This window comes from Pseudomonas sp. NFACC04-2, assembly GCF_900119265.1.
Classification (GTDB): domain Bacteria; phylum Pseudomonadota; class Gammaproteobacteria; order Pseudomonadales; family Pseudomonadaceae; genus Aquipseudomonas; species Aquipseudomonas fluorescens_AA.
The window spans coordinates 1-228,842 of sequence record NZ_FPJC01000001.1 but is presented as its reverse complement, the minus strand read 5'-3'; the positions used below and the strand labels follow the sequence as shown (position 1 = coordinate 228,842).

At 62.8% G+C, this 228,842-nt stretch carries 199 protein-coding genes and 5 pseudogenes (1 of these 204 running past the window's edge); 95 read left to right on the top strand and 109 right to left on the bottom strand.

Annotated features, from left to right (window positions below):
* The 3 genes in view from BT125_RS01015 to BT125_RS01005 are tightly spaced (at most 9 nt apart) and all read right to left on the bottom strand, a layout consistent with a single transcriptional unit that may run on beyond the window.
* On the bottom strand, nt 1-242 hold the 5' end (the start) of the coding sequence (locus BT125_RS01015) for a DUF4381 domain-containing protein (RefSeq protein WP_072404505.1). Its footprint begins 253 nt before the window's first position; 242 of the gene's 495 nt are visible here — the first part of the coding sequence; it begins with the start codon at nt 240-242; the stop codon falls past the left edge of the window.
* Nucleotides 239-1,183, bottom strand: a complete 945-nt coding sequence (locus BT125_RS01010) for a DUF58 domain-containing protein (protein ID WP_072404503.1) — start codon at nt 1,181-1,183, stop codon at nt 239-241. The genes BT125_RS01015 and BT125_RS01010 overlap by 4 nt, the downstream gene beginning before the upstream one ends.
* A gap of 9 nt (nt 1,184-1,192) precedes the next feature.
* Nucleotides 1,193-2,152, bottom strand: coding sequence for an AAA family ATPase (locus BT125_RS01005; protein WP_039589986.1), 960 nt, complete (start codon nt 2,150-2,152; stop codon nt 1,193-1,195).
* Between the two features lie 603 nt (nt 2,153-2,755).
* On the opposite strand from BT125_RS01005, the pseudogene BT125_RS01000 reads away from it, so the two are divergent.
* Nucleotides 2,756-3,125 (top strand): annotated as a pseudogene (locus tag BT125_RS01000) (DUF6124 family protein).
* 422 nt (nt 3,126-3,547) lie between these two features.
* Here BT125_RS01000 and BT125_RS00995 read toward each other — a convergent pair.
* From BT125_RS00995 to BT125_RS00975, 5 genes are all read right to left on the bottom strand, one after another.
* The gene (locus BT125_RS00995) at nt 3,548-4,525 is read right to left on the bottom strand and encodes a 2-hydroxyacid dehydrogenase (protein ID WP_072404501.1); all 978 of its coding nucleotides are present in this window, start codon (nt 4,523-4,525) and stop codon (nt 3,548-3,550) included.
* A 14-nt stretch (nt 4,526-4,539) separates the two neighbouring features.
* Entirely contained in the window at nt 4,540-5,838 is a 1,299-nt protein-coding gene (locus BT125_RS00990; RefSeq protein ID WP_072404499.1) for an MFS transporter, read from the bottom strand.
* An 87-nt stretch (nt 5,839-5,925) separates the two neighbouring features.
* Nucleotides 5,926-6,906: a sugar kinase gene (locus BT125_RS00985; protein WP_072404497.1), complete on the bottom strand. Its 981-nt coding sequence runs from the start codon at nt 6,904-6,906 to the stop codon at nt 5,926-5,928.
* Nucleotides 6,899-7,681 carry a sugar phosphate isomerase/epimerase family protein gene (locus BT125_RS00980; protein ID WP_072404495.1) on the bottom strand — a complete coding sequence of 261 codons (783 nt, stop codon included), beginning with the start codon at nt 7,679-7,681 and terminating at the stop codon, nt 6,899-6,901. Before BT125_RS00980 ends, BT125_RS00985 begins: the two co-directional genes overlap by 8 nt.
* A 167-nt stretch (nt 7,682-7,848) precedes the next feature.
* Nucleotides 7,849-8,874 carry a LacI family DNA-binding transcriptional regulator gene (locus BT125_RS00975; RefSeq protein WP_139271652.1) on the bottom strand — a complete coding sequence of 342 codons (1,026 nt, stop codon included), beginning with the start codon at nt 8,872-8,874 and terminating at the stop codon, nt 7,849-7,851.
* Nucleotides 8,875-9,118: 244 nt separating this feature from the next.
* Between BT125_RS00975 and BT125_RS00970 the strand changes: the two genes are divergently transcribed.
* Complete coding sequence (locus tag BT125_RS00970; RefSeq protein WP_072404493.1) at nt 9,119-11,272, top strand: WG repeat-containing protein; 2,154 nt, start codon at nt 9,119-9,121, stop codon at nt 11,270-11,272.
* A gap of 49 nt (nt 11,273-11,321) precedes the next feature.
* Here the strand turns inward: BT125_RS00970 and BT125_RS00965 are convergent, their stop codons facing one another.
* Nucleotides 11,322-11,675: a hypothetical protein gene (locus BT125_RS00965; RefSeq protein ID WP_072404491.1), complete on the bottom strand. Its 354-nt coding sequence runs from the start codon at nt 11,673-11,675 to the stop codon at nt 11,322-11,324.
* A 428-nt stretch (nt 11,676-12,103) separates the two neighbouring features.
* On the opposite strand from BT125_RS00965, the gene BT125_RS00960 reads away from it, so the two are divergent.
* Complete coding sequence (locus BT125_RS00960; protein WP_072404489.1) at nt 12,104-16,972, top strand: NAD-glutamate dehydrogenase; 4,869 nt, start codon at nt 12,104-12,106, stop codon at nt 16,970-16,972.
* A gap of 185 nt (nt 16,973-17,157) precedes the next feature.
* Here BT125_RS00960 and BT125_RS00955 read toward each other — a convergent pair whose 3' ends face one another.
* The 3 genes from BT125_RS00955 to BT125_RS00945 all read right to left on the bottom strand — a co-directional run bounded on the left by BT125_RS00955 (nt 17,158) and on the right by BT125_RS00945 (nt 19,708).
* A complete protein-coding gene (locus BT125_RS00955) occupies nt 17,158-17,562 on the bottom strand; it encodes a cupin domain-containing protein (RefSeq protein ID WP_072404487.1) in 405 nt (134 codons plus the stop codon).
* A gap of 297 nt (nt 17,563-17,859) precedes the next feature.
* Nucleotides 17,860-18,153: a putative quinol monooxygenase gene (locus BT125_RS00950; RefSeq protein WP_072404485.1), complete on the bottom strand. Its 294-nt coding sequence runs from the start codon at nt 18,151-18,153 to the stop codon at nt 17,860-17,862.
* Between the two features lie 121 nt (nt 18,154-18,274).
* Entirely contained in the window at nt 18,275-19,708 is a 1,434-nt protein-coding gene (locus BT125_RS00945; protein WP_072404483.1) for a MocR-like pyridoxine biosynthesis transcription factor PdxR, read from the bottom strand.
* Between the two features lie 195 nt (nt 19,709-19,903).
* Here BT125_RS00945 and BT125_RS00940 point away from each other — a divergent pair, with 195 nt between their 5' ends.
* Nucleotides 19,904-20,344 carry a carboxymuconolactone decarboxylase family protein gene (locus BT125_RS00940; protein WP_072404481.1) on the top strand — a complete coding sequence of 147 codons (441 nt, stop codon included), beginning with the start codon at nt 19,904-19,906 and terminating at the stop codon, nt 20,342-20,344.
* Nucleotides 20,345-20,400: 56 nt separating this feature from the next.
* On the opposite strand, the gene BT125_RS00935 is transcribed toward BT125_RS00940, so the two are convergent.
* Nucleotides 20,401-20,727, bottom strand: coding sequence for a hypothetical protein (locus BT125_RS00935; RefSeq protein ID WP_072404478.1), 327 nt, complete (start codon nt 20,725-20,727; stop codon nt 20,401-20,403).
* A gap of 205 nt (nt 20,728-20,932) precedes the next feature.
* Here BT125_RS00935 and BT125_RS00930 point away from each other — a divergent pair, with 205 nt between their 5' ends.
* Genes BT125_RS00930 through BT125_RS00920 form a run of 3 tightly spaced genes read left to right on the top strand, consistent with a single transcriptional unit; the run spans nt 20,933 to nt 23,086 of the window.
* Nucleotides 20,933-21,565, top strand: a complete 633-nt coding sequence (locus BT125_RS00930) for a TonB C-terminal domain-containing protein (RefSeq protein ID WP_072404476.1) — start codon at nt 20,933-20,935, stop codon at nt 21,563-21,565.
* Complete coding sequence (locus BT125_RS00925) at nt 21,562-22,107, top strand: sigma-70 family RNA polymerase sigma factor (RefSeq protein WP_072404474.1); 546 nt, start codon at nt 21,562-21,564, stop codon at nt 22,105-22,107. The genes BT125_RS00930 and BT125_RS00925 overlap by 4 nt, the downstream gene beginning before the upstream one ends.
* Nucleotides 22,108-22,144: 37 nt before the next feature.
* On the top strand, nt 22,145-23,086 hold the full coding sequence (locus tag BT125_RS00920) for a FecR family protein (protein ID WP_072404942.1): 942 nt from the start codon (nt 22,145-22,147) through the stop codon (nt 23,084-23,086).
* A 154-nt stretch (nt 23,087-23,240) separates the two neighbouring features.
* On the opposite strand, the gene BT125_RS00915 is transcribed toward BT125_RS00920, so the two are convergent.
* On the bottom strand, nt 23,241-23,852 hold the full coding sequence (locus BT125_RS00915; RefSeq protein ID WP_072404472.1) for a PulJ/GspJ family protein: 612 nt from the start codon (nt 23,850-23,852) through the stop codon (nt 23,241-23,243).
* Complete coding sequence (gene gspH, locus BT125_RS00910; protein ID WP_072404470.1) at nt 23,849-24,301, bottom strand: type II secretion system minor pseudopilin GspH; 453 nt, start codon at nt 24,299-24,301, stop codon at nt 23,849-23,851. The genes BT125_RS00915 and gspH overlap by 4 nt, the downstream gene beginning before the upstream one ends.
* A gap of 117 nt (nt 24,302-24,418) precedes the next feature.
* Between gspH and BT125_RS00905 the strand changes: the two genes are divergently transcribed.
* Complete coding sequence (locus BT125_RS00905) at nt 24,419-24,862, top strand: type II secretion system protein N (protein WP_072404468.1); 444 nt, start codon at nt 24,419-24,421, stop codon at nt 24,860-24,862.
* A 111-nt stretch (nt 24,863-24,973) separates the two neighbouring features.
* Here the strand turns inward: BT125_RS00905 and gspI are convergent, their stop codons facing one another.
* Complete coding sequence (gspI, locus tag BT125_RS00900) at nt 24,974-25,348, bottom strand: type II secretion system minor pseudopilin GspI (protein WP_072404466.1); 375 nt, start codon at nt 25,346-25,348, stop codon at nt 24,974-24,976.
* 148 nt (nt 25,349-25,496) lie between these two features.
* Here gspI and gspG point away from each other — a divergent pair, with 148 nt between their 5' ends.
* The 9 genes from gspG (at nt 25,497) to BT125_RS00855 (ending at nt 48,379) form a co-directional block, all read left to right on the top strand.
* A complete protein-coding gene (gene gspG / locus BT125_RS00895; protein WP_060742020.1) occupies nt 25,497-25,946 on the top strand; it encodes a type II secretion system major pseudopilin GspG in 450 nt (149 codons plus the stop codon).
* A gap of 8 nt (nt 25,947-25,954) precedes the next feature.
* On the top strand, nt 25,955-26,941 hold the full coding sequence (gspK, locus tag BT125_RS00890; RefSeq protein ID WP_072404464.1) for a type II secretion system minor pseudopilin GspK: 987 nt from the start codon (nt 25,955-25,957) through the stop codon (nt 26,939-26,941).
* Entirely contained in the window at nt 26,938-28,098 is a 1,161-nt protein-coding gene (gspL, locus tag BT125_RS00885; RefSeq protein WP_072404462.1) for a type II secretion system protein GspL, read from the top strand. Before gspK ends, gspL begins: the two co-directional genes overlap by 4 nt.
* The gene (gene gspM / locus BT125_RS00880; protein ID WP_072404460.1) at nt 28,091-28,666 is read left to right on the top strand and encodes a type II secretion system protein GspM; all 576 of its coding nucleotides are present in this window, start codon (nt 28,091-28,093) and stop codon (nt 28,664-28,666) included. Before gspL ends, gspM begins: the two co-directional genes overlap by 8 nt.
* Nucleotides 28,663-31,026 (top strand): type II secretion system secretin GspD, encoded by a 2,364-nt coding sequence (gene gspD / locus BT125_RS00875; protein WP_072404458.1) that lies wholly within the window; start codon nt 28,663-28,665, stop codon nt 31,024-31,026. Before gspM ends, gspD begins: the two co-directional genes overlap by 4 nt.
* Before the next feature lie 169 nt (nt 31,027-31,195).
* Nucleotides 31,196-32,614, top strand: coding sequence for a type II secretion system ATPase GspE (gene gspE / locus BT125_RS00870; RefSeq protein ID WP_072404456.1), 1,419 nt, complete (start codon nt 31,196-31,198; stop codon nt 32,612-32,614).
* The gene (gene gspF, locus BT125_RS00865) at nt 32,614-33,825 is read left to right on the top strand and encodes a type II secretion system inner membrane protein GspF (RefSeq protein ID WP_072404455.1); all 1,212 of its coding nucleotides are present in this window, start codon (nt 32,614-32,616) and stop codon (nt 33,823-33,825) included. Before gspE ends, gspF begins: the two co-directional genes overlap by 1 nt.
* Nucleotides 33,826-34,370: 545 nt before the next feature.
* Nucleotides 34,371-35,537 carry a substrate-binding domain-containing protein gene (locus tag BT125_RS00860; RefSeq protein ID WP_072404453.1) on the top strand — a complete coding sequence of 389 codons (1,167 nt, stop codon included), beginning with the start codon at nt 34,371-34,373 and terminating at the stop codon, nt 35,535-35,537.
* A 212-nt stretch (nt 35,538-35,749) separates the two neighbouring features.
* Nucleotides 35,750-48,379, top strand: coding sequence for a filamentous hemagglutinin family protein (locus BT125_RS00855; RefSeq protein WP_072404452.1), 12,630 nt, complete (start codon nt 35,750-35,752; stop codon nt 48,377-48,379).
* Between the two features lie 76 nt (nt 48,380-48,455).
* On the opposite strand, the gene BT125_RS00850 is transcribed toward BT125_RS00855, so the two are convergent.
* From BT125_RS00850 to BT125_RS00840, 3 genes are all read right to left on the bottom strand, one after another.
* Nucleotides 48,456-51,029: a bifunctional diguanylate cyclase/phosphodiesterase gene (locus BT125_RS00850; RefSeq protein WP_072404451.1), complete on the bottom strand. Its 2,574-nt coding sequence runs from the start codon at nt 51,027-51,029 to the stop codon at nt 48,456-48,458.
* A gap of 113 nt (nt 51,030-51,142) precedes the next feature.
* Nucleotides 51,143-51,823, bottom strand: coding sequence for a DUF2238 domain-containing protein (locus BT125_RS00845; protein WP_072404450.1), 681 nt, complete (start codon nt 51,821-51,823; stop codon nt 51,143-51,145).
* A gap of 10 nt (nt 51,824-51,833) precedes the next feature.
* Complete coding sequence (locus BT125_RS00840; protein WP_072404449.1) at nt 51,834-53,633, bottom strand: thiamine pyrophosphate-requiring protein; 1,800 nt, start codon at nt 53,631-53,633, stop codon at nt 51,834-51,836.
* A gap of 298 nt (nt 53,634-53,931) precedes the next feature.
* On the opposite strand from BT125_RS00840, the gene BT125_RS00835 reads away from it, so the two are divergent.
* The 3 genes from BT125_RS00835 to BT125_RS00825 all read left to right on the top strand — a co-directional run bounded on the left by BT125_RS00835 (nt 53,932) and on the right by BT125_RS00825 (nt 56,150).
* Nucleotides 53,932-54,318 carry an HvfA family oxazolone/thioamide-modified RiPP metallophore gene (locus BT125_RS00835; protein ID WP_072404447.1) on the top strand — a complete coding sequence of 129 codons (387 nt, stop codon included), beginning with the start codon at nt 53,932-53,934 and terminating at the stop codon, nt 54,316-54,318.
* Nucleotides 54,319-54,562: 244 nt separating this feature from the next.
* Nucleotides 54,563-55,408 (top strand): HvfB family MNIO-type RiPP peptide maturase, encoded by an 846-nt coding sequence (locus tag BT125_RS00830; protein ID WP_072404445.1) that lies wholly within the window; start codon nt 54,563-54,565, stop codon nt 55,406-55,408.
* Nucleotides 55,401-56,150 (top strand): HvfC family RiPP maturation protein, encoded by a 750-nt coding sequence (locus tag BT125_RS00825; protein ID WP_072404443.1) that lies wholly within the window; start codon nt 55,401-55,403, stop codon nt 56,148-56,150. The genes BT125_RS00830 and BT125_RS00825 overlap by 8 nt, the downstream gene beginning before the upstream one ends.
* 133 nt (nt 56,151-56,283) lie before the next feature.
* Here the strand turns inward: BT125_RS00825 and BT125_RS00820 are convergent, their stop codons facing one another.
* From BT125_RS00820 to BT125_RS00805, 4 genes are all read right to left on the bottom strand, one after another.
* On the bottom strand, nt 56,284-56,781 hold the full coding sequence (locus BT125_RS00820) for an HvfX family Cu-binding RiPP maturation protein (protein ID WP_072404441.1): 498 nt from the start codon (nt 56,779-56,781) through the stop codon (nt 56,284-56,286).
* Nucleotides 56,782-56,798: 17 nt separating this feature from the next.
* A complete protein-coding gene (locus tag BT125_RS00815; RefSeq protein WP_072404439.1) occupies nt 56,799-57,431 on the bottom strand; it encodes a ferric reductase-like transmembrane domain-containing protein in 633 nt (210 codons plus the stop codon).
* Between the two features lie 321 nt (nt 57,432-57,752).
* Nucleotides 57,753-59,063 carry an ATP-binding protein gene (locus tag BT125_RS00810; RefSeq protein ID WP_072404437.1) on the bottom strand — a complete coding sequence of 437 codons (1,311 nt, stop codon included), beginning with the start codon at nt 59,061-59,063 and terminating at the stop codon, nt 57,753-57,755.
* Nucleotides 59,060-59,800 carry a response regulator gene (locus BT125_RS00805; protein WP_003202589.1) on the bottom strand — a complete coding sequence of 247 codons (741 nt, stop codon included), beginning with the start codon at nt 59,798-59,800 and terminating at the stop codon, nt 59,060-59,062. The genes BT125_RS00810 and BT125_RS00805 overlap by 4 nt, the downstream gene beginning before the upstream one ends.
* Nucleotides 59,801-60,024: 224 nt before the next feature.
* Here BT125_RS00805 and BT125_RS00800 point away from each other — a divergent pair, with 224 nt between their 5' ends.
* The 3 genes from BT125_RS00800 to BT125_RS00790 all read left to right on the top strand — a co-directional run bounded on the left by BT125_RS00800 (nt 60,025) and on the right by BT125_RS00790 (nt 62,156).
* A complete protein-coding gene (locus tag BT125_RS00800; RefSeq protein WP_072404435.1) occupies nt 60,025-60,288 on the top strand; it encodes a DUF2790 domain-containing protein in 264 nt (87 codons plus the stop codon).
* A 168-nt stretch (nt 60,289-60,456) separates the two neighbouring features.
* Nucleotides 60,457-61,677, top strand: coding sequence for a cytochrome c biogenesis protein DipZ (locus BT125_RS00795; RefSeq protein WP_072404433.1), 1,221 nt, complete (start codon nt 60,457-60,459; stop codon nt 61,675-61,677).
* A gap of 149 nt (nt 61,678-61,826) precedes the next feature.
* Nucleotides 61,827-62,156 carry a hypothetical protein gene (locus BT125_RS00790; RefSeq protein ID WP_072404431.1) on the top strand — a complete coding sequence of 110 codons (330 nt, stop codon included), beginning with the start codon at nt 61,827-61,829 and terminating at the stop codon, nt 62,154-62,156.
* A gap of 3 nt (nt 62,157-62,159) precedes the next feature.
* On the opposite strand, the gene BT125_RS00785 is transcribed toward BT125_RS00790, so the two are convergent.
* Nucleotides 62,160-64,025, bottom strand: coding sequence for a sigma-54-dependent Fis family transcriptional regulator (locus BT125_RS00785; protein ID WP_072404429.1), 1,866 nt, complete (start codon nt 64,023-64,025; stop codon nt 62,160-62,162).
* Between the two features lie 342 nt (nt 64,026-64,367).
* Here BT125_RS00785 and BT125_RS00780 point away from each other — a divergent pair, with 342 nt between their 5' ends.
* The 5 genes from BT125_RS00780 (at nt 64,368) to BT125_RS00760 (ending at nt 69,732) form a co-directional block, all read left to right on the top strand.
* Nucleotides 64,368-65,441, top strand: coding sequence for an ATP-NAD kinase family protein (locus BT125_RS00780; protein WP_072404427.1), 1,074 nt, complete (start codon nt 64,368-64,370; stop codon nt 65,439-65,441).
* 2 nt (nt 65,442-65,443) lie between these two features.
* Complete coding sequence (locus tag BT125_RS00775; RefSeq protein WP_072404425.1) at nt 65,444-66,421, top strand: thiamine pyrophosphate-dependent dehydrogenase E1 component subunit alpha; 978 nt, start codon at nt 65,444-65,446, stop codon at nt 66,419-66,421.
* Nucleotides 66,422-66,457: 36 nt separating this feature from the next.
* Nucleotides 66,458-67,474, top strand: a complete 1,017-nt coding sequence (locus tag BT125_RS00770; protein WP_047228964.1) for an alpha-ketoacid dehydrogenase subunit beta — start codon at nt 66,458-66,460, stop codon at nt 67,472-67,474.
* Entirely contained in the window at nt 67,474-68,586 is a 1,113-nt protein-coding gene (locus tag BT125_RS00765; RefSeq protein WP_072404423.1) for an acetoin dehydrogenase dihydrolipoyllysine-residue acetyltransferase subunit, read from the top strand. The genes BT125_RS00770 and BT125_RS00765 overlap by 1 nt, the downstream gene beginning before the upstream one ends.
* A gap of 81 nt (nt 68,587-68,667) precedes the next feature.
* The gene (locus tag BT125_RS00760; protein ID WP_256573690.1) at nt 68,668-69,732 is read left to right on the top strand and encodes a 2,3-butanediol dehydrogenase; all 1,065 of its coding nucleotides are present in this window, start codon (nt 68,668-68,670) and stop codon (nt 69,730-69,732) included.
* Between the two features lie 52 nt (nt 69,733-69,784).
* Here the strand turns inward: BT125_RS00760 and BT125_RS00755 are convergent, their stop codons facing one another.
* The 17 genes from BT125_RS00755 to BT125_RS00675 form a co-directional block, all read right to left on the bottom strand.
* Nucleotides 69,785-70,288, bottom strand: coding sequence for a DUF6644 family protein (locus tag BT125_RS00755; RefSeq protein ID WP_072404419.1), 504 nt, complete (start codon nt 70,286-70,288; stop codon nt 69,785-69,787).
* The gene (locus BT125_RS00750) at nt 70,288-70,638 is read right to left on the bottom strand and encodes a DUF6152 family protein (RefSeq protein WP_072404417.1); all 351 of its coding nucleotides are present in this window, start codon (nt 70,636-70,638) and stop codon (nt 70,288-70,290) included. The genes BT125_RS00755 and BT125_RS00750 overlap by 1 nt, the downstream gene beginning before the upstream one ends.
* 25 nt (nt 70,639-70,663) lie before the next feature.
* Nucleotides 70,664-71,218 (bottom strand): DinB family protein, encoded by a 555-nt coding sequence (locus BT125_RS00745; protein ID WP_072404415.1) that lies wholly within the window; start codon nt 71,216-71,218, stop codon nt 70,664-70,666.
* 151 nt (nt 71,219-71,369) lie between these two features.
* Entirely contained in the window at nt 71,370-72,287 is a 918-nt protein-coding gene (locus BT125_RS00740; RefSeq protein ID WP_025213515.1) for a dihydrodipicolinate synthase family protein, read from the bottom strand.
* 212 nt (nt 72,288-72,499) lie between these two features.
* Nucleotides 72,500-73,528 (bottom strand): trans-3-hydroxy-L-proline dehydratase, encoded by a 1,029-nt coding sequence (locus BT125_RS00735; protein ID WP_072404413.1) that lies wholly within the window; start codon nt 73,526-73,528, stop codon nt 72,500-72,502.
* A 108-nt stretch (nt 73,529-73,636) separates the two neighbouring features.
* Nucleotides 73,637-74,359 (bottom strand): amino acid ABC transporter ATP-binding protein, encoded by a 723-nt coding sequence (locus tag BT125_RS00730; protein ID WP_072404411.1) that lies wholly within the window; start codon nt 74,357-74,359, stop codon nt 73,637-73,639.
* Nucleotides 74,352-75,002: an amino acid ABC transporter permease gene (locus tag BT125_RS00725; protein WP_072404409.1), complete on the bottom strand. Its 651-nt coding sequence runs from the start codon at nt 75,000-75,002 to the stop codon at nt 74,352-74,354. The genes BT125_RS00730 and BT125_RS00725 overlap by 8 nt, the downstream gene beginning before the upstream one ends.
* Before the next feature lie 12 nt (nt 75,003-75,014).
* The gene (locus BT125_RS00720; RefSeq protein ID WP_060742046.1) at nt 75,015-75,680 is read right to left on the bottom strand and encodes an amino acid ABC transporter permease; all 666 of its coding nucleotides are present in this window, start codon (nt 75,678-75,680) and stop codon (nt 75,015-75,017) included.
* Nucleotides 75,673-77,448 (bottom strand): cis-3-hydroxy-L-proline dehydratase, encoded by a 1,776-nt coding sequence (locus tag BT125_RS00715; RefSeq protein WP_072404407.1) that lies wholly within the window; start codon nt 77,446-77,448, stop codon nt 75,673-75,675. The genes BT125_RS00720 and BT125_RS00715 overlap by 8 nt, the downstream gene beginning before the upstream one ends.
* Before the next feature lie 10 nt (nt 77,449-77,458).
* Nucleotides 77,459-78,277: an ABC transporter substrate-binding protein gene (locus BT125_RS00710; protein ID WP_072404405.1), complete on the bottom strand. Its 819-nt coding sequence runs from the start codon at nt 78,275-78,277 to the stop codon at nt 77,459-77,461.
* A gap of 233 nt (nt 78,278-78,510) precedes the next feature.
* A complete protein-coding gene (locus tag BT125_RS00705) occupies nt 78,511-79,260 on the bottom strand; it encodes an AraC family transcriptional regulator (protein ID WP_072404401.1) in 750 nt (249 codons plus the stop codon).
* A gap of 187 nt (nt 79,261-79,447) precedes the next feature.
* The gene (locus BT125_RS00700) at nt 79,448-80,704 is read right to left on the bottom strand and encodes an NAD(P)/FAD-dependent oxidoreductase (protein ID WP_072404399.1); all 1,257 of its coding nucleotides are present in this window, start codon (nt 80,702-80,704) and stop codon (nt 79,448-79,450) included.
* Nucleotides 80,701-80,937 (bottom strand): 2Fe-2S iron-sulfur cluster-binding protein, encoded by a 237-nt coding sequence (locus BT125_RS00695; RefSeq protein ID WP_072404397.1) that lies wholly within the window; start codon nt 80,935-80,937, stop codon nt 80,701-80,703. Before BT125_RS00695 ends, BT125_RS00700 begins: the two co-directional genes overlap by 4 nt.
* A gap of 191 nt (nt 80,938-81,128) precedes the next feature.
* Nucleotides 81,129-82,244, bottom strand: coding sequence for an NAD(P)/FAD-dependent oxidoreductase (locus BT125_RS00690; protein ID WP_072404396.1), 1,116 nt, complete (start codon nt 82,242-82,244; stop codon nt 81,129-81,131).
* Nucleotides 82,241-83,173, bottom strand: coding sequence for a 4-hydroxyproline epimerase (locus BT125_RS00685; RefSeq protein WP_072404393.1), 933 nt, complete (start codon nt 83,171-83,173; stop codon nt 82,241-82,243). Before BT125_RS00685 ends, BT125_RS00690 begins: the two co-directional genes overlap by 4 nt.
* A gap of 112 nt (nt 83,174-83,285) precedes the next feature.
* Nucleotides 83,286-83,957, bottom strand: a complete 672-nt coding sequence (locus BT125_RS00680; protein ID WP_060742054.1) for a GntR family transcriptional regulator — start codon at nt 83,955-83,957, stop codon at nt 83,286-83,288.
* A 119-nt stretch (nt 83,958-84,076) separates the two neighbouring features.
* A complete protein-coding gene (locus BT125_RS00675; protein ID WP_072404391.1) occupies nt 84,077-85,243 on the bottom strand; it encodes an MFS transporter in 1,167 nt (388 codons plus the stop codon).
* A 137-nt stretch (nt 85,244-85,380) separates the two neighbouring features.
* Between BT125_RS00675 and BT125_RS00670 the strand changes: the two genes are divergently transcribed.
* Entirely contained in the window at nt 85,381-86,772 is a 1,392-nt protein-coding gene (locus BT125_RS00670) for an aminotransferase-like domain-containing protein (RefSeq protein WP_072404389.1), read from the top strand.
* Between the two features lie 226 nt (nt 86,773-86,998).
* Nucleotides 86,999-89,140 (top strand): TonB-dependent siderophore receptor, encoded by a 2,142-nt coding sequence (locus BT125_RS00665; RefSeq protein ID WP_072404386.1) that lies wholly within the window; start codon nt 86,999-87,001, stop codon nt 89,138-89,140.
* A gap of 118 nt (nt 89,141-89,258) precedes the next feature.
* Here BT125_RS00665 and BT125_RS00660 read toward each other — a convergent pair whose 3' ends face one another.
* Complete coding sequence (locus tag BT125_RS00660) at nt 89,259-89,993, bottom strand: SDR family NAD(P)-dependent oxidoreductase (RefSeq protein ID WP_072404384.1); 735 nt, start codon at nt 89,991-89,993, stop codon at nt 89,259-89,261.
* A 353-nt stretch (nt 89,994-90,346) separates the two neighbouring features.
* Nucleotides 90,347-90,553 carry a tautomerase family protein gene (locus tag BT125_RS00655; protein WP_072404382.1) on the bottom strand — a complete coding sequence of 69 codons (207 nt, stop codon included), beginning with the start codon at nt 90,551-90,553 and terminating at the stop codon, nt 90,347-90,349.
* Nucleotides 90,554-90,681: 128 nt separating this feature from the next.
* Here BT125_RS00655 and BT125_RS00650 point away from each other — a divergent pair, with 128 nt between their 5' ends.
* Nucleotides 90,682-91,605, top strand: a complete 924-nt coding sequence (locus BT125_RS00650; RefSeq protein ID WP_072404379.1) for a LysR family transcriptional regulator — start codon at nt 90,682-90,684, stop codon at nt 91,603-91,605.
* A 94-nt stretch (nt 91,606-91,699) separates the two neighbouring features.
* Here BT125_RS00650 and BT125_RS00645 read toward each other — a convergent pair whose 3' ends face one another.
* On the bottom strand, nt 91,700-92,134 hold the full coding sequence (locus BT125_RS00645; RefSeq protein WP_072404377.1) for a nuclear transport factor 2 family protein: 435 nt from the start codon (nt 92,132-92,134) through the stop codon (nt 91,700-91,702).
* 291 nt (nt 92,135-92,425) lie between these two features.
* Nucleotides 92,426-93,322, bottom strand: a complete 897-nt coding sequence (locus tag BT125_RS00640) for a LysR family transcriptional regulator (protein WP_060742062.1) — start codon at nt 93,320-93,322, stop codon at nt 92,426-92,428.
* 108 nt (nt 93,323-93,430) lie between these two features.
* Here BT125_RS00640 and BT125_RS00635 point away from each other — a divergent pair, with 108 nt between their 5' ends.
* The 3 genes from BT125_RS00635 (at nt 93,431) to BT125_RS00625 (ending at nt 97,674) form a co-directional block, all read left to right on the top strand.
* Entirely contained in the window at nt 93,431-94,828 is a 1,398-nt protein-coding gene (locus BT125_RS00635) for an MFS transporter (protein WP_256573608.1), read from the top strand.
* Nucleotides 94,825-96,099, top strand: coding sequence for a glucarate dehydratase family protein (locus BT125_RS00630; RefSeq protein ID WP_072404372.1), 1,275 nt, complete (start codon nt 94,825-94,827; stop codon nt 96,097-96,099). The genes BT125_RS00635 and BT125_RS00630 overlap by 4 nt, the downstream gene beginning before the upstream one ends.
* A gap of 390 nt (nt 96,100-96,489) precedes the next feature.
* Nucleotides 96,490-97,674 (top strand): porin, encoded by a 1,185-nt coding sequence (locus tag BT125_RS00625; protein WP_060742065.1) that lies wholly within the window; start codon nt 96,490-96,492, stop codon nt 97,672-97,674.
* A 260-nt stretch (nt 97,675-97,934) separates the two neighbouring features.
* Here the strand turns inward: BT125_RS00625 and BT125_RS00620 are convergent, their stop codons facing one another.
* The 11 genes from BT125_RS00620 to nirS all read right to left on the bottom strand — a co-directional run bounded on the left by BT125_RS00620 (nt 97,935) and on the right by nirS (nt 107,256).
* The gene (locus BT125_RS00620) at nt 97,935-99,431 is read right to left on the bottom strand and encodes a nitrite reductase (RefSeq protein WP_072404370.1); all 1,497 of its coding nucleotides are present in this window, start codon (nt 99,429-99,431) and stop codon (nt 97,935-97,937) included.
* Nucleotides 99,428-100,270, bottom strand: coding sequence for a uroporphyrinogen-III C-methyltransferase (gene cobA, locus BT125_RS00615; RefSeq protein WP_072404368.1), 843 nt, complete (start codon nt 100,268-100,270; stop codon nt 99,428-99,430). Before cobA ends, BT125_RS00620 begins: the two co-directional genes overlap by 4 nt.
* A gap of 40 nt (nt 100,271-100,310) precedes the next feature.
* Nucleotides 100,311-101,489, bottom strand: coding sequence for a heme d1 biosynthesis radical SAM protein NirJ (gene nirJ / locus BT125_RS00610; RefSeq protein WP_072404366.1), 1,179 nt, complete (start codon nt 101,487-101,489; stop codon nt 100,311-100,313).
* Nucleotides 101,490-101,603: 114 nt separating this feature from the next.
* Nucleotides 101,604-102,173 carry a siroheme decarboxylase subunit beta gene (locus tag BT125_RS00605; RefSeq protein WP_072404364.1) on the bottom strand — a complete coding sequence of 190 codons (570 nt, stop codon included), beginning with the start codon at nt 102,171-102,173 and terminating at the stop codon, nt 101,604-101,606.
* A complete protein-coding gene (locus tag BT125_RS00600) occupies nt 102,148-102,591 on the bottom strand; it encodes an Lrp/AsnC family transcriptional regulator (protein ID WP_072404362.1) in 444 nt (147 codons plus the stop codon). Before BT125_RS00600 ends, BT125_RS00605 begins: the two co-directional genes overlap by 26 nt.
* Nucleotides 102,584-103,096, bottom strand: coding sequence for a siroheme decarboxylase subunit beta (locus tag BT125_RS00595; protein WP_072404360.1), 513 nt, complete (start codon nt 103,094-103,096; stop codon nt 102,584-102,586). The genes BT125_RS00600 and BT125_RS00595 overlap by 8 nt, the downstream gene beginning before the upstream one ends.
* Nucleotides 103,093-103,551, bottom strand: coding sequence for an Lrp/AsnC family transcriptional regulator (locus tag BT125_RS00590; RefSeq protein ID WP_072404358.1), 459 nt, complete (start codon nt 103,549-103,551; stop codon nt 103,093-103,095). Before BT125_RS00590 ends, BT125_RS00595 begins: the two co-directional genes overlap by 4 nt.
* Nucleotides 103,552-103,553: 2 nt before the next feature.
* Complete coding sequence (locus BT125_RS00585; protein ID WP_072404356.1) at nt 103,554-104,732, bottom strand: cytochrome D1 domain-containing protein; 1,179 nt, start codon at nt 104,730-104,732, stop codon at nt 103,554-103,556.
* Nucleotides 104,729-105,058: a c-type cytochrome gene (locus BT125_RS00580; protein ID WP_072404355.1), complete on the bottom strand. Its 330-nt coding sequence runs from the start codon at nt 105,056-105,058 to the stop codon at nt 104,729-104,731. The genes BT125_RS00585 and BT125_RS00580 overlap by 4 nt, the downstream gene beginning before the upstream one ends.
* Before the next feature lie 185 nt (nt 105,059-105,243).
* Nucleotides 105,244-105,552: a c-type cytochrome gene (locus tag BT125_RS00575; RefSeq protein ID WP_053119574.1), complete on the bottom strand. Its 309-nt coding sequence runs from the start codon at nt 105,550-105,552 to the stop codon at nt 105,244-105,246.
* 24 nt (nt 105,553-105,576) lie between these two features.
* Nucleotides 105,577-107,256 (bottom strand): nitrite reductase, encoded by a 1,680-nt coding sequence (nirS, locus tag BT125_RS00570; RefSeq protein WP_072404353.1) that lies wholly within the window; start codon nt 107,254-107,256, stop codon nt 105,577-105,579.
* Between the two features lie 268 nt (nt 107,257-107,524).
* Here nirS and BT125_RS00565 point away from each other — a divergent pair, with 268 nt between their 5' ends.
* From BT125_RS00565 to BT125_RS00540, 6 genes are all read left to right on the top strand, one after another.
* The gene (locus BT125_RS00565; RefSeq protein WP_371857778.1) at nt 107,525-108,259 is read left to right on the top strand and encodes a CbbQ/NirQ/NorQ/GpvN family protein; all 735 of its coding nucleotides are present in this window, start codon (nt 107,525-107,527) and stop codon (nt 108,257-108,259) included.
* Nucleotides 108,243-108,827 (top strand): cytochrome c oxidase subunit 3 family protein, encoded by a 585-nt coding sequence (locus BT125_RS00560; protein ID WP_072404351.1) that lies wholly within the window; start codon nt 108,243-108,245, stop codon nt 108,825-108,827. Before BT125_RS00565 ends, BT125_RS00560 begins: the two co-directional genes overlap by 17 nt.
* A gap of 12 nt (nt 108,828-108,839) precedes the next feature.
* On the top strand, nt 108,840-109,097 hold the full coding sequence (locus tag BT125_RS00555) for a cytochrome C oxidase subunit IV family protein (RefSeq protein WP_072404349.1): 258 nt from the start codon (nt 108,840-108,842) through the stop codon (nt 109,095-109,097).
* Between the two features lie 263 nt (nt 109,098-109,360).
* Nucleotides 109,361-109,801, top strand: coding sequence for a c-type cytochrome (locus tag BT125_RS00550; protein ID WP_003202495.1), 441 nt, complete (start codon nt 109,361-109,363; stop codon nt 109,799-109,801).
* A gap of 3 nt (nt 109,802-109,804) precedes the next feature.
* Complete coding sequence (locus BT125_RS00545; RefSeq protein ID WP_072404347.1) at nt 109,805-111,232, top strand: cbb3-type cytochrome c oxidase subunit I; 1,428 nt, start codon at nt 109,805-109,807, stop codon at nt 111,230-111,232.
* Between the two features lie 179 nt (nt 111,233-111,411).
* Nucleotides 111,412-113,250 carry a nitric oxide reductase activation protein NorD gene (locus BT125_RS00540; protein WP_072404345.1) on the top strand — a complete coding sequence of 613 codons (1,839 nt, stop codon included), beginning with the start codon at nt 111,412-111,414 and terminating at the stop codon, nt 113,248-113,250.
* Between the two features lie 4 nt (nt 113,251-113,254).
* Here BT125_RS00540 and BT125_RS00535 read toward each other — a convergent pair whose 3' ends face one another.
* Together BT125_RS00535 and BT125_RS00530 are read right to left on the bottom strand one after the other, a co-directional pair.
* Nucleotides 113,255-113,455, bottom strand: coding sequence for a protein DnrP (locus BT125_RS00535; protein ID WP_072404343.1), 201 nt, complete (start codon nt 113,453-113,455; stop codon nt 113,255-113,257).
* Nucleotides 113,452-114,135, bottom strand: a complete 684-nt coding sequence (locus BT125_RS00530) for a Crp/Fnr family transcriptional regulator (RefSeq protein WP_072404341.1) — start codon at nt 114,133-114,135, stop codon at nt 113,452-113,454. Before BT125_RS00530 ends, BT125_RS00535 begins: the two co-directional genes overlap by 4 nt.
* Before the next feature lie 552 nt (nt 114,136-114,687).
* On the opposite strand from BT125_RS00530, the gene BT125_RS00525 reads away from it, so the two are divergent.
* Nucleotides 114,688-115,878: an NnrS family protein gene (locus BT125_RS00525; protein ID WP_072404339.1), complete on the top strand. Its 1,191-nt coding sequence runs from the start codon at nt 114,688-114,690 to the stop codon at nt 115,876-115,878.
* Between the two features lie 25 nt (nt 115,879-115,903).
* The gene (locus BT125_RS00520) at nt 115,904-116,341 is read left to right on the top strand and encodes a hypothetical protein (protein ID WP_170866790.1); all 438 of its coding nucleotides are present in this window, start codon (nt 115,904-115,906) and stop codon (nt 116,339-116,341) included.
* Between the two features lie 179 nt (nt 116,342-116,520).
* Here the strand turns inward: BT125_RS00520 and ytfE are convergent, their stop codons facing one another.
* A complete protein-coding gene (gene ytfE / locus BT125_RS00515; protein WP_072404337.1) occupies nt 116,521-117,195 on the bottom strand; it encodes an iron-sulfur cluster repair protein YtfE in 675 nt (224 codons plus the stop codon).
* Nucleotides 117,196-117,354: 159 nt separating this feature from the next.
* Here ytfE and norR point away from each other — a divergent pair, with 159 nt between their 5' ends.
* The 8 genes from norR (at nt 117,355) to BT125_RS00475 (ending at nt 124,431) form a co-directional block, all read left to right on the top strand.
* Nucleotides 117,355-118,887 (top strand): nitric oxide reductase transcriptional regulator NorR, encoded by a 1,533-nt coding sequence (gene norR / locus BT125_RS00510; protein ID WP_072404335.1) that lies wholly within the window; start codon nt 117,355-117,357, stop codon nt 118,885-118,887.
* A 206-nt stretch (nt 118,888-119,093) separates the two neighbouring features.
* Nucleotides 119,094-119,741: a pyridoxamine 5'-phosphate oxidase gene (gene pdxH, locus BT125_RS00505; RefSeq protein ID WP_072404333.1), complete on the top strand. Its 648-nt coding sequence runs from the start codon at nt 119,094-119,096 to the stop codon at nt 119,739-119,741.
* 87 nt (nt 119,742-119,828) lie between these two features.
* Entirely contained in the window at nt 119,829-120,383 is a 555-nt protein-coding gene (gene moaB / locus BT125_RS00500) for a molybdenum cofactor biosynthesis protein B (protein WP_072404331.1), read from the top strand.
* Nucleotides 120,380-121,615, top strand: coding sequence for a molybdopterin molybdotransferase MoeA (gene glp / locus BT125_RS00495; RefSeq protein WP_072404329.1), 1,236 nt, complete (start codon nt 120,380-120,382; stop codon nt 121,613-121,615). The genes moaB and glp overlap by 4 nt, the downstream gene beginning before the upstream one ends.
* 81 nt (nt 121,616-121,696) lie before the next feature.
* On the top strand, nt 121,697-122,692 hold the full coding sequence (locus BT125_RS00490; protein ID WP_072404327.1) for a ubiquinone anaerobic biosynthesis protein UbiU: 996 nt from the start codon (nt 121,697-121,699) through the stop codon (nt 122,690-122,692).
* Nucleotides 122,693-122,702: 10 nt separating this feature from the next.
* Nucleotides 122,703-123,593 carry a U32 family peptidase gene (locus BT125_RS00485; RefSeq protein WP_072404325.1) on the top strand — a complete coding sequence of 297 codons (891 nt, stop codon included), beginning with the start codon at nt 122,703-122,705 and terminating at the stop codon, nt 123,591-123,593.
* Entirely contained in the window at nt 123,587-124,057 is a 471-nt protein-coding gene (locus BT125_RS00480; protein WP_072404323.1) for a ubiquinone anaerobic biosynthesis accessory factor UbiT, read from the top strand. The genes BT125_RS00485 and BT125_RS00480 overlap by 7 nt, the downstream gene beginning before the upstream one ends.
* Nucleotides 124,057-124,431, top strand: coding sequence for a putative zinc-binding protein (locus BT125_RS00475; RefSeq protein WP_072404321.1), 375 nt, complete (start codon nt 124,057-124,059; stop codon nt 124,429-124,431). The genes BT125_RS00480 and BT125_RS00475 overlap by 1 nt, the downstream gene beginning before the upstream one ends.
* 165 nt (nt 124,432-124,596) lie before the next feature.
* Here the strand turns inward: BT125_RS00475 and BT125_RS00470 are convergent, their stop codons facing one another.
* From BT125_RS00470 to BT125_RS00460, 3 genes are all read right to left on the bottom strand, one after another.
* Entirely contained in the window at nt 124,597-125,274 is a 678-nt protein-coding gene (locus tag BT125_RS00470) for a Crp/Fnr family transcriptional regulator (RefSeq protein ID WP_072404320.1), read from the bottom strand.
* 158 nt (nt 125,275-125,432) lie between these two features.
* Nucleotides 125,433-126,080, bottom strand: coding sequence for a two-component system response regulator NarL (gene narL, locus BT125_RS00465; RefSeq protein ID WP_072404319.1), 648 nt, complete (start codon nt 126,078-126,080; stop codon nt 125,433-125,435).
* Nucleotides 126,077-127,876, bottom strand: a complete 1,800-nt coding sequence (locus BT125_RS00460) for a HAMP domain-containing protein (protein ID WP_072404318.1) — start codon at nt 127,874-127,876, stop codon at nt 126,077-126,079. The genes narL and BT125_RS00460 overlap by 4 nt, the downstream gene beginning before the upstream one ends.
* A gap of 310 nt (nt 127,877-128,186) precedes the next feature.
* Here BT125_RS00460 and BT125_RS00455 point away from each other — a divergent pair, with 310 nt between their 5' ends.
* From BT125_RS00455 to BT125_RS00395, 12 genes are all read left to right on the top strand, one after another.
* Nucleotides 128,187-129,488, top strand: coding sequence for an MFS transporter (locus tag BT125_RS00455; RefSeq protein ID WP_219734580.1), 1,302 nt, complete (start codon nt 128,187-128,189; stop codon nt 129,486-129,488).
* Nucleotides 129,466-130,863 (top strand): NarK family nitrate/nitrite MFS transporter, encoded by a 1,398-nt coding sequence (locus tag BT125_RS00450; protein WP_072404316.1) that lies wholly within the window; start codon nt 129,466-129,468, stop codon nt 130,861-130,863. Before BT125_RS00455 ends, BT125_RS00450 begins: the two co-directional genes overlap by 23 nt.
* Nucleotides 130,864-130,928: 65 nt before the next feature.
* The gene (locus BT125_RS00445) at nt 130,929-134,702 is read left to right on the top strand and encodes a nitrate reductase subunit alpha (protein ID WP_072404314.1); all 3,774 of its coding nucleotides are present in this window, start codon (nt 130,929-130,931) and stop codon (nt 134,700-134,702) included.
* Nucleotide 134,703: 1 nt separating this feature from the next.
* Nucleotides 134,704-136,242 carry a nitrate reductase subunit beta gene (gene narH, locus BT125_RS00440; protein ID WP_060742099.1) on the top strand — a complete coding sequence of 513 codons (1,539 nt, stop codon included), beginning with the start codon at nt 134,704-134,706 and terminating at the stop codon, nt 136,240-136,242.
* A 2-nt stretch (nt 136,243-136,244) separates the two neighbouring features.
* The gene (gene narJ / locus BT125_RS00435; protein WP_072404312.1) at nt 136,245-137,000 is read left to right on the top strand and encodes a nitrate reductase molybdenum cofactor assembly chaperone; all 756 of its coding nucleotides are present in this window, start codon (nt 136,245-136,247) and stop codon (nt 136,998-137,000) included.
* Entirely contained in the window at nt 136,993-137,673 is a 681-nt protein-coding gene (gene narI / locus BT125_RS00430) for a respiratory nitrate reductase subunit gamma (protein WP_060742101.1), read from the top strand. The genes narJ and narI overlap by 8 nt, the downstream gene beginning before the upstream one ends.
* Before the next feature lie 10 nt (nt 137,674-137,683).
* A complete protein-coding gene (locus tag BT125_RS00425; protein WP_072404310.1) occupies nt 137,684-138,637 on the top strand; it encodes a peptidylprolyl isomerase in 954 nt (317 codons plus the stop codon).
* A 25-nt stretch (nt 138,638-138,662) separates the two neighbouring features.
* On the top strand, nt 138,663-139,655 hold the full coding sequence (gene moaA, locus BT125_RS00420) for a GTP 3',8-cyclase MoaA (protein WP_072404308.1): 993 nt from the start codon (nt 138,663-138,665) through the stop codon (nt 139,653-139,655).
* Between the two features lie 895 nt (nt 139,656-140,550).
* Nucleotides 140,551-142,566, top strand: a complete 2,016-nt coding sequence (locus tag BT125_RS00410) for a ribonucleoside triphosphate reductase (RefSeq protein ID WP_072404304.1) — start codon at nt 140,551-140,553, stop codon at nt 142,564-142,566.
* A gap of 31 nt (nt 142,567-142,597) precedes the next feature.
* Nucleotides 142,598-142,759: an anaerobic ribonucleoside-triphosphate reductase gene (gene nrdD / locus BT125_RS00405; RefSeq protein ID WP_072404302.1), complete on the top strand. Its 162-nt coding sequence runs from the start codon at nt 142,598-142,600 to the stop codon at nt 142,757-142,759.
* Nucleotides 142,756-143,451, top strand: a complete 696-nt coding sequence (locus BT125_RS00400; protein WP_072404301.1) for an anaerobic ribonucleoside-triphosphate reductase activating protein — start codon at nt 142,756-142,758, stop codon at nt 143,449-143,451. The genes nrdD and BT125_RS00400 overlap by 4 nt, the downstream gene beginning before the upstream one ends.
* A 112-nt stretch (nt 143,452-143,563) precedes the next feature.
* Nucleotides 143,564-145,183: a methyl-accepting chemotaxis protein gene (locus BT125_RS00395; RefSeq protein WP_072404299.1), complete on the top strand. Its 1,620-nt coding sequence runs from the start codon at nt 143,564-143,566 to the stop codon at nt 145,181-145,183.
* Between the two features lie 150 nt (nt 145,184-145,333).
* On the opposite strand, the gene BT125_RS00390 is transcribed toward BT125_RS00395, so the two are convergent.
* Genes BT125_RS00390 through BT125_RS00375 form a run of 4 tightly spaced genes read right to left on the bottom strand, consistent with a single transcriptional unit; the run spans nt 145,334 to nt 148,443 of the window.
* Complete coding sequence (locus tag BT125_RS00390; protein WP_072404297.1) at nt 145,334-146,701, bottom strand: 4Fe-4S binding protein; 1,368 nt, start codon at nt 146,699-146,701, stop codon at nt 145,334-145,336.
* Nucleotides 146,689-147,543: an FTR1 family iron permease gene (locus tag BT125_RS00385; RefSeq protein ID WP_072404295.1), complete on the bottom strand. Its 855-nt coding sequence runs from the start codon at nt 147,541-147,543 to the stop codon at nt 146,689-146,691. Before BT125_RS00385 ends, BT125_RS00390 begins: the two co-directional genes overlap by 13 nt.
* Before the next feature lie 22 nt (nt 147,544-147,565).
* Nucleotides 147,566-147,910, bottom strand: a complete 345-nt coding sequence (locus BT125_RS00380; protein ID WP_072404293.1) for a cupredoxin domain-containing protein — start codon at nt 147,908-147,910, stop codon at nt 147,566-147,568.
* A 2-nt stretch (nt 147,911-147,912) separates the two neighbouring features.
* Nucleotides 147,913-148,443, bottom strand: a complete 531-nt coding sequence (locus BT125_RS00375; protein WP_072404291.1) for an iron transporter — start codon at nt 148,441-148,443, stop codon at nt 147,913-147,915.
* 203 nt (nt 148,444-148,646) lie between these two features.
* Between BT125_RS00375 and BT125_RS00370 the strand changes: the two genes are divergently transcribed.
* Nucleotides 148,647-148,874, top strand: coding sequence for a DUF3079 domain-containing protein (locus tag BT125_RS00370; protein ID WP_072404289.1), 228 nt, complete (start codon nt 148,647-148,649; stop codon nt 148,872-148,874).
* Nucleotides 148,875-149,034: 160 nt separating this feature from the next.
* Here BT125_RS00370 and BT125_RS00365 read toward each other — a convergent pair whose 3' ends face one another.
* The 3 genes from BT125_RS00365 to BT125_RS00355 form a co-directional block, all read right to left on the bottom strand.
* Nucleotides 149,035-150,774 (bottom strand): dipeptidase, encoded by a 1,740-nt coding sequence (locus tag BT125_RS00365; RefSeq protein ID WP_072404287.1) that lies wholly within the window; start codon nt 150,772-150,774, stop codon nt 149,035-149,037.
* A 303-nt stretch (nt 150,775-151,077) separates the two neighbouring features.
* Nucleotides 151,078-153,078 (bottom strand): peptidase U32 family protein, encoded by a 2,001-nt coding sequence (locus BT125_RS00360; RefSeq protein WP_072404285.1) that lies wholly within the window; start codon nt 153,076-153,078, stop codon nt 151,078-151,080.
* Nucleotides 153,079-153,196: 118 nt separating this feature from the next.
* The gene (locus tag BT125_RS00355; RefSeq protein WP_072404283.1) at nt 153,197-154,765 is read right to left on the bottom strand and encodes a sensor domain-containing diguanylate cyclase; all 1,569 of its coding nucleotides are present in this window, start codon (nt 154,763-154,765) and stop codon (nt 153,197-153,199) included.
* Nucleotides 154,766-154,890: 125 nt separating this feature from the next.
* On the opposite strand from BT125_RS00355, the gene BT125_RS00350 reads away from it, so the two are divergent.
* A complete protein-coding gene (locus BT125_RS00350; RefSeq protein WP_072404281.1) occupies nt 154,891-155,349 on the top strand; it encodes a metallophosphoesterase family protein in 459 nt (152 codons plus the stop codon).
* A 122-nt stretch (nt 155,350-155,471) separates the two neighbouring features.
* On the opposite strand, the gene BT125_RS00345 is transcribed toward BT125_RS00350, so the two are convergent.
* Complete coding sequence (locus tag BT125_RS00345; RefSeq protein ID WP_072404279.1) at nt 155,472-156,560, bottom strand: alkene reductase; 1,089 nt, start codon at nt 156,558-156,560, stop codon at nt 155,472-155,474.
* Nucleotides 156,561-156,609: 49 nt separating this feature from the next.
* Nucleotides 156,610-157,449 carry a pirin family protein gene (locus BT125_RS00340; RefSeq protein WP_072404277.1) on the bottom strand — a complete coding sequence of 280 codons (840 nt, stop codon included), beginning with the start codon at nt 157,447-157,449 and terminating at the stop codon, nt 156,610-156,612.
* A 123-nt stretch (nt 157,450-157,572) separates the two neighbouring features.
* On the opposite strand from BT125_RS00340, the gene BT125_RS00335 reads away from it, so the two are divergent.
* Nucleotides 157,573-158,487, top strand: a complete 915-nt coding sequence (locus tag BT125_RS00335; RefSeq protein ID WP_072404275.1) for a LysR family transcriptional regulator — start codon at nt 157,573-157,575, stop codon at nt 158,485-158,487.
* 45 nt (nt 158,488-158,532) lie between these two features.
* Here BT125_RS00335 and BT125_RS00330 read toward each other — a convergent pair whose 3' ends face one another.
* From BT125_RS00330 to BT125_RS00315, 4 genes are read right to left on the bottom strand one after another with little or no spacing between them, the layout of a single operon-like run.
* A complete protein-coding gene (locus BT125_RS00330) occupies nt 158,533-159,747 on the bottom strand; it encodes a pyridoxal phosphate-dependent aminotransferase (protein WP_072404273.1) in 1,215 nt (404 codons plus the stop codon).
* The gene (locus BT125_RS00325) at nt 159,744-160,382 is read right to left on the bottom strand and encodes an RraA family protein (RefSeq protein WP_072404271.1); all 639 of its coding nucleotides are present in this window, start codon (nt 160,380-160,382) and stop codon (nt 159,744-159,746) included. Before BT125_RS00325 ends, BT125_RS00330 begins: the two co-directional genes overlap by 4 nt.
* Nucleotides 160,382-161,044 carry an RraA family protein gene (locus tag BT125_RS00320; protein WP_072404269.1) on the bottom strand — a complete coding sequence of 221 codons (663 nt, stop codon included), beginning with the start codon at nt 161,042-161,044 and terminating at the stop codon, nt 160,382-160,384. The genes BT125_RS00325 and BT125_RS00320 overlap by 1 nt, the downstream gene beginning before the upstream one ends.
* Entirely contained in the window at nt 161,044-161,709 is a 666-nt protein-coding gene (locus tag BT125_RS00315) for an RraA family protein (protein ID WP_072404267.1), read from the bottom strand. Before BT125_RS00315 ends, BT125_RS00320 begins: the two co-directional genes overlap by 1 nt.
* Nucleotides 161,710-161,814: 105 nt before the next feature.
* On the opposite strand from BT125_RS00315, the gene BT125_RS00310 reads away from it, so the two are divergent.
* From BT125_RS00310 to BT125_RS00280, 7 genes are all read left to right on the top strand, one after another.
* Nucleotides 161,815-162,720 carry a LysR family transcriptional regulator gene (locus BT125_RS00310; protein WP_072404265.1) on the top strand — a complete coding sequence of 302 codons (906 nt, stop codon included), beginning with the start codon at nt 161,815-161,817 and terminating at the stop codon, nt 162,718-162,720.
* 144 nt (nt 162,721-162,864) lie between these two features.
* Complete coding sequence (locus BT125_RS00305) at nt 162,865-163,668, top strand: alpha/beta fold hydrolase (RefSeq protein WP_072404263.1); 804 nt, start codon at nt 162,865-162,867, stop codon at nt 163,666-163,668.
* Between the two features lie 386 nt (nt 163,669-164,054).
* Nucleotides 164,055-165,380 (top strand): flavin-containing monooxygenase, encoded by a 1,326-nt coding sequence (locus BT125_RS00300; RefSeq protein WP_072404261.1) that lies wholly within the window; start codon nt 164,055-164,057, stop codon nt 165,378-165,380.
* A complete protein-coding gene (locus BT125_RS00295) occupies nt 165,380-165,790 on the top strand; it encodes a RidA family protein (protein ID WP_003201555.1) in 411 nt (136 codons plus the stop codon). Before BT125_RS00300 ends, BT125_RS00295 begins: the two co-directional genes overlap by 1 nt.
* Before the next feature lie 10 nt (nt 165,791-165,800).
* Nucleotides 165,801-166,475 carry a DUF1028 domain-containing protein gene (locus tag BT125_RS00290; protein WP_072404259.1) on the top strand — a complete coding sequence of 225 codons (675 nt, stop codon included), beginning with the start codon at nt 165,801-165,803 and terminating at the stop codon, nt 166,473-166,475.
* The gene (argE, locus tag BT125_RS00285) at nt 166,468-167,637 is read left to right on the top strand and encodes an acetylornithine deacetylase (protein ID WP_072404257.1); all 1,170 of its coding nucleotides are present in this window, start codon (nt 166,468-166,470) and stop codon (nt 167,635-167,637) included. Before BT125_RS00290 ends, argE begins: the two co-directional genes overlap by 8 nt.
* A 241-nt stretch (nt 167,638-167,878) precedes the next feature.
* Nucleotides 167,879-168,859: an ABC transporter substrate-binding protein gene (locus BT125_RS00280; RefSeq protein ID WP_371857777.1), complete on the top strand. Its 981-nt coding sequence runs from the start codon at nt 167,879-167,881 to the stop codon at nt 168,857-168,859.
* 172 nt (nt 168,860-169,031) lie between these two features.
* On the opposite strand, the gene BT125_RS00275 is transcribed toward BT125_RS00280, so the two are convergent.
* Entirely contained in the window at nt 169,032-169,943 is a 912-nt protein-coding gene (locus tag BT125_RS00275) for a LysR substrate-binding domain-containing protein (RefSeq protein WP_072404253.1), read from the bottom strand.
* 232 nt (nt 169,944-170,175) lie between these two features.
* Between BT125_RS00275 and BT125_RS29875 the strand changes: the two are divergent.
* Nucleotides 170,176-170,301 (top strand): annotated as a pseudogene (locus BT125_RS29875) (hypothetical protein); the annotation flags it as partial.
* A 132-nt stretch (nt 170,302-170,433) separates the two neighbouring features.
* Here BT125_RS29875 and BT125_RS00270 read toward each other — a convergent pair.
* From BT125_RS00270 to BT125_RS00245, 6 genes and pseudogenes are all read right to left on the bottom strand, one after another.
* Nucleotides 170,434-171,357 (bottom strand): annotated as a pseudogene (locus tag BT125_RS00270) (NAD(P)/FAD-dependent oxidoreductase); the annotation flags it as partial.
* 236 nt (nt 171,358-171,593) lie between these two features.
* Nucleotides 171,594-171,968: a response regulator transcription factor gene (locus tag BT125_RS00265; RefSeq protein ID WP_072404250.1), complete on the bottom strand. Its 375-nt coding sequence runs from the start codon at nt 171,966-171,968 to the stop codon at nt 171,594-171,596.
* A gap of 149 nt (nt 171,969-172,117) precedes the next feature.
* Nucleotides 172,118-172,936 carry a helix-turn-helix transcriptional regulator gene (locus tag BT125_RS00260; protein WP_072404248.1) on the bottom strand — a complete coding sequence of 273 codons (819 nt, stop codon included), beginning with the start codon at nt 172,934-172,936 and terminating at the stop codon, nt 172,118-172,120.
* A 5-nt stretch (nt 172,937-172,941) separates the two neighbouring features.
* Nucleotides 172,942-173,481 carry a kinase inhibitor gene (locus tag BT125_RS00255; protein WP_072404246.1) on the bottom strand — a complete coding sequence of 180 codons (540 nt, stop codon included), beginning with the start codon at nt 173,479-173,481 and terminating at the stop codon, nt 172,942-172,944.
* Nucleotides 173,482-173,583: 102 nt separating this feature from the next.
* Nucleotides 173,584-174,243 (bottom strand): response regulator transcription factor, encoded by a 660-nt coding sequence (locus tag BT125_RS00250; protein ID WP_072404244.1) that lies wholly within the window; start codon nt 174,241-174,243, stop codon nt 173,584-173,586.
* A complete protein-coding gene (locus BT125_RS00245; protein ID WP_072404242.1) occupies nt 174,240-175,691 on the bottom strand; it encodes a sensor histidine kinase in 1,452 nt (483 codons plus the stop codon). The genes BT125_RS00250 and BT125_RS00245 overlap by 4 nt, the downstream gene beginning before the upstream one ends.
* Before the next feature lie 414 nt (nt 175,692-176,105).
* Between BT125_RS00245 and BT125_RS00240 the strand changes: the two genes are divergently transcribed.
* Nucleotides 176,106-177,047, top strand: coding sequence for a LysR family transcriptional regulator (locus BT125_RS00240; protein ID WP_072404240.1), 942 nt, complete (start codon nt 176,106-176,108; stop codon nt 177,045-177,047).
* Between the two features lie 26 nt (nt 177,048-177,073).
* On the opposite strand, the gene BT125_RS00235 is transcribed toward BT125_RS00240, so the two are convergent.
* Complete coding sequence (locus BT125_RS00235; protein ID WP_139271662.1) at nt 177,074-178,084, bottom strand: GlxA family transcriptional regulator; 1,011 nt, start codon at nt 178,082-178,084, stop codon at nt 177,074-177,076.
* A 206-nt stretch (nt 178,085-178,290) separates the two neighbouring features.
* Here BT125_RS00235 and BT125_RS00230 point away from each other — a divergent pair, with 206 nt between their 5' ends.
* The 5 genes from BT125_RS00230 to BT125_RS00210 all read left to right on the top strand — a co-directional run bounded on the left by BT125_RS00230 (nt 178,291) and on the right by BT125_RS00210 (nt 184,146).
* Complete coding sequence (locus BT125_RS00230) at nt 178,291-179,298, top strand: ABC transporter substrate-binding protein (RefSeq protein WP_072404235.1); 1,008 nt, start codon at nt 178,291-178,293, stop codon at nt 179,296-179,298.
* Nucleotides 179,299-179,409: 111 nt separating this feature from the next.
* Nucleotides 179,410-180,402, top strand: coding sequence for a helix-turn-helix domain-containing protein (locus tag BT125_RS00225; protein ID WP_072404233.1), 993 nt, complete (start codon nt 179,410-179,412; stop codon nt 180,400-180,402).
* A gap of 69 nt (nt 180,403-180,471) precedes the next feature.
* Nucleotides 180,472-181,404 (top strand): SphA family protein, encoded by a 933-nt coding sequence (locus BT125_RS00220; RefSeq protein ID WP_072404231.1) that lies wholly within the window; start codon nt 180,472-180,474, stop codon nt 181,402-181,404.
* Between the two features lie 10 nt (nt 181,405-181,414).
* On the top strand, nt 181,415-182,671 hold the full coding sequence (locus BT125_RS00215; RefSeq protein WP_072404229.1) for an MFS transporter: 1,257 nt from the start codon (nt 181,415-181,417) through the stop codon (nt 182,669-182,671).
* Nucleotides 182,672-182,688: 17 nt separating this feature from the next.
* Nucleotides 182,689-184,146 carry an amidase gene (locus tag BT125_RS00210; RefSeq protein WP_072404227.1) on the top strand — a complete coding sequence of 486 codons (1,458 nt, stop codon included), beginning with the start codon at nt 182,689-182,691 and terminating at the stop codon, nt 184,144-184,146.
* Nucleotides 184,147-184,327: 181 nt separating this feature from the next.
* On the opposite strand, the gene BT125_RS00205 is transcribed toward BT125_RS00210, so the two are convergent.
* Nucleotides 184,328-185,815 (bottom strand): aldehyde dehydrogenase family protein, encoded by a 1,488-nt coding sequence (locus BT125_RS00205; protein WP_072404225.1) that lies wholly within the window; start codon nt 185,813-185,815, stop codon nt 184,328-184,330.
* 207 nt (nt 185,816-186,022) lie between these two features.
* Here BT125_RS00205 and BT125_RS29850 point away from each other — a divergent pair.
* Both BT125_RS29850 and BT125_RS29870 read left to right on the top strand, forming a co-directional pair.
* Nucleotides 186,023-186,685: pseudogene (locus BT125_RS29850) on the top strand (PAS domain-containing protein); the annotation flags it as partial.
* 105 nt (nt 186,686-186,790) lie between these two features.
* Nucleotides 186,791-186,982 (top strand): annotated as a pseudogene (locus BT125_RS29870) (methyl-accepting chemotaxis protein); the annotation flags it as partial.
* Between the two features lie 148 nt (nt 186,983-187,130).
* Here the strand turns inward: BT125_RS29870 and BT125_RS00195 are convergent.
* On the bottom strand, nt 187,131-188,459 hold the full coding sequence (locus BT125_RS00195) for an alginate export family protein (RefSeq protein WP_072404221.1): 1,329 nt from the start codon (nt 188,457-188,459) through the stop codon (nt 187,131-187,133).
* A gap of 292 nt (nt 188,460-188,751) precedes the next feature.
* Here BT125_RS00195 and BT125_RS00190 point away from each other — a divergent pair, with 292 nt between their 5' ends.
* The 3 genes from BT125_RS00190 (at nt 188,752) to feaR (ending at nt 191,911) form a co-directional block, all read left to right on the top strand.
* Nucleotides 188,752-190,251, top strand: coding sequence for an APC family permease (locus BT125_RS00190; protein ID WP_072404219.1), 1,500 nt, complete (start codon nt 188,752-188,754; stop codon nt 190,249-190,251).
* Nucleotides 190,196-190,816 (top strand): DUF3156 family protein, encoded by a 621-nt coding sequence (locus BT125_RS00185; protein WP_072404217.1) that lies wholly within the window; start codon nt 190,196-190,198, stop codon nt 190,814-190,816. Before BT125_RS00190 ends, BT125_RS00185 begins: the two co-directional genes overlap by 56 nt.
* 123 nt (nt 190,817-190,939) lie before the next feature.
* Nucleotides 190,940-191,911, top strand: a complete 972-nt coding sequence (gene feaR / locus BT125_RS00180) for a transcriptional regulator FeaR (RefSeq protein WP_072404215.1) — start codon at nt 190,940-190,942, stop codon at nt 191,909-191,911.
* Nucleotides 191,912-192,080: 169 nt separating this feature from the next.
* On the opposite strand, the gene BT125_RS00175 is transcribed toward feaR, so the two are convergent.
* The 6 genes from BT125_RS00175 to BT125_RS00150 form a co-directional block, all read right to left on the bottom strand.
* Nucleotides 192,081-192,848 carry an SDR family oxidoreductase gene (locus BT125_RS00175; RefSeq protein WP_072404213.1) on the bottom strand — a complete coding sequence of 256 codons (768 nt, stop codon included), beginning with the start codon at nt 192,846-192,848 and terminating at the stop codon, nt 192,081-192,083.
* Complete coding sequence (locus BT125_RS00170; RefSeq protein ID WP_072404211.1) at nt 192,841-193,641, bottom strand: SDR family NAD(P)-dependent oxidoreductase; 801 nt, start codon at nt 193,639-193,641, stop codon at nt 192,841-192,843. The genes BT125_RS00175 and BT125_RS00170 overlap by 8 nt, the downstream gene beginning before the upstream one ends.
* Complete coding sequence (locus BT125_RS00165; RefSeq protein ID WP_072404210.1) at nt 193,634-194,455, bottom strand: molybdenum cofactor biosynthesis F family protein; 822 nt, start codon at nt 194,453-194,455, stop codon at nt 193,634-193,636. Before BT125_RS00165 ends, BT125_RS00170 begins: the two co-directional genes overlap by 8 nt.
* A gap of 79 nt (nt 194,456-194,534) precedes the next feature.
* Nucleotides 194,535-195,194 carry a helix-turn-helix transcriptional regulator gene (locus BT125_RS00160; RefSeq protein WP_072404208.1) on the bottom strand — a complete coding sequence of 220 codons (660 nt, stop codon included), beginning with the start codon at nt 195,192-195,194 and terminating at the stop codon, nt 194,535-194,537.
* A gap of 53 nt (nt 195,195-195,247) precedes the next feature.
* Entirely contained in the window at nt 195,248-195,613 is a 366-nt protein-coding gene (locus BT125_RS00155; protein ID WP_053122428.1) for a cupin domain-containing protein, read from the bottom strand.
* 44 nt (nt 195,614-195,657) lie between these two features.
* Nucleotides 195,658-196,956, bottom strand: a complete 1,299-nt coding sequence (locus BT125_RS00150; protein ID WP_072404206.1) for an NAD(P)/FAD-dependent oxidoreductase — start codon at nt 196,954-196,956, stop codon at nt 195,658-195,660.
* Nucleotides 196,957-197,267: 311 nt separating this feature from the next.
* Here BT125_RS00150 and BT125_RS00145 point away from each other — a divergent pair, with 311 nt between their 5' ends.
* The 3 genes from BT125_RS00145 to hpaR (BT125_RS00135) all read left to right on the top strand — a co-directional run bounded on the left by BT125_RS00145 (nt 197,268) and on the right by hpaR (BT125_RS00135) (nt 200,139).
* A complete protein-coding gene (locus BT125_RS00145; RefSeq protein WP_072404204.1) occupies nt 197,268-198,437 on the top strand; it encodes a p-hydroxyphenylacetate 3-hydroxylase oxygenase component in 1,170 nt (389 codons plus the stop codon).
* Nucleotides 198,438-198,494: 57 nt separating this feature from the next.
* Entirely contained in the window at nt 198,495-199,436 is a 942-nt protein-coding gene (locus BT125_RS00140; RefSeq protein ID WP_072404203.1) for a p-hydroxyphenylacetate 3-hydroxylase reductase component, read from the top strand.
* Between the two features lie 280 nt (nt 199,437-199,716).
* Nucleotides 199,717-200,139: a homoprotocatechuate degradation operon regulator HpaR gene (hpaR, locus tag BT125_RS00135; RefSeq protein ID WP_072404201.1), complete on the top strand. Its 423-nt coding sequence runs from the start codon at nt 199,717-199,719 to the stop codon at nt 200,137-200,139.
* 71 nt (nt 200,140-200,210) lie between these two features.
* On the opposite strand, the gene hpaI is transcribed toward hpaR (BT125_RS00135), so the two are convergent.
* From hpaI to BT125_RS00095, 8 genes are all read right to left on the bottom strand, one after another.
* Complete coding sequence (hpaI, locus tag BT125_RS00130; protein ID WP_072404199.1) at nt 200,211-201,008, bottom strand: 4-hydroxy-2-oxoheptanedioate aldolase; 798 nt, start codon at nt 201,006-201,008, stop codon at nt 200,211-200,213.
* Between the two features lie 14 nt (nt 201,009-201,022).
* Nucleotides 201,023-201,826 (bottom strand): 2-oxo-hept-4-ene-1,7-dioate hydratase, encoded by an 804-nt coding sequence (gene hpaH, locus BT125_RS00125; protein WP_060742166.1) that lies wholly within the window; start codon nt 201,824-201,826, stop codon nt 201,023-201,025.
* 12 nt (nt 201,827-201,838) lie between these two features.
* Nucleotides 201,839-203,143 carry an MFS transporter gene (locus BT125_RS00120; protein WP_072404197.1) on the bottom strand — a complete coding sequence of 435 codons (1,305 nt, stop codon included), beginning with the start codon at nt 203,141-203,143 and terminating at the stop codon, nt 201,839-201,841.
* 51 nt (nt 203,144-203,194) lie between these two features.
* Entirely contained in the window at nt 203,195-203,587 is a 393-nt protein-coding gene (locus tag BT125_RS00115; RefSeq protein WP_072404195.1) for a tautomerase family protein, read from the bottom strand.
* 84 nt (nt 203,588-203,671) lie between these two features.
* Entirely contained in the window at nt 203,672-204,529 is an 858-nt protein-coding gene (hpaD, locus tag BT125_RS00110; RefSeq protein ID WP_072404193.1) for a 3,4-dihydroxyphenylacetate 2,3-dioxygenase, read from the bottom strand.
* 214 nt (nt 204,530-204,743) lie between these two features.
* Nucleotides 204,744-206,204 carry a 5-carboxymethyl-2-hydroxymuconate semialdehyde dehydrogenase gene (gene hpaE / locus BT125_RS00105; RefSeq protein ID WP_072404191.1) on the bottom strand — a complete coding sequence of 487 codons (1,461 nt, stop codon included), beginning with the start codon at nt 206,202-206,204 and terminating at the stop codon, nt 204,744-204,746.
* Between the two features lie 5 nt (nt 206,205-206,209).
* Nucleotides 206,210-206,980: a fumarylacetoacetate hydrolase family protein gene (locus BT125_RS00100; protein WP_072404189.1), complete on the bottom strand. Its 771-nt coding sequence runs from the start codon at nt 206,978-206,980 to the stop codon at nt 206,210-206,212.
* On the bottom strand, nt 206,977-207,654 hold the full coding sequence (locus BT125_RS00095) for a fumarylacetoacetate hydrolase family protein (RefSeq protein ID WP_072404187.1): 678 nt from the start codon (nt 207,652-207,654) through the stop codon (nt 206,977-206,979). Before BT125_RS00095 ends, BT125_RS00100 begins: the two co-directional genes overlap by 4 nt.
* Nucleotides 207,655-207,839: 185 nt before the next feature.
* On the opposite strand from BT125_RS00095, the gene hpaA reads away from it, so the two are divergent.
* Entirely contained in the window at nt 207,840-208,745 is a 906-nt protein-coding gene (hpaA, locus tag BT125_RS00090; protein WP_072404185.1) for a 4-hydroxyphenylacetate catabolism regulatory protein HpaA, read from the top strand.
* Nucleotides 208,746-208,807: 62 nt separating this feature from the next.
* Nucleotides 208,808-209,230: a homoprotocatechuate degradation operon regulator HpaR gene (gene hpaR / locus BT125_RS00085; protein ID WP_060742174.1), complete on the top strand. Its 423-nt coding sequence runs from the start codon at nt 208,808-208,810 to the stop codon at nt 209,228-209,230.
* Nucleotides 209,231-209,304: 74 nt separating this feature from the next.
* On the opposite strand, the gene BT125_RS00080 is transcribed toward hpaR (BT125_RS00085), so the two are convergent.
* The 6 genes from BT125_RS00080 to wecB all read right to left on the bottom strand — a co-directional run bounded on the left by BT125_RS00080 (nt 209,305) and on the right by wecB (nt 218,129).
* On the bottom strand, nt 209,305-209,553 hold the full coding sequence (locus tag BT125_RS00080) for a phage infection protein (RefSeq protein ID WP_072404183.1): 249 nt from the start codon (nt 209,551-209,553) through the stop codon (nt 209,305-209,307).
* A gap of 201 nt (nt 209,554-209,754) precedes the next feature.
* Nucleotides 209,755-210,537 carry an alpha-amylase family protein gene (locus BT125_RS00075; protein WP_139271661.1) on the bottom strand — a complete coding sequence of 261 codons (783 nt, stop codon included), beginning with the start codon at nt 210,535-210,537 and terminating at the stop codon, nt 209,755-209,757.
* A gap of 177 nt (nt 210,538-210,714) precedes the next feature.
* Complete coding sequence (locus tag BT125_RS00070) at nt 210,715-212,523, bottom strand: bacteriophage N4 adsorption protein A (RefSeq protein ID WP_072404179.1); 1,809 nt, start codon at nt 212,521-212,523, stop codon at nt 210,715-210,717.
* Nucleotides 212,520-214,634, bottom strand: coding sequence for a glycosyl transferase family protein (locus BT125_RS00065; RefSeq protein ID WP_072404177.1), 2,115 nt, complete (start codon nt 214,632-214,634; stop codon nt 212,520-212,522). The genes BT125_RS00070 and BT125_RS00065 overlap by 4 nt, the downstream gene beginning before the upstream one ends.
* Nucleotides 214,635-214,646: 12 nt before the next feature.
* Entirely contained in the window at nt 214,647-216,860 is a 2,214-nt protein-coding gene (locus BT125_RS00060; protein WP_072404175.1) for a hypothetical protein, read from the bottom strand.
* A 36-nt stretch (nt 216,861-216,896) separates the two neighbouring features.
* Nucleotides 216,897-218,129 (bottom strand): non-hydrolyzing UDP-N-acetylglucosamine 2-epimerase, encoded by a 1,233-nt coding sequence (gene wecB, locus BT125_RS00055; RefSeq protein WP_072404940.1) that lies wholly within the window; start codon nt 218,127-218,129, stop codon nt 216,897-216,899.
* 896 nt (nt 218,130-219,025) lie between these two features.
* Between wecB and BT125_RS00050 the strand changes: the two genes are divergently transcribed.
* Genes BT125_RS00050 through BT125_RS00040 form a run of 3 tightly spaced genes read left to right on the top strand, consistent with a single transcriptional unit; the run spans nt 219,026 to nt 221,927 of the window.
* Complete coding sequence (locus BT125_RS00050; RefSeq protein WP_072404173.1) at nt 219,026-219,580, top strand: TRAP transporter small permease; 555 nt, start codon at nt 219,026-219,028, stop codon at nt 219,578-219,580.
* Complete coding sequence (locus BT125_RS00045; RefSeq protein ID WP_072404171.1) at nt 219,577-220,857, top strand: TRAP transporter large permease subunit; 1,281 nt, start codon at nt 219,577-219,579, stop codon at nt 220,855-220,857. The genes BT125_RS00050 and BT125_RS00045 overlap by 4 nt, the downstream gene beginning before the upstream one ends.
* A 50-nt stretch (nt 220,858-220,907) precedes the next feature.
* On the top strand, nt 220,908-221,927 hold the full coding sequence (locus BT125_RS00040) for a TRAP transporter substrate-binding protein (protein WP_072404169.1): 1,020 nt from the start codon (nt 220,908-220,910) through the stop codon (nt 221,925-221,927).
* Between the two features lie 192 nt (nt 221,928-222,119).
* Here the strand turns inward: BT125_RS00040 and BT125_RS00035 are convergent, their stop codons facing one another.
* Both BT125_RS00035 and BT125_RS00030 read right to left on the bottom strand, forming a co-directional pair.
* Nucleotides 222,120-222,911, bottom strand: coding sequence for a transporter substrate-binding domain-containing protein (locus BT125_RS00035; protein WP_072404167.1), 792 nt, complete (start codon nt 222,909-222,911; stop codon nt 222,120-222,122).
* 92 nt (nt 222,912-223,003) lie between these two features.
* A complete protein-coding gene (locus BT125_RS00030) occupies nt 223,004-223,657 on the bottom strand; it encodes a TetR/AcrR family transcriptional regulator (RefSeq protein ID WP_072404939.1) in 654 nt (217 codons plus the stop codon).
* A 141-nt stretch (nt 223,658-223,798) separates the two neighbouring features.
* Here BT125_RS00030 and BT125_RS00025 point away from each other — a divergent pair, with 141 nt between their 5' ends.
* Together BT125_RS00025 and BT125_RS00020 are read left to right on the top strand one after the other, a co-directional pair.
* Entirely contained in the window at nt 223,799-225,028 is a 1,230-nt protein-coding gene (locus tag BT125_RS00025; RefSeq protein WP_139271649.1) for an arabinose transporter, read from the top strand.
* A gap of 57 nt (nt 225,029-225,085) precedes the next feature.
* Nucleotides 225,086-225,955, top strand: coding sequence for an SDR family oxidoreductase (locus BT125_RS00020; protein ID WP_072404165.1), 870 nt, complete (start codon nt 225,086-225,088; stop codon nt 225,953-225,955).
* A gap of 35 nt (nt 225,956-225,990) precedes the next feature.
* On the opposite strand, the gene BT125_RS00015 is transcribed toward BT125_RS00020, so the two are convergent.
* Together BT125_RS00015 and BT125_RS00010 are read right to left on the bottom strand one after the other, a co-directional pair.
* Complete coding sequence (locus BT125_RS00015) at nt 225,991-226,623, bottom strand: response regulator (protein ID WP_024619432.1); 633 nt, start codon at nt 226,621-226,623, stop codon at nt 225,991-225,993.
* A gap of 31 nt (nt 226,624-226,654) precedes the next feature.
* Nucleotides 226,655-228,016 carry a cache domain-containing protein gene (locus BT125_RS00010; protein WP_072404163.1) on the bottom strand — a complete coding sequence of 454 codons (1,362 nt, stop codon included), beginning with the start codon at nt 228,014-228,016 and terminating at the stop codon, nt 226,655-226,657.
* A gap of 319 nt (nt 228,017-228,335) precedes the next feature.
* On the opposite strand from BT125_RS00010, the gene BT125_RS00005 reads away from it, so the two are divergent.
* Nucleotides 228,336-228,842 (top strand): carbon starvation CstA family protein (locus BT125_RS00005; protein WP_305882486.1); only part of this gene is annotated, 507 nt, incomplete at its 3' end.

Here is a 228,842-nt window from a genome sequence, read left to right as displayed (position 1 = left end):
GGCGCGCCGTCGTAGGGCTTGGGCAGCCGGGCGAGTTCGGCCAGGGCGGCCAGGCGCACCGGGTCCAGGGGCTGCTCGCTGCGTTCGGCGGTGCGCTTGGCGGGAATGAATCGGCGCAATTGCCACAGCCCCAGGCCCAGCAACGGTAGCATCAGCAGTAGCAACCACCAGCCCGGCGCGGGCGGCCAGAAGCCAATGGGCGGTGGCGCCATCAGCGGCTGCAATTGATCGAGGCTGCTCATCGGTTTTTCCCAGCCCGCTTGGGGTTCAGGTATTCGCGCAACTGTTCGACCATGTCGCCCTGGGTACTCAGAGGCATCATCAGGATTCGCAGCTTTTGCGCCAGCAATTCCCAACGCGTCTGGCGTGCCTCGGCCTGGGCGCGATAGGCCTGGCGCAGTTCGAAATTCAGGGTGTCGAGCTCCAACTGCGCGCCACGCTGGGCGAAGCGCAGCAAGCCGGCGGCGGGCAAGGCGTGATCCAGTGGGTCCGACAACGGCAGTAGCAACAGGTCGCAATGACGCGACAGCAGGCTCAGTTGCTGTTCGGCGCTGTCGGACAACGCACGTTCGTCGCAAATCACGATCACCAGGCTGCCGGGCCGCAGCACTTCCCGGGCCCGACGCAGGGCAATGCCGAACGAGTCGCGGTCCGGCTCGCCCTCGGTGTGCAGTGACTGATTGACCCGCACCAGCCGGTTGAGCAATTGCAACAGGCTCTGTTTGCTGCGCCGCGGCTTGACCTCGTAATGGGTGTTGTTACCGAACACCAGGCCACCCACCCGGTCGTTGTGCCCCAGCGCGGCCCAGCCGATCAGACTGGCGGCCTGGGCAGCGAGCACCGACTTGAACATCAGCCCCGAGCCGAAGAACAGCCGGTGGCTCTGCTCGATCATGATGAAGATCGGCCGCTCCCGCTCTTCGTGGAACAGCTTGGTGTGAGGCTCCTGGGTCCGGGCGGTGACGCGCCAGTCAATGGTGCGTACGTCGTCGCCGGCCTGGTAGACCCGCACCTGGTCGAAATCCACCCCACGCCCGCGCAGCTTGGAGTGGTGCAGGCCGATCAGCGGGCTGCGCTGGCCCGGTGTCGAGAACAGTTGCACCTCGCGCACGCGATGGCGCATCTCGATCAGCTCCGAAAGGCTGACGCGGATGCCCGGTGCGGGCGCCAGGGGGTTATTCATGACTCATGCTCAAGCGACAGCGACGACGTCGAGAATCCGCTGCACGACCCGATCCTGGTCGATGCCGGCGGCCTCGGCTTCGAACGACAGGATGATGCGATGGCGCAGCACGTCGAAGAGCACGGCCTGGATATCTTCCGGGCTGACAAAGTCGCGCCCGGCCAGCCAGGCATGGGCACGGGCGCAGCGGTCAAGGGCGATGGAACCCCGCGGACTGGCGCCGTAGGCGATCCACTCGGCCATTTCCGGATCGAACTTGGCCGGGTTGCGGGTGGCCATGATCAGTTGCACCAGGTATTCCTCCACGGCGTCGGCCATGTACAGTCCGAGGATTTCCTTGCGTGCGGAGAAGATCGCCTGCTGGCTCACGCGGCGCTCGGGCTTGGTCTCGCCGTTCAGCGCTTCACCCCGGGCCTGCTGCAGGATGCGGCGTTCCACGGCAGCATCTGGAAAACCGATCTTGACGTGCATCAGGAATCGGTCGAGTTGGGCTTCGGGCAGCGGGTAGGTGCCTTCCTGCTCGATCGGATTCTGCGTGGCCATCACCAGGAACAGCGGCGACAGTTCATACGTGCTGCGTCCGACACTGACCTGGCGTTCGGCCATGGCTTCGAGCAGGGCCGACTGGACTTTGGCCGGGGCACGGTTGATTTCGTCCGCCAGCACCAGGTTATGGAAGATCGGCCCTTGCTGGAACACGAAACTGCCGGTTTCCGGCCGGTAGATTTCCGTGCCGGTAATGTCGGCGGGCAGCAGGTCAGGGGTGAACTGGATACGATGGAACTGCGCTTCGATACCCTCGGCCAGCTCTTTGATGGCCTTGGTCTTCGCCAGCCCAGGCGCGCCTTCCACCAGCATATGACCGTCGGCGAGCAAGGCGATGAGCAGGCGCTCGATGAGTTTTTCCTGGCCGAGAATCTGCGTTGAAAGAAAGGTTCGCAGCGCAAGCAGCGCTTCACGATGTTCCATCGGTGACTGTTCCTGGAAAGGGTGGCCCCAGGCGTTCGGATAACGCCGGGGCTGGGGGCGTTACTTTAATGCATGGCAGGGGGTGGCGACTAACGGGATTTTGATTGGCCGTGTGAATTGTGATCGGCTTGGAAAGATTGTGGGGTGGGTTTGCTTGCCATGAATCCCACCCGGACAGGCGCACAGCCCCCGGTGGCGAGGGAGCTTGCTCCCCCTTGACCGGGCTGGCGCTCCAGTGCGAAGCACTCACAAAGTGAAGGGGTGTTTATCGGGATGTAGGAGTGCTCTGGAACAGGCTACGTTGTCTTGCGCCATTGCCTACAATTGCGCCAGAATCCGCCGGCTTGTGCGCTTGGGAGGCAGGTTCTATCGTTTCCGGGTCGCCGATGAATCAGCGATCGGGTTTGGTAGCCCGGCTCTCTACATGACGCAAGCGTCACTTTTACAAGTGCATCTCGGCATTTGTATTTGATGGTGGCCATGCGTAGGGCGCTCTCGAGCGCGCCGGAGTTCATGTGGGCCGGTCTACCAACCTTCGTATGGCCGCCACCCTCGTTTGGTAGCGAGGTGGTGGTTCCTCCTATCCCACATGAGACTCTATTTATGTTCAAAGCTACCCCCAATCCCCCGGACACCGAACCGACCTCACCGCGTCCAAAAAACAAGTCCCAAAAACACGACGAAGTCACCGACCGAGTCCTCGACCATTACCTGAACCCCAAGCCGGACAAACCCGAAGCAGAACCTGCCCCCCGGCCAACTCTTCACCGTCAACAAAGACATCGACACCGAAAGCCTGCTTGCCAACCTCAGCGAAACCCTGGCTTCGGCCAATGCCATGGTCAATGACCTGGCTTTCGACCTGGACGGTTCACGCCGGCATTTCCTCCTGGGCATTCAGCAACTGATCGAACTGGGCAGCCTGCTGGCGAACCGTGCACTGGACAACATCGAAACCCGCCAGCCGACATAGCCCTTGTGGCATTCCTTAAATCCTGGGCAAACCGCAAAAACCTGTGGGAGCCGAGCTTGCTCGCGATGGCGGCGGTATATCCAACATAGATGGAGCCTGACCCACCGCTATCGCGAGCAAGCTCGGCTCCCACAGGTTTGATCGTTCCCACGCTCTGCGTGGGAATGCATCCTGTGACGCTCTGCGTCACCTTGCAGAAGCGGAACGCGGAGCGTCCCTGGCGGCGTTCCCATGCGGGAGCGTGGGAACGATCAAAACCCATTGTGGCGAGGGAGCTTGCTCCCGCTGGGCTGCGCAGCAGACCCGAAGCCCGCCACCTCGGTGTATCAGGCAGGCCGCATCCAGCCCTTTAAGGGGCGCTTCGCAACCCAGCGGGAGCAAGCTCCCTCGCCACAGAAGCGCTGCTGTGCTCGGATGATTGCTCAGCCTTTCCACACCCCCAAATTCACCAGGTTCTCCGGTCGCTCCCCCGCCAATGCCGCCAGCAGGTTGTCCACGGCACAGCGCGCCATCGCTTCCCGGGTCTCGTGGGTGGCCGAGCCCATGTGCGGTGTCGCTACCACGTTGTCCATCTGCAACAGCGGCGAATCGGCATTCAAGGGTTCGTGCTCGAACACATCCAGCCCCGCACCACGGATCTGGCCGTTGCGCAGGGCGTCGATCAGTGCCGCTTCGTCCACCACTTTGCCTCGGGAGATATTGATGAAGAGGGTCTCGGGACGCATTCGGGCAAACGCCTGCGCATCGATCAGCCCTTGGGTTTCAGCCGTCAAAGGCAAGGTCAGGCAAACGAAGTCCGCCTCTTGCAACAATGTTTCGAGACTGCAGTAACGCGCACCGAAACGCTGCTCGACCGCGGGCTTGGGCGAGTGGCTGTGGTAGAGCACCGGCATGCCGAAGCCGAAGTGCCCGCGCTGGGCCAAGGCTTCGCCGATGCGCCCCATGCCGATGATGCCCAGGGTCTTGCCATGGACATCGCTGCCGAAATGCTTGGGGCCGATGCTCTGTTGCCAGCCGCCTTCGCGGACCAGGGTGGCCAGTTCTACTACGCGGCGAGCGGTTGCCAGGATCAGGGCGAAACCGGTATCCGCGGTGGTCTCGGTCAGCACATCCGGGGTGTTGCTGAGCAGGATCCGACGTTCGGTCAGGTAGTCGATGTCGTAGTTATCGACCCCCACCGAGACGCTGGCGATGGCTTGCAGGTTCGGCGCCAGGTCCAGCAGCGCCGCATCCAGCTTGAGGCTGGCGCCCAACAGGCCGTGGGCCGTGGGCAGGGCGTCGCGCAGTTGTGCCAGGCCCTGGGCATCGAGGCGTTCGATGAACGTGACTTGGGCCTGGGCTTGCAGGCGAGCCATCAATTGAGGTGACAGCGTTTTGTACAACACCACGTGCTTTTTCATGGATGAGTCTCGATTCAGGAACGGGCGGGCGCCGGGTCTGGCGTCGCGGGGTGGGAGACGGTCCGGTCGCTGGCGCCGGGCTTGAGGGCGAGGGTCAGTACGACCGACAGCAGCAAGGCGCCGCTCATCAGCAGGAAGGACATGCCAGGAGAGCCTGTGGTGCCGTTGAGGTAGCCCACCAGGTACGAGCCGCCGAACGAACCCAGCGCGCCCATGCTGTTGATTAAGGCCATGGCGCCGCCGGCGACATTGGCCGGGAGGATTTCCGGAACGATGGCGAAGAACGGACCGTAGGGCGCGTACATGCAAGCGCCGGCGACCACCAGCAAGCCATAGGACCACCAGAAGTGCTCGGCCCCCAGCAGGTAGGAGGCGTAGAACGCGATGGAGGCGATCAGCAGCGGCGGCCAGACGAAACGCTTGCGCTTCTGCGCCTTGTCCGACGCCCAGGACACCACCAGCATGCCGATCACCGCGGCCAGGTACGGCAAGGACGACAGCCACCCGGCCTCGACCATGTTCATCTGCAGGCCAGCCTTGAGGATCGACGGCAACCACAACACAAATCCGTAGACGCCGATGCTCCAGCAGAAAAACTGCAACGCCAGGATGATCACCTTGGGAGAGCGGAAGGCTTCGGCGTAGTTCTTCACCGCCTTGATGCCGACCTGTTCGGCCGCCAAGGCACTTTCCAGATCATGTTTTTCCTGGTCGCTGAGCCACTTGGCCTGGGCCGGGCGATCATCGGCCAGGCGCCACCAGACAAAGGCCCAGAGCACCGCCGGCAGGCCCTCGATGATGAACATCCAACGCCAGTCGAATTGCTGCACCAGGTAACCCGAGACCACGGACATCCACAGCATGGTCACCGGGTTGCCGAGGATCAGGAAGGTATTGGCGCGCGAGCGTTCGGCCCGGGTGAACCAGTGGCACAGGTACACCAGCATCGCCGGCATCACCGCGGCCTCGACCACCCCGAGCATGAAGCGGATCACGATCAGCCAGTAGGCGTTGGCGACCACGCCCGTCAGGGTGGCCAGCGAACCCCAGAGGATCAGGCTGACGAAGATCAGCTTCTTCACGCTGTGTTTTTGCGCGTAGATCGCCCCCGGGACCTGGAAGAAAAAGTAGCCGAGGAAAAACAGGGCGCCCAGCAGCGACGAAAGCCCTGGGGTGATCATCAGGTCCTCGGCCATGCCCGAGGCGGCGGCAAATCCATAATTGGCCCGGTCGAGGTAGGCCAGGCTGTAGGTGATGAAGACGATGGGCATGATGTACCACCAGCGGCGGGTGGCGAGGTTGAGCGTTTGCATGTCGTTGACTCCTGAGCTTGTTGTTTTTGTTGCAGCAGGTGCGTTTTGGGGTGGCTCTATCGCGAGCAAGCTCGCTCCCACAGGGGGTTAACTCGACCCCATGTGGGAGCTAGCTTGCTCGCGATCGGCGGTTTCAAATTCAGCCAATAATTCAAGGCGCGTCGGCAACCCTTCCATATCCCCACGGCTCTGCACCGCACGGCTGCCAATCCAATTGGCGCGCTGCACGGCCTCGGTGATGGCCTGGCCTTCGAGCAATGCGCTGATCAGGCCCACGGCGAAGCCATCACCGGCGCCCACGGTGTCCACCACTTGGGCCACCGGCACGCCGGGGATGACGCCCTGGTCCAGCGCCGTGCGGTAATAGGCGCCGTCCGCGCCGAGCTTGATCACGACGATTTCGGCGCCTTGGTCCAGGTAGAACGCGGCGATGTCGGCCGGGTCGTCGAAGCCAGTCAGCAGCCGGCCTTCGCCGAGCCCCGGCAAGACCCAGTGGGCGAGGGCGGCGAGGCGATTGATTTCAGTGATCATCGTCGACTCGCTGCCCCATAGGCTTGGCCTCAGGTTAGGGTCGAACGACAGGCTGCGGCCGGCCGCGCGCATACGGCTCATCAAGTCAAAGGACATCTCGCGGGCCGTGCCCGACAGCGCCGGGACGATACCGGTAGCGTGCAAATGACGGGCGTCAAGCAGCGCCGGCGCGATGGAACCGATCGACAGATGACTGGCCGCCGAGCTGCGGCGGAAATACTCGACTTGCGGGTCGCTGCCATCGACGGTGAGGGACTTGAACTGGAAGCCGGTGGGGTGCTGCGGGTCGACCGCCACGTGGCGACAATCCAGGCCCTCGTTTTCCAGGGTCTGCGTCACGAAGCGCCCCAGGGAATCGGCGCCGACCCGACTTAGCCATGCCACCTTGAAGCCCAGCCGCGACAGACCGATGGCCACGTTGCTGTCGGCCCCCGCAATGCGCTTGTGAAACTGGTCGACGCTGGCCAGGTCACCGCGCTGATCCGCCACCAGCATTGCCATGGTTTCGCCGAACGACAACACATCGAACTCAGACATGGGCAGGCTCCTGGCGCGATTGCCCGAGGCGGGACAGGGTGGCGACATGGCTGGCGGTCAATTGCAGCAGGTCATCGTCCTGCAGCGGGTATTCGGCGGCGCGCATCACCCCGGCGGGCATGTGCTTGAGCAGTTGTTCCCACACGTGCAGGTCGGTCATGGCCGGAGGCACGGCGACAAGTTTGCCGTCGGCGCGCCGGGCCACGGCCTTGCAGTGCACATACGCCACATACCGTCCGAGCTGTCGGGCGGCCACGGCGGCCGATTGGTCCTGCCATTGCCAGTTGCCAATGTCGAAGGTCATGGCGACGGGCAGCGCTTGGTGTTCCACCGCGGTGAAGAACCGTTGCAACGGTTCGATCCGTCCGCCCTGCAAGGTCTGGTCGTTTTCCACCAGCAACTGCACCGGGCTGGCGGCGAGCACCTGGGCCAGCGCCGAGAGGTCATTGGAGTCGGTGAAATGACCGAGGGAGACTTTCAGCCAGGTCGAACCGAACGCCTCGCCGCGTTGCAGGGCCAGCGCCAGGGCGGGATTGGGCCTGGACTGGCCGGCGAGCCACAGTTCCAGCGGTGACGAAAAAATACTCTGCAGTCCCTGGTCCCGGGCAGCGGCGGCCAGTTCAGCGGGCTGTTCGGTGGTGAGCAATTCCTCGCGCCACTCGATGCGCGAGGCACCGGCGGCGGCCAACAGATCGATGAAACGGCCTTGGCCATGCTGCCGCACCAGGTCGGCGCCGTAGCTGGAAAGACTGATGGAGACGGGTGGCTTGTGCATTTGTTGTTATACCTCTGAAACCGGTTTCAGTTCTGTTCAAAAAAAGGGTTCAAAAAAAGGGGGTGTGCTTCAGGGCCTCATCGCGAGCAAGCTCGCTCTCACACTGGATCTGTGGCGCACTGAAGATCCCTGTGGGAGCGAGCTTGCTCGCGATGGGGCCCTCACCATCACCGACCATTCCCAAGCGTCGACCCACGCTCAATCAACCGCGCCGCAAAATCCAGGGTCCGCACCGGCCCGTTGTCACCGCGCAAGCGCTTGAGCAGGCATTCGAACGCGCTGGCGCCGATCTGTGCTGTCGGTTGGGCCAGGGCCGTGATGCCGCTGCCCACCAAGGGGTACCAATCCAAGTCATCGAGGGCGATCAGGCCCACGTCGTCGAACAAGTGACAACCCAGCTCGCGCAACACCGTTGTGGCGGCCAGGGCGGCAATGCCATTGGCGCAGAACAACGCCTTGGGGCCATGGCCAGGCTGGGCAAGAAAGGTCTTGATACGGGTGGTCAACTGATCGCAGGTTTCCACCACGGTGCCGGCCAGGGCAGGCCGTTGTTGGATGCCGGCCTTGAAACTCTCGACCCGCTCGATTCGCGAACTGGTGCCGTCGAACGGTTCGGTTACCAGCAACAGATCGCGGTAGCCCCGTTGTTCGAGGTGATCGAGGGCCATTTCGATGGCCGCCGGGTTGTTCAACCCAACCAGGTCGCTGTCGAGCCGATCGACCTTGCGATCCACCAGCACCAGGGGCATTTCGCTGCGCAGTTCGAACAGTTCGTCACGGTGGTGACCCAAGGTGTTCACGATCAGCCCTTCGATGTTGTAGGCGCGCAACAAGGCCAGGTGCTGGCGTTCCTGCTCGTCGTCGCGGTCGGTGTTGCATACCACCAGGCTGTAGCCATGGCGACGGCAGGCGGTTTCCACGCCATGCATCACGGCAATCGAATAAGGGTTGCGGATATCGGCCACCAGCATGCCGATCAAGCGCGTGCGCCCGCGCTTGAGGCCGCGGGCCATCTGGTTCGGCCGGTAGCCCAACTCGCTGATGGCCTGCTCGATGCGCCGGGCGATGGCCTCGGAGAGCAGGGCACGGTCTTCGCCAATGAAACGCGAGACGCTGGCCTTGGAGACCCCGGCGCGTTCGGCGACATCGAGCATGGTCACGCGGTTGCGCTGGGCGGCGGAGAAAGAAGTCACGGATTGAAACCTGCTTATTGGATTTATTAGTGGCTCTGAAACCGGTTTCAGGAAACACCAGAACCCAATCGGTCGTCAAGGGCGACGTGTCGCAGGCACGACCGGCGGTGGTTCGTTTGCGTCGCACAGGGGCGACGATCCAGGCAGGTCTTCATCAGAACCGGGCCACCCAGGCGATTTGCAGCGCGCAAGGCCGTGTGGTTAGCTGCCTGTCTCCCCAGCCCTTTGACTGCCGAAAACCACCATGAATTTTACCCAGCCTCGTTTGAGATTGCTGTCGATACTGAGTGTGACCTTGTTGGTGGTGTGCTGTGCGTCCTATTACCTGTTTCGCCACAGCGGCGCGCCGGTAGATGAAGGTTTCGCCGCCGAGCAACTGAACGAAGGGGGCATGGAAGACATCGGTACGCTGGCAGCGCCCGAGGTGGAAAAACGCCTCAATTACTTGATTCAGGACACCGGTGAAACCCTCAGGTCCCTGGAGCTGATCAGCGACGCGCAATTGAGCCTGACCCTTTCGACGAGCGAGTCCGACGACGAGCAGCCATTGCAATACGAGCCGCTGTTTGTCCCGTTCACCAGCGCGCAACTGAAAGCTGAGTTGGCGTCGATTCAAGGCTTGCGTTTTACCCAGCGGCTGTTTGCCGAGGGTTCCGAGGTGCGGCTCGATACCAGCCGCCTCGATCCGCTCTGGAAGCGCGCCGCCACGCCGGAGGAGCCGGCGGCCGAGCAGTACCTGCCGCAGCGCCTGCGTTTTCGCGATGGCAGCGAAACAACCTTCGCCGAGCTCAAGGTGTCGCCCCAGGTCGAGTCCGACGACACTATCTCGTCCCATGACGCCTTCGCCCTGTCGGTGAACAAATCCCTGGCGAGTCTCGGCCTGACGGTCGCTTACCGCAGCTACCCGGCGTTCAAGCAAGTGGTACTGGACAAGGATCACCCGAAAGTGACCCTGGACGGCGGTCAGTCCTTCCAGCTCACTGCCCTGGGTGATGACAGCGCGTCCGTGCGGTTGAGTACACCGAAATTGTCGACCTTCGTGGTGCAGGGGCTGGATGACGCGGGCAGGGCGCTCTACAGCAACGGTAACAACTCCCGGGCGTTCCCCTCCGATGGCGATATCGCGGCGTTGCATGAGTACTACAACGCGTTGTTGCAGACCAAGGACGATCTCAAGCAGCTCAAGACCGGCCAGGCGGTGCAACAGCAATTGCAGCGCTTGACCGAGGCGCTGGCCGCTCAGGTGGGGCCGTTGAAAAACACCGAGGTCGACTATCGATTCGAGGCCACCCCGCAACGTATCGTCATCCATGTGCTCGATCCGATGGAAGACAACACCGTTGAGTTCGCCCAGGTCGACAACGTCCTTGCAGCACAAGCGCGTTACATCGCCCTGGACCGGAACGCCGAGCGCTACGGCTTTATCGATCAGACTGGCCAGTGGTTGATCAAGCCCCGTTGGGTGCAGGTGCAAGATAGCCAGATGGCCGATACCTACACGTTGTTTTCCCCGGAGAAGTCCAGCGACCCGGAGTCGGAGTGGCAGGCGTTGCGCAGCCAGCTCGCCTACTTCCCCGCCGGTAGCAACAAACTCGTAGACCTGCCGTTCGAATACATCACCGAGGCGTTGAGCAATGGCCTGCTGTTGGTCGAGCGCGAAACCAACGGCCCTTACGGGCTCTATGATGCCAAGCGTCATCGTTTCGTGTTGCCGATGAAATTCGTCAACCCTACTGTGACCGATAACGTGTTCATCGCCCGTCTCGGCAAGCGAACCGATGTCATGGAAGGCCTGTACGGCGCCTATACCCTGGACGGCAAAGAGATCCTGCCGACGCAGTTCTCGGGCATCGAGTACCGCGAGGGGTTGCTCTACGCCAGCTCCGCCGATCGGAGTCGTCAAGACGTGTTCGACCTGCAAGGTAAACGGATCAACCTTCAGGGTGACAACGTGATAGGCCGGTTTTTCGGGCAACAACCGCTGCTGGTGAAGGACACTAAAAGCCGGAAATTCGCGTTTATCGATCGCCAGGGCGCGCGGCTACCCATCAAGTTGCCATATGACGAAGTGACGCCGTTTTCCAACGGCATGGCGGTGGTCGGACGCGATGGCAGCTACGGTGCCATCGACCTGGCGGGCAGGTTGCAGGTCCCGCTGGATTACAACCAGATCAGCGCGTTCCAGACCCACTACGCCGCGGCCATCCGGGCCGATGGTGGTTCCGGCCTGGTCTTGATCAGTCGGGACAACAAGGTGATCAAGGAACTGGGGTCCTACACCAGCCTGGACGTGCCGGATAACGGCAATGAGGCTCGTTATTACGTGAGAGATCCGAATAACAGTGACGAGTACCTGGTTTATGACGCCGATGGCAATCTCGTGAAGAAAGACGGATAAAGGCGGATGCACTGATTCCTCGCCACAGGAGCGTGTTCGTGTCCGGATCTCAGAGCTGGCTTATATAGGTCCCCGTCCCCTTGAGGATGTTCTGCAGCGTCAGTTCCACTTCCGCCAGGTCCGCCGCATCGGTGTCGTGGGTGATCTCCAGCACATCATCGCCGTTGAGCGCATCGGCATCCGCCGGGGCAATTTCAATCAGCAAGCGGGTCGGGCTGAGGGTGACCTTGACGCCGTCCAGTGTCGAAGGCTCTCCATCTAGGGCGATTTCCAGTTCGTCTTCGTCGGGGTAGCGCGTCATCAGGAACATTTCGCCCTGGGCACTGTGGCAGCAGAGCATGGCCATGTTGTCTTCTTCTTCATCACACGGGTTGGCGATCAGAAGGGCGGTGGTCATTTGCATGGTGATGGCTCCAGGATCGAGTGCACCTGCGGGTGCAAAAAGTGGATTCTGCCAGCCCAAAGGATTTTCTGCTGGTTTACCGCCTCGGGGTGCCGTTTGGTCCCCAGCCTGCTAGGGTTGTTCGGTGCGTAAGGGGCGTTTAGCTAGCCGATGACCGAATATGTCGCAGCGCTGCAAGCAGGCAGGTTGTCGCACTCGTTAAGCTGCGCAACGGATGTGCACCTGCCAAGGCCACCCCAGGGCGGTTTTTGCAGGTGTCCATGGCATGAAATTACATGGAAAAGGATGTGACCTGCGGGTCCCGTCCAGCTTCACCCACCTGTCATCCTGTTTCCTCTGCCCGAGAATCAGGAACGGGATGGCCGACAGCCCCGCAGGGGTTGCACGCGACGCTTCAATCAATAACAAGCCCAAGCGGAGTACCACAGATGGCGTTCTTCACCGCAGCCAGCAAAGCCGACTTCCAGCACCAACTGCAAGCGGCTCTGGCGCAGCACATCAGTGAACAGGCACTGCCACAAGTGGCGCTGTTCGCTGAACAATTCTTCGGCATCATTTCCCTCGATGAACTTACCCAGCGCCGGTTGTCCGACCTCGCCGGCTGCACCCTGTCTGCCTGGCGCCTGCTTGAGCGCTTCGATCACACGCAACCGCAGGTGCGCGTCTACAACCCCGATTACGAACGCCACGGCTGGCAGTCGACCCACACGGCCGTGGAAGTGTTGCACCACGACCTGCCGTTCCTGGTGGACTCGGTCCGCACCGAGCTGAACCGTCGCGGCTACAGCATCCACACCCTGCAAACCACTGTGCTGAGCGTGCGTCGCGGCAGCAAGGGCGAGTTGCTGGAAATCCTGCCAAAAGGCACCCAGGGCGACGATATTCTGCAAGAGTCGTTGATGTACCTGGAAATCGACCGCTGCGCCAACGCCGCCGAACTCAACGTCCTGAGCAAGGAACTTGAGCAAGTGCTGGGCGAAGTGCGCGTGGCCGTGGCTGATTTCGAACCGATGAAAGCCAAGGTCCAGGAAATCCTCGACAGCCTGGACAGCAGCGCCTACGCCATCGACGCTGATGAAAAGAGCGAGATCAAGAGCTTCCTGGAATGGCTGGTGGGTAACCACTTCACCTTCCTGGGCTACGAAGAGTTCGTGGTGCGCGATGAGGCCGACGGCGGTCACATCGAGTACGACCCCGAGTCGTTCCTCGGCCTGACCAAATTGCTGCGCGCCGGCCTGACCGCCGAAGACCTGCGCATCGAAGACTACGCCGTCGCCTACCTGCGCGAGCCGACGCTGTTGTCGTTCGCCAAGGCCGCGCACCCGAGCCGCGTACACCGTCCGGCCTACCCGGACTACGTCTCGATCCGCGAAATCGACGCCAGTGGCAAGGTCATCAAGGAATGCCGTTTCATGGGCCTGTACACCTCTTCGGTGTATGGCGAGAGCGTGCGGGTCATCCCGTACATCCGTCGCAAGGTCGCGGAAATCGAACGCCGCTCGGGCTTCCAGGCCAAGGCGCACTTGGGCAAGGAACTGGCCCAGGTGGTCGAAGTGCTGCCCCGTGACGACCTGTTCCAGACCCCGGTGGACGAGCTGTTCAGCACTGTGATGTCCATCGTGCAGATCCAGGAACGCAACAAGATCCGTGTGTTCCTGCGCAAAGACCCGTATGGCCGTTTCTGCTACTGCCTGGCCTACGTGCCACGTGACATCTATTCCACGGAAGTGCGCCAGAAGATCCAGCAAGTGCTGATGGATCGCCTGAAGGCCTCGGACTGCGAGTTCTGGACCTTCTTCTCCGAATCCGTACTGGCCCGTGTGCAGTTGATCCTGCGGGTGGACCCGAAGAATCGCCTGGACATCGACCCGCTGCTGCTGGAAAAAGAAGTCGTGCAGGCTTGCCGCAGTTGGAAGGACGACTACGCCAGCCTGGTCATCGAAAGCTTCGGCGAAGCCCAGGGCACCAATGTGCTGTCGGATTTCCCGAAAGGCTTTCCGGCCGGCTACCGCGAGCGCTTTGCCGCGCACTCGGCCGTGGTCGACATGCAGCACCTGCTGAACCTGAACGAAAAGAACCCGCTGGTCATGAGCTTCTACCAGCCGCTGGGCCAGGTTTCCGGCCAGCGCGAACTGCATTGCAAGTTGTATCACGCCGACACGCCGCTGGCGCTGTCCGACGTGCTGCCGATCCTGGAAAACCTCGGCCTGCGCGTGCTGGGTGAATTCCCGTACCGCCTGCGCCACACCAACGGTCGCGAGTTCTGGATTCATGATTTCGCGTTCACCGCCGCCGAAGGGCTGGACCTGGACATCCAGCAACTCAACGACACCTTGCAGGACGCCTTCGTCCACATCGTGCGTGGCGATGCCGAGAACGATGCGTTCAACCGCCTGGTGTTGACCGCCGGCCTGCCATGGCGCGACGTGGCGCTGCTGCGTGCCTACGCCCGTTACCTGAAGCAGATCCGCCTGGGCTTCGACCTGGGTTACATCGCCAGCACCCTGAACAACCACACCGACATCGCTCGCGAACTGACCCGGTTGTTCAAGACCCGCTTCTACCTGGCGCGCAAGCTCAGCGGCGATGACCTGGAAGACAAGCAACTGCGCTTGGAGCAGGCGATCCTCTCGGCCCTGGACGACGTCCAGGTGCTCAACGAAGACCGCATCCTGCGCCGCTACCTGGACCTGATCAAGGCCACCCTGCGGACCAACTTCTACCAGACCGACGCCAACGGCCAGAACAAGTCCTACTTCAGCTTCAAGTTCAACCCGCACCTGATCCCGGAACTGCCCAAGCCCGTACCGAAGTTCGAGATCTTCGTCTACTCGCCACGGGTCGAAGGCGTACACCTGCGCTTCGGCAACGTTGCCCGCGGTGGCCTGCGCTGGTCCGACCGTGAAGAAGACTACCGCACCGAAGTGCTTGGCCTGGTAAAAGCCCAGCAAGTGAAGAACTCGGTGATCGTGCCCGTGGGCGCCAAGGGCGGTTTCCTGCCACGTCGCCTGCCGTTGGGCGGCAGCCGGGACGAGATCGCGGCCGAAGGCATCGCCTGCTACCGCATCTTCATCTCGGGCCTGTTGGACATCACCGACAACCTGAAGGACGGCGCGCTGGTACCGCCGGCCAACGTCGTGCGCCATGACGACGATGACCCGTATCTGGTGGTCGCGGCGGACAAAGGCACGGCGACCTTCTCCGACATCGCCAACGGCATTGCCATCGACTACGGCTTCTGGCTGGGCGATGCGTTCGCCTCCGGCGGTTCGGCCGGCTACGACCACAAGAAAATGGGCATCACCGCCAAGGGTGCGTGGGTCGGCGTGCAGCGCCACTTCCGCGAGCGCGGCATCAATGTCCAAGAAGACAGCATCACCGTGGTGGGCGTCGGCGACATGGCTGGCGACGTGTTCGGCAACGGCTTGTTGATGTCGGACAAGCTGCAACTGGTCGCGGCCTTCAACCACCTGCACATCTTCATCGACCCGAACCCGGAGCCAGCCAGCAGCTTTGCCGAGCGCAAGCGCCTGTTCGATCTGCCGCGTTCGGCCTGGACCGACTACGACACCAGCATCATGTCCGAAGGCGGCGGTATCTTCTCGCGCAGCGCGAAGAGCATCGCCATCTCGCCGCAAATGAAAGAACGCTTCGACATCAAGGCCGACAAACTGACCCCGACCGAGTTGCTCAACGCCTTGCTCAAGGCGCCGGTGGACCTGTTGTGGAACGGCGGTATCGGCACCTACGTCAAGGCCAGCACCGAAAGCCACGCCGATGTCGGCGACAAGGCCAACGATGCGCTGCGTGTGAACGGCAACGAACTGCGCTGCAAGGTCGTGGGCGAGGGCGGTAACCTGGGCATGACCCAATTGGGTCGCGTCGAGTTCGGCCTCAATGGTGGCGGTTCCAACACCGACTTTATTGACAACGCGGGCGGCGTGGACTGCTCCGACCACGAAGTGAACATCAAGATCCTGCTCAACGAAGTGGTGCAGGCCGGCGACATGACCGACAAGCAACGCAACCAGTTACTGGCGAGCATGACCGACGAAGTCGGTGGCCTGGTGTTGGGCAACAACTACAAGCAGACCCAGGCCCTGTCCCTGGCGGCACGCCGCGCCTTCGTGCGGATCGCCGAATACAAGCGCCTGATGAACGATCTGGAAGCCCGGGGCAAGCTGGACCGCGCTATCGAGTTCCTGCCGACTGAAGAGCAACTGGCCGAACGTGTCGCGGCGGGCCACGGCCTGACCCGTGCCGAACTGTCGGTACTGATCTCCTACAGCAAGATCGACCTCAAGGAAGCGCTGCTCAACTCCCTGGTACCGGACGACGATTACCTGACCCGTGACATGGAAACCGCGTTCCCGCCGACGCTGGTGAGCAAGTTCTCCGAGGCCATGCGTCGCCATCGCCTGAAGCGCGAGATCGTCAGCACCCAGATCGCCAACGACCTGGTCAACCACATGGGTATCACCTTCGTTCAACGGCTCAAGGAGTCGACGGGCATGAGCCCGGCGAACGTGGCCGGTGCCTATGTGATCGTGCGCGATATCTTCCACCTCCCGCACTGGTTCCGGCAGATCGAAGCCCTGGATCACCAGGTCTCGGCCGACGTGCAACTGGAGCTGATGGACGAGCTGATGCGCCTGGGGCGTCGCGCCACGCGCTGGTTCCTGCGCAGCCGTCGCAACGAGCAGAACGCGGCTCGTGACGTCGCTCACTTCGGTCCGCACCTGGCCGCGTTGGGCCTCAAGCTCGACGAACTGCTGGAAGGTCCGACCCGCGAAGGCTGGCAGACCCGTTACCAGGCCTACGTGGCCGCTGGCGTGCCGGAGTTGCTGGCGCGCATGGTTGCCGGCACTACGCACCTGTACACCTTGCTGCCGATCATCGAGGCGTCCGACGTCACCGGTCAGAACGCCGCCGATGTGGCCAAGGCTTACTTCGCCGTGGGCAGCGCCCTGGACATCACCTGGTACCTGCAACAGATCAGCGCGCTGCCGGTGGAAAACAACTGGCAGGCACTGGCCCGTGAAGCGTTCCGCGACGACATCGACTGGCAGCAACGGGCGATCACCATCTCGGTCCTGCAGCAGGGTGACGGTACCCAGGACGTGGAAACCCGCCTGGCGCTGTGGCTTGAGCAGCATCACGAAATGGTCGAGCGCTGGCGCGCCATGCTGGTGGACATCCGTGCCGCCAGCGGTACCGACTACGCCATGTATGCGGTTGCCAACCGCGAACTGCTGGACCTGGCGTTGAGCGGTCAGGCGGTCGTGACGGCCAACTGATCCGGCGTTGAATGAAAAAGCCCCGCATTGAGAGATGCGGGGCTTTTTTTTGGCTTTAAAGATTCACTGTGGACCTTTGTGGGAGCGGGCTTGCTCGCGAATGCGTAGGGTCAGCTTGCACAAGTGTTGGATGTGCCGCCGTCTTCGCGAGCAAGCCCGCTCCCACAGGGGATTGCGTTGATCCGTTAGTTCTTCAGCGGTATCAACACCGCTTCATCCTCTCCCATCACCATGAACACCAGCAATTTCGCCGGTTGGCTCGTGCTGGCGTTTTTCGACACCAGGTGCTCGGAACCCGCCGCTTCATACCAGAACTCCCCGGCCTTGTAGGTCTTGGCCAGCTCGCCCTTGACCTGGGAGGTGATAGCGCCTTCCAGCACATAGGCCATGGCTGTGCCTTCATGCTTATGGGCGATGGACGACTGGCCCGGGGCATAGTTGACGGTCAGCATCATGGCTTTTTTGCCTGGAACGTTTTTCAGCAGTTGTTCCTGCAACACCGTGACCTTCTCCGAAGGCGTGGCTTCGTGGGCGTAGGTTTGGGTAACGGGCAGCAGGCTGAGGGCGGCGATCAGATAGAGGTTTTTCATGGGGCATGGACCTTGGTGGTTTCGAGTGATTTCGCGCTGTCGCGGCGATGGGCTCACCCTAAGCCCCCAGGTGGAGCAAACAAACGTCCAATCTTTCGGAAGGTGGGTAGACCAATGGGCGGGCGGAGCATTTCCATCAGGCTGGCTCGTACCCGTGGCGAGGGAGCTTGCTCCCGCTGGGTGGCGAAGCCGCCCCAACCGGAACGCCGCCACTGTCCAGGCAGACCGCATCAGCCGGTTTACGACTGCTGCGCAGCCGAGCGGGAGCAAGCTCCCTCGCCACAGGGGTACGAGCGCTCAGACAACCGGAAAGCTATTGAAATCCACGCTTCGGGCCAGGCGGTTATCGATCAGGCTGATGAAACCTTGCACTTCCGGACAGTTGAAGTGGGCTTGCATGGCCGCTTCCGATTGCCAGCGGGCGCTGACATTCCAGCGGTCGCCATCGTCCGGGCAACGGTCGACCAAGTAGGCATCACAGCCTGGCAGGGCGCGCAGGGTTTCGACGATCTGCTGCAATTGCCGGCCCAGTTCTTCCGAGCGACCGGCGGCGGCTTGCACCTGTACGGTATTGATCACTTGGCGAGACATTGTTTCAGGCTCCTGAATCAAGTCGGACGGGGGTGTTCACTCGCAATGACACCCTTGCAGGATAGGCCTGGCGACGCGAGGCTCAAACAGCCAATGGGCGGATAAATGCCCAGTCCAATCCTCAGGCCACCTGCTGCAGAATGTCGCGCAAACGGTCGAGGGCGATGTCGATGTCCAGGGTTTCGATAGCACCGAAACCGAAAAACAGGCCCGGCCGCACGGGCACATCATTGAAAAAACCGTCGAGGCTGTAGAGCCCGACCTCGGCTTTTTTCGCCAGCTCGATCACCAGCGCCAGGTCCACCGGGACCTTGCACAACACCGCCATATGAAAGCCCGCGGTGGTGGGCACGGCCTCGAACCAGGGCGACAGGTCCCCGGCCATGCGCGCCAGGATCCGTTCGCGACGCCCGGCGTACAGGGTGTGGCAGCGGCGGATGTGCTTGAGCAGGCAGCCCTCGGCGATGAACTTGGCCAGTGCCCATTGGGGCAGGGTGGAGGTGTGCTGGTCGGTGAGACGCTTGGCCAGGATCACCGCTTCAAGGATCGCCGGCGGCAGGATCGCGTAGCCAAGCCGCAGCTCCGGCAGCAGGGTTTTGGAGAAGGTACCGACGTACGCGACGATCCCGCGCTCATCCAGGCTCTGCAATGAATCGGCGGGCCGGCCTTCGTAGCGGAATTCGCTGTCGTAGTCGTCTTCGATGATGATCGCCCCCAACTCATAGGCCCGGGCCAGCAAGGCCGCGCGGCGGGCCTGGCTCATGGGCATGCCCAGGGGAAACTGGTGGGAGGGCGTCACATAAATCAACCGCGTGCCGTCGGGGATCAGGTCTACCCGCATGCCTTGCTCGTCCACTGGCACCCCGGCCACCGTGGCGCCCTGGGAGCCGAACAACAAGCGCGCCGGCGGATACCCCGGATCTTCCATGGCCACCAGGCTGCCGGGACGGGTCAACACCCGTGAGATCAGGTCCAGGGCCTGTTGCGCACCGTTGCACACCACGACGTCTTCGTCCTGGCAATTGACCCCGCGGGAAAACGCGATGTGCCGGGCAATGGCATTGCGCAGCGACGGCAGGCCTTCGGGCTGGCTGTAGAAACCCTTGGCACTGGCGATCTGGCGTAGCGCGTAGGCAGTGCAGCGCCGCCAGTCGTCCAGCGGAAACTGGCCCTTGCCGGTGGCGCCGCCGATGAAGTCGTAGCGCAACGCACCTTCGAGGGTGGGGTGGCGCATGAGGTCCGGCATGGTGCGCCAGGCCTCGACGACATCGGCCCCGGCCAGTTCGCGGTGGCTTTGCTTGCGCACGACTTTGGCCGGACGTGCATTGACGTAGGTGCCTTTGCCGATGATGCCGGTGAGGAAGTTCTCGTAGGTCAGTTGGGCGTAGGTGTCGGAGACGGTCTTGCGCGAGACACCCAGTTGCTCGGCCAGCAGGCGACTGGGCGGCAGTTGGGTGCCGGCGGCCAGGCGGCCGCTCTCGATGGCGCTGCGCAATTGTTGATACAGCTGGCCCGACAGGTCCTTGCGGCCGTTGATGACAACATGAAGTTCCATACCCGTAAGCTCCTGGGCGATTGTTCGGCGGCCAGCGTCAAAGGCGCAAGATTACCCGCATTGTGCGACTGCATAGAAGTTGCGTGGGGAAAATCCCGTCCATTGGACTTGTCCCCGGTTTTTTCGCCGAATTGGACCTGTCATTGCCCGTCACCAGGGCCTACCGTGAAGGTCTCGAATGCCACGGAGCCCGCCATGAGCCCGCGTCTGGATTACTACACCGCATCCCCCGGGGCCATGCGAGCCATGATCGGCCTGGAAGCCCTGACCAGTCGCCTGAGTATCGAACCAGCGCTGCTGCACCTGATCAAGATCCGCGCTTCGCAACTCAATGGCTGTGCCTTCTGCACCGACATGCATTCGGTGGAGGCGCGACGCCAGGGCGAGACCGAGCGGCGGCTCTACGCGGTGGCGGTATGGCGCGACAGCGGTTTCTTCACGGCTCGCGAACGCGCCGCCCTGGCCTGGACCGAGGCGGTGACGCTGTTGGCTGAAAGCCAGGTGCCCGATGACGTCTATGCCCAGGCCCGGGCCTGCTTCAGCGAGGAAGAACTGGTGGACCTGACCCTGGCGATCAGCACCATCAATAGCTGGAACCGGCTGGCGGTGAGTTTTCGCCAGAGTCCGGGTGGCTGAGTTTTTAGTCGTTTAGCGCCTGGCAGGCCGCTATCGCGCTTTGATGTTGGGCAAGGCTAATTGTTGCCGGGCGTCGGCGGCCGTTGGGGCTTGACCGAAGTGCCGAATGTATTGCCCATGCGCACCCCCGTGGCCGCCGGGGTGGCCAGGCCGATGCTGTTCGGTGCGCGTTCGTTGACCGGCACATTCATGGCGTCCTGGGCCTGTTGCGCCGTTTTCGCGGCCTGGGGGTCGTTGCCCATCTGCCGACTCAGGCAGTTGTAGTCGGGAGTCTTGTAACCGCCCACGGTCACCTCGATACAGGCCGGGGCTTCCTCACCCTGGGCCCAGGGCAGGGCCATGAACAGCCCAAGGCCAGCCATCATGTTCATCCACTGTTTCATCTCCGACCTCCTGGCCCGCCGCAACGGACGGTGCGTTGTCAGGGCATCAGTCTAGTGCGGCCTGGAGGATTTGTATCAGTTGTCATACGACATTCATAAACACCCCTCAGGATGACGATTTTCAACGGATACGTCAGTCGTGCAGCAGGGCAGAGCCGGGGGCGGACGCGGACATGGATTGACCTGGGCGCCCTTGGGGTGGCTGATGGTGTTGCTGTGTCTGCTGGCCGGGCCGATCCAGGCGGTTGGCCTGGTGGACCTGGACATCGCGCCCCAGGAACTGACCACGGCGCTGGAGCAGTTCAGTCGTGCGACGGGCATGGCGGTGCTGGTGGACCACCAGCTATCGAGCCGACGCCAGACGCTGGGCGTTCAGGGGCGGTTCACCCCCTCCGAAGGGTTGCGGGTGTTGCTCGGCGGCACCGGGCTGGCGGCGCATTATGCCCGGGCGGATGCGTTCACGTTGCAGCCGGTGCGGGTCCGCGAGGTGCCGCTGCCTGCCGGTGTCACCCCGGGCTTGAGTGACAGCAACTACGCGGCAGCCATCCAGACGGTCATCCAGCGCAATTTATGTCGTTCACCGTTGACCCGCCCGGGCAGTTTTCGGGCGGTGCTGCAAGTGTGGATCGGCCGGGACGGCGTGGTCCAGCACAGCCGCCTGGTCAGTTCCACGGGCGACCTGATGCGGGACAAGGCCCTGGTCAACAGTTTGCAGAACCTCAGGATCGACCGTCCGGCGCCCAGTTCGTTGCGCCAGCCGGTGACCCTGCTTTTGTTACCCGACTCATCAGGAAAAAGCATGGAATGCATGACAGGGGAAGGGGTGTCCGGGCGATGAAAGACATCGGTCGCAGTCCGTTGGTGAAGTTGTTCCTCACCTCCTATGAGGATTTCAGGGTGCGCTTGCTCAGGCGTCTGGGCTCCGAGGAACTGGCCAACGACGTGCTGCATGAAACCTACCTGCGGGTCGATCGCATGGTCGGCACACCGGACATCGCCCAGCCCAATGCCTATCTGTATCGCATGGCCCTGAACATCGCCGCCGACCGTCGGCAGGCCGATGCGCGCTTGCTCACAGGGGATGAAATCGAGGAATTGCTGCAGGTCTCGGATGAGGCGCTGGACCCGGCGCGGGTGGTCGGTGGGCAGATGGAGTTGCAGACCTTGCTCAAGGCCTTGTACGAACTGCCGGCGCGCCGTCGCAGGATTTTCATCGCCGCCCGCCTGGAAGAAGCGCCGCACCTGGAAATTTCCCAGCGCTTCGGTATTTCCACGCGCATGGTGGAGAAGGAAATCAAGGCGGCGCTGGGGCATTGTGCACTGCGCCTGGAAAGAAAAGTCATTCAGCGGTTCGGTCCCGGCGCGGGAAAACCGTCTTGAGAGTAGAGACCCGACCCTTTCATGAGTGTGTGTGCGCTTGAACATCTTCAGCATCGCTTCCCCTGATGCCACGCCCCAGGCCCGATTGGCCAGCGAGGCCCGAGATTGGCTGATCCTGCTGACCTCGGGGCGCGCCACCGTGGCCGATGCCCGGGCCTTGCGCCTGTGGTGCGGGCAAAGTCCCGAACATGCGCAAGCCTTTGAACAGGCCAAGGCGCTGTGGCATGGGCTGCAACCCGCCGCCGCAGCGTTGCAGGCGCCTCGGCATTTTGGCCGTCGGGCGTTGTTGGGGGGCGCCATCGCGGCATCGGCGGCCTTCCTGCTGATCCGCGCCACGGTGCCCGGCGGTGTTTCCGGGCTGGGGGCCGACTACATCACCGACGTCGGCGAACAGCGCCGAGTGGAATGGGTCGAGGGCGTCAGCCTGGAGCTCAACACTCAGACCCGTCTCAGCCGCCGCGCGCTGGCCGATGGCGGACAAGGGTTGGAATTGCTCAGTGGCGAAATTGAAGTGCAGGGGCGCAGTGCCCAGGTGGTCAGCGTCCAGGCCGGCGCTGGCTGGATCAGCGCCGCCCGGGCACGCTTCAACATTCGCTACACCGACCAGAGCGTCTGTGCGACCTGTCTGGAGGGCGTGGTGCAGGTCGAGGTGCAAGGCCAGCGGTTTCGCCTGGAGTCGGGCATGCAACTGACTTACGAGCCTCACCAGGTGGGCGCGCCCAAGCGTGCCGATGTGTCGGCCGCCATTGCCTGGCGTGAACAGGTCCTGGTGTTCAACGACGCGACCCTGGCCAGCGTCATCGATGAAATCAACCGCTACCGTCCCGGTATGTTGCTGCTGTTCAACCAAGAACTGGGCCAGCGCAAGGTCCAGGCACGGTTTCGCCTCGACCAGTTGGCGGGCGTCGCGCTGTTGATCCGCGATGCCTATGGCGCCAAATGCACCGAATTGCCGGGTGGGGTGGTGGTGCTGAGCTGAGGCCGGCGGTGCCTGGCGGGCCTCATCGCGAGCAAGCTCGCTCCCGCAAGGGCCCAAAACTTGAGGTCACCCGGTAACCCTGTGGGAGCGAGCTTGCTCGCGATGGGGCCGGTACATTCGACATCATCCTTGAAAGACCCACCGCTATCGCGAGCTAATCCAGGGGCCCCAGCACCTGTCGATAGGTTTCGGCTCCCTGAGGTGTCTGGCGAGTCAGGCTGACTTCGATACCCGTCGGGTTTTCCTGGCGGTTGCCGCTGAGTTTGCGCCAGCCTTTTTCCGTGTCCCAGTACCGCAGGCCGGCGTCGCTGACGTCACTGAGCACGGCCACGCCCGCGCCGGGTGCGGACAGAGGGTAGCGATTGCGGGCCTGGCCCTGGGCGCGGTAAAGCGTGTCGCCCTTGAGCCACCAGCGCACCCGTTGCAGCTCGCCTTCCTGGGCCGCCGCCACGCGGATCACATCCAGGCGAAAGCCCCGACCTTCGGTGCTGCGCACGGTGAGGGCGGGAGGGGCGGTCGAGGGCTGGTCGTCGATGCCGGGTTTGACCGGTTCACTCAGCTCGATGCTGGCGCGCAGGGCCACGTCGCGCTCCAGTTGGTTCAACGCCCGCAGCAGCGCTTCGGTCTGTTCGGTACTGGCCTGCAAATGGCTGTCGGCACGGGTCACGCTGTCCAGCCCGCGCCAGGCGATCAGGCTGACCACCGCCATCAGCAGGATCGCCACCATCACCTCCAGCAAGGTGAAGCCTTTCTCCCGGGCGCTCATTGGAGTTGCACCCGCCCGGCGGCGCTGCGTTGCACAGTGAGACTGTTCTGGCCGTCCGACAAACGGATCTGCAAGGGTTCGCCGATCCATTCGGCATTCAACACGACCCGCTGCCTGGGCTCCACGCGAACCTCCATCGACGGACTCTGCCAGCGACGTCGGCGCAGTTGCGGGTCGTCCTCGAAGCGATCGATCCCGGTGCCCCGGTCCGCGCGGCGACTGAAGCCAAAGCCCTTGGCATCCCAGCGCCAGGTAATCGGCCGTCCGTCGGTGCGTGCTTCGGTCTGGGCCAGTTGCAACAGCTGCACCAGCCGTTCGCCATCCTGGCGCAGCAACTTCAACGGGTCCGGCTTGATGCTCAGGCTCACGGCGGCACTGGCGATGCCGATGATCACCAGCACCACCATCAATTCGATCAGGGTAAAACCGCGTTGCTTGCCGAGGTTCATGTGCGCTCCTTTGCGTGAGCGTCATCCTGCACGGTGAAGATGATAGGGATGTGAAATAAAACGGAGAGAATTGACGCGTACGCTGCAAGTTGGAATCAAAAAAAGGAGATTCAGGCCATGGCGTTCATCGAGCGTGTGTCCCCGGCACAAATCGTCCAAGTCGTGGGCTTGTTGGCGGCCTTGGCCGGGGTGGCGACCTGGTCTTCGCTGCTGCTCACGTCGGCCGAGTCGCGCACGCCGGACGTCGCCCCGCAGCGCATGGCCGAGCGCTCCGATAACCCGGCGTTGCAATGGTTCTCCAACCAGCCGGCACCGGTGGACATCAAGGTCAGCGGCGTGATGGCCGGCACCCACGCCGCCGTGGCGATCCTCAGCCTCAACGACGGGCCGCCGCGCAGTTTCCTGGTGGGGGAACGCGTGGCCCAGGGAGTACGGCTGGTGGCGATCGAGGCGCAGGCGGTGGTCATCGAACGTGGCAGCGAACAGACCCGACTGGTCCTGGCCCGGTTGCCGGATTCGGTGAGTTTGCCGTCCCTGACACGCCCCGCAAATCAGCGCTGAACCTCTGTGGCGAGGGAGCTTGCTCCCGCTCGGTTGCGCAGCAACCGCAAGATTTTGGGGCCGCTTCGCGACCCAGCGGGAGCAGCTCCCTCGCCACAGGGGGATCTGCCTTTATTTTTCCCGGCTGACCAACGTCTCCAGCCGCGCCAACGGCGGTGCTTCGCGACTGCGGTCCGACACGCTCAGTTCAACCCGCAGCAGCCGGCCGTTTTCCGCCGGGCGCAGGGTCTGTTCGCAGCGCAGCAGCAAGCGCCCCTGGTCGCACTCGAACACTTTGGAACCCTGGGCAAAACGGCCTTCCAGGCGCAACTGCGCCAGTTGGCTGCGAGCGGCCAGCAGGGCGATGGACTTGTCCCGCAGCAGGCCGTTGCTCTGGGTCATCACCGCCGCCACGCGCACGGCGGCCGACATGGCCACGGCGATGATCGCCAGGGCCACCAGCACTTCGATCAGGGTGAAGCCGGCTTGCGGAGCAGGGCGTGACATGGCGCGGGCTCGGGTGCGAGGGCAGCCTTGAAGGGTAGCCGGCGTTCGTGACCGATTGACGACGCAAGCTCCTGAGCAATTTCAATATCACTGACATATTTTCTTGCAACACTGCGCCTCGAATCGAATCCAGCGAAGGACCGTCGAGATGCAGATTGCCCGTTACAACGCCCGTTCCCAAGGACCTCGCGGGCAGCGGGGTTTCACCCTGATCGAAATCATGGTCGTGGTGGTGATCCTCGGCATCCTGGCTGCGATGGTGGTGCCCAAGGTCCTCGACCGTCCCGACCAGGCACGGGCAACGGCGGCGAAACAGGACATTGGCGGCCTGATGCAAGCCTTGAAGCTGTATCGCCTGGACCACGGCAGTTACCCGAGCATGAACCAGGGCCTCAAGGTGCTGGTGGAGAAACCGGCCGATGCGAAAAACGGCACCTGGCGTTCCTACCTCGAACGCCTGCCCAACGACCCGTGGGGCCGCCCCTACAACTACCTCAACCCTGGTGCCAACGGCGAAGTCGATATCTTTTCCCTGGGGGCCGACGGCCAGCCCGATGGCGACGGTGTGAATGCCGACATTGGCTCTTGGCAGTTGTAAGGGCCGTGATGCGAACGGATTCGCCCCTCGCGGCGAAGCAGCGCGGCATGGCGGTGATCAGTGCCTTGCTGATCGCCGCCGTGGTGGCGGTCATCGCCGGCGGCATGCTGACTCGCCAGACCCTGTTCACTCGCAGCCTGGAGGCCGAGCAGTTGCGTGTCCAGGGCTCGGCGCGGTTGCAGGGTGGCCTGCAACTGAGTCGCCAGTTGCTCTGGGATGCCCGGCAGCGCGATCCACTGACGCGCTTCGGCCAACCTTGGGCCAAACCCATCGTGATACCGGGTTCAGGCCAGATCGACACACCGTTCGAAGGTCAGTTGGAAGATGAGCAAGGCAAGTTCAACCTGCGCAACCTCGTCGCCAATGAACGCATGGATGAGGAACAAGTGCGCGCCTTCGAACGCCTGTGCCAGCAATTGGGCGTGGCCGCGACGGTTCGCACGCGTATCGTCGACAGGGTGGTCGAGGCTTATCCGCGCCTGCTGAATCCGCAGCGGGTGGACCAGGCGCCAAAGGCCACTACCTTCAATAGTGGCCGCGAAACGTCGCCCCAGGCCGACAACACGCCGGTGGCGCCGACGCGCCCGATGCTGCGCACCTTGCAAGACTTGCGCAGCGTCAAAGGCGTCACCACGGGGTTACTGGACACACTGGCGCCTTACGTCACGATCCTGCCCACCAACACCTGGCTCAATGGCAACACCGCCAGTGCCCCGGTGCTGGCCGCCTACGTGCCGGGGCTGTCGCTGCAACGGGCCGAGGCACTGGTCAGGGAGCGTGACGGCGGCCATTGGTTTATCAACCGCGGGGATTTCGTCAATCGCCTGCGCATGCCAGAGCTGGAGACCGCCAGCGTCAAGGTCGGCATCACCAGCGACTGGTTCCGCCTGCGGGGGCAGGCGCGCAGTGGTCAACGGCGGGTCGAACTGGAGGCTTTGCTGCAACGCACCGAGGACCGCTTGCCCCAGGTGATCTGGTCAAGGGTGGGCGTATGACGCGCTTGCGCATCGCCCTGGCGCCGCTGGGCAGCCTGGACCTCGACAGCCCGGTGGCGTTTGCCTGGCTGGATCGCCAGGGCCAGGTCCTCGAGCAAGGCCGCAGCAGCCTTCGGGCGTTGGGCCAGGGCGCTAAAAACCTTTCGGTGGAGTGTTTCCTTCATCCCCGTGACAGCGTGTTGACCCGCCTGGAGTTGCCGCTGTTGCCGACGGCCAAGATCACTGCTGCGGTGACCTGCGCGGCCCAGGCCCTGATGCTCGGAACCAGCGAACACATGCAGGTGGCCCATAGCCCACGAGGCATGGACGGGCAGGTGCAGATCGCCTGGATGGACCGTGAATCCCTCGCCAATCTGGGGTGGCTTGTGCACCAGGCCGGCATGAAACTGCGCGGCCTCTACCCGGCGGCCTACGCCTTGCCGGTGCTGTCGGGGCCGGTGGCCTGTATCGACGACGACCATCTGCTGGTGCGCCATGACCTGCAGCACGCCGTGGTGCAACCGTTGCAGAAGGAGGCGCTGGACGAGTGGCTGCTGGAAACGGGGGCCGGGCTGCACTGGATCGGCGACGCGCCGCCCCAATCTTCCCTCGACACCTTGGCTGAAAGCCAACGCTGGACTGGCCCTGCACCGGGCTGGGGCTTGCATGCCGGTCTTGCACGCAACGCCGTCAAGCGCGGTGGTTGGGGCCGGGCGGCGGCGATCTGCGCGACTGCGCTGGTGGTGTGGGTGGTCGGGTTGAACCTCTACGCCGCCCGCGAAGCGGCCCAGGGCCAACGGCTCAAGGCGCAGATGAGCCAGCGGGTGAAACAGGCGTTTCCCGAGTTGCCGGTGATCCTCAACCCATTGCAACAGGCACGCCAGCAAATCGCTGCGCGCCAGAGCGGTGCGGCGACCGATCCGGCCCAACGCTTTGCCAGCCTGGTGCAGCAAGCGGGCAGCGCCATTCCGTTCATGAGCGGCAATGTCCAGGCGTTGGTGTTCGAGAACGGTGAATTGCGCCTGACTGTCGTGGCCGAGGCGCAGAAAACCGCCGCCGAAGAGGATTGGAAAATCCCCCTGGCCCAGGCCGGCATCGACGTCGCCGCCATCGACCAGGGCTGGCGTCTGCGGGTGGCCCCCACCGACCAGGGTACGCAGGACGCCGACGATGAATAAGCACACCCTGGCACTGGCGCGGGTCCGTTGGCAAACCTTTAGCACGCGTTTGCGCACGTTCTGGCAGGGGCTTGCCGTGCGCGAACAAGCCGCCGTGGCCCTGGCCGCGCTGGTGTTGGGCGGTTGTCTGGTCTGGCTCGCGCTGATCCAGCCACCGCTCAAGACCATCGCCTACTGGCAAGCCGAAACCCCGAAGCTGCGATCGCAGACCGAGGCTCTCGAAGTGCTGTTGCGTGACGTCGCGGGGCCGGTACAAGACCAGCCCCTCGAAGCCGCGTTGCGCCAGAGCCTGGACGCCAGCGGCTTGAGCCAGCACTACCAATTGCAAGTGCCCGGCACCGAGCACCCTAGCGCCTGGCAGCTCACGTTCGACCAGGCCCCGGCGGAGGCGGTCATCAGCTGGCTGCTGGGCAACCCGCGGCAATTCTCCCTGGAAGTGATCGAGGCCCGTTTGCAGCGCACCGCCCTTGCCAATCCCGATAACCACGACAACCTCGACAACAGCGCCGGCACATTGTCCGGAACCGTTCGCATGGATCAGGCGCAAAGCGCTAAGGAAGCTTCATGAAAGGGGCCCGATACCCACGTCATTGGCGCAAGGCCGCGCCGCTGTTGTTGCTGGTGTTGAGTGCGTGCAACAACACGCCACCCGCGTCGCAGCCACCGTTGCTGGTGGACAGCGAGCTGGGTATTCCATTGGGGAGTACCCAGCGCAGCGGCGATGCATTGCTCGATCGCCAGCGGGCCCAGGACCTGGGTGAACGCAAGCCCGCAGTGCGGCATCAGGTCGATCTCACCGCCCGTGCCCGAGAGCCGCGCAGCAATGCGCCGACGCGCACGCCCCTGGGGGATCAACCGGTGACGCTGAATTTCGTCGAGGCGGATATCCAGGCGGTGGTGCGGGCCTTGTCCCGTTCCACCGGCCAACAGTTCCTGGTGGACCCGCGGGTCAAGGGCAACCTGACGCTGGTTTCCGAAGGCCAGGTCCCGGCCCATCAGGCCTACGACATGCTGCTGGCCGCGCTGCGCATGCAAGGCTTCAGCGTGGTAGACGTGGGCGGCGTGGCCCAGGTGGTGCCGGAGGCCGATGCGAAGCTGTTGGGTGGGCCGATCTACAGCGCCGACAAACCGGCCGGCAACGGCATGCTGACGCGCACCTTCCGCCTGCAATACGAAAACGCGGTGAACCTGATCCCGGTGCTGCGCCCGATCGTGTCGCCGAACAATCCGATCAATGCCTACCCGGGCAACAACACCATTGTCGTCACCGATTACGCCGAAAACCTGTCGCGGGTGGCGCAGCTCATCGAAGGCATCGACACCCCGAGTGCCATCGACACCGATGTGGTGCCGATCCACAACGGCATCGCCGTCGACATCGCGCAAATGGTCTCTGACCTGCTGGAAACCCAGGGCGGCGACCAGACCCAGAAGATCAACGTGATCGGCGATCCGCGCTCCAATTCCATCATCATCCGCGCCGGCAGCCCCGAGCGCACGGAGCTGGCGCGCAACCTGATCTACAAGCTCGACAACGCTCAGAACAACCCGAGCAACCTGCATGTGGTGTACCTGCGCAACGCCCAGGCCGGCAAACTGGCCCAGGCCCTGCGCGGCTTGCTCACCGGGGAAAGCGAAGGCGAGAGCAACGACAACTCGCGCTCGGTGCTCAGTGGCATGGGCGCCAATACCAACGGACAGAGTGGGCAGGGCAGCAGTGGCGATGGCGCCAGTGGCACCACCAGCGGCAGTGCGTCGACCAGCGCCAACGGCTACGCCCAGGGCAGCAACGGGGCAACCTCCGCTTCGACGAAAAACGAACAGAGCACCGCTTTCAGCGCCGGCGGCGTCACCATCCAGGCCGACGCCACCACCAATACCTTGCTGATCTCCGCGCCGGACCCGCTGTACCGCAACCTGCGGGAAGTCATCGACCTGCTGGACCAGCGTCGTGCCCAAGTGGTGATCGAGAGCCTGATCGTCGAAGTCGGCGAGGACGACGCCAGCGAATTCGGCGTGCAATGGCAGACCGGCAACCTCGGTGGCAGCGGGGTGATCGGCGGGGTCAATCTCGGCGGTACGGGGCTCAACCTCAATGGCAAGACCAGCATCGATGTCTTGCCCCAGGGCCTGAACCTCGGCGTGGTCAACGGCACCGTGGACATTCCCGGCATCGGCAAGATCCTCGACCTCAAGGTCCTGGCCCGGGCCTTGAAGAGCAAAGGCGGCACCAATGTGCTGTCGACGCCGAACCTGCTGACCCTGGACAACGAAGCGGCGAGCATTTTCGTCGGCCAGACCATTCCCTTCGTCAGCGGCAGTTACGTCACGGGCGGAGGCGGCACCAGCAACAACCCGTTCCAGACCGTGACCCGCGAGGAGGTGGGTTTGAAGCTCAATGTCCGACCGCAGATTTCCGAAGGCGGGACGGTCAAGCTCGACATCTATCAGGAGGTCAGCAGCGTCGACAATCGCGCCTCGAGCACCACGGGTATCGTCACCAACAAGCGCGCCATCGACACCAGCATCCTGCTCGACGACGGACAGATCATGGTGCTCGGCGGCTTGTTGCAGGATGGCTACAGCCAGAGCAACGACGCGGTACCGTGGCTGTCGACCCTTCCCGGGATCGGCGCGCTGTTTCGCAACGAACGGCGGCAGATCACCAAGACCAACCTGATGGTGTTCCTGCGACCCTATATCATCCGCGACACGGCGGCGGGACGCGGCATCACCCTCAACCGCTACGACTTCATGCGCCGCGCCCAGGGCTTGCTGCAACCGGATCGCAGTTGGGCAATGCCGGACATGCAGGCGCCGCAACTGCCGGCCTCGGCGAGGGCGATCCCGGGGTCGCCGCCTGCCGGGCCGCAGATGCCCAGGGCGGTGATCAAGGCGGTGCCTGTAATGGAGCCGATTGGACAATGAATTCCGTGGCGAGGGAGCTTGCTCCCGCTGGGTTGCGAAGCGACCCCAAAAAGATTGCATGCCATCTGCCTGGCACACCGAGGTGCCTGGCTTTGGGGCTGCTGCGCAGCCCAGCGGGAGCAAGCTCCCTCGCCACAGTGGGTGGGTCAGTCGTAGAGGAAGTGTGCCCATGAACACCCTCCCATACGCCTGGGCCAAGGCCCAGCGCCTGGTGTTGCGCCAGTCCGAAGAGGGGGCGGTGCTGATGGTGTGCCCGTCCACGCCGGGCTGGTCCATCAGTGAAGTACGTCGTCAGTTTGGCGAAGTGCGGCTGGAGCGAGTGCGCGACGAGGAGCTCGACGGGCTGCTCAACAGTGCCTATGCCGACACCGGCAGTGCTGCCGCGGTGGTGGGCGCGGCGGAGAACGAAGTCGACCTCGACCGGCTGATGCAGGACATCCCCGAGATCACCGACCTGCTGGACACCCAGGACGGCGCGCCGGTGATTCGCATGATCAATGCCTTGCTGACCCAGGCCGCACGGGATGAGGCCAGCGACATCCACATCGAACCCTACGAGAGCCATTCGGTGGTGCGCTACCGCGTCGATGGCACCCTGCGCGATGTGGTTTCGCCGCGCAAGGCCCTGCACGGTGCGCTGGTGTCGCGGATCAAGATCATGGCCCAGCTCGACATCGCCGAAAAACGCCTGCCCCAGGACGGGCGCATCGCCTTGCGGGTGGCTGGGCGACCAATCGATATCCGCGTCTCGACAGTGCCCACCGGCCACGGCGAACGGGTGGTGATGCGGTTGCTGGACAAGCAGGCCGGGCGCCTGCAGCTGGAAACCCTGGGCATGGATCCGGACGTACTGGGCAAACTCGATCACCTGATCCGCCAGCCCCACGGCATCGTGCTGGTCACCGGCCCCACGGGCAGCGGCAAGACCACTAGCCTCTACGCCGCCCTGGCCCGGCTGGACGCCAGCGTCCACAACATCCTCACGGTGGAGGACCCGGTGGAGTACGACCTGCCGGGCATCAGCCAGATCCAGGTCAACGCCAAGATCGACATGACCTTCGCCCTGGCGTTGCGGGCGATCCTGCGCCAGGACCCGGACATCATCATGATTGGCGAAATCCGCGACCTGGAAACCGCGCAAATCGCCGTGCAGGCATCCCTCACCGGGCACCTGGTGTTGGCGACGCTGCACACCAACGACGCGGTGTCGGCCATCAACCGTCTGATCGACATGGGGGTCGAGCCGTTCCTGCTGGCCTCGTCGATGCTCGGCGTGCTGGCCCAGCGACTGGTGCGCAGGCTCTGCCCGCAGTGCAAGCAGCCGGATCCCGCCACGCCCGGCACCTGGCGTCCGGTGGGTTGCCCGAGCTGTAACCAGACCGGCTACAGCGGGCGCACCGGGATCCATGAACTGTTCTGCATCGACGATGACATCCGCTCGCTGATTCACCAGGGGGCAGGGGAGCAGGCACTGCGCGCCGCCGCTCGCCAGGCCGGCATGTTCAGCATGCGCGAGGATGGCGAGCGCTGGGTGCGCAGTGGCACCACGGCCCCTGAAGAAATCCTGCGTGTGACACGGGACGCCTGATGAATCGCTATCGTTTCGAGGCCGCCGACGCCCAGGGCAAGATCGAATCCGGGCACTTGGAAGCCGACAGCCAGGGGGCGGCCTTCAACCTGTTGCGCAGTCGCGGGCTGACGGCATTACAGGTGCAGGTCGAGCGCAACACGACGCCGGCCAATGGCGGTGGCTTGTTCAGCGCCAAACTCTCGGACAACGACTTGGCTTGGGCTACCCGGCAACTGGCAAGCCTGCTGGGCGCGAGCCTGCCGTTGGAAGCCGCGTTGAGTGCCACGGTGGAGCAGGCCGAGCGCAAGCACATCGCCCAGACCTTAAGCGCGGTGCGCGCCGATGTGCGCAGCGGCATGCGCCTGGCGGAAGCCCTGGCGGCACGCCCCCGGGATTTTCCGGAAATCTATCGGGCGTTGATTGCCGCCGGTGAAGAGTCCGGCGACCTGGCCCAGGTGATGGAGCGATTGGCGGACTACATCGAAGAGCGCAACAACCTGCGGGGCAAGATCCTCACGGCGTTCATCTACCCCGGGGTGGTGGGTCTGGTGTCGGTCGCCATCGTGATTTTCCTGCTCAGCTACGTGGTGCCCCAGGTGGTCAGTGCATTTTCCCAGGCCCGCCAGGACTTGCCCGCGCTGACCGTGGCGATGCTCACCGCCAGTGATTTCATTCGTGCCTGGGGCTGGTTGTGTTTTGGCGTGCTGGCCGGTGGGTTCTGGACCTGGCGCATGTACTTGCGCAAACCGGCGGCGCGCTTGAACTGGCACGCGCGGGTGTTGCGCCTGCCGCTGATCGGGCGATTCGTACTAGGCCTCAACACCGCGCGTTTTGCCTCCACCCTGGCGATTCTCGGCGGAGCCGGGGTGCCGTTGCTGCGAGCGCTCGAGGCCGCACGCCAGACCCTGTCCAACGACCGCCTGAGCCAGAGCGTCAGCGAGGCCACGGCCAAGGTCCGCGAAGGGGTCAACCTGGCGGCGGCGCTGCGGGTGGAAAAAGTCTTCCCGCCGGTGCTGATCCACCTGATCGCCAGCGGCGAGAAAACCGGCTGCCTGCCACCGATGCTCGAACGCGCCGCGCAAACCCTGTCCCGCGACATTGAACGCCGCGCCATGGGCATGACTGCGTTGCTGGAGCCTTTGATGATCGTGGTCATGGGCGGTGTGGTGCTGGTGATTGTCATGGCGGTGCTGTTGCCGATCATCGAGATCAATCAGTTGGTGCAATAAACCGCCCTCTACTGGTTGACACAAATCTTGTGGCAAACACCGGTCCTGTGGCGAGGGGATTTATCCCCGCTGGGCTGCGCAGCAGCCCCATGCCAGCCCAGTCAATTCATCTGATACACCGAGGCGGCAGTTGTGAAGGGCGCTTCGCACCCCAGCGGGGATAAATCCCCTCGCCACAAAAGCACACCGAGCAAAATAGATGTTGACGCCGTCAACACCTCCCGAGCCTCACCATCGCCAAACTCGGGTTCCTTGTTCTGTCATCTTCCGTCGCCCGGCAACCATCCGCCGTCATCTTCGCGACCAGCCTTTGCCGCCCTCCCGAAAAAACCGTCTGAACCCACGGCGCAGAGCCCTCGAACACCCGAGGAAAAAACCCGAAAAACAGCCCTCAGCTCCCGAGGTTTTTTCCTTTATCTGTCACCGGAAACTGCGAATTTCTAACCCATGGCCTCACCCCATCGCCACCGGCACAGGACCGAGCGCCATGACGGCAAGCACGCGTCACCCAACCTACGTACGAACACGATGAAAGGAGATTCTTCATGTTTAAGCGCAACGTTCTCGCGGTATCCCTGACCCTCGCCGGCCTCTGCGCCGCTCAGGCCGCCATGGCTGATGTCAATGGCGGTGGTGCTACCTTGCCTCAGCCGCTGTACCAGACTTCCGGCGTCCTGACTGCCGGTTTCGCCCCTTACATCGGCGTGGGCAGTGGTGCCGGCAAGTCGGCTTTCCTGACCAACGACTACACCAAGTTCGTGGCTGGCAACACCAGCAAGAACGTGCACTGGGCTGGCAGCGATTCGAAACTCAGCACCACTGAACTGAACAACTACGTCACTGCTCACGGTGCAGCCTGGGGCCCACTGATCCAGGTGCCTTCGGTCGCCACTTCGGTTGCCATTCCGTTCAACAAGACCGGCACTGCCAACGTTGACCTGAGCGTCAATCAACTCTGCGGCGTGTTCTCCGGCCGTCTGACCGACTGGAGCCAGATCACGGGTTCCGGCCGTACCGGCGCGATCACCGTGGTTTACCGTGCTGAGAGCAGCGGCACCACCGAGCTGTTCACCCGCTTCCTGAACGCCAAGTGCGCTGAAACCGGCACCTTCGCCATTACCACCAACTTTGCCTCCAGCTACAGCGGTGGCTTGCCAGCCGGTGCTGTGGCCGCTACTGGTAGCCAGGCCGTCATGACTGCCGTGAACGCTGCCCAGGGTCGCATCACCTACATGAGCCCGGATTACGCCGCAACGACTCTGGCCGGTCTGGGTGACGCTACCAAAGTAGCCCGCGTTGCCGGTGTTTCCCCAGCACCAGCCAACGTGTCGGCCGCCATCGCTGCTGTCGCGGTACCTGCTGTCGGCAACCGTGCCAACCCGAACGCCTGGGTGCCGGTTTTCGCCGCTACCACCAACCCTAACGACCCAAGCGTCGTGGCCTACCCAACCACCGGCTACCCGATCCTGGGTTTCACCAACGTGATCTTCAGCCAGTGCTACGCCGACGCAACCCAGACCACCCAGGTGCGCAACTTCTTCAGCCGCCACTACGGTGCGTTGACCAACAACGATTCGGCCATCACTTCCAACCGTTTCGTGCCGCTGCCTTCGGCCTGGAAAACCGCTATTCGTGACTCCTTCGTCACTGCTTCGAGCGGCCTGAGCATCGGCAACACCAGCGTCTGCAACGCCATCGGTCGTCCGCTGTAAGCCCACGCTTGAACGACCTGCAATACCTGATCAGCAACGGCGTGAGCCGTTGCTGATTTTTGCGTAATGACTGAACCGACACAGCCACATGAAATTTTCATGACAACCGTTCGGTCCCGCCCCCCTGTAACCGCCTAACCCCTATAACCAACGCTGGCAGCTTGATGGCACTGCGTTGCGCCCCTTAGAGCGAACCCGAAAGGATAAGTAGGATGCTGCGCTGCAAACCCCAGACGACCCTGAATGCTTCCCGTCGCGATGGCGAATTGTCGATATTGCGGCTCAAGCCGTTGGCCCAGGCCATTGCCCTGCTGCTGATGGCCGGCAATACCCAGGCGGCGACGGCGTTCAGTTCGGCCTGGTTTGCCGCCAAGGGCGCGTCCCCGGCCGGTGGCGCGGCACGGCCCACGACGGCGTTGCCAGGCATGCCGCCGCCCTTGGCGCAACAGCAACGGGCCAATGCGCAGTTGCAGCGTTCGCTGACCAACCTCAACAACACCGTGGCCGCCATCGCGGCCCAGCAGGCGGCGCAGGCCGCCGGGCGGCAAGCGGCGTTCGGGCAGGTGCAGGTCGTGCCCGACGGGCTGGGCGAGGGCGGGCTCAAGGTCGACAACAGCCTGACCCAGGGTTGGCTCAACGCCAAGGGACCGCAGCAGACCCAGGCCGGCGGCAAGACCACGGTGAAGATCGAGCAGACCGCCGACAAGGCGATCCTCAACTGGGAAACCTTCAACGTCGGGCGCAACACCACGGTGGATTTCCAGCAGCAGTCGGACTGGGCCGTGCTCAACCGGGTCAACGACCCGCAGGCGCGACCGAGCCAGATCCAGGGTCAGGTCAAGGGCAACGGCACGGTGATGCTGGTCAACCGCAACGGCATCATTTTCAGCGGCAGCAGCCGGGTCAACGTGCGCAACCTGGCGGCGGTGGCGGCGAATATCAGCGATGAGCAGTTCAGCCAGCGCGGCTTGTATGTCGATGCCACCGGCACCCAGCCGACCTTCACCGATGCCGCCGGCAAGGTCGAAGTGCAACGCGGTGCGCAAATTGAAACCCACCGCGCCGCCACTTCCACCGCAGGCGGTGGCTATGCCTTGCTGTTGGGCTCGGAAGTGGAGAACGCCGGTTCCATCATCACCGCCAAGGGCCAGACCACCCTCGCGGCTGGCGACAGTTTTTATATCCGTCGCGGCCAGGGCACCAGCGGCAACTCGCGCTCCACCACTCGTGGTAATGAGGTGGCGACGTCGCTCAAACCGGGCAGCAGCGCCGGCACGGTGATCAACAATGGTCTGATCCAGGCCAGCACCGGCGACATCACCCTCACCGGGCACACTGTGCAGCAGAACGGCGTGGCGGTGGCCAGCAGTTCGGTGGACACCCGCGGCACCGTGCATTTGCTCAACGCCATCAGCGACACCGGCGGCAGCGTGACCCTGGGGCAGGGCAGCGCCACCGCCGTGCTGCTCGACGCCGCGGGCGGCAGCGCGCTGGACAGCCAACGCAATGCCGGGCCCGCCGGCCTGGATGGCACGCCGAACAACCTGATCACCGGTCAATTCAACAACCTCAGCAGCGTGGTCGACCGTAGCGACCAGTCGCGGGTCGAGATCGTCAGCGGTGGCAGCGTCGACTTCCAGAACGGCTCTATCACCCTGGCCACCGGCGGGCAGGTTGCGGTCAGCGCCGCGGGACGCAGCCTGGTGCGCGATGGCGCGGTGATCGACGTGTCCGGCGCCATCGGCGTCAAAGTGGCGATGGAGTCCAATTCCATCAAGGTCAACGTCCAAGGCAACGAACAACGGGATGCGCCGATCAACCGCGAAGGCGGCAAGCTGACCAATAACGATGTGTGGGTCGACGTGCGTGACCTGGTCTATGTCCCGGCGGGCACCAACGGTTACGCCACTGACCGCTGGTACACAGCGGGTGGTCTGTTGGAAGTCGGCGGCTACCTGGGCACCCAGGGGCACAGCGTCGGCGAATGGGCGGCCCAGGGCGGCACCCTGACGTTTACCGGTAACGACGTGGTGACCCAGCAGGCGGCGCAACTGAACCTGTCCGGTGGCACCCTGGATGTGCAGAGCGGGTACCTGCGCCAATCCTGGCTCAAGGGTGCCAATGGTCGTCTGTATGAGCTGTCCAAGGCCCCGGGTGACATCCTTTACACCGGCATCTACAAGGGTTACGAAGACCACAGCCAGCGCTGGGGCCAGACCGATTACTACTACAACCCGCTGATCGCCCCTCGCGAGCGTTTCGAGGCCGGCTACACCGTCGGCCGCGATGCCGGCAAGCTGGTGGTGTCGACCCGCAACGCCGTGCTGGAAGGCCAGATTATCGGCGAGGTCTACCAGGGCGAACGCCAGACCCAGGCGCCGAACCTCAACCTCGACGGCTACCAGCAATCGCAAAACGCCGTGGCCCGTCGGGCCCAGTTGTGGGTGGGCAGCTACACACCGATCTATGACAAGACCAGCGGCGTGATCAACAGTGGCCTGAACCCCACCTTCGATCAGGTCACCGTCGGCAAGGTGACCGATAAGATTGCCGCGGGCCTGGACCTGACCTCGGCGGTCGGCAGCGACCGGCAAGGCAAGTTGGTGCTGGATAACGCGCTGCTCAATGGCTTCCAGCTCGGCGCAGTCAAGGTAGCGGCTGCTGAAGGCGTCAAGATCGACGGCGCACTCAAGGTAGCCGACGGCGGGGATATCACACTTTATGCGCCGCAGGTGGAATTGAACGCCGACCTGACGGCCCGCAGTGGTCGCATTGTATTGGGTAACATCCTCAAGCAGGTCAGGACCGATAATTTCCAGATGGGAGACGTCACGCTTTCACCCGTTGCGGGACAGCGGGCGACGGTCACATTGGGCGAAGGCGTCAAGCTGAACACCGCCGGACGCTGGAGCAATCTGCTGCTCGACGGCAACGACCGCCAAGGTCTGCCGTTCATTAACGGCGGCAGCGTGTCCGTGCGTAGCAGTGGCGATATTGATGTGCGGCAGGGCAGCCTGATCGACGTCAGCTCCGGCGCTGCCGTGATGGCCGATGGCAAGACTCGCGGCGGCAAGGGCGGGGACTTGACCTTGACCGCAAGTACTGGCGCATCGTCCGGTAACGGCGACTTGAACCTCGAAGGTGAACTGCGCGGTACTGGCGTGAGTGGCGGCGGGACCTTGAAGCTGGCGGCCAGCAAAGTGCTGATTGGCAACAGCGGCACCCCCCTCGAAGCCGGCACTCTGCAGCTGGACGGCGATTTCTTCGACAAGGGTTTCTCGGCCTATGACATCACCGGCAACGAAGGTCTGACTGTGGCCGACGGGACTCGGGTCGATGTGACGATGCCGGTGTACCGTGTTGGTGAACAGGCGTTGGTCACCGGCAGCGACGCGGAGCCGGCCGCTGCCTTGCAGCGCTGGACGCCGGAGCTGTATCAGGAAGACGCGGTCAAAGGTGTCCTGACCCAGCGTCGCGGCGCGAGCCTGAATCTCACCGCAGGCACGCCAAACTCCAGCGCGGCCGACATGGCCAGTACGGTATTGAGCTTGGGCAAGGGCAGTGTGATTACCGTTGATCCAGGCCAGGGCATCGATGTCCGGAGCAGCGGGCAATTGACCGCCAACGGCACGCTTAACGCCTGGGGCGGGCGGGTCAGCCTTGCCGAGTTGAGCGTCGATGATGCGGTTCGCGATCAAGTCAATGCCCAGGGCCACGGTCGTTCCATCTGGCTGGGCGAGCAGGCGCTGATCGATGTATCGAGCCGGGCGATGACAGCTCAGGATATGCGCGGCCAGACCTATGGCCTGGTGCGTGACGGCGGGCAGATTGTCATTGGCGGCCAGATCGATGCCGCGAAAGGATCGACTTCGGCCTCCGAACTGTTCGTAGTGGTGCGCGACGGTGCCCGTCTGCAAGCGGATGGCAGCCAGGCCGTGCTGGATGTCGCTGGTCAGGGGCGCTCGTTAGTGGCGAGCAACGGCGGCAACATTTCCCTGGCGTCGGCCAATGGCCTGTATCTGGACGGCGCACTAAGCGCCCGCTCGGGAGGTGCCGGAGCGGCGGGGGGCAGCCTGTCGGTGGCGCTGGAAACTCCCTACTACCTGAGAAGCGCAGTCGATGGTCGGGTGTTGAACGTGCGTGAACTGGTGTTGGAACAGGTGGCTCAGGCACATCGGCTTGGCGACACGGCTGAAACATCGGCGGATTCGCTGGTCTACGGTCACGGTCGGCTAGGCGTCGATCAAGTCCAGGCCGGTGGTTTCGACAATTTGTCCTTGTTGAGCAACGGACTGATGAGCGTCGATGGCAACCTGTCGATGTCCCTCGGACAAAGCCTGAGCCTGTACGCCCGCAGCTTTGGATTAAGTGCAACCGCGCCAGCCAATACCCGGGTCGAGTTCAATGCACCCCATGTGTTGCTGTCTACTGCGACAGGGCTGGCGACCACTCGACCGAGTTTTGATCCTTACACCCGGCCAGTGGTCGATGGTGGCGGGGTGTCTCTATTGGCGAACAAAGCGCTATTTTCCGTCAACGCGGACCTGTTGGATGTGCAAGGCAATGTGATGTTCAGCAGCAAAGGCATGCTGAGACAGGCCGATGGCACCATGGTTGGGCTTGAGCGCGCCGGGTTCGACCGGGTCCAGTTAAGCAGCAGCGGTGATATGCGATTCCTGGCAGGGATCTCCAGCGACGGATTGCCTACGGGCTTTACCACACAATTGGTGACCCCTTCGGACATGATCCTGCAAGCGGCGCAACTGTATCCGGCGACCGGGGTTGGGGCTCGGGTATTGGCGGGGTATGGATGGGGCACATCTAACGGCACCTCTCTTTACGATCCGAGGCGCAGCCTGGTTATCGGACGAACCACCCAGGCCATACCACAAGTGCCTTATTCGGCATTCGGTCACTTGCAACTGGGCAGTGCGCAGATCGAGCAGGGTGGGGTCGTTCGGGCGCCGTTGGGATTAATTGAAATCGGCACCAATGACATCACTGGCGTCACTGCCCGGGTGGATTTGCTGCCCAATAGTCTCACTTCAGTCAGTGGCCTCGGTCTGGTGCTGCCTTATGGCGGTACCGTCGATGGTCAGAGTTATGAGTACGCGGGCAAGAAGGTGGTGTTCCTGGGGCAAGGGGCCATGCCGTCTGCCAACGGTGATCTGAACATCGGCGTAATTCTGGGCGGAAAGTCTGTAATGGCTCAGGAAGGCTCGATGCTCGATCTTTCCGGTGGCGGTGATCTGCTCGGCGCCGGTTTCATCTCCGGCCGTGGTGGTTCCACCGATGCGCGCTTCAACCCGCTGGTGCAAATCGGTGCCAACGGCGGCTTTACGTTGCCTGGCCTGTCCAGCAACCCGGTCTATGCCATTGTGCCGGGTAATCAGAGTGCATACGCGCCAGTGGCGCCCGAGGGCGGCGCCGTCGACCCGAGGGTCGGCCAGCAAATCACCATCGGTGCCGGTGTGCCGGGGCTGGCCGCGGGTACCTATACACTGATGCCGTCCACCTATGCCTTGTTGCCTGGGGCGTTCCGGGTGGAGGTCAACGGCCTCGCGGGTCAGGGTTCCACGACGGGTGCGTTGCAGATGCGCAACGGCTCCTGGACCACTGCCGGGGTGCTGTCGGTGGCCAATACCGAGCAGCGCAACAGTTTGGCCAGCCAAATCATCCTGACCTCAGGCGATGTGCTGCGTCGCTATTCGCAGTACAACGAAACTAGCTATGCCCAGTTCGCTGTAGCCGACGCCGCACGCCTGGGCGTGCCTCGGGCCCTATTGCCGGTGGACGCCAAGACGTTGAAGTTGAAGCTGGCCCCAGGGGCGGGAGACCAAGCGTTCTCCTTCAAGGGAATTGGTAAGTTCGCGCCTCAGAAAGGTGGCTACGGCGGCACTGTCACGGTAGTGGGTAATGCGGGGGGCGCGCTGGAGGTAGTGGCTGATGGACGCGGAGCTACGGCTGGCTTCGAGGGTGTGACACTCAATGCCGAAAGCCTCAATGCGTTGAACGCATCGCGTCAGGTGATTGGCGGCCAGTTCTATACGCTCTATGGTCAGAGCGGAAATTACATCACGCCGACATTTGCAGCGTCGTCCAGGGTGATCTTGCGTGAAGGCGCGACGCTAGCGGCACCGGAAGTTTTCCTGGTGGCCAACGGCGAGTTGTCGATGGAACAAGGCGCGGCCATCAACACCATCGGCCGTGGCACGGCGGCCTACGATGCCCGTGATGGTTTTGTCTATGACCTCAATGTGAATGGCCAGAATTTGAGCTTGCTGGCCGCCTCCAACGGCTTGCTCAACGTGCTGGCACCCTCATCGGGCAGCAACGGCACGATCAACATTGGTGGATGCAGCCTGACGCCCTGCAGTGGCGTCACCCGGATTCATTCCGAAGGCAGCATCGCCGCCGCTACCGGGGACAGCCTGGAACTGGACGATCGAGTGCGCTATGGCACCCGCCACCTGACGCTGGCCCTGAGCAATATCAACGTCGGTACCTCCCCGGCATTGAGCGACGCAGCGGCGCGTAATGTCTTGCCGGCCGGTCTGACCCTGAGCCAGACGGCACTCGATCGCCTGTTGCGCGGGGACACCGAATACGGTGCCCCGGCCCTGGAAACTCTTGAACTGTCGGCTCGTGAGGCGTTGAACTTCTACGGCACAGTCAGTCTCGACACCTATGACTCGGCGACGGGCAAGTCGCGGTTGGCCAACCTGATGCTCAGCACCCCGGCGATTTATGGCGCCGGCGACGCCAATGACGTAGCGACCATCCGCACCGCCAACCTGATCTGGAACGGTGCCGTCGGCGCGCCGGGTTCGGTCATCGCCGGCGGGGCCGGCACCGGCGCCGGTCGCCTGGACATCCAGGCCCAGCGCATCGAGTTTGGCTACGGTGAATTCGCCCAGCCGAGCTCGGTCACTACCCTGGACCGTCTGGCCCTGGGCTTTGCCAACGTCAATTTCAGCGCCAGCGAGCGTCTGACCGCCAATCACAAGGGCAGCCTGGCGGTGTATCAAAGCCAGGGCGTCTATGACGCGAAAACGGGCTACGCCTACAGTGGTGGCAACCTGAACATTCTCACCCCGTTACTCACCGGTGAAGCCGGGTCGGTCAACCGTATCACGGCGGGCGGGGCGGTCAATGTGGCCGGTACCGCCGCTAAGCCGGGCACCGTCTCCGGGCTTGGGGGCGAGTTGTCCCTCAAGGGCCAGAGTCTCAACCTGGCCAGTGCCGTGGTGTTGCCCAGCGGCAAGCTCACTCTCAGCGCGACGGATGATCTGACCCTGGCCGATGAGGCGTTGATCGATGTAGCCGGTCGGGCGATCACCTTCAACGATGTCACGCGCTACAGTGCCGGTGGCGAGGTGATCCTGCAAAGCCGCAACGGCAACATCCGCCAGGCGGATGGTTCAAGCATCGACCTTTCGGCTCGCAACAACCAGGCTGGCCGGCTCAGTGCGGTGGCGTTGGGCGAGGCGGCCGGGCTGGTCGACTTGCAAGGACGAATCCTCGGCAGCAGCAGTGGCGAATACGACGCCGGCGGCACCGCCATGCCTTACCTGGCCGGCAGCGTGGAAATCCAGGCCCAGCGCCTGGGCGGCAGCGGCAGTCTCAGCGAGCAGTTTGCGGCGTTGAACCAGCGCTTGAACGATGGGCAGGTCTACGGTTCCCGTGGCTTCCAGCTCAAACAGGGCGACCTGGTGATCGGCAACGGGCTCAAGGCGTCGACCATCAGCGTATCGCTGGATAACGGCAACCTGTTGCTCAACGGCAAGGTAGACGCCAGCGGCGAGCGGGTTGGCAGCATCCGACTCTCGGCCGGGCACTCCCTGACCCTGGGTAGCAGCGCGGTACTCGACGCCCACGGCAACCGCCTTCGGGTGGACAGCTACGGCAAGATCATCGACTCGCCGAACCGTGCCACCGTCGACCTGACTTCCCGCGCCGGTGTGCTGACCTTGTCCGACGGCGCTCGTATCGATCTGCGCCATGGCACTGCGGCGCCTGCCGGGCAGCATGACGGCCGCGCCCGTGGCACCCTGGAACTCAATGCCCGGCGCGCCGGCCCTAATGCCACCCTCGGTGACATTGCCATCGACGCCAGTAGGAACCTGGATATCCAGGGGGCGCGGTCGATCGCCGTCAATGGCATGTGGCAGTACAACGACGCGGAGTATGGCAGCGATCCGGCGGCCAGCGGTCGTCCTTATCAGGTCATCGACCAGGCGTACCTGGACCGCAAGCATCAGGACAGTACAGCCTTCATCAACGCAGCGCTGGACAACGACGATTTAATGCAACGCAAACTCGCCGGCCTGAACAACGCCCGTTATGCCGATGCGTTCCACTTGCGGCCTGGCGTCGAGATCGTCAGTGCGACCGCCGACGGTGACCTGGTGGTGCAGGGTGACCTGGACCTGTCCGGCTATCGCTATGCGAGCGTCAATCCGCACACGCAGAAAACCGCCGTGTACGGCTCCGGCGAGGCCGGTGCGTTGACCCTGCGCGCCGGGGGCGACCTGAGCATCTACGGCAGCATCAACGACGGTTTCGCACCTCCACCGGCCACGCAGGATGACAAGGGCTGGGTGTTGCTGCCCGGCATCGACTTCACGGGTGGCGACATCGTCGTACCCGGTGCCGGCGTGACTTTGGCCGAAGGCACGGCCTTCCCGGCGGGGACCACGTTGAACTACGACTTGCCGATCAAAGGCGTGACATTGGCGGCGGGGACCCGATTGCCGGTGGCGGCGATTCTCGAACAGCCACTGGAGCTGCCCGCTGGCACCGTATTGGCGGCCGCCGTGCATGATGCCTCCGGCAATCTGCTGTTTGCCGCGGGCACCTTGCTGAAGCAGGCCCAGACCCTGCAAGCCGGCTCGCAACTGGGGGCCGGCAGCGTGTTGAGCGCACCTACCGCGTTGCTCGGTTTCACTTGGCCGAAGGGCGTTGCGTTGCCCAACGTGGCCAACGCGGGCAATGCCCAGAGCAACATCCTCAAGCTGGACCGCAGCCTGGCACTGAGCCGTGGTTCGTTGATCCCGTCCGGTACCGATGTGAAGTTACCCGATGGCGTCGAGTCGATCCAACTGCGTCCGGAAATTGCCGGCAGCCAGGGGCGGATGTGGGCCATTGCGCCGATGCTTGCCGAGGGTTCGCAATCCTGGTCGCTGCGGTTGGTGGCTGGGGCCGATACGACGGCGGCGGACAGCCGGATCGTCCAGCCCGAACCGCTACATGGCGATTTGCGCCTTGCCGATAGCCACTACGGCATGTTCGGCAAACCCGTGCCGGCCAAGGGCGTTTTCCTCTGGACTGAGGCAGGGGTCGCAGAGCTTCTGAACGCCGGGGTCACTGTCGAGCTTGGCGCGCCCATCGACCAAGAGATCGTTGGCGCCTTTGGTTACGCTTCGGTCGATGCCTTTTGTGCCGACCTTCCATTCATGTGTGCGCTGCAATCTTCCTACAAGTGGACTGAGGCAGCAGTGGAGGCGCTGGCGGGGTCCGGTTATGACGTCAAGGCAGGGGCACCGATAGATGCGTCGGCTGCCCAGTTTTTCGGGTTCGATTCGGTCCAGGCGCTTTGCGAATATGCGCCAGAGATGTGTGCGGCCCTCGGCGTGGACTACAAGCTGGTCGCCGGCAGTACCCGCCCGAGTGTTATCCGCACCGGCACCGGCGACCTGGAACTGCTCAGCGGCGGCAGCCTGCGCATGGACTCGTTGTTCGGCATCTACACTGCCGGCACCTCGTCAACGCCGACGTTCCCGGGCGATCCCTACAACCAACCCAAAGCCCTGGGCGCCAACGGCAAGGTGCTCAACGACGAGAATGGCAGCTACGAAAAACTCGTGGATGGTGGCACAGAGAGCATCTACCGCGCCTGGTATCCGGATGCGGGCGGGAACCTGTTGCTCAAGGTTGGCGGCGATCTCAGCGGCAACTTGACCGCGCCTGCCGCCACCCCTATCGGGCGACCGAACCCTACCGATAAGGGCCAGGATTCGGCCAATGTTGGCAATTGGATCTGGCGCCAGGGCAACGGTGATTCGGTGAGCGGCCAGCCGACGGCCTGGTGGATCAATTTTGGCAGCTATACCGCGTCGACAGAGTCAGGAGGCGCTGATCAGATGGCCGGTTTCACCGGGTTCGGGACCTTGGGCGGCGGTGATCTGGATGTGCAGGTCGGTGGCGATGCAGGCGTGTTGCGCCGACTCGCTGGTAACAGCTTCAACACCAACATCAACCCGCGCAGTCAGGGGCTGGTGCTCGCGGTTGGCAGCACTGGAAGGGTCGCCGCCGATGGCAGCCTGCAGTTGACCGGTGGCGGCGATCTCAACCTGCGAGTGGGCGGCGCCTTGAACCCTGAGAGCCTTTATCTGGATGGGCATCTCAACGGTGTGGTCACTAACCTGCGGGGGCATGCGCAAATCGACAGCGGTGCCATCGGCCGGATTGACCTGCGCTATGGCAACCAGGTCTCAGACCAATCCCCTGGCGAGACGCGAGCCTACGATCCTTTCCGGTCCACCCGTGGGGTGGCGTCGGGTGGGCTGACCCTGATGCCGGGGGATGCGACCTTCAATCTTTCGACTCAGGGCGACCTCGTTGTGCAGGACGTCGCCGACCCGGGCCGAGCGCCGATGATGAGCGTCTCGCCGTTTAGAAACGGGTCGGCCAACGGTTCGGGGATAAGTTGGTTTTCGTTGTGGACAGCCAACACGGCCATCGACCTATGGTCTTCCGGGGGCAACCTGACGCCGTTGACGGTGGGTTTGGAAACGGACCTGGCGGTGGTCTATCCATCGATCCTGCGCGCCGTGGCGGCCAGTGGCAGTCTTTACTACGGTGAGGCCAAGACCCTTGGCATGGGAGGCTACGATGGCAGCTTTCGCTCGGCCTTGCTGCTGGCGCCTGGTGGTAACAGCGAGCTGCAGTTCCTGGCTGGCGATTCCATCTATGGCGGTGACCTGACGGTCAGTCGTTCCGGTGCTTCGTCAGCGGCCTTGGCCATGCCGTTGCGACCGGCCTTTATAGGGCTGGTCAATGGCAGCGTGGTGGTCAGCAATCTCTCGGCCGACGGTAACCGTGTGACCTCCACGACGAACCTGCCGCTGTTGGCTTTCGACAGCAGCACCGCCTCAAGCGAGTGGGGCGCCCATACCGATCCTGCCCGCTTCTATGCGCTGCGGGGCGACTTGTTGTCGATCAATACTGGCCGGGCCATGACCTACGCCAGCACGACCGACAGCCGCTTGGGACAAACTGCCTACGAGGGTGCCGGCCCGGTATGGATGATGGCCGGACGTGACATTGTCAGCAGCGGTATCCCTCTGAGCGGCGGCCGAGGCGGGGACGCGAATAACGGTGGGAACTACACCGTCGCCGGCAACCTCTTCATCCACAACAACCCCACCGACATCTCCATCGTCTCCGCCGGGCGCGACATCCTCTACAGCAATTTCAACGTCGCCGGCCCCGGCCTGCTGGAAATCACCGCCGGGCGCAATATCCTGATGAACGACAAGGTCAGCATCACCAGCCTCGGCGCCGTGGTGCCGGGGGATTCGCGCCCTGGCGCGAGCCTGGTGTTGCAGGCCGGCGCGGGCCTCAACGGCGCGGATTACGAACGCTTCGTCAAGGCCTACCTGGACCCGGCGAACCAGGCCCTGGCCGGTGTGCCCCTGGCGAACCAGGACGGCAAGGTCGCCAAGACCTATGAAACCGAATTGGTGGATTGGCTGGAGAAGCGCTTCGGCTTCAGTGGCGACAGCGAACAGGCCCGCAGCTACTTCGCGGCGCTGCCGGCCGAGCAGCAGCGGGTATTTGCCCGTGACGTGTACTTCGCCGAGCTCAAGGCCGGTGGTCGTGAGTACAACGAAGTCGGCGGCGTGCGCCAGGGCAGCTACCTGCGGGGCCGGGAGGCTATCGACTTGTTGTTCCCGGCCAAGGATGTGGCGGGCAATCCGATCACCTACAAGGGCGACATCACAATGTTCGGCGGAGCGGGGGTGCACACCGATTTTGGTGGCAGTATCCAGATGCTCACCCCGGGTGGCGGACAGACGTTCGGCATCGAAGGCAACGCGCCGCCGTCCACCGCCGGGGTGATCACCCAGGGTGAGGGCGATATCCAGTTGTATGCGCAGAACAGCATCCTGCTGGGGCAGAGCCGGATCATGACCACCTTTGGCGGTTCGATCCTCGGCTGGTCGTCTCAGGGCGACATCAACGCCGGCCGGGGTTCGAAGACCACCGTGGTGTACACGCCGCCCAAGCGCTTGTACGACACCTGGGGCAACGTGACGCTGTCGCCTTCGGTGCCGAGCACCGGGGCCGGTATCGCCACCCTCAACCCCATTGCCGAAGTGGCACCGGGGGATATCGACCTGATCGCGCCGCTGGGTACCATCGATGCGGGCGAGGCGGGAATCCGGGTGTCGGGCAACGTCAACATCGCGGCGTTGACCGTGGTGAATGCTGCCAACATCCAGACCCAGGGCAAATCCACCGGCGTGCCGCTGACGGCTTCGGTGAACACTGGGGCGATCACCTCGGCCAGTTCGGCGGCGTCTTCGGCCACACAAGCGGCTGAAGACGTGGCCCGTCAGCAACAGAACGCGGCGCGGCAGAACCAGGCGTCGGTGTTCACGGTGCAGGTGGTGAGTTTTGGCTCCGAGCAACTGGCCCCGTCACGCGATGGCGCCAACCGCGACGCGCCTCGGGCCTATGACCCGGCCAGCCCGGTGCAAGTACTGGGCGCGGGTCCTTTGGACGAGCAGAACCGCCAGCGGCTGACCGAGGAGGAGCGGGGGCGGTTGAGTTTGTAGGGATTGAGCTTGCAGTGAGGTGGGCTGTGCTGGCCTTATCGCGAGCAAGCTCGCTCGCGATAACGGGGGAAGTGGGTTACAGCCACCGCGGCGTGGTGAAGAACGAGGCCATTTCCGAGCGGGCCAGTGCCGCGCCGAAGTACGGGCCCTGGACATGGTCGCAGGCCACGTTGCGCAGTTGGCTGAATTGCAGAGCGTTTTCGATGCCTTCGGCGGTGACCATGAGCCCTACGCTGCGGCTCAACCGGATCATCGCCAGGACGCCTTCCTTGTCGTCCTCCAGGCCCAGCTGCGAAAGGATGTTGCGATCGAAGCGGATGCCATCGAACGGCTGGTCCAGTACCTCGCGCAGGGAGGCGATGCTGGTGCCGAATTTGTCGATGTTGATCCGCACGCCGAGGTCCTTGAGCGCATGGAGGGTGCTGGCGACGGTCTTGTGGTCGGCCAGCAGGACCCCTTCGGCCACTTCCAGGGTCAGCCGGTGAGGCGCCAGGCCACTCGCTTCGAGGGCTTCTTGCACCTGGTTGAGCAGGAAGTTGCTGTTGAACCACCGAGGTGAAACCGCGATGGAGACATTGACGGCGCTCGGCCAGGTCGCGGCCTCTTCACAGACATTGATCAACATCCAGGTACCCAGCTCTTCCAGTTGGCCCGAAGTTTCGGCCACCGGTATGAAGTCGGCCCCGCCCAGCTCACCTTTCTCGGGATGGTGCCAAAAGGTCTGGGCTTCGAAACCGTGCAGTTGCTCGGCGCTCACATCGAAGCGAGGCAAGTAGCGCAGTTCCAGTTGGTCCCGCTGCATGGCGTCGCGCAGTTGCTGCTCGTATCGCCGCCGGTCGCGGGCCAGGTTGCCCATGGCTTCCACATACACGCGCCAGGTGTTGCGGCCTGCTGCCTTGGCCGCATACAAGGCGATATCGGCGTGGCGCAACAGTTCATCGGCGCGTTCGTCACCGGGCTGCGCCCAGGCAACGCCGATGCTCACCCCCAGGTACAGCGTATTGCCGTCCAGGTGCATGGGCCGTTGCATGCAATCGATCAGCCGTTCACACAGTTGATCGAGATCGTCGGCGTCGCCGGGGTCTGGCATGACAATGACAAATTCATCACCGCCCAGGCGCGCCACCAGATCGGTGTCACGGACGTTTTGCTGGAGGATATGCGCCACTTCCCTGAGCACTTTATCGCCCACGGCATGCCCCAGGGAGTCGTTGACCGGCTTGAACCGGTCCATGTCCAGGTTCAGCAGCGCCAGAGGCGGGCGATCAGGGCGGTCCAGGTGTTCGCGCAGGCAATCGAACAAGCGGTTGCGGTTGGCCAGCCCGGTCAGCGGATCATGCAAGGAAAGGTGTTTGATCTGGGCCAGCGCCCGCAATTCATCGGTGATGTCGGTGGCGGTGCCGCGAAAACCCAGGGTGCCGGCCTCGATGGCCCGTACCGACAGTTTGCAGGTGCGGATGCGCTGGTTGCGCGCGGTGTACTCGCACAGCAGCGGTGCCGAAGAGAGGCTGTTAGCGCCGCCGAGCAGCCATTGGGCAATCGAGATCGAGCCGCCATGGGGATGAAGCAGCCGGTGCAGAGGTTTGCCCAGCCACTCCGCGGGGTTGAACCCGGTCACTTGTTCGAAGCGTTCCGACAGGTAGGTCAGCGTCCCGGTCGAATCGACCTCCCACAACCAGTCGGATGAGACTTCGGCAATGTCGCGGAAACGTTCTTCACTGCGTTCCAGCGCCTTGCGGTGGGCCAGCAGGCTGGCGTATTGACTTTCCTGGGCGCGAAGCATCACCAAGGCATGGCGCAGAACGGCCAGCGCCAGGATTCCCAGTATCAGCAGCGCCAGGGCCAGCAAAGGCAACAGCACCTTGCGCAGATCCTGGCCTGGCGTTTGTGGTCGCCAGGCCAGGGCCTCCAGGGTCAGGTTGTCGAGCAGCAGTTGGGCGGTATCGGCTGGGCCGGGTGTCCTGGCGATATGGGCATCGGGCAGGGCGAAGTCCCGTGCCAGGTTTTCCAGGGCGCCGGGGTCCAGGACCTTGACGAAGAGCATCAGGCTCGGCGGGCCGGGAATTTGCGCCACGCTGTTGTCCGTGCCGGTGGTGATGGCGGACACGGCGACGAACGCCGGGGCATCTTCGTGATGCAGCATTTCGACGACCACTTCGTCGTGATTTTCCTCGGTGCTGGCTTTGTTCCACAGGGCGCGCAGGTCGCCGGTCAGCCAGGTGTCGGCATCGACGTCGCTCATTTGGCCATCGATCACCGAATAGACGGTCTTGCCGGTCGGGGAAATGACAAACACCGCCTGGTAACCGTAGAGCGAATACACGCTGCTGCCGACGTTTTCCTGGTCATAGGCCCATTCCTTGTCGACTTGGACATGCAGGTGCCGGTAGGCGTCGCTCCACTTGGAATAGTCGCTCAGGTCCCGACCGATGCCGGTGCGAATCCCCTCGATGGCTCGCTGGGCGAAAAACAGGCTCTGCTCCCGGGCGCGTCGGTCCTGGGCGCCGGTGATGTTGAGCAGCACGGCGATCGCCAGTGCGGACATGACAAAGAGCAGGAGCATGATGGCCGGAAAAGTGCGACGGGTGAAGCTACGGGTTGGCGAGCCCGGGGAAGGGACAATCGAGTCGTTGCCAGCATTTTCAGTCATAAAGATAAGTCATCAGCCAAAAAGCGATTTCACCCGCACCTGTCTTGTATCGGCTGGGGGGCTGATTTACTTAGTTGTGTTAACGAAGGGGCCGACGGGCTGCGTTGTCTTCGTCACGTACGGGCCTTGAAGCGTGATGCCCACTCCAGGGCGACATCCCGTTGGCGCAGGGCGTTGACCCCGGCGGCGGCCAGCAGGGCGATGAACGCGGCAAGCGTGGCCAAGGCCATGTCCTTTTGGGAGTCCCATGGGTCTTGTTGGGCGCCGACAAAGGCCTTGGCGGTATCGCCTCCAATATAGGCACCGCCCAACCATTCGATGATCTCGTAAATGGCCGACGACGCGAGGATCAGGCTCCAGGCCAGGAAATAGCCCCTGAACCCCGTTGTTGGCGCAACCCGCAGCAAAACCTCGCGCAACGGATACGCCAGCAGCAGGCCATAGCTGAAGTGCACCAGTCGATCGAACTGGTTGCGCTGGAAGCCCATGAGCTGATCCAGCGACGGGCCCCCGGTCAGGGCCTGCCACCACGAGTTGTATGGCACCTTGGCATAGGTGTAGTGGGCGCCGATTTCATGGATGCAGAGGAACACGAAGAGCAGCGTGGCCGACAGCCGTGAAAAGTGAAACCGCCGATGAACGGTCACCAGGACGACCAATAACGCAATGACCAGCAGGTTTTCCGCCAGCCAGTCACTGCGTTTCAGCGGCGCGATGGCCAACCATCCCCACAGCACGCAGAACGCCAGCAGCAGGGACCGTTCATAGCGACGATGCAGTTCAACGGTTGGCATCGCGTCAGCCTCACTCTTTATCCGTGCGATGGCCCGGCAGCAGGGTGCTCAGTACCTGCTTGGCGGTCTCGACCACGATGCCTCGCTCGTTCGGGTCGCCCTGGAGCAGGGTCGAGGCAAACTTTTTCGCCTGCTCCAGCTTGATGTGCGGCGGCAGCGGTGGCACGTCAGGGTCGGTGCGAAACTCGATCAGCACCGGACGATCCGCCGCCAGCGCGGTTTCCCAGGCCGTGGCCACGTCGTCCTCATGCAGCACCAGGATGCCCTTCAGGCCAATGGATTCGGCGAACAGGTGGTAGGGCACGTCGGGGATGTCCTGGGAGGCGGCGAATTTCGGATCGCCCTCCATGACCCGCTGTTCCCAGGTCACCTGGTTCAAATCTCGATTGTTGAACACCGCGCAGATCCAGGTGGCGTTGGCCCAGGTACGCCAGTATTTGGCGACGGTGATCAGTTCGGCCATGTTGTTCATCTGCATGGCGCCATCGCCCACCAGGGCGACCACCGGCCGCTCCGGATGGCAGAACTTCGCCGCGATGGCATAGGGCACGGCCGCACCCATCGACGCCAGGCCACCGGACAGCGAACACATCATGCCACGACGGATCTGGATGTCCCGGGCGAACCAGTTGGCGCAGGAGCCGGAATCGCAGGTGATGATGGCGCGCTCCGGCAGCCGCGGCGACAATTCGAAGGTGACCCGCTGCGGATTGATCGGCTTGGCGGACACCCGCGCGCGTTTTTCCAGGGTCCGGTCCCAGCGTTCCCGCCAATGCTCGATTTTCTTGCGCCAGGCTCGGTCGGTTTTTTCTTCGATCAGCGGCAGCAGGGCGCGCAAGGTGTCGGCACTGTCGCCGTGCAGGCTGACTTCCATGGGATAGCGCAGGCTGAGCATGTCTGCCTGAATGTCGATCTGCACGCCCCGGGCCTGGCCTTCAGGGGGCAGGAACTCGGCGTAGGGAAAGCCGGAGCCGATCATCAGCAACGTGTCGCAGCCGGCCATCAGGTTATCGCTGGGCTCGGTGCCGAGCAGACCGATGGTGCCCGTGACCCAGGGCAGGTCATCCGGCACGGCGGCCTTGCCCAGCAGCGCCTTGGCCACGCCGGCGCCGAGCTTCTCGGCGATGGCGATCACCTCGTCAGTGGCGTGCAGTGCTCCGGCACCCACCAGGATGGCGACTTTCTTGCCAGCATTGAGGACGTCGGCGGCTTTGCGCAGGTCCTCTTCGTAGGGGACGATGCTGGGCTTGCGGTAGCCGACACCGGAGTGAACCGTACCGTGCTTGTGACGTGGTGCGGTGTATTCCATGTCTTGGAGGTCGTTGGGCAGGATCAGCGCCGTCACCCGGCGCTCGCCCACCGCCGTGCGTACGGCACGGTCTAGCAGGTGACGCACCTGGGCGGGCACGCTGGCTTGTTGCACGAACGCCCCGGCCACGTCCTTGAACAGGCTGACCAGGTCCAGTTCCTGCTGGTAATGCCCGCCCAGCGCCGCGCGCGCCTGTTGGCCGCTGATGGCGAGCACTGGCATGTGGTCCATCCGGGCGTCGTAGAGGCCGGTCACCAAGTGGGATGCACCGGGCCCGGAGGTGGCGATGCAGACCCCCAGCTCGCCGGTGAACTTGGCGTGGGCACAGGCCATGAACGCGGCCATTTCCTCGTGGCGGGCCTGGATGAAGCGGATTTTTCCCTGGGCGCGGTTCAAGGCGCCAAACACGCCGTTGATGCCATCGCCCGGATAGCCATAGATGCGGCGAACCCCCCATTCATAAAGACGTTCCACCAGAAAATCACCGACGGTCATGCTCATGTCTGTCCCTCGTTTCGGGCTGCGGTCGCTCGGCGCGACCTGCAGCGGTTGACGTTCATACAGGACTTGACCGGCGCAGGGCTTCCAAGGTTTCGATTTTTTCAACCCAGGGGCCTGAGGCCAGGCGGGCATGTATCGCAGTGTGTACCGCTCAGGCCCGGATACACCTGCTTGAAGAAGGCCCAGGCCGACGACACAGGCTGGATACACACCGGCGATTAACTACGCCAGCCAGCCGGCACCGAGCCTCGGTGCGGGTGACTGGCGCCTTAATTGTCAATCGTCAGAGGAATACCCCATGCTCAACTTTTCCCGTCATTCGTCCCTTGCACTCGGCCTGGCCCTGGTTGGCGGCCTGGGTCTTTCCACGGCGGCTTCGGCCTTGACCATGAACGACCTGGCCCAGGGCTACACCCTGGCGGCAGCCGATACCGTGAAGAAACCCGCCGAAGGCAAGTGCGGCGAAGACAAGTTCGCCAAGACCGATAAAAACCACGATGGCCAGGTTTCGCGGGACGAGTTCATCGCCGCTGCACCGGAGCGCGCGGCGGAGTTCGACAAGATCGACGCCAACCACGACGGCGGCATCTCGTTGCCGGAAGCCAAGCAATACCTGTCGGCCCAGGCGAAGACCGCCGAAGGCAAATGCGGCGAAGGCAAGTGCGGGGCGGCTATCGAGTCCTGATTCGCCCAAGTGGTGAGCCTGATGAGTTGATGAGGGCCCGTCAGGTCTGTGTAGGCGCTGTGTAGGCGCTGTCGAGTGCAACGAGGCTGCGATCTTTCCCCTGGCAATTGAGTCTGGAGTGACAGATCAAAAGCTCGCAGCCTCGCTTCGCTCGACAGCTCCTACACGGCACCTACAGACCCAGCGGGCCACGGGTGTCGCACCATGAGGCTCTCCACATCTCGTTTTCCCCAGGAGATGTGTCATGTTGAATTTACCTCAACCCTCGGCAGGCCTCGGCCTGCGCCGGGCCTTGCTCGATGAGTTGCGCCAGGCACCGGCCGGGGATTTCGATTTTCTCGAAGTTGCCCCGGAAAACTGGATCGGAATCGGCGGCCCCCATGGGGCCGCCTTGCATTCGCTGGCCGAACGTTATCCGTTGACGTGCCATGGCCTGTCGTTGTCCCTGGGCGGGCCGGCGCCGCTGGACCTGGCATTTCTCGGCCAGGTGCGCGCGTTTCTCGAACGTTTCGACGTGCCGCTTTACAGCGAGCATTTGAGCTACTGCGGCGATGACGGGCATTTGTATGACCTGTTGCCGCTGCCCTTTACCGAAGAAGCGGTGCATCACGTGGCGGCGCGGATCCGTCAGGCCCAGGATGTGCTGGGGCGGCGCCTGGCGGTGGAAAACGTCTCCTATTACGCCGCCCCCCAACAAGACATGAGCGAGCTGGAGTTCACCCGGGCGGTGTTGCGCGAAGCCGATTGCGACCTGTTGCTGGACGTCAACAACGTCTACGTCAACTCGATCAATCACGGTTTCGATCCGCAGGCATTCCTGGCGGGCCTTGAGCCGGGGCGGGTGGTCGCGATGCATGTGGCCGGGCATTTCGATGAGTCCGATACGTTGAAAATCGACAGCCATGGCGCACCGGTCAAACCGGTGGTCTGGGCGCTGCTGGCCCAGGCCTACGCGCGTTTCGGCGTGCGGCCGACCTTGCTCGAACGGGACTTCAACTTCCCGCCCTATGCCGCGCTGGTGGTCGAATTGCAGACGATTCGCCAGTTGCAACACCCGGCCGTCCCCCGCCAGGCGGTGACCCATGGCTGAGGCCCGGCAGACGCTGCATCAGCAGCAACAGGCGCTGACCCGTTACCTGCGCGACCCGGAACACCGCCCGGTTCCGGCCGGCATGGACGCGGCGCGGGCACAGGTGTACCGCGACCTGATCTTCGAAAACATGCGTTCGCTGCTCAGCGGTACTTTCCCGGTGCTGGTGAGCGTGCTGGGGCAGGAGCACTGGCGTGCGTGTGTACGCCGGTTCCTGCGCGAACACCGCTGCGTCACGCCCATGTTCGGTGAAATCGCCAAGGAGTTTGTGACCTATCTCGCGGCCCACTCATCGCTGGACTGGCCGCCGTTCGCGGCGGAGCTGGCGCACTATGAGTGGGTCGAGATGGCGCTGCTGCAATCCGAGGCCGAGCCGTTGCTGATTCATGATGAGTCCGCCTTGCTCGATCTGCCGCTGCGTGTCTCGCCTCTGGCCTGGCCGCTGGCGTACCAGTGGCCGGTGCATCGCCTGGCCCCGAGCTACCAGCCCTCGACGCCACCGGTCCAGCCGACGCTGTTGCTGGTGCGGCGCACGCCTGGATTTGAGGTGCGCTTTGCCGAACTCAGCCCGTTGGCCTGGCGCCTTTTGCAGCGCATCGAGGAATATCCCGGGTTGGCGGGGCGAGGGCAGTTGCTGGCGTTGGCGCGGGAGGCGGGTGTGGCTTCGTTCGAGTTCATGGACGGCGCCGTGGCGCTGTTGCGGCGGATGCAGGAGCAAGGGGTTGTTGGCGTAGAGCAGTAATCTGCCCATTTGAAATGCTAACCCCTGTGGGAGCGGGCTTGCTCGCGAAGGCGGTGTATCAGTCAAAGTCAAGTTGGCTGACACTCCGCTTTCGCGAGCAAGCCCGCTCCCACAAGGTTATGCATTAATTGCACTATCGGCGGTGCACGCCGCTTTTCACCAGCGCATCCACGCTTAGCTTCCCAGCCCCTTGCAGCACCAACGGCAGCAACGCCACCAGGTAGATCAACGGCAGCTTGAAGTTGCCATGCCCCTTGTTGGTAATCGCATAACCCTGGGCCAGTTCGCTCAAGCTCGACCAGTCCGCCGGCCAGTGTACAGCCGCGGTCGCCACCACGGTGACGACGATCAGTACCAGCGCCGACAGGCGCGTGCCCAAGCCGATCAACAGGGCGATGGCGCCGATCAGTTCGGCCCACATCGCCAGTTCCCAGTTCCACTGGGCCGGCACATGGTCGAAGGGGAACGGGAAGGCGGACTGGATTTCGGCGAACCAGTTCTCGCCATTCCATTTTTCCAGGCCGGATTCGAAAAACTCCCAAGCCAGGAACAGGCGCAGGCCCAGCGGCGCGAGCCAGGCGCCTGCCTGATCGAGATGCAGATGCAGTGTTTTCAGCACGTTTGAATACATGATCGGCCTCCCTGGGCTCAAGCGTGTTGCGGCCGTTGGCGGCGCTGAGTGGCTTGGGCCAGCTTGCCCACCAGGCGGATGGCGGTGGCGGCGCAGATCAGGCCGAACGGCAGTACGTACCAGTCGCTCATGGGAATGCGCTTGAAATTGGAGTAGGCAAAGATCGCTGCCAGCACCCACATACCGGTGACATGCAGGCGCTTCCAGGCCTTGAAACCGATCAGGCGCGTGGTGCTTTTGAACGAAGTCAGGGCCAGCAGCAGGATGAACACGTAGCCCACGGTGCCGGGCACGTTGCCGAGGGTGGTGCGGCCGGGCCAGAAATCGGTATTGAGCTGGCCGTAGCTGTAGATCAGCACCGCGTGGACCAGATGGGAGAAGGCAAACGCCAGCCCGATGAAGCGTCGTTCACGCACCAGCGAGCGGCTCAGGGGCGAGGGCACCAGCACCGCGAATGCCGAGGCGGTGAAGGCCAGCAAGAAGAGGAGGAAGGACGAGCGAGCCGTGGCACGAATGGCGCTGCGCACGCCTTCGGTGAGGTCCGGGTTGAGCACCAGGATCAACCCGGTCATCAACAGCACCAGGGCGGCAAGCAGGCTGAACAGCGACCAGCCCTGGAAACGAAGGGGAGATGCAGTTGCGGTAGGCATGTAAAGGCTCCTTGGATGTCGAGGCCCGGTCGTATTAGCCGCCGGGGTACGAGGAGTCTTTCAAGCCGGTGTAGGCGGGGTGTGTCCGCAACGCAGGATTGTGCAAGTTTGTGTATGCCGATCATCCGCAGACACACTGATATACAAACCCGCCTCCAAATCCAATACCCACAGGGGAATTGGTAAGGCATCAATCTGTATAGCGCCTCGGAGCAGTGTGGGAGCGAGCTTGTTCGCGATGGCGGTATGTCAGTCTCTGTGAGGTCGACTGACCCACTGCTATCGCGAGCAAGCTCGCTCCCACAGAGGTTGTTGGTTGTGTCAGCTTGCGAATGCCAGGCGCAGCTCGGCGCATAGGCCGCCGCCGTCGCGGTTGCTCAGGGTCAGTGAGCCGCCCATGGCGATCGCCAGTTGCTGGGCGATGGCCAGGCCCAGTCCGGTGCCACCGGTTTCCCGGTTGCGCGAGCTTTCCACCCGGTAGAACGGTTTGAGCACCTCGGCCAGTTCCTGCTCGCTGATGCCGGGGCCACGGTCCAGCACCTGGATCGCCAGTTGCCCGTTATCGGCCGGTTGCACCTGGATCTGCGCCGCGCCGCCGAATTTCAAGGCGTTGTCCACCAGATTGACCAGCACCCGCCGTAGGGCATGGGGGCGGGTGTCGATGACGGCGGCGTTTTTCCCACACAGTTGCACGTCTTTGCCGGTGTCCTGATAGTCGAATACCAGGCTGTCGAGAAATGCATCCAGGCTGATCCGGCAACTGGCCTCGGTGGCGCCGTGGATGCTGCGGGCATAGGCCACGCCTTCACGCACCAAGTGTTCCATTTCGCTCAAGTCGCTCCACAATTTGTCCCGTTCGATCCCTTCGTCCATGAACTCGGCGCGCAGCTTCATGCGTGTGATGGGCGTCTGCAAGTCATGGGAAATCGCCGCCAGCAACTGCATGCGCTCCTTGAGGTAGGTGGCGATGCGGTCCTGCATGGTATTGAAGGCCTTGGCCGCATGTACCACTTCGGTCGGACCCTTTTCGTCCAGGCGGACGCTGTGGGCGTTCGGGTCGAGGGTTTCCACCGCCTGGGCCAGCCGGGTCAGGGGGCCGACGGCGATGCGCACGGCCAGCCAGGTGCAGCCGATCAACAGCGCCAACTGCCCCAGCAGCACCATCGGCAGCCAGGGGGAGAGGGGCGCCATCGCCGGGCGTACGTCGATGGTCAGCGGGCTGCCGTCCCCCAAGCGCAGGAGCGCCTGATAGTGCATTTTCGGCCCGGGAATCTGCTTGAAGGTCAGGCCATAGGCCTGGCCGATGGCTTCCTGGATCGAACTGACCGAGATGGGTGCATCGGCAAGATCCATCGGTTGCCCGGGCTGGCCTTCGTCGAGCTGGTAGCCATAGTTGCGCCGGGCGAGTTTCGGCAACCAGGCCGGGCGTTCGGCGGCAGGCAGGCGGTCGAGAATGGCGACGGAGGTCGAGACATCGGTTTCCAGATTGCCGAGCATGGTCGACTTGGCACTCTGATAGCGCTCGTAGTATTGGACGCCGAAGGACAGGCCCTGGGCCAGGATCAGGCCGATCAGGAAGATCAGCGACAACCTCGAGGCCAAGGTTCGTGGCCAGCGCAGCGACAGACTCATACCGAGGCCTCGAGGATCTCCACCGGCAGCGAGAACACGTAGCCTTCGCTGCGCACGGTCTTGATATAGGCCGGCTCCCGGGCATCGTCCAGCAGGCGCTGGCGCAGGCGACTGACCAGCAGATCGATGGAACGATCGAACAGGTCGGCGTCCCGGCCCTGGGTGAGGTTAAGCAACTGGTCGCGGTTGAGCACCCGTTGCGGATGGTCGAGGAAGACCCGCAACAAACGATATTCGGCGCCGCTCAAGGCAACCATGGTGCCGTCGGTGTCCAGCAGGTGGCGAGCGGTGGTGTCCAGGCGCCAGCGCCCGAATGCCAGCAGGCGACCGCTTTCGGTGACCACCAGGTTGGGCGGCAGCATGCGGGTGCGGCGCAGCACGGCGTTGATCCGCGCCAGCAGTTCACGGGCGGCGAACGGCTTGACCAGGTAATCATCGGCGCCCATTTCCAGGCCGATGATGCGGTCGGTTTCGTCGTTGCGCGCGGTGAGCATCAGCACCGGCGTGGCCTTGTGCTTGCCGGCACGCAGTTCCCGACACAGCACCAGGCCGTCGTCGCCGGGCATCATGATGTCCAGCACGATCAGGTCCACCGGAGTGGTTTCCAGGAAGGCGCGCATCTGCCGACCGTCGGCGACGACGGTGGTGCGCAGTCCATTCTTCTTCAGGTAGTTGCCAACCAGCTCTCTGATCTCGCGATCGTCATCCACTATCAACACGTGATCGACATGATCCATGGTGTCCAGCTCCTCGGCGTTTCGTTGTGAGCAGTCTACAGGCGGCGGCCGGCCCGGCTCGCGGCGGTTTGTATTGCAGTGTATCTGGCGCGTGAAGGATACACAGCGATGCAAAAAGCCACGTGGCTCGATACAGACGCGATACCTGCGCGGCATTCAATGGCACCCATCGAGGCAACACAACGGGCCTCGGCAGATAAACCCCATTGAATCGAGGAATCGCCATGAACACCAAAGCCCTCTACGCCGCCTGCCTTTTCGCCGCGCTGAACATCTGCACCCTGTCGGCCCGGGCCGAAAGCAACGTGCAGGCCCACAGCTACACCTACGGTACCCACCTGGACATCCAGAAAGTGCTTTCCCTTACCGAAGACGCCGAGCCGACCTGCGGCGTGGTCAACGCCCACATGACCTACCTGGACTCGGCAGGCCACGAGCAAGCGCTGGACTATCGCAAGTTCTCCGATAACTGCAGCAACCAGAACTGACCTGCTTTTGTGGCGAGGGAGCTCGCTCCCGCTGGGGCGCGAAGCGGCCCCTTTATTTTCCTGACGTACCCAGTTGTCAGGTCGATTTCTGGGGCTGCTGCGCAGCCCAGCGGGAGCAAGCTCCCTCGCCACAGGGTCTATGTCAGCCTTTTAGATTGAGGTGTTGCCATGCTTCTGATCGCTTTTCTCGGCGGGATCCTGACGATCCTCAGCCCCTGTATTCTTCCTGTGGTGCCGTTTCTGTTCGCCCGGGCCGACCGCTCCCGCGGCTCGGTGCTGCTGACTCTCGGCGGCATGGTGCTGACGTTCACCCTGGTCTCCAGCCTGGCGGTGGTCAGTAGCGAATGGGTGGTGCGCGCCAGCAGCCTCGGGCGGCAAGTCGCCTTGGTGGTCATGGTGGTGTTCGCCTTGTCATTGATTTTCAGCCGGGTCGGCATCTGGCTGGCGCGGCCGCTGGTCAGCCTGGGCAATCGCCTGGACGCCGGGGCCGGGCGGATGGCAGGGCCGGTGGCTTCGGTGCTGATCGGGGTCGCTACCGGGCTGCTCTGGGCACCGTGCGCCGGACCGATACTCGGGGTGATCCTGACCGGTGCCATGCTGCAAGGCGCCAGCACACAAACCAGCCTGCTGTTGCTCGCCTACGGCCTGGGCAGCGCCTTGTCCCTGGGCACATTGATCCTGGCCGGGCGTGGTCTGGTCGGGCGCCTCAAACTCTCGCTGCCGATCACCACTTGGTTGCGCCGGGGAACGGGGGCGGTGGTGTTGCTGGCGGCCGTGGCGATAGGCACCGGGGCGGACGATCGCTTGTTGGCGGGGACTTCCTCCCAGCCATCAGCCACCTTGGAGAAAAGCCTGCTGCAGAACGTGCCCAAGGCCATCGACTATGTGGTGAGCAAGGCCGGCGCCAGCGCCATGCCGGCCCTCGAATCCCAGGGCGCCATGCCTGCACTGGACGGCGCGGTGCAATGGCTGAACTCGCCACCACTGAACAGCGAGTCACTGCGGGGCAAGGTGGTGCTGGTGGACTTCTGGACCTACGACTGCATCAACTGCCAGCACACCTTGCCCTATGTGAACGCTTGGGCGAAGAAGTATGAAAAGGACGGGCTGGTGGTGATCGGTGTCCACACCCCGGAATACGGCTACGAGAAGATCATTGACAACGTACGCGAGCAGGTACGCAAACTGGACATCCACTACCCGGTGGCGATCGACAACCAGTATGCGATCTGGCGCGCCTTCAACAATCAGTACTGGCCGGCCCATTACTTCATCGATGCCAAGGGGCAAGTGCGCTACAGCCACTTTGGCGAAGGACGCTACGGCGAGCAGGAGCAGGTGATTCAGCAGTTGTTGCAGGAGGCGAAGGCAAGCCAGGTTAATAATTAAAATTTGTTTAATTTCATTGGCTTATGAACATATTCTCTATTTGTTTCTAGTTTGCCGTGCCGCCACAGGGGGCGTATGCAAATGCTGGCCCCTTGCTCACTTTTATACAGTCAAACTTCTTTCCTTTCAGGAAGTTGGGCGACAAACCTATGCGTATTTCTATGTGGGTCGTAGCGACGTTTCTCCTGGCCGCCGTCTCGCTTGGGGCCCAGGCCAAGGCGCTGACGCAGAACCAGCAATCGGTGTGCCGCTGGGGTTCGGACATTGCGGCGGGCGCGCAGGCGTCGAAGCTCTCTGGCGTCAGCCTGTACGGCGCGCGCAAGAAGCTGCAAGTGCGCAAGTTTCCCCGGCCCTGGATGCGCATGACCGCCTTGGGCATTACCGAGCAGACTTACAACAGCGCTTCGCGTCTGAAGCCTGCTGCGGTCAAGCAGACCTACTACGAACAATGTGTCCGTCACGAGTTGGCACGCCGATAGGCCTCAGGCCGGGCTCCGACCTGGCATCTCGATACCGTGCTGGTGCACCCGTCGATACAGGGTCGCCCGGGAGATTCCCAGAGCCCGGGCGGCGGCGGTGGGTTTCCAGCGGTGGCGCACCAGGGCATCGAGCAGCGCCTGGCGTTCCGGGCTGGCGCTCGGCTCCGGTCCATGTTCGGCGGCGTCTGCACGGTGCAATGACTCGGGCAGGTGGCTGAGTTGGACCACACTGGCTTCGCACACCGCGCAGGCGTAGCGCAGCACATGGCGCAACTGGCGGACATTGCCCGGCCAGGGATAACCGAGCAGGCATTCCAGCGCCGCGCCGCTCAATTGCACCGTTCCCCCGCAGAGCGCCGACTCCTCGGCAAGAATTCGATTGATCAGCGCCAGCCGGTCGCTGCGCTCACGCAACGGTGGTAGCTGGAAACGCGCGCCACCGAGGCGGAAATACAAGTCCTCACGAAACTCGCCAGCGGCCACCAAGGTCTCCAGGTCGCGGTGGGTGGCGCAGATCACTTGGATGTCCACGGCCTTGCGGCGGGATGCCCCCAGCGGCGCCACTTCACCCTCGGCCAGCACTCGCAGCAGGCGGGTCTGCAAGGCCAGCGGCATGTCACCGATCTCATCCAGGAACAAGGTGCCGCCGTCGGCCTGTTGCAGCAGGCCTTGCATGCCTTTGGCCGAGGCGCCGGTGAAGGCACCGGCGACGTAGCCGAACAATTCGCTTTCGATCAGGCTTTCGGGAATGGCGGCGCAATTCAACGCCACGAAAGGGCGATCACGGCGCTGGCTGGCCTGGTGCAACTGCCGGGCGAACACTTCCTTGCCGGAACCGGTTTCGCCCTGGATCAGCACCGGCAGGTTGCGATCCTTGACCCGTACCGCCAGACGCAGGCTATCGGCCAGGCGCGGATCGATCTCGGCCGGCGTCATCGCCACCCGTGGACGCGGATTGGCCCGCTGGCGGGGCGCGCTCAAGCGGCCATGCAAAGCGTGATCGAGGAGGCAGAGGCTTTCGTCCCGGGCACGGTGCAGCCGCTGCTGATCGAACACCTGGCCAATGTGTTGCGGCAACTGTCCGTAATGTTGCAGCAGGTATTGGCGGGCGGCCGGGTTCAAGGCTTGCAGGCAACCGTCGTCATCCCAGGCGAAGAGGAAGTCAGGCTGGCTGTCGACGTAGCCGGCGTTGCGATGGGCCCGCAGCACCCAGTAGCCCTGGGCACTGCTCATGAAAAACGCCTGCTCGATCTCCCGGGCGCTCTGCACCACCATTTGCCGGATCAGGTGCTGCGAGCGCCGATCATCCGGCGAGCGCACTGCCGAAACGTCCAGCACCCCGAGCAATTCGCCCTGGGGGTCGAAGACCGGTGCGGCGGAGCAGGTCAGGCCAATGAACGCCGCGCGGAAATGGTCGCGCTTGTGCACCGTCACCGGGGCTTTGCCCGTGAGCACCGCCGCCACGCCACAGGTGCCTTCTTCACCCTCCGACCAACACGTGCCCAGGTACAGCCCGGCCTTGCGGCAGTCATTGCGGATCGTGGTTTCCACCCGATAGTCGATGGTCTGGCCCTGAGCATCGGTCAAGAGCACGCAGTAGTCGGCATCGCGTACCCGGCCATGGAGACGGGCCACTTCTTCACTGGCGATATTGAGGAACAGCTCGGAGCGCTCGCGGCATTGCTTGAGCACGTCCTGGGACAGGATGCGCGGGCCCTGTAGCGAACCAGGGTCCAGGTGATGTTGCTCCAGGGAGCGACGCCAGGAGTCGAGGATCAGGTCCGGGACAGGCAGTTGAGGCAATTGCGCCGCGTTTTTCACCACGCGGCTGACGCAATCCACGTGCGCCCGGGAGTGAGCGGAAAGCATAGGGGCCTCCGATTCAGCTTCTTGTCGTTGTGCGCACATTAAGCGCCGTTCGCCGGGTGCAGACAAGCACGACGGGTTGTTCGGCAGGTGTGAGACGCCACGTCTCAGCGTCTCGCCGCCACCTCGTGCAGGCTGACATGGAGCGTCTCAGCGGGGCTCGCTTGGCCTCATCGGACATCACGCCTGGACCGCTCTGGTCCGGCTGTCTCCTGGACTTTTCCCGTAACTGGCACCGCCCTTGCTCTACCCCTGGAGCCCGCCCGCCGGGTCATCCAATAATAACAACGAGGTGCCTATGTTCTCCTGCCCAGGCCGTTCGCCTGTTCCTCCCGCGGTGGCGCCATGAGTCGCCGGCCACTGACCGTGGGCATCATTGCCAACCCCGCATCGGGCCGCGACGTGCGGCGCCTGACCGCCAATGCCGGGCTGTTTTCCAGCACCGACAAGGTCTCGGTGATCCAGCGCCTGCTGGCCGCTTTCGGTGCCACCGGCATCGAGCAGGTGTTGATGCCCACCGACATGATTGGCATGGCCGCCGCTGTGCTGAAGAACAGCCACAGCCGCCAGGCCCGCAGCAGCCACTGGCCGGCCCTGGAGTTCCTCGACCTGACCCTGCGCCAGACCGTCGAAGACACCCGCCGGGCCGCGCGCCTGATGGCCGAGCGCGAGGTGGCGCTGATCGCCGTGCTCGGTGGCGACGGGACCCACAAGGCGGTGGCCGCCGAAGTGGGGGACATCCCATTGCTGACGCTATCCACCGGCACCAACAACGCCTTTCCCGAACTGCGCGAGGCCACCAGTGCCGGGCTGGCCGGTGGCTTGTACGCCAGTGGCCGGGTCCCGGCGCAGATCGGTTTGCGCCGCAACAAGCGTTTGCTGGTTTGCGACGCCGGACGCGGCCTGCGCGAAATCGCCTTGGTGGACGTCGCGGTGTCGCCCCTGCGGTTTGTCGGTGCCCGGGCCATCAGTCGGGCACAGGACTTGGCCGAAGTGTTCGTGACCTTCGCCGAACCGCAGTCCATCGGCCTGTCGGCGCTGTGCGGCCTGTGGTTTCCGGTGTCACGCCAGGCACCGGGTGGTGCCTGGATGCGCCTGGACGCGCAATCCCCCGAAGCGCTGCTAGTGCCGCTCGCGCCGGGCCTGTTGCAGGGCTGTGGCGTGCTCGCCGCCGGCCCCCTGGAGCCAGGTGTCGCCCATGGCTTGTCGCTTTCCAGCGGCACCCTGGCCTTGGACGGCGAGCGGGAAATCGAATTCAACGTTCATGACCGGCCCACGGTCACCCTCGATGCCGGCGGTCCACTGAGCATCGACGTCAACGCGGTGCTGGCCTACGCCGCGCAACAACGTTTGCTGGCCATCGGCCGCGAACACCCGCAACACCCTCTGAATCTTCAAGAAGACACCCCAGGAGAATAAAAATGTCGACACCGCTCACCCACGACCAACTGTTGCACGCCTATCAGGTGATGCGCACCATCCGCGCCTTTGAAGAGCGCCTGCACGTGGAGTTCGCCACGGGTGAAATCCCCGGGTTCGTCCACCTGTATGCCGGCGAAGAAGCCTCGGCCGCCGGGGTCATGGCCCATTTGGGCGATAACGACTGTATCGCTTCCAACCACCGTGGCCATGGCCATTGCATCGCCAAGGGCGTGGACGTCTACGGGATGATGGCCGAGATCTACGGCAAGAAAACCGGCGTTTGCCAAGGCAAGGGCGGCTCGATGCACATCGCCGACTTCGAGAAAGGCATGCTCGGCGCCAATGGCATTGTCGGCGCCGGCGCGCCCCTGGTGGTCGGCGCGGCTTTGGCGGCCCGGCTCAAGGGGACTGACAGCGTCGCCGTGGTGTTTTTCGGCGACGGCGGCTCCAACGAGGGCGCGGTGTTCGAAGCCATGAACATGGCCTCGGTGTGGAACCTGCCGTGCCTGTTCGTCGCGGAAAACAACGGCTACGCCGAAGCCACCGCTTCCAATTGGTCGGTGGCCTGCGATCACATCGCCGACCGCGCGGCCGGGTTCGGCATGCCCGGCGTGACTGTCGACGGCTTCGACTTCTTTGCGGTGCATGAAGCCGCCGGCGCCGCCGTCGAACGCGCCCGTGCCGGGGAGGGGCCGTCGCTGATCGAGGTCAAGCTGACCCGCTACTACGGTCACTTCGAGGGCGACGCCCAGACCTATCGGGCGCCGGACGAGGTCAAGCATTTCCGCGAAAACCAGGACTGCCTGATGCAGTTCCGCGAGCGCACCACCCGGGCCGGCTTGCTCGCCGTCGAGCAGTTGGATCAGATCGACAAGGAAGTGGACATGCTGATTGAAAACGCCGTGTACAAAGCCAAGTCCGATCCCAAGCCTTCCTCGGCGGACCTGCTGACCGACGTCTACGTCAGCTATCCCTGAACGCCCTCCTGAACAACAAGAATAGAGAATCCCATCATGGCGAGAAAAATCAGCTATCAGCAGGCAATCAACGAAGCGCTGGCCCAGGAGATGCGCCGGGACTCAAGCGTGTTCATCATGGGTGAGGACGTGGCCGGTGGCGCTGGCGCACCCGGTGAAAACGACGCCTGGGGCGGTGTACTTGGGGTGACCAAGGGCCTTTACGACCAGTTCCCTGGGCGCGTGCTGGACACGCCACTCTCGGAAATCGGTTACGTCGGCGCGGCGGTCGGGGCTGCCACCTGCGGCGTACGTCCGGTGTGCGAACTGATGTTCGTCGATTTCGCCGGGTGCTGCCTGGACCAGATCCTCAACCAGGCAGCGAAGTTTCGCTACATGTTCGGCGGCAAGGCCTCCACGCCCCTGGTGATCCGCACCATGGTCGGCGCCGGCCTGCGCGCCGCGGCCCAGCATTCGCAGATGCTCACGTCCTTGTGGACGCACATTCCGGGGCTGAAAGTGGTCTGCCCGTCATCGCCTTACGACGCCAAGGGCCTGCTGATCCAGGCGATCCGCGACAACGACCCGGTGATCTTCTGCGAGCACAAGTTGCTCTACAGCATGCAGGGCGAAGTGCCGGAAGAGCTCTACACCATCCCCTTTGGCGAGGCCAACTTCCTGCGCGACGGCAAGGACGTGACCCTGGTGTCGTACGGACGCATGGTCAACACCGCGATGGACGCCGCGCGCAGCCTGGCCGGGCGCGGTATCGACTGCGAAGTCATCGACCTGCGCACCACCAGCCCGATGGACGAGGACAGCATCCTCGAAAGCGTGGAGAAGACCGGGCGCCTGGTGGTGATCGACGAGGCCAACCCGCGCTGTTCCATGGCCACCGATATTTCCGCGCTGGTGGCGCAAAAGGCCTTTGGCGCGCTCAAGGCGCCGATCGAAATGGTCACCGCGCCGCACACGCCGGTGCCCTTCTCCGATGCCCTGGAAGACCTGTACATCCCTGACGCGGCGAAAATCGAGCAAGCCGTGCTCAACGTGATCGAGTGGAGCAAGCGCTGATGAGCCAGATTCATACCTTGACCATGCCTAAGTGGGGCCTGTCGATGACCGAGGGCCGGGTCGATGCCTGGCTCAAGGAGGAGGGTCAGGCCATCGCCAAGGGCGAGGAAGTGATGGATGTCGAGACGGACAAGATCTCCAGCAGCGTCGAGGCGCCGTTCTCCGGAATCCTGCGCCGGCAGGTTGCCCGCCAGGACGAAACCCTGGCAGTCGGCGCCTTGCTCGGCATCGTCGTCGACGGCGAGGCCAGCGACGCCGAGATCGACGCGGTCATCGAGCAGTTCCAATCCAACTTCGTACCCGGTGACGCAGCCGATGAAGACAGCGGTCCGACACCGCAGAAAGTCGAGTTGGACGGCCGGGTGATTCGCTATTTCGAACGTGGCGAGGGCGGCGTGCCGTTGGTGCTGGTGCACGGTTTCGGCGGCGACCTGAACAATTGGCTGTTCAACCATGAAGCACTGGCTGTCGGACGTCGGGTCATTGCCCTGGACCTGCCGGGCCATGGCGAATCGTCGAAAACCCTGCAACGCGGCGACCTGGATGAGCTGAGCGGCGTGATGCTGGCCTTGCTCGATCACCTGGACATCCACGCTGTGCATCTGGTGGGGCATTCCATGGGTGGGGCGGTGTCGCTGAATGCCGCGCGTCTGATGCCCCAGCGGATACGGTCCTTGACCTTGATCGGCAGCGCCGGGCTGGGCGCGCAGATCAACGGCGGCTACCTGCAAGGTTTCGTCGAAGCGGCCAACCGCAACGCCCTCAAGCCGCCACTGGTGCAACTGTTCTCCAATGCCGAGCTGGTCACGCGGCAGATGCTCGACGACATGCTCAAGTACAAGCGCCTGGAAGGCGTGGACGCCGCCCTGCGGCAACTGTCGGCGACGCTGTTCGCCGACGGCCGCCAGCAGGTGGACCTGCGCGATGTGGTGCAGGCCGGTCACGTACCGACCCTGGTGATCTGGGGCAGCGACGACGCAATCATCCCGGCGGCCCACAGCGAAGGGCTGGATGCCCAGGTCGAAGTGCTCTCCGGCCAGGGCCACATGGTGCAGATGGAAGCGGCCGAGCAGGTCAATCGATCGATTCTCGAGTTCATCGCACAGCACTGACCAAGTGGGCGGCGATGAATCGCCGCCCCATAAAATCCTCTGGAGGCAACTATGAACGTTTCAATCAAGCCGACCCGCAGCATGCGCGCCGCCGTCTGGCATGGCCGCAACGACATTCGCGTCGAAGACGTGCCACTGCCGGTTTCGCCGCCCGCCGGTTGGGTGCAGATCCGCGTGCAATGGTGCGGCATCTGCGGCTCGGACCTGCATGAATACGTGGCCGGGCCGGTGTTCATCCCGGTGGACGCGCCGCACCCGCTGACCGGGATCAAGGGCCAATGCATCCTCGGCCATGAGTTCTGCGGCGAAATCGTCGAACTGGGTGCCGGCGTCGAGGGCTTCAGTGTCGGCGAACCGGTGGCGGCCGATGCTTGCCAGCACTGCGGCACTTGCTATTACTGCACCCACGGGCTCTACAACATCTGCGAGAACCTGGCCTTCACCGGGCTGATGAACAACGGCGCGTTCGCGGAGCTGGTCAACGTGCCGGCGAACCTGCTCTACAAACTGCCTGCCGACTTTCCGACCGAGGCCGGTGCGTTGATCGAGCCGTTGGCGGTGGGCATGCATGCGGTGAAAAAGGCCGGCAGCCTGCTGGGTCAGAACGTGGTGGTGGTCGGTGCCGGGACCATCGGCCTGTGCACCATCATGTGCGCCAAGGCGGCCGGCGCGGCCCAGGTGATCGCCCTGGAAATGTCCGGTGCCCGCAAGGCCAAGGCCCTGGAAGTCGGCGCCAGCCACGTGATCGATCCGAACGAATGCGACGCCCTGGCCGAAGTCCGCCGCCTGACCGCTGGGCTGGGGGCCGATGTCAGTTTCGAATGCATTGGCAACAAGCACACCGCCAAGTTCGCCATCGACCTGATCCGCAAGGCCGGCAAATGCGTGTTGGTGGGCATTTTCGAGGAACCGAGCGAGTTCAACTTCTTTGAACTGGTCTCCACCGAGAAGCAAGTGCTTGGCGCGCTGGCTTACAACGGTGAGTTCGCCGATGTGATCGCCTTCATCGCCGACGGCCGCCTGGACATCTCGCCGCTGGTGACCGGGCGCATCCAGTTGGAGGAGATCGTCGGGCAGGGCTTCGAGGAACTGGTGAACAACAAGGAACACAACGTGAAGATCATCGTGTCTCCGGCACGGATCTGAGAGCGCCCGGGTGGGCGATTTGGCGATGGCCGGCAGCGGCCATCGCTTTTTTTCAGGTATAAGCCAGCAGGCGGCCGCAGCAGATCACCGCTATCCATAGCGCCATGGACACCAGCGCCTGGATTCTGGCCAGGCCGGGTGCCTTGTGGCCGATATTCCATTGCTGGACGCCGCGGTAGGTTCCAACGTGGAACACCAGGGCGTTGAGGCCCGCCGTCGCGATCAGGCAGAGCTTGAGGACGAAGACGTCGTTGCCGGCAAAGTCATGGGGGTGCGCGCTGAACATCATCAGCCCGGCAGGCACGATCAGCAGTAGGGCCGCAATGGCCCAGGTCAGCAGATGACGGGCCAGGGCGGTCACGGCGATGCCCTTGGACAGCCCCAGGATACGCAGGTCGAACATCAGCACCGCGCCCACCAGCACCGAAAAGCCGATGATGTGCACGACTTCCACCAGCGGGTAGAGCCACAGCTCGCTGCGCATGGCCAGCGCCATGGATGAATCCGCCAGTTGGTCCATCCAGCCTTGGGTCGCACCAGCCGGGGAGGCCTGCATCAGCGCAACTCGGTGGTCTTGTCGTCGATGGTGATGCGTTCGGCACGCAATTCGTCGGGTTTGTTGCGGTTTGCATAGCCGACTACGGTGGCCCGGTTACCCGCTTTGAGCATGTCTTTGGTCAGGCCCCGATTCTCCATGCGTGACGGCGGGGCCAGCACGACGGTCCAGGTTTTGTCGGTGGTTTGCAGGCGCACGTAGCCATGGGGATGGGAGTAACCGGCTTCCTTGATGGTGCCGTCGAGTTCCAAGGGGGTGCTGGCGTCGTATTCGCTCCAGCCGTGGTGAGCGAGTGCTGCCGTGGCCATCAGCATCGACGCCAAACCGATGCAACGAAGGGTAACGTTCATGGCAAGGTCTCCTTTTGGGGGCGGTTCAACCGGGCAAGTAATCGCGCCAGACCCGCCGTTCATCGAGTTGAAGCCGCTGTTCCTCGTCCTTGCGCAACGGTCGGTCGCAGTCGAGAAAGAACTCATCCAGTTGTGGCGGCGCGACGTGGGTGGCGCTGAGCATGGTGTGGACCTGCCCACGATGATGGATCTGATGTTCGAATAGGTGCAACATCAGCCGGTCGATTCGTTCGCGCACGACACCGTCGGCCCGCACCAGGTCGACGCAGCGGGCGAGGTCTTTTTCCCGCAGTGATTCGCAGAAGGCCACAAGCCGCTGGTCGGTTTGAGTCTGGCTCTGCATGAGCTGGGCAAAGGGCAGGATCTCGGAGAAATCCTTTATCTGGCCGTCACGATCACCTTCAAGGGCGGTGAGGTAGTAACGGTCCACTTCCAGAATGTGGCAAAGCGTGGCTTGGATGGACGGGAAGAACCCCGTGCGTTGGGCCACATATTCGGCCTCGCTCAGTTGCGCGCAGGTGTTGAGCAGCCTGTGATTGGCCCATTGGTTGTTCAGGGCCTGGGCCAGGAAATAGTTCATGGGAAGCCTCCCTGTCATGGCCGCCACAAATCCTGTGGGAGCGGGCTTGCTCGCGAAGACGGCGGCACATACAGCATAGTCCTACCAGACAGACCGCTTTCGCGAGCAAGCTCGCTCCCACACAGGCCTCCTTACTTTCTTGGGGGAGGTCTTAAAGCCCCACATCCGGCAACGCCGGCCGATTGGCCATGGCCTTGGCCATGATCTGCTCCACATACACTCGGTCTTCCTCTGGCAAGGCTAGGCGCGGTGGGCGGGTGAGGGCGCTGCCGCGGCCGGCGATGGCTTCGCAGAGCTTGATGCATTGCACCAGATCGGCGCGGGCGTCCAGGTGCAGGATCGGCATCAACCATTCGTAGATTGGCATCGCTTCGGCGAACCGTCCGGCGCGGGCCAGGCGAAAAATGGTCTCGCCTTCCTTCGGGAACACGTTGGACATGCCCGAGACCCAGCCCTCGGCGCCCACGGCAAGGCTTTCCAGCACCACGTCATCGAGGCCTGCGAACAGCACAAAGCGATCGCCGACTTCATTGCGCACATCGATGAAGCGCCGGGTGTCGCCGGAGGAATCTTTGAAACACACCACGTTGTCGCAATCGGCCAGGGAAATCAGGATATCCGGCGTTACGTCATTCTTGTAGATCGGCGGGTTGTTATAGACCATCAGCGGCACATCGGCGTGACGGGCCACGTAGCGGAAGTGCTCGGCGGTCTCGAAGGGCTTGGAGCCATAGACCAGCGCCGGCATCAGCATCACCCCGTCGACACCCACTTTGCGCACCGCGTTGGCGACCTTGGCGGCCTGCACGCTGGTGAACTCGGCCACGCCACAAATCACTGGCACGCGGCCACGGGAGGCGTCCACCGCGACTTCGGTCACGGCGATTTTTTCCTCGGCGCTCAGGGACGTGTTTTCCCCCACCGAGCCACAGACCACCAGGCCGGAAACGCCGTCGCGAATGACGTTGGAAATCACTTGGTGGGTTTTTTCCAGGTTGATGGAAAAGTCATCGTTGAATTGCGTGGTGACGGCAGGGAACACGCCGCTCCAGTTGATGCGTTTGCTCATGGTTGTCTCCGGTGGTTAATGGTATTTCGTATACGTAAGTAAAGTTGAGTCGAATACAGAGCTTTTGTGGCGAGGGAGCTTGCTCCCGCTGGGCTGCGAAGCGGCCCCAATAACGACCTGGCAACTCGGGGTGTCAGGCAAATCCAGAGGGTCGCTTCGCGACCCAGCGGGAGCAAGCTCCCTCGCCACAGGGGATGTGCAAAATTCAAAATTCATGCGCCAGGCCAAGTGTCGGAAAGCCGATAGCCCTGCGGCCACGGATCGGCCGGGTCGAGCAACAGCTGATGGGTCCCGGTGATCCACGCCCGCCCGGCGATGCATGGGTAAATCGCCGGGCGTCCGGCCACATCGGTCAGTGAGTCGATGCGGCAGTGGAATTCGGAGCCGATGATCGAGCGGCCGATAAACCGCTCGCCCACCTGCATCAAACCCTTGGCGTGCAGCACCGCCATGCGTGCCGAGCAGCCGGTGCCGGTGGGGGAGCGGTCGATCTTGCCGGGCTGGATCACCACGGCGTTGGCGCCGGTGGCGATGCCGTTCTCCTGGACGATGGGCGCGGCGATCTGGCAGAACGAGATGTGCGACCAATCAGGATTCAACGGGTGCACGAAGCCCAGTTGTTCGTTGGCGGCGCGGGTGATCTTCAAGCCCACGGCCACCAGCTCGGCGGCTTCATCGGGGCGAATGGCAAAGCCCAGGCGTTGGGCGTCGACGATGACAAAGCTGTCGCCGCCATAAGCGGTGTCCACCTGCAGGGAGCCCAGGCCTTCGACTTCGATCCAGGCATCGAGGCGGTCGGCGAAGGAGGGCACGTTCTTGATCTCGACCCGTTGCACCTTGCCGTCGCGGCAGTCGGCCACCGCTTCGATCAGGCCGCCGGGCGCTTCCAGCACCAGGCGGGTCTGGGGCTCGGTCATCGGCAGGAGGCCGCTGTCCAGCAACACGGTGGCGACGCACAGCGAGTTGGAGCCGGACATCGGCGGGGTATCGGCCGGTTCCATGATGATCCAGGCCATCTGCGCCCGTGGGTCCTTGGCCGGCACCAGCAGGTTGACGTGGCGGAACACACCGCCACGGGGCTCGTTGAGGACGAAGTTGCGCAGGGTCTGGTCCTGGGCGATCCAGCGTGACTGCTCCCACACCGTGGCACCGGGGGGGGGCGCGACACCGCCGACGATCACATCGCCGACTTCGCCCTCGGCGTGACAACTGACTACATGGATGATTTTTGATGAGCGCATGGATCAAATCCTTGGGTTGTCTGGTCGGGCCTCGTCGCGAGCAAGCTCGCTCCCACATTGAAATGCGTTCCCCTGTGGGAGCGAGATTGCTCGCGATAGGGCCATCCGCTATTTCACCGACTTGAGAAACGCCGCCGTCTCCGGCTGCACCGGGTTGCCGATCACTTGGTCCGGCGGGCCGATTTCGTGGACCCGACCGTTGCAAAAGAACGCCACGCGGTCGGACACGTCCCGGGCGAAGCGGATCTCGTGGGTCACCAGCACCATGGTCATGCCGTCTTCGGCGAGCATGCGCATGGTGTCCAGCACTTCGCCCACCAGTTGCGGGTCCAGGGCCGAGGTGGCTTCGTCGAAGAGCATGTAGTCCGGCGACATCGCCAGGGCCCGGGCGATCGCCATGCGTTGCTGCTGGCCGCCGGAAAGCTTGCCGGGGAAGGCCTTGAGCTTGTCCCCCAGGCCCACATGTTCAAGCTGCTTCACCGCCAGCGCCTCGGCGTCCTGCCGACTCTTGCCCAGCACCTTGCGCGGCGCCAGCATCACGTTCTCCAGCACGGTCAGGTGAGGGAAGGCGTTCCATTGCTGGAAGACGATGCCGATCTTCTGCCGCAAGCGATTGAGGTCAGTAGCCCGGTCGTGAACCTCGACGCCGTCCACGCGGATGCTGCCTTTCTGGATCGGTTCCAGGCCGTTGATGCACATCAGCAGGGTCGACTTGCCAGAGCCGGAACCGCCGATGATCGACACCACTTCGCCCTTGTCCACCGTCAGGCTCACACCCTTGACCACCTCCAGGTCGCCGAAGGATTTGTGTACGTTTTCGATCTCAATCATTTTCCTGCCACCTTCTTTCCAGGCGTGCGCCGAGGCGGGCGACCACCAGGCTCATGACGTAGTAAATGAGGCCCGCGATGCACAGCACCAGCAGGGGTTCCTGAATGCGCGTGACGATGGTTTGCGACGCCCGCAGCAATTCGACGATGCCGATCCACATCACCAATGCGGTGTCTTTCATGACGCCCAGCACCAGGTTCAGCCAGCCGGGAAAGGCCACCCGCGTGGCAATCGGCAGGACGATGAAACGCAGGTCCTGCACATAGCTCAGGCCTAGCGACCGGCTGGCCCGGCGGGTGCTCAACGGCACCGCCAGCACGCCACCGCGGACGATCTCGGTGAAGTACGCCGCGGCGTAGACCCCGAGCACGATGCAGCCGACGGCAAAGGCGCTGAGGTTCAGGCCGGCGATGCTCTTGAGGGAGTTGAATAGCACGAACTGGATCAGCAGCGGCACACTGCGAAACACGTCCAGCAGCCAGGCCAACGGCAGGCTGGCCCGCGGCAGCAGCGCCCGCAACAGGCCGAACAGCAACCCGGCGAAGGTGCCCAGCAGGATCGACCACGCGGTCAGTTGCAGCGTGACCCAGGCTCCCTCAAGCAAATACAGCAGGTCGTTAACGCTGAGGCTTGTAGAAAACATGACTCACCCTCCTCAGTAACGAAACAGCCGCCAGGACAACAGCCGGGCCAACCCGACGATCAGCTTGGCGATCAGGTAATACAGCACCGCCGCGAGGGCGAAGTATTCGAAGGTGCGGAAGGTCTTGACGTTGTATTCCTGGGTGACACCGGTGAGGTCGTTGTTCAGGCCGACCACCACCCCCAGGGACGTCATCAGCACCGCCCAGACCATCTGGTTGGTCAACGGGTAGAAGACGATGCGCAACAGTTGCGGGACGATGATCATCCGGTAGGCCTGGAAGGCACTCATCCCCAACGAACGGGCGGCGCGCATTTGCGTACCGGGCACGGCCTTGAGGCCGCCGCGAAAGTTTTCCGCCAGGTAGCCGGCGTTGTTGAAGGTGATCCCGGCCAGCAACGCCAGCCAGGAACTGACGTGCAGCCCGAGGGAGCCGAGACCGAAGTAGAGGATGTAGATCTGGAATAGCGAGGGCGTGTTGCGGGCGATGGATACCCAGCCATTGCCCACGCCTCGCAGCAAGCGATTCGGGGCCTGGCGCATCACCGTCAGCACCAGGGCGATCAGCACGCCGAAAATCATCGACAGCGCGGCGGTCTCGAAAGTCACCCAGGCCCCGGCGAGCATGTCGGGCAGGGCGCGCAAGGCCGGGCGCCATTGGAAGCTGTAGTCAAACATGGGGCTGGCTCCCGGTGCGGGTGGGTTGCAGCCACGTCGGCGGCTGGCCGCGAGTCGCGGCGGTGCACGCGGCCTCGACGCAATCGGCAAGGGCGGCAAAGTGCACGCCACGACCGACCAGGCCGGGTGCGTAGTGGGCGTACTTACCGGAGTTGGTCATCAGCGTGGTGGCGTGGGGCGGAATCACCGGCTCACCCAACATGCACCAACAGGTGTCGGTCACCAGCACCGCGCCGAAGGCCTCGATGGCCGTCAGATACCCGGCTTTGCGGGCCTGCTCCAGCACCGCCCGGCCGCAGGTGATTGCCAGCACCACGTAGGGATGCTTGACCCGACCCGCGCACAAGGTCGCGAGGGCGGCGAATTCGCTGAGGGAAAAATGCGGATTGCCCAGGGACACCACGTCCACCCAGTTATCTCGGGCGCTGTTGAGTTCGCGCCAACTGGCAAGCAGGCCCGCAGCATCGACGCGTTCCTGTGGCAACGCGACGTCGCGCTCCAGGACATCGGCCGGGTCGAGGGCTTCCGGTGTCACCCCGGCGATGTGGAACAGCGGCGCGGCGCTGGTGGTGGCAAACGCGGCGCCGAAGGCCTTGAGGTCGTCCAGGCTCGGTGCGGCGTGCTCCAGGCCCCGTATCAGCGGAATACGCCGGCCGGCCAGACCACCAATGTGGTAGCCCAGCAGCGGATAGAAACTGTCGTCGACCTTGCCCAGCGCCGGCACGTCGACGATCAGCCGGGCCTTGCGCGGATCGTCGAGATGGCAGCCGGTCAACGGCGCCCGGCCGCACAGGGCGATGCAGATGTCGAGGAAGTCCGGGTACTTTTGCGTGCGCGCGCCCAACACGCTGTTGGCATAGACCACCGCGTTGGATTCGGCCCAGACGATTTGCTCGCCAGCCTTTGGCGCGGTGTCCAGCAGATAGGGGGCGCAGGTGAAACTCAGCTGGGCGCCCATCGCCATGTAGGCATCGCCCAGGGCACTGGCCAGCTCGCCCAGGGCAGGATCGACGCCCAGTTCGCGCCAGCGACGCTGATCCACGGAGATGGAATTGAGGGTGGTGGGTACACGGACTTTCGCGCCCCACTGCACCAGTTGTTCAGCAAAGCGCAGGCTGGCTGGACCTGTGTAGATACAGCCGTCGATGTGGGCCTGGGTCACGTCCAGCAATTGCGTAGCGCCCTGGATCTCGGCCATGCGCAGCACGATATGCATCGCCACTTGGGCGGCCTTGCCATGGCTGCCGTCGAGCAATGCCCGGTCTTGTTCGGTCAGCTCCAGGGTTGAGAACGTGGGCGGCTGCGACGCCGTGTACGAACCTTGCCAGCCGTCGTCGAGGGGCCGGCCAGACAATGTCAGGACATCGCCTTCCAGACGGACAAACCCCTGGCCGCGCAGCCCATTGAAGGCCTCGTGTCCCACGCACAACACCGGCAGCGAACGCTGGAAAATCACCTGCGCTACCAGCACGCCCAAGGTCAGGATTTCATCGGCTTCGGCCAGCACCAGGGCCGCAGGGGCGTGGCCGTTGCTGATCAGTTCCATCAAGACGCTGCTGCCGGTGCAGGAACCACGTCCGCTGGGAATCGCCAAGACGCGCCCGGCCAGGCGCTGACCACTCAAGGGGTGGTGCCGGTCGATGACCTCGCCACTGGCTGGATCGACTCCACCCCAGAAACTCAGCCCCACCTCGGCGAACAGCAGGGCGCCCTGGGCGGCACCCTCCACCAGGCTGCGGCCTTTCACACGGACAGGCGTGCTTGGCATGCGCCGATCCTCAGTAGTAAACCTGGGGAACGGTCAGGTTGGCCGGCGGGATGTCGGTGCCGACCCATTTGACGAACAGCTCCTTGTAGCGGCCCGTGCGCACCTGCTGGTTGACGAACAGGTTGAGGTAGTTGAGCAGGCCATACTCGCTGCGCTTGGCGCCAAGGGACACGTAGTCGATGACGTAGGGCGCGTCACCGGCGATCTTCAGGCCCTTGTACTTGCCCGACTTGATAGTCGCGGCGGCCACGGTGTTGGTCACTACGGTGGCATCGATGTGCCCCTGGGCGACGGCCAGCAGGGTGTCGTTCTGCGACTGGTAGGCGCGGAAGCTGCCGCTGCCCCAGCTCTTCTGGTCCTTCTCCAGGGCGATGGCTTCGTAGGTGCTACTGGTGTTGCCCAAGGCCTTGCCCTTGAGGTCGGCGTAGCTGTTGATGCCGGTGTTGTCGCGGGTCAGCACCACCATCTGGAAGGCGAAATAGGGCACGGTCAGGCCGACGGTCTTGGCTCGCTCCAAGGTGTCCGAAGTGGAAGCGACGATGACGTCGGCTCGGCCGGACAGCAGCGCGGGGATTCGGTCGGAGAACGGCGTTTCCACCACTTCGGCGTCTACGCCGAGGACCTTCGCCAAGTCTTGGCAATAGTCCACGTCGAATCCCGCCGGTTTGTTGCTTTCGTCGCGAAAGCCCATGGGCGGGAAGTCCAGGGTCACGGCGCAGCGCAGTTTGCCGGAACCGATGATGTCGTCGAGTTTATCGGCGTGGGCCGGGGCGATGAAAAGCGGGGTAAGGACAACGCTGAGGGCTACGGCCAATGCAGGGTTTTTCATAAATGCCTCGCTGTCGAATAAATGCGGTGAAATATCGTATTGAGGATTTCGTATACGATATTAGATAAGCAATCGGCATGCCTGTTTCTGGTTGAATCGCAGTAATTGTGTTGGAGGGCTGACCTAGAGGCTTTCCGGCGGGTGATGGCACATAAAGGCAAGGTGCTACGTTGGTCGGTGGTGTTACAGATGGGAGCAACCACCGGATCCGACGCCCCATCGGGGAACAAGGATTAGCGCTGATTCTCGCGATATTGGCTGGGCGACAGGCTGGTCAGGGCGCGGAACTGACGACTGAAGGCGCTGTGATCCGTGTAACCGCAGCGCAGGGCGATCTCGGTGATCGGCAGGTCCTGGTCGAGCAACAACCGCGAGGCTTCCTCCAGCCTGGCCTTGTGAATCATCTGCCGCGGTGTGAGTTGGAAGATGCGCTTGCAGTGGCGTTCCAGTTGCGCCACCGACAATTCGGCGATGGCGGTCAGCTCGGCAAGGCTGATGGGGCGGGCGAAGTGCTGTTTGATATGGGCGTCCACCGCCGCCAGTTTATGAAACGCCGGATGGCTCGATTGCGGCAGTTGCAGGTCGCGGGAAATGCCGGCCAGGCCGACGATCCGGCCATCCGGATCGTGCAGGGCGAGCTTGTGGGTCAGGCACCATACGGGCTGGTTGCCGTAATACAAATGCAGTTCGAGCTGGTCGGCCAACTCCCGCCCGCTGGCCAGCACTCGGCGATCCTGTTCGGTGTACAGCGGGCCGAAGCGTTCGGGGAACACCTGGTCGGCGGTGAGGCCGAGCAGGTCGCCGCGGTGTTTGAAACCGCAGCGCCGGGCCAGGGTCTGGTTGACGAAGGCGTAGCGGGCCTGCGGGTCCTTGATGAAAAACACCACGTCCGCGAGGGTGTCCAGCAGCGGGGCGATGGGTTGCAGGCTGCGCAACAGGGTGTCGAGGTCGCAAGGGGCTAGGGAGGTGAGCGAAGGGTACATGGTCTGGATTCTGAGAGGACGCAGAGATCATAGAGCCAAAGCCATTGAGGCAGGAAGGTCTGAAACCGACTCGGTCTACTGTGGGAGCGGGCTTGCTCGCGAAGGCGTTGGCACATTCAAAATCGTTGCAAGCTGAGCCACCGCTTTCGCGAGCAAGCCCGCTCCCACAATAGAATCTCAGTCCGGCTCAGGTGGGTGGGGTTTCTGCCAGGTTCAACAAGGTCTCGATCCGTGCCGGGCTGAAGGGCGGGCGCGGCAGGGGCGCAGGCCAGCCGAACAGGTGTTCCAGAGCGGCGCCGCACACTCGGCCCTGGCATGCGCCCATGCCGCAGCGGCTGGCCAGTTTCGCTTCACGCCAGTTGTCATGGCCGGCCAGTTCCCCATACGGCACGTCCTCGCAGCGGCAGACCAGGGTATCCGCCGTGGCCAGGGTCTTGAGTCGTGGATCGAGGGCGAAGGCCGTGTTCAGGGCCCGGGCGAACCCCTGCCAACGTGCGCGACGCGGCCACAGCTGTTGGGCGGCGCCGCTGTTGCCGACGGCGGCATGGCCGGCGATGGCGCCTTCCACCAGCGCCAGTTCGCTGCCGCCGAAACCGGTGCACTCACCGGCGGCGTAATGTTCGCGGCGAGAGGTCGCTTGCCAGGCGTCCACTGCCAGCGCCTGTTCTTCGACCGCGCAGCCCAGGGCCAGGCCCAACTGGGTATTGGGAATGAGCCCGAAACCGCAGGCGAGCCGATCGCAGGCCAGTTCAATCGTCTTGCCTTGCTGTTGCAGGCGCACGCCCTCCAGCCGGTCCCGGCCGAGCGCCTCCAACACATGGGTGTCGGTGCGGTAGTGCCGGTCGAGCAGACTGAACGATTGGAAAAACTTTCCCGGCCAGCGGGGCAATTGCGCGGCGAAACCGGCGACGGCGCCGCGACGGGCCTGCTCGGCGATGCGTACCACCTGTGCGCCCTGATGTTTTGCCGTGGCGGCGCTGGCCAGCAGCAAGGGGCCGCTACCGGCGATCACCAGCCGTTCGCCGCGCACCGGCAAGCCGCCCTTGATCAAGGCCTGCACCCCGCCGGCACCAGTCACGCCAGGCAGTGTCCAACCGGGAAACGGCAGCAGCAGCTCACGGGCACCCGTGCAGAGGATCAAGCGCTCGTAGCTGATCTGCCAGCCACGCTCGGCGTCTTCCACCAGCAAGGTTTTATCCGCCGCGCAGGCGATCACGCGAGTACCGGCATGGCAGCGTACGTTGGCGCAGGTGTGCAGTTGATCGCGCAGGCGTCGGGCGGCGCTGGGCAGGTTGGCCTGGGGGCCGTCGCGCCAGATCTGCCCGCCGGGCATCGGGTTGTCATCCAGCAGCACGATGCGTGCACCGCTGCTTGCCGCGGCGAGGGCAGCGGCCATGCCTGCGGGGCCGGCGCCGATGATCAGCAAGTCGGTGGTTTCGTTCATGGTCGGGTCTGCACATGCATGCCATCGAGGCACAAGGTCTGGCAGGCCAGGCGGCGACGGCCATCGATCAACACCCGGCACTCCTGGCAGATGCCCATGCCGCACAAAGGGGCGCGACGCTGGCCGCTGGCGGACGTGCGGCTGCAACCGTCCGCGCCCAAGGCCAAGGCCGCCGCGACGCTGGTGCCGTTGGCAACCGAGAGCGGGCGGCCGTCGAGGAATAGATCAGGCATAGGAACAATCCCCCAGGGGTAAATGGACATCAGCGTCAAACGCCCATCCCGTGGCGAGGGAGCTTGCTCCCGCTGGGGCGCGCAGCGGCCCCGACAACGATCTGACAACTCGGTGTGTCAGGCCAATCCAGGGGACTGCTGCGCAGTCCAGCGGGAGCAAGCTCCCTCGCCACGAGGACTTGTGTCGGGCTTCAGGCATGGGCCGGCTCTCCAAGGAAACGCTGCGGCAGGTAAGGCTGCGCGGGCAGTGGCGAGGTTTCGTCGAACAACTGCGCCACCAGCAGGTCGGCCGTCGCGGGCGCCGTGGTGACGCCCAGGCCTTCGTGACCGACCGCCAGCCACAGTCCCTTGCACTGTGGATGTTGACCCACCAGCGGCAAGCCGTCGGGGCTCGCCGCGCGGAAACCGGTCCAAGCCCTGATGCCGTTAAGATGCGCCAACCCAGGCATGTATTCGACGGCGCGCTTGAGCATTTTCGCCAGCATCCAGCCTTCCACCTGCGGATCGACAGTGCCGAATTGCCGTGAGGCGCCGATGAACAATTGTCCGGTCGGACGTGGTTGGATATTGCAGGCCACCGACGGCCCGCTGGCGTTATGGGCGCTGGTGACGTAGCCCAGTTCCACCAGGGTGTGAGTGACGGTGGCGGGGTAGCGGTCGGTGATCAACAGGTGGCCCTTCTTCGGCTCGATCGGCAGTTCCGGGCGTAACTCGGTGGCCTGGATGCCATTGGCGAGGACCACCGCGTCGGCGCTCAGCCAACGACCGTCGCCGAGGCGCACGCGGTGACCGTCGACATCGCTGACCTGGGCTCGCTGCTGGCGAATGTTGGGCGCGTCCAGCATCCAGCGGGCGGCTGCCGGAGCGTAGAGGATGCCGTCGCCCTTGATCAGCAGCCCGCCTTCCAGCCCTGGGCGTAGCTCGGGCTCACGTTGATGCAGAGCGGCTTGGCCGATCAATTCACAGGCTTCGCCATGGGCCAGCAGGTTCAGGTATTTGGTGTGGGCCACCGCCATTTCTTCGGCATTGGCCGCCAGCCACAAGGTGCCATTGTTGCGCCAGGCGCAACCCTCGGGCATGGCCGGGGCCAGTTCGCGCCAGCGTTGCAGGGAATATTGACTGAGGGCCAGTTCCGCCGGGTTGTCATCCAGCACCAGCAGATGCCCCATACCGGCCGCCGTGGCGCCGTGCCAACCGGCATCCAGCACCAACACGTTGACGTTGCGCCGGGCCAATGCCTGTGCACAGGCCGCGCCAATAATGCCCGCGCCGATGACGATCACATCGGCGACATGGCCCTTGCTCACGGACGAATGCCCCAGGCGAACGGGTCGTCCCCTTCGATGATCAGGCTGGTTTCGGCACTGATGTAGGCGCGACCGCGAATGATTGGCACGATGTGCTCGCCCGAGTGTTCGTAGGAGCCTTCGAACTCGCTGCCGATGACACTGGCCTGGCGCCAGATCTGCCCAGGTTGCAGTTTTCCATCGGCCGCCAGGCACGCCAGTTTGGCGCTGGTACCGGTGCCGCAAGGGGAGCGGTCATAAGCCTTGCCCGGGCAAAGTACGAAGTTGCGGCTGTCGGCTTGCGGGTCATCGGCAAACAGTTCGATATGGTCGATCAGGCCGCCGTCCTCGCCGCGAAAACCCTGCTGCTCCAAGGCTTGCTGTACGGCGTAAGTGTAGGCGGTCAATGCGTCGAGGTTATCGCCGGCCACACGCTGGCCATGTTCGGCGATCAGGAAAAACCAGTTGCCGCCCCAGGCCACGTCGCCGACCACTTGGCCGATGCCGGGCACTTCCAGGGCCAGTGCCTTGCGGTAACGGTAGGCCGGCACGTTGCGCACGCTGACCGAGCGGTCTTCGTGCAAGGTTGCCTGTACCGTGCCCACCGGGGTTTCGATGCTGTGCACGCCGGGGCCGATCCTGCCCAGGTGGGCCAGTGACGCCACCAGGCCGATGGTGCCGTGGCCGCACATGCCCAAGTAGCCGCTGTTGTTGAAAAAGATCACGCCGGCACAGGCGCTCGGGTCCACCGGCTCGCAGAGCAGCGCCCCCACCAGCACATCGCTGCCCCGTGGCTCCAGCACGCAGGCGGTGCGCCACGCGTCATGCTCAGTGGCCAGGCGTTGCTTGCGCTCGGCCATGGTGCCCTGGCCCAGGTCAGGAAAACCGTCGGTGACCAGTCGGGTCGGTTCGCCGCCGGTATGGGAATCGATCACGGTGATGCGTTTCATGGGAGGGCCACGTCCGTTCAGATGAGTGACGGCAAGCGTGGCCCGCGCCCAGGGCGGACGGCTTGATGGTTTTATCTGTTGTGGATGACGAAATCGGCACAGCGTTGGCCTATCAATGGCTGGAAGGCAGGAACTTGAACAGGGTCTCGCAGACCCCGGCAATGTGCTCGTCCAGCAGCGCCACGGCCCGCTCGACATCACCGGCGCGGCAGGCCTTGATGATTTCCCGGTGCTCGTGATCGGCACGGTCCTTACCGGCCGAAAGACTCATCTGCATACGCAAGTAACGCTCCAGCTTGTCGTGGACCGAGCGAATCAGACTCACCATGAACGGCCGTTGCGCCGGTTCGTAGAGACAGGCGTGCAGTTGCCAGTTCAGTTCGGCCCAACGCCCGACGTCGTCTTCACCGACGAATTCCCGGCAGATGCTTTCGGCGCGGGCGAAGGTGTCTTCGGTCATGTTGGGAATCGCCAGGCGCAGCACTTTATCTTCCAGCAACATGCGCACTTCGAACATCTGCGCCAGCTCCGCCTCGGAAATGCGCGTCACCATCGCTCCGCGATTGCGCTGGAACATCACCAGGCCCTCGGCCTCCAGACGCTTGAGGGCCTCGCGCACGGGAATCTTGCTGACATTGAACTGACGGGCGATGTCATCCTGGCGAATCGGCTCGTCCTCGGCAAAATGACCAGCCACGATGGCATCGCGCAGATGGCGGGTGATGATTTCCGAGGTGGAAGGGGTGTTGCCCAGGTCAGGCAGGTTGAACTTGGATAAAGTCACGGCGGCGGGTCGTTCGGCTTAGGTGGGGATATGGTATACGACTTTGCCGAGCGCAGTGTCGAGCTGTCCAAGGCTTCCCCCAATCCTTTAGCAAGCTCCCTCGCCACAGGTTGGTGTGTTCAGCCGTGGGACAGGTGGCTCACATAAGCCTCGGTCCGGACGATGCGCCATCCTGTAACAGACACCCCAGCCAACAACGCCAGGCCGAACACGATCAACGCCACGTCAGCGCCGAAATGATCGGCCAGCAACCCGGTCACCACCACCGGGATGCTGAACCCGACATAGGCGAACAGGAAAAAACCGGCACTGACCCGGGCCTTTTCCGCGCCAGCCATGGCCGTGACGGCCGACAACCCACCCAGGTACAGGAAACCGTAGCAAGCGCTGCTGGCGCCCAGCGCTCCCAGCAACACGGCGAGCAGGGAGCCGGCGCTCGCGCCCCAGGCCAGCAAGGCATAGCTCACCGGCAGGATCAACAGCCCCAGACCCGTGGCCCTGGCCGGCGACATGCGCCGCACCCAAGGCTGGAAGAGCAAGCCGCAACTGATGACCGTGAAGGTCGACAGGCCCGACCACCGCTGCAAATCGTGGGTTGCCAGCACCGACGGCAATATGGCGATGACCAGGCCCGAAGTCGCCCAGGCCAACAGCATGGAAAAGCTGTAGGGCAGGCTACCGGCGGGAAACAAAGGCAGGCGCAGCAGCGGCGCGTCTTTGATTTTCAGCGCCGGGTCCGGTAGCCGCCAGACCACGACAATCGCCAGGGCGGCCAACAGCAGCTGCAACCAGAAGCTGCCGGGCGTGGCGCTGGGATGGACGAACAGGAACAGACTGGTCAACGCCGCGCCCAGGCCAAAACCCAGTGAGGTGCTGGCGGTGACCCGGTTGGCCGGCGAGCGGGTATCGTGGGTTGCCATGAGCTCTGTCATATAGGCAGTCGACGTGGCCGAGGCCAGTCCCGTGCCGACCCCCATCATCAAGCGCGCCACGCCCAGCGCCACCAGGCTCGGCCAGAGCAACGTCACCAGCGTCGCCAACATCGACAGCCCGAGTGCGACCAGGATCAACGGCTTGCGGCCCACCCGGTCGGCCAACCCACCGAACGCCAGCAGAACCGGCAAAACCCCTAGCACATAACCGGAAAACGCCACCGCCGTGGCCCCAGCCCCGGAGCCGGACAACTGCGCGTAGGTGGTGTACAGCGGCGCCTGCAGGTTGACCGCGAGGGTGATCAGGCAGAGGCCGAAAGCCAGCCCCCAGGAATGTCGATGCTGTGGGTTCAAGAGTGTTCCTTAACGGGTGTGCATGAAGTCCCGGGGACTATCACCGCCGGGCACAACGCAAACAAGGAACAGCCGCCGGTCATTTGTGTTTAACTGTTTTCCAGAAAATCGAGAACACTTAGCCAAGAGTGCCCGCCGTGGACCTGAAGATTGATCGCAACACTACCGAGCCCATGATCCGCCAGCTCGTGACGCACCTCACGGGCTGGATCAGCGCCCATGGCATTCGGCCCGGCGCGCGAATGCCGTCCATTCGCCAACTGGCCCGGGAAAATGGCCTGAGCCTGTCGAGCGTGATCAAGGCCTATGACCAACTGGTTGCCAGCGGGGTGCTGGAGTCTCGGCATGGCGCGGGCTTTTTTGTCGCGCAACAGGTGGCTCGGCCGGTGGAGCCGATACCTGAAACGGATAACCCGTCGTGGCGGTTGTTCGACAATGAATCGACGCAGCTCAAGCTCGGTTGCGGCTGGCTGCCCGACGCCTGGCGCGACGACGCCGACCTGGGCCAGGCGATCCGCCAGGTGGTGCGCAGCGACAACCACGCGTTGTTCAACTACAGCACCCCGTTGGGCTCGCCTCATCTGCGCCTGCACCTTCAAAAACGCCTGGGCCTGATCGACATTCACGTCGACTCGGCACAGATCATCACCACCCAAGGCGCCAGCCAGGGCCTCGACCTGCTGGTGCGAACCCTGCTCAAGCCCGGCGACCTGGTGCTGGTGGAAAGCCCCGGCTACTACAACCTGTTCAATCTGCTGAAGCTGCAGGGGGTCAAGACCGTGGCGGTGCCAAGAACCGCCCAAGGCCCGGACATCGCCTGCCTGGAACAGCTTCTCGGCGAGCACAAACCCTCGTATTTCTTCATCAACAGCATGTACCAGAACCCCACCGGCACCAGCCTGGCGCCGAGCGTGGCCTATCGTCTGCTGCAACTGGCGACGGCCCATGACTTTCGCCTCATCGAGGACGACATCTACGCCGATTTCCAGAATGGCCCGACCTCCCGCCTGGCCTCCCTGGATGCCCTGAACCGGGTGATCTACCTGGCGAGTTTTTCCAAGACCTTGTCCAGTTCCCTGCGCATCGGTTATGTGGTCGCCCAGCCCGACATCATCAGGCGCCTGGCCGAAGTCAAGATGATTACCGGCATCGGTTGTTCGCTGCTGGCGGAGAACGTGGTAGCGACGTTGCTGGCCAACGGTGCTTATCGCAAGCTGATCCAGCGCTTGCGCCAGCGCCTGAACAAGCAGATGGCAAGTACGCTGCGCCTACTGGACCCGGCCCATTGGGAAGTGTTTGCCGAACCAATGGGGGGGATGTTCGTCTGGGCCAGGCCTCGGTGCCTGGCGGCGCAACGGGTGCAGCAGATCGCCCGGCAGTTGCAGATCCAACTGTCCCAGGGTTCGACGTTCCTGCCCCAGGGGGAGGCGTGCGATTGGTTGCGGTTGAACGTGGCTTACGCCCAGGACCATCGTGCGCAGACGTTTTTCCAGCGGGTGGAGCAGGAGTCGATTGCGGCGGGTCAATAAGGTGGGGGAGATTGCTTCTGGCGCCATCGCGAGCAAGCTAGCTCCCACAGTTGATCGCGTAACCCTTGTGGGAGCGAGCTTGCTCGCGATGACGGACTGAGCGGTCACAAAAAATATCAGTGTTAATGGGAATAGATATCAAACAGCAATGAGTTACTGTATCTTTCGCGACACATTCTGTCAGCCTCCCGATGTGGAGGCTTTTTTCCATTAGGATTGTGCATCGATGCGTCGGATACTCGTTTCACTGTGTGTGCTCCAGGCTTATTCCGTTCCCACCTGGGCTGAAGAACCCATCCCTGCCAAGCCGGCCTCCCTTGAGCTGCAAGCCACGGATATCCTGGGCAGCGCCGAGTATGAATCAGCCCAGGGACCGGTGAAGGGCTATCACGCCACCCGTTCGGCCAGTGCCACCCGTACCGACACGGCGATCCATGAAACCCCGCAGTCCATTTCCGTCGTGTCCCGCGATGTGGTCGAAGACCTGAGCGCCACACGCTTGCAGGATGCCCTCGATTACGCCGGCGGTGTGGGCCGGGCCAACAACTTCGGCGGCCAGGGCCTGACCACCTTCACCGTCCGCGGTTTCACCACTGGGGAGTTCTACCGCAACGGTTTTCCGATCAACCGTGGCTACCCGAACATGCCCGACGCCAACACCATCGAGCGGCTGGAAGTCCTGCGCGGCCCGGCGACCATGCTCTATGGCCGTGGCGACCCGGGTGGCACGTTCAACGTGGTGTCCAAGCAACCGTTGGCCGAGCGCACGGTGACCCTGGGCAGCCAGGTCAGCGACCAAGGGATGCGTCGCGGTACGCTGGATGCGTCCGGCCCATTGGACGAAGAAGGGCGCCTGGCTTATCGCCTGAACGTGATCGGCGAGGGCGGCGATACGTTCCGCGACCACGTCGAGACCGAACGATATGGCGTCGCGCCGGTGGTGACTTGGCAGGTCAACGACACCACGCGCCTGACTTTCGAAGGCGACTTCATGCGCAACAATGCGCCGCTGGACCGTGGCCTGACCCATTACGCCGGCCAACGCGGCACCGCTTCGCGCGATACATTCTTCGGCGAGAAAGACGCCGGCAAGCTGCACAACGACAACAACATGCTGCAGGTGCGTTTCGAGCACATGCTCAACGACGACTGGACCCTGGCTGGCGGTACCCAGTGGCTCGACGGCACCTTGCAGGGCAATGCCGTCGAAGGCAACGGCATCGCCGCCGATGGCCGCACCCTGGGGCGTAATTTCAACTACCGTAAGCTGGAATGGACCGACCGGGACACCCAACTCAACCTCACCGGGCATTTTTCCACGGGCGGGTTCGAGCACACGTTGTTGACGGGTATCGAGTATGAAGACTACGACTACCAGTCCATCATCCAGCGCTCCTCCGGCGCCGTCGGTGCCTACCCGATCGATATCTTCGACCCGGTGCATGGCCAGCCACGCCCGGCATTGACGCGCAAGCCCACCGATGACCAGGAAAACCTCAAGACGTTTGGCGTGTTCGTCCAGGATCAGGTGGCGCTGACTGAGCGTTTGAAGTTGCTGGCGGGGGCAAGGTTTGAGCGATTCGAGCATCAGTATGAGAGTTTCGTCCCCCAGAACCCGCCTGGTAGTCGGAACTGGGACGTCACCGACAGCGCCGTCACCCCGCGCCTGGGTGTGATCTACGATCTGACCGACACCGTGGCGGTCTATGCCAATACCGCACGCTCGTTCAAGCCCAACAACGGTGCCAGTCGCGTAGGTGGCGGGTTCAAGCCGGAAGAGGGCAAGTCCTATGAGATGGGGATCAAGTGGGAAGCGCTGGATCGTCAGTTGAGCGTCGATGCGGCGGTGTACCAGATCGAAAAACGTAACGTGCTCACCACTGACCCGGTGGATTCCACCTTCAGCGTGGCCGCCGGCGAAGTGCGCAGCCGTGGCTTTGACCTGAACGTGGCGGGCAACCTGACGCCGCAATGGCGCGTGATCGGTGGTTACGCCTATGTGGATGCCGAAGTGACCAAGGACATCAATATCCCGTCCGGCACCCGCTTGCTCAATGTGCCCAAGAACACTTTCAGCCTGTTGAACGTCTATGAGTTCCAGGATGGCGGCCTCAAAGGGCTGGGCCTGGGGCTAGGCGCCAAGTACGTGGATGAACGGGCCGGCCAGACCGCGGCGAATGCATTCTCCATGGACAGCTACACGGTGGTGGACCTGCTCGGCTACTACAAGGTCAACGAACGGATCCGCCTCAACCTGGACTTGAAGAACCTGTTTGACGCCGACTACGAAGAAGGCGCTTTCGGTAACGTCTACGCCTACCCAGGTGCACCGCGGACGGTACAGGCCGGGATTTCCTACACCCTTTGAAGTCGCGCGCAGTCGCAGTCCAGGTGGGAGCGAGCTTGCTCGCGATGGCGTCGGGCCAGTCAATAAGAGGCTGACTGACTGGACCCCATCGCGAGCAAGCTCGCTCCCACAGTTTTTCCTACCACTTACCGGTGCTCATCCCCCCGTCCACCGGCAGTATCGCGCCCGTCGTGAAATCAGCGCCCGCCAGATACAACACGGCATCGGCAATTTCCTCGATGGTGCCCACGCGACCGGCCGGGGCCAGGTTGTCGAGGAAGTCGCGGTGCGCCGGGTCGTGCATGGGTGTGTCGATGATGCCGGGGGCGACCGCGTTGACCTTGATGTTGTGGGGCGACAGTTCCAGGGCCAGGGCGCGGGTCATCTGGTTGACGCCGCCCTTGATCAACACTGGCAAAGCCGCCGGCACCTGGATGTTCGGTTGCAGCGCCACGGCGGCTGAAATGTTGATGATGAAGCCGCGCTGGCGGCCGATCATGTGCGCCGCAGCGGCCTGGCTGGCGTAGACGAGGCCCTTGAGGTTGGTGTCCAGCAGCGCGTCCAGGTCCTGGGGGCTGTATTCGACAAAGGGTTTTGGCAGGAAGAAACCGGCGTTGTTCACCAGCCCGTCAACGGCGCCAAACGCCTCGACAGCTTGGGCGACGAGGGCGGTTGAAGTGGCCGGGTCAGCGATGTCGCCGGCCACACCCATGAAACCGGCCGGGTGGCCGAGCTGGGCGGCGGCAGCGTCCAGTCCGGACGGAGAGCGGGCATTGCCCACCACGTTGTATCCCCGGGCCAGGAACGCCTTGACCAAACCCAGGCCGATCCCGCTGGAAGCGCCGGTGATGATGACGGTTTTGTTGAGGCTCATGATTGACTCCTGATCACATTGAATGGAACCGATGCGCCTGTATGGCGCTGGTTGAATTCAGGGTATTGATGCATCAGGGTTTGATAAATAAGGCTTCTGGTACTTGAGTTGATACGTCATGTAATCAATGACAAGAGCAACACGTCACCCCTGTGGGAGCGAGCTTGCTCGCGATAGCGTCAGGTCAGTCGGGAGTGATGTTGACTGATACACCGCCATCGCGAGCAAGCTCGCTCCCACAGTGTTCTCAGTTGATCGCCAAACCCACGTTCGCCGATAACTCTCACAGGGTTGTTGGGTCGGCAGGCAGAAAAAAACCCGGTCAATCGGACCGGGCTCGCAAGGGTGAAGCGTTACTCCTTGGGAAGACTTCGATACGCCGTCGTCATCATCCCCGCGTATCCCCAGTTATCGGTGTCGACTTCCTCGATCACGATATGGGTCAAGTGAGGATCCTTGCCCAGCACGCGCTGGAGGGTTTCGGTGATTTCGGCAATCACCTGGGCTTTCTGTTCTCGGGTGACGCCATCTCGGGTAATTCGTACGTTGACGAAAGGCATGTTGCACTCCAACTGATGGGAAATGGACGCAGGACAACGCCCGCGTGTTGCAGGACCACTGTATTTATACGCCGCAGGCTGATAAACAGGCCTTTGGAAACTTCAGTTGATACGCGGTGTAACGAATCATGAAGCGGCATTTCGAAGACCTGCAGTTGGGCAGCATAGAACTGTTCTGCCTCGCGGCGGAGGCGGGCAGTTTCACGGCCGCGGCGCAGTTGGCGGGGGTTACCCCGGCGGCGGTGAGTCGCTCGATCTTTCGCCTGGAAGAGCGCCTGGGCTCACGGCTTTTCGTGCGCACCACCCGCAGCATCCGCCTGACCGAAGCCGGCAAGACCTATTTCGAACAATGCCGGCAAGCGTTGACGCAACTGGTCGAGGCGCAACAGGAAATGATGGGCGCCCAATCGGTGCCGTCCGGGCAACTGCGCATCAGCTTGCCCACCACCTATGGTCATCACCGGATCCTGCCGTTGCTGCCGGCGTTTCGTGCACTGTACCCGCAAGTCAGCGTGGACCTGCACCTGAGCAACCGAAACATCGATTTCGTTGCCGAAGGCTATGACCTCGCCATCCGGGTGCGAGCCCAGCCGGACTCGTCGATGATCGCCCGTCTGCTGGAAGACGCGAAACTGGTGGTGGTCGCGTCCCCGGATTACCTGCGCAAGGCCGGCACGCCACAGGTTCTTGAGGACCTGGACGACCATGAGTGCATCCAGTTCGAATTGCCCAGCAGCGGGCGACGGATTTCCTGGTTGTTCAATGTCGAGGGCAAGGAAAAGGAGGTGTTCGGCGAAGGGGGGTATTGCTGTTCGGACGACGTGCTCGGCGGCGTGACGCTGGCCAAACATGGCGCCGGCTTGTTCCAGACCTACAAATTCATCGTGGAGCAGGAGCTGGCCAACGGGCAATTGGTGGAAGTACTTGCGCCTTTTGCGGGGCGCTCGCGTCCGTTTACCTTGCTGTATCCCCATGGCCGGTATGTGCCGCAACGGGTACGTGCCTTCGTGGATTTTCTACTGCAGTACCGGAAGCAGTGGGCCGCGGATTGAGGTGATTGTGATCTGTGTCGAGGGGATAAATCCCCTCGACACAGATCACAGCGCCTTCAAGTTGACAGGACGCTTTGCGCAGAAAGTTTCTCTATCAGAACCGAAACGCCTGACGGCCAATCAGCAGCCACTTGCCATTCTTCTGCTTCTGCCAGATCTGGAAGTTCTCGATTTCCGTCGGCACCACTTCCGTGCCTTTGAGCGCCTGTGCCGAGAAGTGATTGCGCACCAGCGCAGTGTCCCCGGACAAGGTGATTTTCTGGTTCTGCATTTCCAGGGTCTTGAACGCGCTCTTGCCCGTTTCGATGTCGGCGATGAAGGCTTTCTTATCCTGGATATTGCCGCTGGAATGCCCGTAGGTGAGGTTCTCGGCGGCCAGGGCCTGGAGTTGCGGGATGTCTTTGTGCAGCATGGCCTGGGTCAGGTGGTCGACGGCCTGGGCCACTTCCTGCTCGGCGGATGAATTGGCCGCCGCTGCGTAACCGCTGAACAGGCACAGGAAGCTGATGGCGAGTGTGGTCTTCTTCATGGGGGTTCCTTGTTTTTGTTGTATTGGAGAAGGACGAGCATTACATTCTCGTCGGTCATCGTACAACCTCAAGGGAAAGCCGGGAATAGCCAATGCGCCGGTTAATTTCTGAAGGAGCCAAATTAGTGGGGCGCCCCCCTGTGGCGAGGGAGCTTGCTCCCGCGGGGCTGCACAGCAGCCCCAACAACGCCTTGGCGACTCGGTGTGTCAGGCAAATACCGGGGGCTGCTTCGCAGCCCAGCGGGAGCAAGCTCCCTCGCCACAGGAGACGCTTTAGCCATGGTGGCGCATTCACAACCCCTCGCGAACCGCCCCCCTAATCCCTTCCAGCAACATGGTGAACGCTGGATTGTCGTTGTCCTCGCGCCACACCAGGTGCAACTCGCTCTGCACCCCTTCGCCCAGGTCGATCTCACGGAACACCACTTGCTTGAACACCACGCTGGTGGCGCAACGCGGTACCAGGGCCAGGCCCATGCCGGCGTTGACCAGCGCCAGGATCGTCAGCGACGACCCCAACCATTGCACGAATTGCGGCGCGACCCGGGCCGAGCGGAGCATGCCGGTGAGCAGTTCGTTGAAGGGCGGGTAGGCGGAGTGGGAGTACATGAGGAACGGCTGGGCATCCAGGTCCTGGACGCTCACCGTGTCGGCAGTCGCCAGGGGATGCCCGGCGGGTACCGCCAGCACGAAGGGTTCGCGCACCAGGCATTCAGTGGCGTAGCCGGTTTCCAGCAGCGGCGAGCGGACGATCCCCAGGTCGATGCGCCGGGCGCGCAGGGCTTCGTGCTGCTGGTAGGTGTTCATTTCCGCCAGGACGATCTTGACCTGCGGCTGCTTCAACCGCGCCTCGGCAATCACCTTGGGCAAGAACTCGTACACCGCGCTGCCGACGAAGCTGATGGTCACCGAACCGATGTCGCCCTGGGCGAAACGCCGGGCCGCCACGGCGGCTTGTTGCGCCTGTTCCAACAGGTTCTGCGCTTCGATGAAAAACGCCCGGCCGGCGGCGGTGAGCGCCACGCTGCGGGTGCTGCGGGTGAACAGTTCGACGCCCAGGTGATGTTCCAGCAATTGAATCTGCCGGCTCAGTGGTGGCTGGGTCATGTTCAGGCGTTCGGCGGCGCGACGGAAGTTGAGTTCGGTCGCCACGGTGGTGAAGCAGCGCAACTGGGCCAGTTCAAACATTGATTCAATCCAGGTATCAATCAAGTGCCAAGTTAGATTAGACGGGAACAATCCACCGCGTCCATCATCATCCCGTTCCCCACAAAAACAATGAATCGGGAGGCACCCTTGAATAACGTAACGGACTCCACCCATGACAGCACCCTGGCGCTCGCGGCGGCCAAGGTCAAACGTCATGTACTGCCGTTGGTGGTGGTGATGTTCATCGTCAACTACATCGACCGGGTCAACATCGGCTTCGTGCGCAGCCATCTGGAAACCGATCTGGGCATCGGTGCCGCGGCCTACGGGCTCGGCGCTGGGTTGTTCTTCGTCGGCTACGCGCTGTTCGAAGTCCCGTCCAACATGCTGTTGCAACGCTACGGCGCACGGGCCTGGTTGACGCGCATCATGTTCACTTGGGGCGCGGCGGCCATGGCCATGGCCTTTGTGCAAGGTGAAACCAGCTTCTATGTGCTGCGCTTCATTCTCGGCGCGGCGGAGGCGGGCTTCTTTCCCGGCATCATCTACTACTTCACCCAATGGCTGCCTGCCAATGAGCGCGGTAAGGCGATGGCGATCTTCCTCAGCGGCTCGGCCATCGCCTCGGTGATTTCCGGCCCGGTGTCTGGCGCCTTGCTGCACATCAGCGGGATGGGGCTGCATGGCTGGCAATGGATGTTCCTGATCGAAGGTTTCGCCTCCATCGTGCTGTGCGGGTTTGTCTGGTTCTGGCTGCAATCGCACCCGAGCCAGGCCAAATGGTTGACCGCCGAAGAGAAGACCGTGCTGATCGCTGCCATCGCCGAAGAGCAGCGGGCCCGAGAAGCCGCGCAAGTGATCAAACCATCGATGTTCAAGTTGCTGGCCGACCGACAGATCGCGCTGTTCTGTTTCATCTACTTTTCCATCGCCCTGACCATCTACGGCGCCACGTTCTGGCTACCGAGCATGATCAAGAAAATGGGGAGCCTGGGGGACTTCCAGGTCGGTTTGCTCAATTCCATTCCGTGGATCATTTCCATCGTCGCGATGTACGGGTTTGCCGCCCTGGCCGGCAAATGGAAATTCCAGCAGGCGTGGGTCGCGGTGACGCTGGTGATCGCCGCGTTCGGCATGTTCATGTCCACCACCGGCGGGCCGATCTTCGCCTTCGTGGCGATCTGTTTTGCGGCGATTGGTTTCAAGGCGGCCTCGGCGCTGTTCTGGCCGATTCCTCAAGGCTACCTGGATGCGCGCATCGCGGCGGCGGTGATCGCCCTGATCAACTCCATCGGCAACCTCGGCGGTTTCGTGGCGCCCACGGCTTTCGGTTTCCTGGAACAGACCACGGGCTCCATTGAGGGCGGCCTGTATGGGCTGGCCGCCACCTCGCTTGTCGCCGCCGTGGTGATCTTTTTCGCCCGCACCACGCCGAAGCGCGATACCCCGAACTCACTGTCCGGCCGGCCCGAAACCGTTGCCGAAGCCAATCAGCCGGAAAAAAACCAAGCCTTGAACCCTGGCCCATCGGGAGCCGCTGTATGAAGATCAAACGCGTCACCGTGACACCCATCGCTTTTCGCGATCCACCTTTGCTCAACGCCAGCGGTATCCATGAGCCGTTCGCGCTGCGCTCGATCATCGAGATCGAGAGCGACAACGGTTACATCGGCCTGGGGGAGAGCTACGGCGATGCCCCGGCCCTGGCGATCCAGCAGCAGTTGCAAAGCCAGTTGATCGGCCTGGACCCGTTCAACCTCAATCAGTTGCGAGCCATCGTCCAGGCGACCGTCGCCGCGCAGAAACCGGCCAGCGCTGCCGGTGCCGAACTGGCACCGGGTTCCCATGCGAGCAAGGCGGTGAGCAATGCCTACTCGGCGTTCGAAGTGGCCTGCCTGGATTTGCAGGCCCATTACTTGAACGTGCCACTGGTGGACCTGCTGGGCGGCGCGATTCGCGACGAGATCCCGTTCAGCGCCTACCTGTTTTTCAAGTACGCCGAGCACATCGATTCGCCATACCCGCCAGACGGTTGGGGCGAGGCGCTGAGCGAACAGCAGATCGTTGCCCAGGCCCGGCGGATGATCCAGGACTATGGCTTCAAGAGCATCAAGCTCAAGGCCGGCGCCCTCGATCCGGAACATGAAGTCGCCTGCATCAAGGCGTTGAAACAGGCCTTTCCCGGCTACCCGCTGCGCATCGATCCCAATGCCAACTGGTCCCTGGAGACCTCGATTCGCATGGCCGAGCTGCTGGGGGATGACTTGCAGTATTACGAAGACCCAACGCCAGGGCTGGAAGGCATGGCCGAACTGCACAAACGCACCGGGCTGCCCCTGGCGACCAACATGGTGGTCACCGATTTCGATGAGTTCCGCCGCAGCGTGGCCCTGGACAGCGTGCAGATCGTCTTGGCCGACCACCACTACTGGGGTGGGCTGCGGGACACCCAGGCTCTGGCGAAAATGTGCAGCACCTTCGGCCTGGGCGTGTCGATGCATTCCAACTCGCACCTGGGCATCAGCCTCATGGCCATGGCCCACGTGGCGGCCGCGGTGCCGAACCTGGACTACGCCTGCGACACCCATTACCCGTGGCAGGAGCCGGATGAAGAAGTGATCAAGGGCGGCAAACTGCCGATTGTCGACGGCTGCGTGAAGATCACCCGGGCGCCGGGCCTTGGCTTGGAGCTGGACCGGGATCAATTGGGCAAGCTGCATGACCAGTTCCTAAGTTGCGGCATCCGTCAGCGCGACGATGTGCGGCAGATGCAGCGCTACCGGCCGGAGTGGAAGACCGTCAAGCCGAGGTTCTGAGCTGATAGCGAGGGGGCCTGCTGCGCCGCCCAGCGGGAGCAAGCGCCCTCACCACAAAAGCAACACGGTGCAAACCTGTGGGAGCGAGCTTGCTCGCGATAGCGCTGTGTCAGCCAACCGTATTGTTGAATGACCTGCCGCCATCGCGAGCAAGCTCGCTCCCACAATAAGCAGGACAACCGGCCCACACCCAAAGTATCGCAGCCGTCGGCAAGGCAGTCTTACACCCAAGCTGTCGCGCCCCTCGTCCTCGCCGTCTTACACCCAAACTGCCGCGCCGGGCCGGCGCTTCCAAAGCATTCGTCAATTGCCTCCAAGGCAGCGTATGACGCGCCCTGGCACCTTTCGATAATCGCCTCCGACATCCCGTCCCCTGTTGCGGAGCGCGCCATGCACAACAATAAAAATACCTGCCTGCGTTTTTTGCCTGCGGTCATCGCCGGTCTTTCCAGTCTGGGCCTGACGTCTTGGGCCAACGCTGAAATCATGCTGTACGACAAGGACCAGACCACCTTTTCCACCGACGGCTACATCAACGCCTTCTACGTCAACAGCGACGTGGACCGCGCGGGTGAGCAGTACGACCGTCGGCAGGCGCGGGTCAAGATGGGCTTTTTGCCCAACTACCTGGGGTTCAACATGGGCAAGCAGGTCGATGACCTCAAGCTCGGCGCCCGGGCTTCGTTCTGGGTGACTATCAACGATAGTGAAACCAACGGCACCGACACCGCCATCGACGTACGGCAGTTCTACGGCACCGTGGCCAATCCAGAGTGGGGCGAAGTGCTGATCGGCAAGGACTTCGGCCTGTTTGCCCGCTCCAACATCCTGCTGGACGAACTGCTCGCCGGTTATGGTCAGGTCAGCGACACCCTGGGGCTGGTGGACGGCGGTGGCGTGTCATTCGGCAACATCGGCAGCGGTTACCCGTACCCGTTCCCGACTTCGCAGATTACTTATCGCACGCCGGTGATGGACGGGCTGCGGGTGGCGGTGGGGATCATGGATCCGGTGGACACCAACGACAACAGTGCTACCGGCAAGGCCTATCAGGAAAACCCGCGCACCGAGAGCGAAATTACCTACCAGTTCGACCTGGGCGGGGCGAAGATCTACAGCTGGCTCAACGGCAGCTACCAGACCTCGGACAATACCGACTCCACCGTCGAATCGGTGACTTCCAAAGGCCTGGGGTATGGCGTACAGGCGAAGATGGGTGGGTTGTCGCTCACCGGCTCGGGGTTCCAGGCCAAGGGCATCAACCCGTTCTTCACCAACAACGCCGGTGAAGCCACCCTGCGCAATGTCGACAGCAAGGGTTACCTGTTGCAGGGCTCGTACAAGCTGGGCAAGAACCGCCTGGCGCTGTCCTACGGCAAGACCGATGACGACGGCAACGGCGTGGTAGGCAGTGGCGCCGATTACGAAACCCGGGGCATCGCGCTGTTCCACGACATCAACGACAACCTCAAGCTCGTGGCCGAGTACAACCAGTTCGAAATCAACGGCCACGACACCAGTGCCCAGAACGAAGACACCGACACCTTTGCTGTGGGCGCGGTGCTCACCTGGTAAGGGTGACCCCCTGACTGCGCACATTACCCTGTGGGAGCGAGCTTGCTCGCGATGGGCTCAAGTCAGTCGGCATGGATGTTGACTGACCCGCCGCTATCGCGAGCAAGCTCGCTCCCACAGGATGTTTCACTGATGTACCCCTCCGATCGCTTTTGTGGCGAGGGAGCTTGCTCCCGCTGGGCTGCGCAGCAGCCCTGAGGCCTGACATCCTGATATCTCGCGTCGATTGATCTTGGGGGCTGCGCATCAGCCCCCTTTTTTCAGTGGGATGTCCCCTCGGCGAACTCGATCTTGTTGCCGACGTTGTACTTGCCCGAAGGCTTGTTCATGGGCAGGCGCTTGATTTCCTGAAGGGTGTTGCTGTCGTAGACGATCAGCGCGCCATCGGTGTCCCAGATACTCAGCAGCAAGTAGCGCCCGTCGCGGGTGAACTCGACGTGGGCAGCGGTCTTGCCGGGCATGGGCCGCAGGGTGTGAGCGATTTCCAGGGTCTGTTTGTCGATCAGGTGGATGGCGTCGTTGTCGGGGCCGAAGAACACATCGGTCCAGGCGTAGCGAGAGTTGGCATGGCTGCGCAGGAAGAAACCCGGCCCTAGGGTGGGGATTTGCTTGATGACTTTCCAGGTGTCGAAGTCGATCACCGAGATCAGCCCCTTGCTGATGTTGGGCGTGGCGAACACCCAGTGCCCATCGCGTTTCCAATAGGTCCCCGAGCCCAGGTGCGGCATGCCCGGCAGCGCGATGTCGGTGACGATCCGCCCTGTGTCGAGGTCGATCACCTGGCCGCCCTGGGCCTTGCGTGAGGTGGCGAGCAACTGTCGGTAATCGGGCGAGAAGGAAAAGTCGTCGAGGTAATCCTCGGCCTCGATCCGCCTGGGCACGAAGTCCGGCTTCGGCCCGGTGGACAGCTCCCAGACCTCTTTCACGTCCTTCAAGGCGACGATGAAGCTGTTGCGCGGCGGCGCGGTATAGACCGCACTGACCCGCGAGGCCTGGCCGTCCAGCCCCACCGTTGCAACCGTCTTGACCAGTGACAGGTCGCGGGCATCCAGCACCACCACGTTACCCGGCAGGGTGTTGCCCACCAGCACCCAGCGCCCGTCCTTGCTCACCGCCAGGTTGCGGGTATTGAGCCCGGCCCGCACCTCGGCGATGAGCGTGAGGTTGTGCAAGTCATACAGACTGATCCAGCCGTCCCGGGAGGCGAAATAGACGAAGCGTCCGTCCGGCGAAAATTTCGGTCCGCCATGTAGCGCAAAGTGTGAGGCGAAGCGCGCCAGGACCTCGAAGCGATCTCCGTCGACGATATCGACGTGATGGTCGCCAGCCTCCACCACCACGAACAGGTTCAGCGGATCGGCGTGGTGCTGGGGTTTGTCGGGCAGGGTCGCGACATCCGCCAGCAAGCGATGGCTGCGGCGAGTGTCGTCCTCGCTCCAGGTCGGTTCGACGGCAGGCGAACGTTGGAGATAGTGGGTCAGGCCATCGATCTGTGCGGGCTCCAGCACCGCACCGAATGCCGCCATCTGGCTGGCCGGGCGCCCATGCTCGATCACCTGGCGAATCTCGTCGGGCTTGATCCGGCTCAGGCTCTGGGGCAACAGCGCCGGCCCGGCAGCGCCGATGCGATTGACCCCGTGGCACTGCTGGCAGTGTTGCTGGTAGTTGTGTTCGGCCAATGCCAGGTCCGGTTCGGGCGCCGTGGCAGCGTGGACGGCACCGATCCACAGCAACGAGGCAAGCCAGCCGATTCTCATGATGCCACCCTTGAGATACCGGGCTGGAGCGGTATGGCCGGGTGCAGACGCGCCGGATGCTCCAGCAGTTGATGGGCAAACAAGCCGACCACCTTGCCGATCACCGTCAAGGTCGGCAGGCCTTCGGCGCACGTCAGCGCCATCTCCGGCAATTGCTGAAGGGTGCCCCGCAGGACCTGTTGGTCGGGGCGCGTGCCGTTGCTGATCAAGGCTGCCGGCGTGTCGGCCGCCAGACCCGCCGCGATCAGTCGCGTAGCGATGGTGCCGAGGTTCGACAAGCCCATGTAGAACACCAGGGTCTGACTGTCATCCGCCAGGCTTTGCCAGGGCAGGTTCAAGTCGCCTTCGCGTTGCAGATGACCGGTGATGAAACGACAGGAATTGACCAGGTCGCGATGGGTCAGGGGAATGCCGGCATAGGTGCTGCAACCGGCCGCGGCGGTGATGCCGGGCACGATCTGGCAATCGATACCCCGCGCCAGCAGATACTCCAGCTCCTCGGCACCGCGACCGAAGATGAACGGATCCCCGCCCTTGAGTCGCACCACCCGCTGACCCTGGTCGGCCAGGTCGGCCAGCAGTTCGTTGATTTGTGGCTGAGGCAGGCTGTGGCAACCGGCGGCCTTGCCGACGTAGTGCCGGGCGCAGGGCAGGGGGATCAGGTTGAGCAGTTGCGGGCTGATCAAGCGGTCGTAGACCACCGCGTCGGCCTGCATCAACAGGCTCCAGGCGCGCAACGTCAGCAGGCCCGGGTCACCGGGGCCGGCGCCGACCAGGGCGACTTCACCCGGTCTGAAGGGCGATTGCAGGACAGCGGGCAAAACGATGGAGGCAGGCATGGGACTTCCTTGGTTCGTCATCAGGTTCGCCGTCGGTTTATCAGGCGCAGGGCATCGCAACGCTGGGAATCGCGTGCAGGCCGATTTCGTCATCGCTGAGGTGGCAGCCGGGGTCCTGGCCCCACAGGTCGCCGTCGGCCCAGGCGCGGGTGCGGGTATTGCCGTTGCAGATGTCCAGCCAGCGGCATTGTCCACAACGGCCGCCCACGGCCCGTGGATGTTCGCGCAGCTTCAGCAGCAGGGCATCGGGACGCTCTGACCAGAGGGTCTTGAACGGCGTCTGGCGCACGTTGCCCACCGAGTGCTGCCACCAGTACGTGTCGGGATGGACCTCGCCGGTATTGTCGATGTTGGCGATGCCGCTGCCCGACGCATTGCCGCCCCAGGCCCGCAGCATCTGCTCCAGTGCGGCGTAGTGCCGGGGCATGCGCCGGGATACCCATTGCAGCAACAGGATCGCATCGGCGTCGTTGTTGCCGCTGACGAAGTCACTGTCGCGGCCCTGTTCGATGTCGTGCCAGGCCCGCTCGAAGATCAGGGTCATGGCCTCGCGACTCATTTGCTGGTGGGCATCGAGCTTGCGACTGCGCTTGCCCCGGCCGCTGTAGTTCAGATGCGACAGATAGAATTTCTGCACGTCGTACTCATCCATCAAGTCCAGCAAGCGCGGCAACTGGGCGTGGTTGTGCTGGGTGAGGGTGGTGCGCAATCCGACTCGGATGCCTTGCTCGCGGCAGAGCCGGATGGCCGCCATGGAGCTGGCGAAGCTGCCTTTGAGCTGGCGGAACTCATCGTGGGTCGCTTCCAGGCCGTCGATGCTGATGCCGACGTAATCGAAGTTCGCCGCGGCAATCTGTTGGATATTGGACCTATCGATCAGTGTGCCGTTGGTGGACAGGGCCAGGAAAAAACCCTTGCTGCGGGCATAGGCACTGAGTTGGAACAGGTCGTCGCGCAGCAGCGGTTCGCCGCCGGACAAGATCAGCACGCGCACCCCGGCGTCATGCAAGTCATCGATGACCTTGAGCGCCGCCGCGGTGTCCAGTTCGTCGCGAAACACGCTGTCGGCCGACGTGGCATAGCAGTGCTTGCAGGTCAGGTTGCAACGCCTGAGCAGGTTCCAGATCACCACCGGCGGGCGGTGTTTGCCCGGTGGCACGACGCGTGGGGCGGGGCATTGCCCGGCCAGGGCTCGCAGGTAGTGGCTGATCCTCAACATAAAGCGCTCCTTCGATTTCGATCGACGTTCGGGTTCAGCGCGGCTTGTTCCCGCGTTGTGGGAGCAAGGGTTGGTGGGAGCAAGGCTTGCCCGCGATGAAGTCGATGCGGTCCTTCATAAAACCTGCGCCCCTGTTTCGCGAGCAAGCTTTGCTCCCACAGGCGTCAGGCGCAGGCCGGTTTTTTTCAGGATGCGGCTGCTCACCAGCATGTCGTCGGCGGCGCAGGCGTCCCCCAGCAGGTAGCGCAGGTGTTCGCGGTAGCTGTCGATTTCTTCGCGGCTGCGGCCGTGGACCATGGCGAACAGGTTGTAGCGCCAGCCGGGCCGGCGTGGCCGCCGGTAGCAGTGGCTGACGAAGGGCTGCGCCCCCAGCAGCGCGCCGAGGCGCGACATGTCGGCGTCGGTCACGTCCCAGACCGTCATGCCGTTGTGGCGATAACCCAGGCGGTAGTGATTGGGCACGGCGGCGATCCGCCGGATTGCTCCTTCGACCTGCAGGCGCTTGAGCAGATCGAGGGTGGATTCCACGCTCAAGCCCAGTTGCTCGGCCAGCCAGGCCCAGGGGTCTTCGAGCAAGGGCAGGCCAGCCTGGGTCAGTTCCACCAGGCGCAACGCCAAGGGCGTTTCATCCAGCCGTGGCGGCGCTTGCCACGAAGCCTCAGACGGGGAAGTACAGGCCGACATGGTAGGTCTCCTCTTTGGGCAGGTTCAGCGGCACCAGGCCGGTCAGGTGTTCGATGCGCAGCAGGGTGTCGTCGATTGCCTGTTCGCTGGGGCAGGCGAGCACGAACCACATGTTCCAGGTGTGCTCGCGGCGGTAGTTGTGGGCCACTTCGGGCATGTCGGCGAGCAGCTCGGCGATGGCTTCGAAGCGTGGTTCGGGCACTGCCAGCGCCGCCAGGGTGAACGCGCCGCCCAGGCGGTCGATGTCGAACATCGGGCCGAAGCGGGTGAGTACGCCGTCGTTGAGCAGTTCGTGCAGGCGGTCGAGCAATTCAGTGCAACTGCTGTCCAGTTCCTGGGCCAGGGCTTGCCAAGGATGGCGGACCAGCGGCAGGCCCAGTTGCAGGCGATTGATCAGGCGGCGGTCGAGGTCATCCATCGGTACGGGCTCCGACCGGTGCGGCGTAACGTGCGCCGCATTGTTTGAACAGGTGCGTGCTGAACAGCAATTGATGGGGCAGGTCATCCAGCAAGTGTTCTTCCAGCAGCGCCTGGACCTGGGCTTCGACGCGGTCGCGCTGGCGACCATGGATCATGCAGAACAGGTTGTATTGCCACTGGGGCAGGCGCCGCGGGCGTTGGTAGCAAAGGCTGATGCCGGGGGCCTGGCCGAGGCGCCGACCGACTTCATCGACCAGGGCGTCCGGCACGTCCAGCACCAGCATGGCGTTGGCGGCAAACCCCAGGGCGCGATGGTTGACCACCAGGCCGACGCGCCGGAACAGGCCCTGTTCATGCCAGCACTGCACCTGCTCGAGCACCTGGGGCTCGCTGGCCTCGATCTGCTCGGCCAGGGCCTGGAAGGGCCGCGATGTCAGGGGCAGGCCGGTTTCCAGTAGACGGCGCAGCGCCAGTGACTGTTGCTCGCTCAGGGCGTTTTTCATGGGGTGGCCTCCAGGGCGAAGCCCAGGTCGATGCGGTAGGCGGTGAGCATGGGCAGGTCCAGTGGCGTGAGACCGGTGTCGTGTTCCAGTTCCTGGAGGATGTTGTCCAGGTGGGCCCGGTTGGGGCCGGTCAGTACGAACCAGAGGTTGTAGCGATGCTCCCGGGCATAGTTGTGATTGACTTCCGGGTATTGGCTGACGCGTGCCGCCACCTGGTGCAAGCGGTCTTCGGGCACGGCGAGGGCGGCGAGGGTGCTGGCCCCGGCCCGGGTGTGTTCGAACACCGGGCCGACGCGCGATAAGGTCCCGGCCACTTGCAGGTGGTGCAGGCAGTCGATGACCTGGGCTTCGCTGCAGCCCAAGGTCTCGGCCATGGCTTGATAGGGCTCGGCGCACAACGGCAGGCCATGCTGGAATCGATCGATCAGGCGCCGGGCCAGTGAGTTGAGTGTCATGGTCAGTACCCCGGCTTGTGCGCGCGGCTGCTGAAGAAAATGCCGCTGGGGCTCAGGGCCGGCAAGCTGCCCAGGCGTTCGAGGCGATAAGGGTCCCAGACCTGCACCTGACCGCCATCCCGGGCGGACAGCCACAGCTGGTCGCCCCGGGCGGTGAACTCCATGTGCAGCACCGCCGGGCCGGGTCGCAGGTCGGCGACGATGGCGTGGGTCTGGGTGTCGATGACCTGGACGCGGTCGTTGTCCGGGTAGGCGAAGTTGACCCACAACTGCCGGCCATCCGGTCGCGCCGTGACGAACACCGGTTGACCGGCCACGGCGATAGCGTCGGTCTGTTGCCAGTCCTGGGCGTGCATCACCAACACTTGGTGATGCCCGACGGCGGGCACGAAGGCTTGCTGATCGGCGATGGCCCAGCCTTCCAGGTGCGGCATCTTGTACACCGGGAGCCGCTCCTGGCCGCGCCCGTAATGCCCCAGTACCCGTTTCACCCCGCGCTCCGGGTGCCAGAGATCGAGTTGGGCCATGCCGTCTTCACCGAACAGTCCGGCCATGTAGTAACGCCCGTCCGGGGTGATCAGGGCGTCGTAGGGTTGTTGGCCAATGGCGGTGAAACGTTCGATGCGCGGGGTGAGGCCCAGGCTGAAATCGGCGGTCCAGATTTCGCCGGTGTCGAACAGGCTGAACACGAAGCGTTGTCCCGGCGCATCCACCAAGCCAACCACCCGTGAGTGCTTCTCGCCACCGGGCAACGGCGTGGCCGGGATGTCCGCGACCTGTTCCAGGGTCAGGGCATCGAATACCTTGACGCCGCCGGGCTCGTAGTTGGAAACGGCGATCAGCTTGCCGTCCTGGCTGATCGCGCCACCGATGCTGTTGCCGCCCTGGATGATCCGGCGTTCGACGCGCGCACTCAGCAGGTCGACCTTGCTCAGGCCGCCATCACGGCCGAAGACATAGGCGTAGCGCTGGTCGCGGGAAAACACCACCGAGGCATGGGACAGGTCGCCCAGGCCTTCGACGCGGCCCAGGGCGGTGCGGGTGTCGCTTTCGATGATTTGCAAGCTGCCGCTGGCGCGCTCCACCACCACGCCCAAGTCGCCGGTGCCGCGCAACGGTGTCTGGGCGCAACCGCTGAGCAGCAGGGCGATGGCCATGGAGGACAGGAAGGAACGGATCATGGGGCGGGTTTTCCTTGAAGGAGCCGGTCCACCAGCCAGCGAATGTCGTCGGGCGCAAGCAACGCTGCCCAACCGGGCATGGCGCTGCCGGGCCGTCCGAGGGTGACGGTGGCGATGAGGCTGTCGCGGGATTTTCCGGCCAGGGCTTCGTGGGTCAGGGGCGGACCGAGGCCGCCGGTCAGATACAGGCCGTGGCAGGCGCCACAGTCCTGGTCCAGCAGGTGTTGCAATTGGACCTGGCGCTGGCTGTCGGGAGCGGCCAGCACGCAGGGCGTGGAAAGCAGGAGGAGGGCGATCATCGAAGTGATATGGCTATGTCGTTCCATGACGCTCTCCTGAATAAAATTGCACCGCTTTTGTGGCGAGGGAGCTTGCTCCCGCAGGGCTGCGAAGCAGCCCCCTGGTCTTGCCTGACACATTGAGTCGTCAGGTGGCTTTTGGGGCTGCTGCGCAGCCCAGCGGGAGCAAGCTCCCTCGCCACGGGGTCGTATCAGGCAGGTCCTGCCTGGGTTTATTTAAGGGTCAAGACCCACGCAGCGAGGATCTTGGCTTCCTCTTCCGTCACGGGGTTGGCCGGCATTGGCATTGGTCCCCAGTTGCCTTGCGTGCCTTCCTTGATGTGCTTGGCGAGCACGTCCTGGGCCCCGGCGACGCCAGCGTTTTTCGCCGCGACCTCCTTGAGCGCCGGGCCCACCACCTTGGTGTCGATGGAATGGCAGGCGGCGCAGGGTTTGCTCTTGAACAGCGTCGGGCCGTCTTGCGCCAACGCCGGCAGGCTGTAGGCGGCAGTCAAGGCCAGGGCAATCAGAATAGGCTTCATGGTTTTTCCTCTTATTGATGGGGCTCAATAGATGTCGTGTTGGGTGTTGTAGACGTTGAATTTCCCGGTCGGGGTGATCAGGCGCTTGTCCTTGATCACGTTCTTGACCTTGAGGGTCTTGTCGTCGATCACCACCAGCGCTGACTCGTCTTCCTGACCACTCCAGACCGAGAACCAGACCTCGTCGCCGGCCTTGTTGTATTCCGGTTGCACCACGCGCAGCGCGCCTTTCTCGATGCCCGCGTATTCGGCGATCGGCAGCACGGTGTAGCCGGCGTCGAGCTTGTCGATGTTGAACACCGCCACGGACTGGCTGAGCTTGGCGTCCGGGCTGAGGGTGGTGTCGACATACAGGTGGCGCGAGGCGGGGTGGGTCTTGATGAACAGCGAGCCGCCACCCTGGCCCTGGAGCGAACCGACCTGCTTCCAGGCGTATTGCGGATGCTTGATCGGGTCGGTGCCGATCATGGAAACCCCGGCGTCGCCCAAGTGGCTGGTGGCCCAGACCGGTCCGTAGAGTGGATGGTTGAAGTTGGCGCCGCGCCCTGGGTGCGGGGTCTTGCCGACATCCACCAGGGCGGTGAGCTTGCGTTCCTTGGAGTCGATCACAGCGACCTTGTTGGAGTTGTTGGCGGCCGTCATGAAGTAGCGATGGCTGCTGTCCCAACCGCCGTCATGCAGGAACGGCGCGGCGTCGATGCTGGTGATGGTGAGGTTCTTGATGTCCTGGTAGTTGACCAGCATCACCTTGCCGGTTTCCTTGACGTTGACGATGAACTCCGGCCATTCGTGGGAGGCGATGATGGCCGCGACCCGCGGCTCGGGATGGTATTGCTGGGTGTCGACGGTCATGCCCCGGGTCGAGACGATCTGCTTGGGCTCCAGGGTCTCGCCGTCCATGATGGTGAACTGCGGCGGCCAGTAGGAACCGGCGATGGTGTATTTGTCCTCGTAGCCCTTGAACTTGGAGGTCTCCACCGAGCGGGCTTCGATGCCCACCTTGATTTCCGCCACCTTTGTCGGCTCTTTCGGCCATAGGTCGATCATGTCGATCTTGGCATCGCGGCCGATCACCAGCAGGTAGCGCCCCGATGCGGAGATACGCGAGATGTGCACCGCATAACCGGTATCGATCAGCTTGACGATCTTCTTGGTATCGCCGTCGATCAAGGCGATCTTGCCATCGTCGCGCAGAGTGACTGAAAACAGGTTTTGCAGATTGAGGTTGTTGAGCTGCCGGGTCGGACGGTCCTCGGGTTTGACCAGGACCTTCCAGGTCTTGAGGGTTTCGGCCATGCCCCATTCCGGCGGTGTCGGCGGTGTGTGCTGGATGAACTTGGCCATCACCGTGATCTGGTCTTTGGTCAGGGCATTGGAGGTGCCCCAGTTCGGCATGCCGGCGGCGGAGCCATAGGTGATCAGCGCCTCCAGGTAGGCCTGGCCGCGGGACTGGGTGATGTCGGGCGTCAGCGGTTTGCCGGTGGCGCCTTTGCGCAAGACTCCGTGGCAGCCGGCGCAGCGCTGGAAATAGATTTCCTTGGCCGAGTCGAAGTCGGCCTGGCTCAGGTCCGGCGCGCCTTCGGTCTTGACCACGCGGGACGGTTCCGGCGTGGTGGGTTGGTCGGCGAAGGCGTAGGGAGCAACCAGCGCTGTACACAGCGCCGTCACCCTCAGGGCCCACGTTTTTTTGTGGCTGATCAGCATTCCATTTCTCCTCAGGCATGACCCGCGCTGCGCTGTAATTGACGTTCGGCGCGCAGGTTCTTGGTGCGATGCAAGGCTATGCCCAGGTCGGTGGTGAGCCGCTTGACGGCGATCAAGTTTGCTGGCCGCCGCCCTTGCCAGGTTGTCGCAGTGCGCCGTAGCGTGGCCGGCAATCGTGTTGTTTGATCAGGCCCTCGCCATGAACGCTATCCACACTCTGCAGCACCCCGACGAACCCTTTTATCAACCCCAGGACAACGAGCAGGCGATGTTCGAGCAGGCCTGGCATCACGGCATGCCGGTGCTGATCAAAGGCCCCACTGGCTGCGGTAAGACCCGCTTCGTCCAGCACATGGCTCACCGCCTGAAACTGCCGCTGTACACCGTCGCTTGCCACGATGACTTGAGCGCGGCTGACCTGGTGGGCCGTCACCTGATCGGCGCCCAGGGCACCTGGTGGCAGGACGGTCCCTTGACCCGGGCGGTGCGTGAGGGCGGCATCTGCTATTTGGATGAGGTGGTCGAAGCGCGCCAGGACACGGCGGTGGTGCTGCACCCGCTGGCCGATGATCGCCGGCAGCTGTACCTGGAACGCACCGGCGAAGTGCTGCAGGCACCGCCGTCCTTCATGCTGGTGGTGTCGTATAACCCCGGTTACCAGAACCTGCTCAAGGGTATGAAGCCCAGCACGCGCCAGCGTTTCGTGGCGATGCGCTTTGGCTATCCGGCGGTGGCCGATGAAGAGCGCATCGTCGCCCGCGAGGCGGGCGTGGACCTGGCCCTGGCGGCCCAGGTGGTGCGGCTGGGACAGGCGCTGCGCCGGCTCGACCAACATGACCTGGAGGAAGTCGCTTCAACGCGCCTGTTGATTTTCGCCGCGCGCATGATCGGCTCCGGCATGGAACCGCGCCAAGCCTGCCTGGCCTGCCTGGCCGAGCCGTTGAGTGACGATCCGCAAACCGTTGCAGCCTTGATGGATGTGGTCGATGTCCATTTCGGCTGAAACCGCTGGCGTGCCCCGGCGGTTGCCCGGGGATCTGGCGATGTGGTTTTTCATCCTCGCCGAGCTGTCGGTGTTCGCGCTGTTGATCCTGGCATTCACCGTCGCCCAGGCGTTGCACCCGCAGATGTTCAGCGAGGGCCGGCAACTGCTGGACCGCTCCACGGGCCTGGCGATGACCCTCAGTCTGCTCACCGCCGGCCTGTTTGCCGCCCTGGCCCAGGAGCAAGTCAGGCGGGACCGGCCGCGTCGCGCCGCGCTGTTGTTGTGTGGGGCGTTGTTGCTCGCCTGCGGTTATGTGGCGATCAAGCTCACTGAGTATGCCCATCTGCTGGCGAACGGCTTGGGGATGGAGCGCGACACGTTCTTCACCTTGTACTGGATCCTCACCGTGTTCCATTTTCTCCATGTGCTGCTGGGCATGGTGATCCTCGCCTGGCTGGCCGAGGGTTGCCGGCGTCGGCGCTACGGTGCGCAGGAACACAGCGGGTTGGAGTCCGGCGTGCTGTATTGGCACATGGTCGATCTGGTTTGGGTCTTGCTGTTCCCGGTTGTCTACATTCTCGGTTGAGCGGAGGTGCTCATGTCGGCTTCCCGTGTCTTGATCGCCTGCTGGATGACCCTGGCCGTGCTCAGCACCGGCACCGTCGCCCTGGGCCAGGTCGCCGCCAGCGGGCTGGTGTCCATCGCCATCCTGGCGGTCGCGGTGACCAAGGCCTGGCTGATCGCCGACGGCTTCATGGAACTGCGCCATGCGCCGCGCCTGTGGCGGCGGTTGATATTGAGTTGGGCCGCACTATTGGCCGTGCTGATTGCCTCGACACTCATGTCTGGCACATAACCGTGGCGAGGGAGCTTGCTCCCGCTGGGCTGCGCAGCAGCCCCAAGGCCAGGCATCCCGGTGTATCAGGCTGACCGCGATCAACTTGCCTGGGGCCGCTTCGCGCCCCGGCGGGAGCAAGCTCCCTCGCCACAAAAGCTCATCTGCCTTTTGGGCTGTGTTGGAACAACCTACCAAAACCATCGGAGATTCTTGATCGCCATCAAGCGGTTTCAGCCCCCTCGGTTCCTAAAATGGTCACGCCAAGCAATGAGGAAGTGACCATGTCAGATACCTTCACCAAAGGCATGGCCAGGAATATTTACTTCGGGGGAAGCATCTTCTTCTTCCTGATATTCCTGGCCCTGACCTACCACACGGAACAGACCTTTCCCGAACGCAGCAACCAGGCGCAATTGACGGAGTCGGTGATACGCGGCAAGGGCGTCTGGGAGCGCAACAACTGCATCGGCTGCCATACGCTGTTGGGCGAGGGCGCATATTTTGCGCCGGAGCTGGGCAACGTCGTGAACCGGCGTGGTGGCGACGAGGCCTTCAAGCCGTTCCTGCAGGCGTGGATGAAAATGCAGCCGCTGAACGTTCCGGGTCGTCGGGCCATGCCCCAGTTCAACCTCAGCGAGCAGGAGGTCGACGACATCGCCGAGTTCCTCAAGTGGAGTTCGAAAATCAATACCAATGGCTGGCCGCCAAACAAGGAGGGCTGAGAGATGAGCATGGCTAATCCGCATCTGAAATTCGCCTCGCAGGCCGTCGCCAAACCCTATTTCGTGTTTGCCCTGATGCTGTTCCTCGGGCAGGTGCTGTTCGGTTTGATCATGGGCCTGCAATACGTGGTCGGCGACTTCCTGTTCCCGCTGATCCCCTTCAACGTGGCCCGCATGGTCCACACCAACCTGCTGATCGTCTGGCTGCTGTTCGGCTTCATGGGCGCGGCGTATTACCTGATACCGGAGGAGGCCGACCGCGAACTGCACAGCCCGAAACTGGCGCTGGTGTTGTTCTGGGTATTCGCCGCCGCAGGCGTGGCGACGATCCTGGGTTACCTCTCGGTGCCTTATGCCACGCTGGCGAAATTCACCGGCAACGACCTGCTACCGACCATGGGCCGCGAGTTCCTGGAACAGCCGACCATCACCAAGATGGGCATCGTCGTGGTATGCCTGGGGTTCCTCTACAACATCGGCATGACCCTGCTCAAGGGGCGCAAGACCACGGTCAGCATGGTGATGATGACCGGGCTGATCGGCCTGGCGGTGTTCTTCCTGTTCTCCTTCTACAACCCGGAAAATCTCGCACGCGACAAGTTCTACTGGTGGTGGGTGGTGCATCTTTGGGTGGAAGGCGTCTGGGAACTGATCATGGGTTCGATGCTCGCCTTCGTCCTGATCAAGATCACCGGCGTGGACCGGGAAGTGGTGGAAAAATGGCTCTACGTGATTATCGCCATGGCGTTGATCACCGGGATCATCGGCACCGGTCACCACTTCTTCTGGATCGGCGCGCCCGAGGTCTGGTTGTGGGTCGGCTCGATCTTCTCGGCGATGGAACCGCTGCCGTTCCTGGCGATGGTGGTCTTCGCCTTCAGCATGGTGAAAAACCGCCGTCGGCAGCATCCGAACCGTGCCGCCACGTTGTGGGCCAAGGGCACCACGGTCACCGCGTTCTTCGGCGCGGGTGTCTGGGGTTTCCTGCACACCCTGGCACCGGTCAACTACTACACCCACGGTTCGCAACTGACCGCGGCCCACGGGCACCTGGCTTTCTACGGTGCCTACGCGATGATCGTGATGACGCTGATCAGCTACGCCATGCCGCGCTTGCGGGGCTTGGGTGAAGCGGCGGACGAACGCTCCCAGCGCCTGGAGATCTGGGGCTTCTGGTTGATGACCCTGTCGATGGTGATGATCACCTTGTTCCTCACCGCCGCCGGTGTGGTCCAGGTGTGGTTGCAGCGGTGGATGACGGATGGCAGTGCCTTGCCGTTCATGGCGACGATGGACCATTTGAAGCCGCTGTTCTGGGCGCGACTGGTCAGCGGCGTCGGGTTCCTGGCCGGGTTGCTCTGCTACCTGTTCAGCTTCCGTCAACGTGGTCGTGCGGCCCTTCGCGCACCGGCGGCGGTGGTGCCTTCTTGAGAGGACGCTACTGAGTCCGTGGCGAGGACGCTTTTGTGGCGAGGGAGCTTGCTCCCGCTGGGCTGCGCAGCAGACCCTTGTTGATGGGCGCTTCGCACCCAAGCGGGAGCAAGCTCCCTCGCCACAAAGAGCAGTGCGAACCAGTTCTTTCACCGCAACGGGTCGATAGGAGAACAACCATGGCATTCACCCTCGAGCTGGAAGAGTGGGTCGGCAGTGTCTGGCACCGTTTCATCACCCGCCGCGCCAGCGTGGATTTTCCCGAAGCACGGGTGGAACTGATTGCGCGGCAACGCTCCCTTCAAGTGCTGTTTCACGCGACGGGCGGCTCTCGCCAGTTGGGTGTGGAGGCGGTCAGCGACCGTGATCTGTTACTACGTCGCAACCTGTTGCAGCAGATCGCCGGCACCTGCAAGCAAGTGCCCCTGGCTTGCTGCGATGGCAATAAACTGCGTTTGCCGGCGAGCCTGGCGGCGTTCCCCGATGTCGGCCTGAACGAAGAGCTGTATCGCTGGCTGGCGTTGCTGGCCGCGCAGTCGGGGCCGATGAAGCATTGGGGACGGGACAATCAGCGCTGGACCCAAGCGGTGTTGAAGCGCTACCCGGCGCTGCGCCCTCGCTACCGACGGCTGGTGGACGCGCACCTGTCCCTGCGCCCCGATCCCGCCACGCTCAAACCGGTCGAAGCCGCCCTGGAGCGGGCGTTGTGCCAAGCCTTGCGCGAACCGGGCAGTGTCGAACATTTTCCCCGCAGCGAGCGGGCCGCCTGGCCGTTGCCGCTGTGGCTCTACCCACCCCAACACCTGGCCAATCCCCAGGCCGCCAATCTCGAAGAGTCCGAGCAATACCTGGCGACGCCACCCGGTGAACAGCAAGGTGGGCGCAAGCGCGCCGAGCGAATCGATGACACCACCCGTGACGGTGGGTTGCTGATCGTGCGCCTGGAAAACCTGTTCAGTTGGACCGAACACGTGGACCTGGATCGCTGGGCCGATGACAGCGAAGACCCGGACGCCGCTCGCGTCGCCGAGGACCTGGACCAGTTGACCTTGTCACGCACCCGCATACGCAAGGGCGGTGGCTTGAAACTGCACCTGGACCTGCCTCCGGCCGATGTGGACGACATCCCGTTGGGCGCGGGCATCCTGTTGCCGGAATGGGATTATCGCAAGCAACGCCTGCAGGACGACTTCGTCAGCCTGCAAACCTTCACCCCCCGCGATTGCCAGCCCCAGCCGTTGCCCGTACGCCTGCGAAGCTCGGCCCAGCGCCTGCGTCGCCAGTTCGAACACTTGCGCAACGATCGCCAGTGGTTGCGCCAGCAAACCCAAGGTTCGGAGCTGGACCTGCAAGCCTGGCTGGATTTTCATGTCGAGCGCCAGCATGGCCCGTGCAGCGAACGCGGACTGTTCATGGACCAGCGCCAGACCCGTCGCGACCTGGCCTGCCTGCTGCTGGCCGACCTGTCGATGTCCACCGATGCCCACCTCAATGACGAGCACCGGGTGATCGATGTGATCCGCGACAGCCTGTTGCTGTTCGGCGAAACCCTGTCGGTGCTGGGGGATGATTTCGCTTTGTACGGGTTCTCCTCTCTGCGCCGCCAGCAGGTGCGCATGCATGAACTCAAGGCTTTCAACCAGCATTACGACGATCACACCCGCGGGCGCATCCAGGGCCTCAAGCCTGGTTACTACACGCGCATGGGCGCAGCGATTCGCCAGGCCACGCAACGGTTGGCGGGCTGCAAACGCCGGCGCAAATTGTTGTTGCTGCTCAGTGACGGCAAGCCCAATGACCTGGACCTCTACGAGGGACGCTACGGCGTGGAAGACACCCGCCAGGCGGTGCTCGAGGCGCGGCGTCAAGGGTTGACGCCGTTCTGTATCACCATCGACCGCGAAGCGGGGGATTACCTGCCGTACATGTTCGGGGCCAATGGCTACACCTTGATTCGCCAGCCCGAGCAATTGCCGCTGCGTCTACCGCAGTTGTACCGGCAATTGACTCAGGATTGAGGGTTCAGACGATGCTGCGAGGCAGCCAGAAGAACATGACGATGCAGAAGATCGTCAGCCCGCCACAGAACCAACCGAAGCGCCGTAGCCGGCGTTCGCCGGCCCTTGCCACCTCGGCCGGCAAGGGCATGCCGCACAGATGGCATTCGGTGGCATCGACAGGGTTGGCCTGTTGGCAATACAGGCAAGTGGGCTGCGCGCTCATTCGAATTGTTCCAGGCGCAGACGATCGAGAATGGCGATCTGGCGACCGTCCTGGGTGATGATTTTTTCGTCGATCAGGCGCCGGATGATCCGCGAAAAGGTTTCCGGCTGGATCGACAAGTGCCCGGCGATCAGTTGCTTGGCCATCGGCAATTCGAACTGGCTGTCCACGGTTTGCAGGCGCACCAGTTGCGTCAGCAGGTAGCGCACCACGCGGTGAGTGGCGTTTTTCAGCGACAGGGTTTCAATCTCGTTGACCCGCTGGTGCAGGCGCACGCAGAGCTTGCCGAGCAGGGCGAAGGTCAGCCGGCTATTGCTTTGCAACAGGCGCATATAGGTGATGTTGGACAGTCGATACAGCTGGGTCGGGCCCACGGCTTCGGCGGACGCGACGTAGTTGGGCGTATCCATCAGCATCATGGCTTCGGCGAAGGTCTGGCGCTCGCCGATGACCTCGAAGACTTTTTCCTGGCCGTCCGGGGTCAGCCGGTAGATTTTCACCGCCCCGGAAATCACGAAGTAAAACGCCTGCGCCGGCTCTCCCTGACGGAACAACGGGTCGCCCTTGTCGATGCTCAGAAGTTGGCTGTTGCTCATCAATTCGTCGAGCTGTTCTTCGTTCAAGGGTTCGAACAGATGATGGCTGCGCAGAATCTGGTGATGGACACGGTGGAGCACCATGGCATGGATCCTTGTAATGGCTAAAGAGAAGGCGGGGTCAGACCAGGCTCAGGGACAGGCCGCTGGCAAGCGCCACGACGCAGGAGAGCATGACGAACCAGGTAAGCGGCAGAACGACGGATTTCATGGATGGCCCCGACAAGAAAGGTGATGCCGTGGCTGAGCAAGAGCCGGGCCAGGCCCGGGGGCTTTGATTGGTGGGGCGTTGGGGCTGGTGAGGGTAGAAATGACCCTGGCGCGATAGGGTAAAAACAACCATTAAAGGGTCATAAATACCCCTTTCAGCTACAGTCCTTGTGGGAGCGATCTTTTGTGGGAGCCGAGCTTGCTCGCGATGAAGGCGCCACGGTCTACAGCAGGACCGCGATAGCGCGCATCGCGAGCAAGCTCGGCTCCCACAACGGCAAGCCCCTTGCAAGTGCCTGTTCGAGGCGGGAGGTTGCCGATGCGCTGGCTTGATCTGAGACAAGGCCTGCCAGCGTCGATAGCCGATCATTCGAACCCTGGTTCGTCGTACCTCGCTGACGGTTCAGCGAGGCAAAGGAGTGGTGTATGCAAGTGCTTGACCGTCGCAAGGCCATGGCCATCGCGCCGCTGTGGCGCCTGGCGTTTCGGCCGTTTTTTCTGGCCGGTTGCGTGCTGGCGCTGCTGGCCATTCCCTTTTGGCTCGCCGCGTTTACCGGGCGCTTGTCGGCCTGGCAGCCAGCCGGCGGTTGGTTGGCCTGGCACCGCCATGAACTGTTGTTCGGTTTCGGCCTGGCGATCATCGCCGGGTTCCTGTTGACGGCGGTGCAGACCTGGACCGGCACCCCGGGGCTCAGCGGCAAGCGCTTGGCCACGCTGGCGCTGCTGTGGCTGGGCGCGCGGCTGGCCTGGCTGGTCAATGCACCCTGGCCGGTGTTGACGCTGCTGGAGCTGGGGTTTGCCCTGGCGGTCGCCGCGTTGATGGGGCTGACGTTGTGGCGTGTGCGGCAGAAACGCAATTACCCGATTGTCCTGGTATTGCTGCTGTTGGCTGCCGCCGATGGGTTATCCGTGTACGGCCTGGTGCAGCACAACGAGGGCTTGCAGCGCCAGAGCGTGCTCACCGGTCTGTGGCTGGTAGCGGCGATGATGGGGTTGATCGGCGGGCGCGTGATTCCATTCTTTACCCAGCGAGGCCTCGGTCGGGTCGAGGGCGTGGCCCCTTGGCCGTGGCTCGATCGCCTGTTGCTGGCCGGGTCGGCGCTGGTGGCGTTGTTGTATGCCTTCGGCCAGGCACTGGCGGCCAGCGCCTGGGTCGGCCTGTTGTTCGCCGCATTGGCGGTGGGACACGGGATTCGACTGGTGCGGTGGCATGACCGGCACTTGTGGCGGGTGCCGCTGCTGTGGTCGTTGCACCTGGCCTACGCTTGGCTGGCGGTGGCCTGTCTGGGGATGGCGCTGTGGCACTTCGGCGTGCCGGTGAACCCGAGCCTGGCGGTGCACAGCCTGACCATCGGCGCCATGGCCGGGTTGATCCTGGCGATGATTGCCCGCGTCAGCCTGGGCCATACCGGGCGAGCGCTGGAGCCACCGGCGGGCATGACCCTGGCGTTCATCCTGCTGAACCTGGCATGCCTGAGCCGCGTGCTGTTGGTGCTGCTGTTGCCGCTGGCCGGGCTGTGGCTCGCGGGGTTGTGCTGGACGTTGGCGTTCGGTCTATACGCCTGGCGCTACGGGCCGATGCTGCTGAAGGCCCGGGTGGATGGGCATCCGGGATGAGTCGTTGGGGCGTAGGGGAACGATGATGTACGGGGTCTTGCTGGTCACGCATCTGCTGGCGGCCATCGCCTTCATTGGCACGTTGTTTTTCGAGGTTTTTATCTGGCATGCCGCCCGCCGGCCCCTGGCCCAAGGTGTCAAGGACGCCGCCGACCAGGCCATCGCCAAGCGCTCGCGACACGTCCTGCACGGCGTGGTGCTGTTGCTGTACGGCGCCGGCATGGCCCTGGCCTGGCAGCATCGCGGCGCATTGAGCCAGCCGCTGAGCAACAGCTTCGGCCTGCTGCTGAGCCTGAAGATCCTGCTGGCGCTGAGCATCATCGGTCACTATTTGTGGCTGGCGTACTGGCTCAAGAGCGGCCGCCTGACGCCGAACCGAGCCTGCTGGTTGCGCCGCAGTATCCTGGGGCACATGGTGTTGATCGTGGTGCTGGCCAAGGCGATGTTCTATTGGCAGTTTTGAGTATGGGCAGACCTCGCCAATCCTGGGGGAGCGGGCTTGCTCGCGAAGGCGTCGTGTCAGGAGCATCAATGCCGGCTGAACCACCGCATTCGCGAGCAAGCCCGCTCCCACACTGAACCGAGGTGATACAAAAAATGAGAACACTACCCACCCCTGGGAGAGCGGGCAGTGTTTGAGGGTTAGCGGGTGGGCTTCATCGCATTGACGAACAACACATTGTTTTCCAGGTGGATGTGCTGCATCAGGTCGTCGCGAAACTCCACCAGCCCGCGATACAGGGCGCGCCAGGTGTTGCAGGCGTCGGCGGGCGGGGTGATCTGGTCGGTCAGGGCGAGCATGGTTTCCAGGGCTTCACCGTGCTGATCGTGTTCGTAGCGCAGCACTTGGATCGGCGCCGAGGCCCGTTCGCCCAGGCCCTGTTGCAGCATCGGGAACAGCACCTGTTCTTCCTTGAGCATGTGGCCTTCGAGTTCCTGATACATGTCCTGCAAGTGATCGGCCAGGCCGTTGGGGCAACTGGACCGCGCACCATGGACCTGCTCGACGCGCCGGGCCAGGCGGACCAGTTCCGGCAGCTGTTCGCGATGGCGCGCGTGGTAGCGTTCCAGGATGTGGGCGATCAAAAGCGCCTGGGGCTCGTCGCGCCAGTCATGGCCCAGTTCGCCGGCGGCTTGCAGGGTGCGCAGGGCATCGGCGATCAGCAGCGGGTTCAGGCCTTTAACCAGGGCGGCTTCGCGCAGGGATTTTTGCCCGCCGCAACAGAAATCGAGGTTGTAATGATGGAAGGTACGGGTGGCACCGGGAATGTCGCAGGCCAGTTGGCCGAGGCTTTGGTCAAGCAATTCGAGGCTCATCATGTTTCCTTGGGTTGAATTCCGGGAGGGACAGACGAGTGGATTTTGCAGCCGGCGTGCCAGATTTAACTGTCTGAAAATAAACGAATAATTTTTTGTCAGGGTGATTGTCACCCTGACAGCGAAGGGTCAAACGAACCCTGGAGGGTCATCACAACCATGCTGCGTGAAAGCCTGGCCGCCGACCTGATCGTCGAGCTGCCCAATGCGGTGCGATTGCAGCGCCTGGTGCAGACCCTGCGCGAATACTTCAACAGTGGCGCCGTGGGGTTGCTGCGCCTGGATGACGACAGCCTCAGGCCCGTGGCCACCGTGGGCCTGGTCCACGAGGCGCTGGGGCGGCGCTTCGTGATTGCCCAGCACCCGCGCCTGGCGGCGATCATGGCCTCGCGCGAACCCACCTGGTTCGAACCGGACAGTCGCTTGCCCGATCCTTATGACGGCTTGCTCGACAACCACGTTGGTGAACCGCTGCCGGTGCATGACTGCATGGGCGTAAGCCTGTACGTGGAAGGCCGGCTGTGGGGCGCGATCACCCTGGATGCGTTGCACGCCGGCACCTTCGACAGCCGCGCCCGGGAGGAACTCAAGCGCTGTACCTTGCAGATCGAGGCGGCGGTGCGGGTCACTCGACTTGAACAGGAAAACCGTAGCCTGCGGGCATCGCGCAGCGACCAGACGGACCTGCGCTTGCCAGCCGAGGAGGGCGAGATCCTTGGCCGCAGTGAAGGTTTGCAGCAACTGCTCAACGAGCTGGATGTGCTGGCCGACTCCGAACTGCCGGTGCTGTTGCTGGGGGAAACCGGTGTGGGCAAGGAGCTGTTCGCCCGCCGCCTGCATCGCCTGTCCCGGCGTGGTCACAAGCCGCTGGTCCAGGTCAACTGCGCGGCCTTGCCCGAGTCCCTGGCCGAAAGCGAATTGTTCGGCCACGTCAAAGGGGCGTTCTCCGGGGCGACCACCGACCGCGCCGGGCGTTTCGATGCGGCCAACGGTGGCACGCTGTTTCTCGATGAGGTCGGTGAATTGCCGTTGAGCGTACAGGCCAAGTTGTTGCGCACCCTGCAGAACGGCGAGATCCAGCGCCTGGGGGCGGACAAGCCCCTGCACGTCGATGTGCGGATCATCGCGGCCACCAACCGGCACTTGCCCGACAGCATTCGTGACGGTCTGTTTCGTGCCGACCTGTACCACCGGCTTTCGGTCTACCCGGTGCCGATCCCGCCGTTGCGCGAGCGCGGCCACGATGTATTGATGTTGGCCGGGCACTTTCTCGAACTGAACCGCACGCGACTGGGCCTGCGCGGCTTGCGCCTGTCACCGGCGGCCGAACAGGCGCTATTGGCGTACAGCTGGCCGGGTAATGTGCGGGAACTGGAACACGTGATCAGTCGCGCCGCGTTGAAACAACTGAGTCGTGGCGCCAGTCGCAGCCTGATCATGACCCTGGAGCCGCAGGTGCTGGACTTGGATGTCAACGCCAACACCGCCACGGTCCATGCACTGCTGGAGGCACCCCTGGAGGCGCTCGATGCACCGATCCAGCCGCTGAGCGAAGCGGTCGATGGTTGCCAGCGACAGGCGATCCTCAACGCCCTGGAGCGTTGCGGACAGAACTGGGCGGGGGCGGCGCGGCTGTTGGAAGTGGATCCGAGCAACTTGCATAAGCTGGCGCGGCGGTTGGGGCTCAAGTAGCCGTTGCTCTGCTAGACCGCGTTGCCTTCATCGCGAGCAAGCTCGCTCCCACAGGGATCTTGCGAACACAGTAAATCACCTGTGGGAGCGAGCTTGCTCGCGATAGCGCCCTTCAACTCACCACAAGAACCGGCATTGACAACGATCAAGGCCCGCCAACGCAGTCGACTCCACACTGGCCAAAACCCACAGTGGAGATCACCACCATGCCCCTTTCGCTGGCCAACATGCGCCGCCAGTACACCCTCGACGGCCTGGATGAAACCCAGGCACCGGACGACCCCATGGCCCTGTTCGGGCTCTGGATGCAACAAGCCCGCGAGACCGAAAGTCCACCGGTGGAAGCCAACAGCATGGCCCTGGCGACGGTGGACGAGCAGGGCCGGCCCCATTGTCGGGTGCTGTTGCTCAAGGGGTTCGACGCCCAGGGTTTTTCGTTTTTCGGCAACTATGAAAGCGCCAAGGGACAGGACCTGGCGACGAATCCCCGGGCGGCCATGACGTTTTTCTGGCCGGGGCTGGAGCGGCAAGTACGCATCGAAGGGGCTGTCCACAAACTCGATCCGGCGCTGTCGGATGCCTATTTCGAGTCCCGCTCCGCAGGCAGTCGCCTGGGTGCCTGGGCATCGCCACAAAGTCGCCCACTGGCAGATCGGGCCGCGCTGGAAACCTTGCTGGCGCAGACGGAACAACGCTTCGCCGATCACCCCATGCCGCGCCCCGACCATTGGGGCGGTTATTGCCTGCGGCCCGAGCGGTTGGAGTTCTGGCAGGGCCGCGCCGACCGTTTGCACGATCGCCTCGACTATCGCCTGCGCGATGGCGCCTGGCAGCGCAGCCGCCTGGCACCCTGACGCCAAGGGAGGTACCTCCAAGGAGGAATAGGCCCGGCAACGTTTGCGGTTCAGGCTGGGCTATCTTTTCTGACAGGACGGCTGATCATGGCCCATCTGATGCAACGCCTCTTTCAACCGCTGAACATCGCGGTCCTCACCATCAGCGATACTCGAACCTTCGACACCGACGCCTCGGGCCAGACCCTGGCGGACCTGCTGCAGACAGCTGGGCACGTGCTCATCGACCGTGGGCTGGTGAAGGACGATATCTACCAGATCCGCGCCCAGGTCTCCCAATGGATCGCCGAGCCCAAGGTGCAGGTGGTGTTGATGACCGGAGGCACCGGTTTCACCCCGCGCGACAACACCCCCCAAGCGGTGGCGCCGTTGCTGGACAGGCAGGTGGACGGTTTCGGCGAGCTGTTCCGCCAGGTGTCGCTGGCGCAGATTGGCATGTCCACTCTGCAATCGCGGGCATTGGCGGGCATGAGCAATGGCGTGCTGGTGTGTTGCTTGCCAGGCTCGCCGGGGGCTTGTCGGACCGGTTGGGAGCAGATCCTGGCCGGGCAACTGGATAGCCGCACCGGCCCGTGCAATTTCACTCCGCACCTCAAGCCCCAGGCCGACATCGCCCCTGTCGCATGCGAGACGCGCTCGTGAGCGGTCGGGTGTGCGACAGCGGCGTGTTGATGCCGGTGGATGAGGCGATCCGGCATTTGCTCGACCAGGCACCGCCACCACCGCCCGTGCAACGGGTCGGCCTGGACCAGGCCCTGGCGCGTGTGTTGGCCGCCGATATCCTGTGCCCGATGAACCTGCCGGCCTGGGACAACAGCGCGATGGACGGCTATGCCCTGCGGGCCGCTGACCTGCCGGTTGACGGCGGCTACCTGGCGTTGGCCGGGCGCATCGCCGCCGGTGACGAGCCGGGCAAACCGTTGCAGGCCGGGCAGGTCGTGCGGATTTTTACCGGTGCGCCGCTGCCACCGGGGGCCGACACGGTGGTGCCACAGGAAAGTTGCCAGGTCGATGGCGAGCGGGTCTGGTTGCCGTCGGTCAATAGCGGTGACCATGTGCGCAAGGAAGGTGAGGAACTGCGTCGAGGAGACCGGCTGCTTGAAGCCGGCACGCGCCTGCGCGCCCAGGAGTTGGGTTTGCTCGCCGGTGCCGGAGTCCCTCAGGTGGACGTCTATCGCCCCTTGCAAGTGGGCTTGCTCAGCAGCGGCGATGAGCTGCGCGAACCGGGCGAGCCACTGGCGCCGGGGCAGATCTACAACAGCAATCGCCATAGTCTCGCCGCGCTGTTGCGCGGCTGGGGCCTCGAGGTGCATGACTTCGGGGTCATGCCCGACCAGTTACTGGCCAGTCGGCAAGCGTTGCGCCTGGCCGTGGCCGAATGCGATGTGCTGATCACATCGGGCGGTGTTTCGGTAGGGGAAGAGGACCATCTCAAGCAAGCCATCGAAACCTTGGGCAGTATCGACCTCTGGCGTTTGGCGATCCAGCCGGGCAAGCCCCTGGCCTTTGGCGATGTGGAAGGCAAGCCTTGGCTCGGGCTGCCGGGCAATCCGTCGGCGGCGTTGATTACCGCGCTGATCGTCGTGCGGCCGTTCCTGTTTCGGGCCCAGGGCATGGGCGATGTCCTGCCGGTGCCGTTGCAACTGCCGGCGGGGTTCGACTGGCTCAAGCGCAACCGGCGCCGACAGTATTTGCGCGCCAGGTTGGTGGCGGATGCCAACGGCCACCTGTGCGTGGCGCTGCACCCGCAGCAAAGTTCGGCGATGCTGACGGCCGCGTGCTGGGCCGATGGGCTGGCGGTGGTGGAGTGTGAGGCGCAGTTGCACAAGCACGACAAGGTGCTGTACCTGCCATTCACTGACCTGATGCATTGATGGCAATTGATTGCCGTCAAGGTCGCCGGCCGAGGGCTGGCTAGACTGGCGGCGCCCTTAGTTTTCTCACGAGGATGCCCCATGCAACTGGTTTGCCCGGCAGGGAATCTGCCTGCCCTCAAAGCGGCGGTGCGCCAAGGCGCCGATGCCGTCTATGTCGGCTTTCGCGATGACACCAATGCCCGGCACTTCGCCGGGCTGAACATGGACGACAAACAGTTCGACGCCGCGGTCGCGCACATCCGTCAGCACCAACGCAAACTGTACGTGGCGGTCAATACTTACCCGCAACCCAAGGGTTGGGAGCGCTGGCAACGGGCCGTGGACCGTGCCGCCGATTTCGGCGTGGACGCCCTGATCGCCGCCGACCCCGGCGTGCTCGGCTACGCCAGCCAGCGCCATCCGAAACTGGCGCTGCACCTGTCGGTACAAGGCTCGGCGACCCATGCCGCGGCCCTGGCTTTTTACGCCCAGCGCTATGACATCCGCCGCGCGGTGCTGCCGCGGGTACTGTCTCTGGCCCAGGTGCGGCAGGTGGCGGCGGGCAGCCCGGTGCCTATCGAAGTCTTCGGTTTCGGCAGCCTGTGCATCATGGCCGAGGGCCGTTGCCACTTGTCTTCCTACATCACCGGCGAATCGCCGAACCTGTGCGGCGTCTGCTCGCCCGCCAAGGCGGTGCGCTGGAGCGAGGACGCCCAAGGCCTCAGCGCACGCTTGAGCGAGGTGCTGATCGACCGCTACACCCCCGAAGAACCGGCCGGTTACCCGACCCTGTGCAAAGGCCGCTTCCTGGTGAGTGGCAAGCGCTTCCATGCACTGGAAGAACCCACCAGCCTTGACACCCTCGACCTGCTGCCGGAACTGATCGCCATCGGCGTTGAGGCGGTGAAGATCGAAGGTCGTCAACGCAGCCCGGCCTACGTTGAACAAGTGACCCGGGTCTGGCGCGCCGCGCTGGATGCCCACCAGGCCGCACCGCAGCGGTTCCGGGTGCGGGAAGAATGGCGCCAGGCGCTGGCCGGTCTGTCCGAAGGCAGCCAGACCACCCTGGGTGCCTACCATCGATCATGGCAATGAAGGAGGCCAGATGAAACTCAGCTTGGGACCGGTCCTGTTTTACTGGGACAAAGCGCAACTGGGGAATTTTTACGCCGAGATGTCGGCCTTGCCGCTGGATGTGATTTACCTGGGGGAAACCGTATGTTCGAAGCGCCGGGCGTTTTCCCTGGATCAATGGCTGGGCCTGGGGCGCGAGCTGCAAACGTGTAGCCAGGCGCAGATCGTGTTGTCGAGCCTGACGTTGATCGAGGCGGCTTCGGAGCTGTCTTCGCTGCGACGCCTGTGTGACAACGGCCAATTGTTGGTGGAAGCCAATGACATGGGCGCGGTGCAGTTCCTGGCCGAACGCAAGTTGCCCTTTGTCGGCGGTCCGGCGTTGAACTTGTACAACGGTCATGCCCTGGGCCAATTGCTCGACAGCGGGATGATCCGTTGGGTGCCCCCCGTGGAGTGTTCGGCGGCGCTGATCGGCGATGTGCTGGAGCAAGTGCGGGAGCTGGACCGTGAGGTGCCCGAGGTGGAGATATTCGCCTACGGCCATCTGCCGTTGGCGTACTCGGCACGCTGCTTTACCGCCCGGGCCGAAAACCGACCCAAGGACGACTGTCAGTTCTGTTGCATAAATTACCCCGATGGCTTGGTGTTGAGCAGCCAGGAAGGCCAACAACTGTTCACCCTCAACGGCATCCAGACGATGTCTGGGGAGGTGACGAATCTTCTGGCCGATTACACTGCGCTGACGGCCAGTGGCGCCGACCTGCTGCGCCTGAGTCCGCGTGCCCAGGGCATGGTCGAAGTAGTCACGGCCTTCGACAAGGTACGCCACGGCGAGGCGCCGCCGTTGTTCGTGGACGGCTGCAACGGTTATTGGCACGGCCATGCCGGCATGTTGAAGGTAGAGGAGGCGGGCCTGTGCTGAGTCCAAAAAAATGGTTGCTCAAAGGCGCTGACCGGGTGCTGCCGCTCGTGGCCAAGGTGCCGTTTGTGGTACAGCGCCTGGCGTTGCAACAGGCGCTCAATCGTTGCCTGGCCGAGCCGCTGCGCGACGGCGGTTTCGATGTGCTGCAGGGGCGCTGGTTGTGCCTGCGGGTGCCTGATTTGAAGTTGTGCTGGTACCTGACCCTGGCACGGGATGGATTGCGCATCGCCGAACGGGCCGAAGCCCAGGTCACCATCAGCGGCAACTGGCGCGAATTTCTGTTGCTGGCCAGCCGTCAGGAGGATCCCGACACGCTGTTTTTCCGCCGGCGGCTGGTGATCGAGGGCGACACCGAGCTGGGGCTGGCTTTGAAGAACCTGATCGACAGCCTCGACCCGGACGTATTGCCGCCGTGGTTATGGCGCAATCTGGAACGGGCGGGCAAGGGGTTGGCAGCAGTGTGATGAAAGCCCCAAGCGTATTGCCCCTGGTATATTCCTGCTCCGGTTGTTCCAACGTGGCGCAACTGGCCAACACCGTCGCCCTGCGCCTGGACCGCGCCGGGTTGGCCGAGATGTCCTGCATTGTTGGCGTGGGCGGGCATGTGGCGGCGTTGGTGAATAAGGCGCGCTCGGGGCGGCGGATCATTGCCCTGGACGGTTGCCCGTTGCAGTGCGTGCAGGCGTGTTTGCAGCAGCATGACCTGGAGGCGAATGTGCATGTGATTCTGAGTCAGTTGGGCTGGCGCAAGCGTTTTGGGGTCGATTGCTCGCAAGAGGAGGGCGATGCATTGTTCGAGCGGTTGATAGCGATGATAGGGGGTGATCAAAGCCCCTGAGCCAAACACTGATCCCGTGGCGAGGGAGCTTGCTCCCGCTGGGGGGCGAAGCACCCCCAGGTTTGCCACAGCGATGCGTCAGGTTGATTGCGTCTGGCCTTTTTGGGGCTGCTGCGCAGCCCAGCGGGAGCAAGCTCCCTCGCCACAGAGGGGCACTTGCTCGGGCTATTGCTGGTAAGCCTCCAGCTCCTCTTCGGCCAGGATGCGAATGTTGCGCCGCTCCATGGCGATCAGGCCGCCGTCCACCAGACGATGAAGAATCCGCGAAAAGGTTTCCGGCTGGATCCCCAGCTTGGAGGCCACCAGGCGTTTGGAAACCTGCAACACCAACTGACCGTCGCGAGGATCGCGTTCCTGCAGCAGGAAATTGATGACCCGCCGGCTGGCGCTGGCCAGGGTCAGGTTATCGATGTCCTTGAGGCGCTGGTGCAGGTGGATGCTCATGCTCGCCAGGATCGCCAGGCAGACCTTGGGCTGGTCCTCCAGGGCCTTGCGGTAGTGGGTGCCTTCGATACTCACCAGCACACTGTCCTTGATCGCCGATGCGCTGACCGGGTAGCAACGGGCCTGGCTGAACAGCAGGGCCTCGGCGAAGGTCTGCCCGGGCTGGATGATTTCCACCAGGTTCTCCTGGCCCTCGCCAGTGACCCGGAACAGCTTGATCTGGCCGCTGACCAGCAAGAAAAACCGCTTGGCCGGGTCGCCTTGGTGCATGAGCGTGCTGTTGCAGGCCAGGCGCTTGAGCACGGCGAGGTTGCAGACATCTTCAAAGACCCGCTCGGGCAACTGGCTGAACAGGTGATGACGACGCAACAGTAAAACGATGGAAGGGTGGGTCAGCATGGCGTACCTCCGCGTGCCGTCATGGTAGTGCCCAAGTCGCCGCCGGCCTATGCCTCCGCAGGCCTACCTCGGAAGAGGGAGGGGCCGCTGCGCGCCCCAGCGGGAGCAAGCTCCCTCGCCACAGGTTCTGTGTTGCTCATGGAATCTACTCGCCTGGGTCAACCGGCCCCGCGCAAATGTTCCATCGCCCACACAGCCGCCTCCACCCGCGAACGCAGGCCGAGCTTGTGCAGCAGGTTCTTCACATGGACCTTGACCGTGCCTTCGGTGATGCCCAGCTTGTGGCCGATGACCTTGTTGCTGTAGCCGCCGGCGATGGTCTTGAGCACCTGGCGTTCGCGTTCGGTCAGTTCCACATCGGCCTGGCGCGGCGGCGAGCGCAGGGCCTGGGCCATGACGCGGGTCAGGCCGGGGCTGATCACCAAGGCACCGTTGAGGGCGTCGCGGATGTACTGGATCAGCAGTTCCGGCTCCATGTCCTTGAGCAGGTAACCATTGGCGTCCAGGCGCAGGGCATCGCGAATGTCGTCCTCGGCATCGGAGACAGTGAACAACAGCACCTTACCGGTGTAGTGCATGGCGCGCAGCCGGCGCAGGGTCTCGATGCCGTTCATCTGTGGCATGTTGTTGTCCAGCAACACCAGGTCGGGTTGGAGCGGTTCGATCAGGGTCAGGGCTTCTTCGCCGTGGCTGGCTTCGCCAACGATCTGCAAATCGTCTTCGAGCTCGAGCATCTGGCGGATCCCGCGACGCATCATCGGGTGATCGTCGACCAGTAGCAGGGTGTGACGCAGGGGGGCGTTCATGTTGCGATGCCTTCGGTGGGTTGGCCCAGGAACTCCGGCTGGAAATGCACCTGGATACGGGTGCCCTGGGGTGTACGGGAGTGAATCTGCAGTTGGCCGTGCAGGCTGCGGGCCCGCTCGTTCATGATGTTCAGGCCATGGTGTTCGCGCTGGTCGACCTCGCCACTGAAGCCCCGGCCATCGTCTTCGATCGACAGGTGTACGGTCTCGCCTTCCTGGCGCAGTTCGAGCCAGGCGTTTTGTGCATGGGCATGGCGCAGGCAGTTGGACAGGGCTTCGCGGGTGATCTGCAGGATGTGGATTTGCTCGCTGGCCGACAGCTCGAAGGCCAGGGTGTCGACGAACAGGTGCACCTGGAAGTCCCCGCGGTTGGAGAACTCTTCGGCGGTGTCCTTGAGTTCCTCGACCAGGCCGTCGTCGTGGATTTGCAGGCGGAAGGTGGTGAGCAGTTCACGCAGTTGCCGATAGGCATTGTTCAGCCCCTCGCGCAGCTCGCCGGTGACGGTCTCCAGGGTGTGCACCGGTTCGCCCCGGCGCATCAGGGTCTGCATGCGGCTGACTTGCAGCTTCATGTACGACAAGGCCTGGGCCAGGGAGTCGTGCAGCTCGCGGGCAATGATCGTGCGTTCGTCGAGCAGCAGCAGGCGATGGTCCTGTTCGCGCTGACGCTTGAGGGACAGCGACGTGCCGATCAGGTTGGCCAGGGCCTGGATCAATGCGGTTTCCCAGGGTTGTGCCGCGTGACCGTCGACGAAATGCGCTTTGAGCTCACCCAGTTCGGTGCCCTGGTTACTGATGCTGAAGGCCTGCGGGCGAGCGGCGTTATGCCGGTGGCAACTGGCGCAATCGCTGCTGGCGCAGACCTGGCGGCTGGCGGCGCCATGCAGGGCCAGCAGGTGCCTGGCCGGGGCCTGCAATTGCCCCTGCAGGCACAGCGTCAGGCGCAACCCCGGCAAGCGCTGCTGGAATCGGCGGATCAGCTCATCCAGGCCTTCGGCATTGGCCTGTCGCGTCGCCAGGCTGCGACTGCTCTGGTACAGCAGTTCGAGGGCGGCGTTGGCCTGTTGCAGGTTCAAGGTCTTTTGCTGGACCTGGTTTTCCAGGGTGCGGTGGGATTGCTCGATGGTCTCGGCCATGGTGTTGAAACTGGTCGCCAACTGCCCCAGTTCGTCCTCGGACTGATGGTTGACCCGCACCTGGAATTCGCCACGGCGAAAGCGCTGGGTGGCGTCCACCAGTTCCTGCAAGGGCGTGACCACGCCGTACTGCAATTCATACAGGCCGATCAGCAGGATGATCATAGTGCTGAACAGCGCCATGCCCTGGATCGTCTGTTGCCAGCCTTGTTTGTGTTCGCTCTGGCGTTGCAGCAGGGTGACGAACTGGTCCAGTTGCTCAACGAAAGAAGGGGCGCTGTTTTGGAAAAACGCCGAATCGCCTCGCTCAATGGACGGGCGCAAGGTCTGGCTCCAGCGCTGGATGAGGTCGCGATAGCTCTTGTGCAGGGAGGTTTCCGGCCCATCTTCCAGCACGGCGCGCAGGGCCGGGCTGTCGAGGCGTTGTTGCAGGCTGTCGATGATCGCCGGGATGTCCTCGTTGGCCCCTGCCGCCAGTTTCCAGCTCAGGTGGTAGGTCTCCATGCGCACGGAACCGGCGGTATTGATGGCCGCGGCGTCGCCCTGGCTGAACCAGGCGATCAGCCCGGCGCTCAAGGAACTGGCCAGGGCCAGGATGGCGATCAGGATCACCGCCAGCCCGGCGCGAGCGGGCAGGGAACTGCGCAGCCAACCCATCATCGACGTAGGCCGGGAAGGCAAAACGGTGAACCGCACATAGGGGGGCGCCCTGGACCTGGGGGTGTAGCAGCCGATCCTGGGCGCACTACCTCTAAAGAGTTGCTGGCCGTTCCGTTTCCATAAAAGCCTCGGCCAACTGGATCAAAATATTGATAAACAAAGGGTTTCATCAATATCCAGGTCTACCTCCTTGGAGGTAGACGGGCCAAGCATAGGCCTGTACCGCCCCGAGGCACGTTGACCCAGGTCAAGTTTTCGCGGGGTTCCTGTCACTAGGCTGCGCTCAATCGAACTGACGGAGTGCATCGTGATGCGAGCGCAAGTGCAACAAGGGCTGGTACTAGGGATGAGTACCCTGGCCTTCACCGTGTGCTTCATGGTCTGGATGATGTTTGCCGTGCTCGGCGTTCCGATCAAGGAGCTGCTGGCTCTCAATGAGACCCAGTTCGGCCTGTTGGCGGCCACGCCGGTGCTGACCGGTTCGTTGGTGCGCTTGCCCTTGGGACTTCTGACCGACCGCTTTGGCGGACGGATCGTGTTCTTCCTGCTGATGCTGGCCTGCGTGTTGCCGCTGTACCTGATCACCCTCGCCACGGCCTTCTGGCAATTCCTGGTGCTGGGCCTGTTCGTCGGCCTGGCCGGCGGCTCGTTCTCGGTGGGCATCGCCTACGTCGCCAAGTGGTTCGACAAGCAGAACCAGGGCTTCGCCATGGGCGTCTTCGGTGCCGGCAACGCTGGTGCGGCGGTGACCAAGTTCCTCGCCCCGGCGCTGATCGCGTTTGGCTCCTGGCACCTGGTGCCCAAGGTGTTCAGCGCCATCCTGTTCATCACCGCGCTGCTGTTCTGGTTTCTCACCACCGAGAAAAAGGAACATAGCGGCACCGGCGGCGCCACGTTGCGCGAGCAGTTGAAAACCCTGAAAGAGCCGGCCGTGTGGCGCTACTGCCAGTACTACTCCATCGTGTTCGGCGGCTACGTGGCCCTGGCCTTGTGGATGACCAAATACTACGTGCAGGAATACGGCTTCAGCCTGCAAAGCGCAGCGCTGTTGGCGGCGTGTTTCTCCCTGCCTGGCGGTGTGCTGCGGGCCGTCGGTGGCTGGATGTCCGACCGCTGGGGCGCCCAGAGCGTGACCTGGTGGGTGTTGTGGGTGAGCTGGATCTGCCTGTTCCTGCTGTCCTACCCCCAGACCCAACTGCAAGTGCAAACCGTCAACGGCATCGTCGACTTCCATATCGGCCTCAACGCCACGCTGTTCACCGTGCTGCTGTTCGTGATGGGCATCGCCTTCGCGTTCGGCAAGGCCTCGGTCTTCAAGTACATCGCCAACGACTATCCGAAAAACATGGGCGCGGTGTCCGGCATCGTCGGCCTCGCCGGCGGCCTGGGCGGGTTCGTGCTGCCGATCATGTTCGGCGCCCTGGTGGACCTCACCGGCGTGCGCTCGTCCTGCTTCATGTTGATGTACGGCGTGGTCTGGGTCTCCCTGACCTGGATGTACTTCAGCGAAATGCGCAAGCGCCCGCTGCTGGGTAAACAGTCGCCGGCTAGCCAATCCCCGTTTTCCAGCATTGCCCAAGGAGAAGAACATGTCCGTTCTGCAAACGCCTGAAAAAGGCCCGGTCATTCATGACTGGCGTCCGGAAGACCCTGCTTTCTGGGGCAAGAGCGGCAAACTGACCGCCCGGCGCAACCTGTGGATCTCCATTCCAGCGCTGCTCTTGGCCTTCGCGGTCTGGATGGTCTGGAGCACGGTGATCGTGCGCCTCAACGCCATTGGCTTCAGCTTCACCACTGACCAATTGTTCTGGCTGGCGGCGTTGCCGGGGTTGTCCGGCGCGACCTTGCGCATCTTCTATTCGTTCATGGTGCCGATCTTCGGTGGCCGTCGCTGGACGGCCCTGAGCACCGCGTCGCTGCTGCTGCCGGCGCTATGGATGGGCTTCGCGGTGCAGAATCCGGCCACGCCCTACAGCGTGTTCGTGCTGATCGCGCTGCTCTGCGGTTTTGGCGGCGGCAACTTCGCCTCGAGCATGTCCAACATCAGCTTCTTCTACCCCAAGTCCCAACAGGGCACCGCCCTGGGCCTGAACGCCGGGCTGGGTAACCTGGGCGTGTCGGTGATGCAGTTCAGCGTGCCGCTGGTGATCTCCTTCGGTGTGTTCGGCTTCATGGGCGGCCAGCCTCAGGTGCTGGCCGATGGCAGCTCGCTGTGGCTGCAGAACGCCGGTTTCATCTGGGTGCCGTTCATCCTCGCCGTAACCTTGATTGCCTGGTTCGGCATGAACGATTTGTCCAGCGCCCGCGCATCGTTCAGCGAGCAGGCGGTGATCTTCAAGCGCAAGCACAACTGGCTGATGTGCTGGTTGTACCTGGCGACCTTCGGCTCGTTCATTGGTTTCTCCGCCGCGTTCCCGCTGCTGATCAAGACCTCGTTCCCGGAAGTCATTGCGCTTAAATTCGCCTTCCTCGGCCCGCTGGTCGGTGCGCTTGTGCGGCCGTTGGGTGGTTGGCTGGCGGACAAGCTTGGTGGCGCGAAGGTCACGTTGTGGAACTTCGTGCTGATGATCGTGATGGTGTTCGGTGTCTTGCACTTCCTGCCACAAGGCGGCCAGGGCGGCAGCTTCTACGGCTTCCTGGGCATGTTCATGTTGCTGTTCATCACCACCGGCGTGGGCAACGGTTCCACATTCCGCATGATCCCGGTGATTTTCCGCACCCTGCATGAAAAAGCCGCCCTGGGGAAAAAGCCCGAGGTGCGCGAGCAAGCGCTCAAGAACGCCGGCAAGGAGTCGGCGGCGGTGCTGGGTTTCAGCTCGGCCATGGGCGCCTTCGGTGCGTTCTTCATTCCTAAATCATTCGGCTCTTCGATGGCCCTGACCGGCGGCCCGGAGATGGCCTTCTACATGTTCGTCGGCTTCTACCTGAGCTGCATCGTGGTGACCTGGTGGTGGTACGCCCGCAAAGGCGCGGCGACACCCTGCTAAGACGAATTCAACTATTGCGTGGGCGGGGCGCAGACCCCGCGGAGCAAGCCTGAGAGGAAGACACTGTGAGTCATTTACTGGATCAACTGCGGTTCTTCAACCGCAAGCAAGGCGAGTTTTCAGACGGCCATGGCGAGACCCGCAAGGAGTCCCGCGACTGGGAAAACGTCTACCGTTCGCGCTGGCAGTACGACAAGATCGTACGTTCCACCCATGGGGTGAACTGCACCGGTTCGTGCTCGTGGAAAATCTACGTCAAGAACGGCCTGATTACCTGGGAAACCCAGCAGACCGACTACCCGCGCACCCGCAATGACCTGCCCAACCACGAACCACGGGGCTGCCCGCGTGGCGCGAGCTACAGCTGGTACATCTACAGCGCCAACCGGCTCAAGTACCCGAAGATCCGCAAGCCGTTGCTCAAGCTGTGGCGCGAAGCCCGGCAGACCCTGCCGCCTGTCGAAGCCTGGGCCAGCATCGTCGAGAACAAGGCCAAGGCCGACTCGTACAAGAGCAAGCGCGGCATGGGCGGCTTCATCCGCTCCAACTGGGAAGAAGTCAACGAGATCATTGCCGCCGCCAACGTCTACACCGTCAAGACGCACGGCCCGGACCGGGTGGTGGGTTTCTCGCCGATCCCGGCCATGTCGATGGTCAGTTATGCCGCCGGCTCGCGTTACCTGTCGCTGATCGGTGGTGTGTGCCTGAGCTTCTATGACTGGTACTGCGACTTGCCGCCCGCTTCGCCAATGGTGTGGGGCGAGCAGACCGACGTGCCGGAGTCGGCCGACTGGTACAACTCCAACTACATCATCGCCTGGGGCTCCAACGTCCCGCAAACCCGTACCCCTGATGCCCACTTCTTCACCGAGGTGCGCTATAAGGGCACCAAGACCGTGGCGATCACCCCGGACTACTCGGAAGTCGCCAAGCTCACCGACCTGTGGCTCAACCCCAAGCAGGGCACCGACGCTGCCCTGGCCCAGGCCTTCAACCATGTGATCTTCAAAGAATTTCACCTGGACAAGCCCAGCGTCTATTTCACCGAGTACGCCAAGCGCTACACCGACCTGCCGGTGCTGGTGATGCTCAAGCCGATGCTTGGCGCAGCGCCGGGCGCAGGTTACCAGCCGGACCGTTTCCTGCGGGCCAGTGACTTGACTGACAACCTCGGCCAAGAGAACAACCCGGAATGGAAAACCATCGCCCTGGATGCCAGCGGCGAACTGGTTTCACCCCAAGGCTCCATCGGCTATCGCTGGGGCGAGAAGGGCAAGTGGAACATCCTTCCCCGTGAAGGCGGCGAGGGCCGTGAGATCGACCTCAAGCTGAGCCTGATCGGCGGCGACGTCGCCGAGGTGGCGTTCCCGTACTTCGCCGGCGAAGCCCAGGAGTACTTCCAGCATGTGGCCGGTGACGCAGTGCAGTTCCGGCGGGTGCCGGTGCACAGCGTGATGCTGGCCGACGGCAGCGTGGCGAAAGTCGCCACCGTGTTCGACCTGTCGGCGGCCAACCTGGCCATCGACCGTGGCCTGGGCGGCGCCAACGTTGCCAAGGACTATGACGACGCTTCGGTGCCCGGCACCCCGGCCTGGCAGGAGCAGATCACCGGTGTGAGCCGCGAGAAGGCGATCCAGATCGCCCGCGAGTTCGCCGACAACGCCGACAAGACCCGTGGACGCTCGATGATCATCGTCGGTGCGGCGATGAACCACTGGTACCACATGGACATGAACTACCGTGGGCTGATCAACATGCTCATGCTCTGCGGTTGCGTCGGCCAGACCGGCGGCGGCTGGGCCCACTATGTGGGCCAGGAAAAACTCCGTCCGCAATGCGGCTGGCTGCCCCTGGCCTTCGGCCTGGACTGGAGTCGCCCGCCACGGCAGATGAACGGCACCAGCTTCTTCTATGGCCACAGCTCGCAATGGCGTCACGAGAAGATGAGCATGCACGACGTGCTCTCGCCCCTGGCCGACAAGTCGCAGTTCCCCGAGCACGCCCTGGACTACAACATCCGCGCCGAACGGGCCGGCTGGTTGCCCAGCGCGCCGCAACTCAACACCAACCCGCTGCACATCTGCCGCGATGCCGCCGCCGCGGGCCTGGAGCCCAAGGACTATGTGGTCAAGTCGCTGCAGGACGGTTCCCTGCGCTTTGCCTGCGAACAGCCTGACAGCCCGGTGAACTTCCCGCGCAACATGTTCATCTGGCGTTCCAACCTGCTGGGCTCCTCGGGCAAGGGCCACGAATACATGCTCAAGTACCTGCTGGGCACCAAGAACGGCGTGATGAACGAAGACATCGGTCATAGCACCGAGTGCAAGCCCACCGAAGCCGAATGGGTCGACGAGGGCGCCATTGGCAAGCTCGACCTGGTGACCACCCTGGACTTCCGCATGTCCTCGACCTGCGTGTATTCCGACATCGTCTTGCCGACCGCGACCTGGTACGAAAAAGACGACATGAACACCTCGGACATGCACCCGTTCATCCACCCGCTGTCGGCGGCCATCGATCCGGCCTGGGAGTCGCGTTCGGACTGGGAGATCTACAAGGGCATTGCCAAGGCGTTTTCCGCCATGTCGGTCGGCCACCTGGGCGTGGAAAAAGACCTGGTCACCGTGCCGTTGATGCATGACAGCGTCGGCGAGCTGGCCCAACCCTTTGGCGGCACCGACTGGAAAAGCGCCGGTGTGGCGCCGGTCCCGGGCAAGAACGCGCCGAACCTGCAGGTGGTGGAGCGCGATTACCCGAACATCTACAAGCAGTTCACGTCCCTGGGTCCGATGCTCGAGAAGCTCGGCAATGGCGGCAAGGGCATCAACTGGAACACCGAGACTGAAGTGAAATTCCTCGGCGAACTGAACCACAAGGAAGTCGAGGCCGGCATCAGCCAAGGGCGGCCAAAAATCGACAGCGCCATCGACGCGGCCGAAGTGATCCTGTCACTGGCGCCGGAAACCAACGGCCATGTCGCGGTGAAAGCCTGGGCGGCGCTGTCGGAATTCACCGGCATCGACCACAGCCACCTGGCCATCTCCAAAGAGCACGAGGCCATTCGTTTCCGCGACATCCAGGCCCAGCCACGCAAGATCATTTCCAGCCCGACCTGGTCCGGCCTGGAAGACGATCACGTGAGCTACAACGCCGGCTACACCAACGTTCACGAGGCGATTCCATGGCGCACCATCACCGGTCGCCAGCAGTTCTACCAGGATCACCCGTGGATGCAGGCGTTCGGCGAGCAACTGATGAGTTACCGGCCACCGGTCAACACCCGCACCATCGAAGGCGTGAAGGGCAAGCGCAGCAATGGCGAGACCGAGATTGTCCTGAACTGGATCACCCCGCACCAGAAGTGGGGCATCCACAGCACCTACAGCGACAACCTGCTGATGCTCACCTTGAGCCGTGGCGGACCGATTGTCTGGCTCTCGGAAATCGACGCCAAGCGCGCCGGTATCGAGGACAACGACTGGATCGAGTGCTTCAACGTCAACGGCGCATTGACCGCTCGTGCGGTGGTCAGCCAGCGGGTCAAGGAAGGCATGGTGATGATGTACCACGCCCAGGAACGGATCGTGAACGTACCTGGCTCGGAAACCACCAAGACCCGTGGCGGCCACCACAACTCGGTGACCCGCGTGGTGCTCAAGCCCACCCACATGATCGGTGGCTACGCCCAGCAGGCCTACGGTTTCAACTATTACGGCACGGTCGGTTGCAACCGCGACGAGTTCGTTGTGGTGCGCAAAATGTCCAAGGTCGATTGGCTCGACGGTTCCAGTGGCGATGATCTGCCGCGTCCACTGCCGACTGATATCGAGGAGAACTGAGATGAAGATTCGCTCACAAATCGGCATGGTCCTGAACCTGGACAAATGCATCGGCTGCCATACTTGCTCGATCACCTGCAAGAACGTCTGGACCAGCCGCGAAGGCATGGAATACGCCTGGTTCAACAACGTTGAGTCCAAGCCAGGTATCGGCTACCCCAAGGAGTGGGAAAACCAGGACAAGTGGAAGGGCGGCTGGGTCCGCAACGCTGACGGTTCGATCAACCCGCGCATTGGCGGTAAGTTTCGCGTGCTGGCGAACATCTTCGCCAACCCTGACCTGCCGAGCCTGGACGATTACTACGAACCGTTCGACTTCGACTACCAGCATCTGCACACCGCGCCACTGGGCGAGCATCAACCCACCGCACGCCCGCGTTCGCTGGTGTCTGGCAAGCGCATGCAGAAAATCGAATGGGGCCCGAACTGGGAGGAAATCCTCGGTACCGAATTCGCCAAGCGGCGCAAGGACAAGAACTTCGACAAGATCCAGGCGGACATCTACGGCGAGTACGAAAACACTTTCATGATGTACCTGCCGCGCCTGTGCGAGCACTGCCTGAACCCGGCGTGCGCCGCATCGTGCCCGAGCGGCGCGATCTACAAGCGCGAAGAGGACGGCATCGTCCTGATCGATCAGGAGAAGTGCCGCGGCTGGCGCATGTGCATCAGCGGTTGCCCGTACAAGAAAATCTATTTCAACTGGAAAAGCGGCAAGTCGGAAAAATGCATCTTCTGCTACCCGCGCATCGAAGCGGGGATGCCGACGGTCTGCGCTGAAACCTGCGTCGGCCGCATCCGTTATCTCGGCGTGCTGCTGTATGACGCCGACCGTATCAGCGAAGTGGCGAGCACCGCCGATGAGAAGGACCTGTACGAGAAGCAACTGGAGATTTTCCTCGACCCCAACGACCCAGCAGTGATTCGTCAGGCCCTGGCCGATGGCGTGCCCCAGTCGGTGATCGACTCGGCGCAACGCTCGCCGGTCTACAAAATGGCCGTGGATTGGAAACTCGCCCTGCCGCTGCACCCGGAATACCGCACCCTGCCGATGGTCTGGTACGTGCCGCCACTGTCACCGATCCAGAACGCGGCCGCCGCCGGTACCGTGGGCATGAACGGGGTGATCCCGGATGTCGACAGCCTGCGCATTCCGCTGCGTTACCTCGCCAATATGCTCACCGCCGGTGATGAAAAGCCGGTCAAGCGCGCCCTCAAGCGTCTGCTGGCGATGCGGGCGTACAAGCGCTCCGAACAGGTCGATGGCGTGCAGGACCTGCAAGTGCTGGCCGACGTCGGCTTGAGCGTGAACCAGGTGGAAGAGATGTACCGCTACCTGGCCATCGCCAACTACGAAGACCGTTTCGTGGTGCCGAGCGCCCACCGTGAAGACGCCATGAGCGATGCGTTCGCCGAACGCTCCGGTTGTGGTTTCAGCTTCGGCAGCGGCTGCAGCGGCAGCTCTGACACCAACATGTTCGGCGGCAAGAAGGCCAATCGTCGCGACGTGATCAAAACCGTGCAGTTGTGGGAGGAATGAACATGCGCATTCTCAAGGTGATTTCGTTGCTGCTCGATTATCCGACCGAGACCCTGGTGGCCGGTCGCGACGAGCTGGAGCAGGCCATTGCGCAAGCACGGGAAATCAGTCCCCAGCAACGCGCCGGGCTGTTCGAATTGCTGGAAGTGATCTGCGGCAAGGACTTGATGGACGGCCAGGAGCACTACGGTGCGCTGTTCGGCCGGGGCCGCGCGCTGTCACTGCTGCTGTTCGAACATGTCCACGGTGAGTCCCGTGATCGGGGCCAGGCCATGGTGGACATGATGGCGCAGTACGAAGAGGCCGGTTTCGCCATCGGCGTCAAAGAGTTGCCTGACTACATCCCGCTGTACCTGGAGTTTCTCTCCACCCGCGAAGACATCGAGGCTCGCGAGGGCCTGGCGGATGTGGCGCACCTGCTGGCCTTGCTCGCGGCGCGCCTGGACGAGCGTGAAAGCGTCTACGCCAGTTGCTTCCGGGCCTTGTTGCAAATCGCCGGCGCCGAACCCCAGGTGGCGGTGGCCGAGTTGCGTGAGCAAGTGAAGGCCGAGCCCCGGGACGACTCCCTCGAAGCCCTGGACAAGATCTGGGAAGAAGAGCAGGTGGATTTCATGAAGGCCGAACAGCAGGACCGTTGCAGTTCACTGCCCAGCGCGCCAGGCAAGGCGCGGGACGAAAGCGCGGTGCCGTTGCACTGGGTGGATTTTCAGCATGAAGGGCGGGCCGCAGCGCCAGCCGGGGAGGTGGGTAATGTCTAAATGGGATCTGTTGTTGTTCGGGGTCTACCCCTATGTCGCTTTGGCGATTTGCCTGCTCGGCAGTTGGGCACGGTTCGACCTGTCCCAGTACACCTGGAAGGCCGGTTCCAGCCAGATGCTGAACAAGCGCGGCATGCGCGTGGCGAGCAACCTGTTTCACGTTGGCGTGCTGTTCGTGTTGGCCGGGCACTTCGTCGGCCTGCTGACGCCGGCGGCGATCTATCACCATGTGCTGAGCACTGAGAACAAGCAGTTGCTGGCGATGGTTTCCGGTGGGTTCTTCGGCGTGCTGGGCCTGATCGGCCTGGTGATGCTGCTCAACCGCCGCTTGACCGACCCACGGGTCCGCGCCACCTCCAATGTCTCGGACATCCTGGTGCTGGTGGTGTTGCTGGTGCAACTGGTGCTGGGGCTGATGACCATCGTCGCATCCACCGCCCATATGGACGGCTCGGTGATGGTGATGCTGGCCGACTGGGCCCAGAACACCGTGCTGTTGCGGCCGGTGGAAGCCGCTACCGCGATAGCGCCGGTGGGCCTGGTCTACAAGCTCCACGTGGTGCTGGGCTTGACCCTGTTCGTGCTGTTCCCGTTCACCCGTCTGGTTCACATCGTCAGTGCGCCGGTCTGGTACCTGGGGCGTCGTTATCAAATCGTTCGGCAGAAGTTCTGAGGAGAAGATCATGGCGAGTGGATGCGGATGTGGCGGTGGTAGCGGTGGCGGTGGTTGCGGTTCCTCGGCAAAAGTGCCGCCGGTGGTCGATGTGGAGCCCCTAGGGGCGGTGCAGTTCGAGCCGGCCCAGGCCGGGTCGGTGGTGGAAGATCAATCGCCAGAATTGATCGCCAGCAGTGAGCAGGAGTGGCCTATCATCAGCGTCAACGGGGTGTCGATCACTCCCCAGGCGATGGCCCTGGAGCTGCAATATCACCCGGCCGACAGTCGCGAGGACGCGGTGTACCAGGCCGCTCGGGCCCTGGTGATTCGCCAATTGCTCCAGCAGCGTATCGCCGAGCTGGGTCTGGCGTTGCAGGTCGGTGCCGGTGAAAACGAAGAAGAGGCCGCCACGCGGCTGTTGCTCGAACGCGAGGTGCAGGTGCCGCAGTGTGACGAGGCCACCGGCCTGCGTTACTACGAAAGCAACCGGGCGCGCTTCCATAGCGCACCGTTGCTGGCGGTGCGGCACATCCTGCTCGAATGCGCGCCGGACGATGCCGAGGCCCGTAGCCTGGCCCATGTCCAGGCCGAGTTGCTGCTGGAGCGGCTGGACCAGTTCCCGGGCAGCTTCGCCGAGTTGGCGCTGAAATATTCGGCGTGTCCATCCAAGGCGCAGGGCGGCTCGCTGGGGCAGATCAGCAAGGGCCAGACCGTGCCTGAACTGGAGCGCCAATTGTTCACCCTGCCGGCGGGCCTTGCGGGCAAGCCGCTGGAAAGTCGCTACGGCTGGCATGTGATCAGCATCGACCAGCGCATCGATGGCCAGCCGTTGCCGTATGAGGCCGTGGCGACAGCGATTCATACGCAGTTGCAGCAGGGCGTTTGGCAAAAGGCGCTGGTGCAATACCTGCAAACCCTGATCGGTGCGGCGGATATTCGAGGCATTCACCTTCAGGGCGCCGACTCGCCGCTGGTGCAGTGAGCACAGGTTCAATCGGGAGATCTTCATGAACGCGGTGTTGCAGGACGGATTTGGGCGCCAGATCGATTATTTGCGGATGTCGGTGACCGATCGTTGTGATTTTCGTTGTGTGTATTGCATGGCGAAAAACATGACCTTCCTGCCGCGTCAGCAAGTCTTGACCCTGGAAGAGTTGCAGCGCCTGGCACGGCTGTTCGTCGGCTTGGGGGTGAAGAAAATTCGCCTGACTGGTGGCGAGCCGCTGATCCGCCCGGGCATCGTCGGGTTGTGTCGCGACATCGCGGCGCTGCCCGGCTTGCGAGAGCTGGTAATGACCAGCAATGGCTCGCAGTTGGGGCGATTGGCCCAGCCGCTGGTCGAGGCTGGGGTCAAGCGCATGAACATCAGCCTCGACAGCCTCGACGGTGAGCGTTTCCGGGCGATCACCCGTAACGGCAACCTCGATCAGGTGCTAGCAGGGATTGAAGCGGCGAAGGTGGCCGGGTTCAAGCGGATCAAGCTCAACTGTGTGGTGATGAAAGGGCGCAACTTCGATGAGGTCCCGGCGCTTGTGCAGTACGCCATCGAGCAACACATCGATATCAGTTTTATCGAGGAAATGCCGTTGGGGGAGGTGGGGCGTTCCCGGGGGGAATCGTTCTGTTCCAGCGATGAGGTCCGGGCCGAGATCGCTCGCCATCACCGGCTGCTGGACAGTACCGAAAACAGCGGCGGGCCGGCGCGTTATGTGCGTTTGGAACAGCATCCGGATACCCGGATCGGTTTCATTTCCCCCAACACCCACAACTTTTGCGCCAGTTGCAATCGGGTGCGTATGACGGTCGAGGGGCGCCTGTTGTTGTGCCTGGGGCAGGAGGACTCTCTCGATTTGCGTGGTTTGCTGCGGCGTTATCCGCTGGATGACCAGCCGGTTATCCAGGCGGTGCAGCAGGCGTTGCGCGGCAAGCCATTGCGGCATGACTTCAACCCGGGTGGGGAGGTGCAGATTGTGCGATTCATGAATATGAGTGGGGGTTAAGGGGTTACGCGGGCACTGTGGCGAGGGCGCTTGCTCCCGCTGGGCTGCGTAGCCGTCCTGTTCTGGGTGCTGGGTGCTGGGGTGCTGGGGTGTTGGGGGCATATCCGTTTCTGCGGTAACGGCGGCTGGCGGTTCCGCTCTTACAGCGGGTCACTTTTGGAAGAGCGCCAAAAGTAACCAAAAACGCTTTTGCCCCACCACTCGGCACCTCGCCTAGGCTCGGTGTGCCCTCACTCCGGCATTGCTACGTGGGCCGCCGCGAAGGGCCATCCATGGCCCAGCGCGGCTACCTCGGCATCCATGCCGAGGTGCCCACTACGCAATGCCTGCGTTCGGCCATCGTGGTTAACGGGGCCCCCCAGATCAAAAGCCAGCGCGAGGCGGCCTGCCAGCCGACCTGGCTCTCACGGTCATACCCCGATCCAACTGTGGGAGCGGGCTTGCTCGCAAAGGCGGCCTTATAGCCGACCTGATTCTCACGGTCATACCCCGATCCAACTGTGGGAGCGAGCCTGCTCGCGAAGGCGGCCTTATAGCCGACCTGATTCTCACGGTCATACCCCGATCCAACTGTGGGAGCGGGCTTGCTCGCGAAGGCGGCCTTATAGCCGACCTGATTCTCACGGTCATACCCCGATCCAACTGTGGGAGCGAGCCTGCTCGCGAAGGCGGCCTTATAGCCGACCTGATTCTCACGGTCATACCCCGATCCAACTGTGGGAGCGGGCTTGCTCGCGAAGGCGGCCTGCCAGGCGCATTGCTCCCCTCCAAGCAGGTTGGTCGTCGCCCCGGTTCTTGATATCGATCAATTGCAACTCGAACATTTAGCCGTACTCTCCACTGCATATTGTGTTTTTAAAGATTAAAAAGCCTATATGTAGTGTCTGGAGCCAAAATGCAGAGCACGTTGATCTCAGTAGGGTGTAACCGCTTGCACAAGCGCGATGGCAGTGTGGTCGCCTTTGATGCGGACAAGATCCGCCAGGCGCTGATCGCCGCCGGCAAGGCCACCGGTGAGTACGCCGAAGCCGAGGCCGAAGGGCTGCTCGAGGCGGTATTGGCGCGGTTGGAAGGGCAGACGCGGTTGAACGTCGAGCAGATCCAGGACCGCGTCGAGCGGGTTCTGATGGACGCCGGGTATTTCCTGTCCATGCGCGCCTACATCGTCTATCGCGAGCAACACGGACGCCTGCGTCGGGATCGTCGTACGCTGGTGGAAGTCGCCACTTCGATGAACGAATACCTGGATCGCGAAGACTGGCGCGTGCAAGCCAACGCCAACCAGGGCTATTCCCTCGGCGGGCTGATCCTTAACGTATCGGGCAAGGTCACCGCCAATTACTGGCTGGACGAAGTCTACAGCCAGGCCATCGGCGAGGCGCACCGCGAGGCGGACCTGCATATCCACGACCTGGACATGCTCGCTGGCTATTGTGCCGGCTGGTCCTTGCGCACCCTCTTGCACGAAGGCCTCAACGGCGTGCCAGGGCGGGTCGAGGCCGGGCCGCCCAAGCACTTGAGCAGCGCCTTGGGACAGATGGTGAATTTCCTCGGCACCCTGCAAAACGAATGGGCCGGCGCCCAGGCGTTCAGCTCGTTCGACACCTACCTGGCGCCCTATGTGCGCAAGGACCAGCTCAGCTACGACCAGATTCGCCAGTCGTTGCAGGAGTTCATCTACAACCTCAACGTGCCGTCGCGCTGGGGCACGCAAACCCCGTTCACCAACCTGACGTTCGACTGGGTCTGCCCCCAGGACCTGCGCGAACAGATCCCGGTGATCGGCGGTGAAGAAATGCCGTTCGCCTACGGTGACCTGCAAGCGGAAATGGAATTGATCAACCGCGCCTACATCGAGGTGATGCAGGCCGGCGATGCGAAAGGCCGGGTCTTCACGTTCCCGATCCCGACTTACAACATCACCCATGACTTCCCGTGGGACAGCGAGAACGCCGACCGGCTGTTCGAAATGACCGCGCGCTACGGCTTGCCGTATTTCCAGAACTTCCTCAACTCGGACATGCAACCCAACCAGGTGCGGTCGATGTGCTGCCGCCTGCAACTGGACGTGCGCGAGCTGCTCAAGCGCGGCGGCGGCCTGTTCGGCTCGGCGGAACAGACCGGGTCCCTGGGCGTGGTGACGATCAACTGCGCGCGCCTGGGCTACTTGTACAAAGGCAACACCAGCGGCTTACTGCAACGCATCGATACCCTGATGGAACTGGCGAAAGAGAGCCTGGAGGTCAAGCGCAAGGTCATCCAGCATCACATGGATGCCGGTTTGTACCCCTACACCAAGCGCTACCTCGGCACGTTGCGCAATCACTTCTCCACTATTGGCGTGAACGGCCTGCATGAAATGCTGCGCAATTTCACCGATGACCAGCAAGGCCTGCACACCGAGCAGGGCCGGGCATTTGCGCTAAAACTGCTGGATCATGTGCGGGCCACGTTGCTGCGTTTCCAGGAGGAAACTGGCCACCTCTACAACCTCGAAGCCACACCCGCCGAAGGCACGACGTACCGCTTCGCCAAGGAAGACCTCAAGCGCTACCCGGATATCCTGCAGGCTGGCAGCCCGGTCGCGCCGTACTACACCAACTCTTCGCAACTGCCGGTGGGGTTCACCGACGATCCATTCGAAGCCCTGGAGTTGCAGGATGAACTGCAATGCAAATACACCGGCGGCACCGTGTTGCACCTGTACATGGCCGAGCAGATTTCCTCGACCCAGGCCTGCAAGCAACTGGTGCGCAAGGCCCTGGGCCGTTTCCGCCTGCCGTACCTGACCATCACGCCGACCTTTTCCATCTGCCCGGTGCACGGCTACCTGGCCGGCGAACACGAGTTTTGCCCCAAATGCGACGAGGCCTTGCTGCTGCAACAGCAGTTGGCGGGCAGCGTTCACTGATCCGATCCATCGACCGCAAGGAGCTTCACCTATGAATGCATTACATAGCCTTCCACCCGCACAGCGTCAACGTTGCGAAGTCTGGACCCGGGTGATGGGGTATCACCGCCCGGTGGCGGCCTTCAACCCCGGTAAGCAATCCGAGCATCGTGAGCGGGTGCACTTCACCGAACGCGCGGCCGGGCGTCCATGAGTCGAGTGCTACGGGTCGGGGGCATGGTGCCCCTGACCACCCTCGATTATCCGGGCCAACTGGCCTGCGTGCTGTTTTGCCAGGGATGCGCCTGGCGTTGTCGTTATTGCCATAACCCGCAACTGATCCCGCCACGCGGCAGCGAGGAGGTGGAGTGGTGCCGGGTATTGGCGTTCCTGCAACGCCGTCAGGACCTGCTCGACGCCGTGGTGTTCAGCGGTGGCGAACCGACCTTGCAGGACGGCCTGGCGCCAGCGATGGAGGAGGTGCGGCAAATGGGGTTTCGCATCGGCCTGCACAGCGCCGGTATCAAGCCGGCGGCCTTCGCCAAAGTGGTCGGGCTTGCCGACTGGGTGGGGTTCGACATCAAGGCCTTGCCTGAAGATGCCTTGGACGTGACCCGGGTCGAAGGCAGCGGCACCACCAACTGGCGCAGCCTCGACCACCTGCTGGCCAGCGGCGTGGATTATGAATGCCGCACCACCGTGCACTGGCATCTGTTCGATCCCGAACGCCTGTTGACCCTGGCCCGGCGCCTGAGCGAGCGCGGTGTCACCCGGTTTGCCGTGCAACTGGTGCGCACGGCGCGGATGCTCGATCCGCATCTTTCCAGTGTCTCGGCACACGCCTTGCAACCAGACTTGTGGGCCGCCATGCGCGAGCTGTTTCCTTCGTTCGTGTTGCGTAGTTGACCGAGCGTTGGCATGAGCGACCGACAGCGGCCCGGGATGACCGGGCCACTCTTTTTTCATGGTTTTCAAATGCGCTGCCAATCGGCAGGTAATTGAACAGGGAGCATTTGACATGACCAGACTCACCACCGCCCAACGCATCGTGATCGGCTTCGCCATCGCGCCACTGGCCTTGATCGCTTTGGCCCTGTACGCCTTGAACGACCTGGCGATACTGCGCGACCAGGCTGTACAGATCGTCAAGCAGGATTGGCCGAAAATCGACCCGATCATGGTCATCGCTACCGGCGTGCGCGATAACGCCAGGAACACCCGAGACTTGTTGATCGACAAGAACAATACGCAAGTGCAGCAGTCCATCGACGCCACCCGGCAACGGATTACCCAGGCTTTCGCCACGCTGGAACCGCTGTTCGATCAGCCCGAAGGCAAAGCCGCGTATGCCGAGCTGAAGAAGCGTCGCGAGGCCTACGTGGCGGCTTTCGTCCAGGTGCAGGCGTTGATCCGCCAGGGCGCGACGGACGCGGCGCTGACACAGCTCAAGCAAGGCGTGATCCCGGCGGAGCTTGAGGTGTACAAAAGCCTCGAAGGGATGATGGCGATGCAGGGCAGGGTTTTTGTCGAACGTGAACGGCAGGCTTCGGCGCGTTACAACGATGCGCGGCGCAACGTGCTGGCGCTGGTGTTGGGTTGCCTGGTCCTGGTGAGTACCGTCGCGTTGCTGGTGACCCGCAGCGTGACCCGCCCACTGGGCGGTGAGCCCAATGATGCGGCGCGGATGCTGAGCCTCATCGCCCAAGGTGACCTGACCATTCGGGTGCCGGTGGGGATTGGGGCGAACGACAGCGTGATGAGCAACATGCACGACATGCAGCAGAGTCTCAACGCCATGGTCCGGCACATTGCGGCCTCGGTGGATCGGGTGGCCAGTTCCTCCGAAGAACTGAGCGCCGTGAGCAGCCAGACCAACAGCACCTTGCAGTTGCAAGGGCTGGAAATCGAACAGGCTGCGGCGGCGGTGAACCAGATGACCGCTGCAGTGGATGAAGTGGCACGCAATGCCGTAAGCACTAGCGAAGCTTCACGAGTGTCCGAACAAACCGCCCAGCGTGGCCGTGAACAGGTTCAGGAAACGGTGGCTTCCATTTCGGCGCTGGCGGACGGTGTGACGGACAGCTCAGGGCGAATCCAGCAACTGGCCGGACGCGTCCAGGACATCAGCTCAGTCTTGGATGTGATCCGCAGCATTGCTGAACAAACCAACCTGCTGGCCCTGAACGCCGCCATTGAAGCGGCCCGTGCCGGTGATGCCGGGCGTGGTTTCGCGGTGGTGGCCGATGAAGTCCGGGCACTGGCCCATCGTACTCAGGTTTCGACCCGGGAAATCGAGGACATGATCGGCAGCATTCGCCTGGACAGTGGGCATGCAGTGACCTCGATGCAAAACAACAGCGAACTGGTACAGGCCACCCTGCAGGTGGCCCAGCGCTCCGGCGATGCCCTGGATGAAATCGCCCATTCGATCTCGCAGATCAACGAGCGCAACCTGATGATCGCCAGCGCCACGGAGCAGCAGGCCCTGGTGGCCCGAGAAGTGGACCGCAACCTGGTGGGCATTCGCAACTTGTCCGAGCAGGTGTTGCTGGGCGCGCGGCACACGGATACAGCGGGGCAGGACCTGGCACAGATGGCCGGTTCGCTGCACGAGACGGTGGCGCGGTTCAAGGTGTAGCCGGTATGGCACCAGAGCGCCACAGCAATTGAACTCGCCCTAAATTTCCTGTGGGAACGGGCTTGCTCGCGAAAGCGGTGGGGCAGCTGCAGCGATGTTGGCTGTGCCGACGTCATCGCGAGCAAGCTCGCTCCCACAGGATTTAGTGTGTCACCACCCCCAAAACTGCAACCACCACCCATAACCCACCCAACCGCTGGCCACTATCAGGCAGGCCATGGCGGCCAGTCGCCGAACGGGCGATGCAGTTGTCTGCGCCAGGCGCTTCCAGCCCAGCCACAGGCTCCAGGTCATCGCCGCCGCCAACAACCCGGCTCGAGCCGGCTGCACCCATTCCAGCAACAGCCCTTCATAGCGCAGCAATTTGACGGTGGTGGACGACAGACCGAGGAACAGGCCTGCACCACCAAGGGGCGTCAGGGTGATGGCCAAGGGCCAATACTGTGCGCAATCGCCCGCGAGTCGTGCCGCCAGGCGCATCAGCAGCATCAGCGAAGTCCCCAGCAACAGGGCACTCATGCCCAGGTAGCCGACGATGCAAAAGCCATCGAGCCAGCTGAAGCTGTCGTTGAGTTGCGGGTAGTGCGTCAGCAACCACCAGGGCGCGTTGTCTTGTAGCGGCCAGAGCACGTCGTGTGCCACCAGCCATTGCGCCAGTGCCTGCTTCAGGGCGATGAACCAGGGGCTGACGGTCCATTGAAAGGCGCCCATGGCCAGGCCGATGACGCCGAACAGCAGCAAGCGGGCATCCCAGGGCGAAAGCGTGTTGGCCGTCGCTTGAAGGATTTCTTCATTGCTGGAGCGGGCAATCAGCTTTACCGCGTCGCGCTGGCCGCTGCAGCGCCCGCAGGCGTGGCAATTGGCGGCCCCGCGTAGGCGGCGGATGTCCAGCAGTGGCGCGCAGTTGGGGGCAGGGCGCCGGGGTGCCGGGTTTTCCAGCCAGCGTTGTTCGTCCACCTGAAAGTGCACCGGAGCCAGGCGGGCGAGGAGGGAGAAGACGCCACTGACCGGGCACAGATAACGGCACCACACTCGCTTGCCACGGGCGAACAGCAGGCCAACGATCACTGCCGCGACAGTCGAGCCACCCAGGATCAGCAGCGCCGCCTCGGCGTAGTCGTAGACGCTGATGAGTTGGCCATAAATCGTCGTCAGGCAGAACGCCAGGGTCGGCCAGCCGGCCCAGCGCACGCTTCTTGGCACACCCAGGCCCTTGCCGTAGCGACTGGCCCATTCACTCAAGGCGCCTTCGGGGCACAGCACGCCGCACCAGAGCCGACCGAACAGCACGATCGAGAGCAATACGAACGGCCACCACAGGCCCCAGAACAAAAACTGCGCCAGCAGCGTGAGGTTGTCGAACAGGTGCGCCTGACTGCCGGGCAATGGCAACAGGGCGGGTATCACCAGCAGCACCGCGTAGAACAGCACCACCGCCCATTGCACGGCACGAATGGTCGCGCCGTGGCGCCGCATGCCGTCGCCCAGGCGCTGGAGCCAGGGGGTCAGGTGGGGCATGGCAGGTTCTGCGCCTTGGGTGTCCGCAACCATCCTGCGACGGCCAGCCAATAGCCAAGCCACACCAGCAAGGTCAGCGCGCTAGGACTGGCGCGATACCCGGCGAAGTCGGCGAGGAAACCGCCCAGGCCATGGCCGTCGTCCAGTATCGCGCTGCTGTTCCACAGTGCATCGCCAATGCCACGGTACACCGGCTCGGGCCAATCCATCGCGAGCAACTGCCCGCCGACCCGCTCGATGCCGCTGACCAGCAACGCGGCGCCCAACAGCAGCAGGATCGCTTCGCTGATGGCGAAGAAACGCGGCCAGGAGATGAACCGACGACTGCCGTGGAGCAAGGAAACGGTCAACAGCGCCAGCACCAGGCCAGCGATTGCACCCACGGCGAACAGGCCCAGCGACGGCCCTTGCAAGCGGGCGCCGACGCCGTACAGGAAGACCACGGTTTCACTGCCTTCGCGGCTGACCGCCAGTAACGCCAGCACCATCAGGCCCAGGCCACCCTGGCGGTTCAGGCGCTGGTCGGCTTGGCGCGACAGGTCCTGCTTCAGTGTCCCCGCGTTGCGATGCATCCAGCCGACCATTTGCACGATCAACAGACTCGCGATCAACGCCAGCGAAGCCTGGAACCATTCATTGGCGCTGCCGCTCATGGCTTCGCCGGCCAGCAGGATCAAACCGGCCAATACGCCCGACAACAGCAAGCCGAGCAGTGCGCCGCTCCATAGGTACCGCAACAGATGGCTGGCCTGTTGTTGCCGGCTGACCCAGGCCTGGAGGATACCGATCACCAACAACGCCTCGACGCTTTCGCGCCAGACAATAAACATCGACTGAGTCATGCAAATGCCTCCTGCAGGCCGATCATTGGGCGAGAATCCCGCCCTCGGGCAGTTGCGGGTTGAATTCATCGAAAAACGGATAGTGCCCGGGGCGCAGCGGATGGATGACCACGAAGGTCGTGACGCCGGGCGAGAGCACTTTTTCGACGCGCAATGGCGTGCTTTCGAATTCCGCCGGGCCCTGGCCGACATTCTTCAGCACGATCTTGAAGCGTTGCCCGGCCGGCACTTCCAGCTGCGGCGGCGTGAAATGCCCGTCGCGCATGCTCAACTCATAGGTGGGCAGTTCGGCCTGGGCGAGCGACGGCAGCAGCAGACCGGCCAGCATCAGCCAGGCCAGGCATGACGACCAGGGGCGGCGGCGCATGTTCAGTACCCGCCTTTTTTACCGATCCCGGCGTAGACGAATTCGTAATGCAGCTCGCAGCGTTCGAACCATGGCGCCACGCCGGTCTCCCTGTCGGTATGACGACCGAGGGACCCGTGGCCACCCGGCGGCAGGACGGTGAAGGTCAATTGGTATTTGCCAGGGCCGAGCAGCTTGACGTTGTCGCCGTAGTGCGGCCCGTCATTGGCGACCATGGCGTGAAAGTCGCCCTTGAGCTCGGTGTCGTTGCCTTGTTTCTTCAACTGGAACGACACGTTGAGATAGGGTACGAAACTGCCTTCCTGAAAGCCTTGCTGGTTGTCCGCCGTGGCGCGGATGTCGGCTTCCAGGTGCACATCCGAATCTGCGGTGGTGCGCATCATGCCGGCGGGGGCCATTTCGATCGGTTGCAGGTACACCGCACCGACTTCCAGCCCCGGGCACAGTTGCGGTTCGCCGATGGGGTATTCCTTGGCCTGGGCCAGCGGTGCGAGCAACAGCAGGGCGAGGGACAACGGAGCAACGGGGCGCATGATGACTTCCTGGTTGGCTAAATGATGGCGCCGAGTCTAGGAAGCTTCGCTGCGAATAATAATGATTCTTGTCAATTTTCAGCGTGAAATTTTGCTCGGGGAGCATTTGTTGCTCGCGCGCGGCTGTTCTTGATCGGGATCAAGGGTGGCGCTGTCCCGACGCGGTAGGGTACGGGCACACCCATCTGTTATGCGGGGTCGCCATGGCAAAGCCTTTTCCCATCAGTCCCAAACATCCTGAGCGTATTTGCTGGGGCTGTGATCGTTACTGTCCGACCACTGCGTTGGCCTGTGGCAACGGTGCCGATCGAACCATGCATCCGGCCGAGATGATTGGGGACGATTGGTACCTGCATGGGGATTGGGGGCTGGAGCTGGTCGACATTACCGCCAAGGTCATCGATCCCAGCGCCACTTACATGAAGGAATGAAGCAACTCTGTGGCGAGGGAGCTTGCTCCCGCTCGGGTGCGCAGCGCCCGCAAAATCTTGGGACCGCTGCGCGACCCAGCGGGAGCAAGCTCCCTCGCCACAGGAACCAAGCAAGCCTCAGGGGCAAGCAAGCTTCAAGTGAACGGTGTGGCTCGGACAATCACAACTTCGGCAACTGCCCGATCCGCCCCATCATCTCGGTCACGATCTGCAAGTCCAGCAGGAACTGCTCCACCGTCTTGAACTCGTTGTCATTGTGGCCGGTGTACTTGACGTCGGGCATCGCCAGGCCGAATTGCACGCCGTTGGGCAGGTCATGCACCGACGTGGCGCCGGCGGAGGTGCCGTATTTGTGTTCCATGCCCAGGTTCTCACTGGCCACGGCCAACAGCGCCTTGACCCATTCACCCTCGGGGTTGCGGTACATCGGCTCGTCGATGGAGTAATCGAAGGCCACGGCGACGTGGGATTTCTTGCTCCAGGCGGCCAATTTATCGGCAATGTCAGTCTTGATCGCTTCGGTGGGCTTGCCAACCGGTACCCGCAGGTTGACCGCAAGCTTGAAGGTCTTCTCATCCATCCCGACGAACGTCAGGGACGCGGTCAGCGGGCCCATGAAGGCATCGGAAAAGCCAATTCCCAGTTTGCTGCCCAGATAATCCAGGCCCCAGTTGTCGGCGGCGTAGCGGGCGGCGTCGGTGATATGGTTGTGCTTGAGCGCGACCTTGCCGTCCAGGCCATTGATGAAGTCCAGCATCCGCGCGACCGGGTTGACGCCTGACTCGGGCTCGGAGGAGTGGGCGGATACGCCGGTGAAGGTCAGTTGCACGTCCTTGCCGACGACCTGGGTGCCCACTTCGAAATTGCCGCCGTTGCGCTTGGCATAGTCGGTGGCGGCCTTGAGCAGATCGGCGGCCAGTTCGGCAGGGTTGTCGGTGGCAAAGGTGGCCACGGACGTCGACGGGATCTGATTGGTCGCCAGGCCGCCGGTCAATGCGGTGATTTGCGCGCCCTTGCCCTGTGGGGTACGCCGGGCGAAGTTCGCCATGACGGTGCCGTAGCCCTTCTCGGCAATCACCACCGGGTAGCCGCCATCCAGCGCCAGGTTGTAGTTGGGCGTCGGGTTGCGTTCGAAATAGTAGGGAATGGCGTCGCCGGTGGTTTCTTCGGTGGTGTCGACCAGCAGCTTGAAGTTGCGCGCCAGTGGCAGCTTTTCTTCCTTGATGATCTTCATGGCGTAGAGCGCCACGACGATGCCGTTCTTGTCGTCCTCGGTACCCCGGCCATACATGCGGTCGCCCACCAGGGTGACCTTGAACGGATCGAGGCGGGTGCCGTCTTTCAACACCCAGTTTTGTGGCGTGACCGGCACCACGTCGGCATGGGCATGGATACCGACGACTTCGTCACCGCTGCCTTCGAGGGAAATCTCATAGACGCGGTTGTCGATGTTGCGGAAGTTCAGCTTGAACGCCTCGGCCAGGCTTTTGATCTTGTCGGCGATCTTGAGGAATTCCGGATTCTCGTGCTGGGCTACACCGTCCTTGCGAAAGGTCGGGATGGCGACCAGTTCCTTCAGCGTCTCGGTGGCGGCTGTGCCGTATTTCACTCGGGCGTAGAGGCCCAGCAGGCGATGGATTTCGTTCTGTTGTTCAGCCGACAGGGTTTTGTTGGCCTGGAAGGCGCTGATGGCCGGGCCGAGGTTCGCGGTTTTGGCGAGGTCGCTTTTGGCTACTTCTGCGAGGAACTGCCGGAAATCGGTGACGGAGGTGTCGGAGAAGGTTTTGACGAAGGTCGCGCTTTGTTGTGCGGTGATATTAGCGTTGGCCGACATCGCGAATGACGACAGGCTGGACAGCATGAGGGTGGCGACGGCAAGACGCTTGAACGGGAAGTTCATGGTGGCAGGCATTCCTTTGCAGGGGAGAAGTGTCGTGTGATGAAGCAATCACTTACAACCTAACACCATGAACCCGCGGCGGGGGAGCCCTTGAACAGCATTTGTCGCCCGGAAAAGCGAAAACGGCGCAGAAATGAAAAGTGGCGGTGGGATACTTCGGCCATTCCTCCACCGCAGATCCAGTGTGGGAGCGGGCTTGCTCGCGAAGGCGGTGGGTCAGTTACATTGATGTCGACTGTCACACCGCCTTCGCGAGCAAGCCCGCTCCCACAGGGATCTGCGCGGGCACCAGGCCTTGCGGACTCAGTGCGGTGCGCGAGGAATCGTCTTGAGCAGGTCTTCAGGGCTGATATGACCCACCACGGGTTGCGCCGTGCTGCCGGGCAATGGCAGGTCAAGGATGTGCCCCTTGATCTTGCCGACCACATGCATCTCGCAGGGTTTGCAGTCGAATTTCAACGTCAGCACTTCATCGCCATGTATCAGTTGCATCGGCGCGACCTTGGTGCGCACGCCGGTGACACCCTTGGCCTGCTTGGGGCAGAGGTTGAACGAGAAGCGCAGGCAGTGCTTGGTGATCATTACCGGCACTTCACCGGTTTCCTCGTGGGCCTCGAACGCCGCATCGATCAGCTTGACCCCGTGGCGATGATAGAAGTCCCGGGCCTTCTGGTTGTAGACGTTGGCCAGGAACGACAGGTGCGACTCCGGGTACACCGGGGGCGGGTTGGTCTCGGCCTTGCGGCCACCGCGTGGGTGGGCTTCGATGCGGGCGGCGGTCAGGGTTTCGATGGCTTCGCGGCGCAACGCCTTGAGCTGCGAGTTGGGGATGAAGAACGCCTGGGGCGCGTCCAGCTCGATGGCGGTGGCGTGGTATTCGGTGGTGCCCAGTTGGCCGAGCAGGTCGTGCAGTTGCTCCAGGGCCTGTTCCGGCTTGTTGGCCAGGCCGAACGGCCCGTCCAGGGCGACGTTGGCGCTGATGCCTTCCTCACTGGTGGCGGTCAGTTCCAGGCGCTCTTCGCGCAGGTGCGCGACCCAGGCCAGGCCGACCCGGCGCTCGGAGGAGGTCTTGAGCAACGCTTGCTGCCAGTTGTGATCCAGGTTGCGGCTCAACGGGTGGTTGGGGCGCAACTGGTACATGCCGGCCGGCATTTCGTTGGGCTCGACGCGGTAGCGGTAGCGCTTCTGGCCGTCCTCTTCGAATTCACCCTTGGGCTCGGCGATGTTGGCGCGGAAACCGACGACTTCGCGCTTGACCAGCACATTGAGACCGTCGCCGTTGGACAGCGGATCGAAGGTCACCACTTGCAGGTCGCGCTTGCCGACTTTTTCCACCACGCCCACCGGCACGCCGGTAAAGGTTGGCGAATCAAAGGCGCCGATGTCGATCTTGCGCTCGCTGACGAAATAGTCGGTGCTGCCACGGTGGAAGGTCTTGTCCGGGTCGGGGACGAAGAAGTGTGCGGTACGGCCGCTGGACGCACGGGCCAGGTCCGGGCGGTCTTCGAGGACATCGTCCAGGCGCTGGCGGTAATAGGCGGTGATGTTCTTCACATAGCCCATGTCCTTGTAGCGCCCTTCGATCTTGAACGAACGCACGCCGGCTTCGACCAGGGCACGGATGTTGGCGCTCTGGTTGTTGTCTTTCATCGACAGCAGGTGTTTTTCATAGGCGACCACCCGACCCTGGTCATCCTTGAGGGTGTAGGGCAGGCGACAGGCCTGGGAGCAGTCGCCACGGTTGGCGCTGCGGCCGTTCTGGGCATGGGAGATGTTGCACTGGCCGGAAAACGCCACGCACAGCGCACCGTGGATGAAGAACTCGATGGCCGCCTCGGTCTCGTCGGCGATGGCACGGATTTCCTGCAGGTTCAGCTCACGGGCCAGGACCAGTTGCGAGAAACCGGCCTGGTCGAGAAACTTTGCCCGGGCCAGGGTGCGGATGTCGGTCTGGGTGCTGGCGTGCAACTCGATGGGCGGGATATCCAGCTCCATCACCCCCAGGTCCTGGACGATCAACGCATCGACGCCGGCATCGTACAACTGGTGGATCAGCTGGCGGGCCGGCTCCAGTTCATTGTCGTGCAGGATGGTGTTGATGGTCGTGAACACACGGGCGTGGTAGCGGTGGGCGAACTCCACCAGCCGGGCAATATCGCCCACCTCGTTGCAGGCGTTGTGACGCGCGCCGAAACTCGGGCCACCGATGTACACGGCGTCGGCGCCATGCAGGATGGCCTCGCGGGCGATGGTCACGTCGCGGGCGGGGCTGAGCAATTCCAGATGATGTTTGGGCAAGGACATTTGTTTTTAGTCAGGCTGGTCACGGTCGAAGCGCGCATTGTAGCCGCCAGGCGCCTCGTCGGCACCTGTGGACTTGGTTTTGCACGGTCCTGACCGATGCGCGGCGCTCCCGCGGGGTTCACGCCGGCGTCGAGTCGGCGCTGCACCAGCGGTTTCGCCCGGTGTTCTTGGCCAGGTACAAGAAGGCATCGGCGCCCCTGATCAACATGGCTGGGGTGACGTCCTCGCCGCTCGGCTGGCAGGTGGTGACGCCCGCGCTGATGGTCACGATGCCCAAGGGATGGTCGCCATGTTCAATGTTCAAGGCCCTGACCGCTTCGAGGATTTGCTGCACGACCTTGGTGGCGCCGACGCTGTCGGTGTTTGGCAGCAGCACGGTGAACTCTTCACCGCCATAGCGGACCGCCAGGTCGCCCGGCCGTTTGATGGTCTGCCTGAGCGCGGTTGCAATCGCCCGCAGGCAATCGTCCCCGGCAGCATGGCCGTACTTGTCGTTGAAACGCTTGAAGTAATCGACGTCGAGCATGATCAGGGCCAAGGACGAACCCTGGCGCCTGGCCAGGCGGATCTCATCGGCCAGGGCAATGTCCAGCCGCCTGCGGTTGCCCAGCCCGGTCAGGCTGTCGGTCAGGGCCATGTCGCGCATGGCCTGGTGGGCGCTGCGAATCTGCTTCTCCATGGCCATGCGGTAGCGCAGCTGGCTCAACACGATGAGCCCGAAGCCCACCAGTATCGCGATCAGGAAAACCAGCACCAAACCGGTCTTGAACAGGTCGCGGCGCCAGGGCGCGATGATCGATTCGCGGGACAAGCCGGCTTCCACCACCAGCGGGTAAGTGGTCAGGGCCCGGTAGCCGTACAGGCGCTCGGTGTCGTCGACGACGGCCTTGGCTTCGGCAACCCCCTGGTTGGAAGTGGGTAAATGTTCCCTGAAAATCACGCTGTTAACCAGGCTCTTGCCAATCACCGAAGCGACGAAGGGGCGCCGGACCAGGATCGTTCCGCTGCGCTTGGCCAGGACCAGCGCGCCTTTTCCATCGATTTTGAAGTCGCCGTAGTAGTCGACGAAATAACTGACCTTCACGGTCCCCAGCAATACGCCGGCAAACGAGCCATCGGGGTTGTTCAGGCGGCGGGAAATGGGAATGATCAGGTCGTTGGTGGAACGGCTCTTGACGACGTCACCGATGCGCACGCCTTGATCCTCGTGGGTGCGGTGGTATTGGAAGTAGTCGCGGTCGGCGTTGTTCGCCATTTCCGGGATCACTTCCTTGTCCGTCACCAGCCATTGGCCGTCCGGGCCATAAATAAACAACCCGTGCAGTTGCGGCATGATGGCGGCCTGCTGCACCAATAGCTTATGGATGCGGGGGATGTCCATGTTCTGCAGGCCATCGCCCTCCACCCGTTCGGCGAGGGCGGCGGTGACCACATCCACTTGTCGGATGGTGTCTTCGGCGTGCTGAGCCGTTGCCCGCGCCAGATTCGTCACTGAATCCCGGGCAGATGCAAAAGCGGCACGATAGTCGCGCCACGTCCGCCAGCCTTCGACGGCCAGGAAGGCCAAAACCACCACCAGCATGAAGCTCACGGTGAGCCGCAACGCCGCTCCGGCCTGGGCGGTCTGGGGAGAGAAGGCCTCATCGGGGCTTTCTATATTGGGCTCTGGCTGCTTGCGTCCGAGCATTGACGTATCCTTTCCACGACGGGTCTGCACCTTTCACGGCGCAGCCTATCCTATTCGAATTCAGCATGTTAGCTGACTGCGACGAGGCAGGTACAAGCGGCGGCACACGATTGGAGAAAGGTTTCATGAAAGTCGGCGTCATTTCCGATACCCACGGCCTGCTGCGTCCTGAAGCGCTTGCCGCGCTGCAAGGCTGTGAGCGGATCATTCATGCCGGTGATATCGGCAGCCCGGAAATCCTCGACGTCCTGGCATCCATCGGCGAACTGCACGTGGTGCGCGGAAACAACGATCTGCAGGCCGAGTGGGCAGGGCACCTTGCCGATTGCCTGCAATTCGACTTGGGGGGATGGCCGGTGCTGCTGGTCCATGACATCGCGGATGTGCCGGCGCCACTCGACCCAGGCGTGAGGCTGGTGATCACCGGCCATTCCCATAAACCGCTGATCGAGTGGCGTGGCGAGCGGCTCTACCTCAACCCCGGCAGCGCCGGCCGGCGACGGTTCAAGTTGCCGGTGACGCTAGCGCTGGTTGAGGTGGAGGCCGGCGCGATCGAGCCGCGGATCGTTCAATTAGTGGAATGACCGCTATCGCGAGCAAGTTCGCTCCCACAGGGGAATCGGTGTCGAGCACACATTTCGGGCCCGCTGAAGATCCAGTGTGGGAGCGAGCTTGCTCGCGATGAGGGCGGTACATCCCTCGGCGCTTACCGCGCCACTTGAGCCTCGACCAGGGTTGGATAATCCGTATAGCCGCGTTCTTCGCCCTGATAGAACGTAGCCGCGTCAGGCGCGTTCAATGCCAGGCCTTGCTTGAAACGCTCCACCAGATCCGGGTTGGCCAGGAACGGCGTCCCGAACGCGACCAGGTCCGCGTCGCCGCGGCTGATGGCCGTGGCCGCGCGTTCGGCGCTGTAGCCGCCGTTGGCGATGTACGGCCCGCCAAAGCGGCGCTTGAGTTCCTGGAAGTCAAACGGGCCTTCACCCAGTTCCACGATGTGCAGGTAAGCCAGGCCATAACGGCTGAGCATCCTGGCGGCGTAGTCGAAAGTCGCCTGGGGGTTGCTGTCGCTCATCGAGAAATAGCTGAAGATCGGCGACAGGCGAACACCCACACGGCTGGCACCAAAGATTTCAATCACTGACTCGACCACCTCCTTGAGAAAGCGCGTGCGGTTTTCGATCGGGCCGCCGTAGGCATCGGTACGTTGGTTGGTGCCGTCGCGTAGGAACTGATCGATCAGGTAGCCGTTGGCGCCATGGATCTCCACGCCGTCGAACCCGGCCAGTTTCGCGTTGACGGCGGCCTGGCGAAAATCAGCAACCACGCCGGGGATCTCATCGAGGTCCAACGCCCTTGGCAGTTCATAAGGCTTGAGGCCTTCAGGGGTGTAGATCTCGCCGTCGGCCTTGATTGCCGAAGGGGCTACGGGCTGGGCGCCATTGACTTGCACCAACGGGTGGGAGAGCCGGCCCACGTGCCACAGCTGCAGGAACATCTGTCCGTCTTTGGCGTGAACCGCGTCGGTCACGTGTTTCCAGCCGGCGATTTGTTCGGGGGTAAAAATCCCCGGTGTTCTCAGATAACCCTTGCCCTGGGCGGACACCTGGGAGCCTTCGCTGATGATCAGGCCGGCGCTGGCGCGTTGGCTGTAGTACTCGGCCATCAGCGCCGTGGCCGCATCGCCTGCTCCTGCGCGACTGCGGGTCATCGGCGCCATGATCATGCGGTTTTTCAGGGACAGCTTGCCAAGTTGGGCACGGGACAGCAGAAGATCGAGACCGATGTCAGTCATGATGCACCTCTAAGGAATGGGGATGGACAGGTATTGAGTCGAGGGTCGGTCAGGCCAACCGACCCTCTTGCTGCAAAAGGGCGCCGATGCGCTGGATTTCTCGCTCGCCTTTTTCCAGGGCTGCCTCGCTGGTGTGCACGGAGTAATAACCCATCACCAGGTCGTGGGGATGCTTGACCGCCGAGCCGAGCACGAAGGAGGTCGCGCCCCGAGCAACGATGTCGATGGCTGCGCCGGACTCTTCGAAGACCACCATTTCCCCGGCATTGACGCGGCCGCCGGCGTCGAGGCTGCCGTCGTTGACCGCCAGCCAAGTAACGGTGTGCCCAGCCGGTGGCGTATAGCGCCAGCGTTCCTGATCTTTCAATTGCACAGCCAAGTAGTTCATGCCCGCCGGGGCTGCAACGCTGCTGCGAGCCGCGCCATGTTGGCCGAGCAACACCCGCGCCGGGCCTTCCTGGGGGATATCGGCGGGTGCCAGGTAGACGCTGTGGGCTGGAGCGTTTTCTTCAGCGGCCGGTAGCGCGACCCAAAGCTGGAAGCCATGGATCGACGAGCTGCCGACCGGCCGGGCGTCGTGCCATACGCCGTTACCGGCTTGCATCCACTCCATGCCACCGCTGGGCAGTACACCCGATTGGCCGGTGGTGTCTTCGTAGGCCACCTGACCTTCGATCATGTAGGTCAGCGTCGCGATCCCGGAATGCGGATGCATGCCGAAACCTCTGTTCATGCCGTCGGCCTTGAAGGCGAAGAGGTCGAGAAACACAAAGGGCTTGCAGAGTTGGCCGAGGTCGCCCGGACTCATGAGGCGCGTGATCGGCCCGTGGCGGTTGCCCCGGGTGCGGTGGACGATGGTGCGCGGTGGTGCTGCGACGATGCTGTTCATGGGTTACCTCGGATTCTGGAGCGTTGGTGGCCTCGATGGGAGAAGGATAAGTGCCTGGAAATAGATTGATTAGTCGATATAATCGGATTGAACTCATCCAAAAAATGAAGGAATGTCGGCCTGATGCTCGATCTGAACGACGTCGCACTGTTTGTCCAGGTGGTGCGCAGTGGCAGCTTTGCCGAAGCCGCCAGGCGGTTGGGCATGCCTTCCAATACCGTGAGCCGGCGGGTCCAGCAGTTGGAGGCGCAATTGGGGAAGCGACTGTTGCAACGCTCCACTCGCAAACTCACGTTGACTCAGGTGGGGCAGGGGTTCTATGAACGCTGCGTCGGTGCTGTGGACGGGCTGACCGAGGCGGGGCAGGAATTGATGAAGGGCAGTGACGAGCCCAGTGGACGGGTGCGTATCGCGGCGATGGCGGACTTCTTCGACTTTTTCCCGATGCAATGGGTGGCGGACTTCCTCGCCGCGCATCCTCGGGTGCAGCTTGATTTCGTGCTCAGCGATGCCCGTGTCGACCTGATTGCCGACCGCATCGATGTGGCCTTTCGCGGCGGTCCGCTACAGGACTCCGGTTATGTCGGGCGCCAACTCATCAAGAACGACGGTGACGGCATGGTTGCCAGTCCCGCTTACATTGCCAAGCGCGGTGCGCCGACTTCGCTGCAGGACCTGGCTCACCACGACAGCGTGAGCTTCGCCCATCCCAGCGGCTTGAGTCACTGGCGGCTCATTGGCCCAGACGGTGCCGAGCAGGAGGTGCAGGTTCCCAGCCGCTTCAACGCTAACACCGCTCAAGCGCAGCGCAAGGCTGCCGTGGCGGGCCTGGGCATCGCCGTGCTGCCCTCGGCACTGAGCCGCGTGGACCTGGAAGCCGGAAGACTGGTCCGTGTGCTGCCGCAATACCAGCGTATCGGCTTCGGCTTGAATGTGCTTTATCCGAGCCGGCGCCAATTGCCGCTGGCGGTCTCGGCGTTCATTGGGCTGGTGATGGAAAAGCTCGAGCTCAAGGCGTTTCCGGCGCGGTTGAACTGAGCTGACCATTACGATCCGAGTCTGTGCCCACCGCTTGATCCTGGTTCAGCGAAGTGCATCGCAGAATCCGCGAATCGCTTCGCAGGCCTGGCCCAGGGACGCATCGTCCAGGGCGTAGGCAATGCGAATGTAAGGGCCAAGACCGAACGCGCTGCCGTGTACCACTGCCACGTCCGCTTCATCGAGCAGTGCGTGAGCGACATCTTCATCGGTGTGCAGCACCCGTCCTCCGGATGAGGTCCGGCCGATCAAGCCGGCACAGGAGGCGAACGCATAGAAGGCTCCACCCGGGCTTGTGCAGGCAAGACCCGGCGTGGCATTCAGCAGCGCCACCATCAAGTCGCGACGACGCTGAAACACGGCACGGCTTGCGCGAATGAAGCCCTTGGGGCCGTCCAATGCAGCCAAGGCTGCTTGTTGGGAGATTGAGCTGGCGCCCGAAGTCTGCTGACCTTGGAGTTTTTCCATGGCCTCCAGCAGCCAGCGTGGCCCGGTGGCAAACCCGATGCGCCAGCCCGTCATGGCATAGGCCTTGGAAACCCCGTTCATGGTCAGGGTGCGCGAAGCCAGCCGTGGTTCGACTTGGGCAAGGGTATAGAACACCTGATCATCGAAGATCAAATGCTCGTAGATGTCGTCCGCCAGGATCAGCACGTGAGGATGATTCAGCAACACGTCGGCCAGGGCCTGCAGTTCTTCGCGGCTATACACCGCACCGGTCGGGTTGGACGGCGAGTTGAGGATCAACCAGCGGGTCTGCAGGGTGATCGCCGCATCCAGCGCGGTGGGCGTCAACTTGAAGCCGCTGTCGGCATCGCAGGTGACAATCCGGGACTCGCCGCCACAGAGCTGGACCATTTCCGGATAACTGACCCAATAGGGCGCCGGCACAATGACCTGGTCCCCCTCGTCAAGGGTCGCGGCCAGGGCGTTGTAGATGACTTGCTTGCCACCGTTGCAGACCAGGGTGTCCTGCCAACTGACATCCAGGCCGTTTTCCTGGCGGAACTTGGCGGCCACGGCTTCACGCAGGGACCGTACGCCGGCGACCTGGGTGTAGCGGGTGTGACCCTGTTCGATGGCCTCGATCGCCGCCTTGCGAATGTGCTTGGGCGTATCGAAATCAGGCTCGCCGGCGCACAGCGAAATGATTTTCGCCCCCTGTGCGCGACGTTCGGCCACCCGGTCCATGATCCGATAGGTCGCCGAGGGTTGCGCACGCGCCAGGCGCCGATTCAGTCGTTGGATGTCGACGCTCATGCGCGGGTTCTCCACTCGGTCAGGTTCATCAGTTCCAAGGTCGAGCGGCCTTCTGTCAACGCTTGCATCATCTGGGCTTCCTTGTTGGCGCGGGCTTCGCCTTCGGCCAGGGTTCTTGCGACATCCGCCTTGGGAATGATGATCACACCGTCTTCGTCAGCCACCACCAGGTCGCCTTGGGCAACAAGGGCACCGTTGAAGTTGAACGGCTGGCCCACCGACGGCGCGCTGGCCTTGACCGTGCCTTTGACCGAAATGCCTCGGGCAAATACCGGGAACCGGCGTCTTTTCAGCGCCGCGATATCCCGCACGCCACCATCGATGACCAGGCCGACCACGCCCGCTGTTTCAGCCGCCACGGTGAGCACTTCGCCCCAGTAGCCGGCGATGAAGCTACCGGTGCCCACGACCAGCACGCTGCCACGGGGCACGCGTTCCATGGCCAGGTGCAGGGCCAGGTTGTCACCCGGCGAGCATTCCAGTGGGTAAGCGGGTGCGGCGATGAAGGCACCGTCCCAGACCGGGCGGATCGCGCTGTCGACCGCGCAAGGCTGGTGGCAGGCTTCATACAGGGTCGAGCTGCCCAAAACCTTGGCCCGGGCGTGAAAATCCTTGGGGAACAGGAGCGTGGTCATCAGACTTTCCTCTGCAGGCTGTGGTAGCCCAGTGCGGCGCGGGCTTCTTTCAAGGTCTTGCCTTGGGCGATCAGGGCACGGATGTCGGCCTCGACCGATTCGATCTTCCGGGCGCAGGCCGCCACTTCCGCGGCCCGGTCACGGGGGACGATCACCACGCCGTTGGCGTCGGCGACCACGATGTCACGGGCACAGACCCGGGCGGTGCCGATGGACACTGGCTGGTTCACCGACTGCACCTGCACGCGGTCCTTGCCGGTGCGCATGAAGCGGCCTTTGCTGAAGATCGGATAGCCGTCACCCAGGGCCTTGTTCACGTCACGGCAGACACCGTCGATGACGGTGGCGGCGATCTGCCGCGAGCCTGCGTACTGGGTCATGATGTCGCCCCACACGGTGCAGTCGGTGCGGCCGCCGTTGTCGATGACCACCACGTCGCCAGCAGCCACGTCTTCGATGAAGTCGCCCACCGTGCCCGGCGGAACGCTGGCCGAGACGTATTGCACGGTAAATGCCGGCCCAACGATGACTTGGTTGTAGTTGTCCAGGGGCGTTACGCCGAGGCATTGGCCGGGCAGGCCGAGTTTGTCCAGTGCGTCGGAGATGCCTGGGGTGTCCAGGCCTTCAAACAAGGCGACCAGGCTTTTATCTTCAAGGTTCATCAGGCGTGCTCCACGCGGATGGCTTCGAACTGGGTGTCATGCATCACTTCGGCGACCGAGCGACCGCTGCGGACCGCCTCGACCATGCCGTCCTGGCGGCGGGCGATGCGCTCGCCCAGATCGAGCACCTTGTCGATGTGGGTCTGGGGTATGAAGACGGTCCCGCAGTTGTCGGCAATGACAAAGTCGTTTTCGCTGACATCGACGCCAGCGACGGGGATGGTCACTGCCGCGTCGATTTGAATGACGCGGTTACGGGCACTGACCATGGTCACGCCGCGGCCAAACACCGGATAGCCAATGGCTTCGCTGCCGTCGATGTCGCGGCTGAAGCCGTCGATCACCGTACCGCGCACCTGCTTGGCGACCGCGGCGTTGGCCAGAATGTCGCCCCAGCACGAGATGCCTTCGATTCCACCTGCGATCACCAAGACGCGATCATCGCTGTCGATCTGCTCCACCACCGGGGTGATCAGGTGGACCGTGGGGACGTTGTCGGATTTAACGGCCAGCAGCACGGTGCTGGCGCGGCCGACGATCTTCGGGCAATTCCATAATGGCCGCAGCCCAACGGTGGCTCCCGGCAACCCGAGGAAATCCAGGGCGTCGGACACCGTGTTGGTGTCCAGCGCCGCCAAGCGATCCAGCAAACTCATAGCATTCATGGGCAAACCCCTAAGGTGGCGGAGGGGCCCAGTGTCGAGGAGGAGGTTTCATAGGTATATTACTGATCACGTAACCCACAGATACGCTGAACCTATGGATCGCCCATGATCAACTTCCGTTTGATTCGTCATCTCTGGCTGTTCCTGGCGGTTGCCGAGGAGCAGAATTTCGGTCGCGCAGCTAAGCGCCTGGGTATGTCCCAGCCACCGCTGAGCGAGCAGATCCAAGTGCTTGAGCAGGCGCTCAAGGTCAAGTTGTTCGAGCGTTCGCGACGTGGGGCGCAACTGACCCCCGTGGGGGCGGCGATCCTGCCGGCGGTGCGTAAATTCGCCGATCAACTGGAGCGCCTGGAACTGGCCGTGGAAGAAGCTGTGGCGGGGCAGTCGGGAATGCTGACCATCGGCGCGATCTCCACCGCCATGTTCGATGTGTTGCCAGGGTTGATCGAGCAACTGAAGGCCGAGCATCCGCACCTCACCGTGTCTGTCCGGGAGATCGACAGTGTCGAAGCCGTGCCGGCATTGGAAGCCGGAGACATTGACCTGGCCTTCGCCCGCCTGGACGGGGACCTGGGCCATTCGATCAGGTCGCTGCCGTTGAGGGAAGATCGCCTGGTGGTGGCCTTGCCCAGCGATCATCCCCTGGCTTCGCGGACACGGATCAGCCTATCGAGTCTGTCCACCGAGCCTTTGGTGATGTTTTCCCGCAAGGTCAGCCCGGTGTACTTCGATAACCTGATCGCGACCTGCCGGGCCAGCGGCTTTTCGCCTCGGGTACTGCATGAAGTGCGCTCCGTTGCCTCGCAAATTGCCTTCGTCAGCTATGGCCAGGGCATCGCGCTGGTGCCGGCATCGTTGAAAAAAATGGCGCCGCAGAACGTGGTGTTCCGACCACTCAGCCAGAAGCTCAACGTCGTGACCACCGCCGTGACCTGGAATGCCGGACGGCTCAATCCGCTGGTGGAGGAGGTGGTGGCACGTTTGCAGGGGCGGGGACGAACAGAGGGCTGATTGATAGGTTTGGCATATCAAGGCAATCCCGAATCAGGAATTTACACAACCCTGGATTGCCCCGACATTGCGAGCCTGATTGCCGGCAATGCGTCCTGGCACACTCTGTTCACTCAAGGAATGACTCACGTGCCCCCAGTCGAAATGTTTTCTGAACTGAAACTCCCTCTGACCGTGGAGGGTGTTGCGCTGAACGTCGCCACTCTGCGGCGTGAGGGCGAGCGCGCCCCTATCCTGTTCCTGCATGGATTTGGCTCGACCAAGGAAGACTATGCCGACATCGTGCTGCACCCGGCATTCGACGGCCATCCGTTTGTCGCCTATGACGCACCGGGTTGCGGCGAAACCCAGTGCGCCGACCTTTCCCGGATCAGCATTGCGTTCCTGCTGGAAACGGCCCTGCAGGTCCTGGCGCATTTCGACATCGAACGTTTCCATCTGGTGGGCCATTCCATGGGCGGGTTGACCGCACTGATGCTGGCCCATCACTTTCCCGGCCGGGTGCTCAGCTTTGTTGATATCGAAGGCAACGTGGCCCCGGAAGACTGTTTCCTCAGTCGACAGATCGTGGACTATCCGAACGGTGATCCCGAGGCGTTTTTCACCGCCTTCATCGAGCGTGCCCGCCACGCGCCGGCCTACGCCAGTGGTCTTTATTCGGCGAGCCTCAGCCATAAGGTCCGCGCGGGCGCCGTTCCGGGGATTTTCCACTCCATGGTCGAGCTCTCCGACAATGCCGACCTGATGGGCAAGTTTCTGAATTTGCCGTGCCCGAGGATGTTCATGTTCGGCGAGCAGAATGCCTCGTTGTCCTACCTGTCGCACCTCCAGGCCGGAGGTGTCCGGCTGGCGCCGATCGCCGATTGCGGGCATTTCCCGATGTACTCCAACCCCGTGGCGATGTGGCAACAGATCGCCGATTTCCAGGCCGGTGTCGTAGCGGGATAAGCCCGTTGTGCCGCACCCCAATACCGTGGCGAGGGGCTTGCTCCCGCTAACAGCCTAAAAGCTGAACGCCATCAGCCTGACAGACCTTGGTGGTCGGTTTGGGGCCGCTGCGCAGCCCAGCGGGGGCATGCTCCCTCGCCACAGGTTCCGCATGTCTCAGGTGCAAACAAGACTTGCCTTGTTCCCTTGGGCATCACCCCCGGTCAGTAGCCCATTTTTTTCCTTCCCAGCAACGATAAAAACCCTCGTTTCGCAAATCCCCGCCTGCCAACACAATCGCCTCGACACCTCATCTCGATAACCGCAACCGATGAACAACAAGAAAACAGAACCCGAGGCGGCGCCGTGCCCGCCTGAATCGAACCTATTGTCGGAAGTGCACAGACATGCCTGTTGAAACCCTACGCATCGATACGCTTGTTATAGGCGCCGGCCAGGCCGGCGTGGCCATGAGTGAGCACTTGAGCAGGCAAGGCGTGCCTCATCTTGTCGTGGAGCGCAGCCGCATTGCCGAGGCCTGGCGCTCGGCGCGTTGGGATTCGCTGGTGGCCAACGGGCCGGCCTGGCACGACCGCTTTCCAGGGTTGGAATTCGAAGGGCTCGACCCGGATGCCTTCGCGACGAAGGACCAGGTGGCCAATTACTTCGAAGCCTATGCCCGCCAGTTCAACGCACCGATCCGTACGGGCGTGGAGGTCCGGGGCGTCGAGCGCAATATCGGCCGTCCGGGCTTCACCGTGGAAACCTCCGAAGGCCTGATCGAAGCGGTCCACGTGGTCGTCGCCACCGGGCCCTTCCAGCGCCCGGTGATTCCACCGATTGCGCCGGACATGGCGACGGTCACCCAGCTTCACTCGGCTCAGTATCGCAACCCCGGGCAATTGCCCGAGGGGGCTGTGTTGGTGGTGGGCGCCGGGTCGTCGGGGGTGCAGATCGCCGATGAACTGCAGCGCGCCGGCAAGCAGGTCTATCTCTCGGTGGGGGCCCACGACCGTCCACCCCGGGCCTACCGCAACCGCGATTTCTGCTGGTGGCTGGGCGTGCTGGGCGAGTGGGATGCGGAGGCGGTCAAGCCGGGCAAGGAGCACGTCACCATCGCGGTGAGCGGTGCCCGTGGCGGCCATACCGTGGATTTTCGCCGGTTGGCCCACGAGGGCATCACCCTGGTGGGGCTGACGAAATCGTTCAATGGCAGCGTGGTGACCTTTGAACCGAATCTTGCCGAAAATATCGCCCGCGGCGACGAAAACTACCTGGCGCTGCTGGATGCCGCCGACGCCTACATCGCCCGCAACGGCCTGGACTTGCCGCTTGAGCCTGAAGCTCGTCATCGGCTGCCTGATCCGCAATGCCTGACCCAGCCGATCCTGGAGCTGGACCTGGTTGCCGCCGGCGTGACCAGTGTCATCTGGGCCACCGGCTACTCGGTGGACTACAGCTGGCTGAAGGTCGACGCGCTCAACGCCAACGGCAAGCCTCGTCACCAACGTGGGGTTTCCAGCGAGCCGGGCCTGTATTTCGTCGGCCTGCCCTGGCTGTCACGACGCGGCTCGGCGTTCATCTGGGGCGTGTGGCATGACGCCCGGCATATTGCCGACCACATCGTGAAGCAACGCATTTACCTCGCCTATCAAGATGCTGCCCAGCGCCAGGCCCCGGCACTCGACAGCGATTCACACCGTTCGAAAACCAGTCTCACGGGAGTTCGTTGATGCCTACCCACACGCGCATTCGCATGTTCAACACCAAGGACACCTACCCGAACCAGACACTGGATAACGACCTGTGCCAGGCCGTACGGGCCGGCAACACCGTCTACGTGCGTGGTCAGGTCGGTACCGACTTCAATGGCCAACTGGTGGGCCTCGGCGATCCTCGCGCCCAGGCCGAACAGGCCATGCGCAACGTCAAGCAATTGCTGGAAGAGGCCGGCAGTGACTTGAGCCACATCGTCAAGACCACGACATACCTGATCGACCCGCGTTATCGCGAGCCGGTGTACCAGGAGGTCGGCAAGTGGCTCAAGGGCGTGTTTCCGATCTCCACCGGCCTGGTGGTCAGTGCCCTGGGCCAGCCGCAGTGGCTGATGGAAATCGACGTGATTGCGGTGATCCCCGAATAAGGAGTGCAGCATGACTTTTTCCATCGTCGGGCGCTGCGCCGAAACTGGCCAGTTAGGCATCGCCATCAGCTCCTCGAGCATTGCCGTGGGTGCCCGTTGTCCCTGGTTGCGAGCCGGCGTCGGCGCGGTGTCGAGCCAGAATATTACGCTGCCGGCCCTCGGCCCGCTGATCCTGGATGAGCTGGCGGGCGGCCTGACGGCGCAAGAGGCGGTGGACCGCGCCCTGGCGCGCAACGGCTACAGCCAGTACCGCCAGGTGGCCGTGGTCGATGCCCACGGACACACGGCGATTTTCACTGGCAGTCACGCCCTGGGCATTCACAACGCACTGGCCGGTAATCAGTGCGTGGTGGCCGGCAATCTGTTGGCCAACCCGGGGGTGATCGAGGCCATGGTCGCGGCTTTCGAACGCAGCGAAGGCTGTCTCGCGTCACGCCTGCTGAGCGCGCTGCAGGCCGGGCAGGCGGCCGGTGGCGAAGCCGGGGCGGTGCACTCGGCGGCGTTGTCGGTGGTGGATGACCTGACCTGGCCCATCGTCGATCTGCGGGTGGATTGGGCCGAGGAAAATCCCATCGGCGAGCTGGAGAAACTCTGGCTGGCCTATCAACCGCAATTGCAGGATTACCTGACCCGTGCGCTCAACCCGACCCTGGCGCCGAGTTATGGAGTGCCAGGTGATGAGTGAGCTGCGCAGTCGCGCGCTGCTTGCCGAACTGGTGAGCTTTGCCACAGTCAGCCGCGATTCGAACCTGGCCTTGATCGAGTTTGTGCGCGACTACTTGCAAGGGCTGGGCGTGAACAGCGAGCTGATCTACAACGCCGAGCGAACCAAGGCCAACCTGCTGGCGAGCATTGGCCCGGCGATGCCCGGTGGCGTGGTGTTGTCTGGGCACACCGATGTGGTGCCGGTGGACGGGCAGGCCTGGACGGTCGAGCCGTTCTGCCTGACAGAGACGGACGGTAAATGGTTCGGGCGCGGCACGGCGGACATGAAGGGATACCTGGCCTCGGTGCTCGCGGCGGTGCCGGTGTTCTTGTCCAGCCCGCTTCGGCGACCGGTGCACCTGGCGTTTTCCTATGACGAAGAAGTGGGGTGCCTCGGCGTTCACAGCTTGCTGGAGGTGTTGGTTCGGCGAGTTCCGCAACCGGCCCTGTGTCTGATTGGCGAACCCACCCAACTCCGACCGGTGCTGGGGCACAAAGGCAAGCTGGCGATGCGTTGTCATGTGCGAGGGGCAGCCTGCCATTCGGCCTACGCCCCTTATGGGGTCAACGCTATCGAACAGGCGGCGCGCCTGATCGGGCGGTTGGTCGAGATCGGCGCGCAACTGGCCGAACCCTCACGGCATGACCCGCGCTTCGACCCGGGGTTTTCCACGGTGCAGGTCGGGGTGGTCCACGGCGGCACGGCGCTGAACATCGTTCCGGCGGACTGCCGTTTCGATTTCGAAGTGCGCGCCTTGCCGGATTTCGATCCCCTCGTGGTGGCTGAGCAATTGCAAGGTTATGCCGAGCAGACCCTGTTGCCGGCCATGCAGGCGGTGGCGGGGGATACAGCGATCCGCTTCGAACCGTTGTCGGCCTACCCGGGCCTGAACACTTCGCCGGACAGCGCGGCCGCCCGACTGGTTGCGCAGCTGTGCGGCAGCGACGCTTTCAGCACCGTCGCCTTTGGCACCGAAGGCGGCCTGTTCCATCAGGCCGGCGTGCCGACGGTGGTCTGTGGCCCCGGCAGTATGGACCAGGGGCACAAGCCCGACGAATACGTGAGCGTTGAACAAATGGCCGCCTGCGACCGCTTGATGGATCGGCTGGCGAGCCATCTCTGTGAACCCAATGATTGCTGACCGCAAGGTGCCTGAGGAGGACGATTTCAAGGGAAGGAGATTCCTCGCGGTCAGCCAGGCGACACCCATGAACAGGCCGACAAGAGCCTTTGCTGTAGACCTTGCCGCCCGTATTTACGGTCACTTTTGAGTCCCGTCACCGGCTCGTGCGGGCGAGCCGGCATTTTCGAGGAACCGCTTCATGTCCAGATCCTTGCGTTGCAATATCGCGTGTGCATTGGCGTTGTTGAGTTCAAGCGTCATGGCCGCGCCCCAGAGCTTGACCGTGATTTCCTTCGGCGGCGCCACCAAGCAGGCCCAGGACAAGGCCTACTTCCAACCTTTCAATGCCAGCGGTGCGGGAAACATCGTGGCCGGCGAATACAACGGTGAGTTGTCGAAGATCAAGGCCATGGTCGCAGCGGGCCACACCAGCTGGGACGTGGTCGAAGTGGAGAGCCCCGAGCTGTTGCGTGGTTGCGAGGAGGGGCTGTTCGAGAAGCTTGACCTGGGGGGCCTGGGCGACCCGGCGAACTATGTGCCGGGAGCGCTCAATGAATGTGGGGTCGCCACCTATGTCTGGTCGATGGTCCTGGCTTATGACCAGAGCAAGCTGGCCAAGGCACCCAAGTCCTGGGCGGATTTCTGGAACGTTACCGAGTACCCGGGCAAGCGCGGTCTGCGCAAGGGCGCCAAGTACACCTTGGAAATTGCGTTGCTGGCCGATGGGGTCAAGGCGCAGGACGTGTACAAGGTGTTGAACACCCCGGAAGGTGTGTCCCGGGCCTTCGCCAAACTCGACCAGATCAAGTCGAACATCCAATGGTGGGAAGCCGGCGCGCAACCGGCGCAATGGCTGGTGGCGGGGGATGTGGCGATGAGTGCCGCCTACAACGGCCGCATCGCGTCGGCGCAAAAGGAAGGCATGAAGCTGAGCATCGTCTGGCCGCAGAGCCTCTACGACCCGGAGTACTGGGCGGTGGTCAAGGGCACACCGAACAAGGCCCTGGCCGAGCAGTTCATTGCCTTTGCCAGCCAGCCGCAGACCCAGAAGGTGTTTTCGGAAAACATCCCTTATGGGCCGGTGCACCGCAAGACACTGGCGCTGTTGCCGACGGCGGTACAGGAACAGTTGCCCACTGCCGAGGCCAACCTGGCTGAAGCCCGAGCCGTGGACGCGGAGTTCTGGGTCGACCATGGCGAGGAACTGGAACAACGCTTCAACGCCTGGGCGGCTCGCTAGACATAACACCTGTGGCGAGGGGATTTATCCCCGCTGGGCTGCGCAGCAGCCCCAATGCAGCCAACTCCATATCACCTGATATCTTGGATGTCAGGTTTTGGGGGCGCTACGCACCCCAGCGGGGATAAATCCCCTCGCCACAAAAGCAGGGTTGCGCTTTGTATCCCTTGGTTCAAGGCAGCCATTGCCTGAACTGTTCCTTGCAGTAGTCCACAAACAACTGCGCCGGCTTGGTAAGGTGCGCACGCTTGAGCCAACCGGCCACCAACGCCGACCCCGTCACGTCCTCGGCGATGTCGACGCACACCAGGTGTTGCCCATCGTAGGTGCAGGTGGACTGCGGCCGGGTCACCAGTACGGCAAAACCAAAGGACTGGCCGACCATGCCCCGCACCATCTCGATGGACGGCGAGCTGAACACGATGTTGGGCGTCAGGCCCAGCTCTTCGAAGATGCTCACGAAATAAGTGCGACTGGGCTGCACGTCCAGCAGGATCATCGGCTCCAGCGCCAGGTCACGCAGCGACACTTGGGCCTGATCGGCAAAGCGATGCCCCTGCGGCAACAAGGCGTAGGGGCGTTGCGGCGCGGTCAGCGCTTCGGTCTCGATGGTGCTGTCCAGGTCATGCTCGTAGAAAATCGCCAGGTCGAACCGTCCACCGGTCAAGCCTTGCACCAGTTCCTGTTGCTCGCCGTCCTGCACGCGGATTTCCACGCCCGGGAAGCGTTGGCGGAAACCGGCGATCAGGCGCGGCAGGTAGAGCGGGGCGACGGTTTCGAAACAGCCGATGTCGATCTGCCCGCTGACCACGTCGTTATCGGCCAGCGCGTTCTGCTCGAACTCCCGGGCCATGCGCAACAGCTCCTGGGCCTTGCGATAGAAGCGTGCGCCACCTGGGGTCAGCGACACGCCCTGGGCATGATGACGAATGAGTAACTGCACACCGAAACTGTCCTCCAGTCCCTTGATGGCCGTGGCGATCGATGGCTGGGCGATGTACAGCTTGCGAGACGCTTCCGCGACGCTGCCACATTCGACGGTGGTGACGAAGTACTTCAGCTGACGCAGGGAATAGGACGCCACGGGGCACCTCGATCCGGATAATTCTGCTTACCTTACCTTGTGCACACGGGGCAGGGCATGGGCATTGATACGGATTTTGCTGGGCAGTGACGATATTCAAACTGGCTTGGGCTGGACACGCGCAAAAAACGCCCGCCCAAAAAAATCATTGGCGGGCGTCCGGGAAAAACCGGCGCAGAAAGGAGGGACTGGCCGGGACAGGGGGCGAGGGTCAGGCCACCGGAATCAACGGGTCGGCGGCAGCCAGGGCGGTGGCGCGATCAGCCGCGGGCGGGTAGATCCAGACGGTGTTGATCTGGGTCTTGAGTTCCTTGGCTTCCTGCCCGACCAGTTTGAGCTGGCGATCCCAACCTTCGGTATACACCGCACCCCAGGCGCCCAGATCCAGGCAGGTCACATACTTGGGTTGGCTGTAGGCCATCGGCGCGACGCCCAGCAAGTCGGCCACGACGTTGTTGCCGGCATAGCGGCCCAGGGCGATGGCGTGCTGGCACGACATCGCCGCATAGTTGCCCAGCATGTCGGTGGCGGCGTAGGCCACGTCACCGCTGGCGAATATGTCGTTCTGGCCCAGGACTTTCAGGTTCGCATCGACGTGCAGTCGACCTTGGCGATCGCGGGTGCCGGGTACCAGTTCGGTCAACGGACTGGCGCGGAAACCCACGGTCCAGATCACGGTATGGGACTCGATGCGTTGGCCGCTCGACAGGGTGACGCCACCGGCATCCACCGACTCGACCGAGGCGTTGAGGATCCACTCGATACCCAGGTGCTCGGACGCTTCGACAATGGATGGACGTATGCCGTCGCCCAACGCTGCACCAATCTGCGGCCCGCGATCCACGACGATGACCCGGATGTCCGCGTCCTCGCCGAGGACGGCGCGCAGGCGTGCGGGCATTTCGGTGGCGGTTTCGATCCCGGTAAAGCCGCCACCGGCCAGCACCACGGTGTTGCGGGCCGGGCTGTCCGGCAGATTTTTCAGCGACTTGATATGGGCTTCGAGACGGGTGGCCTGTTCGATTTCATCAACGTCGAAGGCATGCTCGATCATGCCCTCCAGGTCGGGGCGAACCAACTGGCTGCCTGCCGCGAGCACCAGACGGTCATAGCCCAGGGTGCCCTGGGTACCGAACACATCCACGTAGCCAACCCGTTTGTTCTCGACATCGATGCTGATCGCCGAGCCCTGGACGAATTTCACACCCACAGCGTCGAACAGGCTGCCCAGCGGTGCCGCCATGGTGTGGACGTCCGGCTCGTAGAAACGGGGACGAATGCGCAGCTCGGCCTGGGGGGCCAGGACGCTGATCTCCACGTCATGACGGTCGTGTTGGTCCAGCAGCCGGGCCGCGCTCAATGCGCTCCAGACCCCGCCGAAACCTGCGCCAACAACCAGAATACGTTGTTTCATGATGAGCTCCCGAAGACAAAATCGATACGTTGAATGGTTTAACTGTTTCAGCGTGACCGTGTCGCGAAGTACTCCAAAATCGCCTGGCTGCAATGAGTTGCCATCGAGCACATTCAGTTTCGGTTCGCTGTAGGGAAGCTTATTTGCAGGACCTGTGTTTAACACTTCTACATAAGGTCATCGCGCCTATGCCTGGGTAGGGGGGTTCTATACGAAGGTATAGGGGCGCGACGCAGTCAAGCAGGCCGGGACAGTACCGCTTCGATGCAGGCGATCAATTCGGCGCAGTCGAAGGGTTTCGGGAAAAACGCCACCGGCTCTGGCGTACCGGCGCTGATACGGGGAGGCACGCCAGGGTATCCGGTGATGAAGATGATCGGGGGATGAATGCCCAGGGCCGATAATCGATCGTACATCTGAATGCCCGTCATACCAGGCATTTGAATATCCGATATCAGGCATGCAGTGTTTTCAAGTTCGCAGGAAGATAAAAAATCCAAGGCGCTGGCATATGTTTTAACCCGATATCCGTGAGAACGTAACAAACCATCCAATGCAATTCGAACTGACTCATCGTCATCAATGATTGAAATGATTGCAGTGTTGGACATGTCGATACCTGGAGTTTGATATCAGGTAGCCATAAAGGCGCCCGTGTCACTGCAAGATACGCCGTCCAATGGCCCCGCCTAGTATACGTGTGTATGAACTTTCCACCGTGTCGCGGGGCAACAACAGGGAGGGAACCTCACCGGAATGCTTAAATCGCTGCCCGCAATTCACGTGGCGACAGGCCATAGTGTGAGCGAAAGCGCACCGCAAAACGTGAGGCCGAGGCGTAACCGCAGGCACCGGCGATTTCACCGATGGGACGAGACGTTGTTTGCAACCATTGCAACGCTGTCGCCAGTCGAACGCCTTCCAGGATGCTCCGGAAACTGTCCCCCTCATTCGCCAGTTGGCGGCGCAACGTCGACTCACCCAGGTTAAGTTGCTGTGCAACGCTCGCAACCGTCCAGTCTCTCTCCGGGCTGCCCATCACCATTTGCTGCACACGCTCGCAAATTGGATCGTCGCGACCCATCAGCAGAGGTCCGATCTGGCCCGCAAGGCACAGGCTCAGAAGAACCGCTTCCCCATATAGCGTGCGTAATGCGTCCGGCGCGTTCGCATTGATAGCGGCCAATAGCTGATCCCATGCCTGAGTTGTGTGTCTGTCCAGAGGGACGCAGAGATCGGTCTTCAGTGAACCGCGACGGCTTATGATCTGTTGGCTATATCGGCTGCTGAAGTTACGCAGTGTCGAGAGGGGAAAGGTGACCGCATCGGCGATGTAGTGACCGTGAGGGCCGGGGAAGTTCGAGATACCAAGCTCGCGTCCGGCCGGCATCAGAATCAGATGGTGCGGCCTCGCGCGCATCTCCCGGTCATCCCATTGCAACAGTTTTTCTCCCTGTCGCACTCGACACAGGGTGGTCGCGAACACCGGTACCCTTGATAAGGTAAGGGGTTGTCGCGCCCGTATGACACACGCATCGATAATGTTTTCCCGGTGCTGTATGCCGTCACAAGGGCGCATCGTTTTTAACGTCCGTAAGTTGAAGTGATGGTCGCTTTGGCCAGGACGTTGGCATTGAGCATGTACCCCACCAAGGCGCCACTGGCCTCACCGTCGAGGGGTAGCTTATCGACTTTCAATGCCCATACGGTGAATTGATAGCGATGGGGTTTATCCCCTACAGGTGGACAAGCTCCGCCAAATCCTGGTTGGCCATAATCGGTTCGCCCTTGTACTGCACCGGCAGGCAGGTTCGCTCCCACTCCTCTTGGCAAGGTATTGGTAGAAGTGGGCAGGTTAACCACCGTCCAATGCCACCAACCGCTACCCGTCGGCGCATCGGGATCGTAGACCGTGATCGCGTAGCTTTTAGTCCCTGCGGGGGCGTTTGTCCAGGAAAGCTCAGGAGACGTGTTGCCGCCTTCACAACCGAAGCCTTGGAACACTTCGCGACTGGTCAGCGGACGGTTGTCAGCTATATCCCTGCTGGTCAGTGAGAAGTCGGCAGCGTATCCACTGAGTGCTACGGCCATGGTAAGTGCAGGCAGGATTGACCTGATTTTCATCGTGATTCCATCCGGGACTTAAAGTGAAGCCCGAGTCTAGGTTGAACAAAGAGTGGTTACTGTGCCGAAACGCTCGGCCAAAGTGCCGAAATGCTCGATTGACTATCGGCCTGTGTTAGCCAGGCGCCATTCCAGCACCTGGGCCATGCGCACCAGATCGGCAAACGAGTGCGCGCACATCTTGCGCATGGCCTGGCCACGGTGGATCTTGACCGTGATTTCACTCAAGCCCAGTTCCCCGGCGATCTGCTTGTTCATCAGGCCTGACACCGCCAGTGCCATGACCTGCTGCTCCCGAGGCGTCAAGGTGGCGTAGCGGGCAAGCACTTGCTGATGGCCGCGTTCGGCGTCGCGCCGCTGGCGGTCCTGGTGATGGGCGGCGGTCACGGCGTCGATAAGGTCTTGTTCGCGGAACGGTTTGGCGAGGAAATCCACCGCCCCGGCCTTCATCGCCCGCACGGTCATGGCGATGTCACCGTGACCGGTCATGAACACAATCGGCAGTTGAGCGTTGGCCGCGACCAGCTCCCGTTGGCAATCCAGGCCACTGGTGCCTTGCAGCCGCACATCCAGGACCAGGCAACTGGGCTGATCGGGCCTGGGATGGTTCATGAACTGCGCGACCGAACCGAACAGATAAACCTGCAAGCCTATGGAGCGCAGCAGGCTGCCGAGGGATTGGCACAGCGGTGCGTCGTCATCAACGATATAGACGATGGGGGCGTTGTCGATGATCGGGCTTGAGGACTGTCTGGAGCTCATTGCGCGCTCCCCGACAGAGCGGTGCCCGTGAGTCGCGGCAGCGCGAACCTGAACGAGGTGCCTTGGCCGGCCTCGCTGGTGGCCCAGATCCTGCCATCATGGAAGTCGATGATGGACCGGCAGATGGAAAGGCCCATGCCCAGGCCGTTTTCCTTGGTGGTAAAAAACGCATTGAACAAGGACGGCAGGACCTCGGGGGCAATGCCGGTTCCGTGGTCAGTCACCTCCAGCAGCACTTCGTCACTCTCCGTCCAGGTGCGTATGCGCAGGGTTCGTGCGTGTACCTTGACCCCGTCCATGGCGTGACAGGCATTGATGATCAGGTTGATGATCACTTGCTGCAGTTGCACCCGGTCTGCGCTGACCTGATCGTCGGTCGCTGCCAGGTCCACCTTGGCCCGGACTTTATGATGAGCCAGTTGCTGCTGGACCAGATTCAGGGTCTCGCGGACGATGTCGTCCAGTCGCTCGGGCTGACGCAACGGGTCGCACTTGCGCGACAGCGCCCTGATACCGTTGATGACCTCGCTGGCGCGACAGCCGTTGGCGACGATTCGGTCGAGGCAATCCAAGGCTTCCCCTAGATCGGGTTCCGGGCGCTTGAGCCACCGGCGACAGGCCTCGCCGCTGCTGGTGATGGCCGTCAGTGGCTGATTGACCTCGTGGGCAATGGACGCGGCCATTTCCCCCAGTGAGGTCAAGCGAGTGACGTGGGCCAGTTGGCTTTGGGTGCGAAACAACGCTTCTTCGGCCTGCTTGCTGGCAGTCACGTCCATGAGCGCGCCGAGATACTGGAAACGGCCATGCTGGACGAGCAGGGGGCTGGCGATCATGTGGATGTGCTTGATGCGCCCATCAGGCATCAGCAGCCGCAGCTTGACCTCGATCTGCGGTTCACCAGCGGCGGCCTGCTGAAAAACCCCCCGTGCCAACTCGAGGTCTTCAGGATGGGTTCGTTCCAGCATCATCGACACCGTTGGCGTCTTGCTGGGCGGGTACTCGAAAATCCGTGCCGATTCCTCCGACCAGGACAACGCTTGTCGATCACCACGAAAGCCCATGCTGCCGGTCTGGCTCAGGCGCTGGGCGCCGGTCAGGTAAGCCTCGTTGTGCCGCAGACTGTCGGAAGCCTGCTTGCTGCGCAGGGCCAGGAAAGCAATGGCGGACAGCGCGGTCAGGCAGCGGAAGAAGCCGGTGGTCGATTCCCAGCGGTGATAGCCGCCGTTGAACAGGAACATCGCGGTGAGCAAGCCCATGCACATCAGCGCGACGGTGATCACCAGATTGATGGAGAACAGGTTGGCCGCCATCAACAACAAGGTGATGTACAGCAGGGTCGGCGCCAGGTCGGAATGGGTTTCGGAGTTGATGATGACAATCCCGCAGGCCACCACCAGGCCCACCGCCCAGCCGAGGGCGTTGACCAGTGGGTGGGTGCTGATTCCCATCGACGGCCTAGGCCCGCTCTGGCTTGGGCTGTATCGAAGGCTGTCATAGACGTTCTTGAGCATCGCGGAGGGTAGGGGCACGCTGGCAGACCTTTTGTTTTTACGTGGTCTCGCTCTGGATGTCGGGGCGACAGAGCATCGGTTTCTATCTTAGAAGCGCCGCTTTGCCTGAGGTAGGACATAAAACCCTGAAATCCCGCCAAGCTGTGCCAACACCTCTTTGTGGGCCTGGATATATACCGAAGTATCGATGACGTTGCCCAAAGGGTGAGTCGAGTGTCCCCACGTACAACAGACCTGGCGTGCCTCAAGGATTACGCTTTCAACACCTCGTCGCCGCAGGCCTTGATGGAGGGCGCAGGCGACGATCTTGTCCACTCCTGACTCAATGGCCTGGCGCCTGGGGCGACGACTATGATGAACAGAAATGACCTGCGTCGTGCTGACATCAATCTGCTGGTGGTCTTCGAAACCATGATGCACGAGCGAAACGTGACCCGTGTCAGCGAAAAGCTGTTTCTCGGCCAGCCAACGATCAGCAGTGCCCTGGCGCGCTTGCGGTTGATGTTCGATGATCCCTTGTTCATCCGTTCGGGACGGTTGATGGAACCGACTTCCCGGGCGCGGGAAATCTTCTCCAACCTGTCACCGGCCCTGGATGGTATCGCCGCCGCCTTGGGCCGCTGCCAGGCGTTCGAACCGGCCACCAGCGAGGCGACCTTCCACATCGGCCTTTGCGATGACGTCGAGTACGCTCTGCTGCCGGAGCTGTTGCGTCGGCTGCGGGTCGAGGCACCGGGCACCACATTGGTCGTGCGCCGGACCGATCAATGGCAGGTCTCCCAACTGTTGGTCAGTGGCGAGATTTCCCTGGGCATCAGCCCGACGCTGGAACTGCCGGCCAATGCCCGGCGCAAGACACTGCGACCGATTCGACCGATGCTGTTGCGCGCCGATTCGCAGCCCGGCGAGCTGACCCTGGACGAATTCTGCCGTCGACCCCATGCCGTCGTATCGTCCATGGGCAATGTCATCGATGATTCGGACCGCGCGTTATGCCTGATGGGCCGACAGCGCCGAGTGGTGTTGACCGTGCCGCAGTTCAGCGCCTTGCCCGTGCTGTTGGCCCAGAGCGACATGATTGCCATCGTGCCGGATTACGTTGCCCAGGCGATGGCGGTGGCGACCGGCATGCGGGTGCAAGCGGCCCCGATCTGCTTGCCCCAACATGAGCTTTCCATGGTCTGGCGCGGCGCTACGCACAATGATCCGGGGGAGCGTTGGTTGCGTTCCCGTTGCAGCGCGCTCCTGGCTGAGCAGGCCGGCCCGCAGGAGCAATCCAGGCGAGTGGCCTGACGGACAGTGGCGCAAGGGTTTCGCCCTCAGCGAGAAAACCGGCTGCGATACTCCCGGGGGGATATCGAGAGATGGCGCTGAAACGTGTGGCGCATTCGTTCCTCGTCACCGAAACCGCAGGATCGGGCGATCTGGTCGATGTTGCGCGGGGAGTCTTCGAGCATTCGACGCGCGGCTTCAAGGCGGAACATCTCGATGGCTTTGGCCGGGGTCCGGCCGGTCTGGCGTTTGTAGACCCGGGCAAAATTGCGCGGGCTCATCCTGGCCTGCCGGGCCAGCCGCTCGACGGTGAGGTTGTTGTCGTCCAGGTGCTCGGAAATCCACACGTGCAGTTCGTCGAACCCGGCGCTCTCTTGCATCTGCAATTGCAGCAGTTGGCTGAACTGCGCCTGCCCGCCGGGGCGCTTGAGAAACACCACCAGCTCACGGGCCACCTGCAGGGCCACATCGCGACCACAGTCGGCTTCGACCAATGCCAGGGCCATGTCGATGCCGGCGCTGACACCAGCCGAAGTCCACACATTGCCCTGCTGGATGAAGATCGCATCGAGGTCCACCTCAACCGACGGGAAACCGCTCTTGAGCATCTCGCACATGGCCCAATGGGTGGCGGCCCGGCGTCCGTCCAGCAAGCCGGCTTGGGCCATGAGGAAGGTGCCGCTGCACACCGATGCCGTGCGCCTGGCCTGGACCGAGGCCTTGCGCAGCCAGCGCACCAGGTCGACACAGTCGATCATCGCCTGCCGAATGTCCGGTGCGCCGGGCACGATCAGCGTGTCGATGAGCGTCCCGTCGAGCTCATGCAGGGCACGGGTGTCCACGACCAGGCCTTCGGCGCTTTGCATCAGCCCGCCGACCAGGCTCGCGGTGTGCATGGCGTAGCCGGGCAGGCCGCGTTCGGTCATGGCTTTGGTGGCGGCCCAGAACACGGTCTGGGCCCCGGTCAGGTCCAGCAAACCCATCTGCGGGTAGGCCAGGAATACCAGGGTGCGCGGTTGGGAAACGGATTCGGTGGCGATGCCGATATCCTGGGACATTTCGTTCATGTTTGCTTCGCGCCGGGTGTTCGTCAGGGGAGGTCTGCAAGGTTATCAAGTGATCGTGCCCGTGGGTGCGGCTTCATGGGCTCGGATACCGAATATTTAGGTGCTATTGATATGCCATTAAGGTATTTAAATTAATATTCTTATAGCTTTAAAGTCGTGGCCTTCAGTCTTTCACCTACTGTGAGGTTCACCAGACCATGGCTTTCAAGCGTCCTGCGCTCACCTTGTTGGTTTCCCTGGCGGCCACTGCGCTGCTCAATCCCTTGGCCCACGCCGAGGGCAAGATCAGCATCGCCCAGCAATTCGGTATCGGCTACTTGATCCTGGATGTGGTGCGTGACCAGCAGCTCATCGAGAAGCATGGCAAGGCCCAGGGCCTGGATATCAAAGTGGACTGGAACAGCATTTCCGGCGCGACGGCGATGAACGAGGCTTTGCTGACCGGCGCCCTGGATGTAGTGTCGGCAGGCGTTCCGCCGATGCTGACGATCTGGGATCGGACCCGCGGCAAGCAGAACGTCAAGGCCATCGCCTCGCTGGGATCGATGCCCAACTACCTGCTGACCAACAACCCGAACGTGAAGAGCCTCAAGGACTTCACCGACAAGGACCGGATCGCTGTCCCGGCGGCGGGTGTCGGGTTCCAGTCGCGCACGTTGCAGATCGAAACCGCCAAGGTGTTCGGCAACGATCACTTCAAGAAATTCGACGATATCTCGGTCAGCCTCCCGCACCCGGATGCGACGGCGGCGCTGATCGCCGGCCAGTCGGAGATCAACTCGCACTTCTCCAGCCCACCGTTCCAGTACCAGGCACTGCAAAGCCCCAATGTGCACAAGGTGCTCAGTTCCTATGATGTGCTGGGCGGGCCGGCGACGTTCAACGTGCTCTACACCACGGAAAAATTCCACGACGAAAATCCCAAGACCTACAAGGCGTTCTACGAGGCCTTGGTGGAGGCGCAAGGCATCATTAAGGCCGACAAACCGGCCGCTGCCCAGACCTACATCCGCGTAGAACAGGCCAAGTTGCCGCTGGCGCTGGTGGAAAAAATCGTCACCGACCCCGAAATCGACTTCACCGTCGTTCCGCAACGCACCTACATCTATGCCGAAAAACTGCATGAACTGGGCGTGTTGAAAAACAAGGCCGACAGCTGGAAGGACTATTTCTTCGAAGAGGCCCATGCCGACGCCGGCAGCTGAATCCGGGCCGGCTATCCGTTTTCGGCACAATTGCACGACCGGTCCACGGGGCGGAATGGAACTTGCCTGAGCTTTGACCCATAAGCCCTGGAATCATCAAAGGTCGGGTCAATGAACAATGACAACATGGCGCAGCCAGTGGTCTCGTCGGATGGGTTGCCGATGCTGCCGATCAATCGGTTCCGTACCACGGACATCGATGAACACGCCCGCAACATGGGGGGCTGGCAGGTCTGCTATGACCAGTTGACCCCCGGTCGCTTCGACGGTGAGTTGATAGAGTTCCGCTCGGACTGGATGCAACTGGTGCGCGACCGCTCTAATCAGGCCCTGACCAAGCGGGGCATGGCCTGGGAGGGCGCCATCACCTTCAGCGTGCCGCTGAGTGCGGATGGACCGGTCTTTTGCTCCGGGCACCCGATTGTCGAACCCAGCCTATTGGTCGCCCATGGGCATAACCTGCCTGAGTTGCGCACGCCCCAGCATCTGGATCTGCTTGGTGTCGCCATCGACGAGCAGGCGTTGGAGCATGTGCTGGAGCGGCAAGGCAGTCGCTTTCGAATTACCGATCTTCCCAAGTGTTACCGTCTTGGCAATTCGACGCTGCCCGTCGAGCTTGCGGCGTTGTTCGATGAGCTTGAAGGGGGCGAGCAGGGGCGTGACTCGTTGCTGGAGTACGAGTCTATTCGCCGGGGCCTGCGTGACACGGTGATGTTGCACATACTGGAACTGGTGGCGCCGGACCAAGCACCGCCGCTCAGTCCCACGGCGCGCAAACGCATGGTCGACCGCGCCCGGGAGTACGCTCTGGCCCATGTCGATGAGCCGCTGTCGATCCTCGACCTGTGCAATCACATCGGTGCCAGCCGACGCAAACTGCAGTATTGCTTCCAAGAGACCCTGGGCATCAATCCGGTGGCTTATCTGCGGGCGTTGCGCCTCAATGCAGTGCGCCGTGAGCTGCGCAATGGCGATCAGGCGCTGGGTGTGCAGGAGGTGGCGGCACGCTGGGGGTTCTGGCATTTGAGCCGGTTTTCCAGTGATTACCGAACCCTGTTTGGCGAAACCCCGTCACACACCTTGCGTCGCACGCATCTGTGCTGAAAACGGATAACGGCTGACCGGCCGGCTCCCTAGGATGACCCCAACACCACATGGTCGGAGGGGCATTCGATGTACCAAAACAAGAAAACAAACGTCTGGCACTGTACGTGGTTAACCCTGGGGCTGATCGGTGCCTGCACCGCTGCCCATGGCACCGAAAACGGCGCGCCGACCACGGCGGTCGGGGTCTATGATTTCGGCGCCGGCATGATGCCGCCGGCCACGCCCTTTGGCACCGTCGGCCTGCGCACCGCGTTCTATTCGGCCAACGTGCAGAAAGATCGCCACGGCAAGTCCGTGGACAACAATTTCTCCCTGGATGTCTTGTCCATCGGCGTCGCCTACATGCGCATGACCGATTACACCGTGTTGGGCGCCAGGTATGGCTTCGGCGCCGTCGTGCCGTTTTTCCAGATGGACGCTTCGCTACAGGTGCAGACCCCTGTCGGCCCGCTGGACCTGGAAGCCGATCCGTTTCGCATGGCCGACATGCAGGTATTGCCGGTGATCCTGCAGTGGACCCTTTCGCCGAACCTGTTCGTCAATGCCCAGTTCCAGATCCAGGCCCCCACCGGCGACTACGACAAGGATCGCTTGATCTCGCCGGGTCTCAACCACTGGACCTTCTCGCCGATCCTCAACGCCACGTACATCTCCGACAGCGGTTTCGAGGTGTCTTCGAGCTTTGAAGCCGACATCAACACCCGCAACCACGCCACCGACTACAAGAACGGCGTCGAGTACCGTCACGAATTTGCCGTGGGCCAGCACGTCGGGCCATGGACCTTGGGCGTGGGCGGGTACTACTACCGTCAGTTCACCGATGACGACGCGCCGGGGCTGGAAACCGGCAATCGCGCCCGGGTGCTGGCCGTCGGGCCGGCGGTGAGTTACTTCAAGCCGGGCATCCCACCAGTGTGGCTGCACGTCTACAAGGAGCTTGATGCGCGCAACCGCGCCGAAGGCTACACCGCCGCGTTACGTATCTCTCAAAGCTTCTAAGGGGCTCGTCATGAACCAATCAAGTTCCGTTTCAACGGCTGGCGCTCCATTGCGCCAGGCCGGTCGAGGCGAAGGGCTGGTGCTGATGCTGGGCAGCAGCCTGACCATCATGGGCTCGGTGATGGTCGCGCCCATCCTGCCCCGGCTGGGGGCCGAATTCGGTCCCCTGGAGCCTCGAGCCGATCTGCTGGTGCCGTTGGCGATCACCGGGCCAGCCCTGGCGATAGCCTTGTGCGCGCCGTTGGCCGGCTGGCTGGCTGATCGGGTAGGGCGCAAGGCTTTGCTGGTGATTGCTACCTTGCTCTACGCCGTGCTCGGCGCGCTGCCGGCCATGCTCGACAGCTTGCCGTCGATTGTGGGGACGCGGCTGTTGTTCGGTTGTACCGAGGCTGCGGTGATGACGTGCTGCGCAACCCTGATCGCGGACTATTGGCACGGCGAGGAGCGCCTGCGTTACGTCAACCGTCAGGTGGTGACCATCGGCCTGGTCGGCGCACTGTTTTTCGTGGTGGGCGGAGCGCTTGGGGAGCACTCGTGGCGTTCGCCGTTCCTGTTGTACTTGCTGCCCCTGTTGCTGGCGCCGGTGATGATGAAGGTGCTGTGGGAGCCACCCGTGGTGAAGCGGCTGGCGGTCGAGCAGCAGGTCGATGAATCCGGACCGGCCAAGGTCGCGGTGCTGCAATTGGTGGTCGGCTACTTGATGATTCTGGGCGGCATGGTGCTGGCCTTCGTCATGGCCATCCAGGCGCCGACATTGTTGGTTGGCCTGGGCATCACCTCGAGCACGATGATCGGCATGGCGGCGGGGTTGAGCCTGTTGGCAACCTTGGGGGGGTCGTTGGCGTGGCCGCTGTTGCGCCGTCGCTTTGGCATCGCTGGTTGCAACGCCTTGTTGCTGGGGTTGATGGGGATCGGGCTGTGGCTGCTGATGCGTGCGCAAAGCTACAACGCGGTGCTGGTGGCCGCGCTCATCCAGGGCCTGGGTTCCGGCTTGCTGGTGCCTAACGTCATGGCGCCGGTGATGAATGCGTTGACCGCCCGCACCCGTGGTCGCGGCTTGGGTGGGTTCACCTCGTTTCTTTACTTCGGTCAGTTCGTCAGCCCGCTGGTGGTGGCCGCGGTGGCCGCCTTCACCGGTGACCTTCGCCAGGCCATCCAGTGGCTGGCGTTCGCCAGTCTTGCTGGGGCGTTGCTTTGGATGACCGTTGGCCTGCGAGCGCGGGGCCACGAGCAGGCCAATCCCCTCGAATCACGTCAATCGTCATGAAATAAGGAACCTGAAGCATGGGTATGCAAGACATTCACCAATTGATGGACAACGAAGACGCCACCGGGCTGGCCGAGTGGGTCAGGCGCGGCGAAGTCCAGCCCGGCGAACTGCTGGAAACCGCCATCGAACGCCTGGAGCGAGTCGAGCCGCAGCTCAATGCGGTGGCCGAGCGCTTGTACGATTCGGCCCGGCAAGCAGCGCGCACGCCACAGGCTGGCCAAGGCCTGCTGGCCGGTGTGCCGACCTTGATCAAAGACCTGTTTTCGCCGGTCCACGGCGCGGCGATGACCAACGGCTCTCGTGCACTGGGCGACGTCCGGGCGGATTTCGAATCGGAAATCGTGACACGCCTGCGCCGTGCCGGATGCCAAGTGATGGGCACCAGCACTTCGCCGGAGTTCGGCACGTCGTACTCCACCGAGTCCGCGCGCTTTGGTGCCACCTGCAACCCTTGGAGCCGCGAGCACAGCGCCGGTGGCTCCAGCGGCGGCGCGGCGGCGTTGGTGGCGGCCCGCGTGGTGCCGTTCGCCCATGGCAACGACGGCGGCGGTTCATTGCGGGTACCAGCGTCTTGCTGTGGTGTGTTCGGGTTCAAGCCCAGTCGCGGCCTGATGCCGTCGGGGCCGATAGTGGGCGAGGGCTGGGCGGGGATGGGCACACCCCATGCGATTACCTTGTCGGTGCGCGACAGTGCGGCGCTGCTGGACGCCACCGCCGGGATGGACCTGGGGGCGCCCTATGCCGCGCCGGTCCAGGCGTTGCCTTATGTGATGGCGGTGCAGGCTGATCCCAAGCCGCTGCGCATTGCCCTGGTCGAGCAGCTCGGCCCTTGGCCGACTGCGCCGCAAAGCCTCCAGGCCGTGGGCGAGGCGGCCCGGTTGTGCGAGGCCCTGGGGCATCGTGTCGAACCGGTGAGCCTGCCGGTGGGATTGCTGGAGTTTCTCGACCATGTGTTCACCATCATTGGCGCCAGCTCTCGCCACTATGTCGACCTGCTGGGCCAGATGCGTGGGTTTGCCGTGCAGGCCGAGGAGCTGGAAGTGCGCACCCGGATCATCTTGCGGGACAAGGGCAACGTCAGCGGTGCCCAATATGCCGCGGCGGTGGAATGGATTCACGCCCTCGGCCGGCAATTGGCGGTGTTCATGCAGGATTACGACGTGATCCTGACCCCGGTCCTGACCCGCGAGCCGGTGCTGATTGGCGAGCTGGACCTGCAGGATGTGTGCATGAGCCTGGAGCAACTGATCGAGCGCTACCACAGCTATTCGCCGTTCACCGCGCTGTTCAATGCCAGCGGCCAGCCGGCGATGTCCGTGCCGTTGTCCTGGAGTGCCAATGGGTTGCCGATGGGGGCGCATTTTGCCGGGCGTTTTGGCGAGGAAAACACCTTGCTGGCCCTGGCCGCCCAACTGGAGCGCGCCCAACCCTGGCGCGGCCGAGTCCCAGCGGTCAACGCCTGCCGGCGGTGAAACTGTGGTGGTCGCGGATACCTTGGACGACTCGGAAAAACTGTGGGAGCGAGCTTGCTCGCGATGGCGTTGTGTCAGTCGGCATCGTTATTGCTGACAGTCCGCTATCGCGAGCAAGCTCGCTCCCACAAAGGGGGGCTGGGGAGGGCTCTGGGGTGTCGCTCCAGAGCCCTTTTGTTGCTCAGTAGCGGATCATCACCGATTTCAGTTCGGTGTAGTCGTCGATGAATGCACTGCCGAACTCACGGCCCACCCCGGAAGATTTGCTGCCACCAAAAGGCACGGCCGGGTCGAGCAGGGTGTGCATGTTCACCCATACCGTGCCCGCTTCGATGGCGGGGACCATGCGCAGGGCCTTGCCCAGGTCGTTGGTCCAGAGGCTGGCGCTCAGGCCGTAGGGTGTGTCGTTCATCAGTTCCAGCAGTTCCTCCTCAGTGTCGTAAGGAAAGAACGTGGCGATCGGGCCGAAGGTTTCTTCGTTGAGCAAGGCGTCGTCGCGGCGATTGGCAAGGATGATGGTCGGCTCGACATAGCAACCCTGCCCATCGATCAGCTTGCCGCCGTGGACGATGGTGTTGTTCTGCGCGCGGGCCTTGGCGAAGAATTCCGCGAGTTTGTGCTGGTGCTGGCGGTTGGTTACCGGGCCGAATTCGGTGCGTTCGTCCAGGGGCGAGCCTATGGTGAGTTTGCCCAGGCGCTGGGCCAGTTTGTCCATGATCGACTCGATCTGCGAGCGGTGGACGAAGAACCGTTCCGCCGCCGCGCAGATTTGTCCCGAATGCAGAAAGCCCGCCTCGATGATGCCGTTGACCGCCACCTCGGGGTCGATGTCACGCAGGAACCCCGCCGCATTCTTCCCGCCCAGTTCCAGGGTCGCCCGGGTCAACCCGGCGCCCATGGCCGCCTGGCCCACCGCCAGGCCGGTGGGCACGGAACCGGTGAATGAAACTTTGTTGGTGCCCGGGTGCTCGATCAGCCCTTTGCCCACCTGGCCGCCGCCCGTCAACACATTCAGGGCCCCGGCCGGCAGGCCGGCCTCCATGGCCAGTTCGGCGATGCGCAGAATGGTCAGGGGCGTGAACTCGCTGGGCTTGATGATGACGCTGCAACCGGTCACCAGCGCTGAGGCCAATTTCCAGATGGCGATCATGGTGGAGAAATTCCACGGCACGATACCGACCACCACCCCAACCGGTTCGCGCAAGGTGAACGCGGTGTAGCGTTCGCCAGCGAAGGAGGGCAACGAGGGGGTGATCGTCTCGCCATTGATCTTGGTCGCCCAGCCAGCGTAGTAGCGCAGGAAATGTGCCGCCTGGTCGACTTCGAAGGCCCGGGAGATGTGGATGATCTTTCCCGACTGGCAGGTTTCGATCTGCGCCAGTTCTTCGCGGTTGCGCTCCAACAGGTCCGCCAACTTGAGCAGCACATGGCCGCGCACCGCCGGCGCGGTTTGAGACCATTGCTCGAAGCCGCGACGGGACGATTCCACGGCCGCATCGATGTCGCCGGGGGTGGCATCGCTGACCTGGGCGATGACTTGGCCGGTGGCGGGGTTGAGGACGTCCAGCGTCTGGCGGCTCTGGCTTTCGACAAAGCCTCCGTCGATGAATAGGGCGTGGCGTCGACCGAGAAAGGCTTCGACCTGAGGCAGCAGGGCAATATCGCTCATGAGGGTTTCCTGATCGCGAACAAGGGAAAGCCCGAGAGTAATCCCGGCACGACCGCCCGGCTTGACTGTGCCTGCCTCGCTGTATGTCTGTGGCTGCCAGCCCGCGGGGCTGGCAGCCTGGAGCAAGGCCCATGCAGGCAGGGACAAGCCAGCCTGGCCGGTTTGCGATCAGATCCGGTTTCGACTTGATAGGCAAAGGGGCGGGCGATGTTTCTCCAGACCAACAAACAGAAACTGGCGTTGATCGCACAGGTGCAGCGTGTGCTGGCCGGCGAACCGGAGGGCACGCCGACGCTCGACGCCTATCCGCCACTGCGGGCCGTCCTTGAGCAGCACGCGGAGCAAATGACGAGTGTCACTGCGCAGTTGCACCAGGCCGAGGCACAAGTGGAAGCGCAAACCCTGCGCTGGCAGCAAAGCGAGCAGGCGTTGCACCTGGCTCGCCAGCAACTGGAGCAAGCCCGCGAGCGTGAGCAGGTGCTTGAGCGTCGTCTGGGCGAACACAACCAGCAGCTGCAGCAACATCGCCAGGATGCGCATATCTGGGAGTTGCTGCAGTCGACCCTGACGGAAGGCTGCTGGGACATTACTGTGGTTGACGGTGATCTCCAGCACCCGGCCAGTGCCATGCGCTTTTCCAGTCAGTTTCGTTCGCTGCTGGGTTACGAGCCCGACGACTTGCCCGATGGCTGGGATGCCCAGGTTGGCATCACTCACCCGGATGACCTGCCCAAGATCATGGCCATTTTCGACCGGGAGATCCTCGGACCCCAGGGCAGCGGTGAATATGTCTTCGAATACCGCATGCGCCACAAGCGCCGGGATTACATCTGGTGCCGCGAGCGCGGGCGGGCGGTACGCGACCCGTACGGGCAACTGGTCCGGGTCATCGGTGCGGTGCGTGATATCAGCGATGAGCGCTCGGCCCAGTCCACCCATCAGCGCATGCTGGAGCAGAACCAGGTGACCTACGCCCAGATTGCCACCGTGGTAGGGGTGATCAAGGGCATCGCCGACCAGACCAATCTGCTCGCCTTGAACGCCGCGATTGAAGCGGCCCGGGCCGGTGAGGTCGGGCGCGGTTTCTCGGTGGTGGCCGATGAGGTGCGCAAGCTGGCGCAAAGCACCCGTCAGGCGACCCATCAGATCCAGACCATGCTGCACCAGCACAGATAGACAAGGTAATCGCTACCCCGTAGGAGCTGACGAGCGGAGCGAGGCTGCGATCTTTCCCCGGCGCTTGAGTCTCGAGCGAGCTGAGCCCCAAACGAAAGATCAAAGGGTCGCAGCCTGCGGCAGCTCCTGCGGTTGGTTGTCAGAACGGAACCGCCACCACCAACTGGCTATAGGCGTTGGTGCCGTTGCCACCGACCTGATTGCCACCGTTGTCCGCATCCTTCTGCGGCTTGTACAGGCCCACCAGCGGCGTGACGATCAGGTGTTCGTTCACCGCCCATTCCACGTACAGGTCCAGCTCCTGCGCGTCGAGATTCAGCGCTTGGCGGGTGTGCAGGGTCTGGTAGTCGAAGAACAGTGCACCAATGGTCACGGTTTGCGTCGGCTTGAGCTTGAGGCCGACGTGCTGAATGGCGGTGTTGCTGTTGAACGGTCCGGCATAGTTGCCCGCCACTTCGCCCTGGAACCAGGTGCCATAGCCGCGGCTCTGGCCGTTGAACATCGAGTCCCAGTCCTTGGAATAGCGGCTGTAGCGATAGGTCAGGTCCGGTGTCCAGGGCAGGTCGGCGAAGGTGTAGCCGGCTTCGGCGTACCAGGCTTTCTCCGGGCCCGCGTCCTTGTCCTGCCAGGCGTACTCGAAGGCGAAATGCGCATTTTCGATGCCGGCATTGCCGGCGCCGCGCAGGCTGTAGATGTCCATGCCTTCGCGCTGCTTCTGGAAATCGCTGGCGTAGCGGTCATCGACATTGAGGCCATGGATATAGGTCAGCCCCAGGGTGCCAGGCGCCGCGGTGTATTCCAGGGTGCCGGCGGCCATTTCGGTGTTGGCCTGGGCGCGGTTGTCCGATTTGAGCCACATCAGGCTGCCGTGCGTGCCTTCCTTGCCGCCCAGGCGCAGCACAGCGGTCTTGTCGAAGGCATGCCGGGCTGCCAGGTAATAGGCGCCGCCGCGATTGAGCTCGCCATCGGCCACGCCTTTGCCCAGGTTCAAGCCATCGTCGTTGATGATGAAACCATCGCCGAGGGTAATCACCTGGCGACCGTAGGACAGGTCAACGCCGTCCTTGCCCAGTGCCGGGAACAGATCCCCCGAACGCCAGCCGGCAAAGGCTTCGTCGAACTTCGTGGTGTGTTCTGAGCCGTCGCTCAGGCCGGCCGCATCACCATCGCCCCAGGTGCCGGAGCTGACCAGGTTGGCCGTGCCGTAGACACTGCCCAGGCTGCCGAGTGTCTGGTCGATACTCAGGCCATACTTGATGAAGCCTTCGCGCCAGCTCGAACCACCGGCGGTGCCGTCGTAGTTCTTGCGGCTGTTGAACAGTCCGTAGACCGCCAGGAAGTTGCCGGTGACGGTGGTGTCTTCGTCGGCGTAAAGCTCATAAGCGTGAGCCGATGAATCGGCGACCAACAGGGCGATGCCCAAGCCGATGGCATTGCGCAGCAAAGGTGTACGGCGTGTGTGCTCCATGGTGGATTCCCCAGTGTGATAGGACAGCAGAGCGCGCATTAAAGGGAGCGGCACCCGGGGAAGTCTTTCACCTGCCTGCCATGGAGTTGATCCAGGCCGCCAGGGCGGCAGCGTTGGCAGGCAGCAACAAAACCGGCGGCAGACACGGGCAAGACGCCCGGGGCAGGGGCGGCGCAGAGTAAGGCTGCACGCAACGCCGTTTCGATCAGGGACCGGTTGGGGAAGGCATGATCGCCGGCTCCTGGACGGCTGTGGCATCCATACTAAAAATCCGCTTTCGAGGATCTGCACGATGTCGATCAATGACAGGCTCACCGAGCACTTGAACCGGGGTTCGGTGGGGTTTCCCACCGCGTTGGCCAGCACCATTGGCCTGATCATGGCAAGCCCCGTGATTCTTACTGCGACCATGGGCTTTGGCATCGGCGGCAGCGCCTTTGCCTTGGCGATGCTGATCGCCGTGGTGATGATGCTGGCCCAGGCGACGACATTCGCCGAGGCGGCGTCGATTCTTCCGACCACCGGCTCGGTCTATGACTACATCAACTGTGGCATGGGGCGTTTCTTCGCGATCACCGGCACCTTGTCGGCCTATCTGATTGTCCATGTGTTCGCCGGTACCGCCGAGACCATCCTGGCCGGGGTCATGGCCCTGGTGAACTTCGAACACCTCAACACCCTGGCCGAATCGGCAGGTGGTTCCTGGTTGCTGGGCGTGGGGTTCGTGGTGGTGTTTGGCGTGCTTAATGCGTTCGGTGTCAGTGCTTTTGGCCGAGCCGAGATCATCCTGACGTTCGGCATGTGGACCACCTTGATGGTGTTCGGCGTATTGGGCTTGATCGCGGCGCCGGCGGTGGAGCTGGAGGGCTGGTTCGGCGCTTCCGTGGTGGGCACCGACCTGGTCACGGTGCTGTCGCTGGTGGGCATGGCCATGTTCATGTTTGTCGGCTGCGAATTCGTCACGCCGCTGGCACCGGACCTGCGCCACTCGGCCCGGACCATGCCCCGGGCGATGATGCTGGGCTTGTTCAGCGTTGCCACCTGCATGTTCATCTACGGCGCGGCGATGAAGCGCCAGGTGGAAAACGTGCTGCTCGATGCCACCAGTGGTGTGCATCTGCTGGACACCCCCATGGCGATTCCACGGTTCGCCGAACAGGTCATGGGCGATATCGGCCCGATGTGGCTGGGCATTGGTTTTCTGTTCGCCGGTGCGGCGACCATCAACACCCTGATGGCCGGCGTGCCACGGATTCTCTACGGCATGGCGGTGGACGGCGCGTTGCCGAAGGTCTTCACTTATCTGCATCCACGCTTCAAGACGCCGTTGGTGTGCATCCTGGTGGCGATGCTGATTCCTTGCCTGCATGCGCTGTGGCTGGGCGGCAACCCCGACAACATCATGCACCTGGTGCTGGCCGCGGTGTGCGCCTGGAGTTTTGCCTATCTGTTGGTGACCGTGTCGGTGGTCAGCCTGCGGATTCGTCGCCCTGATCTGCCGCGGGCCTATCGCTCGCCGTGGTTCCCGTTGCCGCAGATCCTGTCCAGTGTCGGCATTGTGTTGGGCATGTGGTTCATCACCCCGCCCGGCATGAATCCGGCGGACATCTACGTGCCCTTCGCGGTGATGCTCGGCGGCACCGCGGCGTATGCCTTGTTCTGGACCCTGGTGGTGCAGAAGGTCAATCCATTCAAGCCGGCGTCGGTGGAAGACGTGCTGGCCAAGGAGTTTTCCCATGAGCCAGGGCAACCTGCGGGCGAGTTTATCGACCCTGCTGCAAAAACTGTCTGAGTTGTTCAGCGCCCGACGCGCCCCGGCCGGTTATAGGCCCGGGGTGACCCTTGAGCACCTGCGGCGCAACCTCGCATTGGCGCGATTCGAGGTGGCGGGGCCGGCGATGGCGACGGCTGCCACCGACGACGGCAGCTTGCAGTTGGAGATTGTCGAACGCACCGAGTCGCAGTTGTTGATGCACTTGGTGATGACCGAGTTCGTCCTGCGCGTGCCTGCTTCCCGAGAGGGCACGGCACGCCTGGAACTGCACCACGGCGGGGCTCTGCGGCGCAGCGGCATTCGTTGCCGGCAGCGGGACGGGCGCAGTGACCTGGCGGCGCGGTTGCAGGCGGCCGTGGAGAAGGATCCCGCGCTGTATCAGGCCCTCATGCCGCTGGATTTCAAACGGCTGCGCATCGATCTGCAGGGGCGCCAGTGGTGCGTGCGCCTGGAACACATGGGCGGTAGCGAAGTGGTCAATCGCATGCCGGCCTTTCGGCGCTATATCCCGTTGAGCCGCGAGCAGCGCGGCGCCTTGCTGGCAACCTTGAACGGCCTGCAGCGGGTACTGGCAACGCTCTGATCCTGTTGTGCGGTCCTGGCATCATTCCTGCTACTGCTCTGGCGATCAGGTACTTGTTGCGCGTATATAGATAACATGTTAACTATTGCCGCACAAAAACAAAAAGCCACTGCGGAGAATGCCATGAGCATGCAACAGGTTGGGCAGGACGGTCTGGACACCTGGAACCGGGATCTGCGGGCGACTTGCGGCCACTTCGAGACCGAGCTGGCCTTCAATCGCGCGCTGTTCATTGGCGAAGTATCGAATTTCCATCGGGGTGGCCTTGCCCTCGCGAACCTGCGCACCAATGCCGGTAGCATCAAGCGTCACTCACCCAACGCCGATCACGATGATGACCAGGATTGCCTTCTGGTCAGCCAGCGCAGCGGCTACTGCCGCATTACCCAGAGCGGTCGGAGCATCCAGTTGGCGCCCGGTGAATTGTTGCTGATGGACTCCGTTGGGGCGCTTGAGATCACCCCGTTCGGCCTGATCGAGCATGCGGTGCTGTCCTTGTCTCGTCAGGAGGTGTCGCGACAACTGGGCGGGGAAACCAAGACTTTCGGCAAGGTGTCGTCCAGCAAGGCGTGTGGACGGATGCTGCATGTGTTGATGGACCAACTGTGCAAGGACACACCGGACGGCGAGAGCGCGGCGGGCGAGGGTGAAGCCTTGCAGAGTGCTTTCGTTTCACTGTTGGGCTCGGCCCTGGAACAGGGGAGCGATGGCCGTGACGAAGGGGTGGCCTTGCAGGGCAGCCACCTGCGCAGCTACGTGCAAAAGGTCATCGACGAATCACTGACCCAACCCGGCCTCAGCCCGGTGGGCCTGGCCAATCGGCTGAATATTTCGGTGCGGCATCTGTATCGTTTGTTCGAAGAGCAGGATGACAGTGTTTGCCGCTACATCCAGCGGGCCCGCCTCAAGCGCAGCGCCGATGACCTGACCAACCCGTTCCTGCGGGACGAGTCCATTACGTCCATCGCCTACAAGTGGGGCTTTACCGATTCGGCGCATTTCAGCCGTTCGTTCAAGAAGCAGTTCGAGCTGTCGCCCAAGGAGTTTCGCTCCAGCCGTTTGCAGGTGGGGCAGGTGGGGCAGGGGGTGGCGTGAATGAGGTCGTCGTTGATTGGACGATCGCTATCGCGAGCAAGCTCGCTCCCACAAAGGGATTTGTGATGAATATGCTTTTTGTGGGTGACACTGGAAAGTGTGTGAGCGAGCTGCTCGCGATGACGGTAGTCCATCCACCCTCACCGCAAGCTGACTCTCCCACTCAGCCTCAGACCTCCGGCAACGTCGAACCCCCATCGACCACCAACGTCTGCCCGGTCACATAACTGGCCAGGCTCGACGCCAGGAACAGCATGGCGCCAGCGATGTCGCTCGGTTGGCCCAATCGACCCAGCGGCACCCGGCGGGCAATGTCCTGGTTGACTTCATCGTCGCCCAGGTTGGCCATGGCCGGTGTCGCGATCATGCCCGGCTCGACCCCGTTGACGCGGACATTCTCAGCCGCCAGTTCCAGCGCGGCGTTACGAATGAAACCGTTGACCCCGGCCTTGGAGGCCGCGTAGTGGCTGAGCCCCGGATACGCCACCCGCGGGCCGGTGACCGAGGAGGTCACCAGCACGCAGCCTCGGCCCTGGCGCCGGAACATCGGCAGCGCCGCCTGGGTCACCCAGAACAGCGCCGACAGGTTCACCGCCAGCGTTCGTTCAAGTATCGCCGGGGTGATCTCGGCGAACGGCGTCAGTGGAAAATACCCGGCGTTGTGCACCAGGGTGTCCAGTCTTCCCAAGCGCTGTTCCAGCGCGGTCATCATTTCGAAGATCGCCGTCGCGTCGGCCAGGTCAACACCCACCGCCTGCACCTGACAGTCCACGGCCGCCAGTTCGTCAGCTACCGCCTCGGCGCGGGCCAGGCCCAGGTCGGCAATGACCACACGAGCCCCGCGCAGGGCAAACGCTTCGACGATGGCCCGGCCAATGCCCTGGGCGCCGCCTGTGACCAGTACGGTCTGGCCGCTGAAATCCAGATCCTCAGACATCGCTGGCCTCCATTCGGCTGAAGGCCAGTGTCGGCACGTCGACGATGCTGGAGCCACCATCGGCCACCAGCGTCGCCCCGGTGATGATCGACGCATCGGGCGAAGCCAGGAAGCGACAGACGTTGGCGATTTCCTCGGCACTGGCCGCTCTGCGCAACGGTACATCGGCGCAGACCCGGTCATAGGCCTGTTGCAACGTTTCGTCATGGAACTGCATCAATGCCTGCATTTCTTCATCGGCCATGGGCGTGCGGACCCAGCCTGGGCAGACCGCATTGACCCTTACGCCGTGAGGCCCGTAATCCCTTGCCAGGGAGCGGTTGAGGCCCAGCAGTGCGTGCTTGGCGGAGGTGTAGCCGCACACGTGGGGGCCTGCCGCCAATGAAGCGATGGAGGCGATCAGCACAATGTTGCCGGCGCTTTCCTGCAGCAGTGGCAGGCACGCTCGGGTGCTGTAGAAAGCGCTGTCGAGGTTGCTGCGCAGTGCCGCTTCCCAGGCCGATGGCTGAGTCTCAGTGGCGCTGCCCATTCCCAAGCCACCGGCACAGGCGAGCAGCACGTCGAGTCGGCCATAGTGCGTGCGAATCTGCTCGACGAAGCCGTCCCAGGTGTCTGGACAGGCCGCGTCGCCCACCAGCACCAGGCCGCCGATGTCCTCGGCGATTGCTTCCAGGGGTTCGCGACGGCGGCCAATCAGCACCAGGTTGGCCCCTTCGGCGGCATACAGGCGGGCGCAGGCGGCACCGATGCCGGTACCGGCACCGGTGATCACGACGGTGCGTGATTCAGGCATCGGGATACTCCGTCTGATTGAGCACTTGGCAGTAGGAACTGACCGGAAAATTGGAAAACTCATCGAAGGACTCACCGGCATAGCCGAAGATCTTGCCGTCGCTGCGGTGCTGCTGCAGGTCGATCAGCACCAACCCCAGAGTCGGGATGATTTTTTCTCGCCACACGAACAGGTACAACTGATCGGCGATCTTGTAGGTGTCGCAGCGATCGGTGTCGCACAGGCCTTGCTCGACGCCTTTGAGGCACTGCCACGAGTAGAATTGGTCGTTGAGATAAATGTGTTCGTAGACTTCGCTCGGGCTATAGCGATACAGGTTGCGCAGCCCCACCAGCTCGGTGGTCGGTGCGTGCGAGCACAGGCCAGGCTGCCAGGGACGGTCGAGACTACCGTGCAGGAACTGCGCTTGAACCGATGTCAGTGGCTTGCCGGCCAATGCCCGGCTGTAGAGGCCTTCGCCGGTTTCTGGCTGGCTTGGCATGCGGCCGATCACGGCGGTGAAGGCGGCGCTGGCGGTATCGAGCACGAGGCTTATCGACGAGGTCAGCTCGCCTTCGCGCTTGATGAAGTCCACCAGGTACAGGCCCGGGCGCACGGATGTGGCCCGGTAGGTGGCGGTGCCGCTGGAATGCCCATCGGCGGCGTTCCAGGTCAGGGTGTCCTGCTCGAAGCGATGCTCGATCTGCCAGCCGTTGGCGAAGTGCAGAGTGAACGTCTTGCCGTCCAGGTCGGCCAGGTTTGGCAGGATGAAGGCTTCGGGGGCAAAGCCATCGGCCAGGGCGCCGACGGTGATCCAGTCTGTAGATGTGCTCATTTGCAAGGCTCCGGTGGTTGAATTAGCCACTCGGATCATGCGGCGCCGCGCAGTGGCGGCCTATCAACCGAATGGTTGATCAGAGGAACAGTGCGCTGACCAGCTCGGTACGACTGCTCACACCGACTTTGCGGAACAGGTGGATCAGGTGAGTCTTGATGGTCGGCAAGCCCACCCCCAGTTCCCGGGCCAATTGTTTGTTACTGACGCCTTGACGTAGCAGCCAGGCAATCTGGCGTTCCTTGGGTGTCAAGTCGCCCAGGGCATCCTCATGGGCCGGCAAATGGGCCACGGCCAGTTGCAGCAAGGCCTGCAACGCGCTGAGTTGGCTCAACTGCTGACGGGTGAAGACACCTTGCTCGGCGGTGCGCAACAACGAAATCGCGGCTTGGGGCTGGCCATCGCGATGGGCGAAGACTTCCACCACGTCGACCACGCCGTAGCGTTGCAGGAAATCGCGATAACGATGGTTGTCACGCAACGGTTGGCGGGCCATCGCCAGGTCCAGCGGCACCACGGCCAGTTCGCTGGACGCGCAGTGGCGCGGGTGCAGTGGGTCGAACTGGCGGTAATTGTCCAGGTAGTCGCGGTGCATCTCGCCGCTCATCCCATGGAGGCTGAAGTCGTGGGCTTGCAACTGCCGATCCACGCAGTAGAACGCCGCCCGGCTGACGGGAACCAGTTGGGTGAAGGCGTGCAAGCAATGGCCGGCGATGTCCTGGGTAGGGATGACGTTCATGGTCGCTACCTGCGCAAGGGGGGGCCGCCGGTGGGGCCGGCAGCCCTGTCCGGTCAGACTACCGCGAAGTAGTGCTTGACGAAACTTTCGCTGACCACTTCCCACAGCACCGGCGTGCCCTTGGTCACGAACCAGCTGTCGCCGGCCTTGTAGCGAGTGCTCTGGCCGGTGGCTTCGTCAGTGAGGACCACTTCACCAGTGACCACGGTGGCTTGTTCGGCGAAGGGGTAGACCATCCGGAACTTGCCTTGAGTGGTACCGAAGTAGGCGCTGCTGACCGGGTCGGTGGGGGCGCCGAAGGTCATCTTGCCGAAGGCCTTGACTTCGCCTTCGAGAATCTGCGAACCCAGGTCGGCGACGGTGCCCCAGGCGTCCAGGTCGGACAGCTGGATATCTTTTTCGAGGGTGATGAGGGGCATGGCAGGTGACTCCTGATGATTGAAAGAAAGAAGGAGATTGGCCGTCAGCGACGGCCGTTCCAGTAGCCCGACAACTGATGCCAGGATTTGCCGGCAGTCAGCAGCAATGGACGAATGGCGTCTTTGCCGATGATGGTCGGGCGGTGGATCGAACTGACCAGGTCGTAGCGCGCCGAGCCTTCGCTCATGCCTTCGGCCAGCACCTTGCAGATGATGTGGCTCGGGGTGACGCCAAAGCCTGAGTAACCCTGGACGAAAAACGCGTTGCTGCGCCCCGGCAGGGTGCCGATCTGCGGGAACAGGTTCGGGCTGCAGGCCATCGGCCCGCCCCAGGCCAGATCGATCTTCACGTCCTTGAGGTACGGGAAAATCTTCAGCATCAAGCGCCGGTTCCAGGCCTTGAGATCCTGGGGAATGTGTTCCACCAGCGGCGTGGCGGCACCGAACAGCAGGCGGTTTTCGTTGGTGACGCGGTAGTAGTCGATCACCGGGCGAATGTCGCTGTAGGCACCGCGAATCGGGCTGATGCGCTGGATCAGTTCGTCCGACAGTGGCTCGGTCATCATCTGGAAGGCGTAGGTGTTGATGGTCGAGCGGTGCAGTTCCGGTTCCAGCTTGTTGAGGAAACTGTCGCAGGCCCAGAGCAGCTTGCTGGCCCTGACCGAGCCGCGTCCGGTGCGCACGGTGATGCGTTCGCCATAGCTGACTTCCAGGGCCGGGCTGTTTTCGAAAATCCGCACGCCGTGGCTGACCACCGCCTTGGCTTCACCCAGCAGCAGGTTCAGCGAGTGCACATGCCCGCCGCCCATGTGCAGCAATGCGCTGCTGTAGGCCTTGGAACCGATGATCTGCTGCACGTCGGAGCCGCCGAGGAAGCGGATCTCATGTTTGCTATTGATCGACTTGAAGTCTTTTTCCCAGGCTCGCAGGGTTTTTTCCTGGCGGGCGTTGAATCCCATGTAGCCGTAGCCATGGCAGAAGTCGGCATCGATGGCGTACTTGGCGATACGGTCCTTGATGATGTCGGCGCCCAGGTCGCTGATTTCGAAGACCTGGCGCAGGCCGTCTTCACCGACGTCCTTCTTGATCTTTTCCAGGTCATGCCCGATGCCGGCCATGATCTGCCCGCCATTGCGCCCGGTGCCGCCGAACCCAAGGTAACGTGCCTCCAGCACCACGATGTTGGCGATGCCTTTTTCGGCGAGCTCCAGCGCGGTATTGATGCCGGAGAAACCACCGCCAATGACCACGACGTCGGCTTCCACGTCCTGTTCCAGCGTGGGGAAGCTGAGGTTGTATTTCTTGGTGGCCGTGTAATAGGTGGGCGTTTCGATATTGATCATGACGCAACCTGACAAATGGAAAGGAAACTCCGTTGCCACGCCTACGCAAGGCATTGCAAGGGATAGCCCTATTAAGGGCCTTGGCGAGGTACTTGTCTTGATCATCCGTGCCGGCATCTTTGACCGAGCGCGCCATGGCGCCGAAACCTGGCCCATGAAAAGTACAATCTTGGATCTGGAAGGTGCATTTTTCACCTGCCCGCGATTGCCCATACTGGACCGGCCTTAATCACTGATCCCGCTGTTTGCGCAACCTGAGGTTGCCGGGCAAAGGCGGGGTCGGCAGACGCCAATAATAAAAGAGCCCGTCCATGAAAAAGCCAAACCCGCTGCTCGAAGACCTCAAGCCCCTCCTGCCGGCCATCGCCGCCCATGCCTTCCAGGCGGAGAAAGACCGTAGCGTGCCTGCCGAGAATATCGCCCTGCTCAAAAGCATCGGCATGCACCGGGCCTTCCAGCCGAAACCCTACGGTGGCCTGGAGATTTCCCTGCCGCAGTTCGCCGATTGCATCGCGCTGCTGGCCGGTGCCTGTGCCAGCACGGCCTGGGCCATGAGCCTGTTGTGCACCCACAGCCATCAGTTGGCAATGTTCCCGGCCAAGGCCCAGCAAGAGGTCTGGGGCGATGACCCGGATGCCACCGCCAGCAGCAGCATCGCGCCGTTTGGCCGCACCGAGGAGGTCGACGGCGGTGTGATGTTCAGCGGTGAAATGGGCTGGAGCAGTGGCTGCGATCACGCTGAATGGGCGATCGTAGGTTTTCGCCGGAAAAACGCCGAAGGCACCCAGGATTATTGCTTTGCGGTGCTGCCGCGCAGCGATTATGAAATTCGCGACGACTGGTTCGCGGTGGGCATGCGCGGCAGTGGCAGCAAGACGTTGATCATCGACAACGCTTTCGTGCCGGAACACCGGATTCAGAAGGCCAAGGACATGATGGAAGGCAAGTCCGGCGGATTCGGCTTGTACCCCGACAGCAAGATTTTCTACTCGCCGTACCGGCCGTACTTCGCCAGTGGTTTCTCCACGGTCAGCCTGGGCGTGGCCGAACGCATGCTGGAGGTCTTTCGCGAGAAAACCAGAAACCGCGTGCGGGCCTACACCGGCGCGGCCGTCGGTGCCGCTACCCCGGCGTTGATGCGCCTGGCCGAATCCACCCACCAGGTGGCGGCGGCCCGTGCCTTCCTCGAGAAAACCTGGCAGGAGCACGCCGAACATGGCGAGCGCCACGAATACCCCAGCCGGGAAACCCTGGCGTTCTGGCGGACCAACCAGGGGTACGCCACCAAGATGTGCATCCAGGCTGTCGACCGCTTGATGGAGGCAGCCGGCGGCGGCGCCTGGTTCGAGAACAACGAGTTGCAACGGCTGTTCCGCGATGCCCACCTGACCGGCGCCCATGCCTACACCGACTACGACGTCTGCGCGCAGATCCTCGGTCGTGAGTTGATGGGGCTCGAACCCGATCCGTCCATGGTTTGACCGCCTGTCCTTAGAACAATAATCGAGGCCGCCCCTTGAGGCGGCCGGGAGTCTTGCATGTCCACTCTTTGTGATACCGCTTTCGACACCCGCGCGTTCCGCCGGGCGCTGGGTAACTTCGCCACCGGCGTGACCGTGGTCACCGCCGCCTCTGAAGATGGCCGCAAGGTCGGTGTGACGGCCAACAGTTTCAACTCGGTGTCCCTGGACCCGCCACTGATCCTGTGGAGCATCGACAAGCGCTCCAGCAGCCACGAAGTGTTCGAAGCCGCCAGCCATTTTGCGGTGAATGTGCTGGCTGCCGACCAGATCGACCTGTCGAACAACTTCGCTCGACCCAAGGAGGACCGTTTCGCTGAAATCCAGTTCGAGACCGGCGAAGGTGGCGCCCCGGTGTTTGTCGATTGCTCGGCGCGTTTTCACTGTGAAAAATTCCAGCAGGTCGATGGCGGCGATCATTGGATCATGATCGGCAAGGTCTTGGCCTTTGACGATTTCGGACGCTCGCCCTTGCTCTATCACCAGGGCGCCTACTCGATGGTGTTGCCCCACACTCGCATGACCAAACGGGAAGAGGGCCAGTCCCCCAGCAGTCATTTCCAGGGCCGCTTGAGCCATAACCTGTACTACCTGATGACCCAGGCGCTGCGGGCTTATCAGGCCAGCTACCAGCCGCGTCAATTGTCCACTGGGTTGCGTACCAGCGAAGCGCGGATGTTGATGGTGCTGGAGAACGACGCCGGGCTGAACCTGTGCGACCTGCAGCGGGAGGTGGCGATGCCGGTGCGCGAGATCGAAGAGGCTGTGGCCAACCTCAAGCGCAAGGGCCTGGTGAGCGATGAAGGCGAGCGGGTACGCTTGACCGCCAAGGGCATCGATGAAACCGAAGGGCTCTGGGCCATCGCCAAGGAACAGCAGGACAAGGTGTTCGGCCAGTTCAGCGAAGAACAGGTCGAGCATTTCAAACAAGTGCTCAAGGGTGTGATCAAGGGCGCTTGAGCGACATGACTGGCATCCACCCTGCTCAAGCCGATGCATTTCTGTGGGAGCGAGCTTGCTCGCGATGGCGGTGGCCCTGTCGATACGGATGTTGACTGACAGGCCCCTATCGCGAGCAAGCTCGATCCCACAGGGTTATGTGTGCAGCCCAGCGGGAGCAAGCGCCCTCGCCACAAGTTCCATCGCTGATCCGGATTCTGTGAACGGATAGTCCGATATGGATTGGAAGCTGTTAAGATTTAGTTAACTCATTAACTAAATCCTCTCGCGAACCCAATCCATGCCCAAGCCGCGCCAATCCTTGACCTTGACCCTGCTACAGGCCCGTGAAGCGGCCATGGGTTTTTTCCGGCCTTCCCTCAATCAGCACGGCTTGACCGAGCAGCAATGGCGAGTCATCCGGATTCTCAGCCAGCACGACGAGCTGGAGATCAATCGCCTGGCCGAACTGGCCTGCATCCTCAAGCCCAGCATGACTGGTGTGCTGGTGCGCATGGAAGCGGCGGGCATGGTGGTGCGGCGCAAGGCCGAACAGGACCAACGGCGGGTGCTGGTGCGCCTGGCGCCGCAAGGGCAGGCGAGCTTCGATTCGATGAGCCAGAGCATGGAAGAGAACTACCGGCGTTTGCAGCACAAGTTAGGGGAGGAAAAACTGCAGACGTTGCTGGGGTTGCTCAATGAGCTGAAGATGATCAGGCGCTGAGATCCGCAAGCGAACCCGCTTCTGTGGCGAGGGAGCTTGCTCCCTCGCCACAGGGTATCCGGCAACGTCAGTCAGTACACGCCCCCAACCGCGGGCTTCGCTAGGTCCTTGAACGTCGCCGCCAGTGTCTGCAAGCCCCGCATCAACACCGTCGTATCCACGCCCACCGCGACAAACGCCGCGCCGAGTTCGATGTAACGGCGAGCCAGTTCTTCATCGGCGCTGAGAATCCCGGCGGCTTTGCCGGCCTGGCGAATGCGGGCGATGGCGTCTTCGATGGCCGCTTGTACCTCCGGGTGGCCGGGATTGCCGCGAAACCCCATGGACGCGCTCAGGTCCGCCGGGCCGATAAAGACCCCATCCACACCTTCCACTGCGGCAATGGCATCCAGGTTGGCCAGGCCTTCGCGGCTCTCGATCTGCACCAGCAGGCACATCTGTTCATCGGCCTTGTCGAGGTAACCGGGGATGCTGTTCCAACGTGACGCCCGGGCCAGCGCGCTGCCGACGCCACGTATACCCTGGGGCGGGTAGTGGATGGCGCGCACCAGTTCGCGGGCCTGGCCGGGGCTTTTCACCATTGGCACCAGCAGGGTTTGAACGCCGATGTCGAGCACCTGCTTGATCAACGCCGTGTCACCGACCGCCGGGCGTATCACCGGCTGGCCGGGGTAGGGCGCCACGGCCTGGAGCTGGCCGAGCAGGGTGCGCAAATCGTTGGGCGCGTGTTCGCCGTCGATCAGCAGCCAGTCGAAGCCGGCATTGGCCGCCAGTTCCGCACAGTAGGCATCGGCCAACCCCAGCCACAGGCCGATCTGTGCCTCGCCGCTGCGCAGGCGTTGCTTGAAGGTATTGATGGGCATGTCCATGAGGTGGTCTCCGATCAGACGAAACGGCAGGCGATGGAACCGAGCATGTCGTAGTCGACATGGAAGGTATCGCCGGGGTTGGCGGCCACGGGGCGGGTGAAGGAGCCACCGAGGATGATCTGTCCCGGTTGCAGGGTGACGTCATAGGCCGCCAGCTTGTTCGCCAGCCAGGCCACGCCTTTGGCCGGGTGATTGAGCACCGCCGCCGAGACACCGGACTCTTCGATCACACCGTTGCGATAGAGCACTGCCGGCACCTTGCGCAGGTCGATCTCGGTCGGGCGTACGGCGCGGCCACCCATGACCACCCCGGCATTGGCAGCGTTGTCGGAAATGGTGTCGAACACCTTGCGGGTCGCCTTGGTCTGCGGGTCGATCTGCTGGATACGCGCATCGATGATTTCCAGCGCCGGGATCACCCATTCGGTTGCGTCGAGCACGTCGAACACCGTCACGTTGGGGCCTTTCAAGGGCTTGCCCAGGATGAACGCCAGCTCCACTTCCACCCGTGGCACGATGAAACGCTCGAACGGAATATCGGTGCCTTCGTCGAAGAACATGTCGTCCAGCAGCGCGCCGTAGTCGGGTTCGGTGATGTTCGACGACACTTGCATGGCGCGGGAGGTCAGGCCGATCTTGTGGCCGACCAGCTTGCGCCCGTCCTGGATTTTTTGTGCCACCCAGGCACGCTGGATGGCGTAGGCATCCTCAATGGTGATGTCCGGGTGATCCAGGGAAAACTGCCGTACCTGTTCGCGGGAGCGTTCGGCACGGTCGAGGCGGGCAGCGGCTTGCTGGATGAAGGTCTGGTCAAGCATGGCAAGGGTCTCTTATTGAGGATTGACGATGGCCGCCCGGGTGCGCAGCACCAGCAAGCCGCCAAGGGCGATGAGCAGGGCCAGTACGTACAGGGCGAGGCTGGCGCTCTGGGTGGTGTCGCGCATCCAGCCGATCAGGTAGGGCGCGAAAAACGAGGCGATGCTGCCGAAGGAGCTGATCAGGGCGATGCCGGCGGCCTGGGTGCCGTTGGACAGGAAGGCCGGCGGCAATTGCCAGAACATCGGCAGCGCCGCACTGGCACCCATGCCGGCGACGATCAGGCCAGTCAGCACCAGAGTCGGGTTCGCGGGTGAGAGCCCGGCGACGGCAATGCCTGCCGCAGCCATCAACAGCGGCACGCAGAGGTGCCAGCGGCGTTCACGGTTGCGGTCGGAGGAGCGCCCGCAGCCGATCATGAAAAAGCAGCCCGCCAGGTAGGGCACCGCGCTGAGCAGCCCGACCTTGCCATCGCTGCCGATGCCGGCGCCATGGATCAGGGTCGGCATCCAGAAGGCCAGGGTGTTCACCGCCAGCATCACCGCGAAATATACCGCCACCAGCAGCCAGACCTGTGGGTTGTTGAGGATCGCCGAGAACGAGGTAATGGATTTGCGCTGTTCTTCAAGGCTCAGTTGTTCACGCAATTGCTGCTTGGCGTGCGGTGTGAGCCAGTTGACCGTCTCGAAACTGTCCGGCAGACACTTGAGCACCACGAGGCCGAGCAGGATTACCGGCAGCCCTTCGATGACGAACATCCACTGCCAGCCGCGCAACCCGCCAAGGTCATGGAAATGCTCGAGAATGCCGCCGGACAATGGACCGCCAATCACCCCAGCCATCGGTACGGCAATGGCAAACAAGGCGGTCACCTGGGCCCGGCGCCGGGCCGGATACCAACGATTGAGAAAGACCAGGATGCCAGGAAAGAAACCAGCCTCGGCTACGCCGAGCAGGAAGCGCAACACGTAGAAACCCGCGGCGCTCTCGATGAGGAACATGCCGGTGGACAGGGCACCCCAGACCACCATCAGCGTGGCGATCCAGCGTCGCGGACCGACCCGGTCCAGGGCCATGTTGCTGGGCACGCCAAACAGCGCATAAGCGATGAAAAACAGGCCGGCGCCGAAGCCGTAGACCGTATCGCTGAATTGCAGGTCGGCGCTCATCTGCATCTTCGCGAAGCCGATGTTGATGCGATCCAGGTGGGCTAAGAGGTAGCAGACCAGCAGCAACGGCATCAGCCGCCAGGTGATGGTGGCATGGGTGCGGTCGTGGGCGACGGTGCCGGCAGTGTTGGCGGTATTGGCTGTGCTCATGATCTTGTACTTTTTGTCAGAGAGGCCGATGGGACGAACGGGTAGGCAGGCTTAGCTTGTCTGGGCCTTGAGGAAGGCATGGACATTGTTGGCCTTGAAGTTGAGTTGCTCGTGCAGTTCGATCATTTCGAACGACAGCGCCAGCAGACGCTCGGTCTGGAGTTCTTCGAAGTGCGCGGTGATCATTTCGAAGAGTTTTTCCGCGACGTTCTGGCGGGTGGCCAGGTCGCGACCATGGCCGATTTTCAAGGTCATGTGCACGAAGGCGTAATCATGCTTGCCGTCGGCCATGCGCCAGGTGTCCAGGCGCACGCCGCGGCTGCGAATACCGCCCAGGGGGAACACGCCGCTGTCGCTCAGCAAAGCGTGGACCTTTTCAAACAGGCCGGGCAGGTCGGCTTGTCGTTCGATGTTGTCGGTGTACTCAGCGATGAAATGCGGCATGGGAGCCTCCTGCGTCGGCAGCTTCGAGTGGTGAGCTACAAGCGGCAAGTTGCAAGCGATCCGCTTGCAACTTGTGGCGGTTTCTTAGACTGGGAAAATGGCGTTGATCTGGCCGGTGCCGGAGCTGCCGAAAGGCTCGGTGATGATTTCGGCGGGCTTGTCGTAGTCCGGTCCGCCGAGCAACCCCAGCAGCATCGCCGTGTCATGCATCTTGCCTTCGCCGAAGCAGTGTTCGGCATAGTCCGGGAGCATCGCGCAGAACTCTTTCCAGCGGCCCTGGCGCCACATCTCGACGACGTGCAGGTCGACCTGCTTGTCGAATTCCCGTGTCCAGTTGTGGATGTTGGCTTCAGCGTTGCGATCATCGGAGAAACGGTGCGACAGCGAACCGGATGCCAGCACCAGCACCTTGCGGTCGCTTTTCTCGATGGCCCGGCGCACGGCGGCGCCGAAGATGAAGCTGTCTTGCAGGCGATGCCAGGCGCACCAGGCGGCAATCGAAACGACGTTGAGTTTCTGCTCCTGCGGGACATCCATGTGCATGTAGCGCATGGGCACCAGCGTGCCGTATTCCAGCTCAAGGCTTGGGATGTTGTGGGCCAGGGTGCGCACATCGACGGCATTGGCCTCGGCGGCGATCAGCTCGCCCAGTTCCGGGGCGCCTGAGTATTCGTACTCCATGTTCTTGATGAAGTGTGGCAGCTCGTTGCTGGTGTAGACGCCCTTGAAGTGCTCGCCGCTGTTGACATGATAGGCGCTGTTGACCAGCCAGTGCACGTCGAACACCACGGCGGTATCGGCCCCCAGTTCACGGGCGCGACGGCCGATTTCCTTGTGGCCGGCAATCGCGGCGGCGCGGCAACCGTGGTGCTTGCCGGGCAGCTCCGACAGGTACATCGAGGGAACGTGGCAGATTTTCGCAGCCAGGACGACTTCGCCCATGATGATTCTCCTGAAAAATTGTTCTTGTTGAATCTCGGGACAGCGGGTGAATCAAGTATCGATGATGAACCTTGTGGCGAGGGAGCTTGCTCCCGCTCGATTGCGCAGCAATCGCCAGGAAAAGCGGGGGCCGCTTCGCAGCCCAGCGGGAGCAAGCTCCCTCGCCACAGGGTGTATCACTTGCCATAGGTGCACGGGGTATCAATCGGTGCGGTTATACCCCCCACCGCGGTATGTGATGACTGCCCATGGAAATGCACACGTTCTTGATCTCGGCGAACACTTCAAAGCTGTACTGTCCACCTTCGCGACCGGTTCCGGAACCCTTCACGCCGCCGAAAGGCTGGCGCAGGTCGCGCACGTTCTGGCTGTTGATGAACACCATGCCGGCCTCGATGCCGTGGGCCAGGCGATGGGCCTTGCCGATGTCCTGGGTCCAGATGTACGAGGCCAGGCCATATTCGGTGTCGTTGGCCAGTTGCAAGGCCTCGGCTTCATCCTTGAACGGGATCAGGCACACCACCGGGCCGAAGATTTCTTCCTGGGCGATGCGCATCTTGTTGTTGACGTCGGCGAACACCGTCGGCTGTATGAACTGGCCGCGGCTCAAGTGCGCCGGCAGGTTGGCCGGGCGTTCCAGGCCACCTGCCAGCAGGGTGGCGCCTTCTTCGAGGCCGATCTTGATGTAGCCGGTGACCTTGTCGTAATGGGCCTGGGTGATCATCGAACCGACCTGGGTTTTCGGGTCTTGCGGGTCGCCGACGATCAGGCGTTTGGCGCGGGCGGCAAACTCGGCCACGAATTGCGGGTAGACGCTTTCCTGGATGAAGATCCGGCTGCCGGCGGTGCAGCGTTCGCCATTGAGAGAAAAAATGGTGAACAGTGCCGCGTCGAGTGCCCGTTCCAGGTCGGCGTCTTCGAAAATCAGCACCGGCGACTTGCCGCCCAGTTCCATCGAGTACTTTTTCAGCCCGGCGGTCTGCATGATTTTCTTGCCGGTGGCGGTGCCACCGGTGAAGGAGATTGCCCGTACATCCGGGTGGCGCACCAGTGCATCGCCGGCGGTGGCGCCGTAACCCTGGATCACGTTCAACACGCCATTGGGAATGCCGGCCTCGACGGCCAGGCGCCCCAGCTCGTTGGCGGTCAGCGGCGACAGTTCGGACATCTTCAGTACGGCCGTGTTGCCCAGGGCCAGGCACGGCGCGGTCTTCCAGGTCGCGGTCATGAACGGCACGTTCCAAGGCGATACCAGCGCGCAGACACCCACCGGTTGGTACAGGGTGTAGTTGAGCATCTGGTCGTCGACCGGGTAGGTATGGCCGTCCATCCGCGTGCAGACTTCTGCAAAGAAATCGAAGTTGTGGGAGGCCCGCGGGATCAGCACGTTCTTGGTCTGGTGAATCGGCAAACCGGTGTCGAGGGTTTCCAGTTCGGCCAGCTTCGGCACGTTCTGCTCGATCAGTTCACCGAGCTTGCGCATCAGCCGGGCGCGTTCCTTGGCCGGGGTATTGGCCCATTTCGGAAACGCTTCCTTGGCTGCCGCGACCGCTTGGGCCACTTCCTCGGCGCCGCCGCTGGCGACTTCTCCGATGGCCTCGCCGGTGGCCGGGTTGTAGTTGACGAAGACGTCTTTGCTTTCGACCTCACGGCCGTCGATCCAATGTTTGATCATGCTGCTCAAGCCTCTTTACGAGATGCGAAGAACTCGGCTTCGCTGACAATTCGATTGACCAGGCGGCCGACGCCTTCCACTTCCACCACCACTTCATCACCGGGCACCACGTCCGCCAGGCCTTCCGGCGTGCCGGTGGCGATCATGTCGCCGGGCTGCAGGGTCATGAAGCTGGACAGGTATTCGATCAGGTAGGGGATGTCGAAAATCATGTCCTTCGTGCTGCCTTCCTGGCGCAACTGGCCGTTGATCCAGGTGCGCAGCTTCAGGTTGCTCGGGTCCGGCACATCGGCCACATCGACGATCCATGGGCCGACTGGGGTCGTGGCGTCACGGTTCTTCACCCGCAGGTTGGGGCGGTAGTAGTTTTCCAGGAAGTCGCGGATCGCGTAGTCGTTGCACACGGTGTAGCCGGCCAGGTAATCCAGCGCATCCTCGCGCTTGACGTTGCGCGCGGTTTTGCCAATGACCGCCACCAGCTCGCACTCGTAATGCATGTAGGCAACGTTGTCGGGACGCCAGGTCGCCTGGTTATGGCCGGTGTAGGTCCCTGGCGACTTGATGAACGCCAGGGGTTCGGTCGGTGGCTTGAACGCCAGTTCGGCGGCGTGATCGGCATAGTTCAGGCCCAGGGCAAACATGCTGCCGGTGGCCGGTGGCAGCCACTGGACCTGGTCCTCGGCCAGCAGGCGACCGTCCGCCAGGCGTACGGTGTTGTGAGCTTCGACGGTGACGGCGTGATCCTGGCCTTCAAAACGAATGCGCGCGTGTTTCATGAACCTGCTCCTGTTTCCTCGGCCACGACGTTATTGACCAGACGGCCCAGGCCGCTGATGTCCACTTCGACACGGTCACCGGGCAATACGTCGACCCGCCCCTCAGGCGTACCGGTGATCAGGACGTCGCCGGCATGCAGGGTCATGAACTCGCTGATTTCGGCAATCAACTGGGGAATGTTGCGAACGAAATGGGCCGTGCTGTTTTGCTGGCACACCTCGCCATTGACGTACAGCGTGATCGCCAGGCTGTGGGGGTCAGCCACCTGGGCTAGCGGCACCAGTTCCGGGCCGATGGCACAGAAGCCGTCCCGGCACTTGGCCTTGACGGCGGGGCGGTAATAGCTGTCTTCCGGAAGGCTGAATTCATTGACTACGGTGTAGCCGGCCACGTAGTCCAGGGCTTCGGCGGTGCTGACGCGACTGGCCGACTTGCCCATCACCACGCCCAGGGCCGGTCCGGGTTGCAGCCTTTCGCCATGACCCGGATGAACCACTGCGGCGCCGTGCCGGTTGCGGGTATTGGGCGTCTTGATGAACAGCACGGGCTTGAGCGGCGGCTTCTGGTAGGGCGGTTGCTCGAACTCGGCGAGGCGCTGTTTCAGCAGCCCCTGGTAGTTCAGCGCGACCCCGAACAGGGTGCCGGTCGCGACGTCATGCAGGGCACGGCTCATGCTTGTCTCCTGGCGATGGCAGAGTGATGAGGGCTCTGCGGTTATTGTTAATGTGTTAACAGTTATAATTAAGATGTTAACTATCGTCAAGCGTGACAGAATGACCGGCACTGGTTGCCCCGTCGGATTCGGTGCAGGATGAGTGCGACAGGTACCTGAATCAGAATAAAAACGAGCCCTGCGTGATGACCGACCGCCCGCCGATCCCGAACATCAACATTGGTCAGGTGTATGACCAGCGCTACAGCGACGCCGAAGTGCATTACGACCGGCTCGCCAACCTGGCGGGTTTTTTCGGCCGCAACATGCCGGTGCATCGCCACGACCGGTTCTTCCAGGTGCACTACGTCAAGAGCGGCACTGTGCGTGTGTACCTCGATGACCAGCAGTACGTCGAATCCGGCCCGATGTTCTTCCTCACTCCACCGACCATTCCCCATGCCTTCGTGACCGAAGCCGACAGTGACGGGCATGTGCTGACGGTGCGTCAGCAATTGGTGTGGCAGTTGATCGACGCCGACCCAAGCCTGGCGCCGGCGGGTGTGCAAATGCCGGCTGCCTGCGTGGCCTTGGCGCAACTGGGGCCTGGGCAGGCGGGGGAGGTGCGGCGATTGGAATACTTGTTTGAGGAACTGAGCGAGGAAGTAGCGGCGGCGCGTCCGGGGCGCAGTGGGGCGCTGGATGGGTTGACGCGGTTGATCATGATCAGTCTGTTGCGGCTGTGTTCCAACTCCCTGGAAGCCAGGCCGGCACGGCATGAAGACCTGAAGATCTTTCATCGCTTCAATGAGCTGATCGAAGCCCACTACCTGCAACATTGGCCGCTGTCGCGCTACGCCGAGGGCATCGGTGTGACCGAGGCGCGCCTCAACGACGTGTGCCGACGCATCGCCGACCTGCCTTCCAAGCGTCTGATCATGGAGCGGCTGATGCAGGAGGCCAAGCGACTGCTGTTGTTCACCGGCAGCTCGGCCAATGAAATCTGCTACCAGCTCGGGTTCAAGGACCCGGCGTATTTCAGTCGTTTTTTCCAGCGTTACGCTCAACTCACGCCGGGGGAGTATCGCCAACGACAATCGGGGTTGCGTTGAGCGCTTGCAGCGCTGTGACCGCGACACTAAGCTGCCGACTCGCCCACCCACACAGTTCGAACATGGCCAACCCCAGACCTTCTTTGACCCTGACGTTGTTGCAAGCCCGCGAAGCGGCGATGGCTTTTTTCCGCCCGGCGCTGAACCAGCATGACCTCACGGAACAGCAGTGGCGAGTGATCCGCATCCTCCATCAGCAAGGTGAGCTGGAAAGCCATCAGCTCGCCCATCAGGCTTGCATTCTCAAGCCGAGCATGACCGGTGTGCTAAGTCGCCTGGAGCGTGACGGCTTGGTGCGTCGGCAGAAGTCCAGCCAGGACCAGCGGCGGGTCTTCGTTGGACTGACCGAACGCGGCCAGCAGTGCTTCGTGTCCATGAGCGAGGGCATGGAAGGCAACTACCGGCGGATCGAAGAACAGTTCGGCGAGGAAAAGATGCAGCAACTGCTCGCCTTGCTCAATGAGCTGAAAAACATCAAGCCCTGAGCCATAAGCTTTTGTGGTGAGAGAGCCTGCTCCCACAGAGTCGAGCGGGAGCAGTCTCTGGCCACAAAATCGCTTCACACCGCGCTGCGTTCACGCAGCTCCTGCAACCGATCAGCCCCGCCTTCAGCCACGCGATTGTCGATCAAGCGATCCGAGCCGTCCTCGGCCACGCGATTCTGGATCAAACGATCGGACCCGCCTTCAGCCAGTTGATGCGCAGCCTGGGCTGGGGCGTTCTTTGCCGAGGCAACGTTCGACAGGCCGACGCCGCCAACCAGTGTCAGAGCGATTGCCATAGACGAAAGTTTCGAGAAGTTGAACATGGTGATTCTCCTTGCGCTTGATTGAGTGGGCCGGTGGCAACGAATGTGTTGCTGTCCGGTGATCACAGTTAAACGCGCAGATGTATCGACGATGTGTGCCAGGAGGGGGCGAAATCCGTCATTTCGTATCAGCCCGCATTTTATATACAAACCGATACAAACTCGGTAAACGAGGGCGAGCGGATAGGTTCAAATGCCTGGTCAGGGCTGGGCCAGGGCTTGCTTCAGCCGGTCCACCAATGCCGGGGTCATGTAGTGCGGGCCATCGAACAGGTAGAGCGGGTAGCCCGAATAGGCCGCCAGTTGCGGCGTGAGCTCGGCGACGGTGGCGGCGCGGAAACCGCCGCCGTATTGGGGGCGGAAGGCTTCGACGATGATCCGCACGCGGTCCTTGCCAAGCCGATCGCGCAAGGCATCGGCATAGTTCCGGGCCACCGGGGCGGTGCGGGCGTAGACGCCGACGCCGTCCTGGAAAAACACGCCGATATCGTTCGGCAGCCATTGCTTGAGCCAGTCTGCGGTGGCGGCAGGGCCGATATTGGCACCGTCGTAGACACTGATCCACAGCGGCCGCGGCAGCTTGGCGAGCAGGGCCGGCAACTCCGTGGCGCCTGACCAGCTGGGGTCGACTTCAGCCGGAAAATACCAACCGGTGACATGCAATGGCGTGGGCAACCCAGCGATGCGCTCCGACAGCGCCGCCAGTTGCTCGATATCGTCCCGAGAGCGATTCTCGCTGAAATAGCCGGCCAGCCCGAGGATGACATCCTGGGCCCAGGGCGCCTTGGCGATGCGCGCCCAATCCGGCAGTACCGGTACGCTGGTCAGGCCGGTGCCGGGCACGAAGGCCTGGTCGTCCACCACCGTCCATTGCACCAGCAGTTCGTGCACGCCCAGTTTTTCCCAATTGCCGCTGATGCCGATGGTCTGGTTGTCCGGCTGCCAGACGATGCCGACGATGTTCGGTGCCGCGCGGGTGGTCATGTAGTACGTCCCTGTACCTGCGGCGAGGAGCGCGGCCAGTAACAGCGCCGCGACAGTCTTGCGATGGATGAACGTTGCGAAGCTTTTCAAACAAGTTCCTTCTGGATGCAGTGTAGTCGCGGCTCGGCAAGACGAGCCGCTTTTCGTAGCGATGGACCGACTGGCGCACCCACCGGATCAATAGGAGTAGGTCAAGCGCGCGAACACCCCTTTGGCGCGATCCTCGCCAAACACCCTGGCTCGGTATTGCAGGGAAAAATCCACATAGGAACGTGGCGCGTTGTAGGCGTCTTCCCGGAACCAATAGCGTACGTTGTTTCCTATCCCGATCCCCCCGGCGTCGCCGGAAGAAAAACCGCCACCGGCTTCGCTCTTCATCTTCGAATCGTAGTCGATCGCCGCCACGACATGGGGGAAGGTCACCCAGCGCGAACCGGTCCCGCCGATGGCGTAGCTGCGGCCCACTTGCCATTCGCTGTTGAAGTAATTGCGCGAGTCGTTGAGGTAATGGCCGACCTCGGCATACAACTGCGAGGTCCACCAGCTCGGCACATCGACCCGCAGGTCGGTGCCGATGCTCGAACCGTAGCCCAGGCGCACCAGCCAGTCGCCGTCGACATTGGACGATCCAAGGGGGAACGTGCGTTCCAAGGCGGCCATGATGTTGACGGAACTGAAGGGTTTGACCCGTACGCCAACGGCGCCTTGCAGGGCATCGGCGCCGGTGTCCGAGTCGCTGTTCTTGCTCCACAGGGTGTCGGTAATGCGTCCGTAGAGCTCGACAAAGCGGGCATTGCGATAACCCAACGGGCGCCAGGACAGCTCGGTGCTGTTTTGCAGCAAGTCATTGCTTTGGCTGCCACTGCTGCCGGTGCTCGGTGCCGCACTCAGGCCACTGGAGCTGTTGCCGCGATAGCTGGTGGTGCTGGTCAGGCCCATCCGGCGCGAAACGTCACCCACGGTGCGACGGGTATCGAACAGTTGTTGCGCGGACATAGGTGTTTCCGCAGTTTTTTGCCCATCGATCACGCGCTTGAAATACGCGACGGCTTCGTCGTCTTCATTGACACGCATGGCGTTGTAGGCCGCGTCCTGGGCCGCCGCCGGCTTCAGTGGCTCAGTGGCGTCGGCCTTGCGGAACGCGGCGTGGGCCGCCTCGTCATCGCCGCTGCGGACCGAATCATAAGCAAGCTGCAGATCGCTCACCGGTGCCCGCTCATAGGTGTTAACCGGCCGGGTGGCGCACGTCAGGCCGAAGGCGCTTTCCTGACACTCCAAGACCGGTGCGTTGGAATCATTGACATCGAGCAATGCACTGTCGAGCAGTTGCTGGTTGGCGGCGATTTCCGGAGCCCAGGCTACGGCTTTGCGGGCCTTTTCCACAGCCAGGGCGCGGTTGCCTTGCTGCAGGGCGCGGTAGCCTTGGACCGCCAGCGGTGCTGCCAGTTGGCGGCGAATTTCTTTGCGCCGCATCAGCAACGTGGTGTCATTGGGGAAGACCCCTAGCGCATCGGTAACGGCTTGGTCGGCTTCTTCCAGGTGTTGCTGGCGTTGCAGGGCGTCGACCAGTAACAACCGGTATTCCCGGCGTCGGGGTGCCTGGGTGATGGCCTTGCGGGCCGATTGTGCGGCCAGGCCGAATTGTTCGCGATCATAGGCTTTGAAGCCCTGGGACGCGGCGGCGAAGCCGGGTGCTGCCGCCACGGCGCGGGATGACTTGGCGGTCCGCGGCTGGTCGCGCAGTTTCTTGTCTCGTTCGGCCAGTTCGATCAGCGTGTTCAGGCGCGTCACGTCGGCACGTAGGCGCAGGGCTTCGCGAGCCTTGGCGATGGCCAGGTCGTAGTCCTTGCGCTCGTAGGCACTGTAGGCCTCGTTGGCGGCGGTGTAGGCCGGCCCCGTCAACGGCAGCGGTAATGTCTCGGCAGGCGCCAGCACGGGAATCAGACTCAGCCCCGCGGCCAAGAGGGTCAAAAGGGGGCGGTTCATGCCGGAAGCTCCATTGGATAGCGGCTGTGCTGGCGTGCCACCACCTGTTCGATCGTTGCTCGGGGTAACACGCCGCTGTCGACCAGGTAATCGCCGATCCGGCCGTGATGCTGCGGGCGATACTGCAGCATGGCGCGGCTGAACTGATCGCGATCGAGCAGGCCCATTTCGATCAGCAGGTCGCCCAGCAGCGGCGCGCTGGCATTCGGTACAGCATGACCGTTGTTCGCCGGCAATTGGCGCAACAACGCAAGAATTTCACTCTCCCGGGCGATCAATTGCACCGGCTCGCTGCCCAATTCGGCGCTGACCTGTTGCAGACCTTCATCGGAAAGCGGATTGGCGACGGCGATCTGTTCACGCCCTTCGCCATTGCGCCCCAAGGGAATGACGCGCCAGCGCAAGGCAAACTCGCTGGCCAGCGACGAGGTTGAGGCTGCGGCTTTTTCGGCCACGTCGAAGACCCGCGGCAAGTCATTCTGGAACGCGATGGCTTCGGCCAGGGTTTCGTCGTCCAGCCAGCCGTTATTGAGCAGAATTCGCCCCAACGGCACATTACGCGACTGCTGTTCGTCGAGGGCGCTTTGCAGGTTGGTGTCAGTAATGGCTTGCCAGGACAGCAATACACTGCCCAGGCGACGCGGTGCGATGGCGACCAGATCCGTGGACGGGAAGTCATGCATGGTTTTGTCCCAGACCAGCTTGCGGTTCATCACCTTGCCCACCAGGAACATGCGCCAGGCGCGAGAGGCGGCCATGAAGTTGACGAAGTTGCCCACCAGCATGCGCGGGATCGACAGCAGGCCGTGCTGCCAGCCATACAGCACCGTGGTGAAGTAGTAGCGATGCACGATCCGCCAAGCCAAGGCAACGCCGTTGGCCAGCAACAGGTATTTGATCGCGCCATTGGTTTCAAAGGGCGTAGGGAAACTGACGTCCCACAAGCCGCTATTGCGCAGAATGATCAGGCCCAGCAGTTGCACCAGGATCACATAGGCAATGATGCTGATGAACGCTGTCACCACACCTTTGCGGTCGCGAAACAGCAGGTATCGGTTGGCCAGCGAGCCATTCCAACCCATCTGCTCCCAGCCTTGCAGGCCGATGCCGAGGGTCCAGCGAGCCTTTTGCCGAAAGGCGGTGCGGAAGGTATCGGGGAAAAACTCACGCACGCACAGCGGCATCGTCAGGGTCGATTCATAGGGCTTGCGGAACCAGGACTTGCGCAGCACCCGGAACTGCACCGGGAAGCGCACGAAGATCGCGTTCATGCCGACCTTGGCCAACCGCGCGCCGACGTCATAGTCCTCAGTGAGGCTGTCGGTGTTGAACGGCTGGTTTTCGGTTTCGCCGGCCAGCACCCGCAGGGCACGATGGGAAAAACAGGTGCCGACGCCGGCCGAGGGCACGGTATCGGTCATGCTTTCGCGCACCACCAGATCCTTGCCGTGCCATTCGGCAAACTCGTCCATGTAGACGCCCGCCACCCATTCGTACCAGTTGCGCTCCAGCGAGACCACCGGCAACTGGATCATGTCCTTGCGCGGCAACAGATAATTGAACAGACGCAGTTCCAATGGATGCAGCACGTCTTCGCTGTCGTGCAACACGACGCCGGCGAAGGTCATGCCGTGGGTTTTCTCGTGCAGGAAAATCGCCTGGATCACCCAGTTCAAACAGTCAGCCTTGCAGGTCGGCCCGGCATGGGGCACTTCCACGCGGTGCAGCTGCTTGTAGCGCCGGCGCATCCGCTCGACTTCGTCGATGGTGCGCTGGTCGTTGATATAGGTGCCAACGAAGACGACGTAGTTCTGGTAGTCGAGCGTCGACACCATGTTCTCGATCATCGGCGCGATGACGTCGTATTCCAGCCAGGCCGGCACCATGATCGCCAACGGCTGTTCGTCCCGTGCCAATAGCTGCTCGGCGGTCAGCGGTCGGTATTTGCGATCCACGGTGAACTTGCGGTACAGGCGGCGAGACCAGTACCACACGTCAATGATCAGATCGTCCAGGCTGGAGATCAGGATCAGTACCGCGACCACAATGGTCGCGGCTTCCAGATAGTTATAGTAGTGGGCCAGCCAATAGGGCCAATAAAGCGACGTCATCAAAGGTTACCGTTACTGGCGATTGCGACGGGCGCTACGGCCAGCCAGCAACAAGATAAGGAACAAGGCAATGCCACCGGGGATCAGCCAAAGCAGTGACGGTTTGCGCCAGGCATCCAGGCCCTTGGGTTCTTCCTGGCCGATCAACTGGCTGCCGTTGGGATCCTGGGTATCGAAGATCGCCACGGCACCGTTGTCGCCTAGAATCGCCACATCGCCACGGGTCAATACGACCGGTTTGGCCAGGCTCGGGGGCTGGTCGCCCAGGGCCCGATAGACCAGGCCGTGCTGGCCCGAGGTCTGCACCACTTGCAACGACGCCAACTGGTTGAGGCGCTGCACATCCAGCATCACCTGGTCCTTATGGTTGATCCGCAGGTGACCCTGTTCGTCGACCTGGACCGACTCCTTGCTGTCCTTGAGCGGCAGTTCGAACGCCAGGAAGGCTTTGTCCGGGCTGACGACGGCTTTCGGATCAGTGCTGACTTTCAACTGTGCGCGCAGCGGCGAGACACCCGAGGCATCGGCCACCGGGATCACCTGGGCCAGGCTGCTGGCCGGATGGTCAAGGTAGGCCTGGGGAACGATCACTTGGGTGTCTACGGCAAAGCGTGCGGCGATGCCGGCGAAATCGTCACCCAGTGAGGTTTTGTCCAGCACGATATGGCTGGTAGGCAGTACGGACACCGGGAATGCCTGAGGCGTTTCGAGGCAACGGTCGCTGACCGGTTGGCGCTGGAACGAGACGCGCAGTACGTTTTTCGAACCCAGGGCGTAGCGCGGGATGTGAGCCTGGATGCGTTGTGGTTGGCCATCGGTGGTCAGTTGCTGGGCACCGATCAGGAAGTCATTGAAAAACAGCGAGGCCACGGGCGCGGTGTCCGAAGCGCCGGGTGCGGCGGAAACGTCGACCACTGCGGTGACAGGCAGGCGACCGTCATACGCCACGCTGCCCAGAGGGAACGAAGTGCTCCAGTCGAATCGCGAGGCCACGTCGAAGTTACCGGGAGCGCCGCCCAGTCGCGACAGGGCCACGCGGCCATCGTCGCTCAACGGCGTTTGCGCTTCGTTCACGGTCAACTGGCGGCTGCGCGCCAGTTTATTCCATGCAGAACCGAACAAGGACAAGGCTTTGCCGGTCGCATCCGGGGCGATCGTCAGCACCGGACGAGTGCCCAGCAGCGCCAGGCGCACGTTGTCAGTGCCGGTGCCCACCAGGGCGGCGTTGACGTGCGCATCGCGCCATTGGGTCAAGGCCGCTGCCGCCGTGGCGTCGACGCCTTGGACCTGGCTCTGCAAGGCATCCAGGGACTGGTTGATGGCCTGGAGCAGTTGCGGGTCGCTGATGGCCAGGTCGGCCTGTAGATTCTGCACTTGGCCAAGCATCAGCAGCGCACCGATTTCGGCTGGGTTGGCCAGGGTATGCTGGCCCTTGCCGTTGAGGCTGGCGAAGGCGGGAATGTTCAACAGTTCGGCCGGGACGCGCAGGTTGCTCAGCTCGACGCTGTCCTGCAGGGCAGGGAAGGGCAGGATACGGGCATGCTTGCCGATCCGCTCCAGGGCCACGCCCAATCGCCAGGCGGCATCATAGCTGCCGGCCGACAACGAGCCCGGTGCGACCAGGATGCCGGGGTTGGCGGGCAGTGTCGTCCAGGCGGCGCCGACATCCTTCAGTTGGCTGGCATCATAGCTGTAGTTCAAGCGGGTATCAGGCTGGATGCGCAGCACGTTGCCAATGACCCGGTCGTCTTCGCACAGTGGCCGGGAGACCACCGATGACCAGGCAATGCCCAGGCGTACCAGGCCGTTGTCCCGTGGAGCCTGGTCTACGCCCAGTTTAACGCTGGCATCGCCCTGCGCCTCGCTGAGGCCTTCGGCGCGCACCGGGTAGCCATCGAGCGAAAGCAGCATGGTATTGCGGCCGCCTTCGCCATTGAGATAGCTGGCGTCCAGTTGCAGTGTCGCATCGCTCAGGGTCACGCCAGCGGGTACCGGCAAATACAGTTCGCGTCGAGCGTCGCTGGCACCCAGCAGGATTGGTGCGGTGATGCCCAGCTCGCTCAAGCGGATCTCACGCTCCTGGCGGGTATCGGCGTTGAGTCGATGGATTGCCTGGGTGAGCGGGCTATCCGCAGCCAGGGCAAAGTTTGGCATGAGCGCGAGCAGGCTCAGGCCACAGGCAAGGGCGCTGAGCGCGCCCGTAGGGATGGCAACGGAAGGCTTCATTCAGGCAAATCTCGATCTGATAAGTGTGGGTAGCGGTTATGAGGTGAAATCGGCGAGCAACTCGCGTGGCTCGGACAGCGGCGTGTGTAACGGCTCGTGGGCCGGTTGCACCTGACCCGCGATAAAATCGTCGACCGCACGCCCCATCAGGGTGTCGACGATGCGCTGGCTGGCCTTGCCATCGCCGTAGGGGTTGACCGCCTGAGAGGTACGACGCCACAAGGCCACGTCGTCGAACAGCGAATTCACGCCAGCAATGATCGAAGCCGGGGACGTGCCGACCAGGCGCACGGTGCCAGCGGCCACGGCTTCGGGACGCTCGGTGACGTCGCGCATCACCAGGACAGGTTTGCCCAAGGACGGCGCCTCCTCCTGCACACCGCCGGAGTCCGTGAGGATGACGTGGGCATGTTGCATCAGGCGTACGAACGCCAGGTAATCCAGGGGCTTGATCAAATGCACGTTGAGCAGGTCTCCCAGTTGTTCGGTCACCGGCCCCAGTACGTTGGGATTGAGATGCACCGGGTAGACGATCTGGATATCCGTGCGCTGGGCCAGCTCGCGCAAGGCCTTGCAGATGTCCAGGAAACCCTCGCCGAAGTTTTCCCGACGATGACCGGTCACCAGTAGCAGCTTGCGTCCGGTTTGCAGGAACGGGAACTGTTGGTCCAGATCACCGCGCAGCTGGGCATCGTCATTGATGCGTTGCGCAGTCAGTTGCAGTGCATCGATCACCGTGTTGCCCGTCACCAGGCAGCGGCCCTGCAGGCGTTCGCCCAGCAGGTTGTCGCGGGATTGGCCGGTAGGGGCAAACAGTAGGTCGGCACTGAGGTCGATGCAGCGGCGGTTCATTTCTTCCGGCCATGGGCTGTAGATATCACCGGTGCGCAGCCCGGCTTCGACATGGCCTACGGGGATGCGCCGGTGAAAGGCGGCCATCGAGGCCACCATGGCCGAAGTGGTGTCGCCATGGACCAGCACCCGATCCGGCCGGGTCTGTTCCAGGACCGGGTCAATGGCACTGTACAGCGCGGCAGTCAGGGAGTTGAGCGTTTGGTGCGGCGTCATCACGTCAAGGGTGAAATCAGCCTTGAGATCGAACAGATCCAGCACCTGCTTGAGCATGCTTTGATGCTGGCCGGTGACGCAGATCAGCGATTCAATGCCGGGTTCGGCGGCGAGGGCCTTGACCAAAGGAGCCATCTTGATGGCTTCGGGACGGGTGCCGAAAATCGACAGGATCTTGATTCGTGGGACTTGAGTAGCGATGACGCCCTTCCTCGCGCAGTTTGCTGCGCCGCACAACAGTTCGCCCAAGTGCGGGCACGCACTTGAGTAAGTGATTTAAGTTAAGTGTGGTTCCAATATCCGAAAGGGGTTTTGCGCGTAAAAAAAGTTACGTGGTGGCACCTTGGTTTTTGGCTCGGAGATTAATAGCATCAAAGTGCGTGGCCGCAAAGTTTTTTATATGAAGTTTCATTAATATTTTTTCAAAGGCTTCGCTGAGGATGGTGCGAGGGCTGTTAGTTTCCCGAATTATTGTTTTTCTGCATTGATTTTAAAGGGATTTATTTTTGTTTTTTGTTTCTGAGGAGCTAGGTGTGCCGTTATTAAGTATTGGCGCCTGAAAAAACAAGATGGAATTTCTGCATGCCGTTAGACTGGCGCCGGAATGTTGTCGTGGGGCCGTGATTAGTGGCTTAAGTTGAATTTGTAAAAGGCGCCTTGACTGCGCTTTGTTCATTTTATTTTTATTAATTATGACGAACGGTTAATAAAAAACTTTTAATCGGGCGCGCTGCTGTTCTTCATCCAAGGAAAGTTTGTGCCTGGTTTCGCCGGTATGGGGATGGGTAGACCTGTAAATGCGTATCCGATAATCGCCCGTTTTGTCATAGGTTCGTGCCTGGGATATTGACCGTACTAACCGGTTGGTACATTTTAGGCGGCACATACGTCTTGCGACGCATTGCCAAGACCATAATAAAAAATAGAGGAACACCTCATGCGAACCTGTCTGCAAACGCCCGACGCCTTTCTCTCGATCTGGCGCTTCTGGCCTGAAGCCCCTCGGAACATCTCCACTTGGATTCGATAGCGGACACCGCTGCTGTTCTATCGCGCCGGTTGGAACCCGGCACTCGACAATCCGAGAGGTCTTCAAGATGGCAAAAGTCGTCGACTTGTATTTCAAGCTGCTGAAGCTGCTGATCGTGCTCTGCATGCTCGCAATGATCGTGCTGGTGTTCGGCAACGTGGTGCTGCGCTATGCCTTCAACTCCGGCATCAGTGTGTCGGAGGAGCTGTCGCGCTGGTTCTTTGTCTGGATGATTTTTCTCGGCGCCCTGGTGGCGCTCAAGGACCGTGCCCACCTGGGCATGGACAGCCTGGTCAAGCGCTTGCCGTCGGCAGGCAAGCGGGTCTGCCTGGTCATCGGGCATCTGCTGATGTTGTACATCTGCTGGCTGATCTTCAGTGGCAGTTGGCAACAGGCGGCGATCAACCTGAACGTAGTCGCCCCGGCGTCGGGATTGTCCATGGCGCTGTTCTATGGCGCAGGCCTGGTGTTCGGCGCCAGTGCCGCACCGATCCTGCTCTACGAGCTCTACCTGGCGCTGTTCGGCCAGCTCGAGGATGACGAGCTGGTCATGGTCAAGGACAACGACGCGATCATTCATAACCCCAGCACCCCTGATTCCATCAAGAGTACCCGCCCATGACGCTGGTTATTTTCCTCGGGTCCTTGATCGGCAGCATGGCACTGGGCATGCCCATCGCGTTTGCCTTGCTGGTGGTCAGCGTGGCGTTGATGGTTTATCTGGATCTGTTCGATGCACAAATCATCGCCCAGAACCTGCTCAATGGCGCGGACAGTTTTCCGCTGATGGCCGTGCCGTTCTTCATGTTGGCCGGCGAAATCATGAACGTTGGTGGCCTGTCCAAACGCATCGTCAACATTGCCATGGCGCTGGTGGGGCATAAGCGCGGAGGTCTTGGTTACGTTGCGATCATCGCTTCCTGCCTGCTGGCGTCGCTGTCCGGTTCGGCCGTGGCCGATGCGGCGGCTCTGGCGGCGTTGCTGGTACCGATGATGGTGTTGGCTGGGCACAACCGAGGGCGCTCGGCCGGGCTGATCGCCGCCGGTAGCATCATCGCGCCGGTCATTCCGCCAAGCATTGGCTTCATTGTGTTTGGCGTGGCCTCCGGGGTGTCGATTTCCAAGCTGTTCCTGGCCGGTATCGTGCCGGGGTTGATGCTGGGGGCTTCGCTGGCTGTTGCCTGGTGGTACATCTCCCGCAGCGAGAACGTCGAGACACCGCCCAAACGTTCCCGTGCTGAAGTGTTGCGCACGTTGCTCGATGGCAGTTGGGCGATGGGCCTGCCCTTGATCATCATCCTGGGCCTGAAATTCGGCATCTTCACGCCCACGGAAGCGGCGGTGGTCGCGGCGGTTTACTCGCTGTTCGTGTCCCTGGTGATTTACCGGGAAATGAAGGTCAGCCAGTTGTACGAAGTGATCCTGTCTTCGGCAAAGACCACTTCGGTGGTGATGCTGCTGGTGGCGGCGGCCATGGTTTCATCGTGGCTGGTGACCATCGCCGACCTGCCGGGCCAACTGGCGGAGCTGCTGGCACCGTTCATGGACAACCAGACTCTTCTGTTGCTGGTAATGATGGTGCTGATCATCCTGGTAGGGACGGTGATGGACATGACCCCGACCATCCTCATCCTCACCCCGGTGCTGATGCCGGCCGTCATCCAGGCGGGGATCGACCCGGTGTACTTCGGCGTGCTGTTCCTGATCAACACGGCCATCGGCCTGATCACGCCGCCCGTGGGCACGGTGCTCAATGTGGTTTGCGGGGTGGCCAAGCTGGACTTCGAGGAAATCGTGCGCGGGGTATGGCCGTTCATGTTTGCGCAGTTTGTGGTGCTGTTCCTGTTGGTCCTGTTCCCGCAATTGGTTCTGGGGCCGTTGAAATTCTTCACCGGATAACACCGGTGCTGTTAGCTCGACCTAAAAAACAATAACGATCGGAGAGTGACATGGGAAAACTGATGAAAACCCTGCTGGCCGGGGCATGCGCGACGGGCTTGCTGTTGACCGGCGTGGCCAGCCACGCGGATGAAATTCGCGAACGGACCTTGCGATTCGCCTTCCAGAACGTCAAGGAGCACCCCCAGGGGCAGGGCGCGCAAAAGTTCGCCGACCTGCTCAGCGAAAAGAGCGGCGGCAAGATCAAGGTCCGCCTGTTCCCCGGCGGCACGTTGGGCGGCGATGTGCAAACGGTGTCGGCGTTGCAGGGCGGCACACTGGACATCACGGTACTCAACTCCGGCATCCTGGCCGCCCAGGCACCGGATTACGCCATGCTCGATTTCCCGTTCCTGTTCAACAACGTTGAGGAAGCCCATGCGGTCATCGATGGGCCGGTCGGGCAGAAGCTGGCGGCGCAACTGGACAGCAAAGGACTGGTAGGGCTGGGTTACTGGGACCTGGGTTTTCGCAACCTCACCAACAGCAAGCATCCGGTGACCAAGCTTGAAGACATGCAGGGCCTGAAGATTCGCGTGATCCAGTCGCCGATCTACCTGGAGACCTTCTCCGCCCTGGGCGCCAACCCCGTGCCAATGGCGTTCCCCGAGGTCTACACCGGCCTTGAGCAGCACACCATCGACGGCCAGGAAAACCCTTTCACGGTGATTGAGGGTAACAAGTTCTACGAAGTGCAGAAGTACCTTTCCGTCACGGGGCACATCTTCAACCCGCAATCGTTGATCATCAGCCAGAAAACCTGGAACCGTCTCAACGATGATGAAAAAGCGATGATTCGCGCAGCCGCGGCCGAGGCGCAAACATTCCAGCGTGAAGTCACGGCGGCGAGCATGGACAAGGCCAAGGCCACGTTGGCCGCTGCGATGACCGTCAATGAAATCACCCCGGCCGAGAAAGATCGCTTGCGTGAGCGGGTGAAACCGGTAGTCGACAAGTTCGCCAAATCCTTGGATGGCGACCTGGTGAAGACGATGTACGAGGAAATCGCCAAGGTGCGCACGGCACAGTGAGGTGAATGGGCCTGTCCGGAACAGACCCCATCGCGCGTCCCCTGGGATGACCCCAGGGTTTGCATAAGCCACAGGTCCCCTGTGGGAGCGAGCCTGCTCGCGATTGCAGTGTGTCAGTCAACCTCAATACGGCTGACCTGACGCCATCGCGAGCAAGCTCGCCCCCACAGGGATTTTTGCTTCAGCCAACGATTACTCGGCGGCTGGAACGGCCAGCCACTGGCCAATAACCTTCTGGTAGCTGCCATTGGCCTTGCTCAGGTGCAGCCACTGATCCACGTACATCTTCCAGGTGTTGTCATCCCGCGGCAGCAGGTAGGCCTTCTCGCCATATTGCAGGTAGCGGGTCGGGTTGACGGCGCACAGGCCGGGCTTGAGTTTCTGTTGGTAGAGCGCTTCCGAAGCGTCGGTAATCATCACATCGGCTTTCTTGTCCAGCAACTGCTGGAAGATGGTCACGTTGTCATGGAAGCTGAGCTGGCCGTTGGGCAGGAACGCCCGGACGAACGCTTCGTTGGTGCCGCCGGCCGGCTCGACAAGGCGCACCGAAGGCTGGTTCATCTGCTCAAGGGTCTGGTAACGCTCCTTGTCTTCGCAACGCACCAGGGGGATCTTGCCGTCCACGTCCAGGGTGGTGCTGAAATAGGCTTTCTTCTGACGCTCCAGGGTCACCGAAATCCCACCCATGCCGATGTCGCATTGGCCTGCAACCATATCCGGCATCAGGGTTTTCCAGGTGGTCTGCACCCATTGCACCTTAACGCCGAGGCTGGCGGCCAGGGAGCGCGCCATGTCGATGTCGATGCCTTCGTATTCGCCTGCTTGGGTTTTAAAGGTATAGGGCTTGTAGTCGCCGGTGGTGCACACCTTCAGTTCGCCGCGTTGCAGGACCTGGTCCAGCAGCGAAGGTGCCGGTTCGGCCAAGGCGCCGCAAGAGAGCGCCAGCAGGCCACAGAACGTCATCGAGCTTGTTATGGTTTTCATCGTGAGGGGACGTCTCGTAGCGGAGGGAAACAAGATCAGGGAGTGTAGTAAAAGTGTTGCCAGGCTGTCACTGGAGCATGGCTGACGAACAATCAGCAGACAGCGGTCTCAAAGGGACGTCGCTGCAAGCTTCCAAGGTAGGCGCAGAACATATCGGCCATGGCTTCGCTGTAGATGGCTACGTCCACGGGAGAGCGGGGCGCTGATGAAAAGCGCTTACCCACGGCACTGAGCGTGCTGATGACCAGGTCTCCTGCAAGGGCGCGGGCCTGTGCCGGGGCGTCTGGCAATGCTTGCAGCATGAACGCGTCCACCGACTGTTGCACCGACATCCGCGCCGCCTGGTGCTCAGGGGCGTCACGGTAGAGAGGGGCGGCGTCGTTGAGGGCGACGCGTATCTGGGCCTCGTCGCATTCGGACTGGATGAACGCCTGCACCAAGGTACGCAGGCGCTCGAAGGGCGGCTTGAGATGGTCTTCAAGAATCTCGCGCAGCATGTCGCTGGTTTGCCGCCATTCGTCACTTTGCAGACGGAACAGGATCGCCGCTTTGTTCGGAAAGTATTGATACACCGAGCCGACGCTGACGCCTGCTCGCTCGGCAACACGGGCCACCGTGAAACGTGCCGCCCCCTGGGTCGCCAAAACCTGAACAGCCGCTTCCAGAACTGCAGCGACGAGCTCAGTGGAGCGTGCCTGTTTCGGCTGTTTGCGCGAGGAAATCTGCGGGCTTGAGCGTTCGGACATGTGGGCATGAACCTCGGCAGGGAATGCGAATAGGAAACGCGACGGATTGTTCGTATCTTGAATGCGACGAATTGATCGCATTCTAGTCGGCTCCACAGGCAGCGTTCAACGTCACATCGCATCCTTTCCGTAGGTAGGGTTATGACACAAGACAATATTCATCTCGGTGCTTCTTCGGCGCCTCAGGCAGCCGTCGAGGCCAATCCGGCGCTCAAGCTGTTGCCGCTCACGCTGACCGTATTTATCGGTTTCCTCACGATTGGCATGCAACTGCCTGTCTTGCCCCTCCATCTGCATGACACGCTGGGCATGGGCACGCTGGTTATCGGCCTAGTGGTCGGCGCGCAGTTCGCCGCGGCGCTGTTGTCACGGGCCTGGGCCGGCAATTTTGCCGACATGCGCGGTGGTAAACGCGCGGTCATGACCGGGCTCGTGACAGCCGCGGTTTCAGGGCTGGTCTATCTGCTTTCCCTGGCGTTCGTTGCCACGCCGGTCACGTCGGTCTGGCTCTTGTCGGGCGGTCGGGTGCTGCTGGCAATTGGCGAAAGCCTCATTGTCACCGGTGTGCTGGGGTGGGGCATCGGCCTGGTGGGGGCGCAGCATGCCGGCAAGGTCATGGCCTGGAATGGCATCGCCATGTACGGCGCCTACGCATTGGGTGCTCCGCTCGGTGTGACGCTCAACAGCGCCTGGGGGTTTATCGGTATCGTCATGGCCTCGATGTTCATTCCGTTGCTGGCCTTGGCGATTGTCGCAGGCGTGCGCGCTGTCGCCCCTACGGCGACCCGGCGTACACCGTTCTACACGATGCTCGGTGCTGTATGGGTTCCCGGCATGGGATTGGCGTTTTGTAGCGTCGGCTTTGGTGTCCTCACGGCGTTCATTGCCCTTTTGTTCGCGGCCAGGGATTGGGGCAACGCTTCCTTGGCGTTCACGGCATTCGGTGTGGCTTTCATCGCTGCGCGCCTGCTTTTCGGGCACCTTCCGGACAAGATTGGCGGCGCCCGCGTCGCGCTGGTTTGCGTATTGATCGAAACCGTTGGGTTGCTGCTGATCTGGAGCGCCGACACCGCGACCATGGCTTATTTGGGCGCGGCTTTCACCGGCTTCGGTTATTCCCTGGCGTTTCCCGGCTTCGGCGTGGAAGCGGTACGGCGTGCGCCACCGCAGGCACGTGGTCTCGCCATGGGGGCCTACGTCGCGTTTCTCGATATTTCCCTGGGCATCACCAGTCCGCTGGCTGGTTTGTTGGCGAGTGGCTGGGGTATCGGTGCGGTTTACCTGGGCGGCGCCATTGCCGTTGGGCTGTCCTTCGGGGTGGCCCTGATGCTGCTGAGAGGACGGGAAGCACAAGTTCAATACAAATCCTGAGTCTTCGATGGGTTATAAGATTTTCGGTCTCGGTTTTTTAGAACAGGAGCGTTGCATATGCACGTATTCGTTACCGGTGCCACGGGCTGGGTTGGGGCGTCCGTGGTACAGGATCTGATCGCCGCCGGGCATCGGGTCACCGGCTTGGCCCGATGCGAAGAAAAAGGCGCCACACTGGCTGCGACAGGCGCGAAGGTGATTTCAGGCACTTTGGATGATCTCGAAATCTTGCACGACGCAGCCTCGGCGGCGGACGCGGTGATTCATACGGCGTTCAATCATGACTTCTCCCGGTTTGCCGAAAATGCCCAGCAGGACCGCCGCGCCATCGAAACGTTGGGCGATGCCTTGCGAGGCTCCGACCGGCCGTTGCTGGTGACGTCGGACCTGTTTGGATTGACGCGGGGCGCGAGTGAACTGGAAGTGGTGAGCCCGGCCTCGCCCCGCAAGTCCGAAGCCGCCGCCCGGGACCTGGCCGAGCGAGGGGTGCGTGTGGCGACGGTGCGGCTGGCGCCCTCGGTCCATGGCCTCGGCGACCATGGGTTCGTGCCGATCCTGATTCGCCTTGCCCGGGAAAGCGGCGTATCGGCTTACCCCGGTGATGGCAGCCATTGCTGGTCGGGTGCGCATCGACAGGATGCCGCGCGGGTTTATCGGCTTGCCCTGGAGCAGGGGGTGACGCAATCCGTCTACCACGCCGTCGCCGACGAGACCGTGCCGTTCAAGGACATTGCACAGGCGATCGGTCGTGGCCTGGGGTTGCCGGTCGAGTCCCGAGACCGCGGGCATTTCGGCTGGTTCGCCCACATGGCGGGGGCGCACATGGCGGTGTCCAGCGAATACACCCGTGCCTTGCTGGGCTGGACGCCAAGCGGCCCGGGATTGTTGGATGATCTTGCGTTGCCGGGTTATTACCACGCCGATTGAAATGAATGACCTGTGGCGAGGGAGCGGTGTGGGGCCTAGCGGGAAATGATCCCGTGGTCGATCGCGTACTTCACCAAGGCCGCGGGCTTGTCGATGTTCAGCTTGCGGCGGATGCTCAGGCGATGGGTTTCGACGGTGCGTACGCTGATGTCCAGTTCACGGGCCATTTCCTTGTTGTTCAGGCCTTGGACCATTTTGTACAGCACCTGGCTTTCCCGTGGCGTCAGCTCGTTGTCGGTGTGCGGGTCGGTGGCGAGCCGCTGGGCGATCTCGGCACTGTAGAAGGTGCCGCCGCTGATGATGGCTTCGATGGCCGCGATGATTTCCCGCGATGGCGCGTTCTTGAGCACGTAGCCGCTGGCGCCGGAACGCACGGACTCGCTCACGTACTCATAATTGTCGTACATGCTGAGGATCAGGATCTTGAGGCTGGGGTATTGCTTGCCCAGCAGCCGGGTCAGTTCGAGTCCGTTCTTATCCTTGAGGCCGATGTCCATCAGCAGCAGGTCCGGCTGGCAGCGACCGACCATTTCGATCGCTTGCGCACCGTTCTCGGCTTCGCCCACCACATCCAGTTGCGGCATCACCGACAGCAGAGCCCTGATGCCGTCGCGGACCAGGGAATGGTCATCGACCAGGGCGACGCGAATCACGGGAGGCAGGTTCATCGACGAGTGCTCTTGTTGGAGTGGGCGCGCATCAGTTTTCCGTGACCGAGAGGTTCATGGGCAGCAGGATGTCCAGTTCGCTGCGGCCCGGCACGGACGTCACTTCCAGGCGTCCGCCGAAATGCTCGACCCGCTCGCGGATATTACGCAGACCGATGCCGGCATGGCCGCGTTCCACTTGCGGGACGTTGAACCCCATCCCGTCGTCGACCACTGTCAGCCGCAAGGACTGGCTGGAGCCGAACAGGGTAATGCCGACGCTTTTCGCCCCGGCATGGCGCTCGATATTGGTCAGGGCTTCCTGGGCAATACGAAACAGCGAGACAGGGGCGCCATTTTCGAGGCGGCAATCGAATTCGTTGCTTCGATAGGACACTTCCAGCCCGCTGCGCTGCTGGAATTCGGTGGCGAGCTGGCCGATGGCGGCGGGCAGGCCCAAAGTGTCGAGCAGGGACGAGCGCAAGTCGTGGGAGATATTACGGATCTCGCCGATGGCTTCGCCGAGTCGGTCGGTGGCGTTCTTCAGGATGCCCAGGCCGTTTTCCTGGCCATTTTCCAACACGTGGCTGGCCAGTTCGAACTGGAATTTTATCGACACCAGCAGTTGGCTGATACCGTCATGCAGCTCGCGCGAAACCCGCGAGCGTTCTTCTTCCTGCAAGCTGACGATGCGCTGGTTCAAGCGTTGCAGTTTTTTGTCGGCCAGGCGATGTTCGCTGACATTGAGGGTCATGCCGCCGGCAAACACCAGCAGAACCGCCACCAACGCGATTGCGGCGATGGCTTGCATGGTGGTGTGGATGCCGTGGGCGACTTCGTCACGGGCTTGCTGGGTGGCGCGCTCTACATCTTCCAGGTAAATCCCGGTGCCGAGCATCCAGCCCCATTTGTCCAGCATCACGACATAGGCCAACTTGTCGGTCACCTGACCGGAGGAGGGCTTGTTCCAGGCATAGCGCTGGAACCCTTCGCCTGACTCGGCGCTTTTGATCAGCGCCTGGATGACCGGCAGGCCGTGGGGGTCCTTCATATCCCAGAGGTATTGCCCCACCAACTCCGACTGGCGTGCATGCATGAGGCTGCGGCCCTGACGGTCGTAGACGAAGAAGTAACCGTTGATACCGAAGCTGAGCTTGCGCAGTTCTTCCAGGACCTGCTGTTGCGCGCGCTCGTCGCCCTGGCCGTCGTTGTACAGCGGTGCGATCAGGCTCTGCGCCATCTCGACATAGTTCTTCAACTCGGCGCGCTTGCTCGCCAGGATGCTGTCTTCGATCAGTTGCGCCTGTTGATCGCCCAACTGGCGGTTGAGCGAGATCACCAGGGCGCAGATGACGGCGATGGCCAGGACCAGCGGCAAAATCCCGAGGGCGACGATTTTGTGTTTGAGCAGCATCTGTACTCCTGTCCGGGCTCGGCGGGGAGGCGAATGGCGGCATCATATGCCAAACCCATGGGGGAGGCATAAAACCTGTGAGAGCGAGCTTGCTCGCGATGACGTCGGATCAGCCTGCCTGGATGTCGCCTGACACAATGCCATCGCGAGCAAGCTCGCTCCCACAGGGGGGCTACGTAGAACTACGTAGATGACCCGTACGTAGTACTGCGCATTTATTTATTGACGACTTGCAGGGATATTGGGCCGGCTCCGAATAGCCGGGGCACACTATAAAAACAATCGCCGCAATCCACTGGATATCGGCAGGAGACACGCAATGACAACCCGTCTGGTTAAACACCTCGCCTGGTTTGCCGTGGCTGTTCTGGGAGCTTGTGCGTTGAGTGTCGTGGCCTTGCGCCGCGGCGAACCTATCAACGCCCTCTGGATCGTCGTCGCCGCCGTGGCCATCTACCTGGTCGCCTACCGCTACTACAGCCTCTTCATCGCCAATAACGTGATGCAACTCGATGCGCGCCGGGCCACTCCCGCCGTGCTCAACAACGATGGCCTGGACTACGTCCCGACCAACAAACATATTCTCTTTGGCCACCACTTCGCGGCCATTGCCGGCGCCGGGCCGCTGGTCGGGCCGGTGCTGGCGGCGCAGATGGGCTACCTGCCCGGCACGCTCTGGCTGATCGCCGGCGTGGTACTGGCCGGTGCGGTGCAGGACTTCATGGTCCTGTTCCTGTCCACCCGCCGCAACGGTCGCTCCCTGGGCGACATGGTGCGCGAGGAAATGGGCCGTATCCCCGGCACCATCGCGCTGTTCGGCTGCTTC

Excerpts from the sequence above, each read along its gene's own strand:
- BT125_RS00060 (WP_072404175.1), bottom strand. The coding sequence starts at position 216,860 with ATGAAGCCTTCCGTTGCCATCCCTACGGGCGCGCTCAGCGCCCTTGCC.
- BT125_RS00590 (WP_072404358.1), bottom strand. The coding sequence starts at position 103,551 with ATGACACTCAACTCACTGGCCCGGCGCCTGATCGATCGATTCCAGCAT.
- BT125_RS00385 (WP_072404295.1), bottom strand. The coding sequence starts at position 147,543 with ATGACTCAGTCGATGTTTATTGTCTGGCGCGAAAGCGTCGAGGCGTTG.
- gspM (WP_072404460.1), top strand. The coding sequence starts at position 28,091 with ATGAATAAGCACACCCTGGCACTGGCGCGGGTCCGTTGGCAAACCTTT.
- BT125_RS00310 (WP_072404265.1), top strand. The coding sequence starts at position 161,815 with ATGATCAACTTCCGTTTGATTCGTCATCTCTGGCTGTTCCTGGCGGTT.
- BT125_RS00115 (WP_072404195.1), bottom strand. The coding sequence starts at position 203,587 with ATGCCGCATTTCATCGCTGAGTACACCGACAACATCGAACGACAAGCC.
- BT125_RS00040 (WP_072404169.1), top strand. The coding sequence starts at position 220,908 with ATGGGAAAACTGATGAAAACCCTGCTGGCCGGGGCATGCGCGACGGGC.
- BT125_RS00170 (WP_072404211.1), bottom strand. The coding sequence starts at position 193,641 with ATGCCTGAATCACGCACCGTCGTGATCACCGGTGCCGGTACCGGCATC.
- gspI (WP_072404466.1), bottom strand. The coding sequence starts at position 25,348 with ATGTCACGCCCTGCTCCGCAAGCCGGCTTCACCCTGATCGAAGTGCTG.
- BT125_RS00300 (WP_072404261.1), top strand. The coding sequence starts at position 164,055 with ATGCCTGTTGAAACCCTACGCATCGATACGCTTGTTATAGGCGCCGGC.
- BT125_RS00780 (WP_072404427.1), top strand. The coding sequence starts at position 64,368 with ATGAGTCGCCGGCCACTGACCGTGGGCATCATTGCCAACCCCGCATCG.
- BT125_RS00785 (WP_072404429.1), bottom strand. The coding sequence starts at position 64,025 with ATGCTTTCCGCTCACTCCCGGGCGCACGTGGATTGCGTCAGCCGCGTG.
- BT125_RS00080 (WP_072404183.1), bottom strand. The coding sequence starts at position 209,553 with ATGTTCAACTTCTCGAAACTTTCGTCTATGGCAATCGCTCTGACACTG.
- BT125_RS00985 (WP_072404497.1), bottom strand. The coding sequence starts at position 6,906 with ATGTCTGAGTTCGATGTGTTGTCGTTCGGCGAAACCATGGCAATGCTG.
- BT125_RS00215 (WP_072404229.1), top strand. The coding sequence starts at position 181,415 with ATGAACCAATCAAGTTCCGTTTCAACGGCTGGCGCTCCATTGCGCCAG.
- BT125_RS00855 (WP_072404452.1), top strand. The coding sequence starts at position 35,750 with ATGCTGCGCTGCAAACCCCAGACGACCCTGAATGCTTCCCGTCGCGAT.
- BT125_RS00230 (WP_072404235.1), top strand. The coding sequence starts at position 178,291 with ATGGCTTTCAAGCGTCCTGCGCTCACCTTGTTGGTTTCCCTGGCGGCC.
- BT125_RS00960 (WP_072404489.1), top strand. The coding sequence starts at position 12,104 with ATGGCGTTCTTCACCGCAGCCAGCAAAGCCGACTTCCAGCACCAACTG.
- BT125_RS00320 (WP_072404269.1), bottom strand. The coding sequence starts at position 161,044 with ATGAACCTTGAAGATAAAAGCCTGGTCGCCTTGTTTGAAGGCCTGGAC.
- BT125_RS00450 (WP_072404316.1), top strand. The coding sequence starts at position 129,466 with ATGTCCGTTCTGCAAACGCCTGAAAAAGGCCCGGTCATTCATGACTGG.
- narH (WP_060742099.1), top strand. The coding sequence starts at position 134,704 with ATGAAGATTCGCTCACAAATCGGCATGGTCCTGAACCTGGACAAATGC.
- BT125_RS00645 (WP_072404377.1), bottom strand. The coding sequence starts at position 92,134 with ATGAAGAAGACCACACTCGCCATCAGCTTCCTGTGCCTGTTCAGCGGT.
- BT125_RS00235 (WP_139271662.1), bottom strand. The coding sequence starts at position 178,084 with ATGTCCCAGGATATCGGCATCGCCACCGAATCCGTTTCCCAACCGCGC.
- BT125_RS00535 (WP_072404343.1), bottom strand. The coding sequence starts at position 113,455 with ATGAGCGCGCAGCCCACTTGCCTGTATTGCCAACAGGCCAACCCTGTC.
- BT125_RS00155 (WP_053122428.1), bottom strand. The coding sequence starts at position 195,613 with ATGCCCCTCATCACCCTCGAAAAAGATATCCAGCTGTCCGACCTGGAC.
- BT125_RS00905 (WP_072404468.1), top strand. The coding sequence starts at position 24,419 with ATGGCGTTCATCGAGCGTGTGTCCCCGGCACAAATCGTCCAAGTCGTG.
- BT125_RS00575 (WP_053119574.1), bottom strand. The coding sequence starts at position 105,552 with ATGAAGCCTATTCTGATTGCCCTGGCCTTGACTGCCGCCTACAGCCTG.
- BT125_RS00695 (WP_072404397.1), bottom strand. The coding sequence starts at position 80,937 with ATGCCTGATCTATTCCTCGACGGCCGCCCGCTCTCGGTTGCCAACGGC.
- BT125_RS00655 (WP_072404382.1), bottom strand. The coding sequence starts at position 90,553 with ATGCCTTTCGTCAACGTACGAATTACCCGAGATGGCGTCACCCGAGAA.
- cobA (WP_072404368.1), bottom strand. The coding sequence starts at position 100,270 with ATGCCTGCCTCCATCGTTTTGCCCGCTGTCCTGCAATCGCCCTTCAGA.
- BT125_RS00485 (WP_072404325.1), top strand. The coding sequence starts at position 122,703 with ATGAAACTCAGCTTGGGACCGGTCCTGTTTTACTGGGACAAAGCGCAA.
- BT125_RS00050 (WP_072404173.1), top strand. The coding sequence starts at position 219,026 with ATGGCAAAAGTCGTCGACTTGTATTTCAAGCTGCTGAAGCTGCTGATC.
- argE (WP_072404257.1), top strand. The coding sequence starts at position 166,468 with ATGAGTGAGCTGCGCAGTCGCGCGCTGCTTGCCGAACTGGTGAGCTTT.
- BT125_RS00720 (WP_060742046.1), bottom strand. The coding sequence starts at position 75,680 with ATGTTTGACTACAGCTTCCAATGGCGCCCGGCCTTGCGCGCCCTGCCC.
- BT125_RS00925 (WP_072404474.1), top strand. The coding sequence starts at position 21,562 with ATGAAAGACATCGGTCGCAGTCCGTTGGTGAAGTTGTTCCTCACCTCC.
- BT125_RS00475 (WP_072404321.1), top strand. The coding sequence starts at position 124,057 with ATGAAAGCCCCAAGCGTATTGCCCCTGGTATATTCCTGCTCCGGTTGT.
- BT125_RS00355 (WP_072404283.1), bottom strand. The coding sequence starts at position 154,765 with ATGCTCGGACGCAAGCAGCCAGAGCCCAATATAGAAAGCCCCGATGAG.
- BT125_RS00290 (WP_072404259.1), top strand. The coding sequence starts at position 165,801 with ATGACTTTTTCCATCGTCGGGCGCTGCGCCGAAACTGGCCAGTTAGGC.
- BT125_RS00035 (WP_072404167.1), bottom strand. The coding sequence starts at position 222,911 with ATGAAAACCATAACAAGCTCGATGACGTTCTGTGGCCTGCTGGCGCTC.
- BT125_RS00400 (WP_072404301.1), top strand. The coding sequence starts at position 142,756 with ATGAGTCGAGTGCTACGGGTCGGGGGCATGGTGCCCCTGACCACCCTC.
- BT125_RS00460 (WP_072404318.1), bottom strand. The coding sequence starts at position 127,876 with ATGATGGGTTGGCTGCGCAGTTCCCTGCCCGCTCGCGCCGGGCTGGCG.
- BT125_RS00735 (WP_072404413.1), bottom strand. The coding sequence starts at position 73,528 with ATGCGCTCATCAAAAATCATCCATGTAGTCAGTTGTCACGCCGAGGGC.
- BT125_RS00070 (WP_072404179.1), bottom strand. The coding sequence starts at position 212,523 with ATGAACCGCCCCCTTTTGACCCTCTTGGCCGCGGGGCTGAGTCTGATT.
- BT125_RS00195 (WP_072404221.1), bottom strand. The coding sequence starts at position 188,459 with ATGGAGCACACACGCCGTACACCTTTGCTGCGCAATGCCATCGGCTTG.
- BT125_RS00625 (WP_060742065.1), top strand. The coding sequence starts at position 96,490 with ATGCACAACAATAAAAATACCTGCCTGCGTTTTTTGCCTGCGGTCATC.
- BT125_RS00745 (WP_072404415.1), bottom strand. The coding sequence starts at position 71,218 with ATGAACTATTTCCTGGCCCAGGCCCTGAACAACCAATGGGCCAATCAC.
- narJ (WP_072404312.1), top strand. The coding sequence starts at position 136,245 with ATGCGCATTCTCAAGGTGATTTCGTTGCTGCTCGATTATCCGACCGAG.
- narL (WP_072404319.1), bottom strand. The coding sequence starts at position 126,080 with ATGAACGCCCCCCTGCGTCACACCCTGCTACTGGTCGACGATCACCCG.
- feaR (WP_072404215.1), top strand. The coding sequence starts at position 190,940 with ATGAGCATGCAACAGGTTGGGCAGGACGGTCTGGACACCTGGAACCGG.
- BT125_RS01005 (WP_039589986.1), bottom strand. The coding sequence starts at position 2,152 with ATGGAACATCGTGAAGCGCTGCTTGCGCTGCGAACCTTTCTTTCAACG.
- BT125_RS00750 (WP_072404417.1), bottom strand. The coding sequence starts at position 70,638 with ATGAACGTTACCCTTCGTTGCATCGGTTTGGCGTCGATGCTGATGGCC.
- BT125_RS00810 (WP_072404437.1), bottom strand. The coding sequence starts at position 59,063 with ATGAGTCTGTCGCTGCGCTGGCCACGAACCTTGGCCTCGAGGTTGTCG.
- BT125_RS00995 (WP_072404501.1), bottom strand. The coding sequence starts at position 4,525 with ATGAAAAAGCACGTGGTGTTGTACAAAACGCTGTCACCTCAATTGATG.
- BT125_RS00240 (WP_072404240.1), top strand. The coding sequence starts at position 176,106 with ATGATGAACAGAAATGACCTGCGTCGTGCTGACATCAATCTGCTGGTG.
- BT125_RS00120 (WP_072404197.1), bottom strand. The coding sequence starts at position 203,143 with ATGAGCACAGCCAATACCGCCAACACTGCCGGCACCGTCGCCCACGAC.
- BT125_RS00970 (WP_072404493.1), top strand. The coding sequence starts at position 9,119 with ATGAATTTTACCCAGCCTCGTTTGAGATTGCTGTCGATACTGAGTGTG.
- BT125_RS00545 (WP_072404347.1), top strand. The coding sequence starts at position 109,805 with ATGAGCATGGCTAATCCGCATCTGAAATTCGCCTCGCAGGCCGTCGCC.
- BT125_RS00250 (WP_072404244.1), bottom strand. The coding sequence starts at position 174,243 with ATGAGCTCCAGACAGTCCTCAAGCCCGATCATCGACAACGCCCCCATC.
- BT125_RS00350 (WP_072404281.1), top strand. The coding sequence starts at position 154,891 with ATGAAAGTCGGCGTCATTTCCGATACCCACGGCCTGCTGCGTCCTGAA.
- BT125_RS00205 (WP_072404225.1), bottom strand. The coding sequence starts at position 185,815 with ATGAGCGATATTGCCCTGCTGCCTCAGGTCGAAGCCTTTCTCGGTCGA.
- BT125_RS00425 (WP_072404310.1), top strand. The coding sequence starts at position 137,684 with ATGGCGAGTGGATGCGGATGTGGCGGTGGTAGCGGTGGCGGTGGTTGC.
- BT125_RS00395 (WP_072404299.1), top strand. The coding sequence starts at position 143,564 with ATGACCAGACTCACCACCGCCCAACGCATCGTGATCGGCTTCGCCATC.
- gspG (WP_060742020.1), top strand. The coding sequence starts at position 25,497 with ATGCAGATTGCCCGTTACAACGCCCGTTCCCAAGGACCTCGCGGGCAG.
- BT125_RS00490 (WP_072404327.1), top strand. The coding sequence starts at position 121,697 with ATGCAACTGGTTTGCCCGGCAGGGAATCTGCCTGCCCTCAAAGCGGCG.
- BT125_RS00345 (WP_072404279.1), bottom strand. The coding sequence starts at position 156,560 with ATGACTGACATCGGTCTCGATCTTCTGCTGTCCCGTGCCCAACTTGGC.
- BT125_RS00730 (WP_072404411.1), bottom strand. The coding sequence starts at position 74,359 with ATGATTGAGATCGAAAACGTACACAAATCCTTCGGCGACCTGGAGGTG.
- BT125_RS00525 (WP_072404339.1), top strand. The coding sequence starts at position 114,688 with ATGCAAGTGCTTGACCGTCGCAAGGCCATGGCCATCGCGCCGCTGTGG.
- moaB (WP_072404331.1), top strand. The coding sequence starts at position 119,829 with ATGGCCCATCTGATGCAACGCCTCTTTCAACCGCTGAACATCGCGGTC.
- BT125_RS00190 (WP_072404219.1), top strand. The coding sequence starts at position 188,752 with ATGTCGATCAATGACAGGCTCACCGAGCACTTGAACCGGGGTTCGGTG.
- BT125_RS00710 (WP_072404405.1), bottom strand. The coding sequence starts at position 78,277 with ATGAAAAACCCTGCATTGGCCGTAGCCCTCAGCGTTGTCCTTACCCCG.
- hpaR (WP_072404201.1), top strand. The coding sequence starts at position 199,717 with ATGCCCAAGCCGCGCCAATCCTTGACCTTGACCCTGCTACAGGCCCGT.
- BT125_RS00410 (WP_072404304.1), top strand. The coding sequence starts at position 140,551 with ATGCAGAGCACGTTGATCTCAGTAGGGTGTAACCGCTTGCACAAGCGC.
- BT125_RS00100 (WP_072404189.1), bottom strand. The coding sequence starts at position 206,980 with ATGAAACACGCGCGCATTCGTTTTGAAGGCCAGGATCACGCCGTCACC.
- ytfE (WP_072404337.1), bottom strand. The coding sequence starts at position 117,195 with ATGAGCCTCGAATTGCTTGACCAAAGCCTCGGCCAACTGGCCTGCGAC.
- BT125_RS00705 (WP_072404401.1), bottom strand. The coding sequence starts at position 79,260 with ATGTACCCTTCGCTCACCTCCCTAGCCCCTTGCGACCTCGACACCCTG.
- BT125_RS00815 (WP_072404439.1), bottom strand. The coding sequence starts at position 57,431 with ATGCCTACCGCAACTGCATCTCCCCTTCGTTTCCAGGGCTGGTCGCTG.
- BT125_RS00295 (WP_003201555.1), top strand. The coding sequence starts at position 165,380 with ATGCCTACCCACACGCGCATTCGCATGTTCAACACCAAGGACACCTAC.
- BT125_RS00365 (WP_072404287.1), bottom strand. The coding sequence starts at position 150,774 with ATGAACTTCCCGTTCAAGCGTCTTGCCGTCGCCACCCTCATGCTGTCC.
- BT125_RS00580 (WP_072404355.1), bottom strand. The coding sequence starts at position 105,058 with ATGGAACGACATAGCCATATCACTTCGATGATCGCCCTCCTCCTGCTT.
- BT125_RS00390 (WP_072404297.1), bottom strand. The coding sequence starts at position 146,701 with ATGCCCCACCTGACCCCCTGGCTCCAGCGCCTGGGCGACGGCATGCGG.
- BT125_RS00150 (WP_072404206.1), bottom strand. The coding sequence starts at position 196,956 with ATGATCAATATCGAAACGCCCACCTATTACACGGCCACCAAGAAATAC.
- BT125_RS00520 (WP_170866790.1), top strand. The coding sequence starts at position 115,904 with ATGTACGGGGTCTTGCTGGTCACGCATCTGCTGGCGGCCATCGCCTTC.
- BT125_RS00325 (WP_072404271.1), bottom strand. The coding sequence starts at position 160,382 with ATGACCACGCTCCTGTTCCCCAAGGATTTTCACGCCCGGGCCAAGGTT.
- BT125_RS00165 (WP_072404210.1), bottom strand. The coding sequence starts at position 194,455 with ATGAGCACATCTACAGACTGGATCACCGTCGGCGCCCTGGCCGATGGC.
- gspK (WP_072404464.1), top strand. The coding sequence starts at position 25,955 with ATGCGAACGGATTCGCCCCTCGCGGCGAAGCAGCGCGGCATGGCGGTG.
- BT125_RS00600 (WP_072404362.1), bottom strand. The coding sequence starts at position 102,591 with ATGGATGACCTCGACCGCCGCCTGATCAATCGCCTGCAACTGGGCCTG.
- BT125_RS00755 (WP_072404419.1), bottom strand. The coding sequence starts at position 70,288 with ATGCAGGCCTCCCCGGCTGGTGCGACCCAAGGCTGGATGGACCAACTG.
- BT125_RS00945 (WP_072404483.1), bottom strand. The coding sequence starts at position 19,708 with ATGGAACTTCATGTTGTCATCAACGGCCGCAAGGACCTGTCGGGCCAG.
- BT125_RS00935 (WP_072404478.1), bottom strand. The coding sequence starts at position 20,727 with ATGAAACAGTGGATGAACATGATGGCTGGCCTTGGGCTGTTCATGGCC.
- BT125_RS00915 (WP_072404472.1), bottom strand. The coding sequence starts at position 23,852 with ATGAGCGCCCGGGAGAAAGGCTTCACCTTGCTGGAGGTGATGGTGGCG.
- BT125_RS00185 (WP_072404217.1), top strand. The coding sequence starts at position 190,196 with ATGAGCCAGGGCAACCTGCGGGCGAGTTTATCGACCCTGCTGCAAAAA.
- BT125_RS00030 (WP_072404939.1), bottom strand. The coding sequence starts at position 223,657 with ATGTCCGAACGCTCAAGCCCGCAGATTTCCTCGCGCAAACAGCCGAAA.
- BT125_RS00955 (WP_072404487.1), bottom strand. The coding sequence starts at position 17,562 with ATGAAAAACCTCTATCTGATCGCCGCCCTCAGCCTGCTGCCCGTTACC.
- BT125_RS00715 (WP_072404407.1), bottom strand. The coding sequence starts at position 77,448 with ATGCCAAGCACGCCTGTCCGTGTGAAAGGCCGCAGCCTGGTGGAGGGT.
- BT125_RS00725 (WP_072404409.1), bottom strand. The coding sequence starts at position 75,002 with ATGTTTTCTACAAGCCTCAGCGTTAACGACCTGCTGTATTTGCTTGAG.
- BT125_RS00225 (WP_072404233.1), top strand. The coding sequence starts at position 179,410 with ATGAACAATGACAACATGGCGCAGCCAGTGGTCTCGTCGGATGGGTTG.
- BT125_RS00550 (WP_003202495.1), top strand. The coding sequence starts at position 109,361 with ATGTCAGATACCTTCACCAAAGGCATGGCCAGGAATATTTACTTCGGG.
- BT125_RS00850 (WP_072404451.1), bottom strand. The coding sequence starts at position 51,029 with ATGACTGAAAATGCTGGCAACGACTCGATTGTCCCTTCCCCGGGCTCG.
- BT125_RS00840 (WP_072404449.1), bottom strand. The coding sequence starts at position 53,633 with ATGAGCATGACCGTCGGTGATTTTCTGGTGGAACGTCTTTATGAATGG.
- BT125_RS00685 (WP_072404393.1), bottom strand. The coding sequence starts at position 83,173 with ATGAAACGCATCACCGTGATCGATTCCCATACCGGCGGCGAACCGACC.
- BT125_RS00665 (WP_072404386.1), top strand. The coding sequence starts at position 86,999 with ATGCGTCGGATACTCGTTTCACTGTGTGTGCTCCAGGCTTATTCCGTT.
- nirJ (WP_072404366.1), bottom strand. The coding sequence starts at position 101,489 with ATGTTGAGGATCAGCCACTACCTGCGAGCCCTGGCCGGGCAATGCCCC.
- BT125_RS00990 (WP_072404499.1), bottom strand. The coding sequence starts at position 5,838 with ATGCAAACGCTCAACCTCGCCACCCGCCGCTGGTGGTACATCATGCCC.
- BT125_RS00640 (WP_060742062.1), bottom strand. The coding sequence starts at position 93,322 with ATGTTTGAACTGGCCCAGTTGCGCTGCTTCACCACCGTGGCGACCGAA.
- BT125_RS00790 (WP_072404431.1), top strand. The coding sequence starts at position 61,827 with ATGCGTATTTCTATGTGGGTCGTAGCGACGTTTCTCCTGGCCGCCGTC.
- BT125_RS00560 (WP_072404351.1), top strand. The coding sequence starts at position 108,243 with ATGTCCATTTCGGCTGAAACCGCTGGCGTGCCCCGGCGGTTGCCCGGG.
- BT125_RS00210 (WP_072404227.1), top strand. The coding sequence starts at position 182,689 with ATGGGTATGCAAGACATTCACCAATTGATGGACAACGAAGACGCCACC.
- BT125_RS00630 (WP_072404372.1), top strand. The coding sequence starts at position 94,825 with ATGAAGATCAAACGCGTCACCGTGACACCCATCGCTTTTCGCGATCCA.
- BT125_RS00095 (WP_072404187.1), bottom strand. The coding sequence starts at position 207,654 with ATGAGCCGTGCCCTGCATGACGTCGCGACCGGCACCCTGTTCGGGGTC.
- BT125_RS00770 (WP_047228964.1), top strand. The coding sequence starts at position 66,458 with ATGGCGAGAAAAATCAGCTATCAGCAGGCAATCAACGAAGCGCTGGCC.
- BT125_RS00605 (WP_072404364.1), bottom strand. The coding sequence starts at position 102,173 with ATGTCGGCCTGTACTTCCCCGTCTGAGGCTTCGTGGCAAGCGCCGCCA.
- BT125_RS00565 (WP_371857778.1), top strand. The coding sequence starts at position 107,525 with ATGTTCGAGCAGGCCTGGCATCACGGCATGCCGGTGCTGATCAAAGGC.
- gspD (WP_072404458.1), top strand. The coding sequence starts at position 28,663 with ATGAAAGGGGCCCGATACCCACGTCATTGGCGCAAGGCCGCGCCGCTG.
- BT125_RS00540 (WP_072404345.1), top strand. The coding sequence starts at position 111,412 with ATGGCATTCACCCTCGAGCTGGAAGAGTGGGTCGGCAGTGTCTGGCAC.
- BT125_RS00335 (WP_072404275.1), top strand. The coding sequence starts at position 157,573 with ATGCTCGATCTGAACGACGTCGCACTGTTTGTCCAGGTGGTGCGCAGT.
- BT125_RS00805 (WP_003202589.1), bottom strand. The coding sequence starts at position 59,800 with ATGGATCATGTCGATCACGTGTTGATAGTGGATGACGATCGCGAGATC.
- gspE (WP_072404456.1), top strand. The coding sequence starts at position 31,196 with ATGAACACCCTCCCATACGCCTGGGCCAAGGCCCAGCGCCTGGTGTTG.
- BT125_RS00065 (WP_072404177.1), bottom strand. The coding sequence starts at position 214,634 with ATGACGTCGCTTTATTGGCCCTATTGGCTGGCCCACTACTATAACTAT.
- BT125_RS00650 (WP_072404379.1), top strand. The coding sequence starts at position 90,682 with ATGAAGCGGCATTTCGAAGACCTGCAGTTGGGCAGCATAGAACTGTTC.
- BT125_RS00015 (WP_024619432.1), bottom strand. The coding sequence starts at position 226,623 with ATGAACCTGCCTCCCGTGATTCGCGTCGCCCTGGTCGATGACCATTCC.
- BT125_RS00555 (WP_072404349.1), top strand. The coding sequence starts at position 108,840 with ATGTCGGCTTCCCGTGTCTTGATCGCCTGCTGGATGACCCTGGCCGTG.
- BT125_RS00660 (WP_072404384.1), bottom strand. The coding sequence starts at position 89,993 with ATGAGCCTCAACAAAACCGTCATCATCACCGGCGCTTCCAGCGGGATC.
- hpaA (WP_072404185.1), top strand. The coding sequence starts at position 207,840 with ATGACCGACCGCCCGCCGATCCCGAACATCAACATTGGTCAGGTGTAT.
- BT125_RS00175 (WP_072404213.1), bottom strand. The coding sequence starts at position 192,848 with ATGTCTGAGGATCTGGATTTCAGCGGCCAGACCGTACTGGTCACAGGC.
- hpaI (WP_072404199.1), bottom strand. The coding sequence starts at position 201,008 with ATGGACATGCCCATCAATACCTTCAAGCAACGCCTGCGCAGCGGCGAG.
- BT125_RS00740 (WP_025213515.1), bottom strand. The coding sequence starts at position 72,287 with ATGAGCAAACGCATCAACTGGAGCGGCGTGTTCCCTGCCGTCACCACG.
- BT125_RS00835 (WP_072404447.1), top strand. The coding sequence starts at position 53,932 with ATGCTCAACTTTTCCCGTCATTCGTCCCTTGCACTCGGCCTGGCCCTG.
- BT125_RS00845 (WP_072404450.1), bottom strand. The coding sequence starts at position 51,823 with ATGCCAACCGTTGAACTGCATCGTCGCTATGAACGGTCCCTGCTGCTG.
- BT125_RS00265 (WP_072404250.1), bottom strand. The coding sequence starts at position 171,968 with ATGTCCAACACTGCAATCATTTCAATCATTGATGACGATGAGTCAGTT.
- BT125_RS00700 (WP_072404399.1), bottom strand. The coding sequence starts at position 80,704 with ATGAACGAAACCACCGACTTGCTGATCATCGGCGCCGGCCCCGCAGGC.
- BT125_RS00280 (WP_371857777.1), top strand. The coding sequence starts at position 167,879 with ATGGCCGCGCCCCAGAGCTTGACCGTGATTTCCTTCGGCGGCGCCACC.
- BT125_RS00375 (WP_072404291.1), bottom strand. The coding sequence starts at position 148,443 with ATGCGCCCCGTTGCTCCGTTGTCCCTCGCCCTGCTGTTGCTCGCACCG.
- BT125_RS00940 (WP_072404481.1), top strand. The coding sequence starts at position 19,904 with ATGAGCCCGCGTCTGGATTACTACACCGCATCCCCCGGGGCCATGCGA.
- BT125_RS00075 (WP_139271661.1), bottom strand. The coding sequence starts at position 210,537 with ATGACCACCCGCGCGGCACCGAACATCGTCGGCATCGTCTGGCAGCCG.
- BT125_RS00145 (WP_072404204.1), top strand. The coding sequence starts at position 197,268 with ATGAAAAAGCCAAACCCGCTGCTCGAAGACCTCAAGCCCCTCCTGCCG.
- narI (WP_060742101.1), top strand. The coding sequence starts at position 136,993 with ATGTCTAAATGGGATCTGTTGTTGTTCGGGGTCTACCCCTATGTCGCT.
- gspL (WP_072404462.1), top strand. The coding sequence starts at position 26,938 with ATGACGCGCTTGCGCATCGCCCTGGCGCCGCTGGGCAGCCTGGACCTC.
- BT125_RS00595 (WP_072404360.1), bottom strand. The coding sequence starts at position 103,096 with ATGAAAAACGCCCTGAGCGAGCAACAGTCACTGGCGCTGCGCCGTCTA.
- BT125_RS00255 (WP_072404246.1), bottom strand. The coding sequence starts at position 173,481 with ATGAAAATCAGGTCAATCCTGCCTGCACTTACCATGGCCGTAGCACTC.
- BT125_RS00825 (WP_072404443.1), top strand. The coding sequence starts at position 55,401 with ATGGCTGAGGCCCGGCAGACGCTGCATCAGCAGCAACAGGCGCTGACC.
- BT125_RS00245 (WP_072404242.1), bottom strand. The coding sequence starts at position 175,691 with ATGGGAATCAGCACCCACCCACTGGTCAACGCCCTCGGCTGGGCGGTG.
- BT125_RS01010 (WP_072404503.1), bottom strand. The coding sequence starts at position 1,183 with ATGAATAACCCCCTGGCGCCCGCACCGGGCATCCGCGTCAGCCTTTCG.
- BT125_RS00010 (WP_072404163.1), bottom strand. The coding sequence starts at position 228,016 with ATGCTGCTCAAACACAAAATCGTCGCCCTCGGGATTTTGCCGCTGGTC.
- BT125_RS00800 (WP_072404435.1), top strand. The coding sequence starts at position 60,025 with ATGAACACCAAAGCCCTCTACGCCGCCTGCCTTTTCGCCGCGCTGAAC.
- hpaR (WP_060742174.1), top strand. The coding sequence starts at position 208,808 with ATGGCCAACCCCAGACCTTCTTTGACCCTGACGTTGTTGCAAGCCCGC.
- BT125_RS00020 (WP_072404165.1), top strand. The coding sequence starts at position 225,086 with ATGCACGTATTCGTTACCGGTGCCACGGGCTGGGTTGGGGCGTCCGTG.
- BT125_RS00585 (WP_072404356.1), bottom strand. The coding sequence starts at position 104,732 with ATGATCCGTTCCTTCCTGTCCTCCATGGCCATCGCCCTGCTGCTCAGC.
- pdxH (WP_072404333.1), top strand. The coding sequence starts at position 119,094 with ATGCCCCTTTCGCTGGCCAACATGCGCCGCCAGTACACCCTCGACGGC.
- moaA (WP_072404308.1), top strand. The coding sequence starts at position 138,663 with ATGAACGCGGTGTTGCAGGACGGATTTGGGCGCCAGATCGATTATTTG.
- gspF (WP_072404455.1), top strand. The coding sequence starts at position 32,614 with ATGAATCGCTATCGTTTCGAGGCCGCCGACGCCCAGGGCAAGATCGAA.
- BT125_RS00370 (WP_072404289.1), top strand. The coding sequence starts at position 148,647 with ATGGCAAAGCCTTTTCCCATCAGTCCCAAACATCCTGAGCGTATTTGC.
- BT125_RS00620 (WP_072404370.1), bottom strand. The coding sequence starts at position 99,431 with ATGAGAATCGGCTGGCTTGCCTCGTTGCTGTGGATCGGTGCCGTCCAC.
- BT125_RS00220 (WP_072404231.1), top strand. The coding sequence starts at position 180,472 with ATGTACCAAAACAAGAAAACAAACGTCTGGCACTGTACGTGGTTAACC.
- BT125_RS00360 (WP_072404285.1), bottom strand. The coding sequence starts at position 153,078 with ATGTCCTTGCCCAAACATCATCTGGAATTGCTCAGCCCCGCCCGCGAC.
- BT125_RS00830 (WP_072404445.1), top strand. The coding sequence starts at position 54,563 with ATGTTGAATTTACCTCAACCCTCGGCAGGCCTCGGCCTGCGCCGGGCC.
- nrdD (WP_072404302.1), top strand. The coding sequence starts at position 142,598 with ATGAATGCATTACATAGCCTTCCACCCGCACAGCGTCAACGTTGCGAA.
- hpaD (WP_072404193.1), bottom strand. The coding sequence starts at position 204,529 with ATGGGCGAAGTCGTCCTGGCTGCGAAAATCTGCCACGTTCCCTCGATG.
- BT125_RS00315 (WP_072404267.1), bottom strand. The coding sequence starts at position 161,709 with ATGAATGCTATGAGTTTGCTGGATCGCTTGGCGGCGCTGGACACCAAC.
- BT125_RS00950 (WP_072404485.1), bottom strand. The coding sequence starts at position 18,153 with ATGTCTCGCCAAGTGATCAATACCGTACAGGTGCAAGCCGCCGCCGGT.
- norR (WP_072404335.1), top strand. The coding sequence starts at position 117,355 with ATGCTGCGTGAAAGCCTGGCCGCCGACCTGATCGTCGAGCTGCCCAAT.
- BT125_RS00795 (WP_072404433.1), top strand. The coding sequence starts at position 60,457 with ATGCTTCTGATCGCTTTTCTCGGCGGGATCCTGACGATCCTCAGCCCC.
- hpaH (WP_060742166.1), bottom strand. The coding sequence starts at position 201,826 with ATGCTTGACCAGACCTTCATCCAGCAAGCCGCTGCCCGCCTCGACCGT.
- BT125_RS00820 (WP_072404441.1), bottom strand. The coding sequence starts at position 56,781 with ATGTATTCAAACGTGCTGAAAACACTGCATCTGCATCTCGATCAGGCA.
- BT125_RS00160 (WP_072404208.1), bottom strand. The coding sequence starts at position 195,194 with ATGAACGTCATCCCTACCCAGGACATCGCCGGCCATTGCTTGCACGCC.
- BT125_RS00330 (WP_072404273.1), bottom strand. The coding sequence starts at position 159,747 with ATGAGCGTCGACATCCAACGACTGAATCGGCGCCTGGCGCGTGCGCAA.
- nirS (WP_072404353.1), bottom strand. The coding sequence starts at position 107,256 with ATGCTGATCAGCCACAAAAAAACGTGGGCCCTGAGGGTGACGGCGCTG.
- BT125_RS00380 (WP_072404293.1), bottom strand. The coding sequence starts at position 147,910 with ATGCGCCGCCGCCCCTGGTCGTCATGCCTGGCCTGGCTGATGCTGGCC.
- BT125_RS00860 (WP_072404453.1), top strand. The coding sequence starts at position 34,371 with ATGTTTAAGCGCAACGTTCTCGCGGTATCCCTGACCCTCGCCGGCCTC.
- BT125_RS00340 (WP_072404277.1), bottom strand. The coding sequence starts at position 157,449 with ATGAACAGCATCGTCGCAGCACCACCGCGCACCATCGTCCACCGCACC.
- BT125_RS00965 (WP_072404491.1), bottom strand. The coding sequence starts at position 11,675 with ATGCAAATGACCACCGCCCTTCTGATCGCCAACCCGTGTGATGAAGAA.
- BT125_RS00765 (WP_072404423.1), top strand. The coding sequence starts at position 67,474 with ATGAGCCAGATTCATACCTTGACCATGCCTAAGTGGGGCCTGTCGATG.
- BT125_RS00760 (WP_256573690.1), top strand. The coding sequence starts at position 68,668 with ATGCGCGCCGCCGTCTGGCATGGCCGCAACGACATTCGCGTCGAAGAC.
- BT125_RS00260 (WP_072404248.1), bottom strand. The coding sequence starts at position 172,936 with ATGCGCCCTTGTGACGGCATACAGCACCGGGAAAACATTATCGATGCG.
- BT125_RS00455 (WP_219734580.1), top strand. The coding sequence starts at position 128,187 with ATGCGAGCGCAAGTGCAACAAGGGCTGGTACTAGGGATGAGTACCCTG.
- BT125_RS00025 (WP_139271649.1), top strand. The coding sequence starts at position 223,799 with ATGACACAAGACAATATTCATCTCGGTGCTTCTTCGGCGCCTCAGGCA.
- BT125_RS00305 (WP_072404263.1), top strand. The coding sequence starts at position 162,865 with ATGTTTTCTGAACTGAAACTCCCTCTGACCGTGGAGGGTGTTGCGCTG.
- BT125_RS00530 (WP_072404341.1), bottom strand. The coding sequence starts at position 114,135 with ATGGTGCTCCACCGTGTCCATCACCAGATTCTGCGCAGCCATCATCTG.
- gspH (WP_072404470.1), bottom strand. The coding sequence starts at position 24,301 with ATGAACCTCGGCAAGCAACGCGGTTTTACCCTGATCGAATTGATGGTG.
- BT125_RS00930 (WP_072404476.1), top strand. The coding sequence starts at position 20,933 with ATGGTGTTGCTGTGTCTGCTGGCCGGGCCGATCCAGGCGGTTGGCCTG.
- hpaE (WP_072404191.1), bottom strand. The coding sequence starts at position 206,204 with ATGATCAAACATTGGATCGACGGCCGTGAGGTCGAAAGCAAAGACGTC.
- BT125_RS00470 (WP_072404320.1), bottom strand. The coding sequence starts at position 125,274 with ATGCTGACCCACCCTTCCATCGTTTTACTGTTGCGTCGTCATCACCTG.
- BT125_RS00775 (WP_072404425.1), top strand. The coding sequence starts at position 65,444 with ATGTCGACACCGCTCACCCACGACCAACTGTTGCACGCCTATCAGGTG.
- BT125_RS00140 (WP_072404203.1), top strand. The coding sequence starts at position 198,495 with ATGTCCACTCTTTGTGATACCGCTTTCGACACCCGCGCGTTCCGCCGG.
- BT125_RS00980 (WP_072404495.1), bottom strand. The coding sequence starts at position 7,681 with ATGCACAAGCCACCCGTCTCCATCAGTCTTTCCAGCTACGGCGCCGAC.
- BT125_RS00045 (WP_072404171.1), top strand. The coding sequence starts at position 219,577 with ATGACGCTGGTTATTTTCCTCGGGTCCTTGATCGGCAGCATGGCACTG.